General features: G+C 62.2%; 226 protein-coding genes, 1 tRNA gene and 1 pseudogene (2 of these 228 only partly in view). 118 read left to right on the top strand and 110 right to left on the bottom strand.

Annotated features, from left to right (window positions below; all coding sequences use genetic code 11):
- From D460_RS0105115 to D460_RS0105105, 3 genes are all read right to left on the bottom strand, one after another.
- Positions 1-831 carry the 5' portion of a tetracycline resistance MFS efflux pump gene (locus D460_RS0105115; RefSeq protein ID WP_018897439.1) on the bottom strand. 417 nt of this gene lie to the left of the window's left edge, so the window shows 831 of its 1248 coding nt (coding positions 1-831); the start codon lies at positions 829-831; its stop codon lies beyond the left edge, outside the window.
- 156 nt (positions 832-987) lie between these two features.
- On the bottom strand, positions 988-1896 hold the full coding sequence (locus D460_RS0105110; protein ID WP_018897438.1) for a LysR family transcriptional regulator: 909 nt from the start codon (positions 1894-1896) through the stop codon (positions 988-990).
- A gap of 105 nt (positions 1897-2001) precedes the next feature.
- Positions 2002-2919: a neutral zinc metallopeptidase gene (locus D460_RS0105105; protein WP_026282803.1), complete on the bottom strand. Its 918-nt coding sequence runs from the start codon at positions 2917-2919 to the stop codon at positions 2002-2004.
- Positions 2920-3093: 174 nt separating this feature from the next.
- Here D460_RS0105105 and D460_RS0105100 point away from each other — a divergent pair, with 174 nt between their 5' ends.
- The 3 genes from D460_RS0105100 to D460_RS0105090 all read left to right on the top strand — a co-directional run bounded on the left by D460_RS0105100 (position 3094) and on the right by D460_RS0105090 (position 9221).
- Positions 3094-4122, top strand: a complete 1029-nt coding sequence (locus D460_RS0105100; protein ID WP_018897436.1) for a zinc-dependent alcohol dehydrogenase family protein — start codon at positions 3094-3096, stop codon at positions 4120-4122.
- Positions 4123-4284: 162 nt separating this feature from the next.
- Positions 4285-7773, top strand: a complete 3489-nt coding sequence (gene carB / locus D460_RS0105095) for a carbamoyl-phosphate synthase large subunit (RefSeq protein ID WP_018897435.1) — start codon at positions 4285-4287, stop codon at positions 7771-7773.
- 155 nt (positions 7774-7928) lie between these two features.
- Complete coding sequence (locus tag D460_RS0105090; protein WP_018897434.1) at positions 7929-9221, top strand: DUF2235 domain-containing protein; 1293 nt, start codon at positions 7929-7931, stop codon at positions 9219-9221.
- Here D460_RS0105090 and D460_RS0105085 read toward each other — a convergent pair.
- The 3 genes from D460_RS0105085 to D460_RS0105075 form a co-directional block, all read right to left on the bottom strand.
- Positions 9205-9582, bottom strand: coding sequence for a VOC family protein (locus D460_RS0105085; protein ID WP_018897433.1), 378 nt, complete (start codon positions 9580-9582; stop codon positions 9205-9207). The genes D460_RS0105090 and D460_RS0105085 overlap by 17 nt on opposite strands.
- A gap of 81 nt (positions 9583-9663) precedes the next feature.
- Positions 9664-11130, bottom strand: a complete 1467-nt coding sequence (locus D460_RS0105080; RefSeq protein WP_018897432.1) for a UdgX family uracil-DNA binding protein — start codon at positions 11128-11130, stop codon at positions 9664-9666.
- Positions 11130-12362: a putative DNA modification/repair radical SAM protein gene (locus D460_RS0105075; RefSeq protein WP_018897431.1), complete on the bottom strand. Its 1233-nt coding sequence runs from the start codon at positions 12360-12362 to the stop codon at positions 11130-11132. Before D460_RS0105075 ends, D460_RS0105080 begins: the two co-directional genes overlap by 1 nt.
- Before the next feature lie 247 nt (positions 12363-12609).
- On the opposite strand from D460_RS0105075, the gene greA reads away from it, so the two are divergent.
- Positions 12610-13086, top strand: coding sequence for a transcription elongation factor GreA (gene greA / locus D460_RS0105070; RefSeq protein ID WP_018897430.1), 477 nt, complete (start codon positions 12610-12612; stop codon positions 13084-13086).
- Between the two features lie 29 nt (positions 13087-13115).
- Positions 13116-14168: a glycosyltransferase family 4 protein gene (locus tag D460_RS0105065; RefSeq protein WP_026282802.1), complete on the top strand. Its 1053-nt coding sequence runs from the start codon at positions 13116-13118 to the stop codon at positions 14166-14168.
- A gap of 6 nt (positions 14169-14174) precedes the next feature.
- Here D460_RS0105065 and D460_RS0105060 read toward each other — a convergent pair whose 3' ends face one another.
- A complete protein-coding gene (locus tag D460_RS0105060; protein ID WP_018897428.1) occupies positions 14175-14642 on the bottom strand; it encodes an Lrp/AsnC family transcriptional regulator in 468 nt (155 codons plus the stop codon).
- A 229-nt stretch (positions 14643-14871) separates the two neighbouring features.
- Here D460_RS0105060 and trxB point away from each other — a divergent pair, with 229 nt between their 5' ends.
- The 6 genes from trxB (at position 14872) to D460_RS0105030 (ending at position 20868) form a co-directional block, all read left to right on the top strand.
- Complete coding sequence (gene trxB / locus D460_RS0105055) at positions 14872-15846, top strand: thioredoxin-disulfide reductase (RefSeq protein WP_018897427.1); 975 nt, start codon at positions 14872-14874, stop codon at positions 15844-15846.
- A 22-nt stretch (positions 15847-15868) separates the two neighbouring features.
- Entirely contained in the window at positions 15869-16765 is an 897-nt protein-coding gene (locus D460_RS0105050; protein ID WP_018897426.1) for a LysR family transcriptional regulator VtlR, read from the top strand.
- Between the two features lie 551 nt (positions 16766-17316).
- The gene (locus D460_RS0105045; protein WP_018897425.1) at positions 17317-17610 is read left to right on the top strand and encodes a metalloregulator ArsR/SmtB family transcription factor; all 294 of its coding nucleotides are present in this window, start codon (positions 17317-17319) and stop codon (positions 17608-17610) included.
- 2 nt (positions 17611-17612) lie between these two features.
- Complete coding sequence (locus D460_RS0105040) at positions 17613-18782, top strand: MFS transporter (RefSeq protein ID WP_018897424.1); 1170 nt, start codon at positions 17613-17615, stop codon at positions 18780-18782.
- 46 nt (positions 18783-18828) lie between these two features.
- The gene (locus D460_RS0105035) at positions 18829-19950 is read left to right on the top strand and encodes an alkene reductase (RefSeq protein ID WP_018897423.1); all 1122 of its coding nucleotides are present in this window, start codon (positions 18829-18831) and stop codon (positions 19948-19950) included.
- A gap of 114 nt (positions 19951-20064) precedes the next feature.
- A complete protein-coding gene (locus D460_RS0105030) occupies positions 20065-20868 on the top strand; it encodes an aminoglycoside phosphotransferase family protein (protein WP_018897422.1) in 804 nt (267 codons plus the stop codon).
- Here D460_RS0105030 and D460_RS0105025 read toward each other — a convergent pair.
- Complete coding sequence (locus D460_RS0105025) at positions 20865-21863, bottom strand: SDR family NAD(P)-dependent oxidoreductase (RefSeq protein WP_018897421.1); 999 nt, start codon at positions 21861-21863, stop codon at positions 20865-20867. The genes D460_RS0105030 and D460_RS0105025 overlap by 4 nt on opposite strands.
- A 78-nt stretch (positions 21864-21941) precedes the next feature.
- Here D460_RS0105025 and D460_RS0105020 point away from each other — a divergent pair, with 78 nt between their 5' ends.
- Entirely contained in the window at positions 21942-22853 is a 912-nt protein-coding gene (locus D460_RS0105020) for a LysR family transcriptional regulator (protein WP_018897420.1), read from the top strand.
- A 29-nt stretch (positions 22854-22882) separates the two neighbouring features.
- Here the strand turns inward: D460_RS0105020 and D460_RS0105015 are convergent, their stop codons facing one another.
- Positions 22883-23164: a DUF2188 domain-containing protein gene (locus D460_RS0105015; RefSeq protein WP_018897419.1), complete on the bottom strand. Its 282-nt coding sequence runs from the start codon at positions 23162-23164 to the stop codon at positions 22883-22885.
- A gap of 235 nt (positions 23165-23399) precedes the next feature.
- Here D460_RS0105015 and D460_RS0105010 point away from each other — a divergent pair, with 235 nt between their 5' ends.
- The gene (locus D460_RS0105010) at positions 23400-24497 is read left to right on the top strand and encodes a calcium:proton antiporter (RefSeq protein WP_026282801.1); all 1098 of its coding nucleotides are present in this window, start codon (positions 23400-23402) and stop codon (positions 24495-24497) included.
- A 70-nt stretch (positions 24498-24567) separates the two neighbouring features.
- Here D460_RS0105010 and D460_RS0105005 read toward each other — a convergent pair whose 3' ends face one another.
- Positions 24568-25722 (bottom strand): GGDEF domain-containing protein, encoded by a 1155-nt coding sequence (locus tag D460_RS0105005; protein WP_037110823.1) that lies wholly within the window; start codon positions 25720-25722, stop codon positions 24568-24570.
- A 143-nt stretch (positions 25723-25865) separates the two neighbouring features.
- Positions 25866-27068: a pyridoxal phosphate-dependent aminotransferase gene (locus D460_RS0105000; RefSeq protein WP_018897416.1), complete on the bottom strand. Its 1203-nt coding sequence runs from the start codon at positions 27066-27068 to the stop codon at positions 25866-25868.
- Between the two features lie 340 nt (positions 27069-27408).
- Here D460_RS0105000 and D460_RS0104990 point away from each other — a divergent pair, with 340 nt between their 5' ends.
- The 6 genes from D460_RS0104990 (at position 27409) to D460_RS0104965 (ending at position 34064) form a co-directional block, all read left to right on the top strand.
- Positions 27409-29760 carry a marine proteobacterial sortase target protein gene (locus D460_RS0104990; RefSeq protein WP_018897414.1) on the top strand — a complete coding sequence of 784 codons (2352 nt, stop codon included), beginning with the start codon at positions 27409-27411 and terminating at the stop codon, positions 29758-29760.
- Positions 29756-30529 carry a class GN sortase gene (locus tag D460_RS0104985; RefSeq protein WP_026282799.1) on the top strand — a complete coding sequence of 258 codons (774 nt, stop codon included), beginning with the start codon at positions 29756-29758 and terminating at the stop codon, positions 30527-30529. The genes D460_RS0104990 and D460_RS0104985 overlap by 5 nt, the downstream gene beginning before the upstream one ends.
- A gap of 84 nt (positions 30530-30613) precedes the next feature.
- Positions 30614-31762, top strand: coding sequence for a PQQ-dependent sugar dehydrogenase (locus tag D460_RS0104980; protein ID WP_026282798.1), 1149 nt, complete (start codon positions 30614-30616; stop codon positions 31760-31762).
- Between the two features lie 136 nt (positions 31763-31898).
- Positions 31899-32813, top strand: a complete 915-nt coding sequence (locus tag D460_RS0104975) for a DMT family transporter (RefSeq protein WP_018897411.1) — start codon at positions 31899-31901, stop codon at positions 32811-32813.
- 463 nt (positions 32814-33276) lie between these two features.
- Positions 33277-33492 carry a cold-shock protein gene (locus D460_RS0104970; RefSeq protein ID WP_018897410.1) on the top strand — a complete coding sequence of 72 codons (216 nt, stop codon included), beginning with the start codon at positions 33277-33279 and terminating at the stop codon, positions 33490-33492.
- Positions 33493-33629: 137 nt separating this feature from the next.
- Positions 33630-34064 (top strand): BA14K family protein, encoded by a 435-nt coding sequence (locus D460_RS0104965; RefSeq protein ID WP_018897409.1) that lies wholly within the window; start codon positions 33630-33632, stop codon positions 34062-34064.
- An 89-nt stretch (positions 34065-34153) separates the two neighbouring features.
- Here the strand turns inward: D460_RS0104965 and D460_RS0104960 are convergent, their stop codons facing one another.
- On the bottom strand, positions 34154-34804 hold the full coding sequence (locus D460_RS0104960; RefSeq protein ID WP_018897408.1) for an MBL fold metallo-hydrolase: 651 nt from the start codon (positions 34802-34804) through the stop codon (positions 34154-34156).
- Between the two features lie 196 nt (positions 34805-35000).
- Between D460_RS0104960 and D460_RS0104955 the strand changes: the two genes are divergently transcribed.
- From D460_RS0104955 to D460_RS0104930, 5 genes are all read left to right on the top strand, one after another.
- Positions 35001-35612 (top strand): DUF1236 domain-containing protein, encoded by a 612-nt coding sequence (locus tag D460_RS0104955; RefSeq protein ID WP_018897407.1) that lies wholly within the window; start codon positions 35001-35003, stop codon positions 35610-35612.
- 323 nt (positions 35613-35935) lie between these two features.
- Complete coding sequence (locus tag D460_RS0104945) at positions 35936-36445, top strand: MarR family transcriptional regulator (protein WP_026282797.1); 510 nt, start codon at positions 35936-35938, stop codon at positions 36443-36445.
- A complete protein-coding gene (locus D460_RS0104940; protein WP_018897404.1) occupies positions 36446-37147 on the top strand; it encodes a response regulator transcription factor in 702 nt (233 codons plus the stop codon).
- 26 nt (positions 37148-37173) lie between these two features.
- Positions 37174-38550 carry an ATP-binding protein gene (locus D460_RS0104935; protein WP_018897403.1) on the top strand — a complete coding sequence of 459 codons (1377 nt, stop codon included), beginning with the start codon at positions 37174-37176 and terminating at the stop codon, positions 38548-38550.
- Positions 38551-38557: 7 nt separating this feature from the next.
- Positions 38558-39139 (top strand): DUF1349 domain-containing protein, encoded by a 582-nt coding sequence (locus tag D460_RS0104930; RefSeq protein ID WP_018897402.1) that lies wholly within the window; start codon positions 38558-38560, stop codon positions 39137-39139.
- 47 nt (positions 39140-39186) lie between these two features.
- Here the strand turns inward: D460_RS0104930 and D460_RS0104925 are convergent, their stop codons facing one another.
- From D460_RS0104925 to D460_RS0104910, 4 genes are all read right to left on the bottom strand, one after another.
- Positions 39187-39528, bottom strand: coding sequence for a tRNA-binding protein (locus D460_RS0104925; RefSeq protein WP_018897401.1), 342 nt, complete (start codon positions 39526-39528; stop codon positions 39187-39189).
- Between the two features lie 10 nt (positions 39529-39538).
- Entirely contained in the window at positions 39539-40360 is an 822-nt protein-coding gene (gene proC / locus D460_RS0104920) for a pyrroline-5-carboxylate reductase (RefSeq protein ID WP_018897400.1), read from the bottom strand.
- A 1-nt stretch (position 40361) separates the two neighbouring features.
- On the bottom strand, positions 40362-40862 hold the full coding sequence (locus D460_RS0104915; protein WP_026282796.1) for a YbjN domain-containing protein: 501 nt from the start codon (positions 40860-40862) through the stop codon (positions 40362-40364).
- Positions 40863-41256: 394 nt separating this feature from the next.
- Positions 41257-41529: an accessory factor UbiK family protein gene (locus D460_RS0104910; RefSeq protein ID WP_018897398.1), complete on the bottom strand. Its 273-nt coding sequence runs from the start codon at positions 41527-41529 to the stop codon at positions 41257-41259.
- 193 nt (positions 41530-41722) lie between these two features.
- On the opposite strand from D460_RS0104910, the gene lgt reads away from it, so the two are divergent.
- The 7 genes from lgt to D460_RS0104875 all read left to right on the top strand — a co-directional run bounded on the left by lgt (position 41723) and on the right by D460_RS0104875 (position 48396).
- Positions 41723-42571: a prolipoprotein diacylglyceryl transferase gene (lgt, locus tag D460_RS0104905; protein WP_026282795.1), complete on the top strand. Its 849-nt coding sequence runs from the start codon at positions 41723-41725 to the stop codon at positions 42569-42571.
- Between the two features lie 23 nt (positions 42572-42594).
- Positions 42595-43695 (top strand): class I SAM-dependent methyltransferase, encoded by a 1101-nt coding sequence (locus D460_RS0104900; protein WP_018897396.1) that lies wholly within the window; start codon positions 42595-42597, stop codon positions 43693-43695.
- 129 nt (positions 43696-43824) lie between these two features.
- Entirely contained in the window at positions 43825-44619 is a 795-nt protein-coding gene (gene pgeF / locus D460_RS0104895; protein WP_018897395.1) for a peptidoglycan editing factor PgeF, read from the top strand.
- 5 nt (positions 44620-44624) lie between these two features.
- Positions 44625-45776 (top strand): Xaa-Pro peptidase family protein, encoded by a 1152-nt coding sequence (locus D460_RS0104890; protein WP_018897394.1) that lies wholly within the window; start codon positions 44625-44627, stop codon positions 45774-45776.
- 113 nt (positions 45777-45889) lie between these two features.
- The gene (locus D460_RS0104885) at positions 45890-46750 is read left to right on the top strand and encodes a hypothetical protein (RefSeq protein WP_018897393.1); all 861 of its coding nucleotides are present in this window, start codon (positions 45890-45892) and stop codon (positions 46748-46750) included.
- A 106-nt stretch (positions 46751-46856) separates the two neighbouring features.
- The gene (locus D460_RS0104880) at positions 46857-47789 is read left to right on the top strand and encodes a ribose-phosphate pyrophosphokinase (protein ID WP_018897392.1); all 933 of its coding nucleotides are present in this window, start codon (positions 46857-46859) and stop codon (positions 47787-47789) included.
- Between the two features lie 88 nt (positions 47790-47877).
- Positions 47878-48396, top strand: a complete 519-nt coding sequence (locus D460_RS0104875; protein ID WP_026282794.1) for a Kazal-type serine protease inhibitor domain-containing protein — start codon at positions 47878-47880, stop codon at positions 48394-48396.
- 65 nt (positions 48397-48461) lie between these two features.
- Here D460_RS0104875 and D460_RS0104870 read toward each other — a convergent pair whose 3' ends face one another.
- Both D460_RS0104870 and D460_RS0104865 read right to left on the bottom strand, forming a co-directional pair.
- Entirely contained in the window at positions 48462-49913 is a 1452-nt protein-coding gene (locus D460_RS0104870; RefSeq protein WP_018897390.1) for a hypothetical protein, read from the bottom strand.
- Positions 49914-49995: 82 nt separating this feature from the next.
- Complete coding sequence (locus D460_RS0104865; protein ID WP_018897389.1) at positions 49996-52776, bottom strand: EAL domain-containing protein; 2781 nt, start codon at positions 52774-52776, stop codon at positions 49996-49998.
- A 392-nt stretch (positions 52777-53168) separates the two neighbouring features.
- Here D460_RS0104865 and D460_RS0104860 point away from each other — a divergent pair, with 392 nt between their 5' ends.
- The 5 genes from D460_RS0104860 to D460_RS0104840 all read left to right on the top strand — a co-directional run bounded on the left by D460_RS0104860 (position 53169) and on the right by D460_RS0104840 (position 58394).
- The gene (locus tag D460_RS0104860) at positions 53169-53777 is read left to right on the top strand and encodes a 50S ribosomal protein L25/general stress protein Ctc (RefSeq protein ID WP_018897388.1); all 609 of its coding nucleotides are present in this window, start codon (positions 53169-53171) and stop codon (positions 53775-53777) included.
- Positions 53778-53964: 187 nt separating this feature from the next.
- On the top strand, positions 53965-56322 hold the full coding sequence (locus tag D460_RS0104855) for an EAL domain-containing protein (RefSeq protein WP_026282793.1): 2358 nt from the start codon (positions 53965-53967) through the stop codon (positions 56320-56322).
- Positions 56323-56345: 23 nt separating this feature from the next.
- Complete coding sequence (locus D460_RS0104850; protein ID WP_026282792.1) at positions 56346-57065, top strand: transporter substrate-binding domain-containing protein; 720 nt, start codon at positions 56346-56348, stop codon at positions 57063-57065.
- 124 nt (positions 57066-57189) lie between these two features.
- Complete coding sequence (gene pth, locus D460_RS0104845) at positions 57190-57936, top strand: aminoacyl-tRNA hydrolase (protein WP_018897385.1); 747 nt, start codon at positions 57190-57192, stop codon at positions 57934-57936.
- Positions 57937-57938: 2 nt separating this feature from the next.
- Positions 57939-58394: a GNAT family N-acetyltransferase gene (locus D460_RS0104840; protein WP_018897384.1), complete on the top strand. Its 456-nt coding sequence runs from the start codon at positions 57939-57941 to the stop codon at positions 58392-58394.
- 2 nt (positions 58395-58396) lie between these two features.
- Here D460_RS0104840 and clpS read toward each other — a convergent pair whose 3' ends face one another.
- Complete coding sequence (gene clpS / locus D460_RS0104835; protein WP_018897383.1) at positions 58397-58708, bottom strand: ATP-dependent Clp protease adapter ClpS; 312 nt, start codon at positions 58706-58708, stop codon at positions 58397-58399.
- 192 nt (positions 58709-58900) lie between these two features.
- Here clpS and ychF point away from each other — a divergent pair, with 192 nt between their 5' ends.
- On the top strand, positions 58901-60004 hold the full coding sequence (ychF, locus tag D460_RS0104830; RefSeq protein WP_018897382.1) for a redox-regulated ATPase YchF: 1104 nt from the start codon (positions 58901-58903) through the stop codon (positions 60002-60004).
- Between the two features lie 22 nt (positions 60005-60026).
- Here ychF and D460_RS0104825 read toward each other — a convergent pair whose 3' ends face one another.
- Entirely contained in the window at positions 60027-61118 is a 1092-nt protein-coding gene (locus D460_RS0104825; RefSeq protein WP_018897381.1) for a hypothetical protein, read from the bottom strand.
- Between the two features lie 80 nt (positions 61119-61198).
- On the opposite strand from D460_RS0104825, the gene D460_RS0104820 reads away from it, so the two are divergent.
- Positions 61199-61681 carry a MaoC family dehydratase gene (locus D460_RS0104820; RefSeq protein WP_018897380.1) on the top strand — a complete coding sequence of 161 codons (483 nt, stop codon included), beginning with the start codon at positions 61199-61201 and terminating at the stop codon, positions 61679-61681.
- Entirely contained in the window at positions 61678-62142 is a 465-nt protein-coding gene (locus D460_RS0104815; protein ID WP_018897379.1) for a MaoC/PaaZ C-terminal domain-containing protein, read from the top strand. The genes D460_RS0104820 and D460_RS0104815 overlap by 4 nt, the downstream gene beginning before the upstream one ends.
- A gap of 9 nt (positions 62143-62151) precedes the next feature.
- Here the strand turns inward: D460_RS0104815 and D460_RS0104810 are convergent, their stop codons facing one another.
- Positions 62152-62697: an adenine phosphoribosyltransferase gene (locus D460_RS0104810; RefSeq protein WP_018897378.1), complete on the bottom strand. Its 546-nt coding sequence runs from the start codon at positions 62695-62697 to the stop codon at positions 62152-62154.
- A gap of 180 nt (positions 62698-62877) precedes the next feature.
- Here D460_RS0104810 and D460_RS0104805 point away from each other — a divergent pair, with 180 nt between their 5' ends.
- Both D460_RS0104805 and D460_RS0104800 read left to right on the top strand, forming a co-directional pair.
- Positions 62878-63231, top strand: coding sequence for a hypothetical protein (locus D460_RS0104805; protein WP_018897377.1), 354 nt, complete (start codon positions 62878-62880; stop codon positions 63229-63231).
- Positions 63221-63553, top strand: coding sequence for a type II toxin-antitoxin system PemK/MazF family toxin (locus D460_RS0104800; protein WP_018897376.1), 333 nt, complete (start codon positions 63221-63223; stop codon positions 63551-63553). Before D460_RS0104805 ends, D460_RS0104800 begins: the two co-directional genes overlap by 11 nt.
- 57 nt (positions 63554-63610) lie before the next feature.
- Here D460_RS0104800 and D460_RS0104795 read toward each other — a convergent pair whose 3' ends face one another.
- Genes D460_RS0104795 through petA form a run of 3 tightly spaced genes read right to left on the bottom strand, consistent with a single transcriptional unit; the run spans position 63611 to position 66373 of the window.
- A complete protein-coding gene (locus D460_RS0104795; RefSeq protein WP_018897375.1) occupies positions 63611-64477 on the bottom strand; it encodes a cytochrome c1 in 867 nt (288 codons plus the stop codon).
- Between the two features lie 26 nt (positions 64478-64503).
- Entirely contained in the window at positions 64504-65781 is a 1278-nt protein-coding gene (locus tag D460_RS0104790; protein ID WP_018897374.1) for a cytochrome b N-terminal domain-containing protein, read from the bottom strand.
- A gap of 13 nt (positions 65782-65794) precedes the next feature.
- Positions 65795-66373, bottom strand: a complete 579-nt coding sequence (gene petA, locus D460_RS0104785) for a ubiquinol-cytochrome c reductase iron-sulfur subunit (protein WP_026282791.1) — start codon at positions 66371-66373, stop codon at positions 65795-65797.
- Between the two features lie 287 nt (positions 66374-66660).
- Here petA and D460_RS0104780 point away from each other — a divergent pair, with 287 nt between their 5' ends.
- The gene (locus D460_RS0104780) at positions 66661-67593 is read left to right on the top strand and encodes an endonuclease/exonuclease/phosphatase family protein (protein ID WP_026282790.1); all 933 of its coding nucleotides are present in this window, start codon (positions 66661-66663) and stop codon (positions 67591-67593) included.
- Between the two features lie 12 nt (positions 67594-67605).
- On the opposite strand, the gene D460_RS32590 is transcribed toward D460_RS0104780, so the two are convergent.
- Complete coding sequence (locus D460_RS32590; protein ID WP_018897371.1) at positions 67606-69474, bottom strand: ABC transporter ATP-binding protein; 1869 nt, start codon at positions 69472-69474, stop codon at positions 67606-67608.
- A 162-nt stretch (positions 69475-69636) separates the two neighbouring features.
- On the opposite strand from D460_RS32590, the gene D460_RS0104770 reads away from it, so the two are divergent.
- On the top strand, positions 69637-69879 hold the full coding sequence (locus D460_RS0104770; RefSeq protein ID WP_018897370.1) for a hypothetical protein: 243 nt from the start codon (positions 69637-69639) through the stop codon (positions 69877-69879).
- A gap of 96 nt (positions 69880-69975) precedes the next feature.
- Here the strand turns inward: D460_RS0104770 and D460_RS0104765 are convergent, their stop codons facing one another.
- Both D460_RS0104765 and D460_RS0104760 read right to left on the bottom strand, forming a co-directional pair.
- Positions 69976-71889: a HAMP domain-containing methyl-accepting chemotaxis protein gene (locus D460_RS0104765; protein ID WP_018897369.1), complete on the bottom strand. Its 1914-nt coding sequence runs from the start codon at positions 71887-71889 to the stop codon at positions 69976-69978.
- Between the two features lie 194 nt (positions 71890-72083).
- Positions 72084-73952 (bottom strand): ABC transporter ATP-binding protein, encoded by a 1869-nt coding sequence (locus tag D460_RS0104760; protein ID WP_018897368.1) that lies wholly within the window; start codon positions 73950-73952, stop codon positions 72084-72086.
- Positions 73953-74334: 382 nt separating this feature from the next.
- On the opposite strand from D460_RS0104760, the gene D460_RS0104755 reads away from it, so the two are divergent.
- Positions 74335-74796 (top strand): tRNA (cytidine(34)-2'-O)-methyltransferase, encoded by a 462-nt coding sequence (locus D460_RS0104755; RefSeq protein ID WP_018897367.1) that lies wholly within the window; start codon positions 74335-74337, stop codon positions 74794-74796.
- A gap of 195 nt (positions 74797-74991) precedes the next feature.
- Positions 74992-76638: a Na/Pi cotransporter family protein gene (locus tag D460_RS0104750; protein ID WP_018897366.1), complete on the top strand. Its 1647-nt coding sequence runs from the start codon at positions 74992-74994 to the stop codon at positions 76636-76638.
- Positions 76639-76641: 3 nt separating this feature from the next.
- Here the strand turns inward: D460_RS0104750 and D460_RS0104745 are convergent, their stop codons facing one another.
- Positions 76642-76902: a hypothetical protein gene (locus D460_RS0104745; RefSeq protein ID WP_018897365.1), complete on the bottom strand. Its 261-nt coding sequence runs from the start codon at positions 76900-76902 to the stop codon at positions 76642-76644.
- A 175-nt stretch (positions 76903-77077) separates the two neighbouring features.
- Between D460_RS0104745 and hemF the strand changes: the two genes are divergently transcribed.
- The 3 genes from hemF (at position 77078) to D460_RS0104730 (ending at position 78693) form a co-directional block, all read left to right on the top strand.
- Positions 77078-77992 (top strand): oxygen-dependent coproporphyrinogen oxidase, encoded by a 915-nt coding sequence (gene hemF, locus D460_RS0104740; protein ID WP_018897364.1) that lies wholly within the window; start codon positions 77078-77080, stop codon positions 77990-77992.
- 102 nt (positions 77993-78094) lie between these two features.
- Complete coding sequence (locus D460_RS0104735) at positions 78095-78355, top strand: hypothetical protein (protein WP_018897363.1); 261 nt, start codon at positions 78095-78097, stop codon at positions 78353-78355.
- A gap of 152 nt (positions 78356-78507) precedes the next feature.
- Positions 78508-78693 (top strand): DUF1059 domain-containing protein, encoded by a 186-nt coding sequence (locus D460_RS0104730; protein WP_018897362.1) that lies wholly within the window; start codon positions 78508-78510, stop codon positions 78691-78693.
- A gap of 18 nt (positions 78694-78711) precedes the next feature.
- Here D460_RS0104730 and D460_RS0104725 read toward each other — a convergent pair whose 3' ends face one another.
- Genes D460_RS0104725 through D460_RS0104715 form a run of 3 tightly spaced genes read right to left on the bottom strand, consistent with a single transcriptional unit; the run spans position 78712 to position 81232 of the window.
- Positions 78712-79965 carry a CCA tRNA nucleotidyltransferase gene (locus D460_RS0104725; RefSeq protein ID WP_018897361.1) on the bottom strand — a complete coding sequence of 418 codons (1254 nt, stop codon included), beginning with the start codon at positions 79963-79965 and terminating at the stop codon, positions 78712-78714.
- On the bottom strand, positions 79962-80612 hold the full coding sequence (locus D460_RS0104720; protein ID WP_018897360.1) for a CoA pyrophosphatase: 651 nt from the start codon (positions 80610-80612) through the stop codon (positions 79962-79964). The genes D460_RS0104725 and D460_RS0104720 overlap by 4 nt, the downstream gene beginning before the upstream one ends.
- Positions 80609-81232 (bottom strand): DUF1285 domain-containing protein, encoded by a 624-nt coding sequence (locus D460_RS0104715; protein ID WP_018897359.1) that lies wholly within the window; start codon positions 81230-81232, stop codon positions 80609-80611. Before D460_RS0104715 ends, D460_RS0104720 begins: the two co-directional genes overlap by 4 nt.
- A gap of 162 nt (positions 81233-81394) precedes the next feature.
- Between D460_RS0104715 and D460_RS0104710 the strand changes: the two genes are divergently transcribed.
- From D460_RS0104710 to D460_RS0104690, 5 genes are read left to right on the top strand one after another with little or no spacing between them, the layout of a single operon-like run.
- The gene (locus D460_RS0104710; RefSeq protein ID WP_018897358.1) at positions 81395-82405 is read left to right on the top strand and encodes a MoxR family ATPase; all 1011 of its coding nucleotides are present in this window, start codon (positions 81395-81397) and stop codon (positions 82403-82405) included.
- Between the two features lie 22 nt (positions 82406-82427).
- On the top strand, positions 82428-83348 hold the full coding sequence (locus D460_RS0104705) for a DUF58 domain-containing protein (RefSeq protein ID WP_018897357.1): 921 nt from the start codon (positions 82428-82430) through the stop codon (positions 83346-83348).
- The gene (locus D460_RS0104700; protein WP_018897356.1) at positions 83345-86155 is read left to right on the top strand and encodes a DUF4159 domain-containing protein; all 2811 of its coding nucleotides are present in this window, start codon (positions 83345-83347) and stop codon (positions 86153-86155) included. The genes D460_RS0104705 and D460_RS0104700 overlap by 4 nt, the downstream gene beginning before the upstream one ends.
- A 1-nt stretch (position 86156) precedes the next feature.
- Complete coding sequence (locus D460_RS0104695; protein ID WP_018897355.1) at positions 86157-88226, top strand: membrane protein; 2070 nt, start codon at positions 86157-86159, stop codon at positions 88224-88226.
- Positions 88227-88230: 4 nt separating this feature from the next.
- A complete protein-coding gene (locus tag D460_RS0104690) occupies positions 88231-88656 on the top strand; it encodes a GNAT family N-acetyltransferase (RefSeq protein WP_018897354.1) in 426 nt (141 codons plus the stop codon).
- Between the two features lie 27 nt (positions 88657-88683).
- On the opposite strand, the gene D460_RS0104685 is transcribed toward D460_RS0104690, so the two are convergent.
- Positions 88684-89355 carry a TetR/AcrR family transcriptional regulator gene (locus D460_RS0104685; protein WP_018897353.1) on the bottom strand — a complete coding sequence of 224 codons (672 nt, stop codon included), beginning with the start codon at positions 89353-89355 and terminating at the stop codon, positions 88684-88686.
- Between the two features lie 68 nt (positions 89356-89423).
- Here D460_RS0104685 and D460_RS0104680 point away from each other — a divergent pair, with 68 nt between their 5' ends.
- Positions 89424-90551 (top strand): NAD(P)/FAD-dependent oxidoreductase, encoded by a 1128-nt coding sequence (locus tag D460_RS0104680; RefSeq protein ID WP_018897352.1) that lies wholly within the window; start codon positions 89424-89426, stop codon positions 90549-90551.
- A gap of 15 nt (positions 90552-90566) precedes the next feature.
- On the opposite strand, the gene D460_RS0104675 is transcribed toward D460_RS0104680, so the two are convergent.
- From D460_RS0104675 to D460_RS0104665, 3 genes are all read right to left on the bottom strand, one after another.
- Positions 90567-91880: an MFS transporter gene (locus D460_RS0104675; protein ID WP_018897351.1), complete on the bottom strand. Its 1314-nt coding sequence runs from the start codon at positions 91878-91880 to the stop codon at positions 90567-90569.
- Positions 91881-91953: 73 nt separating this feature from the next.
- Complete coding sequence (locus tag D460_RS0104670; RefSeq protein ID WP_018897350.1) at positions 91954-92454, bottom strand: N-acetyltransferase; 501 nt, start codon at positions 92452-92454, stop codon at positions 91954-91956.
- A 212-nt stretch (positions 92455-92666) separates the two neighbouring features.
- Complete coding sequence (locus tag D460_RS0104665) at positions 92667-93770, bottom strand: aldo/keto reductase (protein ID WP_018897349.1); 1104 nt, start codon at positions 93768-93770, stop codon at positions 92667-92669.
- A 95-nt stretch (positions 93771-93865) separates the two neighbouring features.
- Here D460_RS0104665 and D460_RS0104660 point away from each other — a divergent pair, with 95 nt between their 5' ends.
- Entirely contained in the window at positions 93866-94756 is an 891-nt protein-coding gene (locus D460_RS0104660) for a LysR family transcriptional regulator (protein ID WP_018897348.1), read from the top strand.
- 116 nt (positions 94757-94872) lie between these two features.
- Positions 94873-95859, top strand: coding sequence for a glutathione S-transferase family protein (locus tag D460_RS0104655; protein WP_018897347.1), 987 nt, complete (start codon positions 94873-94875; stop codon positions 95857-95859).
- Between the two features lie 21 nt (positions 95860-95880).
- On the opposite strand, the gene D460_RS0104650 is transcribed toward D460_RS0104655, so the two are convergent.
- A complete protein-coding gene (locus tag D460_RS0104650) occupies positions 95881-96318 on the bottom strand; it encodes an NUDIX domain-containing protein (protein WP_051110766.1) in 438 nt (145 codons plus the stop codon).
- Between the two features lie 122 nt (positions 96319-96440).
- On the opposite strand from D460_RS0104650, the gene D460_RS0104645 reads away from it, so the two are divergent.
- From D460_RS0104645 to D460_RS0104630, 4 genes are all read left to right on the top strand, one after another.
- The gene (locus D460_RS0104645) at positions 96441-97349 is read left to right on the top strand and encodes a metallophosphoesterase (protein WP_018897345.1); all 909 of its coding nucleotides are present in this window, start codon (positions 96441-96443) and stop codon (positions 97347-97349) included.
- A gap of 146 nt (positions 97350-97495) precedes the next feature.
- A complete protein-coding gene (locus tag D460_RS0104640) occupies positions 97496-98056 on the top strand; it encodes a hypothetical protein (RefSeq protein ID WP_018897344.1) in 561 nt (186 codons plus the stop codon).
- 173 nt (positions 98057-98229) lie between these two features.
- Positions 98230-98736 carry an RNA polymerase sigma factor gene (locus D460_RS0104635; RefSeq protein ID WP_018897343.1) on the top strand — a complete coding sequence of 169 codons (507 nt, stop codon included), beginning with the start codon at positions 98230-98232 and terminating at the stop codon, positions 98734-98736.
- Between the two features lies 1 nt (position 98737).
- Positions 98738-99580, top strand: coding sequence for an anti-sigma factor (locus tag D460_RS0104630; protein ID WP_018897342.1), 843 nt, complete (start codon positions 98738-98740; stop codon positions 99578-99580).
- Positions 99581-99655: 75 nt separating this feature from the next.
- Here the strand turns inward: D460_RS0104630 and leuA are convergent, their stop codons facing one another.
- The 5 genes from leuA to D460_RS0104600 all read right to left on the bottom strand — a co-directional run bounded on the left by leuA (position 99656) and on the right by D460_RS0104600 (position 104249).
- Positions 99656-101365, bottom strand: a complete 1710-nt coding sequence (gene leuA / locus D460_RS0104625; protein ID WP_018897341.1) for a 2-isopropylmalate synthase — start codon at positions 101363-101365, stop codon at positions 99656-99658.
- A 348-nt stretch (positions 101366-101713) separates the two neighbouring features.
- Positions 101714-101953 (bottom strand): hypothetical protein, encoded by a 240-nt coding sequence (locus tag D460_RS0104615; protein WP_018897339.1) that lies wholly within the window; start codon positions 101951-101953, stop codon positions 101714-101716.
- Entirely contained in the window at positions 101934-102203 is a 270-nt protein-coding gene (locus D460_RS0104610) for a BrnT family toxin (RefSeq protein ID WP_018897338.1), read from the bottom strand. Before D460_RS0104610 ends, D460_RS0104615 begins: the two co-directional genes overlap by 20 nt.
- A 37-nt stretch (positions 102204-102240) precedes the next feature.
- Entirely contained in the window at positions 102241-103419 is a 1179-nt protein-coding gene (locus D460_RS0104605) for a benzoate/H(+) symporter BenE family transporter (protein ID WP_018897337.1), read from the bottom strand.
- Positions 103420-103664: 245 nt separating this feature from the next.
- Positions 103665-104249 (bottom strand): ATP-dependent Clp protease proteolytic subunit, encoded by a 585-nt coding sequence (locus D460_RS0104600; RefSeq protein WP_018897336.1) that lies wholly within the window; start codon positions 104247-104249, stop codon positions 103665-103667.
- A gap of 225 nt (positions 104250-104474) precedes the next feature.
- Here D460_RS0104600 and D460_RS0104595 point away from each other — a divergent pair, with 225 nt between their 5' ends.
- Positions 104475-105308, top strand: coding sequence for a DUF2076 domain-containing protein (locus D460_RS0104595; protein ID WP_018897335.1), 834 nt, complete (start codon positions 104475-104477; stop codon positions 105306-105308).
- A 65-nt stretch (positions 105309-105373) separates the two neighbouring features.
- Here D460_RS0104595 and D460_RS0104590 read toward each other — a convergent pair whose 3' ends face one another.
- On the bottom strand, positions 105374-106321 hold the full coding sequence (locus D460_RS0104590) for a sialate O-acetylesterase (protein ID WP_026282789.1): 948 nt from the start codon (positions 106319-106321) through the stop codon (positions 105374-105376).
- Between the two features lie 316 nt (positions 106322-106637).
- On the opposite strand from D460_RS0104590, the gene D460_RS0104585 reads away from it, so the two are divergent.
- Entirely contained in the window at positions 106638-107429 is a 792-nt protein-coding gene (locus tag D460_RS0104585; RefSeq protein ID WP_018897333.1) for a glycosyltransferase family 25 protein, read from the top strand.
- A gap of 2 nt (positions 107430-107431) precedes the next feature.
- Here the strand turns inward: D460_RS0104585 and queF are convergent, their stop codons facing one another.
- From queF to D460_RS0104565, 5 genes and pseudogenes are all read right to left on the bottom strand, one after another.
- Entirely contained in the window at positions 107432-107896 is a 465-nt protein-coding gene (gene queF / locus D460_RS0104580) for a preQ(1) synthase (protein ID WP_018897332.1), read from the bottom strand.
- Positions 107897-108811, bottom strand: coding sequence for a CDF family cation efflux transporter EmfA (gene emfA, locus D460_RS0104575; RefSeq protein WP_018897331.1), 915 nt, complete (start codon positions 108809-108811; stop codon positions 107897-107899).
- A 211-nt stretch (positions 108812-109022) separates the two neighbouring features.
- A complete protein-coding gene (locus D460_RS0104570) occupies positions 109023-109742 on the bottom strand; it encodes a hypothetical protein (protein WP_018897330.1) in 720 nt (239 codons plus the stop codon).
- Between the two features lie 25 nt (positions 109743-109767).
- Positions 109768-110077, bottom strand: a pseudogene (locus D460_RS34925) (DUF2161 family putative PD-(D/E)XK-type phosphodiesterase); the annotation flags it as partial.
- The gene (locus D460_RS0104565; protein WP_018897329.1) at positions 110077-110574 is read right to left on the bottom strand and encodes an isochorismatase family protein; all 498 of its coding nucleotides are present in this window, start codon (positions 110572-110574) and stop codon (positions 110077-110079) included. The pseudogene D460_RS34925 and the gene D460_RS0104565, both read right to left, overlap by 1 nt.
- Before the next feature lie 97 nt (positions 110575-110671).
- On the opposite strand from D460_RS0104565, the gene D460_RS32585 reads away from it, so the two are divergent.
- Positions 110672-111643, top strand: a complete 972-nt coding sequence (locus D460_RS32585; RefSeq protein WP_018897328.1) for a helix-turn-helix domain-containing protein — start codon at positions 110672-110674, stop codon at positions 111641-111643.
- 133 nt (positions 111644-111776) lie between these two features.
- On the opposite strand, the gene D460_RS0104555 is transcribed toward D460_RS32585, so the two are convergent.
- The 3 genes from D460_RS0104555 to D460_RS0104545 all read right to left on the bottom strand — a co-directional run bounded on the left by D460_RS0104555 (position 111777) and on the right by D460_RS0104545 (position 113351).
- Entirely contained in the window at positions 111777-112001 is a 225-nt protein-coding gene (locus D460_RS0104555; protein WP_018897327.1) for a hypothetical protein, read from the bottom strand.
- A gap of 418 nt (positions 112002-112419) precedes the next feature.
- Complete coding sequence (locus D460_RS0104550; RefSeq protein ID WP_018897326.1) at positions 112420-113106, bottom strand: DUF2161 family putative PD-(D/E)XK-type phosphodiesterase; 687 nt, start codon at positions 113104-113106, stop codon at positions 112420-112422.
- An 8-nt stretch (positions 113107-113114) separates the two neighbouring features.
- Positions 113115-113351, bottom strand: a complete 237-nt coding sequence (locus D460_RS0104545; RefSeq protein ID WP_018897325.1) for a hypothetical protein — start codon at positions 113349-113351, stop codon at positions 113115-113117.
- Positions 113352-113781: 430 nt separating this feature from the next.
- On the opposite strand from D460_RS0104545, the gene D460_RS0104540 reads away from it, so the two are divergent.
- Positions 113782-114462, top strand: a complete 681-nt coding sequence (locus tag D460_RS0104540; protein WP_018897324.1) for a GNAT family N-acetyltransferase — start codon at positions 113782-113784, stop codon at positions 114460-114462.
- Positions 114463-114688: 226 nt separating this feature from the next.
- Here D460_RS0104540 and D460_RS0104535 read toward each other — a convergent pair whose 3' ends face one another.
- Both D460_RS0104535 and D460_RS0104530 read right to left on the bottom strand, forming a co-directional pair.
- Entirely contained in the window at positions 114689-116878 is a 2190-nt protein-coding gene (locus D460_RS0104535; protein ID WP_018897323.1) for an anthranilate synthase, read from the bottom strand.
- A 249-nt stretch (positions 116879-117127) separates the two neighbouring features.
- Positions 117128-119431 (bottom strand): TonB-dependent hemoglobin/transferrin/lactoferrin family receptor, encoded by a 2304-nt coding sequence (locus tag D460_RS0104530; protein ID WP_018897322.1) that lies wholly within the window; start codon positions 119429-119431, stop codon positions 117128-117130.
- Positions 119432-119738: 307 nt separating this feature from the next.
- On the opposite strand from D460_RS0104530, the gene D460_RS0104525 reads away from it, so the two are divergent.
- Entirely contained in the window at positions 119739-120659 is a 921-nt protein-coding gene (locus tag D460_RS0104525; RefSeq protein ID WP_245267713.1) for an extensin family protein, read from the top strand.
- 104 nt (positions 120660-120763) lie between these two features.
- On the opposite strand, the gene D460_RS0104520 is transcribed toward D460_RS0104525, so the two are convergent.
- A complete protein-coding gene (locus tag D460_RS0104520; RefSeq protein ID WP_018897320.1) occupies positions 120764-122443 on the bottom strand; it encodes a formate--tetrahydrofolate ligase in 1680 nt (559 codons plus the stop codon).
- Between the two features lie 152 nt (positions 122444-122595).
- Between D460_RS0104520 and D460_RS0104515 the strand changes: the two genes are divergently transcribed.
- Positions 122596-123108, top strand: a complete 513-nt coding sequence (locus tag D460_RS0104515; protein WP_018897319.1) for a TIGR00645 family protein — start codon at positions 122596-122598, stop codon at positions 123106-123108.
- Between the two features lie 276 nt (positions 123109-123384).
- Complete coding sequence (locus D460_RS0104510) at positions 123385-124101, top strand: LuxR family transcriptional regulator (protein ID WP_026282787.1); 717 nt, start codon at positions 123385-123387, stop codon at positions 124099-124101.
- A gap of 46 nt (positions 124102-124147) precedes the next feature.
- Here the strand turns inward: D460_RS0104510 and D460_RS0104505 are convergent, their stop codons facing one another.
- From D460_RS0104505 to D460_RS0104495, 3 genes are all read right to left on the bottom strand, one after another.
- Positions 124148-125278 carry a DUF2333 family protein gene (locus D460_RS0104505; protein ID WP_018897317.1) on the bottom strand — a complete coding sequence of 377 codons (1131 nt, stop codon included), beginning with the start codon at positions 125276-125278 and terminating at the stop codon, positions 124148-124150.
- A gap of 123 nt (positions 125279-125401) precedes the next feature.
- Positions 125402-126475, bottom strand: coding sequence for a hypothetical protein (locus D460_RS0104500; RefSeq protein WP_018897316.1), 1074 nt, complete (start codon positions 126473-126475; stop codon positions 125402-125404).
- 71 nt (positions 126476-126546) lie between these two features.
- Complete coding sequence (locus tag D460_RS0104495) at positions 126547-127149, bottom strand: thymidine kinase (protein ID WP_018897315.1); 603 nt, start codon at positions 127147-127149, stop codon at positions 126547-126549.
- A gap of 234 nt (positions 127150-127383) precedes the next feature.
- Here D460_RS0104495 and D460_RS0104490 point away from each other — a divergent pair, with 234 nt between their 5' ends.
- From D460_RS0104490 to D460_RS0104470, 5 genes are all read left to right on the top strand, one after another.
- On the top strand, positions 127384-128340 hold the full coding sequence (locus D460_RS0104490) for a choline ABC transporter substrate-binding protein (RefSeq protein ID WP_018897314.1): 957 nt from the start codon (positions 127384-127386) through the stop codon (positions 128338-128340).
- Positions 128341-128421: 81 nt separating this feature from the next.
- Entirely contained in the window at positions 128422-129267 is an 846-nt protein-coding gene (gene choW / locus D460_RS0104485; protein ID WP_018897313.1) for a choline ABC transporter permease subunit, read from the top strand.
- Positions 129264-130316: a choline ABC transporter ATP-binding protein gene (gene choV / locus D460_RS0104480; RefSeq protein ID WP_018897312.1), complete on the top strand. Its 1053-nt coding sequence runs from the start codon at positions 129264-129266 to the stop codon at positions 130314-130316. The genes choW and choV overlap by 4 nt, the downstream gene beginning before the upstream one ends.
- 31 nt (positions 130317-130347) lie before the next feature.
- Positions 130348-131103 (top strand): pyridoxamine 5'-phosphate oxidase family protein, encoded by a 756-nt coding sequence (locus D460_RS0104475; protein WP_018897311.1) that lies wholly within the window; start codon positions 130348-130350, stop codon positions 131101-131103.
- Between the two features lie 93 nt (positions 131104-131196).
- Complete coding sequence (locus tag D460_RS0104470) at positions 131197-131514, top strand: metalloregulator ArsR/SmtB family transcription factor (protein ID WP_018897310.1); 318 nt, start codon at positions 131197-131199, stop codon at positions 131512-131514.
- A 53-nt stretch (positions 131515-131567) separates the two neighbouring features.
- Here the strand turns inward: D460_RS0104470 and D460_RS35845 are convergent, their stop codons facing one another.
- Positions 131568-131771, bottom strand: a complete 204-nt coding sequence (locus D460_RS35845; protein WP_155947674.1) for a hypothetical protein — start codon at positions 131769-131771, stop codon at positions 131568-131570.
- 176 nt (positions 131772-131947) lie between these two features.
- On the opposite strand from D460_RS35845, the gene D460_RS0104465 reads away from it, so the two are divergent.
- A complete protein-coding gene (locus tag D460_RS0104465; protein WP_018897309.1) occupies positions 131948-133051 on the top strand; it encodes a branched-chain amino acid ABC transporter substrate-binding protein in 1104 nt (367 codons plus the stop codon).
- Positions 133052-133153: 102 nt separating this feature from the next.
- Here D460_RS0104465 and D460_RS0104460 read toward each other — a convergent pair whose 3' ends face one another.
- Positions 133154-133987 (bottom strand): alpha/beta hydrolase, encoded by an 834-nt coding sequence (locus D460_RS0104460; RefSeq protein WP_113010331.1) that lies wholly within the window; start codon positions 133985-133987, stop codon positions 133154-133156.
- A 315-nt stretch (positions 133988-134302) separates the two neighbouring features.
- Between D460_RS0104460 and D460_RS0104455 the strand changes: the two genes are divergently transcribed.
- Together D460_RS0104455 and ade are read left to right on the top strand one after the other, a co-directional pair.
- Positions 134303-134776, top strand: coding sequence for a MarR family transcriptional regulator (locus tag D460_RS0104455; RefSeq protein ID WP_018897307.1), 474 nt, complete (start codon positions 134303-134305; stop codon positions 134774-134776).
- A 134-nt stretch (positions 134777-134910) separates the two neighbouring features.
- A complete protein-coding gene (gene ade / locus D460_RS0104450) occupies positions 134911-136608 on the top strand; it encodes an adenine deaminase (RefSeq protein WP_018897306.1) in 1698 nt (565 codons plus the stop codon).
- A 47-nt stretch (positions 136609-136655) separates the two neighbouring features.
- On the opposite strand, the gene D460_RS32580 is transcribed toward ade, so the two are convergent.
- Both D460_RS32580 and D460_RS0104440 read right to left on the bottom strand, forming a co-directional pair.
- On the bottom strand, positions 136656-136838 hold the full coding sequence (locus tag D460_RS32580; protein WP_018897305.1) for a hypothetical protein: 183 nt from the start codon (positions 136836-136838) through the stop codon (positions 136656-136658).
- 10 nt (positions 136839-136848) lie between these two features.
- Positions 136849-138501 (bottom strand): alpha-glucosidase, encoded by a 1653-nt coding sequence (locus tag D460_RS0104440; protein ID WP_018897304.1) that lies wholly within the window; start codon positions 138499-138501, stop codon positions 136849-136851.
- Positions 138502-138720: 219 nt separating this feature from the next.
- On the opposite strand from D460_RS0104440, the gene D460_RS0104435 reads away from it, so the two are divergent.
- Positions 138721-139632, top strand: coding sequence for a sugar kinase (locus D460_RS0104435; RefSeq protein WP_026282785.1), 912 nt, complete (start codon positions 138721-138723; stop codon positions 139630-139632).
- A 6-nt stretch (positions 139633-139638) separates the two neighbouring features.
- On the opposite strand, the gene D460_RS0104430 is transcribed toward D460_RS0104435, so the two are convergent.
- Both D460_RS0104430 and D460_RS0104425 read right to left on the bottom strand, forming a co-directional pair.
- Positions 139639-139929 carry a hypothetical protein gene (locus D460_RS0104430; protein ID WP_018897302.1) on the bottom strand — a complete coding sequence of 97 codons (291 nt, stop codon included), beginning with the start codon at positions 139927-139929 and terminating at the stop codon, positions 139639-139641.
- A 10-nt stretch (positions 139930-139939) separates the two neighbouring features.
- Positions 139940-140818: a hypothetical protein gene (locus tag D460_RS0104425; protein WP_018897301.1), complete on the bottom strand. Its 879-nt coding sequence runs from the start codon at positions 140816-140818 to the stop codon at positions 139940-139942.
- A 269-nt stretch (positions 140819-141087) separates the two neighbouring features.
- On the opposite strand from D460_RS0104425, the gene D460_RS0104420 reads away from it, so the two are divergent.
- On the top strand, positions 141088-142206 hold the full coding sequence (locus D460_RS0104420) for a glycosyltransferase family 1 protein (protein ID WP_245267712.1): 1119 nt from the start codon (positions 141088-141090) through the stop codon (positions 142204-142206).
- 3 nt (positions 142207-142209) lie between these two features.
- Here the strand turns inward: D460_RS0104420 and D460_RS0104415 are convergent, their stop codons facing one another.
- Positions 142210-143469 carry an MFS transporter gene (locus D460_RS0104415; RefSeq protein WP_037110862.1) on the bottom strand — a complete coding sequence of 420 codons (1260 nt, stop codon included), beginning with the start codon at positions 143467-143469 and terminating at the stop codon, positions 142210-142212.
- Between the two features lie 247 nt (positions 143470-143716).
- On the opposite strand from D460_RS0104415, the gene D460_RS0104410 reads away from it, so the two are divergent.
- Entirely contained in the window at positions 143717-143950 is a 234-nt protein-coding gene (locus D460_RS0104410; RefSeq protein ID WP_018897298.1) for a hypothetical protein, read from the top strand.
- A gap of 91 nt (positions 143951-144041) precedes the next feature.
- On the opposite strand, the gene der is transcribed toward D460_RS0104410, so the two are convergent.
- The 3 genes from der to D460_RS0104395 all read right to left on the bottom strand — a co-directional run bounded on the left by der (position 144042) and on the right by D460_RS0104395 (position 146869).
- Entirely contained in the window at positions 144042-145481 is a 1440-nt protein-coding gene (gene der, locus D460_RS0104405; RefSeq protein WP_018897297.1) for a ribosome biogenesis GTPase Der, read from the bottom strand.
- Between the two features lie 15 nt (positions 145482-145496).
- Complete coding sequence (locus tag D460_RS0104400) at positions 145497-146180, bottom strand: tetratricopeptide repeat protein (RefSeq protein ID WP_018897296.1); 684 nt, start codon at positions 146178-146180, stop codon at positions 145497-145499.
- Positions 146181-146284: 104 nt separating this feature from the next.
- The gene (locus tag D460_RS0104395) at positions 146285-146869 is read right to left on the bottom strand and encodes an NnrU family protein (protein WP_018897295.1); all 585 of its coding nucleotides are present in this window, start codon (positions 146867-146869) and stop codon (positions 146285-146287) included.
- A gap of 122 nt (positions 146870-146991) precedes the next feature.
- Between D460_RS0104395 and D460_RS0104390 the strand changes: the two genes are divergently transcribed.
- Complete coding sequence (locus D460_RS0104390) at positions 146992-148038, top strand: polysaccharide deacetylase (protein WP_018897294.1); 1047 nt, start codon at positions 146992-146994, stop codon at positions 148036-148038.
- Between the two features lie 775 nt (positions 148039-148813).
- Here D460_RS0104390 and sbmA read toward each other — a convergent pair.
- Both sbmA and D460_RS0104380 read right to left on the bottom strand, forming a co-directional pair.
- Positions 148814-150079 carry a peptide antibiotic transporter SbmA gene (gene sbmA, locus D460_RS0104385; RefSeq protein WP_018897293.1) on the bottom strand — a complete coding sequence of 422 codons (1266 nt, stop codon included), beginning with the start codon at positions 150077-150079 and terminating at the stop codon, positions 148814-148816.
- 123 nt (positions 150080-150202) lie between these two features.
- A complete protein-coding gene (locus tag D460_RS0104380) occupies positions 150203-151399 on the bottom strand; it encodes a YbfB/YjiJ family MFS transporter (protein WP_026282783.1) in 1197 nt (398 codons plus the stop codon).
- Positions 151400-151550: 151 nt separating this feature from the next.
- Here D460_RS0104380 and D460_RS0104375 point away from each other — a divergent pair, with 151 nt between their 5' ends.
- Positions 151551-152117: a PadR family transcriptional regulator gene (locus tag D460_RS0104375; RefSeq protein ID WP_026282782.1), complete on the top strand. Its 567-nt coding sequence runs from the start codon at positions 151551-151553 to the stop codon at positions 152115-152117.
- Between the two features lie 104 nt (positions 152118-152221).
- Here the strand turns inward: D460_RS0104375 and map are convergent, their stop codons facing one another.
- Positions 152222-152980: a type I methionyl aminopeptidase gene (gene map, locus D460_RS0104370; protein WP_018897290.1), complete on the bottom strand. Its 759-nt coding sequence runs from the start codon at positions 152978-152980 to the stop codon at positions 152222-152224.
- A 113-nt stretch (positions 152981-153093) separates the two neighbouring features.
- The gene (locus tag D460_RS0104365; RefSeq protein WP_018897289.1) at positions 153094-154155 is read right to left on the bottom strand and encodes an LLM class flavin-dependent oxidoreductase; all 1062 of its coding nucleotides are present in this window, start codon (positions 154153-154155) and stop codon (positions 153094-153096) included.
- Between the two features lie 175 nt (positions 154156-154330).
- Here D460_RS0104365 and D460_RS0104360 point away from each other — a divergent pair, with 175 nt between their 5' ends.
- On the top strand, positions 154331-154708 hold the full coding sequence (locus tag D460_RS0104360) for a hypothetical protein (protein WP_018897288.1): 378 nt from the start codon (positions 154331-154333) through the stop codon (positions 154706-154708).
- Between the two features lie 71 nt (positions 154709-154779).
- On the opposite strand, the gene D460_RS0104355 is transcribed toward D460_RS0104360, so the two are convergent.
- The 4 genes from D460_RS0104355 to D460_RS0104340 form a co-directional block, all read right to left on the bottom strand.
- On the bottom strand, positions 154780-155196 hold the full coding sequence (locus tag D460_RS0104355) for a DoxX family protein (RefSeq protein ID WP_018897287.1): 417 nt from the start codon (positions 155194-155196) through the stop codon (positions 154780-154782).
- Positions 155197-155226: 30 nt separating this feature from the next.
- Complete coding sequence (locus tag D460_RS0104350) at positions 155227-155688, bottom strand: SRPBCC family protein (RefSeq protein ID WP_018897286.1); 462 nt, start codon at positions 155686-155688, stop codon at positions 155227-155229.
- A gap of 98 nt (positions 155689-155786) precedes the next feature.
- Positions 155787-157046: an RNA polymerase sigma factor gene (locus D460_RS0104345; protein WP_018897285.1), complete on the bottom strand. Its 1260-nt coding sequence runs from the start codon at positions 157044-157046 to the stop codon at positions 155787-155789.
- Positions 157043-157417: a YciI family protein gene (locus tag D460_RS0104340; protein WP_018897284.1), complete on the bottom strand. Its 375-nt coding sequence runs from the start codon at positions 157415-157417 to the stop codon at positions 157043-157045. Before D460_RS0104340 ends, D460_RS0104345 begins: the two co-directional genes overlap by 4 nt.
- Before the next feature lie 170 nt (positions 157418-157587).
- Between D460_RS0104340 and D460_RS35840 the strand changes: the two genes are divergently transcribed.
- Positions 157588-157767 carry a hypothetical protein gene (locus D460_RS35840; RefSeq protein WP_026282781.1) on the top strand — a complete coding sequence of 60 codons (180 nt, stop codon included), beginning with the start codon at positions 157588-157590 and terminating at the stop codon, positions 157765-157767.
- Positions 157768-158193, top strand: coding sequence for a type II toxin-antitoxin system VapC family toxin (locus D460_RS0104330; protein WP_018897282.1), 426 nt, complete (start codon positions 157768-157770; stop codon positions 158191-158193).
- Positions 158194-158257: 64 nt separating this feature from the next.
- Here D460_RS0104330 and glpK read toward each other — a convergent pair whose 3' ends face one another.
- Entirely contained in the window at positions 158258-159751 is a 1494-nt protein-coding gene (glpK, locus tag D460_RS0104325) for a glycerol kinase GlpK (RefSeq protein WP_018897281.1), read from the bottom strand.
- A gap of 393 nt (positions 159752-160144) precedes the next feature.
- Here glpK and D460_RS0104320 point away from each other — a divergent pair, with 393 nt between their 5' ends.
- From D460_RS0104320 to xdhC, 5 genes are all read left to right on the top strand, one after another.
- Positions 160145-160921 carry a 3-hydroxybutyrate dehydrogenase gene (locus D460_RS0104320; RefSeq protein WP_018897280.1) on the top strand — a complete coding sequence of 259 codons (777 nt, stop codon included), beginning with the start codon at positions 160145-160147 and terminating at the stop codon, positions 160919-160921.
- A gap of 33 nt (positions 160922-160954) precedes the next feature.
- Positions 160955-162421 carry a xanthine dehydrogenase small subunit gene (gene xdhA, locus D460_RS0104315; RefSeq protein WP_018897279.1) on the top strand — a complete coding sequence of 489 codons (1467 nt, stop codon included), beginning with the start codon at positions 160955-160957 and terminating at the stop codon, positions 162419-162421.
- A gap of 217 nt (positions 162422-162638) precedes the next feature.
- Positions 162639-164981, top strand: coding sequence for a xanthine dehydrogenase molybdopterin binding subunit (xdhB, locus tag D460_RS0104310; protein ID WP_018897278.1), 2343 nt, complete (start codon positions 162639-162641; stop codon positions 164979-164981).
- The gene (locus tag D460_RS0104305) at positions 164978-165463 is read left to right on the top strand and encodes a DUF559 domain-containing protein (RefSeq protein ID WP_081619846.1); all 486 of its coding nucleotides are present in this window, start codon (positions 164978-164980) and stop codon (positions 165461-165463) included. Before xdhB ends, D460_RS0104305 begins: the two co-directional genes overlap by 4 nt.
- Positions 165464-165650: 187 nt before the next feature.
- Complete coding sequence (xdhC, locus tag D460_RS0104300; RefSeq protein ID WP_018897276.1) at positions 165651-166469, top strand: xanthine dehydrogenase accessory protein XdhC; 819 nt, start codon at positions 165651-165653, stop codon at positions 166467-166469.
- On the opposite strand, the gene D460_RS0104295 is transcribed toward xdhC, so the two are convergent.
- Positions 166442-166657, bottom strand: coding sequence for a hypothetical protein (locus tag D460_RS0104295; protein WP_018897275.1), 216 nt, complete (start codon positions 166655-166657; stop codon positions 166442-166444). The two genes, xdhC and D460_RS0104295, sit on opposite strands and share 28 nt — an antisense overlap.
- A gap of 101 nt (positions 166658-166758) precedes the next feature.
- On the opposite strand from D460_RS0104295, the gene D460_RS0104290 reads away from it, so the two are divergent.
- Positions 166759-167664: a LysR substrate-binding domain-containing protein gene (locus D460_RS0104290; protein WP_018897274.1), complete on the top strand. Its 906-nt coding sequence runs from the start codon at positions 166759-166761 to the stop codon at positions 167662-167664.
- Here the strand turns inward: D460_RS0104290 and D460_RS0104285 are convergent.
- A complete protein-coding gene (locus tag D460_RS0104285; RefSeq protein WP_026282780.1) occupies positions 167658-168020 on the bottom strand; it encodes a hypothetical protein in 363 nt (120 codons plus the stop codon). The two genes, D460_RS0104290 and D460_RS0104285, sit on opposite strands and share 7 nt — an antisense overlap.
- A 214-nt stretch (positions 168021-168234) precedes the next feature.
- On the opposite strand from D460_RS0104285, the gene D460_RS0104280 reads away from it, so the two are divergent.
- The 6 genes from D460_RS0104280 to D460_RS0104255 all read left to right on the top strand — a co-directional run bounded on the left by D460_RS0104280 (position 168235) and on the right by D460_RS0104255 (position 172361).
- A complete protein-coding gene (locus D460_RS0104280) occupies positions 168235-168489 on the top strand; it encodes a hypothetical protein (protein ID WP_018897272.1) in 255 nt (84 codons plus the stop codon).
- A complete protein-coding gene (locus D460_RS32575) occupies positions 168489-168674 on the top strand; it encodes a hypothetical protein (protein ID WP_018897271.1) in 186 nt (61 codons plus the stop codon). The genes D460_RS0104280 and D460_RS32575 overlap by 1 nt, the downstream gene beginning before the upstream one ends.
- A 197-nt stretch (positions 168675-168871) precedes the next feature.
- The gene (gene puuD, locus D460_RS0104270) at positions 168872-170116 is read left to right on the top strand and encodes a urate hydroxylase PuuD (RefSeq protein WP_018897270.1); all 1245 of its coding nucleotides are present in this window, start codon (positions 168872-168874) and stop codon (positions 170114-170116) included.
- On the top strand, positions 170113-170586 hold the full coding sequence (locus D460_RS0104265) for a hypothetical protein (RefSeq protein WP_018897269.1): 474 nt from the start codon (positions 170113-170115) through the stop codon (positions 170584-170586). Before puuD ends, D460_RS0104265 begins: the two co-directional genes overlap by 4 nt.
- 44 nt (positions 170587-170630) lie before the next feature.
- Positions 170631-171938: a guanine deaminase gene (gene guaD, locus D460_RS0104260; protein WP_018897268.1), complete on the top strand. Its 1308-nt coding sequence runs from the start codon at positions 170631-170633 to the stop codon at positions 171936-171938.
- Between the two features lie 114 nt (positions 171939-172052).
- Positions 172053-172361 (top strand): hypothetical protein, encoded by a 309-nt coding sequence (locus tag D460_RS0104255; RefSeq protein ID WP_026282779.1) that lies wholly within the window; start codon positions 172053-172055, stop codon positions 172359-172361.
- Positions 172362-172379: 18 nt separating this feature from the next.
- Here D460_RS0104255 and D460_RS0104250 read toward each other — a convergent pair whose 3' ends face one another.
- Both D460_RS0104250 and D460_RS0104245 read right to left on the bottom strand, forming a co-directional pair.
- Positions 172380-172976, bottom strand: coding sequence for a dihydrofolate reductase family protein (locus D460_RS0104250; RefSeq protein ID WP_026282778.1), 597 nt, complete (start codon positions 172974-172976; stop codon positions 172380-172382).
- Positions 172977-173073: 97 nt separating this feature from the next.
- A complete protein-coding gene (locus D460_RS0104245; RefSeq protein ID WP_018897265.1) occupies positions 173074-173910 on the bottom strand; it encodes a LysR family transcriptional regulator in 837 nt (278 codons plus the stop codon).
- Between the two features lie 97 nt (positions 173911-174007).
- On the opposite strand from D460_RS0104245, the gene D460_RS0104240 reads away from it, so the two are divergent.
- The 4 genes from D460_RS0104240 to D460_RS0104225 all read left to right on the top strand — a co-directional run bounded on the left by D460_RS0104240 (position 174008) and on the right by D460_RS0104225 (position 176851).
- Positions 174008-174976, top strand: coding sequence for a quinone oxidoreductase (locus D460_RS0104240; RefSeq protein WP_018897264.1), 969 nt, complete (start codon positions 174008-174010; stop codon positions 174974-174976).
- 93 nt (positions 174977-175069) lie between these two features.
- On the top strand, positions 175070-176212 hold the full coding sequence (locus D460_RS0104235; protein WP_018897263.1) for an alpha-hydroxy acid oxidase: 1143 nt from the start codon (positions 175070-175072) through the stop codon (positions 176210-176212).
- Between the two features lie 43 nt (positions 176213-176255).
- Complete coding sequence (locus D460_RS0104230; protein ID WP_018897262.1) at positions 176256-176444, top strand: type II toxin-antitoxin system HicA family toxin; 189 nt, start codon at positions 176256-176258, stop codon at positions 176442-176444.
- 2 nt (positions 176445-176446) lie between these two features.
- The gene (locus D460_RS0104225; protein ID WP_026282777.1) at positions 176447-176851 is read left to right on the top strand and encodes a type II toxin-antitoxin system HicB family antitoxin; all 405 of its coding nucleotides are present in this window, start codon (positions 176447-176449) and stop codon (positions 176849-176851) included.
- Between the two features lie 18 nt (positions 176852-176869).
- On the opposite strand, the gene D460_RS0104220 is transcribed toward D460_RS0104225, so the two are convergent.
- The 10 genes from D460_RS0104220 to D460_RS0104175 all read right to left on the bottom strand — a co-directional run bounded on the left by D460_RS0104220 (position 176870) and on the right by D460_RS0104175 (position 183190).
- Positions 176870-177148 carry a type II toxin-antitoxin system prevent-host-death family antitoxin gene (locus tag D460_RS0104220; RefSeq protein ID WP_018897260.1) on the bottom strand — a complete coding sequence of 93 codons (279 nt, stop codon included), beginning with the start codon at positions 177146-177148 and terminating at the stop codon, positions 176870-176872.
- Between the two features lie 83 nt (positions 177149-177231).
- The gene (locus tag D460_RS0104215; protein ID WP_018897259.1) at positions 177232-177972 is read right to left on the bottom strand and encodes a metallophosphoesterase family protein; all 741 of its coding nucleotides are present in this window, start codon (positions 177970-177972) and stop codon (positions 177232-177234) included.
- A 3-nt stretch (positions 177973-177975) separates the two neighbouring features.
- Complete coding sequence (gene uraH, locus D460_RS0104210; protein ID WP_018897258.1) at positions 177976-178332, bottom strand: hydroxyisourate hydrolase; 357 nt, start codon at positions 178330-178332, stop codon at positions 177976-177978.
- Positions 178329-178829: an ureidoglycolate lyase gene (locus D460_RS0104205; protein ID WP_018897257.1), complete on the bottom strand. Its 501-nt coding sequence runs from the start codon at positions 178827-178829 to the stop codon at positions 178329-178331. The genes uraH and D460_RS0104205 overlap by 4 nt, the downstream gene beginning before the upstream one ends.
- A gap of 4 nt (positions 178830-178833) precedes the next feature.
- Entirely contained in the window at positions 178834-179196 is a 363-nt protein-coding gene (locus D460_RS0104200) for a DUF86 domain-containing protein (RefSeq protein WP_018897256.1), read from the bottom strand.
- The gene (locus tag D460_RS0104195) at positions 179193-179486 is read right to left on the bottom strand and encodes a nucleotidyltransferase family protein (RefSeq protein ID WP_018897255.1); all 294 of its coding nucleotides are present in this window, start codon (positions 179484-179486) and stop codon (positions 179193-179195) included. Before D460_RS0104195 ends, D460_RS0104200 begins: the two co-directional genes overlap by 4 nt.
- Before the next feature lie 60 nt (positions 179487-179546).
- Entirely contained in the window at positions 179547-180044 is a 498-nt protein-coding gene (uraD, locus tag D460_RS0104190; protein WP_018897254.1) for a 2-oxo-4-hydroxy-4-carboxy-5-ureidoimidazoline decarboxylase, read from the bottom strand.
- Positions 180044-180967 carry an allantoinase PuuE gene (puuE, locus tag D460_RS0104185; RefSeq protein WP_018897253.1) on the bottom strand — a complete coding sequence of 308 codons (924 nt, stop codon included), beginning with the start codon at positions 180965-180967 and terminating at the stop codon, positions 180044-180046. The genes uraD and puuE overlap by 1 nt, the downstream gene beginning before the upstream one ends.
- A gap of 98 nt (positions 180968-181065) precedes the next feature.
- Positions 181066-181788 carry a DUF1045 domain-containing protein gene (locus D460_RS0104180; protein WP_018897252.1) on the bottom strand — a complete coding sequence of 241 codons (723 nt, stop codon included), beginning with the start codon at positions 181786-181788 and terminating at the stop codon, positions 181066-181068.
- 223 nt (positions 181789-182011) lie between these two features.
- Positions 182012-183190: an FAD-binding oxidoreductase gene (locus D460_RS0104175; RefSeq protein WP_026282776.1), complete on the bottom strand. Its 1179-nt coding sequence runs from the start codon at positions 183188-183190 to the stop codon at positions 182012-182014.
- Between D460_RS0104175 and mnmD the strand changes: the two genes are divergently transcribed.
- Complete coding sequence (gene mnmD / locus D460_RS0104170) at positions 183189-183929, top strand: tRNA (5-methylaminomethyl-2-thiouridine)(34)-methyltransferase MnmD (RefSeq protein ID WP_018897250.1); 741 nt, start codon at positions 183189-183191, stop codon at positions 183927-183929. The two genes, D460_RS0104175 and mnmD, sit on opposite strands and share 2 nt — an antisense overlap.
- A gap of 13 nt (positions 183930-183942) precedes the next feature.
- Here mnmD and D460_RS0104165 read toward each other — a convergent pair whose 3' ends face one another.
- Positions 183943-187161 carry a response regulator gene (locus D460_RS0104165; protein WP_018897249.1) on the bottom strand — a complete coding sequence of 1073 codons (3219 nt, stop codon included), beginning with the start codon at positions 187159-187161 and terminating at the stop codon, positions 183943-183945.
- Between the two features lie 278 nt (positions 187162-187439).
- Here D460_RS0104165 and D460_RS0104160 point away from each other — a divergent pair, with 278 nt between their 5' ends.
- Both D460_RS0104160 and D460_RS0104150 read left to right on the top strand, forming a co-directional pair.
- Positions 187440-187811, top strand: coding sequence for a hypothetical protein (locus D460_RS0104160; RefSeq protein WP_018897248.1), 372 nt, complete (start codon positions 187440-187442; stop codon positions 187809-187811).
- A 355-nt stretch (positions 187812-188166) separates the two neighbouring features.
- Complete coding sequence (locus D460_RS0104150) at positions 188167-189876, top strand: DEAD/DEAH box helicase (protein ID WP_018897246.1); 1710 nt, start codon at positions 188167-188169, stop codon at positions 189874-189876.
- A 69-nt stretch (positions 189877-189945) separates the two neighbouring features.
- Here the strand turns inward: D460_RS0104150 and D460_RS0104145 are convergent, their stop codons facing one another.
- Positions 189946-190845, bottom strand: a complete 900-nt coding sequence (locus D460_RS0104145; protein WP_018897245.1) for a DMT family transporter — start codon at positions 190843-190845, stop codon at positions 189946-189948.
- 354 nt (positions 190846-191199) lie between these two features.
- Here D460_RS0104145 and D460_RS0104140 point away from each other — a divergent pair, with 354 nt between their 5' ends.
- Genes D460_RS0104140 through D460_RS0104130 form a run of 3 tightly spaced genes read left to right on the top strand, consistent with a single transcriptional unit; the run spans position 191200 to position 194392 of the window.
- Complete coding sequence (locus tag D460_RS0104140) at positions 191200-192609, top strand: circularly permuted type 2 ATP-grasp protein (protein ID WP_018897244.1); 1410 nt, start codon at positions 191200-191202, stop codon at positions 192607-192609.
- Positions 192610-192613: 4 nt separating this feature from the next.
- On the top strand, positions 192614-193555 hold the full coding sequence (locus tag D460_RS0104135) for an alpha-E domain-containing protein (RefSeq protein WP_018897243.1): 942 nt from the start codon (positions 192614-192616) through the stop codon (positions 193553-193555).
- A 12-nt stretch (positions 193556-193567) separates the two neighbouring features.
- A complete protein-coding gene (locus D460_RS0104130; RefSeq protein ID WP_018897242.1) occupies positions 193568-194392 on the top strand; it encodes a transglutaminase family protein in 825 nt (274 codons plus the stop codon).
- Between the two features lie 35 nt (positions 194393-194427).
- Here D460_RS0104130 and D460_RS0104125 read toward each other — a convergent pair whose 3' ends face one another.
- The 9 genes from D460_RS0104125 to chvE all read right to left on the bottom strand — a co-directional run bounded on the left by D460_RS0104125 (position 194428) and on the right by chvE (position 204085).
- Complete coding sequence (locus D460_RS0104125; RefSeq protein ID WP_018897241.1) at positions 194428-194643, bottom strand: hypothetical protein; 216 nt, start codon at positions 194641-194643, stop codon at positions 194428-194430.
- A gap of 115 nt (positions 194644-194758) precedes the next feature.
- Positions 194759-195232, bottom strand: coding sequence for a VOC family protein (locus D460_RS0104120; RefSeq protein WP_018897240.1), 474 nt, complete (start codon positions 195230-195232; stop codon positions 194759-194761).
- 101 nt (positions 195233-195333) lie between these two features.
- A complete protein-coding gene (locus D460_RS0104115; RefSeq protein ID WP_018897239.1) occupies positions 195334-195588 on the bottom strand; it encodes a hypothetical protein in 255 nt (84 codons plus the stop codon).
- Between the two features lie 146 nt (positions 195589-195734).
- Positions 195735-197474, bottom strand: coding sequence for an L-arabinonate dehydratase (gene araD, locus D460_RS0104110; RefSeq protein WP_018897238.1), 1740 nt, complete (start codon positions 197472-197474; stop codon positions 195735-195737).
- A 63-nt stretch (positions 197475-197537) separates the two neighbouring features.
- A complete protein-coding gene (locus tag D460_RS0104105; RefSeq protein ID WP_018897237.1) occupies positions 197538-198971 on the bottom strand; it encodes an aldehyde dehydrogenase family protein in 1434 nt (477 codons plus the stop codon).
- Between the two features lie 83 nt (positions 198972-199054).
- The gene (gene araD1 / locus D460_RS0104100; protein WP_026282774.1) at positions 199055-200050 is read right to left on the bottom strand and encodes an AraD1 family protein; all 996 of its coding nucleotides are present in this window, start codon (positions 200048-200050) and stop codon (positions 199055-199057) included.
- A gap of 126 nt (positions 200051-200176) precedes the next feature.
- Positions 200177-201385, bottom strand: coding sequence for a multiple monosaccharide ABC transporter permease (gene mmsB, locus D460_RS0104095; RefSeq protein WP_018897235.1), 1209 nt, complete (start codon positions 201383-201385; stop codon positions 200177-200179).
- On the bottom strand, positions 201382-202920 hold the full coding sequence (mmsA, locus tag D460_RS0104090; protein WP_018897234.1) for a multiple monosaccharide ABC transporter ATP-binding protein: 1539 nt from the start codon (positions 202918-202920) through the stop codon (positions 201382-201384). Before mmsA ends, mmsB begins: the two co-directional genes overlap by 4 nt.
- Positions 202921-203020: 100 nt before the next feature.
- Positions 203021-204085 carry a multiple monosaccharide ABC transporter substrate-binding protein gene (gene chvE / locus D460_RS0104085; RefSeq protein ID WP_018897233.1) on the bottom strand — a complete coding sequence of 355 codons (1065 nt, stop codon included), beginning with the start codon at positions 204083-204085 and terminating at the stop codon, positions 203021-203023.
- Between the two features lie 242 nt (positions 204086-204327).
- On the opposite strand from chvE, the gene D460_RS0104080 reads away from it, so the two are divergent.
- Together D460_RS0104080 and D460_RS0104075 are read left to right on the top strand one after the other, a co-directional pair.
- Entirely contained in the window at positions 204328-205359 is a 1032-nt protein-coding gene (locus tag D460_RS0104080; protein WP_112943870.1) for a LysR family transcriptional regulator, read from the top strand.
- 74 nt (positions 205360-205433) lie between these two features.
- Entirely contained in the window at positions 205434-205955 is a 522-nt protein-coding gene (locus tag D460_RS0104075) for a hypothetical protein (protein WP_026282773.1), read from the top strand.
- Here D460_RS0104075 and D460_RS0104070 read toward each other — a convergent pair whose 3' ends face one another.
- Positions 205956-206222, bottom strand: a complete 267-nt coding sequence (locus D460_RS0104070) for a hypothetical protein (protein WP_018897230.1) — start codon at positions 206220-206222, stop codon at positions 205956-205958.
- A gap of 168 nt (positions 206223-206390) precedes the next feature.
- Between D460_RS0104070 and iolG the strand changes: the two genes are divergently transcribed.
- Complete coding sequence (gene iolG, locus D460_RS0104065; RefSeq protein WP_018897229.1) at positions 206391-207383, top strand: inositol 2-dehydrogenase; 993 nt, start codon at positions 206391-206393, stop codon at positions 207381-207383.
- A 306-nt stretch (positions 207384-207689) separates the two neighbouring features.
- Positions 207690-208835, top strand: coding sequence for an acyltransferase (locus D460_RS0104060; RefSeq protein WP_018897228.1), 1146 nt, complete (start codon positions 207690-207692; stop codon positions 208833-208835).
- Here D460_RS0104060 and D460_RS0104055 read toward each other — a convergent pair.
- Positions 208832-210046, bottom strand: coding sequence for an ROK family transcriptional regulator (locus tag D460_RS0104055; RefSeq protein WP_018897227.1), 1215 nt, complete (start codon positions 210044-210046; stop codon positions 208832-208834). The genes D460_RS0104060 and D460_RS0104055 overlap by 4 nt on opposite strands.
- Before the next feature lie 229 nt (positions 210047-210275).
- On the opposite strand from D460_RS0104055, the gene xylF reads away from it, so the two are divergent.
- The 6 genes from xylF (at position 210276) to D460_RS0104025 (ending at position 216848) form a co-directional block, all read left to right on the top strand.
- Positions 210276-211316 (top strand): D-xylose ABC transporter substrate-binding protein, encoded by a 1041-nt coding sequence (gene xylF / locus D460_RS0104050; protein WP_018897226.1) that lies wholly within the window; start codon positions 210276-210278, stop codon positions 211314-211316.
- A gap of 252 nt (positions 211317-211568) precedes the next feature.
- Positions 211569-212879 (top strand): sugar ABC transporter permease, encoded by a 1311-nt coding sequence (locus D460_RS0104045; RefSeq protein WP_018897225.1) that lies wholly within the window; start codon positions 211569-211571, stop codon positions 212877-212879.
- A 13-nt stretch (positions 212880-212892) separates the two neighbouring features.
- Complete coding sequence (locus tag D460_RS0104040; protein WP_026282772.1) at positions 212893-213693, top strand: ATP-binding cassette domain-containing protein; 801 nt, start codon at positions 212893-212895, stop codon at positions 213691-213693.
- A 129-nt stretch (positions 213694-213822) separates the two neighbouring features.
- Positions 213823-213899, top strand: a tRNA-Arg gene (locus D460_RS0104035).
- Positions 213900-214161: 262 nt separating this feature from the next.
- Positions 214162-214794 carry a hypothetical protein gene (locus tag D460_RS0104030; RefSeq protein ID WP_018897223.1) on the top strand — a complete coding sequence of 211 codons (633 nt, stop codon included), beginning with the start codon at positions 214162-214164 and terminating at the stop codon, positions 214792-214794.
- Positions 214795-215069: 275 nt separating this feature from the next.
- Positions 215070-216848, top strand: a complete 1779-nt coding sequence (locus D460_RS0104025; protein WP_026282771.1) for a flagellin — start codon at positions 215070-215072, stop codon at positions 216846-216848.
- A gap of 74 nt (positions 216849-216922) precedes the next feature.
- On the opposite strand, the gene D460_RS0104020 is transcribed toward D460_RS0104025, so the two are convergent.
- Both D460_RS0104020 and D460_RS0104015 read right to left on the bottom strand, forming a co-directional pair.
- Positions 216923-218692, bottom strand: a complete 1770-nt coding sequence (locus D460_RS0104020; protein ID WP_155947673.1) for a peptidoglycan-binding domain-containing protein — start codon at positions 218690-218692, stop codon at positions 216923-216925.
- Entirely contained in the window at positions 218659-219660 is a 1002-nt protein-coding gene (locus D460_RS0104015) for a hypothetical protein (RefSeq protein WP_018897220.1), read from the bottom strand. Before D460_RS0104015 ends, D460_RS0104020 begins: the two co-directional genes overlap by 34 nt.
- A gap of 275 nt (positions 219661-219935) precedes the next feature.
- Here D460_RS0104015 and D460_RS0104010 point away from each other — a divergent pair, with 275 nt between their 5' ends.
- The gene (locus D460_RS0104010; RefSeq protein ID WP_037110812.1) at positions 219936-220955 is read left to right on the top strand and encodes an ABC transporter substrate-binding protein; all 1020 of its coding nucleotides are present in this window, start codon (positions 219936-219938) and stop codon (positions 220953-220955) included.
- A 41-nt stretch (positions 220956-220996) separates the two neighbouring features.
- Here the strand turns inward: D460_RS0104010 and D460_RS0104005 are convergent, their stop codons facing one another.
- The 3 genes from D460_RS0104005 to D460_RS0103995 all read right to left on the bottom strand — a co-directional run bounded on the left by D460_RS0104005 (position 220997) and on the right by D460_RS0103995 (position 223184).
- Positions 220997-221845: a hypothetical protein gene (locus D460_RS0104005; RefSeq protein ID WP_155947672.1), complete on the bottom strand. Its 849-nt coding sequence runs from the start codon at positions 221843-221845 to the stop codon at positions 220997-220999.
- Between the two features lie 82 nt (positions 221846-221927).
- A complete protein-coding gene (locus tag D460_RS0104000; RefSeq protein ID WP_018897217.1) occupies positions 221928-222782 on the bottom strand; it encodes a hypothetical protein in 855 nt (284 codons plus the stop codon).
- 111 nt (positions 222783-222893) lie between these two features.
- Positions 222894-223184 (bottom strand): hypothetical protein, encoded by a 291-nt coding sequence (locus D460_RS0103995; RefSeq protein ID WP_018897216.1) that lies wholly within the window; start codon positions 223182-223184, stop codon positions 222894-222896.
- Positions 223185-223347: 163 nt separating this feature from the next.
- On the opposite strand from D460_RS0103995, the gene D460_RS0103990 reads away from it, so the two are divergent.
- Positions 223348-223959, top strand: coding sequence for a GNAT family N-acetyltransferase (locus D460_RS0103990; protein ID WP_018897215.1), 612 nt, complete (start codon positions 223348-223350; stop codon positions 223957-223959).
- A 33-nt stretch (positions 223960-223992) separates the two neighbouring features.
- Here the strand turns inward: D460_RS0103990 and D460_RS36695 are convergent, their stop codons facing one another.
- Entirely contained in the window at positions 223993-224715 is a 723-nt protein-coding gene (locus D460_RS36695) for a hypothetical protein (protein ID WP_018897214.1), read from the bottom strand.
- A gap of 195 nt (positions 224716-224910) precedes the next feature.
- Between D460_RS36695 and D460_RS36335 the strand changes: the two genes are divergently transcribed.
- A complete protein-coding gene (locus D460_RS36335; RefSeq protein WP_018897213.1) occupies positions 224911-225072 on the top strand; it encodes a hypothetical protein in 162 nt (53 codons plus the stop codon).
- 134 nt (positions 225073-225206) lie between these two features.
- On the opposite strand, the gene D460_RS0103970 is transcribed toward D460_RS36335, so the two are convergent.
- Positions 225207-225869 (bottom strand): GNAT family protein, encoded by a 663-nt coding sequence (locus D460_RS0103970; RefSeq protein WP_018897212.1) that lies wholly within the window; start codon positions 225867-225869, stop codon positions 225207-225209.
- Between the two features lie 139 nt (positions 225870-226008).
- Positions 226009-227059: the 3' portion of an adenylate/guanylate cyclase domain-containing protein gene (locus D460_RS0103965; RefSeq protein WP_026282766.1), read on the bottom strand. 155 nt of this gene lie beyond the right edge of the window; the window shows 1051 of its 1206 coding nt (coding positions 156-1206); the start codon falls outside the window, past its right edge — the gene reads right to left on this strand; the stop codon is at positions 226009-226011.

Raw genomic sequence — 227059 nt, 5'->3', positions numbered from 1 at the left:
GATCCTCGGCAGCACCAGCGCCATGACGACGGCTGCACCGATCCCGTAAATTCCGAGCGATAGCCCGATCTCGCCCTCGCTCCAATTGTAGCGATAGCTGGTGACGAACGACCAGACAGCAGGATAGACCGCATGCGCCAACCAGAACAGGAACATCACGGCGGCGATCCACCCGATCCCCGGATAGTTTCGCATCTGCTTCACTGCGCCGAGCGGGTTAGCACGCTTCCATTCGAAACGGCGCCGGTTTTTCGCGTCGAGTGTCTCGGGCAGCAGGAAGCAGGCCGCGACGAAATTGAGGAACGACACCGCCGCCGCACCATAAAACGGCACGCGCGGCCCGAACTCGCCGAGGAAGCCGCCGATGACGGGACCGACGGTAAAGCCGACGCCAAACGCGATGCCGATGAGGCCGAAATTCTTGGCGCGGTTTTCTTCGTTGCTGATATCGGCGATATAGGCCGAACACGTCGCGAAACTGCCGCCGCTCAAGCCGGCCAGCATACGCCCGATGAACAGCATCCAGAAGCTGGTCGCCACCGCGCAGATCAGATTGTCGATCGCGAAGGTCAGAACCGAGAGCAGCAGCACCGGCCGCCGCCCGAAGCGATCGCTCAGATTGCCGAGCAACGGCGCGAACAAAAACTGCATGCCGGCATAGACGACGAGCAGCCAGCCGCCATCGAGCGCCGCATCGCTGACGGAACCGCCGGTAAGCTGCTCAAGATAAACAGGCAGCACCGGCATGATGATCGCGATCCCGATCACGTCGAGAAACAGGATCATGAAGACGAGGAAAAGGCCGCGGCGGACGAATTTCGGATCGAGCATGCGAGGTCTCTACAGCTGCTTGTTTTCTGAAAAGACGATCTCATCGCCGCCCGTTCTACATACTGCAGGCAAAATAACGAAACAATACGTGAACATTTCAATTGTTTTGATAGGCTCACGACTTCCGTTGATGGCGAACCGGAACAAAGCGCGCACCTAGCGCTGTTTTTGTGGTTCCGCCTTGATGAAGTCGACGAAGGCGCGCAGCGCCGCCGGCATGTGGCGACGGCTGGCGTAATAGAGGAACGGTCCGGAAAATTCGGTCACCCACTCCTCCAGAATGAGCTCCAGCCGCCCTGCCCCGACCTCGGGCATCACCACCTCCTCGAAGGTGCGCATGATGCCGAGCCCGGCGACGGCGGCTCCGACCTCGATTTCGATCGCATTGGCCGACACCTGCCCCGTCGGCGTGATCATCAGCGTCTCACCATCCCGGTCGAATTCCCACGGCGTCGCGCTCGTGCCGCTCAGGAACCGGTGGATGATGCAATCATGGTCGATAAGATCGCGCGGATGCTGCGGCACGCCGCGACGCTTGAGATAATCGGACGACGCGGCCGTCACATAGCGCTGCCGGCGCGGGCCGATCGGCACCGCGATCATGTCGCGCTCCAGCCGCTCGTCATAGCGAATGCCCGCATCATAGCCGGCGCCGAGCACATCTATGAAACTGTCCTCGCCGATCACCTCGATCCGCACCTTCGGATAGGCCTTCAGAAAACGGTTGATGATATCGGACAGAAAGGAGCGCGCCGCGATGGTCGGCACGTTGAGCCTGAGCGTGCCCGATGGTCCCTCGCGAAAACTGTCGAGCTGCCCGAGCGCGGAAGCGACCTCCCCCAGCGCCGGCGCCAGCCTCTCCAGAAGCCGCTGCCCGGCCTCCGTCGGCGTCACGCTGCGCGTTGTCCGGTTGAGAAGCCGCACACCAAGCCGCTCCTCCAATCTTCTGAGGGAGTCGCTGAGCGACGACGCCGAGACACCCCGCTTGCGCGCCGCCGCGCGAAAACTGCGCTCTCTGGCGATTGCCGTAAAGGCATCGAGGTCGCTGAGTGGAAGATCATCCATTGTGCACTTTCCCGCACGATCGGCTCAAATTGAGCCGAACTATCGCACAAGGATACACGAGACGAAAGCCGGTGGACGCGGTCCCGGAGCCGGGACCTGCAACCGTCAGACCGGGCCGGAGAAGGTGTCGCAGGCCTGCATCTGGCCGGTGTCGAAGCCGCGCTTGAACCATTTCACGCGCTGCGCCGAGGTGCCGTGGTTGAAACTCTCAGGCACGACATAACCCTGGCTGCGCTTCTGCAGCGTATCGTCGCCGATCTGCTGCGCCGCGTTCAGCGCCTCCTCGAGGTCGCCTGCTTCCAGGATACCCTTCTGCTGGGTGAACTTGCCCCAGATCCCGGCGAAGCAATCGGCCTGCAGTTCGACGCGCACCGACATCTTGTTGGCATCGGCCTCGCTCATGCGCTGGCGCGCCTCATTGAATTTGGGCAGGATGCCGAGCAGGTTCTGCACGTGATGGCCGACTTCGTGCGAAACGACATAGGCCTCGGCGAAATCGCCCGAAGCGCCGAACTTGCGGCTGAGCTCGTTGAAGAATGCGGTGTCGAGATAGACCTTGCGGTCCTGCGGGCAATAGAACGGCCCTGTCGCGGCGGATGCAAAGCCGCAGCCCGACTGCGTCTGGCCCGAGAACAGCACCAGCTTTGGATCTTCGTATTCACGGCCCATCGATTGGAAGATGCCCTGCCACGTATCCTCGGTCTCGGCGAGCACCGTGCGCACGAAGGCGGTCATCTCGTCGTTGGCGGGGGTCTGGCTGCCGCTGGACTGGCTCTGCTCATAGCCCGGGCCACTCGACATGCCGCCATCCATCACCTGCAGGAGGTCGATGCCCATGGCCTTGAAGATCAGATAGAGCACGACGAGAAAGATGATGGTGCCGATGCTGAGCCCGCCACCGCGCCGGCCCATGCCGCCGCCGGACGGAAAGCTGAAGCCGCCTCCTCGTCCTAATCCACCCATGGAAGGATCACCGCGACGATCCTCGATATTGTCGGACTGACGCCGGCCTTTCCATTCCATGATGATCTCCCCGCAGAGACTGCTTGCTCTCTCATCTCTTATATATCCGGGGGAATGGGAAATTCCAGCCGATTTCAACCACGCGTATCCGCCCTTCGCGGCCACGACAGGCGCTTGACGCGCGCCTTGCTTTCGCCCCTTCTGCACGAGGGAGATATCGGAGGAGAACTGGGCATGAAGGCAGTGCGGCTGGAAGCAATCGGGAAACTCTCGCTCAGCGAGGTGGAAAAGCCCAGCCCCGGTCCGGGCGAGCTGCTGGTCCGCGTCGAGGCCTGCGGCATCTGCGGTACCGACAGGCACCTGCTTCACGGCGAATTCCCTTCCCGCCCGCCGATCACGCTCGGCCACGAATTCACCGGCATCATCGAGGAGATCGGCCCCGCCGTCAGCGGTTTTCGAAAGGGCTTGCGCATCACCGGCGACCCGAACATCTCCTGCGGTCAATGCGACCAGTGCCAGCGCGGCCGCGTCAATCTCTGCCGCAACCTCCAGGCAATCGGCATCAGCCGCGACGGCGGCTTCGCGGAATATGTGATCGTCCCGCAAAAACAGGCCTTCGCCCTGCCCGATGACCTCGATCCCGTACACGGCGCCTTCTGCGAACCACTCGCCTGCTGCCTGCACGGCGTCGATCTGGCCGAGATCAGGACCGGCTCGTCTGTGGTCGTATTGGGCGGCGGCGTCATCGGCCTGCTGGTCGTGCAACTCGCGCGCCTTGCCGGCGCCACCGACGTCGTGCTCGTCACCCGCAGCGCCGACAAGCGGCGGCTGGCCGAAAGACTCGGCGCGACGGCGACCGCCGACCCTGGTGATGGCGACATCATCAAACACATCACAGCGCCGGATGGCCTGCTGCCCGGCGGCGCCGATGTCGTCATCGAATGCGCCGGCGTCGCCGAGACCGTCGAGCAGGCCCCTACCCTTACCCGTCATGGCGGCACAGTCGTGATTCTCGGCGTCATGCCGCAAGGCGCGAAAGTGTCGATCGAGCCCTTCGACCTGCTGTTTCGTGAAATCAGGCTGATCGGCTCCTTCATCAACCCCTTCACCCACAGGCGCGCCGCCGACCTGATCGCATCTGGCACGATCAAGGTCGAAGCGCTGATTTCGCGCCGTATCGGGCTTGGCGAGGCGGTGGAAGCGATCAGCAATCCGGCCCGTCCGGGCGAGATTCGCGCGCTCGTTTTGCCGGGCCTCGGCTAGCCCCTTCCGATTCCTGTCGATTCCGTAAATTATGGGGTTCCGTTCACGAATACATTTGCCTATAAGCCGCTTCTAGCCTGAAAAGACCATCATATGCGCGACCCGGCCGGTGCCTCCCACCCTGGCCGGCTTTCTGCGCAGCTAGGAAACGGAAAAAAGCCCATGCCGAAGCGCCAAGATATCAAATCGATCCTCATCATCGGCGCAGGACCGATCGTCATTGGCCAGGCATGCGAGTTCGACTATTCCGGCACCCAGGCCTGCAAGGCGCTGAAGGAGGAAGGCTACCGCGTCATCCTCGTCAACTCCAACCCGGCCACCATCATGACCGACCCGGGCCTCGCCGACGCCACCTATGTCGAGCCGATCACCCCTGAGGTCGTCGCCAAGATCATCGCCAAGGAGCGCCCGGACGCCCTGCTGCCCACCATGGGCGGCCAGACCGCGCTCAACACCGCGCTTTCTCTCAAGCGCATGGGCGTTCTCGATCGCTACAATGTCGAGATGATCGGCGCCAAGCCGGCCGCCATCGACATGGCCGAAGACCGCGCGCTTTTCCGCGAAGCCATGGACCGCATCGGCCTCGAAACCCCGCGCTCGATGCTCGCCAATGCCACCGACATCAAGGATGCCGACCGCAAGACGCATGAAGCCGAACGCAACAAGCTGAAGGAAAGCCTCTCGGGTGCTGAACTCGACAAGGCGCTCGACGCGCTGGAAAACCAGTGGAACCTCGGCGAGACCGACCGCAAGCAGCGCTACATCAGCCACGCCATGGCGATTGCCGCCCAGGCGATCGACGTCGTCGGCCTGCCCGCCATCATCCGCCCCTCCTTCACCATGGGCGGCACCGGCGGCGGCATTGCCTATAACCGCTCGGAGTTCTTCGAAATCATCGGCGGCGGCCTTGATGCCTCGCCGACGACGGAAGTCCTGATCGAGGAATCGGTTCTCGGCTGGAAGGAATATGAAATGGAGGTCGTCCGCGACAAGGCGGACAACTGCATCATCATCTGCTCGATCGAGAACATCGACCCGATGGGCGTCCACACGGGCGACTCGATCACTGTCGCGCCGGCGCTCACGCTGACCGACAAGGAATACCAGATGATGCGCAACGCTTCGATCGCGGTTCTGCGCGAGATCGGCGTTGAAACCGGCGGCTCGAACGTCCAGTTCGCCGTCAACCCGAAGGACGGCCGCCTCGTCGTCATCGAAATGAACCCGCGCGTCTCGCGCTCGTCGGCTCTCGCATCGAAGGCCACCGGCTTCCCGATCGCCAAGGTCGCCGCCAAGCTCGCCATCGGCTACACGCTCGACGAACTCGACAACGACATCACCGGCGGCGCGACGCCTGCCTCGTTCGAACCGTCGATCGATTACGTCGTCACCAAGATCCCGCGCTTCGCATTCGAGAAGTTCCCGGGCGCCTCGCCGGTTCTGACGACAGCCATGAAGTCAGTCGGTGAAGTCATGGCGATCGGCCGCACCTTTGCCGAATCGCTGCAGAAGGCGCTGCGCGGTCTCGAAACAGGCCTCACCGGCCTCGACGAGATCGAAATCCCCGGCGTCGAGGAAGGCGAAGGCAGCCAGAACGCCATCCGCGCCGCCATCGGCACGCCGACGCCGGATCGCCTGCGCATGGTCGCCCAGGCACTGCGCATGGGCATGAGCCCCGAGGAAGTGCACGAAGGCTGCAAGATCGACCCGTGGTTCATCGCCCAGTTCAAGGCGATCATCGACATGGAAGCCCGCGTTCGCGAACACGGCCTGCCCACCGACGCCGCAAACCTGCGCACGCTGAAGGCCATGGGCTTCTCCGACGCGCGCCTCGCAACGCTTTCGGGCAAGCGCCCGAAGGAAGTGGCCGAGCTGCGCAATTCGCTGAACGTCCGCCCGGTCTTCAAGCGCATCGACACCTGCGCCGCGGAATTCGCTTCGCCGACCGCCTACATGTATTCGAGCTACGAGACGCCTTTCGTCGGCGCCGCCCGCTCGGAAGCCGAAATTTCCGACCGCAAGAAGGTCGTCATCCTCGGCGGCGGTCCGAACCGTATCGGCCAGGGCATCGAGTTCGACTATTGCTGCTGCCATGCCGCGTTCGCTCTGCGTGACGCCGGCTATGAAGCCATCATGATCAACTGCAACCCGGAAACGGTATCGACCGACTACGACACCTCCGATCGCCTCTACTTCGAGCCGCTGACGGCCGAAGACGTGATCGAAATCCTGCGCGCCGAGCAGGAAAAGGGTGAAGTCGTCGGCGTCATCGTGCAGTTCGGCGGCCAGACCCCGCTGAAGCTCGCCGAAGCGCTTGAGAAGAACGGCATCCCGATCCTCGGCACCGCGCCCGACATGATCGACCTCGCCGAAGACCGCGACCGCTTCCAGAAGCTCTTGATCAAGCTCGACCTGACACAGCCGAACAACGGCATCGCCTACTCGGTCGAACAGGCCCGCCTGGTCGCCACCGAAATCGGCTTCCCGCTGGTCGTTCGCCCGTCCTACGTTCTGGGTGGCCGCGCCATGCAGATCATCCACAACGAGAGCATGCTGCAGACCTACCTGCTCGACACCGTTCCGGAACTGGTGCCTGAAGACATCAAGCAGCGCTACCCGAACGACAAGACCGGCCAGATCAACACGCTGCTCGGCAAGAACCCCCTGCTCTTCGACAGCTACCTGTCGAACGCCATCGAAGTCGACGTCGACTGCCTCTCCGACGGCAAGGACGCCTTCATCGCCGGCATCATGGAGCACATCGAGGAAGCCGGAATTCACTCCGGCGACTCGGCTTGCTCGCTGCCCCCGCGCACGCTCTCAGCCGAGATGATCGACGAGCTCGAGCGTCAGGCGAAGTCGATGGCCAAGGCTCTCAACGTCGTCGGCCTGATGAACGTCCAGTTCGCCATCAAGGACGGCACCGTCTACGTGCTCGAAGTGAACCCGCGCGCCTCGCGTACCGTTCCCTTCGTCGCCAAGACGATCGGCGCGCCGATCGCCAAGATCGCCGCCCGCGCCATGGCCGGCGAAAAGCTCGATCCGCTGTTTGCCGCCTACGGCGAAAAGCCGGATCCGCGCAACCTGAAGCACATCGCCGTCAAGGAAGCCGTCTTCCCGTTCGCCCGCTTCCCCGGCGTCGACACGCTGCTTGGCCCGGAAATGCGCTCGACCGGCGAAGTCATCGGCCTCGACACCGATTTCGCGCTGGCCTTCGCCAAGTCGCAGCTCGGCGCCAGCGTCGAACTGCCGCGTGACGGAACGGTCTTCGTATCGGTGCGCGACGATGACAAGCCGCGCGTCCTTCCCGCGATCCGCATGCTGGTCGAACAGGGCTTCAAGGTTCTGGCCACCGGCGGCACCGCCCGCTTCCTCGCCGAAAACGGCATCGAGGCCGTGAAGATCAACAAGGTGCTTGAGGGCCGTCCGCACATCGAGGACGCCATCCGCAACCGTCAGGTCCAGCTGGTCATCAACACGACCGATTCGAACAAGGCGATCTCCGACTCCAAGTCGCTGCGCCGCGCGACGCTGATGCAGAAGGTACCCTACTACACCACCATGGCCGGCGCCGAGGCAGCCGCCCAGGCGATCAAGGCGCTGAAGGCCGGCAACCTCGAGGTTCGCCCGCTGCAGAGCTACTTCGCCTAAGACATCAAGGCCGGTCGTGATCCTTCACGGCCGGCTTTTCGCCGCACGACGGCCAACGCGACGACACGCCGAAGTGTCGCAAAACGCGACAAACCACCTGAGATTTCAAACCCTTCGCGATCATGTTACGATATCCCCACACGTGAGGGGCATCGATGGGCAAGAATATCGTCATTCTGTTCGATGGCACGTCGAACGAAATCTCAGCCGACCGCACCAATATTCTGAGGCTGTTCGGCGTTCTCGACCGCAGCGACAAACAGATCGTCTATTACGATCCCGGCGTCGGCACCTTCGGCGCCGCCAATGCCTGGTCCAACGCCTATCGCAAGACGGTCGAGCTCTGGGGCTTGGCAACCGGCTGGGGCCTCGATCAGAACGTGAAAGAGGCCTACCGCTTCCTCGTCGACAATTACGAGCCTGGCGAACCGGGGGACGATCAAGAGTATCGGGACCGCGACAACATCTACATCTTCGGCTTCAGCCGCGGCGCCTATACGGCGCGAGTGCTGGCAGGCTTCGTCCATTCGCTCGGCCTGATGAGCAAATACCACGTCAACCTGATCGACTACGCCTACAACACCTATAAGGGCATCTCCGAAAGCGAGCAGCAACAGGGCGGCGCGGATGCCGCCGATGTCGACTGGGACGCACCCTCGGCCTTCAAGACCATGCGCCTCTACGAGCGCACGCTGAAGACCGACCGCCCGCCGATCAAGCTGCTCGGCCTCTTCGACACCGTGTCCTCGGTCATTGTCTGGGGCAAATGGCGCCCGCAACTCCTGACGCTTCCCTTCACCGATCGAAATCCCAGCGTCGAAGTGATCCGCCAGGCGCTGGCCATCGATGAGCGGCGGACCATGTTCAATCCGCTGCCATGGCGGCAAGGGCAGGACTACTGGGGCGGCCCCTTCAAGCCACCGGCCCCGCCTCCGCAGAACGTGAAGGAAGTCTGGTTCTCCGGTGTTCATGGCGATATCGGCGGCGGCTATCCGGAAGCGGAGAGCGCCGCGATCAAGATACCGCTCGCCTGGATGATCGCCGAGACCCGAAGCACCGGCCTCACCTACAATGAGGACGCCGTCAACGAACTCGTCCATGGCGACAACCCGACGAAGAGCTATGTCCGGCCGGCCCCAACGGCGCCGCTGCACGACTCCATGAACTGGGCGTGGAAGCTGCTCGAATATGTGCCGAGGCGTGTGCCGGTCACCTCCTGGCGCAAGCGCGGCGACACGACGCGCATCTACCTGCCGCTGGCCGACCGCCGCTTCATCCCCGACGGCGCCTCGCTGCACCAATCGGTGATCGACCGATTGTCATCGACGACAGCGCCGCCCTACACGCCGCCGAACCTGCCGCTACGCTTCGAGACAGAGCCCTGGAGCAACGACGGCCCGCCGTCTTCAGAAGATTCGGAGGTCGTTCCGGTCACTCCGGCCGCTTGAAATAGGCCTCAAGCCGGTAACCGTCAGGATCGATGATGAAGGCGGCATAGTAGAACTGGCTGTAATCGGGTCGCACGCCCGGCGCACCATTATCGGTTCCGCCATTGGCAAGTCCTGCCGCGTAAAACGCATCGACGGACTCTTCCGACGGCGCCACGAAGCAGAAATGCAGGCCGGATTCCATATCGGGCGCCACCGGCCGCGCCACCTCGCCGACCCATAGCCCCACCCGATCGGCGCCATAGCCGCTGACATTGCCGAAGTTCGTCAGCCGCTCATAGCCGAGCGGCGCCAGCGCGGCGTCGTAGAACGCCTGCGACTTCTCAAGGCTCTTCACACCAATCGACACATGATCGAACATAAACGGTCTCCAGATTGCTTTGCCGGCAACGCTACAACATTCGCGCCGAAGCGCCATGGCAATTCTCAAACCAGGCGATCGTCAGGCCGCCATGCCCGCCATCAGCTCCCGCACCCGCACCATATCCGCCCGAAACAGCGCCATCTCCTCCGCCTTCAGCCGCTCGTCGGGAATGCGCAGCAGATAGGACGGGTGGACGGTGACGAACAGTGTTCGCTCCTTCCCCATTCTGATCGGCTGTCCTCTGATATCGGACAGCTTGTGCTTCGTATCTGTCAGCGCCGTAAGCGCGGTGGCGCCCATGGCGACGATCAGTTTCGGCTTGATGAGCTCGATCTCCAGGTTGAGCCACCAGCGGCAATGGGTGACCTCGCCCATGTTCGGCCGCTGATGGATGCGGCGCTTGCCGCGCGGCTCGTATTTGAAGTGCTTCACCGCATTGGTCACATAGACCGACTGCCGGTCGATCCCGGCCTCGCCGGCCACCTGGTCGAACACCTTACCCGCCGGCCCGACAAACGGCCGCCCGGCGAGATCCTCCTGATCCCCCGGCTGCTCACCGACGAACATCACGTTCGCATTCTCGGGTCCCTCGCCGAACACCATCTGCGTCGCCTTCTCGTGCAGCGGACAGCGAGTGCAGACGGCCGCCTCCTCGCGCAGCGCGGCCAACGTGCCCACGGGCGCCCTAGGTGCTGCGGGCACCCGGCGCGCGGCTTCCTGCAACCGATCGTGAAACGGCAGCGGCTCGCTCGCCTGGCGTTTCGCCATCGCGAGAACCTTGCTTTCCGCGTCGGCGATCATGCCCGGAATGAGATCTGCCTCGGGCAGGTTCTTCCAGTATTTCTTCGGCATCTCCGCCTGCATCGCCTTCACCTTCAGGCGCGCCGGATTGAAGATATTGGCGTAATAGGTCCGCCACAGCTGGTCGGCCGGATCGGTGAGATCGGGCTTCTCGCAAGGGTCATGGCTGACGGTCAGCTTCTCGCCATCCCAGGCCGCCGACCCCTTCGGCGTCGCAATCACCCAGTCCATGTCGTTGAACCGTTTCTGGAAAAACGGCGCCTTGCGGGCGACGATGTGATGATCCGGCTCGAACCAGGCGAGAAACTTCCGCCGCCCGTTGAGCGAGATTCCCGAGCCCACCTCCTTGAACCGCACGAAGGCGGTCATCTTGTGGGCGTCGCGGCGCACGCTCTTGTCCATCGCGCGTGCCCTCGCCACGTCCTCGTCCGAGGCGACGTCGAGCAAAGAGCGATCACTTTGCAGCCGCCAAAGCAGCCGGTAGAGCAGATAAAACCGCATCGGATCGCTATGGCAGATCACCGCCTCCGCAAGCCCGATAAAGGCAGGCGGCACCGTCAGCGGCTTGGAAGCATCCAGCGCCGGCAGCTTCGTAGACGCTTCGGGCGCGGCAAACAGATCCGTCTCGCGATACCGTTCCCGCCAGTCGATCTCCTCGGGCGCAACACCTGATGCGGCCAGCCGCCGCGCCGCGTCGCGCCACTCGGCCAATTCCCCCCGGCCCTCCAGCAACACGGTAATCATCACAGCAACGACAGTTGTTCCGGCTTCGGCTCGAACATCGCCCTCAGATCCGGCCGGTCGATCAGCCGGCGTGGCGACCAGCCCTCCGCCGAGATGAACGCCTGCACCTTCTTGATCGACACGCCGAGCCGCGTCAGATCCTCGATCCGCAGCCTTCTGAAACGGCGCGCCGAGAGGATCGATTTCACCGTCTTCGTCCCAAGCCCCGGCACGCGGAGCAAGGTCTCGCGCGGCGCCTTGTTGATGTCGACGGGGAAGTCGTTGCGATTGCCGAGCGCCCAGGCGAGTTTCGGATCGAGATTGAGGTCGAGCATGCCGCCTTCCTGCGAGGACGTGATCTCGTCGATCCCGAAGCCATAGAAGCGATAGAGCCAATCCGCCTGATAGAGCCGGTGCTCACGCATCAAGGGCGGCTTGATCAGCGGCAAGTTCTTCGACGAGTCGGGAATGGGGCTGAAAGCCGAGTAGTAGACGCGCCTCAGCCCGTAGCTTCCGTAAAGCTGCGCGCTGGTCCCGAGAATGGTCGCGTCATTGGCCCCATCGGCGCCAACGATCATCTGCGTGCTCTGCCCGCCCGGCACGAAGCGTTTGCGCCTCTTGGTCTGCAGCGTCGGCTCGGACGCGGCTTCGATCTTCAATCGGAGATCACCCATCGAGCGGCGGATGCTGGCCGGCTTCTTTTCCGGCGCCAGTTGCGCGATGCCACGGTCGGTCGGCAGCTCGATGTTGAGCGACAGGCGATCGGCATAAAGCCCGGCCTCCTCGATCAGATGCGGCGAGGCCTCGGGAATGGATTTCAGATGGATGTAGCCCCGGAAATTATGTGTGGTGCGCAACTCCCGTACGATCCGCACCATCTCCTCCATCGTGTGGTCTGAGGAACGGATGATCCCGGACGACAGGAACAGCCCCTCGATATAATTGCGCCGATAGAACTCCAGCGTCAGCCAGATAACTTCCTCAGGCGTGAACCGCGCCCGCTCCACATTGCTGGATGAGCGGTTGATGCAATAGGCGCAGTCGTAGATGCAGAAGTTGGTGAGCAGGATCTTCAACAGCGAAATGCATCGTCCATCCGGCGCATAGGCATGGCAGATACCGGCACCTTCAGTCGAACCAAGCCCGCCGCTCTTGCCGGAATCGCGCTTGGTGGTTCCGCTGGAGGCGCAGGAGGCGTCATATTTGGCCGCGTCCGAGAGGATGGCCAACCGCTCTTCGAGTGACTTCTTCATGCCTGTGTTCACTATATGTTCAATAGCTAACAGTCAAGAAAAGCCGCCATGGACTGATGTTTTTCAAGTTTGACGCGAAAAGCCATGAGGGGTTGCAAGTCGCTTCATCGAATTCTCTGGAAATCGACGGAGGCAATCTGCTATAAACGAAGCAGATAGAGTTTTTGCATGGTTCCGAAGTTCCCCTTCGGGACCTGTTTTCTTTTGTGTCTCTGCCTAGCCGACACAAAGACTGAAGGACAAGAAAATGGTTGATAAGGTACCGATGACGCAGGGTGGTTTCGTCAAGCTGCAGGAAGAGCTGCGCTGGCGTCAGCAGGAAGAACGCCCGCGAATCATCGAGGCGATTGCCGAGGCCCGCGCACACGGCGACCTCTCGGAAAACGCCGAGTACCATGCCGCCAAGGAAGCGCAGAGCCACAACGAAGGCCGCATTGGCGAGCTCGAGGACCTGACGGCGCGCGCCGAGGTCATCGACCTCTCCAAGATGTCCGGCAGCACGATCAAGTTCGGCGCCAAGGTGAAGCTCGTCGATGAGGACACCGAGGAAGAAAAGACCTACCAGATTGTCGGCGACCAGGAAGCCGACGTGAAGGCCGGCCGCATTTCCATTTCCTCCCCGATCGCCCGCGCGCTGATCGGCAAGGAAGTCGGCGATTCCATCGAAGTCAACGCGCCCGGCGGTTCCAAGGCTTACGAAGTTCTGGCCATCACCTGGGGCTGAGGACCTTGGCGGATCGCGGCCGATCGCACATCGTCGACATCGCTGACGTCGAAATCATAGCGCCGAACTTCAAGAAGCGTCTGTCAGGCGTCACCTCGACGATCATCCAGCTTATCCCGGTCCAGCGGGCGCTCGGTCAGAAGATCGCGGCGCTCGGGCCGGGCCTGCCGGCATCGATCCCGCATATCCGCTTCCGTGACCTCTTGAGACTGTGGCGCGCGCCCTCGACCCGGCCCTTCCGCGTTTGGCACGCCCGCCGCAATATCGAGATGCTCCCTGCCCTCATCATGCGCGACCTCCTGCGCATGAAGCTGAAGATCGTCTTCACCTCCGCCTCGCAGCGCAAGCACAGCGGCTGGACGAAATTCCTCGTCTCGAAGATGGATGCGGTGATCGCGACCTCGGGCAAGACGGCGAACTATCTTGAAGTGCCCAGCACCGTCATCCTGCACGGCATCGACACCGCCCGCTTCTCGCCTCCATCCGATAAGGCGCAGGCCAAGCGTGAATGCGGCCTCGATCCGGACAAGAAGATCGCCGGCTGCTTCGGCCGCGTCCGCCACCAGAAGGGCACGGACCTCTTCGTTGATACCATGCTGCGGCTTCTTCCCGATCATCCGGAGTGGAGCGCCATCATCGCCGGCCGCGCCACGGCCCAGCATGTCGAGTTCGAGAACGGCCTGAAGGCCAAGGTCGCCGCCGCCGGCCTCTCCGACCGCATCCTCTTCGTCGGCGAGCATACGAACATCAACGACTGGTACCGCGCGCTTGATCTGTTCGTCGCGCCGCAGCGCTGGGAAGGTTTCGGCCTGACGCCGCTCGAAGCCATGGCCTCGGGCGTACCCGTTGTCGCAACCGATGTCGGCGCCTTTCCGGAGATCGTCACCACGGGCGATAACGGCGCGGGCATGCTGATTGCCCGCGACGATCTCGATGCGATGGCAAAGGCCGTTTCAGCACTCATGGATGATGAAAGCCGCCTGGCACGGCTCGCCGCCAATGCCCAGACGCATGTCATGGAAAACTTCCGGATCGAAGGCGAAGCCACGAAGCTCAAGGCCGTTTACGACAGCCTCGGCTGAGACAAATCAGACTTCGGTCAATCCGAGCTTCTTGATCTGGCGGATCGTCAGCATGGTGCGCACGGTGTCGACATGCTCGTTGGCGGTCAGCACCTCGATGACGAAGTCCTGGAACCGCGTCAGGTTCTCGGCCACGCAATGCAGCAGGAAATCGCTGTCGCCCGAAACCATCCAGGCCTGGCGCACCAGCGGCCACTGCGTCGTCGCCGCAGCGAACGCCTTGAGATTGGCTTCCGACTGATGCTTGAGACCGACCATGCAGAAAGCGACGAGATCGAAGCCCAGCTTCGGGCTGTTCAGCATCGCGTGGTAGCCTTCGATGACGCCTGATTCTTCCAGCTTGCGCACACGCCGAAGACAGGGCGGCGCCGAGATGCCGACCCGGTCGGCGAGCTCGACGTTGGTCATGCGTCCATCCGCCTGCAGCTCACGCAAGATCTTGATATCGATAGCGTCCAGTTCAGCGCGAACCAAGCGAGTGCCTTTCTTTAAAATCGTGAATCCAGCTTCTATATAAAGCGGCACAATACGCAAGAATCTTTCCCTGAGATGACGGAATCTTGCACATCCACATCGAATGCCTTGTTGGTAACGCAAGGCTGCCCTTGAATAAAAGCATTGGTCGTTCATAAATAACGCATGGACGCGTGATGGCCGTATTCGCCTTATATCCAGCGCGTCCAGCCAGTTGAAAGGAAGTCTCATGTCCGCCCGCCACACCAAGGTGCTCATCATCGGTTCCGGCCCCGCCGGCTATACCGCTGCCGTCTATGCGGCGCGCGCGATGCTGAAGCCGGTCCTGATCGCAGGAATGGAGCAAGGCGGACAGCTGATGATCACCACCGACGTCGAGAACTATCCGGGCTTCGCCGATCCGATCCAAGGCCCTTGGCTGATGGACCAGATGCTGCAGCAGGCCAAGCACGTCGGCGCCGAGATCGTCAACGACATCGTCACCGAAGTCGAGATGAACCAGCGCCCCTTCGTCGCCCGCACCGATAGCGGCCAGGTCTGGACCGCCGACACGCTGATCATCGCCACCGGCGCCAAGGCCAAGTGGCTCGGCATCGAGAGCGAACAGACCTTCCAGGGCTTCGGCGTCTCCGCTTGCGCCACCTGCGACGGCTTCTTCTATCGCAACAAGGACGTGATCGTGGTCGGCGGTGGCAACTCTGCCGTCGAGGAGGCGCTGTATCTCTCGAACATAGCCAAGACCGTGACGGTCGTTCACCGCCGCGACAGTTTCCGCTCGGAAAAGATCCTGCAGGAACGCATCTTCGCCAAGGAGAACGTCAATATCCTCTGGAACACCGAGATCGCCGAAATCACCGGCGCGCCGGCCAAGCCGCCGATGCCGCCGTCGGTCTCAGGCGTTCGCCTGCGCGACACGCGCACCGGCACTGTTGCCGACCACACGATCGACGGTGTCTTCGTGGCGATCGGCCATGCGCCGGCAACCGAGCTCTTCAAGGGCAAGCTGAAGCTGAAGGACAACGGTTACCTCTGGACCGCGCCGGATTCGACCGCGACCTCGGTCGAGGGCGTCTACGCGGCCGGCGATGTCACCGACGACACCTTCCGCCAGGCGATCACCGCCGCCGGCATGGGCTGCATGGCAGCGCTCGAGGCCGAACGTTATCTCACGGGCCTTGTGCCCGTCGCCGTAGCTGCGGAGTAATATCGGCATGAGGGGTGGTGGAATGCCGTTGGACTGGGACAAGCTGCGTATTTTCCACGCAGCTGCCGAAGCCGGTTCGTTCACGCACGCGGCCGACAAGCTGCATCTGTCCCAATCCGCGATCAGCCGTCAGGTGAGCGCGCTGGAGCAGGATGTCGGCACTAAGCTGTTCCACCGCCACGCCCGCGGCCTCATCCTCACCGAACAGGGCGAGCTGCTCTACCGCACCGCCCATGACGTGCTGTTGAAGCTCGAAACCGTGAAGATGCAGCTCACCGAGACGACGGAAACGCCGTCTGGCAAGCTTCGCGTCACGACCACGGTCGGCCTCGGCCAGGGCTGGCTCACGGACAAGATTCAGGAGTTCATGCAGCTCTATCCGGATGTCCAGATCCAGCTCATCCTCGACAACGAGGAAGTGGATGTGAACATGCGCTACGCCGATTGCGCGATTCGTCTTCGCCAGCCGCAGCAATCCGATCTCATTCAGCGCAAGCTGTTCACCGTGCACATGCACGTCTATGCGGCCCCCTCCTATATCAACCGATATGGCGAGCCGCAGGCGGTCGAGGATCTCGACAACCACCGAATCATCACCTTCGGCGAACCGGCGCCCAATTATCTGCTCGACGTGAACTGGCTAGAAATCGCCGGCCGCTCATCGGACAACAAGCGCATTCCGCACCTGCAGATCAACAGCCAGACCTCGATCAAGCGCGCCTGCCTGCTCGGCATGGGCGTCGCCTGCTTGCCCGACTACATCGTCGGCCGCGACCCGGGCCTGATTCAGCTGCCGATCAATGCTGACGTGCCGTCCTTCGACACCTATTTCTGCTATCCCGACGAAATGAAGAACGCCGCCAAGCTCAAGGCTTTCCGCGACTTCATCGTCAGCAAGGCCAGAAACTGGAGCTTCTAACTGATTTTACGGCGAAATTCGCAGCCGTGCAGAGCGCGCATGCCTGACATGCACAAAAATTGGTTGCCGGCTGCACATTAAAACACCATATCAACCTCAGCTGATGCACACGGTGGCTTTTCCTCCCAGTTCCACCGCATTAGCTGTTCCCCTCTGGAGGTTTAGACCTTCATACCTATAAAGGGCCCCGAGCTTTCGGTGGCCCTCTTTTTTTGCCTTGATTTGCCCTAATTTTCCGCATCGCAGCAAAAAATGCTGCATTGCATAGCAGGCATGCGCAAAAGGGCATTGAAATCTGCCCGCTAAAGCATCATATCGCACTCAGTTGATGCACATGGCGGTTCTCTCCCAGTGCCGCTGCATTAGCTGTTCCCCTCTGGAGGTTGAATAACCTTCACACCTTAAAGGGCCCCGTTCATTCGGTGGCCCTCTTTTTTTGCTTAAAATTTAACCAAGGAAAAAATCGCACGCGCCGTTCGCGCATGTCTTGAACATCGAAAACCGTCGATCCATATATCGGTCAGAAACGATTTATGGTTCGGTAAACGACGATGGACAACGACGAAATCCTGAAAGCGATTTCCCATCCCAAGCGGATGGAGATTCTGAATTGGCTGAAGAACCCCGAAGAGCATTTCTCTTCGCAGGAGCACCCGCTCGAGATGGGTGTCTGCGCCGGCCAGTTCGAACGCTGCGGCCTCTCGCAATCGACCGTCTCCGCCCATTTGGGCATGCTCAGCCGTGCCAATCTCGTGACCACGCGCCGCGTCGGTCAGTGGATATTCTACAAGCGCAACGAAGAAACTATCGCTGCCTTCCTCAAGCAACTGGCACAGGATCTCTAAACATGCCCCTCGCCCTCCTCGTCCTGGCGCTCAGCGCTTTTGCGATCGGCACCACCGAATTCGTCATCATGGGCCTGCTGCCCGAAGTCGCCACCGACCTTGCGGTGACGATCCCGCAGGCCGGCTGGCTCGTCACCGGCTACGCGCTCGCGGTTGCCGTCGGCGCCCCTGTCATGGCGATCTCAACCGCGCATCTGAAGCGCCGCACGGCGCTGATCGCGCTCATGGCCTTCTTCATCGCCGGCAATCTGCTCTGCGCGCTGGCGCCGAGCTACTGGGTGCTGATGATCGCCCGCGTCGTCACCGCGCTCTGCCATGGCGCCTTCTTCGGCATCGGCTCCGTTGTCGCCGCCAGCCTTGTGGCGCCGGATCGCCGCGCCCGCGCCGTGGCGCTGATGTTCACCGGTCTGACGCTTGCCAACGTGCTCGGCGCGCCGCTCGGCACCGCGATCGGCCAGGCATTCGGCTGGCGCTCGACATTCGCGGTCGTCACCATCCTCGGCGTTATCACCATCGCCGGCCTGATCGCCGTCCTCCCTAAGGACAAACAGGAAGAACAGGGCAACATCTTCCGCGAGATCGCCGCCCTGAAGAATGGCCACCTCTGGCTGGCGTTGTCGACCACCGTCTTCTTCTCCGCCTCGATGTTCGCGCTCTTCACCTACATCGCGCCGCTGCTGCGTGATGTCACCGGCCTGACGCCGCAGGGCGTCACCTGGACGCTGTTCCTGATCGGCCTCGGCCTCACCGTCGGCAATCTGCTGGGCGGCAAGCTCGCCGACTGGAAGCTTGGGCCGACGCTTGCCGGCGTCTTCGCGATGATCGCCGTCACCTCGGTCGCCTTCGGCTTCACCAGCCCCTATTTCATCGCCGCCGAAATCACCCTCTTCGTCTGGGCCGTGGCGACCTTCGCCGCCGTCCCCGCCCTGCAGGTCGGCGTCGTGCACTTCGGCAAGGATGCGCCCAATCTGGTCTCGACGATCAATATCGGCGCTTTCAACACCGGCAACGCGCTCGGCGCCTGGGCTGGCGGCATGGCCATCGAGCTTGGCTTCGACATGACCCGCGTGCCGCTTGTCGCCGCCTTCATGGCCCTGATCGGCCTTGTCGTCACGGCACTTACCTATCTCTCCGCCAAGGGCAAGGCAGCCATGCCTGCCCCGGCTGAATGATCCTTCCAACGCCCCCAAACCACTAGCACCACCGAAAGGACCTCCCATGAGCAAGCTCTTCGAACCCACGCAGGTTGGCGATATCGCCGTCAAGAACCGCATCGTCATGGCCCCGCTGACCCGCAACCGCTCGCCGGGCGCCGTGCCGAACGACCTCAACGTTGAATATTACACGCAGCGCGCCTCCGCCGGCCTGATCGTCACGGAAGCGACCGCGATCACCCACCAGGGCCAGGGCTATGCCGACGTCCCCGGCCTCTACAGCAAGGAAGCCCTGGATGGCTGGAAGCGCGTGACCGACGCCGTGCACGCCCATGGCGGCAAGATCGTCGTCCAGATGTGGCATGTCGGCCGTATCTCGCACACGACGCTGCAACCGAACGGCGGCAAGCCGGTCTCCTCGAGCAACAAGGCCGCCAAGTCGAAGACCTATCTCGTCAACGCTGACGGCACCGGAAGCTTCGCCGAGACCTCCGAGCCGCGTGCGCTTGAAACCGCCGAGATCGCGGGCATCGTCGAGGACTACCGCAAGGCCGCCCGCGCCGCGATCGATGCCGGCTTCGATGGCGTCGAAATCCACGCCGCCAACGGCTACCTGATCGACCAGTTCCTGCGCGCCGACATCAACGACCGCACCGACCAGTATGGCGGCTCGATCGAAAACCGCGCCCGCTTCCTGTTCGAAGTGGTCGATGCGATCACCAAGGAAATCGGCCCGCGCGTCACCGGCATCCGTATATCGCCGGTCACCCCCGCTAACGACGCATCCGACGCTGCCCCGCAGCCGCTCTTCGATTACGTCGTCGAGGGTCTGGCGAAGTACGATCTCGCCTTCATCCACATCATCGAGGGTGCTACCGGCGGCGACCGCAACTTCCAGCAGGGCGACAAGCCCTTCGACTATGCCGGCCTGCGCGCCGCCTATGAAAAGGCCGGTGGCAAGGCTAGCTGGATGGTCAACAACGGCTACGATCGCCAGCTCGCCATCGACACAGCCGAAAGCGGCAAGGCCGACCTGATCGCCTTCGGCAAGCCGTTCATCGCCAACCCCGATCTCGTCGAGCGTCTCAAGGCCAACGCCCCGCTCAACGAAATCGACCAGGCCACCCTCTATGGCGGCGGCCCGAAGGGCTACATCGACTACCCGGTCCTCGAAAAGGTCGCTTAAACAACACCGCAAACCTCGAAATCCCGCCACCCGGCGGGATTTCTCTTTCTGGCCCATGTCATTCTGGGTCCACGTCATTTCCCTTTCCGGCCGCGACCGGCTAGCATCCCACCCATGTTCAAGCCCTATCTCGACCGCTGGCACCTCACCCCTGACGGCGAGCCTGTCGTCACCCACTCCAGCAACCTCCTGCCCGTGTTATGGCGCGGCAAGCCGGCCATGCTGAAGTTGAGCGCCGACGAAGCCGAGCGATCGGGCGCCGCCGTGATGCACTGGTGGGATGGAAGCGGCGCGGCCAAGGTCTATTGCCACGACGCCGATGCGATCGTGCTCGAACGAGCCCAAGGTGGCCGCTCGCTGCTCACCATGGCCACTGAAGGCGAGGATGATGAGGCAAGCCGCATCCTCTGCGACACCGTCGCCAGACTGCATGCACCACGCCAAACGCAGCGACCGCCACTCATTCCCCTTACCCGATGGTTCCGCGATCTCGCACCGGCCGCCGGCAAATACGGCGGCGTGCTCACCGACTGCCACGACATCGCCGCCGCGCTGCTCGCCGACCCCCGTGACGAGACGGTCCTGCACGGCGATATCCACCACGGCAACGTCCTCGATTTCGGGGAACACGGCTGGCTGGCGATCGATCCGAAGGGCCTGGTTGGCGAGCGCGGCTTCGACTACGCCAACATCTTCGCCAACCCGGAACTCTCGACGGTCACCGACCCCGATCGGCTCCGTCGCCAGTTGCCGATCATATCCGCTGCCGCCAACATCGAGCCCGAGCGCCTGCTGCGCTGGATCGCCGCCTATTGCGGCCTCTCCGCCGCCTGGTTTCTCGACGACGGCATGTCATCGGAAGCGCAGAGCCCGCTCATCGTCGCCCGCATCGCGCTCGCGGAGCTAAACCAAGACTAGTCACGCGGCGCCACTGCGCCCGCCTTCTGCTCCTCCAGGCAGCCGAGCGACGACAAGGTCATCCTGACGGCCTCATCAACAGGCGTGCGCGGCTCGAAACCGAGTTCGGCCACCAGCCGGTCATTGTTCATCCGGATCGGCTCGCGCCAGAGATAGCGCATCTCCTTCAATTCGCGCATGAAGGTCACGAAGGGTGCCGCCAGCGGCACGACGAACCAGGGAAAGCCCCGCACCTTCACCCGTCCGCCAACGGCGCGCCTGATCGCCTCGACCATCTGCTGCCCATCGCGATCCCAAAAGCCGTCCATGTGATAGACGGCGAAATCAGACAGCCGATCGCGGCGCTCGATCAATTGGACCATCGTTTCCGCCACGTCAGGCAGATAGGCCCACTGATGCCCTACGCCCTTCCGTGCCGGGTTGGTCACGGTGGAAACGGGCTTGCCCGGCGTGATCATGCCCTGCGAGAACCAGCTGCTCGCCGCTCCAGGCCCAAAGAAATCGCCGGCGCGCACGATGATGACCGGCGCCCCATCACGCGATCCGGCCTCAAGCCGCTTTTCCATCTCGACGCGGATGGCACCCTTCTTCGTCACCGGATGCTGCGGACTATCCTCGCGCAAAACAGGAAACGCGTCCGGCCCGAAATTGTAGACCGTGCCGGGAAGTACGATCGTTGCGCCGACCGACTTTGCGGCCGCGATCGTATTGTCGAGCATCGGCAGCACCAGCTTTTCCCAGTCGCGATAGCCGGGCGGATTGACGGCGTGCACGATCAGGCTCACCCCTTCAGCCGCCGCCATCACATCGGCGGTGCGCATCGCGTCGCCCTTCACCCAGTTCAAACAGGGCTCGGCGCCGCGCGCCTTCTCTACATTGCGGTTCAGCGCGCGGACATGCCATCCGCGCGAAACAAGCTTGCGGGCAACCGCGCCGCCAATGCCACCGGTTGCTCCGAGTACAAGTGCGATCTGCTGTGTCATCATCGTCTCCATCTGTTGATCGTGAGATGATGCGCTCACGCATAGATAAACGAAATTGACGAAATTCGTATCTCATCTATACGTATTTGAATGATGACAGAGCCAAGCTGGGATTTCTACCGCACCCTTCTCGCCGTGCTCCACCACGGCTCGCTATCGGCCGCCGCCCGCGAGCTCGGCCTGACGCAGCCGACCATCGGCCGCCACATCGACGCCCTGGAAGAGATCGTCGGCACGCAACTCTTCGTCCGCTCGCAGAGCGGCCTGATGCCGACCGAAGCCGCCCTCGAACTCCGGCCCTATGCCGAAACGCTGGCCTCAACCTCCGCCGCCCTGCTGCGCACCGCCTCCGGCCACCGCGACCGCATCGCCGGACCGGTCCGCATCAGCGCCAGCGAGGTGATCGGCGTCGAGGTTCTGCCCTCGATCCTGGCACCGCTGATGGAGCAATATCCGGAGCTTGAGATCGAGCTCTCCGCCTCCGACGCGGTCGAGGATCTGCTGAGCCGCGAAGCCGATATCGCCGTGCGGATGAGCGAGCCGACACAGGACGCGCTGGTGGTGCGCCGCATCGGCGACATTCCGCTCGGCTTCCACGCCCATAAACGCTATCTCGACCATCGCGGCACGCCTGAAACCCTGGCCGATCTCGAGGGCCACCGCCTGATCGGCTTCGACCGGCACACCGGCTATGTCAGGACGATGCTGAAACGCTACCCTGTCTTCGCCGACCTCACCTTCGGCTTCAAGGCCGACAGCACGCTGGCGCAGATGGCGGCGATCCGGTCGGGATTGGGGATAGGGATGTGCCAGACAGGACTGGCGGCGTCGGATGAGGATCTTGTCCACGTGCTGCCGCAGGCGTTTCAAATCCCGCTCGCGACCTGGGTGGTGATGCACGAGGCGATCAAGACCTCGCCGCGCTACCGCGTCACCTTCGACGCGCTGGTCGCGGGCCTGCTCGATTATATCAGGGAAGGAGCGCTCGGCCGCCGGGACTGACGGGACGCCTCATGACAGAGTGCGATCGGTCAGGCGCGTGGCGACGTTGCGGCCTGGTGGGTCTTCCAGTTGCCATCGACCACCTCGGTCTCCGGACGGTCGCCACCTTCGGCATATTCCTCGTGCCACTTGCCCTTGTCGTCCTGCCAGCTGATCTCGGCGGAATCGCCGCCGACCTGCTGCTCGGCCGCCACGATACGGGCCGCCTCAAGCGCTTCGGAATGTGTCGGGAAGGCCTCGGAATACACGTTTCCCAGCCGGTAGGCCCAGCCGCCATCGTGCTGGACGACTTCATAGACCACCTTGACCATGCACTTCACTCCTCTTTTGCTTGGTTCAACACACCGAACCGACAGGATTGGATCCTGTTTAGCGCGGTGCCATCTGGCAAAAAGACGAGAGGCGCCGCGATATGCTTCCGGCTGACCGATGAGGCAGTATTCCATTAAATGCCCAAGACTGCAAACCTGCCCCGCGCAATCGCCGACTTGATATGTGAAATCATCGCCTTAGACTTGATACATGAATCAAGATCGGAGCTCGACGTTGGGGATAGTGTCAGGCCTGAAAACCGAACGGTACCTGCTGATCGCGATTGCGGTCGGCGTGGCGGCGTTTCTGTCGGAACACGCGATCATGGAGATGGGCCAGGGCGCGGCCCTTTTTGCCGCTGCCGCCCTCATCGTGACCATCGTGCTCGCCTCCATGCGTGTGGCCCATCACGCCGAAATCCTCGCCATCAAGGTCGGCGATCCCTATGGCACGATGATCCTGACGCTCTCGGCCGTCGCCGTCGAGGTCATCATCCTCGCCATCATGATGTCAGGCGAAAGCTCGCCGACGCTGGTGCGCGATACGATCTATTCGGCGCTGATGCTCGATATCAACGGCATCCTCGGCCTCGCCGCCCTGCTCGGCGGCCTGAAGCACGGCGAACAGCCCTATAACGACAACTCCGGCAAGACCTATGGCGTGATGATTCTGACGGCGATCGGCATCTCGATGATCGTCCCGGAATTCGTGCCCGACGAGAAATGGCACTATTATTCCGCCTTCACCATCGTCGCGATGATCGCGCTCTACGCGCTCTTCCTGCGCATGCAGGTCGGCCAGCACAGCTATTTCTTCAGCTACAGCTATCCCCGCGCCGAGCGCAAACAGGACGCATCGGAGGACCACGGCGACGAAGGGTCGACGGCGGTCTCGATCGCCACGATCCTCGCCGGCGTTGTCATCATCGGCCTGCTGGCCGAATTCATGTCAGCCTTCATGACGACGGGCTTCAAAGGCACCGGCGCGCCCATCGGCCTCACCGCCCTCGTCGTCGCGACCATATCGGCCGCACCCGAAATCCTGACCGCGCTGCGCGCCGCGTTGAAGAACCGCATGCAGGCAACGGTCAACATCGCCATGGGCGCCTCGCTCTCGACCGTCATCCTGACCGTCCCGGTCATGGAGGCAATCGCGCTTTACACCGGCCAGCCCTTCATCATGGCGATGACGCCGGTGCAGACGGTGATGGTCACGATCACCCTGATTGCCGCCGCCATCAACCTGAACGACGGCGAGACCAACGCGATCGAGGGGATGACGCACTTCATCCTGTTCGCGACGTTCCTGATGCTGGCGAGCCTGGGGCTATAGCGGCGGATAGAATCCGAAATCAACGCCTTACGGCGAAAACCTGAATCGGATTACCAAGTGGCAAGACCAGCTACGCCGCGATCTTGTCGTAGAGAACGGCGCGATTGCGGCCACTGTCCTTGGCGGCATAAAGCGCCGCGTCGGCCATCTTGAGCAGGTCGCTCCAGGAGCGGCCCGCATCCGCGCTCGTTGCAACGCCGATGCTGACGGTGAGCGGCACGCGCTGACCGTTGCTGTCCACTTCGAGCTTGCCGATCACATCGACCAGACGTTCGGCCGCCTTCATGGCTTCCAAGGCGTTCGTCTTCGGCAGATAGGCCGCGAACTCCTCGCCGCCGAGACGCGCGAAGCTGCCACTTGCGTTGAGGTTGCGGCGGATCGCATCGGCGAAGCTGACAAGTACCTGATCCCCGGTATCGTGGCCGAAGCGGTCGTTCACCTGCTTGAACAGGTCGAGATCCATCAACAGCAGCGCATCGTCCCCACGCATGACCTTCGGCATCCGCGAGGTGAACCAGCGACGGTTGCCGACACCGGTCAGCATATCCGTATCGGCCACATGCCGCAGCGCCGCCTCGGCCCGCTCCTTCACCAGGATGATGACGAAAAGCGCAATCGAGAAATGGCAGATGATGCGGATAAAGAACGCCCAGCGCGGCGTCATCGGAGCGATTGCCGGCGTCAGCATGGCAATGACGATGAGCAAGGCCAGAAGCGACGACAGCGCAATCACGCCAGATAGCACGATCCGCACCGGCAGCTGTTCCGGTCGCCGATCGTGCAGCACGGTGGCCGTGGCCGCCGCAAGCGACAGGAAGGAAACGAAATTCCCGACCGCGCCGCGAAGCGAGTCGACCAGGTAGAATTGCGTCACAAGCGCGGTCACGATCAGCCCCGCTGGAATGATCAGCACGAGCCAATCGATCCGCCGCCGCCGGCCGCTGCTGAGCTGGCGCATGCCGACCCAGAACACCGAATAGCCGATCAGGCCAAACACGAAGGTGCCGAACGTCCAGATTTCATGGGAAAGCACCGAACGCTCGCCTAGCCCCGCCAAGGTCGACGACATTGCCAGCGACAGGAAGCCGATCGCCAGCGTGCCCAGCCCCTCGCCGCGCTTCGACTGCCAGCGAGTATAGAGAAAGCAGAGAGCGCCGACGAGAAACGAGCATTGATGCAGCAGGAGGACCGTTGCGAGATCGAGCTGGAAGGATTGAAGCGTCATGATACCAAAAGCAATGAAATCTATAAAAAACACCGCACCAATAGGCGGCAGTCATTAGCGATCCTTAAATGGGCGGGAGCAAAACACACCCGCAACAAAAAACCCGCCGTCACCGGCGGGTTTCGAAGTTCAAGCAAGACTGCTTACTTGCAGGCGCCGCAGAAGCGCTGGATGCGCTTGCAGGCTTCTTCCAGCAGTGCTTCCGAGGTCGCGTAGGAGATGCGGAAGTTCGGGCCAAGGCCGAATGCCGAGCCGTGAACCACGGCCACACCTTCCGATTCCAGCAACTCGGACACGAAGTCCTCGTCCGTCTCGATGACCTTGCCCGTCGGCGCCGTCTTGCCGATCAGGCCGGCGCAGGACGGGTAGACGTAGAAGGCGCCTTCCGGGTTCGGGCACGAAATGCCCTTGGCCTGGTTCAGCATCGAAACGACGAGGTCGCGGCGGCCTTCGAAGATCTTCTTGTTCTCGGGAATGAACGCCTGCGTGCCGTTGAGCGCTTCGACAGCAGCCCACTGCGCGATCGACGATGCGCCCGAGGTCTGCTGGCCCTGGATCATGTCCATGGCCTTGATCAGCTGGATCGGGCCGGCCGCGTAGCCGATACGCCAGCCGGTCATCGCGTAGGCCTTCGATACGCCGTTCATAGTGAGCGTGCGGTCATAGAGCTTCGGCTCGACTTCGACGGGCGTGACGAACTTGAAGTCGCCATAGGTCAGGTGCTCGTACATGTCGTCGGTCAGGATCCAGACATGCGGATGCTTGAGCAGCACGTCGGTGAGCGCCTTCAGTTCGTCATGCGTATAGGCGGCACCCGACGGGTTGGACGGCGAGTTGAAGATGAACCACTTGGTCTTGGGCGTGATCGCCTTGTCGAGATCAGCAGCCTGGAGCTTGAAGTTGTTTTCCTGCGTCGTCATGACGGTAACAGGCGTTCCGCCGCACAGCGCCACCATCTCAGGATACGACACCCAGTAAGGAGCCGGGATGACGACTTCATCGCCGGCATTCAGCGTTGCCATGAAGGCGTTGAAAAGAATCTGCTTTCCGCCGGTGCCGACGATCGTCTGCTCCCAGGAGTAATCCAGGCCGTTCTCGCGCTTGAACTTCGCGGCAATCGCCTTGCGCAGCTCAGGGATACCGGAAACCGGCGTGTACTTCGTCTCGCCGCGGTTGATCGCGTCGATCGCCGCCTGCTTGATGTTGTCGGGCGTATCGAAGTCCGGCTCGCCGGCGCCAAGACCGATCACGTCACGGCCTTTTGCTTTCAACTCGCGCGCTTTCTGGGAAACGGCGATGGTGGCGGAAGGCTTCACACGGGAAAGAGCATCGGCAAGAAAGGCCATGATATCGGTCCTATACGGTTGATTTTAGCAGACGGCCGGGGGCCGGAATTCCGCGCTAAGGTCTATGTCCAATGTAGACAGGCTTTTCAAGGCCAAAGGCGTGATGAAACGGATGATTCTTCGTGATCATTCGCGCCATCGGGATCGTGATTCGCATAATCCGACACCGCCCGACCGGCGTGATCCCGATTCACGCCCTGAAATCAAAAACTTCGCCAAATCGGCCCTTCGCCACGAATTGGCCGCAACAAATGCCGTGGCATGCCGCAATTCGGTCGCGAGCCCGCCGAGATCGAAGCCGCATTCTTGCATCTCCGAAATTGGTTACTGAGGGCATGCCATGTTTCTGGAAGATGAAGTCACCATCAGGCGGCTGCGCGCCGCCCGCGTTTCCATATCCCTGTTGATCGCATTCGTGGCATTCGCCGCCTCCATCCTGGTCACATCAGGACTGGTGACGGCCGCCTATGCCGCCGAGGAAAGCCAGCCGAAAGCCCGCGAGCTCGCCGGCCTGATCAAGCCGAACGACGTCAACAGCGGCTCGCTGCTCTTTCCCGCCAAGGAACCCGGCTTCTTCGTCGAGGCGCCGCGCCTGAAGACAGACGTCGAGATGGATGTCACCGGCCCCATCGCCCGCGTCAAGGTCACGCAGCGCTTCCAGAACCCGAGCAAGGGTTGGGTCGAGGGCACTTACGTCTTCCCGCTGCCTGAAAATTCCGCCGTCGACGTCCTGAAGATGCAGATCGGCGACCGCTTCATCGAAGGCCAGATCAAGCCGCGCCAGGAAGCTCGCGAAATCTACGAGCAAGCCAAGGCCGAGGGCAAGAAGACCGCCCTCCTGGAACAGCAACGCCCCAACATCTTCACCAACCAGGTCGCCAATATCGGCCCCGGCGAAACCATCGTCGTGCAGGTCGAATACCAGCAGACGGTCCACCAGTCCGGTGGCGAGTTCTCGTTGCGCTTCCCGATGGTCGTCGCCCCCCGCTATAATCCGGCGCCGATCGTCCAGACTGTCGAATTCAACAACGGCGCCGGCTTCGCCGTCCCGTCCGATCCGGTCGAAAACCGCGAGAAGATCGCAGCACCGGTGCTCGATCCGCGTGAAAACGCCAAGATCAACCCCGTCGCGCTGACCGTAAAGCTGAAGGCCGGCTTCCCGCTCGGCGACGTCAAATCCTCCTTCCACGATGTCGATATCAAGACCGACGGCGACCAGAACCGCGTCATCGCGCTGAAGGGCGAAACCGTTCCCGCCGACAAGGATTTCGAGCTCACCTGGAAGGCAGCCCCCGGCAAGACGCCGAGCGCCGGCCTGTTCCGCGAAGTGCGCGACGGCAAGACCTATCTGCTCGCCTTCGTCACCCCGCCCGCGACGCCGGATGCGAATGCAGCCCCCGCCAAACGCGAGGTCGTCTTCGTCATCGACAATTCGGGCTCCATGTCCGGCCCGTCGATCGAACAGGCGAAGGAGAGCTTGGCGCTTGCCATCTCCAGGCTCAACGCCGACGACCGCTTCAACGTCATCCGTTTCGATGACACGATGACCGATTATTTCAACGGCCTCGTCGCCGCCTCCCCCGACAATCGCGAAAAGGCCATATCCTACGTCGGGAGCCTGAACGCCGACGGCGGCACCGAGATGCTGCCCGCGTTGCAGGATGCGCTGCGCAACCAGGGTTCGGTTGCGGCGGGCGCGCTGCGCCAGGTCGTCTTCCTCACCGACGGCGCGATCGGCAACGAGCAGCAGCTCTTCACCGAGATCACCCAGAACCGTGGCGACGCCCGCGTCTTCACAGTCGGCATCGGCTCGGCTCCCAACTCCTACTTCATGACCAAGGCCGCCGAGATGGGCCGCGGCACCTTCACCCAGATCGGCTCCACCGACCAGATCGCCACGCGCATGGCCGAGCTGTTCCAGAAGCTGCAAAACCCGGCGATGACCGATATCGCGGCGACTTTCGAGGATGCCAAGGCCGAAGACATCACCCCCAACCCGATGCCCGACCTCTACACCGGCGAACCCGTGGTACTGACAGCAGAACTCCCGGACACCAAGCCGACGGGGAAACTGCAGATAACGGGCAAGACCGGCGCCCAGCCCTGGCGCGTCGAGATGGATATCGCCAATGCTGCCGACGGACAGGGCATCTCCAAGCTCTGGGCGCGCCGCAAGATCGACGATCTTGAGGCCCGCGCCTATGAGCGCCAGGACCCGACAGCGCTCGACAAGGACGTCGAGACCGTGGCGCTCGCCCATCACCTCGTCTCGCGCATGACCAGCCTCGTCGCCGTCGATGTCACCCCATCGCGCCCTTCGGACAAGCCGCTGGACTCCGCCAAGCTACCGCTCAACCTGCCCGATGGCTGGGACTTCGAGAAAGTCTACGGCGAAACCGCCCCCGCCCCTCAGGCACCATCAGGCAACGGACCCGACCACGCCATGGCCGCACCGCTGCAGCAGGTGGCAGAGCTTGCGGCAACCCGCATGGCGGCAGCCCCGACACCCAAGGCCGCCAACCTGATCGCCCAACGCTCGGCCTCCATCCAGTTGCCGCAGACCGCCACCCGCGCCGACGAGCAGATCGCTCGTGGCGTAACCATGATGGTACTGGCACTGCTGGCCGCAACCGGGCTGATGGCGTGGAAGCGCCGCAACGCCATGGCGCAAGGATCCCGCCGTGGCCATTAGAACGGGCAGAACCCTCGGGACCGGGCCGGCCGATGACTTCGGCCCGCTTCCCACCTATCTGGAACTCGCCATGGCGACGGCGGCGGCAACCGCCTTCGATACACCTGACAACAAACAGCCCTCCGCGCTACTGCCCCGCTTCTCTGTGGTCGAGAAGGTGATCGCGACAGGCATCGCCATCCTGGCCCTCTATGGAATGATCCTGATCAGCGACGGCATCTATATCAAGGCGAAGGCGCAGCTGTCGCAATTCCTGCTCGCGCGCGCCTTCGCGGCCGAACTGCGCGGCGAGGACGCCAAGCCTTGGCCGTGGGCCGACTTCACCACAGAGGCGAAGGTCAGCGCCCCCCGCCTCGGCAAGCAGGCGATCGTTCTCTCCGGTGCCTCCGGCGAGGCGCTCGCCTTCGGCCCCGCATGGCTCACCAACACGCCGCAGCCGGGAGACGAAGGCACCTCCGTCATCGCCGCCCATCGCGACACCCACTTCCGCTGGCTCAAGGACGTCAAGCCGGGCGATGAGATCGAGGTGACACGCCGCGACGGCGAACGCCTGATATTCAAGGCCGGCGAAGGCCGCGTCGTCTCCTGGGACAACAGCGGCATCGATCCGGCCGCGCATGGCCATAACCTCGTGCTGGCAACCTGCTGGCCCTTCGGCGCCACCGAACGGGGGCCGCTCCGCTATATCGTCGAGGCAGAGCTTGTGGACGCGAAAACGACCGGTTCCGTTCAAGGCCGAAACACAATGCCGTTATCCTCCACCCCTTGAGGGTTGAACCGAAGCACCCGCTCCTCCAAGTCTCAGGCAGCGACAGTAGGTTGGCATTTGTAAGTTGGCATTGGGGGACCGAGAATGAGATCAGTTTCGACACTTGGATTAGGCGTGGCGCTGGCGGCAGTCGTCGCGCAGTCCGCCCCTGTCATGGCGGCCGACACGGTCGAGACCAAGAAGGTGCAGGTTCAGGTCGAAACGATCGCCTCGGGGCTGGAGCACCCTTGGGCGGTGGCTGTCCTTCCCGATGGCGGCTATCTCGTGACCGAACGCCCGGGACGCTTGCGGATCATCCGCGACGGCAAGCTCTCGGCGCCGATATCAGGCGTCCCCAAGGTCTACGCCAGAAGCCAGGGCGGCCTGATGGACGTGGAACTGGCGCCCGATTTCGCCACCTCGCGAACCCTCTATCTCACGGCCGCGACCCCGGGTGACGGCGGCTCCGGCACCGAAGCCTTCAGCGCCACGCTTTCGGCCGACGGAACCGCGCTTGAGAACGTCAAGTCGATCTTCAAGATGCGCAAGTTCACCAGCGGCGGCATCCAGTATGGCTCGCGCATCGCCATCGCCAAGGATGGCTCGCTCTTCATCAGCATCGGCGACCGCGGTGATCGCGACCGCTCGCAGGATTGGCAGGACGATGCCGGCTCGATCGTCCATATCAATGCCGATGGCAGCATCCCCAATGACAATCCCTTCAAGGACGGCGCCAAGGCGCTGCCGGAAATCTGGTCGAAGGGCCACAGGAACCCGCAGGGCATCACCTTCGACGCCGCCGACGGCAAGCTCTATACCGTCGAGCACGGTGCGCGCGGCGGCGACGAGATCAACGGCATCGAGCCGGGCAAGAATTACGGCTGGCCGATCATCACCTACGGCCGCGACTATTCCGGCGCCGAGATCGGCGAAGGCACCGCCAAGAAGGGGCTGGAGCAACCGCTCTATTATTGGGACCCATCGATCGCGCCGGGCGCCGTCGCCGTCTATCGCGGCAAGATGTTTCCGGAATGGAATGGCGATTTCCTGGTCGCAGCCCTGAAATTCCAGCTCCTGTCGCGCATGCAGCGCGATGACAGCGGCGCCTTCGTCGCCGAAGAGCGTATCTTCGATGGCGCCTATGGCCGCATGCGCGATATCGTGGTGGCGCCCGACGGCGCGCTTCTGATCGTCACCGACGAGGATGACGGCGCGCTGCTGCGCGTCTCCCGAGCACCCGCCAACAACGGCTGATCTCGCCGGCAGGCGTCGCCTTGCTGCGGTCGAACGAAACTGGTAACGGTCGCCCATCTCGACCACATCTTTTTCGGCCGCAAAGCGCTAACCCCGTCTGGCCGACCTCCCCGAGGCTGACCCGATTGAGGCTGACATGACGCGCATACAGGCGAACCTTGTTCTATTGCTGGCCGGCGCCATCTGGGGCGGCGGCTTCGTCGCGCAGTCGACGGCGATGGAAACGATCGGTCCGCTCTGGTTCGTCGGCTTGCGCTTCGCCATCGCCACCGTCGCGGTCCTCCCTTTCGCTCTGATCGAGGCGCGCAAAAGCAAGACCAAGACCACCGGGCGCCACGCGATGCTCTATCTGCTGATCGGCCTGACCCTATTCGGCGTCATGATCACCCAGCAGATCGGTCTCCAGACGACGACGGTGACCAATTCAAGCTTCCTCACCGGGCTCTACGTCGTCATCGTTCCGATCATCGCCGTGTTTTTTCTGCGCCGGGCGCCGCACTGGATCGTCTGGCCGGGCGCCTTGATGGCCTTGACCGGCATCTATCTGCTGTCGGGTGGCGACATGTCGGCCCTGTCGCGCGGCGATATCCTGACCATCTTCTGCGCTGTCTTCTCCGCCGGCCAGATCACGCTCGCCGGCATCATTGTCTCCGAGACCGGCCGAGCCCTGACGCTGTCGGTGGCGCAGTTCGCCGTCACCGCCGTGCTAGCGCTGGCAGCCGCCGTCATTGTAGAGCCCATCAGCCTGGCGGCGATCTGGGACGCAGCTCCGGAGATCCTCTATGTCGGCATCTTCTCGTCTGGCATTGCGTTTTCGCTGCAGATCATCGGCCAGCGCTACACCACCTCCTCGCAAGCGGCGATCTTCCTGTCGTCCGAAGCGCTGTTTGGCGCCGCACTCGGCGCCCTGGTGCTGGGCGAGAAGATCTCCGCTCTCGGCTATGTCGGCTGCGCGCTGATGTTCGCGGCAATGCTTCTAGTTGAAATCGTCCCCGAGATAGCGCGTCGACGTCGCCAAAACGGCCTGCTTATCGGCCAAAATCCGGGCTGAAGCCGAAAATATGAAAAAAAGTTTAACGTTCGCCAGGTCGCGCACACGTTGTAATTTTGGCAAAATCTGCTCCTAAAATATATTGCTCGCGATACAAAACGTTATCCAGAGGCGACTGATGAGTGCTTTTTTTCGTCAGAGCGCAGAACCCACCCGGAATTGGCGCGCGAGGCAGCGTTGCGTCGGAAAACTTTTGCTTGCCAAAAGTGAATAATCACAGCAATCTCGTGGCGTTCGGGCATTTTGCGAGCATGGGAAGTCCTTAAGATTGTGCGCGCCGGAGACGCTAATACTCCGGTCGGTTGGTTCTAAATAAGCAGGCGGAAGTTCTGCGGAGAACTATACTGATTTAGAGGGGACCTTTTTCTCACAATTCAATAATTGCCTGTTAGCGTCTCCGTGAGGAGGCAATATCAGTATGCTGCCCGTGTGGATGGCGGGCAGAGATCAAAGGACCTGACGCATGGCCGAGACTGGGACTGTAAAATTCTTCAACACCGACAAGGGCTTTGGCTTTATCAAGCCTGACAAGGGCGGCGCGGACATCTTCGTTCACATTTCCGCCGTGCAGGCTTCCGGATTGGCCGGACTGACGGAAAACCAGAAGGTTAGCTTCGACACCGAACCGGATCGTCGCGGCAAGGGCCCGAAGGCCGTCAACCTGCAGATCGACGGCTGATAGAGCCTACCTTTGCAATCGAGTTGAAGCCCGGCGGGCCGCCGGGTTTTATCGTTCAGCCTGCATTCAGCCGCCAGCCGTTAACTTGCCATCATCAAGGTGCAAAACCGGCCAAGAGTTTGAACAGGACAGAACACATGAATAGCCTTGCCAAGACCCTTCTTCTGACGGCAACCGCGGCTGCCATCACATTCTCGTCGATCGGTGTCGCATCGGCTGACGACTGGCGCTATCGCCACCACCATAACAATGATGCATGGGTCGGCGGCGCTGTCGGTCTGGCAACAGGCTTGATCGTCGGCTCGGCGATCGCCAATGCTCCGCGCTACGACGAACCGCGCTACATCGACCCGCCCTACGCCTATGACGACGGTCCGGTCTACGCAGCACCTCCCCGCTATTATCGCCCGGCACCAGTGCGCTACTACCAGCCGGCTCCGGTTCGCGTCGGCGTCGAGCCGTGGACCCCGCAGTGGGAACGCTACTGCTCTTATCGTTACCGTTCGTTTGATCCGCGCAGCGGCACCTTCATCGGCAATGACGGCCGCAGCCACTTCTGCGTCGCCAACTGATCGAACACTGATCGCTCATGCACGAAGCGCCGCTTTTCAGCGGCGCTTTTGTTTTGTGCGGACTTTGCCGACCCGATCCCCTGTCCGGATCAAAGCCCCTGCAGATAAGGATTGCCGCGGCGCTCGTCGCCGATCCGGCTTCCCGGGCCGTGGCCACAGATAAAGCCGACCTCGTCGCCGAGCGGCACCACCTTGTCGCGGATGGAATCGAGCAACTGCTGGTGGTTTCCGCCGGGAAGATCGGTGCGGCCGATCGAACCGTTGAACAGAACGTCCCCCAGATGCGCGGACTTCTGCGCCCGGTTGAAATAGATGACATGCCCAGGCGCGTGACCCGGCGTGTGGTAGACCTCGAACACGTGCTCGCCGAAGGACACGGTGTCCCCATCCTTCAGCCAGCGGTCGGGCTCGACATTCTGCATCTGCCCCGCCGGCAGCCCATATTTCTCCGCCTGCGTCTCGATCCGTTGCAGCAGCGGCAGGTCGTCCTCGTGCGGGCCGATGATATCGACGCCAAGCGCTTCCTTGAGCTCCTTGGCCCCGCCGGCGTGATCGAGATGGCCGTGGGTCAGCCAGATCGCCCTGATCTTGAGCCCATTTTGCTCGATCCCCTGCAGGATATTGGCGACATCCCCGCCCGGATCGATCACCACGCCCTCCTTCGTCGCCTCATCGAAAAAGATCGTGCAGTTCTGCTGGAACGCTGTCACCGGAATGATCCCGGCCTGGAGCATGCTCATGGGGTGCCTCGCTTTGTGTCTTGCGCAGTTCGTCCGTCTCGATGTCGATATAGTCGCAAACGCCGGCCCGTGCAGCCTCGATTTTGCCAAGCCCTCCGTCACGCCGCAACGATAAGTGTAATCTCCTGTGATCGCCATCGGCGGAACCTCCCCTTGTTCCGGGCGTTACCAACCCGTCTATAAAAGGAGACCTACGATGACCATGAAGCGAAATCTTTTCCTGGCAGGCGCAATGGTTCTGGCGACCGCCGGCCTCGCCCGCGCGGAAATGGCCGCAACGGCCATCAACGATCTGACCATTCACGCCGGCCCCGGCGAGCAGTATCCCGCTGTCGGCGTTGCGACGCGCGGCTCCGAAACCATCCTCGACGGCTGCGTCGCCGGTAGCCAGTGGTGCCGTGTCGATGTCAACGGCATGCGCGGCTGGGTTTACGCCCAGTACCTGCAGATGGATCAGGACGGCAACCAAGTGATCGTCCAGCAGCACCAGTCTGATCTCGATATCCCCGTTGTGACCTATGAAACCACGGCAGCGACCGGCCCCGCCGAACCCGCTCCGGGCGACGAACTGCTCGGCCCGGTCGGCTCGGTAGAGACGATCGAACCGCCGCAGACGGTCACCACCTATATCGAGAGCAACCCTGGTCGCACGGTCGAGGTCGGCGGTGATGTCGTCGTCGGCGCGCAGGTTCCGGGCACGGTGACGTTCCAGGAAATCCCTGACTACCAGTACCGCTACGCTCGCATCAACGACCGTCCGGTACTGGTCGATCCTGGCACGCGCCGTATCGTCTACGTCTACAACTAAGACCTGAAATCATGGACAACAAAGGCGGCCACCCGGCCGCCTTTTTCATGCGCGCTCGCCAGACGGCTGTGAACTCGCCGCCGCGCTCGCGTCATGCCTGTTGATTGTTGCCGCAAATATGCCTCTTAATCCAATCACGCAGGGGAATTGCGTATCGCATGGGGAGTTTTGCGCGGGGGCATCTCGGTTCAACTGACAACACCGACCTTCTTTGCACGCGCGAAAGCCGAAAACCGAAAGACACTGGAAGATATGTCATGATTACTGACGTATGTTCCCGCGCTGTCGGCCAAACGGCGCAGACTAGGAAAGGAAATGCCAAATTGGCACGACAGAGCAGCCCGAGAGCCGGCAGGCAGGAGCCCAAGCCGGAGCCTTTGACCAAGCCGTTGGAAAACACCGAAACCATCGACTTCGACATCATCGAGCTCCTGTTTTTCTCCTATCGGGACTTCGTCTCCGATCCGGATGCCATCCTGGCAAAGAGCGGCTTTGGACGTGCGCATCACCGCGTGGTGCATTTCGTTAACCGAAACCCCGGCATGACCGTTGCCGATCTCCTGGATACGTTGAAGATAACCAAACAGAGTCTCGCAAGGGTACTCAAACAGCTTATCGATTCGGGGTATATTCAACAAAAAGCGGGGCCTGAGGACCGACGTCAGCGCAAGCTCTATCCCACCGCCACTGGCCGGGATCTGGTGCTTGCACTCGCCGAGCCGCAATCGCGCCGTATTGAGAGAGCATTCGACGGGGCGTCTCCGGAGATAAGGGCTGGCGTCAAGGCCTTCCTGAGTGGCATGCAGAACAGACAAAACTCGAAAGCGGACTGAATGGCGGCGAAGATAGTGATTTCGGACGATGCGGCACACTTGCTCGTTGTGGATGACGACACGCGTATTCGCGCGCTGCTCAACCGCTATTTGAGCGAGAACGGCTTCCGTGTGACGGTTGCGGCCGATGGCGCCGAAGCACGCCGCAAGCTTGGCGGCCTGGATTTCGATCTGATCATCATGGATGTGATGATGCCCGGCGAATCCGGCATCGACGTCACCAAGGATCTGCGCATCATCAAGAACGTGCCGATCATCATGCTGACGGCGCTCGCCGAATCCGACAGCCGCATCGCCGGTCTCGAGGCCGGCGCCGACGATTACCTGCCCAAGCCCTTCGACCCGCGCGAGCTCGTGCTGCGCATCAACAACATCCTGCGCCGCAACGTCTCCGGCGATGCGCCCAAGATCGAACAGGTCATGTTCGGCCCCTACACGTTCTCGCTCACCCGCCGGGAGCTCAAGAAAGCTGCCGAGATCGTGCGCCTGACCGACCGCGAGCAGGAAATCATGCTGCTCTTTGCCAAGCGCGCAGGCGACACCATTCCCCGCCACGAACTGATCGGCAACGATGTCGATGTCGGCGAGCGCACGATCGACGTGCAGATCAACCGCCTGCGCCGCAAAATCGAGGACGACCCATCAAATCCGGTCTGGCTCCAGACGGTTCGTGGTATAGGATACCGCCTGAGCATCGATTGATGATCCGGGACCCGGAAAGGCTCTAGATGGTAACATTCGATTCCCTGCGACGCGAGGACCGCTCGCCGGTTTCCGGCTGGCGTTGGTTCACCCGCCTGCTGCGCCGCCAGCTGCCCAAGGGCCTTTACGTCCGTTCGCTGATCATCATCATCATGCCGATGGTGCTCCTGCAGTCCGTCGTCGCCGCCGTCTTCATGGAACGGCACTGGCAGATGGTCACCCAGCGCCTGTCGATGGCCGTGACCGCCGATATCGCCGCGATCATCCAGATGATCGAGACCTATCCGCAGGACACCGATTACAGCGAGGCCACCCGCATCGCCCGCGACCAGCTCGGCCTGCAGATCTCGATCGAGCCCGATGGCGAGCTCCCCCCGCCCCGCATCAAACCGTTCTTCTCCATTCTCGACGGCATTCTGAGCGACGAGATCCGCGACCAGATCAAGCGCCCCTTCTGGATCGACACGGTGGGCGATTCCAATCTCGTCGAGGTCCGGGTGAAACTTGACGGCAAGATCCTGCGCGTGCTTGCCAAGCGCAACCAGACCTACGCCTCCAACACCCATATCTTCATCGTCTGGATGGTCGGCGCATCGCTGGTGCTGATCACCATTTCCATCCTGTTCCTCAGAGGCCAGATCCGCCCGATCCAGAAACTCGCGGCCGCCGCCGAAAGCTTCGGCAAGGGCCAGAAGGCCGAAAACTTCTACCCGCGCGGCGCCGACGAAGTCCGCCGCGCCGGCCTCGCCTTCATTCTCATGCGTGAGCGTATCGAGCGCCAGATGGAACAGCGAACGGCGATGCTGACAGGCGTCAGCCACGATCTACGCACCATCCTCACGCGCTTCAAGTTGCAGCTGGCGCTCGCCGGAGACAATCCCGATCTTCAAGGCATGAGCGACGACGTCAACGACATGCAGTCGATGCTTGAGGCCTACATGGCCTTTGCACGCAGCGAGGTCGAGGAAGATGTCGGCGAACTCAAGCTCAGCGAGCTGTTGTTGAAGCTGGAGCCTGACTTCGCCCTGCACAAGAAGACGCTCACCTACTCGATCGACGGCGACGACGATATCGAGGTCCGGCCGAACGCATTCACGCGCCTCGTCACCAACCTCGCCTCCAACGCCCGCCGCTATGCCAAGACCCTCAACATCGAGGCCAAGCACGGCGCCAAATGGCTGACGATCGTGTTTGACGACGACGGCCCCGGCATCCCCGAACAGAACCGCGAGGACGTCTTCAAGCCCTTTTTCCGCCTTGATGAGGCACGCAATCTCGATGCGTCGGGAACGGGTCTCGGCCTCGCGATCGCCCGCGATATCGCCCGTAGCCACGGCGGCAACGTCACGCTTGGCGACAGCCCGCTCGGCGGCCTGCGCGCCGTCATCCGCATCCCGGCCTGAGGTCACGATGGCTATCGATTTGACGGACATGACCTGGCTGAACCCACCGCCGTCTGCCGAGCAGCGCGACGACGGACTGCACGTGCGCTCCGGCGACAGGACCGATTTCTGGCAGGGAACCTACTACGGCTTTCACCGTGACGACGGCCATTTCCTACACCAGCCACGCCACGGCGACTTCACCGCTGAGCTGACCTTTTCGGCGGATTACCAGGCGCTCTACGATCAGGCCGGCATCATGCTGCGCGCCGACGCGACGCACTGGATGAAATGCGGGATCGAATATACCGACGGCGCCCGCCACTTCAGCGTCGTCGTCACCAACGGCAACTCCGATTGGTCGGCATTTCGCATCGACCATGATTTCGAACGGCTGTCGGTGCGGGTCACGCGCAATGGCGATGCGCTGTTCATCCAGTACAGGACGGACATGATGGCCGATTGGCGCATGGCGCGCCTCGCCTGGTTCGACCCGAAATTTGCGGAATTGATGGTCGGCCCGGTCTTCTGCTCACCGCAACGCGCCGGCTTCGAAGCCACGTTCCACGACTTCAGCCTCTCGGACCCGCTCTCGCGCGACATTCACTAGAATGTCGGCGCTAAAACGCCGGGCACAAGGCCACGGCGCTCCGCCAATCACATGATCTTCTTGCCGTTTGGCACAGGCTTGTCCGGCGCCGCGAGCACGATGGCGCCGGCCTCGTCCTCGAAACCGAGCGTCAGAACCTCTGAGCGGAACGGTCCGATCTGCCGTGGCGGGAAATTGACCACGCACAGCACCTGCCGGCCGACGAGCGTCTCGAGCGTATAGTGCACGGTGATCTGCGCCGAGGACTTCTTGACGCCGATCTCCGGCCCGAAGTCGATCAGCAGCTTGAAGGCCGGCTTGCGCGCCTCGGGAAACGGATTGGCCTCGATCACGGTGCCGACACGGATGTCGACCCGCTCGAAATCGCCGTAGGTAATTTCTTCGGTCATAAAAATCGCCTCAGCCTGCGAGTTCCTCGGCCCGCTTGCGAGCGGCCGAAAGCGCCTTGTCGAACAGCGGCTGCATCGCATCGTCAGCCATCAGCACCGAAAGCGCCGCCGCCGTCGTGCCGCCTGGAGACGTCACGTTCTGGCGAAGCTTCGATGCGTCGTCGGGGGACTGGTGCAAGAGTTCACCAGCCCCCGCGACAGTTTCCCGTGCAAGCCGCATGGCAAGGTCCGCCTGCAGGCCAAGTTTGCGGCCTGCTTCTGCCATGCACTCCACGAGATAGAACACATACGCAGGACCACTGCCCGAAAGGGCTGTAACGGCATCGATATCGGATTCGGAAGGCACCCACTCCACGGGTCCGGAGACCCTGAGCAGCGCATGCACCTGATCGCGCTGGTTCTGGCCAACGCGCTGATTGGCGAAAGCGCCGGTGACGCCGCGGCCGACCATGGCAGGCGTGTTCGGCATGGCGCGAACCATCGCCGCTTCGCCAAGATGGGATTCGAGAAAACCGAGCGTCTTGCCCGCCGCGACCGAAACCACCACCGTATCGTCGCCGACAGCGCTTTTCACGGATGGGAGCACCGCGTCCATTACCTGCGGCTTCACCGCCAGAAACAGCACGCCGGCCTTCAGCTCGGCGGGAAGCGCCGTCACATGCCTGGCGCCAGCCTCATTGATCGTCGCCATCATCTGGGCCGAGGGGCCGGGATCGACGACGACGACGGAGGCACCGGGCACACCGTTCTTCAGCCAGCCGGAGAGCATCGCGCCCCCCATATTGCCGGCGCCGACAAGAACGATTGGACCCGAGGACGACAGACCGGACATGTTACGCTTCACCCACGGTTTCGAACAACACGGCTTCCATGGCGCGGTTGGCGTCCATGCCGGACCAGATCACGAACTGGAACGCCTGATAATAGGTCTCGCAGGTATCAAGCGCGCTGGCGAGCAGCACTTCCACCTGACGGTTCGTCGGCTCCGCGCCGCCGGCAAGCAGCAGCGACTGGCGGAAGATGATCACATCCTCCTGGCGCCAGACGTCGAAGTGACCCATCAGCACCTGACCGTTGATACCGGCCAGAAGCTTCGTCACTTCATTCATGCGCTGTTCGGGGATCTTGATGTCGAAGGCGCAGCCGAGATGCAGCGCCTCGAATTCCTCCATCCAGGAAAAGGAGACGTGATAATCCGTCCACTTGCCCTCGACCGTCATCGCGATTTCGTCGTCACCCGACCGCTCGAAAGCCCAGTCGTTGTGGGCGGCGACGTACTCGATCATATCGACCGGGTTCGACTGACGCTCGACTTCCAATTCCATGAGGCTCATGCAGCACCTTCTTGACCGGAGTGAATGCGTAACGACTTCGTCCAACGAGACACAAGCGAACACACGCAACTAACCCGGAAACCACCAACCCAGATGACCGTTGAACCGCTACCAGACTTACGCAGTGAACCTGCCCGGAGCTTACCAACTGCTTCGAATCATCATTTAAAATCAGTGTATAACGCACCCGGTGGTGTGCCAGCCCCCTGAGGGCCGTTTTCGGGAACGCCACTGTGGAAAGGTGTTGGGAATTGGATTCAGAAGGAGGGTATAAACGACTCTGCCCATTGGCTTTTTTGGCAGTGTCCACAGGTGGATAAACACACCCGATTTTTTGGCCGAAGGAGCGGTGTGTCTCTCAAAGGCCACACCGCGCCCTGTCCCCAAACGGGATTTACTTGCCCTTGGCGGCAGGCTTGGATTCGAGCTTCGCCTCAAGCACGGCGATACGCGCCAGCAGCGCATCGTTTTCGTCGCGTGCCTTGATCGCCATCTCGCGAACGACCTCGAACTCTTCCCGCTTGACCACGTCCATGCTGTTCAGCCAGCGCTCGGCCTGCGCATTGAACATCGTCTCGACTTCCTTGCGCACGCCCTGGGCGGCACCTGCGGCATCTGTCATCAGCTTTGCGAACTCGTCCATGATGCGGTTTGCGCCTGTCGTCATGGCGGTTTACTCCCTTTGAAATAATGGCTTCCGGCCGCTCTCGGCCCTCAGGAATGAGGTAGGGCTTCGCCGTTAAGGATGCAAGCGCTTTGCACTGGATAAGCGGTCGCACTTATCTCGCATCACTAACAATCAACTTGACCCGCTGTTATGGCAAGGCCATCTTCCGCCCACATCAACGGATGGGATTACCTTGCAGACAGCTGCCGACCTTATGGCCATCATGCCGTTCCCCAATATCGACCCGATCGCCTTTGCAATCGGGCCCGTGGCCATTCACTGGTACGGCCTGGCCTATGTCGCCGGCATCATGATCGGCTGGTATTACGCGCGCCTCATCGCCGCGAACGACAGCCTCTGGCCCGGCAATGTCTCGCCGATCACCAAGTCGCAGCTCGACGATTTCGTCGTCTGGGTGGCGCTCGGCGTCGTGCTCGGCGGCCGGATCGGCTATATCCTGTTCTACGACATGCCCGCGATCATCGAGAGCCCGATCCGCGCCATCCAGATCTGGAACGGCGGCATGTCCTTCCATGGCGGCCTGACCGGCACGACCATCGCCATGATCATCTTCGCCAAGCGCAACAAGATCCCGCTCTGGAACCTCTTCGACATCGTCGCCGCCGTCGTTCCCGTCGGCCTGTTCTTCGGTCGCATCGCCAATTTCATCAACGGCGAGCTCTGGGGCCGACTGACGGACGTGCCGTGGGCGGTGGTCTTCCCCACGGGCGGCCCCTTCGCCCGCCATCCGAGCCAGCTCTACGAAGCCGGCCTCGAAGGCATCGTGCTGGTTCTTGTGCTGGCCGCTCTCATCTACGGCATGCGGGCGCTGAAGACCCCCGGCTTCGTCGCCGGCGTCTTCGTCTGCGGCTATGCCCTGTCGCGCATCTTCGTCGAGTTCTTCCGTGAACCTGACGCACAACTCGGCTACCTTCTCGGCACCAACTGGCTGACGATGGGCATGGTCCTGTCGTCGCCGATGATCCTGCTGGGCCTCTGGGCCATGATCCGCGCCCGTCGTCAGGCTGCCCTGCAGTCCTGATCGCGGCACCGGAGGAGGAGAACATGACCACCGCACTCGGTGAGAAGATCAAGGCGATCATTCAGGCGAACGGTCCGATCAGCGTCACCGATTACTTTTCGCTGTGCCTCGCCGATCCCGAATACGGATACTACAAGACCAAGGAACCCTTCGGCAGCTCCGGCGACTTCGTCACCGCGCCCGAGGTAAGCCAGCTTTTCGGTGAGATGATCGGCGTCTTCATCGTCCACGCATGGCAGCGCCACGGCACGCCTTTAGATGTGAAGCTGGTCGAGATCGGCCCCGGACGCGGCACGATGATGTCGGACATGCTTCGTGTCATCGAGCGCCTCGCGCCGCCACTCTTCGAAACGATGAGCGTCCACCTCGTCGAAACCAGCCCGCGCCTGCGCGAGGTGCAGGCGGAGACGCTCGCCGCCCATCAGGGCAGGATCAGCTGGCACGACGGCTTCGACGAGATCCCGCCGGGCCTCACCCTGATCGCCGCAAACGAACTCTTCGACGCCATCCCCATCCGCCAGTTCGTGAAGACCGCGACCGGCTTTCGCGAACGCATGGTCGGTCTCGACGTCGATGACGAATTGTCCTTCGGAACCGGCGTCGCCGGCATCGACCCGCAACTGCTCCCCGAGCAGGCCGCGACCGTGCCGCTCGGCACCCTCTTCGAGATCGCCCCTGCCCGTGAATCCGTCATGGTCGCCATCGCCGATCGGCTGAAGGCCTTTGGCGGCACGGCGCTGGCGCTCGACTACGGCCACCTGATCACCGGCTTCGGCGATACGCTGCAGGCGGTGCGCATGCACGAATTCGACCCGCCGCTCGCCCACCCCGGCGAAGCGGACCTGACCAGCCACGTCGATTTCCAGGCGCTCGGCGAGACCGCCGTGGCAGCCGGGCTCCACGTCAACGGACAACTGCACCAGGGCGACTTCCTGGTGGGCCTCGGCATCCTCGAACGCGCCGCCGCCCTCGGTCGTGACCGCGAACCACGCACCCAGCAGATCATCCAGGCCGCCGTCGACCGCCTGGCCGGCGAAGGCGAGGGAAAGATGGGGGAACTCTTCAAGGTGATGGCCGTTTCCCATCCCGCCATCGATCTGATGCCGTTCCGCTCCGTGGATTGACAGGGCGCGCGCGGCGGGGTCAACATCGCCGCAATCGATAGCGCTTCGTCCGGCACACCGTCTGGGCGAAGCCGAAACAAATCTTGGGCCGAAACAAATCTTGGGCCAAAACAGATCTTGGAACGACCGATGACACATGCGCCCTCCCCGGAACCGATCCAAAGCGCGCTGCTGAACGAAGCGACGGGCGACACAATCCAGCACGGCTATTTCACCCGCCAGGGCGGCGTCTCCGACGGCATCTATCGCGGCCTCAATGTCGGTCTCGGCTCCAACGATGAGCGCGCCAAGGTCGAAGAAAACCGCAGGCGTGTCGCCGGCTGGTTCGATCTGCCGGTCGAGCGGCTGGCAACCGTGCATCAGGTGCATTCGCCCGACGTCGTGGTGGTCGACGCCTCCTATGACGGCACCCGTCAGCCGGCAGACGCGCTCGTCACCGCAACCCCCGGCATCGCGCTTGGCGTGCTCGCCGCCGATTGCGGCCCGATCCTGTTCGCCGATCCGGAAAACAAGGTTGTCGGCGCGGCCCATGCCGGCTGGAAGGGCGCCTTCACCGGCGTGCTGGAAAACACCATCGATGCCATGATCAAGCTCGGTGCCAAGCGCGAGACGATCGTCGCCTGCCTAGGCCCATCGATCAGCAAGGCAAGCTACGAGGTCGGCCCCGAATTCGTCGAGCGCTTCGTCAGCGAAAACGGTGACTACCAGCGCTATTTCACCCCGTCGGAAAAGCTCGGCCATTCGATGTTCGACCTCCCGTCCTTCACCATCGATCGGCTGCGCGCCGCCGGCGTCAAGGCCGAAAGCCTGGGCGTCTGTACCTATCCCGACAGCGAACGCTTCTTTTCCTACCGACGAACGACACACAGCCAGGAACCGGACTACGGCCGACAGATTTCGGCGATTGCCATAAGGGAGATGTAACCGGTATGGGCCTACACTTCGAAACCTCCGAATTCGCCGATCGCCTCGCGCGGCTGACGCAGCAGATGCAAGAGGAGAAGCTCGATGCCCTCCTCCTCTTCGCCCAGGAAAGCATGTACTGGCTGACGGGTTACGACACCTTCGGCTACTGCTTCTTCCAGACGCTGATCGTCAAGGCCGACGGCACCATGGCGCTTCTCACCCGCTCGGCCGATCTGCGCCAGGCGCGGCAGACGTCGATAATAGAAAACATTCATATCTGGGTCGATCGCGTCAACGCCGACCCGACCGTCGATCTCAAGAACCTCCTGGTCGAGATGGACCTGCTCGGCGCGCGCATCGGCGTCGAATACGACACCCATGGCATGACCGGCCGCATCGCAAGGCTTCTCGACACGCAGCTGATGGCCTTCGGCCAGATCTCCGACGCCTCCTACCTCGTCAGCCGCCTGCGCCTGATCAAGAGCCCGACGGAGATCGCCTATGTCGAGCGCGCGGCAGCCCTTGCCGACGACGCGCTGGACGCGGCCCTTTCGCTGACAAAGGCAGGAGCCGACGAGGCCGCGATCCTCGCCGCCATGCAGGGTGCGGTTTTTGCCGGCGGCGGCGATTATCCCGCCAACGAATTCATCATCGGATCCGGCGCCGATGCCCTGCTCTGCCGCTACAAAGCCGGCCGCCGCAGGCTCGACGCCAACGACCAGCTGACGCTGGAATGGGCCGGCGCCTACGCGCATTACCACGCCGCGATGATGCGCACGATCGTCATCGGCGAACCGAGCTATCGCCACCGCGAGCTCTACAATGCCTGCCTGGAAAACATCCAGGCCATCGAAACGGTGCTCAAGCCGGGACACACCTTCGGCGATGTCTTCGACGTCCACTCGAAGATCATGGAGGAACGCGGCCTCTCGCGTCACCGCCTGAACGCCTGCGGCTACTCGCTCGGCGCCCGCTTCTCGCCTTCTTGGATGGAGCACCAGATGTTCCACGTCGGCAATCCACAGCCGATCGAACCGGGCATGTCGCTCTTCGTCCACATGATCATCATGGATTCCGACAGCGGTACCGCCATGACGCTTGGTCAGACTTATCTCACGACCGCCGAAGAACCGAAGGCGCTGTCGCGCCACCCGCTCGACTTCATCAACCTCTGAGCGACGATCGATTAGAATCGACAATTGACATTGCAGTGCCCCGACCGTCATAAAGTTGGCCGGGGCATACGCCGCGTGGCGACACGCGCACGGAAAGAAGGATGACACGAGGGATGACGCGACTTGCGACAGCGCCCACGCTCATCGCCTGCCTTGCCCTGCTTTCCGCCTGCAACACCACGGATGCCCTGACGCCCCTCGTTGACATCGGCGACACCTCGGGCAGCATCCGTTCGACGCCGGTCACCCAGGGCGAGGTCGAGCGTATGGCCGGCACGCCGCGCCGCGCCCAGGCTTTTGCCTCTTCGCCGCGCGAAGGCGGCTACCACCCCGCCTATGTCGAGCAGGACACCACATCAGGCCCCATATCCGGTCGCGGCGCTCCGCCGACGACGATGCAGGCGCAGGCCTATGCGCTCGATGGCCAGACCGAACAATCGCCAAGAGCGTCTGCCGCGATCCGCAGCCAGCCTCTTTCCGAGCCGGTCTCCGACACCGTTTCGGAGCCTGTATCCAACGCGCAGGCCGAAGAGCAGGATATTGCTGACGCGGAAGCCAAGGAAAAGGCAGCCGAGCCGAAGCGCACGGCAATGTTGACGCCATCGGGCGCATCGACCGTCCGCTTCCTGCCGATCATCGGCGCTCCGGTGCAGGCGGTGACGCCTCTGTCGCGACAACTCGGCGCCGAGGCCCGCTCGCACGGCCTCTCGATCAAGAGCTCCAACGACAACAGCACCGCCTTCATCCTCAAGGGCTACCTCTCGGCCTTTTCCGACAGCGGCAAGGTCACGGTGGTCTATGTCTGGGATGTGCTCGATAACAGCGGCGCCCGACTGCATCGCATCCAGGGACAGGAGAGCGTTCCCTCGCAGGCGCAGGATCCCTGGGCCGTGGTTCCGGCCTCCGTCATGCAGCAGATTGCGTCCAAGACCATCACCGAGTTTTCCTCGTGGCGGGACGCCCGTGGCGGTTAAGCCACAAGCTTTTTGGAAATATAAAGGCGCAAGTCGCGTTTACCCTTGCATTCGGAAACAAGCTGGCTAAAAAGCGCGGCTATCAGCAGGCAACAGGCGGACCAAGATGAAGGTTTTCGCAGGCAATTCGAACCGGCACCTCGCCGAAGAGATCTGCAACTATCTTAAAGTGCCCTTGGGCAGAGCAACGGTCCGAAGATTTGCCGACCAGGAAATCTTCGTGGAAGTCCAGGAAAACGTACGCGGCGAGGATGTCTTCCTCGTCCAGTCGACGTCCTTCCCGACGAACGACCACCTGATGGAATTGCTCATCATGATCGATGCGATGCGCCGCTCGTCGGCCCGCCGCATCACCGCGGTCCTCCCCTACTTCGGCTACGCACGCCAGGACCGCCGCGCTTCGGGCCGTACGCCGATCTCGGCCAAGCTCGTCGCCAACCTGATCACCGAAGCCGGTGCCGATCGCGTCCTGACGCTCGATCTCCACGCCGGCCAGATCCAGGGCTTCTTCGACATCCCGACCGACAACCTTTATGCCGTGCCGATCCTGACGCGCGACATCAAGGCCAATTACGACATCTCCAACGTCATGGTCGTTTCGCCTGACGTCGGCGGCGTGGTGCGCGCCCGCGCGCTCGCCAAGCGTCTCGACTGTCTTCTGTCGATCGTGGACAAGCGCCGCGATCGCCCGGGTGAATCCGAAGTCATGAACATCATCGGCGACGTCACCGGCAAGGACTGCCTGCTGATCGACGATATCGTCGATTCCGGCGGCACGCTCTGCAACGCTGCCGACGCGCTGCTCGCCAAGGGCGCTGCAAGCGTTACCGCCTACATCACCCACGGCGTCCTGTCGGGTGGCGCGGTGACCCGCATCACCAATTCGAAGCTGCGCGAACTCGTCATCACCGACTCCATCCAGCCGACGACGGCTGTCCAGTCGGCGCACAATATCCGCGTGCTGACCACCGCGACGCTGATCGGCGAAGCCATCAACCGCACCAGCCAGGAAGAGTCCGTCTCTAGCCTATTCGACTGAGGCTAACAGGACTTTCTCTCCGCCCTTTCTCCCCCGCGCCAATTCGGCTAGGATTATCAATGATATCCAGCCGACGGGAGGAAGAGGCATGGCGACAATACTGAAATCTCCAATCAGACTGGCGATGCTGGTCATCCTTCCGGCCCTCTCCGCCTGCACGGCGGACATGGGCCCCGGCTATGGACCGGGCCCTGGTTACGGACCCGGACCGGGCCCGGTTCGCCCCGCGCCCCCACCACGCCCCCGCCCGCCGCAACAGCAGCCGCAAATGTGCACCATGGAATACGCGCCTGTCTGTGGCGAACGTGGCGGACGCACGCAGACCTTTGGCAATGCCTGCCAGGCCAACAACAGCGGCTTCCGGATCGTCGGTCGTGGCGAATGCCGCGCCGGCCCGCCGATGACGCCGGGACCTGGCCCTCGCCCGCCCCGTCCGCGCCCTCCCCATGAAGAACCGATGCCGCCACAGCGGCCCGGCGGCATCTGCACGCGCGAATACCGCCCCGTTTGCGGCGAGCGCGGCAGACAGATCAGGACATTCTCGAATTCATGCGAGGCAGACAATGCGGGCTTCCGCATCGTCGGTCAGGGCGAATGCCGCCGCTGATTATGCTGGCTCTCTAACGAGCAGCAGGTTTCCGGCCACGAATGCGGCCGGAAACGCTATCAATATCAGTTCGCGCCCTTGATGACCTGGCCGTTGACCGTGATCGAACCATCGCGTGCGACGTTGACGTCCCAGCGCTGACGACCATCCGGATCGGTCTTGCCAAAGCCCTTGACCATCATCAGGCCGAACGAAACCTGGTTGAGGTCGGGGTTGCTCTTGGCCAGTTCCTGGATGGCGGCAATCGTCTTGTCGAAGTCGCGCGCAACGATCGATGCATTCAACGAATAGGCCGTGGTGGACTCCGGAATGCCGCGAACCTCACCCGAGATCTCGGCGTCATAGACGCTGGAGCGCGCCGAAATCTTCGGGAAAGCAACGACGAACTCGCCATTGGTCAGGAGCTTCTCGAAAGCCTTGTCGCTCTCCGCCTTGCTCTTCTTGTCGTCTGTAAAATCGACCTTCATCAGCTCGTCGCCGACAGCCGCGATGTTGAGTTCCGGAAAGGCGAACTGCATGTCCACTTCTTCGGGAACGAAGGGCGCGTACATCTCGGGAAGCAATGCGCTGTTGAAGCTGATCTGCTTGGCAGCCATGCCGACATCGAACCGCATTGCATCGCTCGGACCGCTCATGCCGATCGTGTAATCGACGCTGTCGGCGCCACCGCTGCCGGCCACGCTCGACACGTTGACCTTGTTAAGGGTCACCGTCTCGTTGAGGCTCGACATCAACGGGAACGACTTGCGCAGCAGCTCCTTGAGCTTTTCGCTCTCGGCGCGCTTGAGCTTCTTCTCATCGGCGTGTTCGAGGACGAAGGCGAGAATCTCGCGGAAATCGTTGACGGAAACGCCGTTCACGGCAGCTGCGAAATCCACCGTGTCGGCGCGGATTTCGACCGGTGGCACGTCCTTGCCGCTGATCTTCTCGACAAAGCCGTTCATCGTGCCGCTACCGGCGAAATTGGTGCGGCCCTGCATCTCGCCGTCCGACGAGGTCATCTTATAGGTCGACGATCCGGTCTCGACGCTCACCTCTTCCTTCTCTGTCTTCGACGAGAAGCGGAGCGCCTTGCTGGAGAAGTCGCCCGACTTCAGATAGCTGATCGCCGGGTCGAAGACGCCGTTCGAAATCAGGGAATCGATGACATAGGTGAATTCGGTGTTCGGCTGGCCGGGCGCCTTGAACGAGCCGGTGACGTCGAGCGAATTGTTGCCCTCGATCGTCCACAGGCCGCTCTCTTCGGGCGTTGCGAAGATCGACCACGGGTTCAGGCCCTTGACGGAGAAATTCTTCGGGTCGGCCTTCTTCAGCAGCGCCGCGAAGTCATAAATGATCTCGTAGCGTGTGCCGGCCGGGTTGACGGTCACGAAGCCCTTGGCTGCATCCTTCGGCAGGAGCTTCGACAGGTTCGCCTCGATTTCCTTGGCGCCCTTCTGGTTGATTTCGACCGCCTGAGACGTCGAAACCAAACCGAGAAGAACGACAGCGGTCGCCGTTAGGGTCTTGAGTTGCATGCTGAATTTCTCCCGTACCATTTGAGGTCGCATGTGAAGGCTAGGCCCCCACCCTGTCAACCCGGCAGTTGCAAACGGGACGTCATGCCGCCATCTTGCGCGGACGCATCGGCATCGGCCGGCCGAGCAGATAGCCCTGCGCCTCGTCGCAGCCTTCGTCGAGCAGAATGCCGAGCTGCACATCCGTCTCGACGCCTTCCGCGAGCACCGGAATATTGAGGCTTTGCCCAAGCGCCAGGATCGCGCGGATGATCGCCTTCGCCTGCTCGCTGGTCTCCACCTCGTTCATGAAGCTGCGGTCGAGCTTGATCTTGTCGAACGGGAAGGAGCGCAGCGTTTCCAGGGAAGAATAGCCGGTGCCGAAATCGTCGATGGCGATGGAGACGCCGAGATTCTTGACCTGACGCAGCGTCAGCAGCGCCCGGTCCTTGTCGACGATGATCGACGACTCGGTGATCTCGAGCTCCAGGCGCCATGGCTCGAGCCCGGTCTCGAACAGGACCGAATGCACGAGATGGGCGATATCCTGGTGGCCGATCTGGACGGGCGACAGGTTGACAGCGATCTTGTGCTTGTTCGCCCAGCCGGCGGCCTCCTTGCAGGCCTCGCGCAGCACCCACTCCCCGATCGGCACGATCGCGCCGCATTCCTCGGCAACCGAGATGAACTCGCCGGGCGGCACGTTCCCGCGCGTCGGATGATCCCAGCGCAGCAGCACCTCGTAGCCGGTGATGTCGCCGGTCGAAACCGATTTCTGCACCTGATAATGCAGGTGCAGCTCGTTCTTTTCGATCGCAGACCAGAGATCGCTTGCCATCTTGCGGCGGTCGCGGGCGGCCTCGTCCATCGCCACTTCATAGAAGCAGATGCGCTCGGAAAGCGTAGCCTTTGCACGGTACATGGCAAGATCGGCGTTGGCCAACAGCACCTCGCCCGTCGATCCGTCCTGCGGATAGATGGCAACGCCGATGCTGGCATCGGGGTTGATTTCGAAGCCGTCGATCTTGAAGTCGTCCGTCAGGCTCGCCTCCAGCCGGGCCACGAAATCATGCAGGTCGGCGATGTCGGAAAACTGCTTGATCGCCGCGAACTCATCGCCACCGAACCGGGCGACGAATTCGTCTTCGCCGAGCAACTGGCTCATGCGCTCCGACAGCGTCACCAGCACTTGGTCACCGGCGCTGTGGCCGCGCTGATCGTTGATCTCCTTGAACTTGTCGAGATCGATGCCGATCACGGCAACCTTGGTGCCGGCCCGCTTGGCGAAGGCCAGGTCTTGCGACAAACGCTCGGAAAACTCGGAGCGGTTGGGCAATCCCGTCAACGCGTCGTGGCGCGCCATGAAGGCGATCTTTTCTTCCGAAATCAGCCGTTCCGTGATGTCTTCGTAGGTCGCGACCCAACCGCCATCGGGAAGCATGTTGAGGTTCAGCTGGATCGATCGGCCATGCGCGCCCTTGTGGACGATCGACCGTTCGCCGGATCTGAGCGCACGCATCAGCTTGTCGTAGTGCTCGGAGGAGCGCTTGGCCACGACCTCGGGATCCGAGAAATGGATCTCGTACCCGATCGTGATGATCTCCTTGTAGGTCATGCCAGGGCGGATCGTTCCCTGCGCGAATTCGAACATGTCGCTGTATCGGCAGTTTGCCAGCACGAGGCGTTCCTCTGCATCGAACAGGCAGATGCCCTGCGAGACGTTCTCGAGCGCGAGATCGAGATTGCGCGAGACTTCCTTGATGCGATCGCGGTCGGCCTTCTGCTCGGTCACATCCTTGGTGATCTTCGCATAGCCGGCGATCTCGCCGTCGGCGCCCCAGATAGGGTCGATCACGACATGCGCCCAGAAGAAGCTGCCATCCTTGCGGAAGCGCCAGCCCTCGGACTCGAATTTGCCCTCGGTGCGCGCCTTCAAAAGCGCACGCTGCGGCAGGCCAGCCGCGCGCTCCTCCTCGGAATAGAAGCGGCCGAAGTCCTCGCCGATGATTTCGTCGGCGGTATAGCCCTTGGCGCGCTCGGCGCCCGCGTTCCAGTTGGCGACCCGGCCATCCTTGTCGAGCATATAGATCGCGTAGTCGGTGACGCCCTGCACGAGCATCTCGAAACGAGCCTCGCTTTCCTTGGTCGAGCTTTCCGCCCGCATCGCAAACAGCGCCGCGGCAAAGCCGGAAGTGATCATCGACAGCGAGACCGACAGAAGCGTGACGACCATGAAGCCGGTGGACATCATCTCGCTCGGATCGATCGCCGGCCCCGGACCGGGCACGATCGTCAGTGCGCCCATGGCGGTGAAGTGCATGGCGACGATCGCGATGCAGACGGTCGCAGCAGACACAAGCAGCTTGCGTGCATCCGCCTTGATATCGGGAAGCAGAGCAAAGCCGACGGCCGAGATGACCACCGCGCAAGCCATGGAACCAAGCACGAGCGACTGGTCCCAATTCATGCTGCCGGGAAACTGAACGGCCATCATGCCGAGGAAATGCATCGACGTGACGCCGACGCCGAACAGCATGCCCGCGAACGCCCGCCGCACCCTGCTCTCGGCACCTGCCGCGAACGCCACGGCCGCAAGCGTCGCGACGACGACAAGCGCAAGCGACGTCAATGTCTCCGACGTGTCATAGCCGACGACCACGCCGCCGTCATAAGCGAGCATCGCCACGAAATGCGTTGCCCAGATGCCGAAACCACCGGCGGCACCGCCCATCAGAAGCCAGATCAGGCGCGCGACCTTGACGGTGCTGCGCGCCCGCTGCAGCAGCGTCAGCGCGGCAAGGCTCGACAGGAAGCACAGGCATCCGGCCAAAACGACCAGCCTGAGATCGTGCATGTAGGCAATGCAGGTAAAAACGGTAAACATGAGATATCCGGACCAATTTGCACTTTCGCTTTCATATGCGGCAACTTAAGAAAGCTGTAATTTCCAGAGGCCCACGGATTCTTGACGATTGCTAATCGCAACTGTCATTAATGCTCCGTCAACGGCGGTTGATCTTGGGTTTTGATTGGCTTTGGTCGTGGCTGCCTAAGTTGCATCAGCGCCTACTAAAGGACCGATGCGCGGCCTCATCCGGATGAGCGTTCCTGTATCGCGCCGCAACTCTTGCCATTCCGCCGCAACTAGACTATAGCGCACGCGTCCGCACAGACACCCTTGGAGGCAATGCGGATGAGGATGGGGAAACCCGCCTCCAGTTCAGCGACAGGCGATGCCTGCGCCGAGCTCTCCAAATAACCTCGGAAGGAAAAGTCATGAGCCACGAAAGCTACGAGCTCAAGGCCGAGGCGCGCGAACGGGTTGGTAAGGGGTCCGCCCGTGAACTTCGCCGCAATGGTCTCATCCCGGCTGTCATCTATGGTGACAAGCAGGCCCCAATTTCGATCTCCCTCAGCACCAATGAGGTAACGAAGCGCATCCACGCTGGCGGTTTCATGACCACCATCGCTACGATCGACGTCGACGGCAAGAAGTACAAGGTTCTGCCGAAGGACTATCAGCTCGATCCGGTCCGCGACTTCACCATGCACGTGGACTTCCTGCGCGTATCCGGCAACACCGCCGTTACCGTTGCGATCCCGGTTCACTTCATCAACGAAGAAAAGTCCCAGGGCCTCAAGGTTGGCGGCGTTCTGAACATCGTTCGTCACGACGTCGAAGTTCATTGCCCGGCTGATGCGATCCCGGAATTCTTCAACGTTGACCTCAGCGGCAAGAAGATCGGCGACAGCATCCACATCTCCGAAGTCACCCTGCCGAAGGGCGTGACCACGGTTATCGACCGCGACTTCACCATCGCTACGATCGTTGCTCCGGCAGCTGGCGTATCGGAAGAAGAAGAAGCTGGCGAAGCTGAAGCTTGATCCTTTGATCGCTTGAACGCTTTGTAAAGTATAAGACCCGCTTTCTCCGGAAAGCGGGTCTTTTCATTTCCGCGAAGATCAGCACTTCAACTTCGATTAAGACATTTAGTGGAAGCATGCCCCATCGTTTCAGAGCTAGTTTTATTCTGGACGACGAAATTTTGCGGCAAGGGGCAGACGCAGGAAAATGCATAATTCCGTTCAGAACAGATTTCTAGGAATTGTGTTCGCCGCGTTGGTTCTGCTCGTAGCCCCGCTTTTTGTTCTGTTCCTTTTCCTGTCCTCCGGACGCGCCGAAAAGGAAATCCGCGACCATATCTCCGTTCTTCTCGTCGCCAACTCGCAGGCGCTGGCAAAGCCGCTCTGGGATCTGGATGAGGACAGCGTTGCGCAGATCAGCGCCGCCGTCGTCTCGCAGGGCAACATCGTCAAGGTTCAGGTCCGCGACGAATCCGGCCAGCTTGACGTCACCCAGTCGACCATCCCCGCCTCCTATGACGGCAAGCTGATCGAAGTCTCGCACGCCATCACCTACACCACGCTCGATGGCCCGAAGAAGCTGGGCACGATCTCGGTCTTCTATCCCGCGCCGGACCTGTTCTCAGGCCTGAAGAATGAAGAGATCATCTTCCTGTCGATCTTCGTCTTCGCCGTGTTGATCGTCTTCTGCGCCGCCCTGATCGGCAACCGCATCGTCCTCGTCCGCCCGCTGATGCGCCTGATCGCGGCGATCGAAGCCACCGGCCAGCTCGGCTCGCGCCACCATGTCGATTGGCGCTCCAACGACGAGATGGGCCGCCTTGCCAAGAGCTTCAACACCATGCAATCCAAGCTCGAGAGCGAGGAACAGGAGCTGAAGCTCGCGCATCGCCGCGCCATCGACATCTACAACCTGACGCCCGCCATGCTGTTCTCGCTCGACGAGAACGACCATATCACCGCCGTCAGCGACTACTGGCTCGCCGCCACCGGCTACGAGCGCGATGATATCATTGGCAACCGTTTCACCGATCTCGTCACCCCGGACGCCCGCAGCGCCTTCCTCGGCCGCAAGGGTGAGCTCAATGGCGGCGCGACTGTCGATGTCACCGTCAAGTTCCTCTGCGCCGACGGCCGCGTCATGGACGTGCTGATCCTGGAGTCGAAGACTGCCACCGGCGGCCAGGGCGGCCTGTCGCTGTCCGTCATGACCGACGTCACGGCGCTGAAGGCCTCGGAAGCCCGCAACCACAAGCAGGCGATCACCGACCATCTCACCGGCCTTCTCAATCGCCAGGGCTTCGAGACCGTGCTCGACGGCAAGATCCGCGAGGCGGACGCCGCAAACCAAGAGCTCGCCTGCCTCTTCGTCGATCTCGACCGCTTCAAGTGGATCAACGACAACCTCGGCCACGCCGAGGGCGACAAGGCGCTGCGCGAGTTCGTCGGCCGCCTGAAGAGCAAGCTGGCACCGACGGATGTGGCCGCCCGCCTCGGCGGTGACGAGTTCGCGATCCTGCTGCCGGCGGGAGACGCCGCCGAGCGCGCCGACCTGATGGCCGAGATGCTCGCCTCTATCTTCAACGAGCCCTTCGGCACCGACATGCATCTGAGTGCCAGCGTCGGCATCGCCATCTATCCGCGCCACGCCGACAATGCCGCCGAACTGCTGCAGAAATCCGACATGGCGATGTATGCCAAGAAGCGCGACGGCAAGAACGGCGCCCAGCACTTCGACAACGGCATGGTCGATCACGCCCGCGCCCGCGCCGAGATCGAAAGCTGCATCGAGATCGGCCTGATCGAGGATTGGTTCGCGGCCTATCTCCAGCCGATCGTCAATCTCAACGGTCGCGGCGTCGCCGGCTTCGAAGCGCTGATGCGCCTCAATCACCCCGTGAAGGGCCTGATGGCGCCTGCCGAAGTGATCAACGTCGCTGAGGAGACCGGCAAGATCATCCGCGTCGGCAACGTCATCATGGACAAGGCGATCGAGCATCTGGCAGTGCTCTCCGCGCTCCCGGGCCTTGAGAACAGCTACCTCGCCATCAACTTCTCGCCGCTGCAGTTCGAACCGTCGCTACCGGCACGGCTGGCCTCGCTGCTGATGCGCCACAACATTCGCCCCGAGCGGATCGTCGTCGAGATCACCGAAGCAGTGCTGATGCACAACAACCCCGAAATCCGCAAGATCGTCAGCGATATCCGCCAGTTCGGCTGCCGCATCGCGCTCGATGACTTCGGCACCGGCTACTCCTCGCTCAGCTATCTCAACCGCTTCCCCGTCGACATCATCAAGATCGACCAGTCGTTTACCCGCTCGATCAACGATGCCAATGAGGATATCCGCCAGAAGAGCCGCACGCTCGTCGAAAGCATCACCACGCTCTCGCACAAGATGGGCTGCACCGTGATCGCCGAGGGCATCGAGACCGAGCAGGAATGCCATACGCTGTGCGAGATGGGTCTCGACTACGGCCAGGGCTATCTCTTCCACCGTCCGCAGACCATCGACCAGCTGATGGTCCGGTTGGCTGACGCCCACACGCTCGCCCGCGCCTCATAATCGCAAAAAGAGAAGCCGAGATGATCAAACCACTGCTGCTTCTCGCTCTCCTGAGCCTGTCCTTCGTCGGCCCGGCACGCGCCGCCACCGTCAATTTCGTCACCGAGGAATACCCGCCCTTCAGCTACCACGAAGGCGACACGCTCAAAGGCGCATCGGTCGAGCAGGTGCAGCTGCTGATGCAGAAAGCCGGCATCGACATGCATATCGAACTCATGCCCTGGACCCGCGCCTATGCGGCGACGCAGGCGACCCCGATGACCTGCCTTTTCACCACGGCCCACAGCCCCGAGCGTGACAAGCTGTTCAAATGGGTCGAGCCGCTGCTGGTGGACGCCAACATTCTCGTGGCCACCGCCTCCTCAGGCATTCGCGAAACCGATCTGGACGAAACCCGCCGTTATGTCATCGGCACACATCGCGGCGACTACACCGAGAAACTGTTGAGGGAAAAGGGTTACGCCAAGGTCGACATCGCCAGCGACTTCCCCTCGACGCTGCGCAAGCTCATGAACGGCCGCATCGACCTCATGCCCATATCGGAGATCTACTTCGAAAAGCTCAAGGTCGATCAACCCCTCGTCCGCGTCGCCACGCTCTCCTCCCAATCGCTGGGCATCGCCTGCGAAAAGAGCTTCCCCGAGGATCTCAGGGCCAAGATGCAGCAGGCGCTCGACGCATTGATCGCCGATGGCACACAGCGCACGATCTTCAACAAATACGGCCTGCACCCGCGTCAATGATCCGGCTTCCCGGGGTCTCGCTTCATCGATTCTGGCCGCCATCGACACGCTTGCGCTTGACTTCGGCGCCGTTTCGCGGTGGTGAACGTGCTTGGAATGTGAAACGCCCAGGAATGAACGCGCCATGCTTGTTATCGCCGGCCTCGGCAATCCCGGCAGACAATATGCCGGCAACCGCCACAATATCGGCTTCATGGCCGTGGACGCCATCCACCGCCGCCACTCGTTTTCGCCCTGGTCGAAGAAGTTCAAGGCCGAGATATCCGAAGGCGAGATCGCGGGCGAGAAGGTGCTGCTGATCAAGCCGCAGACCTACATGAACCTGTCCGGCGAATCCGTCGGCGAGGCTATGCGCTTCTACAAGCTGCAGCCATCCGACATCGTCGCCATCTACGACGAACTCGACCTCGCGCCCGCCAAGGCCCGCATCAAGGTCGGCGGCGGCCATGGCGGCCATAACGGTGTAAAGTCGCTCGATGCGCATTGCGGCAGGGATTACCGGCGCCTGCGCCTCGGCATAGGCCATCCCGGCAACAAGGATCTGGTGCACAACTACGTGCTCGGTGATTTCGCCAAGGTCGACCAGCAGTGGCTGGAACCGATGCTCGACGCGCTCGCCGACAATCTTGAGATGCTGGTCAAGCGCGAGGATTCGCAGCTGATGAACAAGCTGGCGCTCGCCGTCGGCGGCAAGGAAGACGAGGACAAGCCGAAGCCCGCCAAGCCTTCAGGTGCAAACGCAGCTGCTCAGAAGCCTGCCGGCAAATCGCACATTCATCAGGCCCGCAACAACGCCCAGCCGAAGAAGCTGCCGACGACGGGACCGATGGCCGAGATGCTGAAGAAGATGTTCGGCAACAAGGAAGACTGACCATGTCCGCCTCGCCTCTCGCCATCCGCACGGCCGAAGCGGGAGACCTGACAGCGCTTCTCGCGCTCTACAAGGACATGAACCCCAGCGACCCCGCCATCGATCCGGCGGTGGCACGAGAGCGCTTTACGTCCATGTTGGCCTATCCCGGCATGCGGGTCCTGGTGGGCGTGGCCGACAATGCGCTGGCGGCTTCCGTGACGCTGATCATCATGCCCAACCTCACCCGCGGCGGCGCGCCCTATGCGCTGATCGAAAACGTCGCCACATCGACGCCACATCGCCGGCGCGGCTATGCCAGCGCGCTGATCGCTCATGCGATCGAGCTCGCCTGGCAGGCGGGATGCTACAAGGTGATGCTGCTCACCGGCCGCACCGATCCCGGCATCCATCGCTTCTACGAAAGCTGTGGCTTCGTGCAGAACAAGACAGGCTTCCAGATCAGAAGAAGCGTCTGAACCTATTCCTCGGGCTCTGTCGTAAACATCAGCGGAAACCCCGCCTCCTTGCCGAAATCCATGGCCTCCTTGGCCTTTGTCTCGGCGATATCCTTGGCGCAGACGACCACCACGGCGGTGCCGAGTTTGTGCGCGGTCATCATCACCCGGTATCCGGCTTCCTCGCTCATTCTGAAGACGATCTTCAAGACAGCCGTCACGAATTCGCGCGGCGTGAAATCGTCGTTGACGAGGATCACCTTGTAGAGCTTCGGCCGATCGAGCTTCGGCTTCGACTTCACTTTCGGCTTCAGGGCGACATCGTTGTCACTCATCGGGCAGTCCATCCGTTGATGACAGGAAAGAGGGCGAGGCTATGCTCAGCCCACATATTATATTGCACTGCAAGCACCGCTTTCAAGCCAAAGCCGCTTTGATCACGCAAGATGTGCTCGAAAAGCTTGACCCGGAGGCGGCTTTTACCCCATACGCACGGCCAAGGAATTCAAGAACAGCAGGTTTCAGCCATGGGCTTCAAATGCGGTATCGTCGGTCTGCCGAATGTCGGCAAGTCGACCCTCTTCAACGCGCTCACCAAGACGGCGGCGGCGCAGGCGGCGAACTATCCCTTCTGCACGATCGAGCCGAACACCGGCGAAGTCGCCGTTCCCGATCCGCGCATGCAGAAGCTGGCGGGTATCGCCGGCTCCAAGGAAATTATCCCGACGCGCATCTCCTTCGTCGACATCGCCGGCCTCGTGCGCGGCGCGTCCAAGGGTGAAGGCCTCGGCAACAAGTTCCTCGCCAACATCCGCGAAGTCGATGCCGTGGTCCATGTGCTGCGCTGCTTCGAGGATGACGACATCACCCACGTCGAGGGTCGCATCAACCCTGTCGGCGACGCCGACACGATCGAGACCGAGCTGATGCTCGCCGACCTCGAAAGCCTGGAGCGCCGCGTCGAGCAGACCCGCAAGCGCGCCGCATCCAAGGACAAGGAGTCGCTGGCCCAGCTCCCCGTCATGGAAGCGGTCATCAAGCTCCTCAACGAAGGCAAGCCCGCCCGTCTTCTCCTGAAGACGCTGGCACCGGAAGAGATCGAGATCCTGAAGGGCCTCAACCTCCTCACCTCGCATCCGGTTCTCTACGTCTGCAACGTCGCCGAAGGCGATGCCGTGGATGGCAACGAGCACACCAAGGCGGTTGCCGAAATGGCCGAGAAGCAGGGCGCGGAATGCGTTATCATCTCGGCTGCGATCGAAGCCGAAGTGGCGCAGCTGCCGGAAGAAGAAGCCACCGAGTTCCTCTCGGCGCTCGGCCTGACGGAAGCCGGTCTCGACCGCCTGATCCGCGCCGGCTACCACCTGCTCGACCTGATCACCTATTTCACCGTCGGCCCCAAGGAAACCCGCGCCTGGACCATCCGCCGCGGCACCAAGGCCCCGGCAGCAGCTGGCGTCATCCACACCGATTTCGAACGCGGCTTCATCCGCGCCTTCACCATCGGCTACGACGACTACATCAACTTCAAGGGTGAAGTCGGTGCCAAGGAAGCCGGCAAGGGCCGCGACGAAGGCAAGGAATACGTCGTCCAGGACGGCGACGTCATCCACTTCCGTTTCAACACCTGATTTCGAACATTAGGACTGCCGCCTAAGCTGGCGGCAGTCTTTTCTGCAGACCGGGCGACAGCCTGCGCACGACGGCGCGCCGTAGCGGCATCCAGCCGGTGCCGATGACAAGAACAATCACGCCCACCGCCAGCAGCGTGACGAAGATGTAGGTATCCACCTGCGCGTTGCCCTGGCGGAAGATCCCGTAGAGCGCGGCCCCCAACGATACCAGTCCCGACGTCACGAAAGCGCGTCGGTCGATGATCAGCCCCACCAGCATCAGCGCCATGACAGTAATCACCACGACAGGCGTGCGCATCGACACCGTGTCGAGCCCGCTGAGCGCCCCCGGCCCGCCGCCGGAGAGCCACAGGATGCTGTAAAGCAGCGCCGGCGCGGCGCCGAGATGCAGCCAGAAGGCAATGTCGGAATTGACGGTCCGGCGCAGCGGATCCTTGAGATCGAAGCGCATGGCGAGCGTAAACAGCCCAACCGCGCAGGCCACCGCCAGCATCGACAGCACACCGCCATGGGTGACCGCATAGAGCGGATCGCCACTCAGCCAGCCAAGCAGACGCAGCACGAGCTGCAGCGCCACGACCACCGCCCCCATGATCGCCAGCGCGAAGGCGAGCGGTATTCGGTAGAGCAGATAGAAGAGGCCGAGCACGACGGGAAATGCCAGCGTGTATTGCAGCCCTTCGTTATTGTCGCCGATCCCGATGATCTGAGGCGAGCCCTGCAGCAGCATCGCCGACACCGCCCCCGTCCAGAGCGCCAGAGCAATCGTCAGCGCCACTGCCGGGAGCGCCAGCCGCTGGCGGCGCACCAGGATCTCGGCAAGGACGATGATGGCGGGAAACACCGCATAGATGGAGCCGATGCCCCAGAGGCCGGCAAGCGCGACCACGATACCGATGGTGATCAACACATCGTGGAACCCGCGCACGAAGCTCGGCGTCTCCGTATCCGAAAAAGCGGCACCACTCGTTGCCTCGTCCCGCGCGGCCGATACGGCGGCATCCGCTCTGACACCGCGCGCCACGAGAAACGACAACAGCCGCTCGGAAGCCTGCGATGGAATGATCCCCTCTCGCTCGGCTTCGTCAAGGATCGACTTCAGTTCGGACATGCGGAATTCTCGCTGGAATCGTTGAGTGACGCCGCATGCTATTGTAATCGTGTTGAAACGCCTATGACGTGGAGACGAATTTGTCCGATCAGACACTCGCCTACGAGGACTTTCATCCCGGCCGCCGCTTCGCGCTCGGACCTGTTACGGTCTCGGCGGAGGAAATCATCGAATTCGCCAGCGAGTTCGACCCGCAGCCAATGCACACCGACGAAGCGGCCGGACGCGCGAGCATTCTCGGCGGGCTCGCCGCATCGGGCTGGCACACGTCGGCGATGCTGATGCGGATGATGATCGACAGCTATTTGCTGAACTCGCTCTCCGAGGGCGCGCCAGGCATCGACATAATGGAATGGCGCCGGCCTGTGATCGCTGGCGACACGCTCTCCGGCCACTCGACCGTGCTCGAGGCGCGCGCCCTGCGCTCCCGCCCGGGCATCGGCATCGTCAAGTTCCGCCACGAACTTGAAAACCAGCGCGGTGAAACGGTCTGTGTGTCGGAAAACCCGATCATGTTCCGCATGGCCACCGCGACCGAAGCGCAAACGGGAGCAAGCGCATGAGGATGCTCGATCGCTATACGCTCGGCGAAAAGACCGAGACGGGAAGCTACGACTTCACCGAGGAGAACATCATCCGCTTCGCCACGCGCTACGATCCGCAGCGCTTCCATGTCGACAGGCAAGCCGCGCGCGAAAGCCTGTTCGGCGACCTCTGCGCCTCCGGCTGGCACACATGCGCGGGCTGGATGACGACATTCGTCGCCTACTGGATCGCCGAGAGCAAGAAAATCGCCCGTGAGGGCCATACACCGCCCAAACTCGGCCCGGCCGCCGGCTTCAAGGATCTGCAGTGGATCCGCCCGGTTTTCGCGGGCGAAACGGTCGATTACGCCGTCACCCTGCTGTCGAGCCGCCCGATGGCCTCACGCCCGGGCCGCATCCTCAACACCATCCTCTGCGAAGGCTATGTCGCGGGCGACCCGGTTGTCAGGTTCGAAAGCAGCGTGCTCGAATTCGAGTAGCAACCGGCCTCAGTGGCCCGAAAACTCGACCAGCGTGCGCACGTCGACGCCGAGCGCTTCCAGCTTCGCGCGCCCGCCGAGATCCGGCAGGTCGATGACGAAGCAGGCCGACACGACCTCGGCGCCCATCTGGCGCAGAAGCTGGGTCGCACCGACAGCCGTACCGCCCGTCGCGATCAGATCGTCGACAAGGATCACCTTCTCGCCCGGCTTCACAGCATCGATATGCATCTCCATCTCGTCGACGCCGTATTCCAGGCTGTAGGCGATGCGCACGGTATCATGCGGCAGCTTGCCCTTCTTGCGGATCGGCACGAAGCCGGCCGAAAGCTGATGCGCCACGGCACCCCCAAGAATGAAGCCCCGCGCCTCCATGCCGGCGATCTTGTCGATCTTCATCCCCGCATAAGGCTGCACCAACTCATCCACCGCCCGCCGAAACGCCCGGGCGTCGCCGAGCAGCGTGGTGATGTCGCGGAAGATGATGCCGGGCTTTGGGTAATCCCGGATGGAGCGGATCGCCTTGACGAGTTCGTTGTCTACTGCATGAGCCATGGGCGGATGAATGCCTTATTCCTGGAAGAGTCTGCGCGCAAACTGATCCGCCGAGCGCCGATTGTCCATAGCCGTTTCGCCGCATCCTCGACAAATGCGGGCAGCCGGCAGCCGATTGATTCAATCTCAGGCTGGGCTATCATGCCATATCGACCATACGACAGGCCAAGGGGCGCACCCATGCAGCCACGCGTGAAGATAACCGACGTTACGATCTGGTTTAAGCATATCGAGGGCCCGCGCCTGCGAGACCGGTTGCAGGCGCTGAAGGACGATGAAGAGGTCAGCCTTGAGATCGGCGGCGTTGTCGGCCGGTGGCGGCGCATGAAAACAGGCGTCGACGGGCGCCCTACCGATGGCATTCGCCCGCACGGCAGCATGAAGGACGTCTGGAACGGCTGGTTCAAGGAACGCCGCGGCGACCTCCTGACTGTACGGGAAGTCGTCGTCGCCGACGATTACCTCGCCTCCGCGACCAGCCTTTTTCCGGAGTGGGAGAGCCCGGAAGACGAAGCGGCCTTCCGTGATCTGTGAGCGCTACGACACCGTCGTCGTCCCCTTCCCTTTCGCCGATATTCCGATCCTGAAACGCAGGCCGGTCGTTGTCCTATCGGGTGAACACTTCAACGCCGCCAACAACGCGACCATCGTGGCGATGATTACAACGGCGAAAGCGAGCAGTTGGCCGAGCGACGTGACGCTCGGCGATCTCGAAGCGGCAAACCTGTCCGTTCCCTGCCTTGTCAGATGGCGCCTCACCACCGTGCCGAATGATCTCATCCTGCGCCAGTTGGGTTCACTCGGACCTGCTGACCGCCTCGCCTGCGAACGCGAATTCGCGAACTTGTCGCGGTAAGCGTCCAACAAAAAAGGCGCCCCGAAGAGCGCCTTTCCAATCAAGCCTTTGATAACCTCAGTGGTCCTTGCGGGCGTAGACCGACCGCTTGGTGAGGTAGATCAGCACGGTGAAGATCAAGAGGAAGATCATCACCATGAAGCCGGTGTGCTTGCGCTCGACCAGATGCGGCTCGGCGGCCCACATCAGGAACGAGGCGACGTCCTTGGCATACTGGTCGACCGTACCGGCGGTGCCGTCGTCATAGGTCACCTGGCCATCCGACAGCGGCGGCGGCATGGCGAGGACGGAGGCGGCGTGGAAGTACGGGTTATAGTGCTGGCCCTGCGACACGGTCGTGCCTGCCGGCGGGTTTTCGTAGCCGGTCAACAGCGAGTAGATGTAATCCGGCCCGCCTTCCTGGTACTGCGTAAAGATATCGAAGATGAAGCGCGGGAAGCCGCGCTCGACTTCGCGGGCTTTCGCGATCAGCGAGAAGTCCGGCGGCGCCGCACCGTTGTTGGAGGCAGCCGCCGCTTCGGCGTTGGCAAACGGCGACGGGAAGTAGTCCGACGGCACGGCCTTGCGGCTGTACATGTCGCCGGCGGCGTTCGGGCCGTCCTGCACTTCGTAGTTGGCGGCGAACGCCTTGACCTGCGCTTCCGAGTAGCCGAGATCGCCCAGCATGCGGAACGGCACGAGGTGCATGGAGTGGCAGGCGGCGCAGACTTCGGTGTAGACCTTCAGGCCGCGCTGCAGCTGGCCCTTGTCGTAGTGGCCAAAGGGACCGGCGAAGGTCCAGTCGACCTCCCTTGGCTCCTTCAGCGGATAGTGCGGGGTCGCCGCCTCGTGATGTTCGGCGGGCTTGGCGTCTTCGGCGAATGCCGACGTCCCCAGACAGCCGACGACTGCGAGTGACAGGATGCTTGCAACAAGCTTTTTCATGGTGTGTGTTCCCTCTCGCCGCCCGCTCATGCCTTGGCCGCTTCGGCAGCGACCGACTTGTTGCGCTTCTCCAGCACCGCCTCGGTGATCGAGTTCGGCACCCGGCGCGGCGTCTCGACGAGACCCAGGACCGGCATGACGATCAGGAAGAAAGCGAAGTAGAGCAGCGTGCAAATCTGCGAGATCGTGGTGTAGAGGCCTTCCGCCGGCTGCGAACCGAGCCAGCCGAGGATGATCGCGTTGATCACGAACAGCCAGTAAGCCATCTTGTACCACGGGCGATAGACCGCTGAGCGAACCTTGGACGTGTCGAGCCACGGCAGGAAGAACAGCACGATGATGGCGCCGAACATGACGAGAACGCCAGCCAGCTTGGAATCGATCGGTCCGATGTTGAAGGTGATCGAGCGCAGCATCGCGTAGAACGGCAGGAAGTACCATTCCGGAACGATATGCGCCGGCGTCTTCAACGGGTCGGCCGGAATATAGTTGTCGGCGTGGCCGAGGAAGTTCGGCAGGTAGAAGACGAAGTAGGCGTAAACCAGCAGGAACACCGAAACGCCGAGCGCATCCTTGAGCGTCGCGTAGGGCGTGAACCGCACCGTATCTGTCTTGGTCTTGACCTCGACACCGGTCGGGTTGGTCTGGCCCGTGACGTGCAGCGCCCAGATGTGCAGGACGACGACGCCGGCAATGACGAAGGGCAGCAGGTAGTGCAGCGAGAAGAAGCGGTTCAGCGTCGGATTGTCGACGGCAAAGCCGCCGAGCAGGAACTGCTGCACCCATTCGCCAACCAGCGGGAATGCCGAGAAGAAGCCGGTGATAACCGTGGCGCCCCAGAAGGACATCTGACCCCAGGGCAGAACGTAGCCCATGAAGCCGGTCGCCATCATCAGGAGATAGATGAGAACGCCGAGGATCCAGAGGATTTCGCGCGGCGCCTTGTAGGAGCCGTAATAGAGGCCGCGGGCGATATGCAGATAGACCGCGACGAAGAAGAATGACGCGCCGTTGGCGTGCATGTAGCGCAGCAGCCAACCGTGGTTGACGTCGCGCATGATCTTTTCGACGGAATTGAAGGCAACGGATGTTTCCGCCGCATAGTGCATGGCGAGCACGATACCGGTCAGCATCTGCACGATCAGCATCACCGACAGCATGGCGCCGAAGGTGTAGGCATAGTTCAGGTTACGCGGAACCGGATAGGCGACGAAGCTGTCATAGACGAGACGAGGCAGCGGCAGGCGTGCATCGATCCACTTCTCAAGGCCGGTTGATGGCTCGTAGCTGGAATGGCCACTCATAAATCAGTCCCCCTCAACCGATTTTGATAACTTTGTCGGAAACGAACGAATAGGTCGGAATCGCGAGATTCTGCGGTGCCGGGCCTTTCCGTATGCGGCCGGCCGTATCGTAGACCGAGCCATGACAGGGACAGAACCACCCGTTGTATTCGCCGGCCTGGCCGAGCGGAACGCAGCCAAGATGGGTGCAGGACCCGATCATGACGATCCAGTTTTCCTTGTCCTTGCCGGCCGAACGGTCGACGCCCGTCGCCTGCGCATCGGCGGCGAGGTTGGCGTTGCGCGCGATCGGATCCTTGAGCTCCGCCATGGGAACGTCATCTGCAGCCTTCACTTCCTCAGGTGTACGGTTGCGGATGAAGATCGGCTTGCCGCGCCACTTGGCGGTGAGCGACATGCCGGGCTCGAGGCTCGACACGTCGACTTCGATGGAAGCCAGAGCCAGCGTCGACGCGTCGGGACGCATCTGGTCGATAAACGGCCATGCGACAGAGACGGCGCCGACGGCGCCTGCCATACCCGTGGTTAAATAAAGGAAATCACGGCGTGTGGGCTCGCTAGAGACCCCGCCTGTCGTTTCGTGTTCGCTCACGGCTTAACATCCTCTGCCCAAATTTCACGGAATTTTCCGTGCCATCCCTCCAAGGCGACGAATCTGTCATACAGATATTCGAACTTAGATTCCCCACCCACTAAGCCGCGTTCTATTATCGATCATCAATTATGTCCAGCCTCGGCAGGGCAAGTGGGCACAATGTCGCGCCCCTTGAGAGTTGATTCTTTAGGACAATCGCGCGGCTGCAACAGTGTTGCGTTGCAACATATCCAGCCGCGTGTTACGTCGCCCAAATATTACTCGCTCACGCCCGGTGCCATCCTATGAGACACACTTTATTCTGCGTGGGCAGTGTTCTCGTCTCGCTGCTGCTTGCCGCCATTTCTTTGCGTTATGTCACGCACACTTGGCTGCTTGCCTTCGTCTACAGCTTTCAAGTCCATTTCGCGCTGGCAGCCCTCGCCGCAAGCCTCGTCCTGATCCTCATAAGGCGCCACTGGTACGCCTACCTGCTGGTGACAGTGTCGGTGCTGCTCGCCGGCCACGGCGTGCTGATGTTGAAGGAATTCGAAGCCACCCCACCGGCAACCGCGTCGCGCCCGCTGCTGCGGCTGATGTCCTTCAACATCGAGAACAACAATTTCCAGAACAGCCGCCGCATCGCCGAAACCGTGATGGCCTCCGGCGCCGACGTCGTCACCATCCTGGAGTCGGCGCCGTTATTGCCGGAACTCCCGCGGATCTCCGCCACCTACCCCTATCGCATCGGCTGCAGCGTCGGCACGCCGGGATGCGATACGCTTGTGCTCTCCAAGCGGCCTTTCATCGATCAAGCAGTCAGAACCCTCGGCGATCTCTGGCCTAACCGCCTCGCTCAGGTGACGATCGATGTCGAAGGAACGCCTGTCCACCTCGCCTCCGTCCACCTTGCCAAGCCCTATTTCGACGATTTCCAGCTCGACGAACTCTGGGATCTCCGCGGGATCGTGAAAAAGGTAGATGGGCCGCTCGTCGTGGCCGGCGATTTCAACTCGGCCATCATCGATCCGCATATCCAGGATTTCGTCCGCGCCACCGGCCTGAACACGGTCTTTCCGGAGCCCGCGACATGGCCGACCCAAGCCGGCAAGTTCGGCATCTCCATCGACCACATACTCACCCGCCCGCCATTGCGACTGGTGTCGGTAAAGCAAATTACGGATAGCGCCGGCTCCAACCACTATGGGCTGATGGCCGAGATCGCCATCGATCGCTAGCGATGTGATCGCCTAGACCTCTTCCAGATCCGCCGCCAGGAAGCCGCCCGATTGCCGCGCCCAGAGTTCGGCGTAGAGCCCGCCATCACGCAGCAGCGCCTCATGCGTGCCCTCCTGGATGATCCGTCCCTTGTCGACGACGATCAGCCTGTCGAGCGCTGCGATCGTCGACAGCCGGTGCGCGATGGCAAGAACCGTCTTGCCGTCCATGATCCGGTTGAGGTTCGTCTGGATCGCCTCTTCCACCTCCGAATCGAGCGCAGACGTCGCCTCGTCGAGAACCAGGATCGGCGCGTCCTTGAGCATCACCCGGGCGATCGCAATGCGCTGCCGCTGCCCGCCCGAAAGCTTGACACCGCGTTCGCCGACATGCGCGTCGAACCCCTTGCGTCCCTGCTGATCCTCCAGCCGCTGGATGAAGCCGAGCGCCTCGGCGCGACGCGCCGCCTCGACCAATCCGTCTTCGCCGGCATCGGGGCGACCAAAGAGGATGTTGTCACGCACCGAGCGGTGCAGCAGCGACGTGTCCTGGCTGACGACGCCGATCTGCATCCTCAGCGATTCCTGCCTGACGCCGGCGATATCCTGCCCGTCGATCAGGATCCGCCCACCTTCGAGATCGTAGAGCCGAAGCAGAAGGTTCACGAGCGTCGACTTGCCGGCACCAGAGCGCCCGACAATGCCGACCTTCTCGCCGGGCGCGATCGCCAGCGAGAAATGGTCGATCACACCGCTGCCCTTGCCATAGTGGAAGGACACGTCGTCGAAACGGATGCCGGGCTCGGCGATGACGAGATCCGGTGCATCTGGCTTGTCGACGAGACCGAGCGGCTTGGAGATCAGTTCCGCCGAGTTCTGGATCGTGCCGAGATTGCGCATGATGCCGTTGAACTGCGTCATCAGGCGTCCGAGCAGGAAGTTCAGCCTGAGCACCAGCGCCAGCGAAAACGCGACGGCGCCCGAGCTGATAAGCCCCTGCAGCCAAAGATGCACGCTGAGGCCGGCCATAGTCACGATCATGATACCCGAGAGCAGCGCCATTGAGGCACGCACGCCGGTAATGAAGCGGGTGAAGAGCAGCACGGTCGCCTGGAACGTATCGAAGCCCTGCCGCATGTAGCGATCGGTCTCTTCGTCCCGCGCAAACAGCTTCAGCGTCTGGATGTTGCTGTAGGCATCCACCATGCGCCCGTTGAGCATCGAGGCGGATTCGGCCGTATCGCGCGAGTGACGGCGGATGCGCGGCACGAAGTAGCGCGCCAGAACCCCGAAGGCCACGAGCCAGCACAGCACGACCACCGCCAGCGACAGATCGAGACGCGCGACGAGAACCAGCGTCGTCGCCGCATAGATACCGACGAACCAGACGCTCTCCATCAGCGAGGTCACCAGATCGCCTGTCGCCTGCCCCGCCGACCACACCTTGGTGACGATCCGCCCGGAGAAATCGCTCTGGAAAAACGACAGCGATTGCCGTGACACATGCAGGTAGGACTGCCACCGGGCGAGATTGTAGAACCCCGGCGTGATCACCTGCTGATCGACCAGCGCGATCACCAGCTGCACGATGAAGCGCACGAGGCCGATGAGGAAGAGCATGCCGAACAGCTCGAAGCCATGCGCGGCAAGCAGGCCGTGCCAGCCGACGTCGGGCTTGATGCTGGCGAGAATGTCGACGACGCGGCCGACGAACCAGAACAACGCCGCCTCGATGGCGGCCGACATGCCGCCGAGAACCAGCATCGCGATGAAGGGAAGCTTGGCCTGGCCGATATAGAACCAGATAAAGCCCGTCGTCGACCGCGGCGGCTGAATGTTGTCGCGCGGTTGGAAGGGATCAATCCAGGTTTCAAAGGCACGAAAGAGTCGATTTAAGAGCATATTTGCGATATAGGCTTATCCGCCGGATGGGGAAAGCAATCCGTTCGCCGGACCAACCTTATATTTTGGTAATGATTGGTAACATCGACGGCATCGTCGTTGAATGAGACATGTCCCGCCACAATGTGGGAATAGCATGAGATTTCACGGGAGACGGCCACAATGCAAAAGAGGACACTCGTGTCGAGCATACCGTTGCCTTTGGCGGAAAGACTCGATGCGGTCATAGAGCAGCTCGGCGTAGCGCACGACCAGGTCGTTGCGGAAGCCGTTGCCGCTTGGATCGATAATGAAGAGCAGCGTCGGTTGATGGCGTTGCGCACGCTTGCCTTTGCCAGCAGCATGGCGGTCGAAGGTCATCGCGTCATGGACTGGGCGGACAGCCTGAGTGCCGACAGGCACTGAGCAGACACATCCAAGCGACTGATTACAAAATAAAAACGCCCTCCCGATATCCCAGGGAGGGCGTTTTCAATTTCAGCCATGCGGATATGCGTCCGCTCAGAATTCCGACCAGTTGAGCGCGGCCGCGGCCTGCGATCCGCCATAGGCGCGGGCAACGCGAGCGCCGAGCGCGCGGGCCGGCGAATGGACCGGCTGCTGGCTCTGCTGCTGCGCGACACGCACCGCGGCAACCTCTTGGGCAGCGAGCCTGAACCGCGAGAGGAGTTCGATAAGCGCCGCAGCTTCCCGCGCCAGGCTATGGGTCGCGGCGGTCGTCTGCTCAACCATCGCGGCGTTCTTCTGGATACCCTGATCCATCTGGTTGACGGCGACGTTGATCTCGCCAAGGCCGATCGCCTGTTCGCGCGAGGTGCTGACGATGGCCGACACGTTGCCGTTGATGTCCTGCACCTTGGAAACGATGACAGACAGCTGCCGGCCCGTCTCGCCGACAAGCTTCACCCCCTGGCGCACCTGATCGCCAGACTTGGTGATCAGCGCCTTGATCTCCTGGGCCGCGTTTGCCGAACGCTGCGCCAGTTCACGCACTTCCTGCGCCACGACGGCAAAGCCCTTGCCGGCTTCACCGGCGCGTGCGGCCTCGACACCGGCATTCAGCGCCAGAAGATTGGTCTGGAAAGCGATGTCGTCGATAACGCCGATGATGTTGGAAATTTCGTTCGAGGACGTCTCGATCGCTTCCATGGCCGCAACCGCCTGCTCGACGATCTCGCCAGAGCGCTCGGCGCCGCTGCGGGTCGTCTCGACCAACTCGCCAGCCTGGCCGGCGCGCGCGGCCGAATCCCGCACCGCGGTCGTGACCTGTTCGAGCGACGACGCCGTCTCCTCGACGGAGGCCGCCTGCTGCTCGGTGCGCTTCGACAGATCGTCGGCGGCCGCGCGGATCTCGTTGGCGCCGGCATCGATCTTGCGGGCGTTTTCGCCGACCACGCTGAGCACACGCTCCAGCCCATGAACGGATTCGTTGAAGTTGGTTCGCAGCTGGTCCAGCTGTCCGGCGAAGCTCTGCTCGAGGCGGAAGGTCAGGTCACCGTCGGAAAGGCTCTTCAGTCCGCGCGCCAGATTGTCGACCGCGAACGACACCTCGGCCGCCTCGCGGGCCTTCTGCTCCTCGCGCGCGATCCGGTCGCTTTCGCTCATCGAGCGGTTGGCTTCCGTCTCGCGCTCGAGACGCTCGCGCTCCAGCGCGTTCTCGCGGAAGACGGCAACGGCAGCCGCCATTTCGCCGATCTCATCACGACGACCGGCATAGGGAATGACGGCCTGGTTGTCGCCCGCAGCAAGAGCGTTCATCGACTGCGTGATCGCGCCGATCGGCCGGGTGACGCGAACGAGGCTGAGCACCGCAGCACCGATCGCCATCAGGACCGCGATCAACACGCCGGCGACCGTCGCGATCGTCACGACCTGCGTGGTGTCGGCAGCAGCCTTCTTGTCGCTGCCGGCGGCGGCGCGATTGTCTGAAATCATGCCCTGCAGGATATCACCGGCGCTGTTGCCCATCGGCGTCATCTTCACGATGACGGCCTTGGCGTCACTGTCTCGTGCGCTGACGAGCAGGCTGGCGAACTGCTCGCCGAGCTTGTCGTAATCCGCTATGATGCCCTTGAGCTGTTCAAACCGTGGACGCGGGCCGGCCGATTGCGCGGCTTCGAATGTCGAAACCGCGTTTTCGCGGGCCGCGGTGGCCGTCTTGATCTGCGCCAGCAGGGCCGTCTGCTCTTCGACGCTGAGGGCGGCGGACAGCGCGAGATAGAGGCGGCGGACGTCCGACATGCGACGTTCCATCTCCGCGATCATCAGCGACTTGTCCATCCGCAGGCTGATGCTCTCGGCCTGGCTGTTGAGCTGCCACACCGACCGCATGCCGGCGGCACCCTGGACGACGAGGATGATGACGATGAAGGCAAAGAGAGCGGGCAGAAGAATCTTGATCTTGAGAGAGCTCATGGCTGGCACCTGAAAAGTTTCAAAGAACGCTTAAGTCTATGAAACCCTTGTGCCAGCCGCGGCTAAACAAAAACTTACCACCAGTGCGTGCTTTTATCCGAGACGCAACGAGGCCCTGCAGAAACGCCGTGCCATTATTGACGCCTATCAAGTTCCCCCACCCCGTGCGCTTGGCGGAGCGGGGGAAGCCTGCGTTATTCCGCCGCAGCCTCTTTCTGGACGCCATCTTCGTCCGAGTGATCGGCGAGGAAGCCGCCCGACTGGCGGTTCCAGAGATCGGCATAGACGCCGCCCTCACCCACCAGTTCGACATGCGAGCCGGCCTCGATGATCTTGCCCTTGTCGAGCACGACCAGCCGGTCCATCTCCGTCAGCGTCGACAGACGGTGGGCGATGGCGATGACCGTCTTGCCCTCCATCAGCGCGAAGAGGTTCTCCTGGATCGCCGCCTCGACCTCGGAATCGAGCGCCGAGGTCGCCTCGTCGAGTACCAGGATCGGCGCGTCCTTGAGGAAGACGCGGGCGATCGCGATACGCTGCCGCTGGCCGCCAGACAACTTCACACCACGCTCGCCGACTTGCGCATCGAGCGCCTTGCGCCCCTGCATGTCGACTAGGCCTTCGACGAAGTCCCAGGCATTGGCCCGCTTGGCGGCCTCGATAATCTCCGCGTCGGTCGCATCCGGACGGCCATAGGCGATGTTGTCGCGGATCGAGCGATGCAGCAGCGACGTGTCCTGCGTAACGACGCCGATCAGCTCGCGCAGGCTCTCTTGCGAGACATGCGAGATGTCCTGACCGTCGATCGTGATGCGGCCGCCTTCGAGGTCGTAGAAGCGCAGCAACAGGTTCATCAGCGTCGTCTTGCCGGCGCCGGAGCGGCCGACCAGACCCACCTTCTCGCCCGCCTTGATATCGAGCGACAGGTTTTCGATGATGCCCTTGCCCTTCCCGTAGTGGAAGCCGATCCGGTCGTAATGGATCGCACCCTTCTTGGCCGTCAGAGACGAAGCGCCAGGCTTGTCGGTGATGTCGTGCTCTTTCGTCATCATCTCCATGCCGTCATAGACCGTGCCGATATTCTCGAACAGCGCCGAGACTTCCCACATGATCCACTGCGACATGCCGTTGACGCGCATGGCAAGACCGATGGCAATCGCGATAGCGCCGACCGAGATGCCGCCGTTCAGCCAGAACCAGATCGACAGGCCCGAAATCACGAACAGCGCCACGCAGTTGTTGATGTAAACCGATGCGTGGAACATCGTGACCTTGCGCATCTGCTGATGCACGGTCTGCAGGAAGCCGTCCATGCCCTCCTTGGCATAGGTCTCCTCGCGGCCCGCATGCGAGAACAGCTTCACCGTCGCGATGTTGGTGTAGCTGTCGACGACGCGGCCGGTCATCAGCGAACGCGCATCGGCCTGCATCGCCGCGATCTTGCGAAGCCGCGGTACGAAATAGGCGACGATGGCGATATAGACGCCGAGCCATGCGAGGATCGGGATCATCAGCCGCCAGTCGGCGGCCGCGATGACGACGATCATCGAGATGAAGTAGCTGACGACATAGACGAAGACGTCGAGGATCTTCATCACCGTCTCGCGCACGGCAAGCGACGTCTGCATCACCTTCGTGGCCACGCGTCCGGCGAACTCGTTGGCGAAGAAGGTCATGCTGTGACGCATCAGGAAACGGTGCATCTGCCAGCGGGCGATCATCGGATAGTTGCCGATCAGCACCTGATGCATGATGACCGAATCCGCCACCGCCGCCAGAGGGAGGCCGATCAGGATCAGCGCACCCATCCAGTAGAGCTTGTAACCCTCGGTCTCGAGGAAGGTCTTCGGATCGGCGTGCGTCAGCCAGTCGACGATATTGCCGAGGAACTGGAACAGCGCGACTTCGCCGACCGCGATCAGCATCGTCAGCACGGCCATGGCCGCAAGCCAGGGGGCCGCGGGCTTCGTGTAGTGCCAGCAGAAGGCAAACAGGCCCTTGGGAGGAACGCCGGGCTCCTCGGAGGGGAAAGGATTGAGACGCTGTTCAAACCAGCCAAACATGAAAATGCTCCGAACTTCAGCGTTCCTGCCCTCGCCGGCACAGACGCGCAACGGCTTATATGGGCAGTGGACGTTCAAGGGACGAGGCCAACATGGCCGCGCAATGGATTACGAAAGGGAAATCAGAAAGAAAAGGACGCTTTAGGAGCGTCGGGTCGCCATGATCCGCAAATTGGCGGACGGGAGGCTGACATACGGCAATGCATTCATCTTGACGCTCCCTTGTTGGCGATTGAAGATATGCACCGATAACGCGAAATTGATGGGTTTTCCAGCCCAAACTTGCCGAAAGCCAAAGATTCCCGCCCAAAAAGCAGGCTGTTGCACCAAAACCGCACTTGCAATAGGTCAGGCCGGACAGAAGCGATCAAACGGGGCGATCATGGCGGACCTCAGAATAGCACTCTATCAGCCCGATATTCCTGGCAACACCGGCACCATCCTGCGGCTCGCCGCCTGCCTCGGCTTTGCCGTCGATATCATCGAGCCCGCTGGTTTCGACATCTCCGACCGCAACCTCAAGCGCGCCGGCATGGATTACATCGCCGCCGCCGCCCTCACCCGCCATGTCAATTTCGAGCAGTTCGAGGACTGGCGCAAAACCACCGGCCGCCGCCTCGTACTCGCCTCCACCAAGGCCTCCAGCCGCTACACCGACTTCCGCTTCCACGCCGACGACATCCTGCTCTTCGGCCGCGAGAGCGCCGGCGTGCCCGATCATGTGCACGACACCGCCGACGCCCGCATCCTGGTGCCCATGGTCGAGGGCCAACGCTCGATCAATGTCGCGGTATCGGCGGCAATGATCACGGGCGAAGCCATGCGCCAGACCGTCTGGTCCTGACCCTGCCACGGAAATGCCGGTTCAGCGGCGCATAATGTCGCGAACGGCGTTGTGAAATCGCCGATCAGGCGTATAATTTTTAGCCGGGCAAACAAAAAATCGGACGATATGCCGATATTTCAATGATTTGCCGCAACCAGAGAGTCGCAAAACGCGCCACTGATGGCGCCAAGAGATAGAAAAAGACAAGCCCGCATGGAATCCACAATCGTCATGATCAACCTGTTCGGCGCCGTAGCCCTGCTGCTGTTCGGCCTGTCGCAGGTGAAGGATGGCGTATCGCGCGCTTTCGGCGCGCGTCTGCGGACCGGGCTTGCATCCGGCACCAAGAGCGGCCTGCGCTCCTTCGTCTCCGGTTTCGTTGCCACCATCGCGCTGCAGAGCTCCACCGCAACCGCCCTGATGGTCGCCTCCTTCGTCGAGCGCGAGCTGGTCAAGCCGCGCATGGCGCAGATCGTGCTTCTGGGCGCCAATGTCGGCACCGCCGTCACCGCCTGGATCGTCGCGACCGGCATCGAGTGGCTGTCGCCGCTGGTCATCCTCGCGGGCATCGTGCTCTATCGCGGCGGCTCGACGTCGCGCCAGGGCGGCGGTCAGGCGCTGATCGGCATCGGCCTCATGCTGCTGTCGCTGCACCTCTTGAGCAGCGCCACCGAGCCGATGCGCCAGTCGCCGGCCCTGTCGGCCTTCATCGGCCTGCTCGACAATGCCTGGCCGGTGGCACTCGCCTTTTCGGCCTGCATCGCTTTCATCTCCTCCTCCAGCCTCGCCGCCGTCGTCCTCATCCTGTCGCTCGCCTCGACGGGCATCCTGTCAGCAGGCCTTGTGATCGTGCTGGTGCTCGGCGCCAATCTCGGCGGCGCCATCCCGCCCGTCATCGCCTCGCTTTCCGGCCCCGCCTCGGTCAAGCGCGTCACGCTGGGCAACCTGATCGTGCGCGCCATCGGCTGCCTGATCGCGCTGCCGCTCGCCGGCTTCGGCGCCGATCTCCTCGAAACCCTGCCGCTGTCGCCGGCCAAGTTGCCGGTCGACGCCCATCTCGGCTTCAACCTGCTGCTTGCGGCCCTCGCCTGGCCCTTCTCGCGGCTGCTGTCGCGCCTGATGCTGAAGCTTGTCCCCGAGGACGAGCAGACCGACGACGCCCCGCGCTATCTCGACCCACAGGAACTCTCGACGCCAGTGGTTGCGCTCGCCAGCGCCACCCGTGAAGTGCTTGGTGTCGGCGACCTGATCGAGCGCATGCTGCAACGCGCGGCTGATGCCTTCGAGCGCAACAACATGTCGAAGCTGACCGAAATCGCGAGCCTCGAGAAACGCGTCGACAGCCTGCAGCAGGAAGTGAAGATTTACCTCTCCAAGCTCGGCCGCGGCGGTCTCAGCGAGGAGGACGGACGCCGCTCCATCGTCATCATCGACTACGCCATCAATCTCGAGCATATCGGCGACATCATCGAAAAGGGCCTACTGCCGCAGGTCGCCAAGAAGGTGTCGCTCGGACTGAAATTCTCCGAAGACGGCTATGAGGAGCTGAGCAAGCTCTTCCACCTGACGCTGGAGAACCTCCGCATCGCCCAGACGATCTTCGTCACCCGCGATTTCAATCTCGCCCGTCAGCTGATGGAAGTGAAGGTGGAGGTACGCCGCATGGAGAAGCGATCCTCCGAGCGCCATCTGGAACGCCTGCGCGACGGCCGCGCCGATAGCCTGCAGACAAGTTCGCTGCATCTCGACATGCTGCGCGACCTGAAGCGCATCAACGCCCACATCGTCTCGGTCGCGCATCCGATCCTGGATGAAAGCGGCCTGCTGATCGAAAGCCGCCTGCGCGACGCCGCCGAATAAGCCTCAATCGGCCGATGGCAGACGCCGCATGGTGAACTCGATCTGATCGCCGTCGAGCTGCCGCCAGCTCTCGACTTCGGTCCAGTAGGCGGCCTTGGGATATTCGTCGAACCACTCGCGGGCCTTGGCGCGCGCATCGAGCAGCGCCAGGCAATAGGTCTGCCGCACGAACCGGTCGTTCTTACGCGGCGTGCCCTCGGCCCGGTGCTTGGCAATCCTTCGTTTCAAGCCGTCAAATGACGGCGGTCCTGGGATCTTCGTCATACAACCTACCTCTAATGGAAAGGTAGTATCGACGCCTGAATATTGCGAGTCGAATCTGAGGCCCGCTCATCAACGCCGTTGGGCTGTTGGCGCTATGCCAAACGACCTGCTATCAGGGGCGATTGAAGCGGGTGTGACTCGAATTTTGCCCGCGCGCGTACCGGAGACGACGACTATGGAACGACCCGAACTTCCGATCGGCCTGCCCGCGGATATCGAGGACAAGAAGGAAATGGCCCGCACCTGGTTCGAGGGCCTGCGCGACCAGATCTGCGCCTCTTTCGAAGCGATCGAGGATGAGCTCGCAGGACCGCTTTCCGATCGTCAGCCCGGCCGCTTCGTCGCCAAGGACTGGAAGCGCGAGAACGGCGCCGGTGGCGGCGGTCGCATGTCGATGATGGAAGGCCGCGTCTTCGAAAAGGTCGGCGTCCACACCTCTACCGTCTACGGCGAATTCAGCGCCGACCTGCGCGCCCAGATGCCCGGCGCCAAGGACGATCCGCGCTTCTGGGCTTCGGGCATCTCGCTGATCGCTCACCCCGTGAACCCCAACGTCCCCGCCGTGCACATGAACACCCGCATGGTCGTCACATCGAGCCGCTGGTTCGGCGGCGGCGCTGACCTGACGCCGGTGCTCGACCGGCGCCGCACCCAGGAAGACGACGACACCCGCCTGTTCCACAAGGCGATGGAAATCGCCTGCCGCAGCCACGCCGGCGTTGCCGATTACGACGCCTACAAGAAGTGGTGCGACGAATACTTCTTCCTCAAGCACCGCAACGAAGCGCGCGGTACCGGCGGCATCTTTTATGACTGGCTGCATTCGAGCGAAGAAGCCGGCGGCTGGAGCGCCGATTTCGCCTTCACGCGCGATGTCGGCCGCGCCTTCGCCATGGTTTATCCACGGATTGTTCGCTCCAACTTCAATAAACAGTGGACAGAACAAGATCGTGAAGAACAATTGATTCGCCGTGGGCGATATGTCGAGTTCAATCTGCTATATGACCGGGGAACGATCTTCGGCTTGAAAACGGGTGGGAATGTCGAGTCCATTCTCTCATCGCTACCCCCCGCCGTTCGCTGGCCGTAACTGGGAGGAAAGATCGGTAAACTGCGTGTGAGAGGCTTTTAATAAGCGGACCGGATACCCATTTCATAGATGTACGCGTTCAACAATCGGAGGAGGATTGTCATGACGATACAGAGTGGAACACCGGCGACGGCAGGTGCTCAACAACCACCCCGCCCAATCGACACACCTGAACTGCTCAACCGGCTGGCCGAAGCGCTGAAAGCCAAGAGCGGTTCCGATCTGCCCCTTTCCTGCTTTGTGGAACAGGTCAAGCTTCAACTCGCCGGCGGCCTGTCCGCAGACGAGCTGTCGCGCCGCACCAAGGGCCAGAACAACAGCGCCCACACGGATTGCTACCGCGCTTGGGCGATGCCCGAGTAATCGGGCTCAAGGGCCCGGGAACGGACATATCCACGATCGCGTGAAACGGCGATCCCTACGGCCGGTGCGACAACCGGCCGGAACCTTCCCGTCCCTGGAGCATTCCCACAAAACGCATAAGCGTCATTGAGAACTCAAGTCAGGAGGAGACGATGAGACTTTTCGAATGTGGAACGCTGGTCCCCGGATGCAGCTGGCACACACGCGCAAGCGACGACGCCGAAGTCGTGCGCCGCGCCGTCGACCACATGAAATCCGCGCATGGCGAAACCATCATCCGCGAAAACATGGTCGATAACATCAAGGCCCGCATCCGCAACGAAGCGAACGCGGCCTGATCATTTGACGCGATCGCCTTATTTCACGCGATCGGAAAGCCGGGCGAGCAACGTCGCCCGGTCGGAGGCGAAGTTTTCCTCCACCCACTGATTTTCCAACGCGGCCAGCGTCTCCCCGACCTGCCGGCCCGACGGAATGCCTGCCGCCATCACATCCCCGCCATTCACAGGAAAGCTCGGCTTGATCCATGCATTGGCGTGATCGAGCAGCTTGTGCAGCCGCGCCGATCGCGCCATCTCCGCCATATCGCCCTCGGCCTTCCCCCGCGCCACCGCGAGCGCCAACTTCAGCCGCGTGATGATACCCTCGGCACCATTGCGATAGAGCAGCCGGTCGAAGGCCGCCATTGACATCTCGTCGTTAACAGGCGCCGCATTAGCCCAGGCCTTGAACACAGCCGCTTCCGCATTGGCGAGCTTCAGCCGCACCGCCATCGCCTCAAGCCGCTTGGCGTCGGGCGGCACGATAGAAGCCAACCTCAGCAGCGGATCTGGCGCCCAGCCAAGCGCCTTCTCGGTCGCGATCAGCGCCGGGATCGCGTCGATGCCCCACTTCTCCGTTTCCGGCAGAATTTCCGTCAGCGCGCCCACGGTGCGCATCCACAACAGCGCGCGCCCCGGATCTTCCGCCGACAACAACTTGCGCATCTCCGACCACACCCGCTCGGCCGACAGCGTCGAAAGCTTGGAGCGGGCAGCAGCGGCCGCCCGCAACCCGTCCGCATCCGGCCGCCCCGAGCCGTAATAGGCAAAGAAGCGGAAAAAGCGCAGGATGCGCAGATAGTCTTCCTTGATCCTGGTCGCGGCATCGCCGATGAAGCGGATGTTGCGCTTCTCGATATCGGCAAGCCCGCCGACGAGATCGACCACCTCGCCGCTTTCGCCCACGTAAAGCGCGTTGATCGTGAGGTCGCGCCGCTCAGCATCCGTCTGCCAGTCCGTGCTGAACGCCACCGTCGCCCGCCGTCCGTCGGTCTCGACATCGGCGCGCAGCGTCGTCACCTCGAACGGCTTGCGGTCGATGACGAGCGTCACCGTGCCATGCTCGACACCCGTCGGCACCGCCTTGATCCCGGCCTGGTTGGCGCGCTCGATCACCACGTCGGGCGTCAAAGTCGTCGCCACGTCGATATCGCTGACCTCGAGGCCCATCAGGCTGTTGCGCACGGCGCCACCCACCACGCGCCCCTCGCCGCCATCGGCATTCAGCAGCGAGAAAACGCGCTTCAGCGCCGGGTCGTTGAACCATGCTTCGTGAGCAAGGTTGGTCATGCGTAAAGCCTTTCGTAAAGCGTGCGGACAATGCCCGCGGTGATGCCCCAGATCATTCTGGTTTCATAGGGCATGCGATAGAAATGTCGGTCGAGCCCGTCGATCATTCGCTTGTCGCGAATGTGATTGCCGGGTGCCATCAGGAAGGAAAGCGGCACCTCGAAGACGTCGTCGACCTCATCGGGATTGAGCTTGAGATCAAAGCCGGGCTGCACCACCGCCAGCACGGGCGTGATGCGAAACCCCGTCGAGGCCAGATAAACAGGCAGCCGCGCCACCGTCTCGACGAACGAACCCTTCAGCCCGATCTCCTCGTCGGCCTCTCGCACCGCCGCTTGCTCCGGCGTCTCGTCCGCCCCATCGATCTTGCCGCCGGGAAAGGCGATCTGGCCGGAATGTTTACGCAGTGTCGACGTGCGCAGCGTGAAGATCACCCGCGCCTCGTCGCCGTCATCGATGACAGGCACCAGCACGGCGGCGTCCCTGAGCTTGAAGGTCTCCACCTGGGCGATGATCTCGGGATTGAGGATATGGTCGCCATGCTCACGCCACGACAGATCGACCGGCCCGCCCATCTGGTGCATTGCCCGGCGTCTGAATTCGGCTGCGGAATAAAGCGCGCCGTCTCTGGCCTGAACATCTATCATCGCGACAGCGCATCCAATTCGGCCGCCGGCATGACGGGAAATGTCTCGCCGCCGGAGCGCAGACAGAACATCGCGACGCCATCGACATCAACAGTCTCGCCAAGCTCCACGAGCTGGTACATGACAGCCCGCGACACCAGCGCCTCCAATCGCCCGCGCACATGCAGGTATGGCTTCAACTCATTGTTATCGCCGTGAATGACAAACCTGATCGGATGCGCCTTGCCAGCCTCGATGACATCGCCGACATTGGTGCGAAAGGTCAGCACCGCCTGCCCGTCCCTGACGGAGGCGTTCATCTCGACAGCGAGGAACGGCGCATCGACGATCCGGATACCGACTTTTTCCACAGGAGTTACGAGGTATGTCTTGCCATCCTCATCCTTGCGCAGAACCGTGGAAAACAGCCGCACCAGCGGCGCCCGGCCGATCGGCGTCCCCATGTAGAACCACGTCCCGTCGGCGCGGATCTCCATGTCGATATCGCCACAAAACGGCGGATTCCATTTCTCGACGGGCGGAAGACCGCGTTTCGCATCGCCACCATCGCCCGCGGCGCGCGAAATCAGCGCGGCCAGATCCGCGGCATCGGTCGCTGCCTTGATCTCTTCGGTTGCCATTGTTCCGTCTCTGTTTGCACTTAACGCAGGAATGTCACGAGATAGTCATTCGAAACGAACTTGTCAGCCCGCAACATCTTCATAACTCTATCGGGTATGAGGCACACGTGTAAAAGTCCGACGATTCGCGACGAATGAGATCAGCCGCTGGAGAGATGCCTGATGGGTATGATGAAGACCGAAGCCCCCCTCGATGAAAAGGCGATCGTCGCCGCTGCAGAAAAAGCGCTTGCCGATATCGCCACAGTGAGGAGCGAGGTCGCCAAGGTGATCTTCGGCCAGGAGAGCGTCGTCGAAAACACGCTGCTTGCCGTGCTCTCGGGCGGCCACGCCCTGCTCGTCGGCGTCCCCGGCCTCGCCAAGACCAAGCTCGTCACCACGCTCGGCGAAGTGCTCGGCCTCGGCGCCAACCGCATCCAGTTCACGCCCGACCTGATGCCATCTGATATCCTCGGCTCCGAGGTGATGGACCAGGACGAGACCGGCCGCCGCTCCTTCCGCTTCGTCAAGGGCCCCGTCTTTGCCCAGCTCCTGATGGCCGACGAAATCAACCGCGCCTCGCCGCGCACCCAGTCGGCGCTGCTGCAGTCGATGCAGGAGTATCACATCACCGTCGCCGGCCAGCGCTACGACCTGCCGACGCCCTTCCACGTGCTCGCCACCCAGAACCCGCTGGAGCAGGAAGGCACCTATCCGCTTCCCGAGGCACAGCTCGACCGCTTCCTGCTGCAGGTCGACGTTAACTACCCCGAACTCGCCGCCGAACGGCAGATCCTGCTCGACACCACCGGCCTTGCCGAAACCAAGCCGCAGGCCGTGCTCAGTGCCGAGCGCCTGATCGAGATCCAGACGCTGATCCGTCAGATGCCCGTCAGCGACAAGGTGGTCGATGGCATCCTGGCGCTCGTCCGCTCCGCCCGCCCCGGCCAGGGCAACGCCGCCACCGACAAGAACGTCGCCTGGGGCCCCGGTCCGCGCGCCGGCCAGGCGATGATGCTTTGCGCCCGCGCCCGTGCGCTCTATGAAGGCCGCCTCGCCCCGTCGCTCGACGATGTCCACGCGCTGGCCGAACCCGTCCTGCAGCACCGCATGGCGCTGACCTTCGCCGCCCGCGCCGAGGGCATGTCGGTGCGCGACGTGATCGCCGGGCTGGTGAAGCAGGCCAAGGGCTAAGCTCAGGAAGGAAGCCTCACGCGTGGCATCGATCGGACAGACCGTCACTCCGACCCCAGGCAGCGATGCCCTTGCACGTGCAAGGCAGCGCGCCAGCCTGCTGCCGGATTGCCTCGTCGAGGCCAAGCGGATCGCCAACACAGTGATCGCCGGCTGGCATGGCCGCCGCAAGCGTGGCATCGGCGAGAATTTCTGGCAGTTCCGGCCCTATAGCGAAGGCGAGAGCCTGGCGCGCATCGACTGGCGCCGCTCGGCCCGCGACGACCACACCTATATCCGCGACCGCGAGTGGGAAGCCGCCCACACCATCTGGCTCTGGGCCGACATGTCGCCGTCGATGATGTACAAGTCGACCTTCGGCAGCGTCTCGAAGGAAAGCCGTGCGCTCGTCATCATGCTGGCACTCGCCGAAATACTCGCCCGCTCCGGCGAACGCGTCGGCTGCCCCGGCGTGATGGAGCCGATCTCCGCCCGCAACGCCGCCGAGCGCCTGGCCGTCGCCCTGATGCACGCGCCCTTGACCGGTGGCCTGCCCGATACCGCCATGATCCGCGGCTCAAGCGATCTCGTGCTGATCGGCGATTTCCTCGACGACGCCGAGGCCGTGATGGCCCGCATCGGCCCGCTCGCCCGCCGCGGCCTGCGCGGCCATGTCATCGAGGTGGCCGATCCCGCCGAGGAGCTGTTTCCCTATACCGGCCGCACCGAGTTCACCGATCCCGAGACCGGCTCGAAGCTCACCTCCGGCCGCGCCGAAAATATCCGCGACGCCTATACGCGCGCCTATCTCGGCCGCCGCGATGGTCTTGGCCAGAGCTTGCGCCACCTCGGCTGGACCTTCGTCAGCCACCGCACCGATCACCTCGCCTCCGAGGCGCTGGTCGCCGTCCACATGCACCTCTCCGGCATGCCCGGGAAAGCAACGCATGGAGGCCAGCTGTGAACGCGCTTCCATTCGCCTTTGCCTATCCGGCCATTCTCGGCGCCCTCGTGGCGCTTCCCGTCATCTGGTGGCTGCTGCGCCTGACCCCGCCGCGCCCGAAGACGGAAGTCTTCCCGCCGCTGCGCATCCTCGCCACCGTTCTGAAGCGCGAGGAAACGCCGGCGCAGAGCCCCTGGTGGCTGACGCTGCTGCGCATGTTGCTTGCCGCCGCCGTCATCCTCGCCATCGCCGATCCCGTCTTCAACCCGCGCACCAGCTCGATCGCCGCGGGCGGCCCGCTCGTGCTCTTCGTCGATAATGGCTGGGCGACCGCGCCCGACTGGGAACGCCGCGTTGAGACCGCCGAGGCGCTGATCGACGACGCCGATAGCGCCGGCCTGCCCGTCGCGATCACCTTCACCGCCGACCCAAGCAATGATGCTGTCGCCGGCACCGCCGCCGTCGCCCGCGAAAAGCTGCGCGCCGCCGAGCCGCAGCCGCTCGTCCCCGACCGCCAGCGCGCCTTCGAGGCGCTGCGTGCGGCGCTGAACGGCGTGCATCCCGGCACGCTCGCTTTCCTGACCGACGGCGCCGCCGCCAAGGACAACGACGCCACCGTGCGCCAGCTTTCCGACCTGCAGCCCGGCCAATTGCGCCTGATCGCCGGCGACGCCGCCCAGACGGTGGCAATAACAGGCGCCAACAACGCCGCCGACGCCATGACCGTCACCGCGACCCGCCTCGACGGCGCCTCGGCCGCCACCCTGCCGCTGACCGCGCAGGACGCGCAGGGCCGCGCCATCGCCTCCGGCTCCGTCTCCTTCCAGCCCGGCCAGTCTGTCGCCTCAGGCTCGATTACCGCCCCCTTCGAGATGCGCAACGACTTCGCGCGGCTCAGCATCGACAACCACGCTACGGCCGGTGCCGTCCATCTTCTTGACGATGGCTTCAAGCGCCGCCGCGTCGTACTTCTGTCGGGCGAGGCCAGCGACAGCTTCCAGCCGCTGCTGTCGCCGCTCTATTACATCCAGCGCGCCCTGCAGCCCTATGCCGATCTGATCGAGCCGAACGCGCCCGACCTCGCCACCTCCATTCCGGATCTCCTGGCGCAGAACCCCTCGGTCATCGTCATGGCCGATATCGGCCGCCTGCCGCAGGAGACCTATGATCCGCTGCAGCGCTGGATCAACAATGGCGGCACGCTCATCCGCTTCGCCGGCCCGCGCCTGGCCGCCGCCCCCGCCGATGATCCGCTGGTACCGGTCACACTGCGCCAGGGCGAACGCGCGCTTGGCGGCGCGCTCTCATGGACCGAGCCGCAGCAACTGGCGGAATTCCCCAATTTCGGCCCCTTCGCCGGCATGGCGCGCCCAACCGATGTCACCGTCAAGCGCCAGGTGCTGGCCGAGCCGACGCCGGATCTGGCCGAACGCACATGGGCAAGCCTTGCCGACGGCACGCCGCTGGTGACGATGAAGCCGATGAATGCCGGCCGCATCGTGCTCTTCCACGTCAGTGCCGAGGCCACATGGTCCGACCTGCCGATCTCAGGCAATTTCGTCGAGATGCTGCGCCGTCTCGTGCAACTGTCGCGCTCCGGCGGCGTCACCTCGCAATCCGGCGGCGCCACCACCGCTGAAGCACTGCCGCCCTTCCGGCTCCTGACCGCCAAGGGCGCGCTCACCACCGAGACCGGCGCCGCGCGTCCGCTGATCCCCAACGCCAAGGCCGCCCCTCTGGCCAGCTTCGAAAATCCGCCGGGCCTCTATGGCTCCGAGGAAGGGTTCACCGCCTTGAACGTCTTGCCCGCAAACGCCGAACTCAAACCCCTCGATTCCTCGGGCGTGACGCTGGTGCGCGAAGGCCTGATCGGCGGCGAGACATGGTCGGCCAAGCCCTCGCTCTTCCTCATCGCCTTCCTGCTCCTGCTTGCGGACAGCCTGATCGTGATGTTCATGAGCGGCGCCTTCTCGCGCCTGCGCCCGGCAGCCCGTACGGCCGCGATGATCGCGGTCGCTGTCAGCGCGGCCTTCTTCGTGCAGCCCAGCCAGTCGCGCGCAGACGACAGCAAGCCCGGCGACGAGCAGATCTTCCAGCGGCTCGACAACACCCACCTCGCCTATGTCGTCACCGGCGAGGCCGAGGTCGATCGCATCTCCGAGCGCGGCCTCGAGGGCCTGACGGAATATCTCACCTTCCGCACCACGCTCGAACCCGCCGCCCCTGTCGGCCTCGACCTGACGAAGGACGAGCTCTCCTTCTATCCGATCATCTACTGGCCGATTTCCGCCACCGCGCCCATGCCGTCTGCCGCCTCGATCAACCGCATCGACGCCTATATGCGCGCCGGCGGCACCGTTCTCTTCGACACCCGCGACCAGTTCAGCGCGCTCGACAACAGTGGCGGCAGCAGCGCCAATGGCGAACGGCTGCAGCAGATCCTCGCCAATCTCGACATCCCGCCGCTGGAGCCGGTCCCCTCCGACCACGTGCTGACCAAGTCCTTCTATCTTCTGTCGAGCTTCCCCGGCCGCTATGCCGGCAGCCCGCTCTGGATCGAGGCGCGCCAGGACAACCGCTCCAACAATGCCAAGTCAGCGGCAACCGCGGACGGCGTCTCGCCGATCCTGATCACGGGCAATGATTTCGCCGGCGCATGGGCCGTGGACGACAATGGCGTCCCGCTGCTGCCGACCGTGCCCCCTGACGAGGCGCAGCGCGAATACGCCTACCGCAGCGGCGTCAACATCATGATGTATATGCTCACAGGCAACTACAAGACCGACCAGGTCCACATCCCCGCCCTCCTCGAACGGCTGGGACAGTGACATGACGGTTGATTTCGCGCCCTTCATCCCCTGGCCGCTGCTTGCCGGCCTGACCGTCATTGTCGTCGCCATTGCCGCACTCGCCATCGTCAGGGGCGTACGCGGCGCCTGGATCCGCACCGTCGCGGCTCTGGCGCTTTTGGCAGCGCTTGCCAATCCGCTGCTGATGCAGGAAGACCGCGAGCAGCTCTCGACTGTCGTCCCCGTTATCGTCGACCGCAGCCAGAGCCAGCAGACGCCCGAGCGCATCAAGATGACCGACGACGCGCTTGCCGCTCTGAAGGACCGCCTCGCCCGCTTTCCGAATGTCGAGCCGCGCTACGTCGATGCCACGGAGCCGGAAGATTCCGACGCCCCCTCGACGCGCCTCTTCAACGCGCTGTCTGCCGCTGTCGCCGACGTGCCGCCCGCCCGCATCGGCGGCGCCATCATGCTCACCGACGGCCAGATCCACGACGTGCCCGGCGTCAACCAGGCGCTCGGCTTCGACGCCCCGATCCACGGCCTGATCACCGGCAAGGCCAACGAATTCGACCGCCGCATCGAGGTCATCAAGGCGCCGCGCTTCGGCATCGTCAACGAGGAGCAGCAGCTGGTGCTGCGCGTCTTCGACGACGGCCCGAGCCCCGGCGGCACTGCCGACGTGACGGTGAAGCTCAACGGCAACGAGATCGCCACGCTGCAGGCAACGCCCGGCCGCGATACGCCCTTCTCTTTCAAGGTCGAGCGCGGCGGCAGCAACGTGCTGGAATTTTCCGTCGCCGCCCTTCCCGGCGAAGTCACGCAAGCCAACAACCGCGCCGTCCACGTCATCGACGGCATCCGTGAGAACCTGCGCGTGCTGCTTGTCTCCGGCGAGCCGCATGCCGGCGAGCGCGCCTGGCGCAACCTGTTGAAATCCGACGCCTCCGTCGATCTCGTGCACTTCACCATCCTGCGCCCACCGGAAAAGCAGGACGGCACGCCGATCAACGAGCTGTCGCTGATCGCGTTTCCGACCCGCGAGCTCTTCGTCGACAAGATCAAGGATTTCGACCTGATCATCTTCGACCGCTACCAGCATCGCGGCGTGCTGCCGATCCTCTATTACGATTACATCGCCCAATATGTCGAAAACGGCGGCGCATTGCTGATCGCCGCCGGTCCCGAGCACGCCGGCCCGGATTCGATCGCGCTGACGCCGCTCTCCTCGGTTCTCCCCGCCGCCCCGACCGGCCAGATGGTCGAAAAAGCCTTCTATCCGCGCCTCTCCGACGAGGGCAAGAAACACCCGGTCACCCGTGGCCTCGACGGCTCCACCGACGAGCCGCCGCATTGGGGCCGCTGGTTCCGCTCGGTCGGCGTCGAGCCGCCGCAGGGCGAGACCGTCATGGTCGGCGCCGACAACAATCCGCTGTTGGTGCTGAACCGCGCCGGCCAGGGCCGCGTCGCCATGCTCCTGTCCGACCAGGGCTGGCTCTGGGCCCGCGGCTTCGAAGGTGGCGGCCCGCACGTCTCGCTCTATCGCCGCGTCGCCCACTGGCTGATGAAGGAACCGGCGCTGGAAGAAGAAGCGCTCACCGCCCGCGCCTCCGGCCGTACGCTCGAAATCACCCGCCAGACCATCGGCGACAATCCCGGCAACGCCACCGTGCGCTACCCCTCCGGCAAGACCGAGACGCTACCGCTCGTCCAGTCCGAGCCCGGCCTCTTCAAGGCCGAGAAGCGCATGGACGAAATCGGCCTCTTCGAGATCCGCAACGGCGAGATGAGCACGCTCGTGCATGTCGGCGCCGTCGATGCGCCGGAGTTCAAGGCGATGATCTCGACGCCTGACGTGCTGAAGCCGATATCGGACAAGACCAGAGGCCTCGTCGCCCGCGTCTCGGATACCGACGGCAATGTCGAGATACCGCCGATCCTGCCGGTGCGCGGCCAGATCCGCGTCGCCGACAATGACCGCATGCAGATCCGCCTGACCAACGAGACGGTGCTGAAGGGCATCAACACGCTGCCGCTCTTCGCGGGCTTCGCCGGCGTCGGCATCCTGCTGCTCGCCTTCGGCGCCATGTGGTGGCGCGAGGGCCGCTGACCTGATGCCACAACTCGAACTGACCGCCACACCCTCCCCCGATGACCTCGCGGTCATCGGCGAGACCCTCACCGCCTTCAACCACGCCGACGTCGGCCCGGCCGATCGCCGGACGTTGGCGGTGCTCATCCGCGACGGGGATGGAACGGTGATCGGCGGCCTCTCCGGCTACACCGCCTGGGGCTGGCTCTTCACCCAGCTGCTCTTCATCCCCGAAAACCACCGCGGCACCGGCCTCGCCGGCCGCCTGCTCTCCATGGCCGAACACGAAGCCGCCAATCGCGGCTGCCACGGCGCCTGGATCGACACCTTCAGCCCAACGGCGCTCAAGGCCTATCTGAAACAGGGATACGAGATCTTCGGCGAACTGCCGGAATTCCCGAAGGGCCGCAAACGGACGTTTCTGCGCAAGGCGCTCGGCCAGTCCTGAACCTCATCGCGCAATGCGGACTCTGGACTAGCGGCGGGCGATGCCGTTGAGGATGAAGTCGATGCCGGCGAGAAAATCCGTCCGGTCATCGTGAGCAGGCAGTCGCGCCGCGATGCTGTTCGTGAACGGGTACTCCGCGGGGTCCAACTTCGACCAGACGGACGACATTTCTCCAAGGAAATCAGCCCGGTCGAGATTGCGCTCCCGAGCCAGCTGCGCGTTGGCGGCGTTCTGACCGCTGACGCCGAGAATATAGCTCAACAGCGCCGAAACCGCTGCCCACTGCACGTCATCAGGCACGCCGAGCGCGCGAACCTGCTGGCCGACGCGCTCGAGAATCCGCACCGTCGGCAATTGCCCCGCGGCCCGCGCGAGCGTCGCTCCGACCCACGGATGCGCGTCGATCGCATCGAACATGTCGAGCGCGAGCGCGCGGATCGCCGCCTCCGGGACCGCGCTTTCCGGCAGCACACCCAGCGTCCCGGCAACGATGGCGTCGCAGGCTGCAATGAGCAGATCGTCCTTGCTGTCGATATGCCAGTAGATGGCCCCGGCGCCGGTTTCGAGCCGTAGCGACAAGGCCTTGAATGTCAGCGCGCCCTCTCCGCTGCTGTCGAGAATCGCAATCGCCGCTTCGACGATGCGTTCCCGTGAAAGCGAATCCTCCCGCCGCTGCTTGCCATGAGCCGTTTTTATCATGTCTCATCTTGACATGAATGGAACGACATTCCAACTATGGAATGACATTCCATTATCGAGGAAGTAGAATGAACACTTCGATTTCAATCATCGGGGCCGGCCTCGGCGGACTGATGCTTGCCCGCGTTCTCCACGTTCACGGGATCGCTGCGACGGTCTATGAGGCCGAGGCATCGGCAGAGGCCCGCGCGCAAGGCGGCATGCTCGATATCCACGAGTACAACGGCCAGGCCGCACTGAAGGAAGCCGGTCTCTACGAGCAGTTCCTCGAGATCATCCACCCCGGTGGGCAAGCGTCGCGGGTCCTCGACAAGAACGGCATCGTTCTCCGGGACGATCCCGACGACGGCACCGGCGCTCGCCCCGAAGTGCACCGCGGCGACCTGCGCTGCATCCTCCTCAACTCGCTTGCCGCCGACACCGTGCGCTGGGGAAGCAAGCTCATCGAAGCGTCGCCGCTCGGCGGCGGCCGGCACGCTTTGGCCTTTGCCGATGGATCGACGGTCGTGACCGATCTCCTCGTCGGAGCCGACGGCGCCTGGTCGAGGGTTCGCCCGCTTCTCTCCGAGGCGAAGCCGACCTACGCCGGCACCGCGTTCATCGAGACATACCTGCTCGACAGCGACACGAAGCACAGAGCGAGTGCCAAGGCCGTCGGCGGCGGTGCCATGTATGCGATGGCACCGGGCAAAGGCATCACTGCCCATCGCGAGCCGAATGGCGTGTTGCACACCTACGTGCAATTGAACAAGCCGCTGGACTGGTTCGCCCAGATCGACTTTTCCAACCGCGCAACGGCCATGGCGCGGATCGCCGAGGAGTTCGCCGGCTGGGCGCCCGAGCTGACCGCCCTCGTTACCGATGGCGACACCGGCCCCGCCCTGCGCCCGATCCATGCGCTGCCGAACGACCACAAATGGGAGCGGGCACCGGGCGTGACCCTGCTCGGCGACGCCGCGCACCTGATGTCGCCATCCGGCGAAGGCGCCAATCTCGCCATGTTCGATGCCGCTGAACTCGCCAGGGCGATCACGGCCAATCCGAACGATATCGAAGCGGCACTGATGGCCTATGAGGCCGAGCTTTTTGTCCGCAGCGCGGTGGAAGCGTCAGAGTCGGCGGAGATCCTGAAGATGTGCCTCGGCCCTGAAGCGCCCGGTAGCCTGGTCGATTTCTTCAGCGCCGCGAAAGCCTGACCGGCCGCTCCGGGACTAGTTCAGCGCCACCTGCCGCGTCTCCGAATCGATCGCCATGGCCGCCACTGCCGAGATCACGAGGAAGCCGGCGAAGAGGCCGATCGCAACGCCGAGCCCTTCGGAAACGACCAGCGCCATCAGCGACGGTGCGAGCAGTCCGCCGAGCCTAGCGACGGCACCCGCCGTACCCATGCCGGTCGCGCGCACCGCGGTCGGATAGAGTTCCGGCGTATAGGCATAGAGTGCGCCCCACGTCCCAAGTAGCGCGAAGCTCATGATCAGAAGCGACGCCCCGACCATGATATCGACGCTGGAGACGACGAACAGCAGGCATCCCGCTGCCGATAGAAGGCAGAAGCCGATCAGCGTCGGCTTGCGGCCCCAGGCCTCGACGCCATAGGCGGCGAGCGCATAGCCGGGGATCTGCGCCAGCGCGACGAAAACCAGGAAGCCATAGCCCCGGACGAAGCCGAAGCCATCGCCCGCAAGCTTCGCCGGCATCCAGGTGAAAACACCGTAATAGGAGACCGACACGAGGAACCAGATCGCCAGGATCATGACAGTGCGACGGCGAAGCGCGCCCGAAAACACGCCTTCGGAGGCCGCATGCGCCGGCGAGACCAGCTCGTCGTCGGTGCCAAGTGCCGGCTTACCATTGGCCACAAGGACCCGATTGATCGTCGTCTTCGCCTCCTCGCCGCGCCCGCCGCGCAGCAGATAGAGCGGCGATTCCGGCACGAAGAGGCGGAGGCCGAGCCCCAGGATGGCAGGCACCGCTGTCACCGCGAAGATGTAGCGCCAGGCATCCTGAACGCCCGCGACGCTGGCAGCCCACGCCGCAAGCGCCACGATCAGCGTCCCGATCGCCCAGAAACCCTCCAGCGCCACCAGCCAGCGACCACGGCTTTTCGACGGCAGGAACTCCGCCATCATCGCGTAATCCACCGGCAGCGTGCCGCCGACGGCCACACCGGTGAGAAACCTGAGGACAAGCAGGATGGTGAAACTCGGCGCGAAAACCGACAGCGCCCCGAACACCGCATCGCAGGCCACCGTCAGCAACAGCACATTGCGCCGCCCGACCTTGTCGGCCAGCCGGCCGAAGGCGTAGGCGCCGATCAGCATGCCAAGGAAGAACAGTGTTCCCGTCTGCAGCGCCTGCGGCACCGTCAGCCCGAAGCTCGCGGCGATCGAGGCGGCGGTGAAGCCGACCGCCAGCACCTGCATCGCATCCGCCGTCCAGACGAGGCCGAAAATGCCGAGAAGCCGCCGTTGAAACGGTCCGGTCCCCGCGCGATCCAGCGCCTCGTCGATTGAAATGCGACCCATGCCTTCTCCCCCTCAAGCATCTGAAAGACCACGCGAAGCGCAGCCCCTGTCATAGCTCAATAGAACAGATGGCCTATTTGCGCCAGCCGATCGTGCCCTTCAGCCGGCCATGCACGTCCCCGCCGAGCGGCACGACAAGCACCCGGCCCGGATCGACCGGTCCCGGAAAGGTCAGCGCGTTATAGGCGACCTTCTCGAAGCCGAGCGGCCCGTAATAGGGCGGATCGCCAACGAGGATGACGGCCTCGGAGCCCTTGCGCTTGGCCGCTTCCACCGCGATCCGCACAAGCTCGCGGCCGATGCCGCGGTTCTTGTGCGAGGGGCGGACGGCGAGCGGGCCGAGCAGATGGCCGGGCACGTCGCCGGCCATGACGGGTGTCATGCGGACGGAGGCGATCGTCTCGCCGTCATCGGCGCAGATGAAGGACAGCGACAGATCATGCGGCCCCTGCTCGCGGATGCGGGCGGCGGCGCGGGTGTGCCGGCCGGGGCCGAAAGCTTCTTCGTTGATGTGTTCGATAGCGGCGTCGTGCGACGCGTCCTCAGTGAGGTAGACCAGATCGTGCTTGTGCATGAAGAGACAGAAACCGGATAGACAAAATGATGGGTTCTCGAACACGCCCTTGGGCGTTCGGGAGCATCAGCGTCGTCGCAGGGTTCTGTATGCGCACATCAAATCGGGTTCCTGAAATCGTGGAAAGGCCGATAGCAGGAAAAAAATCGGTCGTCTATGGGAAAACGTAGCGATGGAAGCCACCGCCGTCGAAACGGCGGTGGCAGCTGATATCATCCCCTCGGCCAGCGCTCGACCGTCTGGCCGCCGAACAGCCGGCTAGTCGGCATCTGGAAGATGAAATAGGGGTTGAGCAGCGGCAGCGCGCTTGCCTGCTCGAGCCTCTCTAGCATCGCGTCGTCGAAATCAACATCCAGCGAAGCGATGTTCTGTTGCAGCTGCTCCACCCGGCTGGCGCCGATCAGCACCGAGGAAACACCGGCGCGGCGCGCCACCCAGGCAAGCGCCACCTCGGCTGCCGACCGGCCGATCTCGGCCGCGACCGACGTCACCACATCGACCACATCGAAATTGCGCTCGGTAAACAGCATGCCGCCGAAAGGATTGTCGCCGTTCAGCCGGCCGTTGCTGCCGCTTACCGATGTCTCCGAGGTCTTGTCGGGCAAGGCAGTGGCCCGCCCGGCCTCGGCCAGCATCTCGCGGCCGTATTTGCCGGTCAGAAGGCCGGCCGCAAGCGGGCTCCAGGGCACCATGCCAAGCCCGAATTCGGCGCCGGCAGGCATGAGGTCGAGCTCGACGCCGCGATCGATCAGCGAATAGGCATATTGCAGGCCGATCGGCTTCGGCAGCCCATGCGCCTCGGCCAGCGTCGCGATCCGCGCCACATACCAGGCGGGCGTGTTGGAAAAGCCGTAATGCAGGATCTTGCCGGCGCGCACGGCATCGGAAAGCGTCTGCAACACTTCATCGGCCGGCGTCGTCTGGTCCCACACATGCATCCAGTACATGTCGATATAGTCGGTGCGCAGCCGCTTCAGCGATCCCTCAATGCCGAGGCGGATGTTCTTCGCCCCGTTGCCGCCCCAGAGCGGCGTGCCCGCGCCGCGTGGAAATCCCGATTTGGTCGCCATCACCAGCCGGTCGCGCTGCCCGCTGTCGGAGAGAAACGCGCCGAGCATCTCCTCGCTCTTCCCCGCCGAATAGATATCCGCCGTATCGATGAAATTGCCGCCGGCATCGACATAGGCGTCGAACAGCGCCCGCGAGGTCTGCTCGTTGGCGCCCCATCGCCCGGCGCCGAAGGTCATGGTGCCAAGCGCCAGCGGGCTGACGATCAGTCCCGAGCGGCCGAGGGTGCGATAGCTGGTAAGGTCCATATCCGTGCTCCTTGTTCACACCCCTCCATTTAGGCCGGCACAAGCCACGGGATTAGCGGTTGCCCGTCGCATGAACTTGTGAGCAGAATGCAGCAATGGAACGCGGAACGCTCAACGATCTCCTCGCCTTCGCCGCCGTCGCCCGCGAGCGTAGTTTTACGCGCGCTGCCGCCGTCCTCGGCATGTCGCCCTCGGCACTCAGCCACGCGATGCGCGGCCTGGAGGAGAGATTAGGCGTCCGTCTGCTTGCCCGCACCACCCGCAGCGTGGCTCCCACCGAGGCCGGCGAGCGGCTTCTGCAATCGCTCAACCCGGCGCTTTCGGATATCGAAGGCGGCCTCGAGGCGCTGGCCGGATGGCGCGACAACCCCTCCGGCACGGTCCGCATCACCACCTTCGCCTATGCCGCCCGGATGGTGCTGGTGCCGAAGCTGCCCGCATTCCTGCTCGCCCATCCCGATATCAACGTCGAGGTGATCATCCAGGACGGGCTGACGGATATCGTCGCCTCAGGCTTCGACGCCGGCATCCGCCTCGGCGAAACGGTGGCGAAGGACATGATCGCGGTCCGTGTGGGGCCTGAGCTGCGCACCGTCGTCGTCGGCACGCCCTCCTACTTCGCCCGCATCCCGCCGCCGGAAACGCCCTATGATCTCGAGCGCCACGCCTGCATCGGCTATCGGCTGACGACCTCGGGCGGACTGCTTCCCTGGGAGTTCGAAAAGGACGGCAAGGAGATCAAGATCCGCACCAGCGGCCCCCTCATCGTCAACGATGGCGAGCTTCCGGCCGCAGCCGTGCGCGCCGGCGTCGGGCTCGGCTATCTGATGGAGCACGACGTGGCCGACGAGATCGCCTCCGGCGCACTGGTGCAGGTGCTCGACGACTGGTGCCCGCCCTTCCCCGGCTTTCACCTCTACCACCCGAGCCGCCGCCAATCACCGCCGGCGCTGCGCGCGCTGATCGCCGCCTTGAGCGTCAAGTAGCAATCGCACCGTTGGCCGCAATCAGCGCGTGACGCACTGTTCAATTTTTGCCCCACTGCAAAATCCGCCCAAGCGCGATATCTAACGGGCAACGAAAGATCGAAGGAGTAGACACCATGGGTATGCTGGTCGACGGCGTCTGGCAGGACGTCTGGTACGATACGAAGGAGACCAAGGGTCACTTCAAGCGCGCCGCCTCGCAGTTCCGCAACTGGATCACGCCGGATGGCAGCGCCGGTCCGTCGGGCAAGGAAGGCTTCAAGGCCGAGGCCGGGCGCTATCATCTTTACGTCTCGCTCGCCTGTCCCTGGGCGCACCGCACGCTGATCTTCCGCAAGCTGAAGCGTCTGGAAGACCTGATCTCGGTCTCCGTCGTCGATCCGCTGATGCTGGAAAAGGGCTGGGAGTTCAAGGTCGGCGACGGCGCCACCGGCGACCCACTCTTCGGTGCCAAGGCGCTCTCCGACATCTACGTGAAGGCCGATCCGCACTATTCCGGCCGCGTCACCGTGCCGGTTCTGTGGGACAAGAAGACCAACACCATCGTCAGCAATGAATCCGCCGAGATCATCCGCATGTTCAACAGCGCCTTCGACGCGCTGACCGGCTCGACCACCGATTTCTATCCGCAAGATCTGCGCGCCGAGATCGACGATCTGAACGCGCTCATCTACGACACCGTCAACAACGGCGTCTACAAGGCAGGCTTCGCCACCACCCAGGACGCCTATTCGGAAAGCGTGCTCAAGCTCTTCGAAACGCTCGACATGCTGGAAGACCGCCTCGGCAAGGGCCGCTACCTCTTTGGCGACCGACTGACCGAGGCTGACTGGCGGCTCTTCACCACGCTGGTGCGCTTCGACCCTGTCTATGTCGGTCACTTCAAGTGCAACATCCGCCGCATCGCCGACTATCCGAACCTCTCGGCCTATCTGCGTGATCTCTACCAGACATCAGGGATCAAGGAGACGGTCGATTTCCGCCACATCAAGGACCACTATTACCGCAGCCACAAGACGATCAACCCGACCGGTATCGTCCCCGTCGACCCGGAACTGGACCTCGACCGCCCGCACGGCCGCGGCGAACGCGCCGCCGCCTAGACGTAAGCTATACAGCCCGGCCTACCAGACCTGGTCGGGCTGCCGCTCTCCGGCGATCTCGGCAAGGCGACGGTGCGTCGACGCCGTTGTCCCCTCCGGAAGCGCGTCGAGCGCGAAGAAACCGCATTCGACGATCTCGCGATCCGGCAGTCGCGGCGCCGTCTGCTCGACCTTGGCCCGGTAGAAGACCACATGGTCGCGCCGCGTGGCCGATGTATTGAGATAGACCTGAACGAGCTCCGGCCGTCCGACAATCACGAGATTGCCCTCCTCGCGCAGCTCCTTGACGAGCGCGTCCTCGGCCGTCTCGTTGCGCTCGATACCGCCGCCCGGCATGTGCCAGCCGGGCACGTAGCTGTGGCGCACGAGAAACACATAGCCCCTGTCATCGAAGCAGGCGGCGCGCACGCCCATGGTCATTCCGCGCGCGAAGGCGAAGTAGATATGCACGACGCGCATCATCAGGCGCGATTGCCAGTGGCGGATTTCTTTCACGCGTCTTCCAATTCCATCAATCCGTTCAAGCAGATGTGCGAGGAGATGTGTTTGAAATACGGCTGCCGTGAGCTATGTGTGCACCCATGTTCAAGCTCGCGCACATTTCAGACGTCCATCTCGGGCCGCTGCCCCACATCTCTTTCCGTGAACTCTTTTCCAAGCGTATCACCGGCTTTGTGAACTGGCATCGCAATCGGCGCAAGCACCTTTTCGGCGGCACGCTGGATCTGCTGCTCGACGATATAAGAGAAAAGCAGCCGGATCACATGGCGATCACAGGCGATCTCGTCAATCTTGCGAGCGGTCTTGAAATCCGCGCCGCGGCCGGCTGGCTGCGCGAACTCGGCGACCCCAAGGATTACTCCGTCGTTCCCGGCAATCACGACGCCTATGTGCCCGGCGCCTACGAAAAGTCGATGCGCGCTTGGTACGATAACGTGCGCGGCGACCTCGCCCCTGCCGAATGGCAGGAAAACAAGCACATCTTCCCCTATCTGCGCATTCGCGGAAAAGTCGCGATCGTCGGCTGCTCGACGGCGGTGGCAACGCCCCCCTTCGCAGCCAGCGGCTTCTTCGGCGAGCGGCAGGCCCGCGAGACCGTGAACATGCTGCGCGCCGCCGGCGAAGCCGGACTGTTTCGCGTTGTCATGATCCACCACCCGCCGATCCGTGGCGCCACATCCTTCCATAAGCGCATGATCGGCATCCGCCGTTTCGCCGCCGTCATCTCCACCGGCGGTGCCGAGCTCGTGCTGCATGGCCACACCCACCTCAACACCGTGCACTGGCTGCGCGGCCAGACCGGACCGGTTCCTGTCGTCGGCATCGCCTCGGGCTCGCAAGGCCCCGGTGGCTCGAAGCCGCCCGCCGCCTACAATCTCTTCAGCATCGACGGCTCCCCCGGCGCCTGGAGCCTCAAGGGCGAACGCTTCAGCCTCAGCCCGTCGGGCGACGACATCAACCCGGAAAGCGTCGATATCTTCAGGCTTTAGCGCCATTTGCGGAATCAGTTTCGCGGCAAGTTGAATCACCACGCGAAGACGACGAAAAACCGCCGTTCGCAACCGATCGCCTCTTGGTATTTCCCGATCTAGGCGTACACTCCTTATATTAGCGATCTGATGTCAGGAGACGTCGCATGCCATCCACGACCCGTACGCTCCGCGGCCTGGCGCTCGCCGGCTGCCTCGCCCTCACCTTCTCTGCCCCCGCCTTCGCCGCCGGCGAAGAGACCGACGAAACCAAGCCGCCACCAAAGACCGAAACCACCACCAAGTGCGCCGACGGCAAGGTCTGGGACAAGAAGAAGAAGGAATGCGTCACGCCGAACAAGCAGACCTTCAACGACGACGATCTCTACAAGGCCGCCCGCGAATTCGCCTATGCCGGCCAGTACGACAACGCCATCACCGTGCTCAACCTCGCCCGCAACCAGAACGACCCGCGCATCCTGAACTATCTGGGCTACGCCAATCGCAAGGCCGGCCGGATGGAGCTTGGCATGTCCTATTATCGCAAGGCGCTGCAGGCCGACGGGAACTATATTCTCGCACGGTCATATATGGGCCAAGCTTTGATGGAACAGGGTGATGAACAGGGCGCGCGCGTGCAGTTGGTCGAGATCCGCGACCGCGGCGGCGAGAACACTTGGGCCTACCGCTCGCTCCTTCAGTCGCTCCGCGGCTACAGGACCTATTGAGCCCGAGGGATCACCCGAAAAAAGCTTTGGGAACCCGTGAGATAAGTGGCCTTTTGCTTGCGAAGCAGCGGCGATTTGTTTCATAAAGGACACAGAGACGATATAATTCGCACATGCGCCTGGTCACGGCTCCGTAACGGCTCCCGATACCAGGCATTCACCTTGGGAAAACCATGCGTCAACCTGTGACGACCATCGATATCAGACGCGATCTAGTGGGTCTTCTGCCCCGGTTGCGGCGGTTCGCGATGACGCTCGCGGGTGATGCGGCGGGCGCCGACGAACTCGTCCAGGCCGGCTGTCAGCGGGCGATTGCCAAGAGCAATCAATGGCAGGGCGAAGGTCGGCTCGACAGCTGGGTCTACACGTTGATGCGCCAGCAATGGAGCGAGGACCACCGCAAGCGCAAGCCGCATGCGGTCAACAAGACCAACGTCACCGATATCCGCACGGCCACGCGCGACCGCGCCGCCATCATCGATTCCGACGCGATCCACCGGATGATCGCGGAGATGCCCGAGGGCATCGCCAGCGCCTTCCTGCTGGTGTCGATCGAAGGCCATGGCTACCAGCAGGCCGGCGACATCATGGGCGTCGCCCCCACCCTCATCATGTCGCAACTGGCGCAGGCGAAACTGCACTTCGCCAGCCTCGCCGACGACCATTCCCACAGGTTCTGATTTGCTCGACTTCAAGAAACTGCCGCTCGATGCCCAGCTGACCGCCCTTCTCGATGGCGAGACGACGCCCGAGCAGAAGCACGAGCTGGAACAGCGCCTGGCAACCGACGACGGCGCGCGGCGGATCTACGACAAGCTGCGCAACGGCGCCGATTTCGGCAAGCGCCGGCTCGACGACATCCTGAAGGAACCGGTTCCGCTGGCGCTGGTGCGCTCGATCAAGAGCGTGCAGCCGCCCAAGGCCCCGGTCGCGCCGCGCCAGTCGCGCCAGCCGTTCAAGTTCGCGCCATCAGGCCCGCAGGCGCTGGTGGCCGCGATCGTGCTTCTCATCGCAGGCTGCGGCATCGGCTATATCGTCGGCACCGGCCATACCGCGGCGCAGACCGCGCAGGCCGTGGATGCCGCGCAGGCCAGCGAGGCAACCGAATGGCTGGGCGACATGCTCGCCAACCAGCGGCTGCTGGCGCGCCAGCCGCGCCACATCTTCGAAGTCCCGGCCACGCAGCCGGAAGAAATCTCCACCTGGCTCACAACGACCGTCGGCGTCGCCTTCCGCGTCCCCGATCTCGTCTCCGAGGGCTGGACCTTCCAGGGCGCCCGCGTGACCTTGGCCAACGGCCGCCCGGTCGGCCAGCTGGTCTACACCAGCTCGGACGGCGACCTCGCCACCATCGCCTTCCGCAAGGACAACCAGCCGGATGATGCCGAGGATTTCAAGGAAACGATCCGCGACGAGATCGGCCTGGTCACCTGGCACAATGCCGGCACCTCCTACATGCTGATCGGCCCCTCCTCCGAGGCATCCCTCAGCCAACTCGCCATGCAGATCGCCACCGCGATTTGAACCACCAGATTTAAAGCGCGCATGAAAAAGCGGGCGCCGCATCCGACGCCCGCTTTGTGATTCCGTGGCCTACAATCAGGCCTTGCCGGCCCTCACATCAAGCACCCGGTTCGCCGCCGAGACGATCGCTTCCAGCGATGCGCCGACGATGTTGGTGCTGATGCCGGCGCCGAAGAGCTTGCCGCCGGGATAGGACGTCTCGACATACGAAATCGCCGAAGCGTTCGAGCCGTGCTGCAGCGAGTGCTCGGAATAATCCTGCACCGCCATCTCGACCCCGAGATACTCCGAGAGCGCATTGATGAAGCCGTCGATCGGGCCGTTGCCGCGCCCTTCGATCGTCTTCGTCACGCCGTTATCGGTGATCTCGGCGGAAACGACGCGAACACCCTTGTGCTCGGGATCGGCGAAGGTCTGGTGATCGACAAACTTGATGCGGCCCTTCGGCTGCGTCACGTAGCGCTCGATGAAGTGATCGTAGATCCGCTTCGACGGCAGTTCCTTGCCCTCTTCGTCGGTGATCCGCTGGATCTCCTCGCGGTACTCCACCTGCAGGTTGCGCGGCAGGTTGAGGCCGTAATCCTGCTGCAGGATATAGGCGATGCCGCCCTTGCCCGACTGCGAGTTGATGCGGATGATCGCCTCGTAGGAGCGGCCGACGTCCTGCGGATCGATCGGCAGATAAGGCACTTCCCATACCGGATGATTGGCGACCTTGATCGCCTTCATGCCCTTGTTGATCGCATCCTGGTGCGAGCCGGAAAACGCCGTATAGACCAGTTCGCCGACATAAGGGTGGCGCTCGCCGATCGGCATCTGGTTGGAATATTCGAACACGTCCTTCATGCGCACGATATCCGAGCAGTCGATCTCCGGATCCACACCCTGCGTGAACATGTTGAGCGCCATCGTCACGACGTCGACATTGCCGGTGCGCTCGCCATTGCCGAACAGCGTGCCCTCGACACGATCGGCGCCGGCCAGCAAGGCCAGCTCGGCGGCAGCGATGCCTGTGCCGCGGTCGTTATGCGGGTGCAGCGAGATGATCAGGTTTTCGCGATTGTCGAGATTGCGGCACATCCACTCGATCTGGTCGGCATAGACGTTCGGCGTCGCCATTTCGACGGTCGATGGCAGATTGATGATCAGCTTGTTGTCTGGCGTCGGCTTCATCACCTCGATGACCGAGTTGCAGATCTCCAGCGCCACTTCCAACTCGGTGCCGGTAAAGCTCTCCGGCGAATATTCGAAGCGATAGCCGCCGCCGGCCTTGGCCGCCATGTCGGAAATCATCTTCGCCGCGTCGACCGCGATCTGCTTGATGCCGTTGACATCCTTGGCGAATACCACGCGGCGCTGCAGCTCGCTGGTGGAATTGTAGAAATGCACGATCGGCTTGTTGGCGCCTTCCAGGGCTTCAAAGGTGCGCGTGATCAGCTCGGGACGGCACTGCACCAGCACCTGCAGCGACACGTCGTCGGGCACGTTGCCCTGTTCGACACACCAGCGCGCGAAGTCGAAATCGGTCTGCGAGGCCGACGGGAATCCGATCTCGATTTCCTTAAAACCCATGTCGAGCAGCAGCTGGAACATCCGCGCCTTGCGGTCGTGGCCCATCGGGTCGACCAGGGCTTGGTTGCCGTCGCGCAGGTCCACGGAACACCAGATCGGCGCCTTGGTCAGCGTCTTGGTCGGCCATGTGCGATCGGGGATGTTGACCTGCGGATAAGGGCGATACTTCATCGCCGCGTCAGGCATGCCGTGGGAGCGGGTCTTCGTGTCCATGTCTTCTCTTCCTATTCCCGTCATCTGGCCGCGTCATAGCGCATGGCCTGCCTGTTGGCGATGACGAATCCGGCGCAAAGCGTCCGGTTGATCGATTTTTGGGATATGTGAAGAGGAGCTATGGCCGGCGGGCTTTGGGCCGCCGGGCGCTCCTCAACGGACCCGGCAACCGCGCGTAAGGCCGAGGAGAAGAAGCGAGGTCAGGGCGCGCGTATTGTCGCGCAGGGCGATACGCCCGCGTGCAATCTGCTCAGAAATCATGATGCCCGTGCTCTTCATGCCGGCCTGTATAGCCGCCGCGCGAAAAACTGGCAAGTGCCTGCCCATCTTTTTGCCAGCTGCACGAATTCAGCGCTGCCCGACGGCCGAAAGACGCTCCGCGATCCAAAGCTGAATCAGATCCTGCCGCGACACCCCAAGCCGCTTCGCCTCGGTATCCAGCGCACGCAACTCATCGACGGTGAGATCGAAGGCAACAGGTGTCAGTTCCTGGCCCGGCCCGCGAGCCGTCGTCCAGTCGAGATATTCGCTGATATCCTCGCCGTCGTCGAACTTCTTGTCGAGTTCTTCAGCCGAAATGGTCTTCATAACGCTGCTTCTCCATGTCCCGCGCGCGCCGCACCGAGATGATTCTGACGGCGCTTCCGCGCCAGGTATAAAACGCAACCCAGTGCCTACCGCCGATCTTCCCGATCAATGCAAAGCGCGGCTCGTTCGACGACTTTGCTCGAACGACTAGATAGCGACTATACCGCCAAAGGGCCTGCGCCTCAATGAAATCGATACCGTGCTTGTCCTTGTTGCTGGCGCTCTTGCCCGGATCGAATTCAAATTCCATTTCCGAGCCTCGTTGAGAGCTTGCAACTCCCGATATGCTACCTCGATTTCACAAATCGCTGCAACGCCATCATCAACCCGCCGGCTAGGAGCCCCCAGAAGGCTCCAGAAATGCCGCCGAAGGAGACGCCTGATGCCGTCACCAGGAATGTGATCGCCGCCGCTTCCCGCGTATCGGGTGCCTGGAAGGCCGCCATGGCCGAGCCCGAGAAGGCACCCACCAGCGCAAGACCCGCCACCGCCTGGATCAGGATCGGCGGCGCCAGCGCCACCGATGCGGTCACCGCACCCGCAAGCGGCCCGAGGATGAGATAGCAGATGCCGCAGACGATCACCGCCCAGTAGCGGCGCTTCGGATCGGGATGCGCGTCCGGCCCGGCGCACATGGCCGCCGTGATCGCCGCCAGATTGACGGCATGGCCGCCAAAGGGGGCCGAGAGCAGCGAGAAGAAGCCGGTCGAGGCGAACAGCGGCCCCGGCTTGGTCTCATAGCCGTTGACCTTCATGACCGCGATGCCTGGAATATTCTGCGAGGCCATGGTGACGATGAAGAGCGGCAGCGCAATCGACACGAAGGCCGGCACGTTGAACACCGGCATGACGAATTCAACCGTCGGCACCAGCGAGCGCTTGACGGTATCAAGCGCGCCCACGGGCACATCGACCCCGAAGACCACGACCAGCACGAATGCCGCCAGCGCCGCCGGCACAGCCCAGAGCCGCTTGAAGGCGCCGACAACGATCCAGGCAAGCACGATCGGCAGCCCGAGCAACGGATTGAACCCGACAGCCTTGACCGGCGCGAAGCAGAGCCCGATCAGCACGCCCGCAAGCATCGCATTGGCGAGCGGCGCCGGTATCGCCGCCACCGCCCGCCCGAGCGGCCTGAACAGCCCGGCGATAACGATCAGCAATGCGCAGATGATAAAGGCCCCGACGGCCGCATTGAACCCGCCCTCGACCACGCCGGTAGCCGCCAACAGCGCGCCCCCTGGCGTCGACCACGCCATGCTGATCGGCAGCCTGGAGGTTACGCTGAGCACGATCGCGCAAATCCCGAGCGAGACCGACAGCGCCATCAACCCTGAAGCCGCCTGCGCCTCCGTCGCGCCCACCGCCTGCAACCCGTGCAGCACGACGGCAAACGAACTGGCGAAACCGACGAAAGCGGTGAGGACGCCCATGAACAGGGCCTGCACGGAGAAGTCTTTAAGCATGCGGGGACTCGGAGCGAAGAATGGCGTCACGCAGCCGTATCGCAAACGGGGGCGCAAGGCCAGATACACCCACTCCCCTCATTCTCGCCCTTGTGGCGGGAATCCAGCCGACGCACGTCCGCGCGGCGAAAGACTCTTCCCGACCCAAAGCCATGATGAGGGAATTAGCTCCATCCCCACAAAAACAAAAAAGCGCCCTCGCCCGCCAACATCCGGCAAGCGAGGGCGCTCTCATCTCAATCCGATCAGATGTCGCTCTGCGACGTCACGATGCGCGAGACCAGGCCGTAGGCCTTGGCTTCCTCGGCGGAGAGCCAGTAGTCGCGGTCGGTGTCGGCGGCGATCTTTTCGTAAGACTGGCCGGTTGCGTCAGCCATGATCTTGTTCAGGCGCTCGTTCATCTTGATGATTTCGCGTGCCTGGATTTCGATGTCGGACGCCATGCCGCGCGTGCCGCCCGAGGGTTGGTGCAGCAGGAAGCGGGTGTTGGGCAGGCAAAGGCGCTGCTCCTTGGGCGCGGCGACATAGATCAGCGCGCCGGCCGAGGCGACCCAGCCGGTTCCGATCATCCAGACCTTCGGCTTGATGAACTTGATCATGTCGTGGATCGAATCGCCGGATTCGACGTGGCCGCCGGGCGAATTGACGTAGATGCGGATGTCCTCGTCGCTGGCCGCGGCAAGCGCCACGAGCTGCGAGCAGACCTTCTGCGCCAGTTCCTGGTTGATCGGTCCATAGATGAAGATGGAACGCGACTTGAAAAGGTTCGCCTCCGTTTCCTTGCCGAGCGGCAGTTCCTTCGTCTTGTCGTCCTGGTCTTCGTCGTTCATTCGAACCTCTCTCACGTAAATTCGGGTTCCCCGCACATAGTGCGACTCAATGCGTAAAACAATGCGTGAAAAAGACAAGCCACGGAACGGGTGAAGATATGGTTAGGGGTCATTGGCTTACTGAAATGTAACTTGTGGAGGCTTTGAAAAGTCTCAATCCGTTCCTACGTCCTTCTCAAGCGATCCACTTGAGACCACATGCGCACGCAGCAAAGGAGACAGCCGATGTCACCCGAAGAACGCCAACTCCTGACCGCGCTTTTCGAGCGCGTCCGCACCGCAGCCGCAACGCCGCGCGACCGCGACGCCGAACAGCTGGTCGAGCAGAGCACCCGCGAGCAGCCCTATGCGGCCTACTATCTGGCCCAGGCCGTGATCGTCCAGGAAAAGGGCCTGGAGGCCGCCGCCAATCACATCAAGGAACTGGAAGAGCGCGTCCGCCAGCTCGAGGCGGATCAGAGCGACACCCACAAGGCCGAACAAGGCGGCGGGTTCCTCTCCTCCATCTTCGGCAGCAGCCAGCCGCCGCAGCAGCGGCAGCAGCCGGCACCTTCGGATGCCGCATCACCAGGCCCATGGGGCAGCGCCCCGCGCCAGCAGATTCAGCAAAACCAGGGCTTCGACACCGCCCCGCGCATGCAGCAGCAACCCTCCGGCCCCTGGAGCCAGCAGGCGTCTGCCCCGTCGGCAGGCGGCAGCTTCCTGCAGGGCGCGCTCGGCACCGCGGCCGGCGTCGCCGGCGGCATGCTGCTTGCCAATTCGCTGAGCGGCATCTTCAGCGGCAACCACATGTCGTCGCTTGGCCTCGGCTCGGGCGCGACGCCAGCAAGCGCGCCGACCGAAGAGACCGTCATCAACAACTATTACAACAATGACGGCGGCAGCCAGCAGGCATCCAACGATGCCGACAACACGCGCCACGTCGCGGACAATAACGTGGCCGATAACAACGACAACAACAATGACGACAGCGGCCTGCGGCAGGCCGATTACGACAACGACGACGACAATTTCGACGATCAGTCCGACTTCGGCAGCGACGACAGCTTCAACGTCTGACGATCGCCGTGAACGCATCAGGGGCCGCGCTGAAGCGGCCCCGCCAAGCGAGCGCGTAAGCATCCTTATTGCGACGAAGCCTGCAACTGCGGGCCTGCAAGCAGCAGATCGCGCCACGCGGCCGTAACTTTCTCGGCACCCGAGGCCCCGATGTGGCAATCGTCGTAGCGGTCGTCGCCGTTGAGCAGCACGTCCGAGTTCACGCCCTGCACGATGCCGTTGCCGCTCTTGGGCAAAGCAAGCTGCGCCCGCTCGATCGCATTGTCCACGGCATGCTGCTTCAGCCCGCCATTCCTGGGCTCAAGGCACTTGGTCGCCACCGAGATGTAGACCGGAGCTGCGACCCCAAGCCCACGCAGCGTCCCGACCATCGACAGGAAACGCTGTTCGTAATCCTGCGTGCTGGTGCCCAGGACGAAATCGGCCTCTCCCTGCACCCAAAGCACGCTGGTCACGCGGTAGCCGGCGTCGTGAAGCTTTTTCGTGCTGTCGGCGAGCACCGGGTTGATGTCACCGCCTTCGGCCCACCGCGCCACCGCGGAGCCGGAATAGGCAACCGGCGCGATGATGACATTGTCATACCGCCCGGATGCGATCAGCGAATTGCCGATCTCAGTCCAATACTCTCCCTTGGTGTCCGTCGAACCGAGAAGCGGCGATGCGGCGATGAAGCAATGGCCGTCAAAGGCGTTGATCACCCGCTCGCCATAGGTCGATCTGTGACGCTGGCCGCCATCATTGGCGGCATTGGACTGCCCGATCACCAGCAAGACGGCGGTGCGGTCGGTCTGAGCGGGACACGAGACAGCCGTTTTCGTCTCATCCCCGATGAGGCGCTCCTTGTCGTCGAACGTATATCGGCTTGGCGGCAGCGGTTCGGTTTCAGACCCCACGATCTGGTGCTTCATCGCGGAGAGCTGCGGCCAGGGAAAGATCTGATGGCGAGCGCTCATGCCGCCGGAGACGAACACCGCAAGCAATGCGGCACATCCGAAAATGAGATTTCGAAGCATCCGAGCACCTGATTGTTGAAGGTATCGATGGCTGTCCGTGGGTACCGCCGCTTGCAACTGCCCACTCGCCCAAATTGTTTTTCAGCAGATTAGATATGAAACTCAAGACTGCAACTAACCTGATCGGATGAGCCATCATACGAAGGAACGAGGCCAACTGATGCGATGCGCACTTGACCGTGGCGTTGTTGCGGTGTCGGGGCCGGGCGGAAGCTTTCGGTGGTTGCCGCCGGCGACCGATTGATAAGCCCCCTCAGCATCGATATGGTCCGCCGCGATCACTGAATTCAAGACAAGCAGAGCGGACGACAGAGCATTGAAAACCCTCATCATCAGCCGCAAGGCCGAGGAAACAAGGCGGCGCTTTCAGACGCGGCAGATGCAGGCGCTCGGCCTCGATTTCGAGTTTCTGGATGCGTTCGAGGCCCGCGATCTGACGCCGGAGGAGTGCCAGAAGGCCGCCGACAGCTGGCCGAGCCCGACGCTGCGCGAAGATGTCGCCTGCTTCACCTCGCACCGCATCGCCTGGCGCAGGATCATCGATAGCGGCGAGCGGATGCTGATCCTGGAGGACGACGCCGTACTGTCAGAGAGCTTTGCCGACGCCCTTGCCGGCATCGAGGCGCGCCCTGATGGCAACGATATCGCCTATGATCTCGAATTCGCGCCACGCGATCATATCGTCGCAAAACATCCGCTCTGGACCGACGGGACTTATAGCGCCCGCCGCGTGTTCCAGAACCGAGTCGGCACGGCCGGCTATGTCATCGGCCCGGGCGCTGCCGCGCGCATGTTGAAGGATACCGAGACCTACGGCCTGCTCGACGCCTATATGTGGCATCGCGCCTGGCTGAAGGCCTACCAGATCGAGCCCGCCCCCGTCATCCAGATGCAGTTCCTCGACGGCAGCGCCGACAAGGCGGCCTTCATCCGCAAGTCGATCGACCGCGCATTCAAGCCGAGCAAGCTGCGCAAGAACCTGCTGAGGCTGAAGATCGAGGGCATCCGGGCCCGCAACCTCATCCGTGGATGGCTGAGAAGCGAGCGGCGCCCGTTGCGCATGGACCGGGCAAGTTTCCCGCCCGATCCCGCCAAGTCAGCTGACTAAATTCAACCACGACCACGATAGGTCGCGACACCCTGGTCGGGCAACCACACGCCCTCGGGCGGCTTGCCGGTCTGCCAGAACACGTCGATCGGGATGCCGCCGCGCGGATACCAATAGGCGCCGATCCTCAGCCACTTCGGATCGAGCAGCTCGACGATGCGCTTGGCGATATAGATCGAGCAATCCTCGTGGAAGGCGCCGTGATTGCGGAAGGAGTGCAGGAAGAGTTTCAGCGCCTTGGATTCCACCAGCCATTCGTTCGGGATGTAATCGATGACGATATGGGCGAAATCCGGCTGCCCGGTCATCGGGCAGAGCGAGGTGAATTCCGGCGCGGTGAAGCGCACCACGTAATCGGTACCGGCATGGTTGGACGGCACTTTTTCAAGCACCGCCGTCTCGGGCGAGGTCGGCGCTTCGGTCTGTTTTCCCAGCATGGACAGGCTGGAGACGTCTGTATTGGGCATTCAAGCCTCCTTGATGACTTTGACGCGGATGCCATGGGCCTTTTCGCCCTCCGGCTCGACGTGAATGGCGATGCTGGAGCCCGGATGCACGGCGCGGATGGCATCCTCAAGGCGATCGCAGATATCGTGCGCCTGCCTTACAGACATTGCGGCCGGCACGACAAGATGGAAATCGATGAAAGTGACGGCGCCGGCGCGACGCGTCTTCAGATCGTGCACACCAAGCGAACCCGTGGCATGCGAGGCGATCGCCGCCTTGATCGCTTCTTCTTCCTGCGGCTCGACCGCCTGGTCCATCAGCCCGCCGATCGAATGCGAGATCACCTTCCAGCCCTGATAGAGGATGTTGATGGCAACCAGAATGGCGAGGATGGGGTCGAAGATCGCATAGCCGGTGGCGATCGCCAGCAACAGGCCGATCAGCACGCCGACGGAGGTGACGACGTCAGACATGATATGCTGGCCATCCGCCGTCAGCGCCGCCGAGCGATACTTGCGCCCGGTCGTGATCAGAAGTCGCGCCCAGACGGCGTTGATCACGCCGGCCGCGAAGTTGATGGCAAGACCCAGCACCGGCGCCTCGAGCATGCGCGGATCGGCCAGATGCCCCACCGCCTCGTTGACGATCAGAAGTGCTGCGACAACGATCAGCACACCCTCGGTAACGGCCGAGAGATACTCCGCCTTGTGGTGCCCGAAGGGATGATCGTGATCCGCCGGCTTCTGCGCATAGCGGATGACGAAGAAGGCGATGAAGGCGGCAACGACGTTGACGGTCGATTCCAGCCCATCGGACAAAAGCGCCACCGATCCTGTGACCCACCATGCCACCATCTTCAGGCCCATGACCCCAAGCGACATCGGAATGCCCCAGAATGCCAGCTTCCGAACCGTAAGGTTTCCCTGTTCGCTCATCTCTGTCCCTCTGCCTTCTTAGATGTCCAAATACCGGTGCGGATGCGAACGAATTGCAGAAACAATGCCATTCAAACGCAAAACCGCCCGCGCGAAAATCGCGCAGGCGGCTGTTGCGGGGGATATGGGCCAGAAATGGCGATTTGTCAAAGTGGAAGTGTGGGAAGGCGAAACAGATCGGATTGTACCACCAGCGATCGTAAGCTTACGATCAGCGGAGCATGTCGTCAAAAGCTGCAGACGAGATGCGCTTTGCCCCCCCCAGGCCGATCGTGGCGGCCGCGAGTGAAGTTTGCGAGAGTATCGCCCAGTCGTTTCCATATCGCAGGACAGTGAAACCAATCGCATGCTGGCTTCCCTCGAACGAAACCAACGCAACGCGCTCGGTCATCTCATCCGCACCGTTGCTAGCGGCAAGCAGAGCCATATTGGCCTGATGTGCCTTGTTGTTCATGATGCCAGGATTCGGGATGCCGACTTTAACAAGCGAAAGGCCTTTTAGCCGATCGGCACGTAGTGAGTTGACGAAATCGCTGGCACCGGCCGCATCGACTCGCACCGTGCTGCTGCTGACGAAATCCCTCGTGGTCATCAGGCTGTAGATTAGTAACTGAACCTGCTGAGAAATCTGGCTGGCAAATTTGGCCCTGTTGAGGTCTACAAAAAGCGGATCGCTCGGTGGCATGGGGTAGGAAGCGCTAAGCATCTGAAGTCGGTTTACAGACGCGACGAAGTCGAATTGCGCACTCATTCTCTCCACAGCCGTGGCGGCAATGATGGCCTTGAAGTCTTCATGAGTAATGGCATCGATGTACGCAGAAATCGCCTTCTCGGGTGTCGCGAGATCAGCGGCCTTGCCCGAAGACGACCATAAGCCTGCAACGGTGACGCTTACTGAAAAAACAATCGAAAATAATAATGAATGCCGCATAATGCCCCCTGTAGAATACACATCCTTAACGGGAGTTGATGTTAGCGTCTAGTGGAAGCGCATCTAGCGGAACTCCCCCATCCTCACCAAACACCACCGTCTGCGGCCAGCGCAACAACGCCGCCTCGCCGGCCTCGTTCAGCGCATAGACCCCCTTCCCCTGCCGGTCGAACCAGCCATAGACATTGTCGAGCAGGATGCGGCGCCCATGTCTTCGTGTCGAGCGGCCGCGTTAGCCCCTGTTGCAAGGCGGAGGCACAGATCAGCGCCTGTTGTCGGTAGGCGGTCATGATCGGCGAGCGCGTGGCGCCGCCGAGCACCGGATCGCCGCGCCTCAAACCTCGGAAGAGTGGATAACCCGTGTCTTGGACCGCAAGGCACTCAAGGCGATCAGATGGACGACCTCCAGGGGAGCAGTGCAAAGATCGTCGATCACCTTGATCTGGAAGTCCTGCGCAGCGCGTGACAATGCCGTAAACACCACGCAGTTCTGTGTCATCATCCCGCAGACCAGCAATTCCGTCGTTCCCTTCAAATGATCTGCGAGGTTCGTCTCCTGAAATGCGTCTGCATACTGCTTCGTCACCACCGGAGCATCGCCAGCCGCAGCCAGAACAGCCGGGCGGATCTCAACGCCATGGCCGCCGGCGGCAAACGGGCCCGTAGGAGCGGTCGACACGTGCCGAACGAGGACAATCCCGTCACCCCTTGCGCGTGCTTGCCGGATCGCCTCGACGATCCGCTTCTCTGTTTCTTCGGCCTCCCAGAGCGGCAGCGCGCCGCCGGGGAAATAGTCATTCTGAACGTCGATCACGAGAAGGGTGCGGGTCATCAGGGAGGCTCCATTTTGATGTTTCGCTGACAGTGATGACATCCGATTTCGTCACCGTTGAGTGGCCTGATTGCCTTTTATCGTGTAAATCGGGCCAATGCGCATCGCCATCATCGCTTACGACCATATCAGCCCTTTCATGCTATCCACGCCGCTGGCCGTGTTCGGCGAGGGGCTCCTTGCGGGTGGGCATCAGGTTCAGGTGTGCTCGGATCAGTTCCGGCTGAACACGGGTGGCGGCATGATCATCGAGGCCGCCCATCGGCTGGATGCTGTCGATGACGCCGACATCGTCATTTTACCGGGTTGGCGGAGCGTGAACGAGCCCGTATCGCCCGATATCGTTGCCAAGCTGAAGGCGGCCGATGCTCGAGGATCCATCGTCGTGGGCTTGTGCCTGGGGGCCTTCGGCCTTGCCGAGGCCGGACTGCTGGATCGGCGGCGCGCAACGACCCATTGGGCGCATGCGGAAACCTTCGCGGCCCGCTATCCGGGTGTAACGGTCGATGCGGCCGCGCTGTTCGTGGACGAAGGCCGCGTCCTGACGTCCGCCGGTGTCGCTTCGGGGCTGGATTGCTGCCTGCATCTGCTTGGCCGGATTTGCGGGATTGGTGAAGCAAACCGGATAGCGCGCCATCTCGTCGTTGCCCCTCAGCGCGCGGGCGGACAACCGCAACTGATCGAACGGCCAGCGATCGGATCGACTGCCGATCGACGAGTGACCGAACTTCTCGAAGTCCTGCGCGCCGATCCCATCGCGCCGCCTTCGCTGGATGAACTGGCCAAGCGCTCGAACATGAGCCGCCGGAGCCTGACGCGCCATATCCGGGCACGGACCGGAGGCAGTCTCGGCGAATGGATAAGGCGTGTGCGCGTGGCACGAGCGAAGGAGCTATTGGTGGCCGGCGTACGCGGGCTGGACGACGTCGCCGTGCGCAGCGGTTTTCCTGATGCCCATGCGCTACGCACGGCATTCCGCACCGAAGTCGGCGTGACGCCGGTGCAATGGCTGGCGCACCAAAGGATCCCCGGTGCCGCGCTTTCTCTGTTGTCGGGAAATCCTAGCTAGGTTTGCGGCTAGGTCGCCCGGGCGGACTTTTCACGAGAATGCCCGGCGCACCTTAATCGCAGCAGGTTTCACGAGCGCCTTCTTCGGCCAACAAAGACCGCAATGAAGGCCACGGAGGGCACCGACTCCACGATCAGAGACCCAGGTCCAAACCAAGCATGCTGCTCATGACGAAGGCGACGACCCCGACACCCAAGAGCGCCAGCACGAAAGCTCCCGCGATCTTGCCGCCCGCGAGCAGTACCGAGCCTCTCTCGATCTTATCCACCTGATCGTAGTGCCACTTGATGGCGAAGTACATTCCCGTGCCCAACGCGAGAACCTTGAAAATCACGAAGACTATGGGAAACCAATCCATGACAAATATCCTCACGTGCGGCACTACGCGCCTTATGCTCCTGTTTTAGGCAAACGCGTACTGCTTATTGTGCAACGCAGATATGTAATCGCGGACTGAGGTTCGCGCCGGGGATCAATGAGCCGGCCCCGGAAAGAAGGAAACTGTAACTTGCTTAGGGCCGGAAGCGGTCTTCGTACGCAGTGACCCGCGGACACGGCTAACTCAGCATCCGGAGCCCCCCTCATCCCAGGTGCAACTTGTTGCACCTGAACCCTTCGGACACCTTCCCCCCGCGGGGGAGAAGGGGACAGCGGCACCCTCTGCGGTCTCTTCCCCTCTCCCCTCGGGGAGAGGGTAGGGTGAGGGGGCTACGCGGCGAAACGTTGCTGACGAAGACGTCTGCAATGGCCAAAACCGGTCCGAATGATTGCAACCGCTACTCCCCGCCCTCACCCGCATCGCCACCAAACACCACCGTCTGCGGCCAGCGCAACAAAGCCGCCTCGCCCGCCTCGTTCAGCGCATAGACGCCCTTCCCCTGCCGGTCGAACCACCCATAGACGTTGTCGAGCAGAATGCGTCCCGCCTGCGGCGCCCATGTCTTCATGTCGCGCGGCCGCGCCAGCCCCTGTTGCAGCGCCGAGGCGCAGATCAGCGCCTGCTGGCGGTAGGCGGTCATGATCGGCGAGCGCGTGGCGCCGCCGAGCGCCGGATCGCCCTGTCTCTTCCGGTGTTCCTTCACAAGCCGCGTCCGCCGCTTCGGGTTCGTCCTCGGCATCGGCGACACGGAGCTGACGATGACGCTGACCTCGCCGGTATCGGATATCCCGAGCATGCCGATTCCCATCCGACGGCAGAGATCGCGATAGCGCCTGTCTGCCTCCCGCCCCCGCCCCTTGGCCGAGACCCTTGCCGCGATCCAGACCTCATCGGCCATCGCCGCCCGGTCGACCGCCTGCAGGATAAGCTCAAGATTGAACGACATCTTCAATTCGCAAACGACCACGACCGGCGGCTCGCTTTCGCTCAAGCCCACGACATCGCAGCTAGCGACCTCCCCCTTCACGACATACCCCGCCGCCTCCAGAAAGGCCTTCACCGGCAGATAGAGCGAGGTCTCCATGGTAACGCTTACGGGTTGAGATCGGCGATCTCGCCGAACTGCGCCAAGAGCCGTGGCGACAGCATGTCGCCGGTCTCCTCGTCGACGGTGATGGCATAGGCCGCGACGCCCGCGAAGCGCTCCGACATGGCCGACGCGATCTTCTCCGCGCTGATCGGGTTCGACGCCTGCCGCATCTCGCCCGGCACCAGCTTGCCGCGATTGCTGCGGTAGGGGATCACGATAAACTTTTCACCAGTGGACACGCGCAGGATTCCCGATTGATCGTTCCTGAAACGTTCTGATTTGGGGGCGGATGTCAATGGTATGGGTGGATGAAAGCATGGGTCGAGGCTGCGTTACCCCCCTCTGCCCTGCCGGGCATCTCCCCCACAAGGGGGGGAGATCGACTCGTGGCGAGGTTTACGCCAACCAACGAAATTGGGAACGAGCGGGCGCACCCAGCCAATCTCCCCACCTGTGGGGGAGATGCCCGACAGGGCAGAGGGGGGCATCACACCCACAGCCCTAGCAGACCGGGCCGCGCCCCTTCCCAGCAGACCCAAAGAGCGGAAATTGAAGCGATCGAGATGATGGCATTGACCGGCAAACGGCTCTAAATTGAGTGAAAGAATGATTGCGTCGGACCGGCCCGCGTCCCGGATACGCCTGCAACGCGATCAGGGAGAACCACCAGTGACCCACAGCCTCGACCGTCCCGCCTGGAACGCGCTTCAGACGGTGCATGCCGATCTCGCCGAAGGCGGCCCGCTCGCGATGCGCTACCCCACCTCCATCGTCCCCTTCGCCGCCCCGCGCGACGACACGCCCGAGAGCTTGAGAGCGCTGGCCGCCCTTTCCTCGCCCGGAGAGATCATGGCGCTGGTCGAAGTCGGCCCGATCACCGTGCCTGATGGCCACGATGTGCTCATCGAAAGTACGCTGGTGCAAATGATCGGCGACCGCCCCTACGAGCGCATCGACGACATGAGTATCGAGCCGCTGACACCTGACGATGCCGAAGAGATGTTGGCGCTGGCGCTGCTCACCAAACCTGGCCCCTTCACCCTCGGCGCCCAGCGCCTCGGCACCTTCTGGGGCATCAAGATCGACGGCCGACTGGCGGCGATGGCCGGCCAGCGCATGCGCCACCCCGGCCTGTCCGAACTGAGCGGCCTCTGCACCCACCCCGATTTCCAGAAGCGCGGCCTCGGCACCCTCCTCTTCCGCTTCGTCGCCGGCGAGATCACGGCGCGCGGTGAAGAGGTGTTCCTGCACGCCTATGCCAGCAATACGGGGGCGATCGCGCTCTACGAGCAGCTGGGTTTCAAACTGCGCAGCCGGATGAATGTGAAGATCGTGCAGCGACGGGGGTGAGGAGCGGTGGAAGAGAGAGAGAGAGAGAGAGAGAGAGAGAGAGAGAGAGAGCGGCCCACGACGAGTCTCTTCTCCCCGCGGGGAGAAGGTGGCGGCAGCCGGATGAGGGGGGCCTCACGGCACCCCGTAAAACACAGCTTTTCGCATACGCTCAAAGCCTCGCTTCGCTCGCCCCCTCATCTGTCCTTCGGACATCTTCTCCCCGCTGGGGAGAAGAGAAATCCCCTCAAGCCGCCTTCGTCTTCGCCTTCCGCGACAGATGCGCGACCACGTTCTCGATCATCCGCATGCCGGCGTCGCCGCCGAGCGTCATGATGGACTCCGGATGGAACTGCACGGCCGCGATCGGTTCCTTGGCGTGCTCGATGCCCATGATCGTGCCGTCCTCGCTTTCCGCGGTGATGATGAAATCGCGCGGCAGGGTCGAGGGGTCGGCAAAGATCGAGTGGTAGCGGCCGACGGTGACTTCCTTGCCGAGGCCTGAAAATACCAGGCCCGGCTCCAGCACGCGGATGCGCGACGGCTTGCCGTGCATCGGCAAGGCAAGGTGCCGGAGCTCGCCGCCATAGGCCTCGGCGATCGCCTGCAGGCCGAGGCAGACACCGAAGATCGGCAGGTTGCGCGCCCGCGCCTTCTTGATCGTCGCCTTGCAGTCGAAATCCTTGGGATTGCCGGGACCGGGCGAAAGCACGACAAGATCGGGATCGAGCCGGTCGAAGATTTCTTCCGGCACCGGCGAGCGCACGGTCGAGACCTCGGCCCCCGTCTGGCGGAAATAATTGGCCAGCGTATGCACGAAGCTGTCTTCGTGGTCGACGAGCAGAATCTTGACGCCCTTGCCCACAGTGGCGACGTCGCGGCTGGCCTTGGCCGTATTGCCGGCCTTGGCATCGCGGATGGCGGAGAGCATGGCGGACGCCTTCAGTTCGGTTTCGGCTTCTTCTTCCTCGGGGATGGAATCGTTCAGAAGCGTCGCCCCTGCCCGGACTTCGGCGATCCCGTCCTTGATGCGCACGGTGCGCAGCGTCAGGCCCGTATTCATGTCGCCATTGAACCCGACCATGCCGATCGCTCCGCCATACCAGGCGCGCGGGCTCTTCTCATGGCTCTCGATGAAGCGCATGGCCCAGAGCTTCGGCGCACCGGTGACGGTGACCGCCCAGGCGTGGCTCAGGAAGCCGTCGAAGGCGTCCATGTCGTCGCGCAGGCGACCTTCGATGTGATCGACCGTGTGGATGAGGCGCGAATACATCTCGATCTGCCGGCGGCCGATGACCTTGACCGAGCCCGGCTCGCAGACGCGCGATTTGTCGTTGCGGTCGACGTCCGAGCACATGGTGAGCTCGGACTCATCCTTCTTCGAGTTCAGGAGCTTCAGGATCTGCTCGCTATCGGCGATCGGATCGTCGCCACGCTTGATCGTGCCTGAGATTGGGCAGGTCTCGATGCGGCGGCCAGAGACGCGCACGAACATTTCCGGCGATGCGCCGACCAGATATTCCTGGTTGCCGAGATTGATGAAGAAGGAATAGGGCGACGGGTTGATCGCCTTCAGCCGCTTGGAAATATCCGACGGCTTGCTGTCGCAGCGCTCCATGAACTTCTGCCCGGGCACGACCTCGAACAGGTCGCCCTTGCGGAAGCTTTCTTTCGCCTTGGTGACCAGCTCGGAATATTCGCCGGGACGGTGATCGCTCTTCGGCGGGATCGTGTCGGTGCGCTGGAACGGCTCGGCCGGGATATCGCCCGCCTTCCCCTCGGTCGAAAGCCCGCCCTTTTCGAAATCATAGCGGTCGATCCAGGCCTTTGCGGAATAATTGTCGACGACGAGGATTTCATCGGGGAGATAGAGCACCATGTCGCGTTGATCGGAGGGGCGCGTCAGCTTCAGGTTGATGGCGTCGAACTGGAAGGCGAGATCGTAGCCGAAGGCGCCATAGAGGCCGAGGCTGGCATCGGCCTGCGAATAGAAGAGATCGGTAACGGCGCGCAGCACGGTGAAAACAGTCGGGATCTTCGAGCGCTCTTCTTCCGTGAACGCCCGGTCCGGCGCCTTGACGGTCAGATCCAGCCGCCGCTTGGTCAAGGCGCCGAGCTCCAGCTCTGAGATCGTCTTCAGCCGCTCGGTAACGAAGCCGAGAATGACCTCGCCGCGCTCGTTATAGGCGTCGATCCAGACCTTGCGGCCATTGCAGGAGATGCCGAGCGGCGGATCGACCACGGCCGTATCCCAGCGCGTATAGCGGCCCGGATATTCGTAGTTCGACGAGAATACCGCGCCGCGGCGCTCGTCGAGCTTGTCGATATAGGAGGAGACCGCGTCGGCATAAGGGATCGCCCGGCGCTGCCGCGTGACCGTGATGCCACCCTTGGTCTCGTAAATCTCCGCTCCGTCATCCCTGATGATCGTTACCATTGCTTCACTCCGTTATCGGCCCGGATGACAGGCGGCCTTAAAAACAAAAAAAGCCGCCTGGTGTTTTCCGGGCGGCTCATCGTCGTCTTTGGACACGATTGGTCGAGGCCGCCTTAGCGAGCCCACCACCAGATTGCGATGTTCAAGGACATGTTCATGGGCGGAATTGTTAGCGTGAGATGAGAGCCAGCGCAAGAGGCGAATGCGGCCACGAAAAAGGGCGACCCGGAGGCCGCCCTTTCGATTGGTTTAGAAGCGCTGGGTCAGCGAGATTTTGAAGGTGCGGCCCGGCTCGGAGTAGTATTCGCGAGGCTGCGAGCCACCGGTGCGGACCGAGGCGTAGTCGTAGTAGGTCTTGTCGAAGACATTGTAGATGCCAGCGTTGATCTTCAGACCCTTGATCTGCTCGGGCTCCCACCATGCGGTCAGGTCGACGATGCCGTAGCCCGGCGTGCTGAAGTAGCTCGTGGACGTTGCGGTTCCGATGGTCTGGCCGCGCGCATGCTTGACGCCGGTCCAATCGAGACCAACACCCCAGGTCTCGGTGTCATATCCGATGCTGACCACGGCCTTGAGAGGCGCGACGGACTGCAGGAAGGTCTTGGTATCGAGGTTGTTGCCTTCTGCGTAAGCCAAGCCGGCCAGAGCGCGGAAGCCGTTCGAGAAGCGTTTGTGAACGGAGATTTCCGTACCGAAGATCTCGGCGTTGGCCACGTTGTTATAGGTGCTGATACCACCCTGCGGATACTGCGACAGCGTGTAGCCGAGAGCGGCAGCCTGGGCGGCGTTCAGGCTCGTCGTGTCGATGAAGTTGCGGTAGCGGTTGTAGAACAGGTTCACGCGGCCACCGAGATCATCGTCGCCGAGCTTGGCACCGACTTCGAAACCATTGCTGGTTTCCGACTTCAGGTTGGGATTGCCGATACGCAGGTATGTACCCGGACCACCGAAGGTGCTGAACAGTTCACCAGCAGTCGGTGCACGGAAGCCCATAGCCCACTGACCGTAGAGCAGAACCTGATCGTTGACTTCCTGCTCCAGCCGGATCTTCGGCGATATCGCCGTATCGTTGAAGCCGTTCGGCAGCGCCGGATTGCTGGCGTTGTCGGCGAAGGCATCGGTCATCTTCGGATCATGCTTGACCCAATCGAAGCGAACGCCCGGCGTAACCGAGAAGCCGGTATCACCGAAACTGACCTTGTCGTCGAGATACAGGCCGATACGGCCGGTCTCAACCTTCGGCGTGTCAGCCTGGTTGGTGTGCAGGTTGGCGCACGCCGAGTATCCGGTCGGATAGGCGCCGCTCGGCAGCGGTGCCGGGCAATTGTCGTAGCCCGAAGAATACTGCTCGCTCGTAACGTGAGCGATGTCGAAGCCGAAGACGAAATTGTGGTCGAGGTAGCCGGTATCGACGTTCTTTTCCAAAGCGCCGACGAGACCGATCGCGCGTTCGTTATAGTCGTTCAGACGACCGATCGGGCCGATGACCGAGGTGGAGCGATAGCCGTTATATCCGGTTCCGCGCGTCTGATCCTGCCAGTAAAGCGACGCCCAAGCAGAATCCACGAGGCTGTCGTCGCTCTCGGACTGGAACTTGTAGTCCAGCGAGACGCGGTCGCGAGCCGACGCGTCGTTGGTGAAGTAGTTCCCGGGCAGATACTGATCGCGCGACGTCAGAACCCTCAGCTGGTTGGTCTTGGCGTCGGTATCACGATCTTTGCGATAGCTTTCCGCCGTCAGGCCGATCGTGTGGCCGCCTTCGAGCTGCTGGCGCAGCTTGAACAGCAGGTTGTGCTGATCATAGTCGGAAGGGTTCGGCGCCGTGCGGGTCGGGCCGTATGTATCGACGGTTCCCTGGCTGTCGGTCTGCTTGCCGGTCTTGTAGCCGCCCTGGAACATGATGGAGGTGTTCTCGATACGCTTGGCGATGGCGGCAGACGGCGACGAGCTCTTGTCGGAGCTGTCGTATGTGTACTTGACGATGCCGCCCCAATCGCGACCGTCCTCGATCAGGTCTTCCGGCTCCAGCGTGCGCACGGCCAGGACACCGCCGAGCGCACCACCGCCGGCGCGGCTCGAATCGGCGCCGCGTAGGACGTCGACGGCCGAGAGCGACGAGAAGTCGAAGGTATCGACACCACCGGTCGCGCTGCGTGTCGCGTCCGAAAGGAAGGTCAGCGGAATGCCGTCCACAGTGGTCAGAACGCGGCTACCTTCGAGACCGCGAATGTTGACGCCACCCGTATTGCGGTTGAAGTTGACGCCCGGCTCGGCAATGCGGCCGAGATCGCTGATGCTGGTGATCTGCTTGTTCTCGATCTGGGCGGCCGTCGTCTCGGTCGCCAGCGGCGTGTCGGTGGCGCTGCCCGGCGCCGGCGCGGACACCCGCTTGCCCTTCACAACAATCTTCTGCAGCGCCGTGCCGTTTTCGTCCGTCTCAGCAGTAGCAGCCGGCGTCGTCTGCGCGCTCTGCGCCAGCGCCTGCGAGACCGGACCAACGCAGACAAACGCCGCGCTCACCAAAAGCGCCGAGCGCCAATGTCGAATAACCATAATCAACCCCTCAATGAAAAAAGTACCGGGCTGGCTGGTCGTCACGCATTCGCGCTTGGAGGGGCTGGCTAGGTGTTTCGGCGAAGAATTCCGCCTACTTCTTGCCGCATAAAAAACATGAGTATGGTTGTCAATATATGTAGCCGAGATATCATGATCTAAATGGTCATGTTTTCATGATGCCGATCAACGTTGCGAAATTGCAACGAAATCCGCCTCCATACGTTGTTATCCGGCTGGAAATAAAACGATGGATGGATGCGTGAAGAAGACAGGCCAGATCGCGACAGCACTTCTCTGCCTCATCATGTTGACCGGCGCCGGCCTGCCAGAGACCGGCCCCAAACCGGAAGTGAAACCCGGCGACAAACAGGTCGAACAACAGACCGAGGACCCGGCGAATATCGATGTCGCGCCCAAGCCGCAGCCCAAGCCAGACACTCAGCCCGAGACCGCAGCACCCGATACCGCTAGCCCGGATGTTCCAAAGCCGGACACGAAACCCGGCGAGAAGACCACCGAGGGCGACCAACCCGCCCCCTCCTCCGACACGTCAGGCAAGGACGCCGCCGCGCCGAAGCGCGAGGTGCAGGGCCCCAACCTTCCCAACAAGAACCTTCCCGATAAGCAGACGCTCGAGGCCCAGCATCTGACGATCGAGCCGGAAAGCGAGGCCGATCACTCCGAATGCGTCAAGGAACTACAAAGCCTCGGCGTCGTCTTCACCGATCTCAGCCGTATCGACGACGGCAATGGCTGCGGCATCGACAAGCCGATCAAGGTGACCGAAGCCCTGCCCGGCATCAAGCTGAAGCCGGATGGCGTCTTCCGCTGCCCGGTGGCGCTGGCCTTGGCGCGCTGGATGAAGGGCACGGTCATCCCTGCCGCTGCCATTGCGGCCGCCGATCAGGGCCGCATCACCACCATCAACCAGGCCTCCTCCTATATCTGCCGCCTGCGCAACAGCGCCGAGACCGGCAAGATCTCCGAACACGCGCGCGGCAACGCGGTCGATATCGCAAGCTTCAGCTTCGAGAAGGGCGAGGATATCGCGGTCAAGCCGAGGCGCGAGGATTCGACCCTGATCGGCGCCTTCCAGCGCACCGTCAGCGCCGCCGGCTGCCTCTATTTCACGACGGTGCTCGACCCCGAAAGCGACGCCGCCCACGAGACCCACTTCCATCTCGACGTGCTCGAGCGCAAGGGCGGATATCGCTATTGCCATTGAAAATGGCAGTAGCGTCAGTGCCTTGCCGGCATCAGGTGAATCGGAAACCGAGCATCTTGAAGCGATGCCAGAGGTCAGAATGGGAGTGGCCAGAACAGCCTAGATCAAAACAACCCCTCGATCGCGCCATCCTCGTTGAGATGAATGCGCTCGGCGGCCGGCGATTTCGGCAGGCCGGGCATGGTCATGATCTCGCCGGTGATGACGACCACAAAGCCGGCGCCGGCCGATAGTCGCACCTCGCGCACCGAAACCACATGCCCCTCCGGCGCGCCGCGCAGGTTCGGATCGGTCGAGAAGGAATATTGCGTCTTGGCGATGCAGACAGGCAGATCGCCATAGCCCTGCTCTTCCCAGACCTTCAGCTGGTCGCGCACTGTCTTCGGCACGCTGACCTCGCCGGCGTGATAGATCTGCGCCGCGACCTCCTCGATCTTTTCGATGAGCGGCATGGCGTCGGGATAGATCGGCGCGAAGTTGGCGTTACCGGATTCGGCCATCTCGACGACCTTCCACGCCAACTCCTCGATGCCCGCCGAGCCTTCCGCCCAGTGGCGGCAGACGATGGCCTCGGCGCCGAGATGCGCGACATAGGCCTTCACCGCCTGCACTTCGGCATCCGTATCGGAAACGAAGTGGTTGATGGCGACCACAACGGGCACGCCGAACTTGCGGACATTGGCCACATGGCGGCCGAGGTTGGAGCAGCCGCGCGTCACGGCACCGACATCCTCGCGCCCGAGATCGCCCTTGCCGACGCCGCCGTTCATCTTCAGCGCCCGCACGGTCGCGACAATCACGGCCGCATCAGGCTTCAGCCCGGCCTTGCGGCACTTGATGTCGAAGAATTTCTCCGCGCCGAGATCCGCCCCAAAGCCCGCCTCGGTCACCACGTAGTCGGCAAGCTTCAACGCCGTCTTGGTTGCGATGACGGAGTTGCAGCCGTGGGCGATGTTGGCGAAGGGGCCGCCATGCACCAGCGCCGGATTGTTCTCCAGCGTCTGCACCAGATTCGGCTGCATCGCGTCCTTGAGAAGCACGGCCATGGCGCCGTCGGCCTTCAGGTCGCGCGCGAAGACCGGCGTCTTGTCGAAGCGATAGCCGATGATGATGTTGCCGAGGCGCTCTTCCAGGTCGTGAAGATCCGACGCCAGGCATAGGATCGCCATCACTTCCGAGGCGACCGTGATGTCGAAGCCGCTCTCGCGCGGAAACCCGTTGGACACCCCGCCCAGCGAGGCGACGATCTCGCGCAGCGCCCGGTCGTTCATGTCCATCACGCGACGCCAGGTGATGCGGCGCACGTCGATATCGAGCGCGTTGCCCCAGTAGATATGATTGTCGATCATCGCCGACAGAAGATTGTGCGCCGCCGTGATCGCGTGGAAATCGCCGGTGAAGTGGAGGTTGATATCCTCCATCGGCACGACCTGCGCATAGCCGCCGCCGGCCGCTCCGCCTTTCACCCCGAAGCAGGGGCCGAGCGATGGCTCGCGCACGCAGATCATGGCCTTCTTGCCGATCCGGTTCAGCCCGTCGCCGAGGCCCACCGTCGTGGTCGTCTTGCCCTCGCCCGCCGGCGTCGGGTTGATGGCGGTGACGAGGATGAGCTTGCCGTCGGGCTTGCCCGCTTGCGCGGCTGTGAACTCTGCGCTGATCTTCGCCTTGTCGTGGCCATAGGGCGAGAGTTGAGCCGCCGGGATCCCGAGCCTGTCGCCGATCTCGTAGATCGGCTTTTTCACCGCGGCACGCGCGATCTCGATGTCGGTTTTATACTCAGCCATGCCGCCCTCAGCTCTATTTCGTCTCGTAAACGTCACGTTTATGCCAATGGAATGGTGAAATATACCGAAAGTTTGAAGGCCGCGCCGGTTGCGCACAGCGGCCCACAGCCTCTATCACCAACGCATTGATTCAGCATTTTACGGGGTAAACCATGAAATCACTTGAGCTCATCGTCGAGCGCATCATTCTGTCCAGCCGCTGGATCCTTGTCGCCTTCTATCTCGGCTTGGCGCTGTCGCTGGCCGTCTACGCGATCTCCTTCGCCTACAAGTTCTCCAAGGTCGCGATCAACGTCTTTACTTACGACGAAGGTGAAATGATCCTGGCGATGCTTGGCCTCATCGACGCAGCGCTGGTCGCCAGCCTGATCGTCATGGTAATGATCTCGGGCTACGAGAACTTCGTCAGCCGCTTCGACGAAAACGAAACCGATGTCTCCTTTATCGGCAAGCTCGATTCCGGCAGCCTGAAGATCAAGGTCGCCTCCTCGATCGTCGCGATCTCGTCGATCCACCTGCTGCAGGTCTTCTTGAATTCGAACCAGTTCACCGACAGCAAGATCATGTGGCTGACCGCCATGCATCTGGCCTTCGTCGTCTCCGCCGTCATGCTCGGCTTCCTCGAGCAACTCATGAAGAAGGCCAAGGACGGCTCGAAAATCTAACGCTTATCGATTCGCGGGCGGCCTTGCCGCCTGCGACATATCGCGCAAGGGATATCATCCTTTTTTTATTTGCCATCCCGCGCAATTCGTGCGCAAAGCGCAACAAAGGCGATACGAGGTTGATTTACGCGACGCTAAAAACAACCAGCAGCAGTTTTTTCGTGTTTAAATTATAACACATTAATCTAATCACTGTGCGCTGCACAAATTCTGACTAGCAAATATATCAGATAGTCGATCTTATGGTCGAAGTAGTAGACGGCCAGGAACCTGTTAATGTCTTACATGACGACCTCGGAGAGACAGTCAGTATTGACGGCTGAGATCGCAGCCGTGAATAACAGGCAGGCATTCGCCCAGGCACTGGTTCGCATCGCCGAGGCTTTCGGTTTCAAATATGCCACGCTGATGGATGCACCGACCACCGAAAGCTTCCTGCTCAAGTCGCTCCTCATCGAAAGCAATCTTCCTCCGGCTTACGTCAGCGCGTTCGACCGCTCCCGCTTCATGCAGCTGCCGCTGTTTTCCGCCGGCGTGTCCAACTCCGCCGTGCCACGACTTTGGAGCCTCAGCGACAAGACGACCGTTATTCCCGACGAGCTTCGCGACCTGAAATTTAGCTTCGACATCCACGTCGGCATCTCGTTGCCGGCCTACTGCACCGATGGTCAGCGCCTGCTCTTCTGGTTTGCCGGCACGCGCGCGCAGCTCGGTCAGGCGGAAGTTAACGAAATGACCGTTCTGATGCTGCAGGCGCTGGACGCGTTCAACCTGGTCAAATCGGCCAAGAGCGACCATCCGCCCCTGTCGGCCCGCGAGCGCGAAGTCGTGCGCTGGACATCGCAGGGCAAGACCTCGATCGAGATCGGCCAGATCCTGTCTTTGTCCGATCACACGGTCAACGCCTACATGACCAGCGCCATCAAGAAGCTCGATTGCGTCAACCGCACCCAGCTGGTCGCAAAGGCGATCCGCTACAAGCTGATCACCTGACGCCACGCCAAACGCGCCGCCGCCAGCGTTGTGCGAACGTTCGACCTTATCGGCCGAGCACCGCGCGCATCTCGACCAGGTTCGAGCGCACCCTCAGAATATAAAAGCCCATGGTCGCCAGATGGCTCGGCATGATCCAGCCGTCCTCGCGACCATTGGAAATGATTGCCGGCTGGATGCGCAACGCCGCCTGGAACTGTGCGTTGGTGGCACCATAGAGAGCGCCGAGATTGCGCTCCGCGATCACCCGCGAAAAGTCCGACTGGGCGGCGGCCAGGATGGCGTAGTAGCCGTAGAGCTGGCCATAGGCGAACCAGAAGCGATCGTCGGCGCGCGTATCGAACCAGCCGCTCGCATGGTTGGCCGAGCGCTCCGCCAACATGTCGGCGGTGCCGCCGAGATCGTTGGCGATACGGTCGATGAACTGGATGAGGTTGTCGGCGCGCGTATCGAAGACCGCGTTGCAGTTGGAGAGATCCGTATTGAACTTGCGAAGGCTATCGATCGCCGAGCGATAATAGCTTGGCGTCGGCGTCTTCGGGCCGAACGGATTGAGCCCGAAATACCAGCTGTACTCGTCGAACTGCAGGTTGCCACGCGCGCTCTGCAGATCATTGTTGATGCCGGAGGTGCCGCGCACGCGGCCCAGCGTATCGACGAGCTCCGCCGAGGTGCGGCGGAGCGCCTGGTTCACGCCGCGCTGGAACGAGGCCTTGTTGTCGAGAAACGGCGTGTGGTCCCAATCGATCCCGAAGAAGCCGAGACGATAGAGCAGCATGGAAGAAATCCATGAGTTCTGGTTGACGTTGAAATCCGTGAGATCGGCCGTGACGTCGACAATCGCCGAGCGCTGGCAGGTCTTGGCCGCAGGCGTGGTCGCGCCCTCGGCGGGCGGAATTTCCTGGCCAACCTGAACCTTACGTTCGGCAAGCTTGTACTGGTCGACGAAGGACGGGTTGAAGCCGGTCCACATCTGCGTCTGAACGAAGAAATAGCCGTACATCAGGACGAGCAGCAAAAGCACGCCGATGACGGGAAGCCTGACCAGCCAGCTGCGCCGACCGTACCAGCCGCGCGCGGCCATCAACGGCCAGAAGGCCCAGGCAACGAAAAGCCGCGCCCAACGACCAATCGCCCGGCCGATCGATCTGAAAAAACCGGAGATTCCGTCAAGCATCGCCCATTCCCCTCTGCATCCAAAAGCGCGTGTTTCACCCGCTCTCAAATATGCATCCGCATCCGAAACGGCAACATCGTGCTGATATTATTGTTTCTTCGGCCCTGTTTAGAGGCGACACGCCTACAGGCGCGGCATCCGGAAACGCAGCCGCGAGGAGATCTTCATCGTGTCGATCAAAGGCGCGCCCGGCACATCCTCGTTCTGATGCGCATAAGCGGGAAACCGCTTGCCGAACTGCGCGTCGGCGGTGCGCTTGCGATGCTCGATCTCCTGCGGCAGCAACATGTCGCGCTCGAAGAGAACGATGGCATCGGCGATATTTGGAAACAGTTCCGACGAAATCTGCACCTTCGAGCCCGGAATATCGGTATCGACCTGCGCCTGATAAATCAGCAGCCGCTCTTCCGTATCGATCATCAGCTTGCGCATCAGCGTGTTGCACTGGCCGATCTCGGTGTTGAGCCCATCCACCAGAAGCTGGAAGATCCCGATGAAGCGCTCGCGCCGCTGGCTCTCGTCGCGCAGCTCGTGCTCGCGGGTGGAGACCTCATCGGCCTGCGCCTTCAGCGCCTTGCGCTCCTCCTCCATCCGGTCCCACTCGGCCTTGCTGCCGTAGACGCCGATGCGCCCCTGCGTCGTCAGCGCCTTGGCATTGAGCTCCTTGATGCGGATGCGGGCGATGTCGATCTCGTCGACCAGCCGACGCCGGCGCTCGACGATATCGACCAGCCGGCGCTCGGCCTCCTTGTGGGCGGTGAGCACGACCGCGCGATGGTGCGTGATCAGTCCCGCGACCCTGTCGGACTTCACCATCAGGTCGCGCAGCCTCTCGACCACCGGCGCGGCCCGGACCCGGCTGCTGTGGCGCCGCCACATGCGCTGGCGCGAAAAATGCCCGATGAACCGCTCGGTCGCCGTCAGCCCGCGGAAACTGTCGAGATCCGACGACACCCTGACGGTCATCGCATCCAGCGTCGCCACCAGTTCGGCAAGCAGTTCAGCGAGGTTCCTGGCGTCGGCGGCAAATCCCTGGAAGCGCTCGTTTTCAACAAGAAAGCGCTCGTCGTCGATCTCAGCAGGATGGCGCGCGAACTCGCCGACGAAATCGGCGCAGGTCTTGACCTTCACCGGCAGTTCGTCGGCAATCGCACTGGCTGCATCAAATGTGGTGTCAAACGAGACAGGCTTGCGCACCTGATATCCCCGGGGAATCGAATGCCGTCAAATTAGAGCCGTTCATTCTCAAATGGAAGAAGCGGTTTAATTCACACCGCCTCAGCGACCCATTCGCCGTTCATCGCGTCATCCCAGTGGCGGCGGCAGAGCGACACGTATTTCTCGTTGCCGCCGACCTCGATCTGCGCCCCTTCCCGGGCCACCGCGCCATTGCCGTCGAGGCGCACGACCATCGTCGCCTTGCGGCCGCAATGGCAGATGGTGCGCACTTCGCGCATCTCGTCGGAGATCGCCATCAGCTCCTGCGAAGCCGGAAACAGCTTGCCCTGGAAATCCGTGCGCAGGCCGTAGACCATGACGGGGATATTGAGCCGATCGACGACGCGCGCCAGCTGCCAGATATGCTCGCGCGTCATGAAATGTGCCTCGTCGACGAAGACGCAGGCGATGGGCTCGCCCGCAGCCCCCTGCTCGGCGATCAGCGCCAGGAGATCGGCATCCTGCTCGAAGGCGACCGCGTTAGCCTGCAGCCCGATCCGCGAGCCGATCACACCCCTGCCCGCCCGCTCGTCGAACGCCGCGATCAGCAGGAGAACGCGCATGCCGCGCTCCTCGTAATTATACGCGGCCTGCAGCAGCATCGTCGATTTGCCGGCATTCATCGTCGAGTAGTTGAAGTAGAGCTTCGCCATTGCATTCTCCGTCTCTCCGCTTCTTGAAAGCTGGATACGATCAAGAAAACCCCCGGCCGTCGTTAATCACAGAAAATTGCCTGGAAACCCCTTCAAAACTGACAAAATTCAAGCGATCCATTAAATACGACACGTCGCAATCGGATACCGCAATGCGGCGCAAACGCACTGAGGTCGCTTGTAAAACTCGGCTATTGGTGATTGGCTTGGGAACGTAAGACTGGGAGTCTATAAATGAAAACGACAAGCGCATTCAAACTGATCACTGCCACAGCCGTTGCTGCACTCTCTGTCGCAACCGCCGCCTATTCCGCTGATCCCGCCAGCTGCTCCACCGTCCATCTATCGGATGTGGGCTGGACCGATATCACCGCGACAACAGCAACCGCATCCGTGATCCTCAAGGGTCTCGGATACACCCCCGACGTGAAGGTTCTCTCCGTACCGGTCACCTACCAGTCGCTGAAGAACAAGGACATCGACATCTTCCTCGGCAACTGGATGCCGACACAGGAAAAGGACGTTCGTCCCTTCATCGACGACAAGTCGGTCGAATCCTTCGGCCCGAACCTGACCGGCGCGAAATACACATTGGCGACCAACGCCAAGGGCGCCGAGCTCGGCATCAAGGACTTCAAGGACATCGCCGCCCACAAGGAAGATCTCGAAGGCAAGATCTACGGCATCGAGCCGGGCAATGACGGCAACCGTCTCGTCATGAACATGATCGAGAAGGACACCTTCGGCATGAAGGGCATGGAGGTCGTCGAATCCTCCGAGCAGGGCATGCTGGCGCAGGTTGCCCGCGCCGAGAAGGCCGGCAAGCCGGTCGTCTTCCTCGGCTGGGCGCCGCATCCGATGAACGAAAACTTTAAGCTCACCTATCTCACGGGCGGCGACGACGTTTTCGGTCCTGACTTCGGCGGCGCCAAGGTGTTCACCAACGTTCGCGCCAATTACCTGACGGAATGCCCGAACGTCGGCACCATGCTCAAGAACATGGTCTTCTCTCTCCCGATGGAAAACCAGATCATGGGCAAGATCCTGAACGACGGCGACGAGCCGGAAAAGGCCGCGACGGAATGGCTGAAGGCCAATCCGACGGCAATCGAGCCGTGGCTCGCAGGCGTCAAGACGCTTGACGGCAGCGGCGACGGCGTTGCCGCCGTCAAGAAAAGCCTCGGCCTCTGATATCGAAAGACGGGGTGGCTCTGACCACCCCGTTTTCGCTATCCTCGCCCCTGTTGTTGTTCTTTCTGGATAGGCACGCCCTTGAACTGGATCACCGACTTTAAAATTCCCATTGGTCCCTGGGCGAAAGCCTTCGTGGATTGGCTCACCTCCAATGCCGACTGGTTCTTCAACCAGCTTGCCTTCGTGCTGTCCCATGTCATCGACGGGATCCTGTTCGTCCTGCAAAAGCCGCACCCGCTGATCGTCGTGCTGGCCATCACCGCCATCGCCTACTGGCTGAGGCGCTCGGTCGTCGTCGCCGTCTTCACCTGTCTTGGGCTGCTGTTCATCATGAACCAGGGCTACTGGAAGGAAACGACCGCGACGCTGGCGCTGGTGCTTGCCTCGACCTTCGTCAGCATGATCGTCGGCATTCCGCTCGGCATCGCCGCCGCCCGCCGCCCCTGGGTGAATTCGCTGCTGCGGCCGATCCTCGACTTGATGCAGACCATTCCGACATTCGTCTATCTGATCCCAGCGCTTATCCTTTTCGGCCTCGGCATGGTGCCCGGCCTGATCGCCACCGTGATCTTCGCCATCCCCGCCCCCATCCGCCTCACGCGCCTCGGCATCATCTCGACGCCGCCCTCGCTGGTGGAAGCCGCCGAATCCTTCGGCGCGACCCCGATGCAGGTGCTGCGCAAGGTCGAGCTTCCCTACGCCACGCCGCAGATCATGGCCGGCTTGACGCAGACGATCATGCTCTCGCTGTCGATGGTCGTCATCGCGGCACTCGTCGGCGCCGACGGCCTCGGCGTTCCCGTTGTGCGCGCGCTCAACACCGTCAACGTCGCCAAGGGCTTCGAGGCAGGTCTCTGCATCGTCATCCTGGCGATCATCCTCGACCGAATGTTCCGCGTGGCGGGTGAAGGAGACGGCGCATGACCGCGGTTCGCTTCGATAATGTCAGCATCGTCTTCGGCGACAAGCCGGAAGCAGCCCTCACCCTTGCCGACCAGGGCAAGACCCGCGACGAGATCGGCGCCGAAACCGGCCTCGTGCTCGGTGTCGCCGACGCCTCGCTGGAAATCCAGGAGGGCGAAATTCTCGTGCTCATGGGCCTTTCCGGCTCCGGCAAGTCGACACTCCTGCGCGCCGTCAACGGGCTCGCCCCCGTCGTGCGCGGCGAGGTCACCGTCAACAGCGCATCAGGCCCGGTCAATCCCTACAAGACCTCGGCCAAGGGCCTGCGCGATCTGCGCATGCACACCGTCTCGATGGTGTTCCAGCAGTTCGCGCTGCTCCCGTGGCGCACGGTCGCCGACAATGTCGGCTTCGGCCTCGAACTCGCCGGCATGGCCGAGGGCGAGCGCAAGAAGCGCGTGGCCGAACAGCTCGAACTGGTCAACCTGACCAAATGGGCCGATCGCAAGGTCAACGAGCTCTCCGGCGGCATGCAGCAGCGCGTCGGCCTTGCCCGCGCTTTTGCGACCGGCGCGCCGATCCTTCTGATGGACGAGCCGTTCTCCGCGCTCGATCCGCTCATCCGCACCCGCCTGCAGGATGAACTGCTCGAGTTCCAGCGCCGCCTGAAGAAAACCATCCTCTTCGTCAGCCACGATCTCGACGAGGCCTTCCGCATCGGCAACCGCATCGCCATCATGGAGGGCGGGCGCATCATCCAGTGCGGCACGCCGCAGGATATCGTCAAGAACCCGGCCGACCAGTACGTCGCCGATTTCGTCCAGCACATGAACCCGATCAGCATGCTGACCGCCCGTGACGTCATGCATTCGGGCCTCGGCGATGCAGCGGCAGGCGCCAGCGTCAGCGGCACGGCCAAGGCCGAGACCCCGCTGATCGACATTCTCGACGCGCTCTCCCGCCAGCCGGGCAGCATCGGCGTGGTTGAAAACGGCGCCATCATCGGCACGATCTCCGCCCAGGACGTCGTCGCCGGCCTGACGCAGCACAGGAAGAAAGAACAGGCTTGATCCCACTGTCCGCTTCCGCCAAAAAGTGGACATGAAAGATCAAGCTTCTGTCATCAGGGAAACGGACGAAGAGGCGCGCAAGCTGGCGCGCACTCTTCTCCGCTCCGCCCGCTACGCCGCCGTTGCGGTCCTCGACCCAAACACCGGCTTCCCCTTCGCCAGCCGCGTGCTTCTCGGCACCGATTTCGATGGCGTTCCCGTCATCCTCGTCTCCGGCCTTTCGGCGCACACGCGTGCGCTAGACGCCGATCCGCGCGCCTCGCTCTTGACCGGCGAGCCCGGCAAGGGCGACCCGCTGGCCTATGCGCGGCTGACGACTCAGTGCCGCGCGGCAGCCGTCGAGCGCGACAGCACGGCCCACACACGCATTCGTGAACGTTTTCTGGCCCGCCATCCAAAGGCGAAACTCTACGTCGATTTCCCCGACTTCAGGTTTTTCCGGCTGATTCCCGAGAGCGCCAGCCTCAACGGCGGCTTCGGCCGCGCCTATATTTTGGGCGGAGATGAGCTGATCATCCGCTCCGCCGCCAACGAAGAGCTTGCGGAAAGCGCTGCCGAGGTAGTGCAAGATTTGCTAGCCCTGGAGCCGGATTTGGCAAGGAAAACAGCGATCGCGCATAAAGCCCGTACGGGCACCAAATGGGCTATTTGTGGAGTCGATTGCGCCGGTTTTGATGTGATTTCGGGCGATTTGCTGGTGCGACACGAGTTTGACACACCTGTCAGCAGCCGCGTTGAACTTTATTCACATATATCTAACATGAAATACTCAATACCTGAAATTTAGCTATATACAATCTTGAACCCCTCTTGCTAGTTTTCACCGTCGGCGATTTCAGGCAGACGTTTTTTTGAATTCCGTTTCCATGGGAAGATGATTATGGACACAATTGATTTGACCGCTCACGCGAATGTTGCCGCCGCACTGTTGTCCGCAATGGCAAATCCCAAGCGACTTCTGATCCTCTGTAATCTCGTCAAGGGCGAGATCCCTGTTGGCGCGCTGGCCACCGAAGTCGGCCTCAGCCAGTCGGCGCTGTCGCAGCACCTCTCTAAGCTGCGCGCCCAGAAGCTGGTCAAGACCCGCCGCGACGCACAGACGATCTACTATTCCAGCACGTCCGATCAGGTCATTCGCATTCTCGAAACCCTGACGCAGATCTACGCCGAACCCGTCCGCGCCAAGTCCGCGGCCTGATATTCCACATCACATCGTTTCCGGCCGCTTCCTGGTGAAGCGACTGACTGTTTTTAGCACCATTTGATATTGATGGATCGGCGACCTCTGGTCTGCCGATCCTTTTTTTGTGCGCTGGAGCGCAAGACGCGCGCATGCGGTTTCACCGCCGCCACTCGGAAATCGCAAAAACTTGATCCAAAATCGTCAAAACCGGCGCGATTTTTGCCGATCGTGGCAAAAACAGGCTGCGTTTCTTTATCTTCTTGCGCATTCACCGCGAAATTCCTAATAAACTTGCCATGCGTCCTTCGAGCCAAACATGGCCGATTGGCGCGTTTGCCGCGCGCAGTCCGTCGTCTTTGGCGCATCCGGAAATGGATGTTTGTACGGCCTGGATTGATCGCAGCGGCAGGACAGTCGCGGGTCGAAGACCCATCCAAGGAGAGACAAAATGACCCTGAAGACCCTGACGGCGGCGCTGGTTGCCTCCATCTCTTTCGCGCCGCTGGCGCATGCCGACATCACCATCGGCCTGATCGCACCGCTGACCGGCCCGGTTGCCGCTTACGGCGACCAGGTGAAGAACGGCGCCCAGACCGCCGTCGACGAAATCAACAAGGCCGGCGGCATCCTCGGCGAAAAGGTCGTGCTGAAGACCGCTGACGACGCCGGCGAGCCCAAGCAGGGCGTTTCGGCCGCCAACCAGCTCGTCGGCGACGGCATCCGCTTCGTCGTTGGCCCGGTCACTTCGGGCGTCGCCATCCCGGCTTCCGACGTCTTCGCTGAAAACGGCGTGCTGATGGTCACCCCGACCGCAACGGCTCCTGACCTGACGAAGCGTGGCCTCGCCAACGTTCTGCGCACCTGCGGCCGCGACGACCAGCAGGCCGAAGTCGCAGCCAACTACGTCCTGAAGAACTTCAAGGACAAGCGCATCGCCATCATCAACGACAAGGGTGCTTACGGTAAGGGTCTCGCCGACAACTTCAAGGCGACGATCAACGCCGGCGGCATCAAGGAAGTCCTCGACGACGCGCTGTCGCCCGGCGACAAGGATTTCAGCGCGCTGACCACGCGTCTCAAGGCCGAGAAGGTCGACGTCGTCTACTTCGGCGGCTACCACCCGGAAGGCGGCCTGCTCGCCCGCCAGTTGCATGACCTGCAGGTCAATGCTGTCATCATCGGCGGCGACGGCCTGTCGAACACCGAGTTCTGGAACATCGGCACGGATGCTGCCGCCGGCACCATCTTCACCAACGCCGTCGACGCCACCAAGAGCCCCGACTCCAAGGCTGCCGCCGACGCGCTGAAGGCCAAGGGCATCCCGGCCGAAGCCTTCACGCTGAACGCCTATGCCGCCGTCGAAGTCATCAAGGCCGGCATCGAGAAGGCGAAAAGTGCTGAAGATTCCGAAGCCGTCGCAACGGCGCTGAAGGCCGGCGAGCCGATCGCAACCGCCATCGGCAAGCTCACCTACGGCGAAACCGGCGACCTGACCTCGCAGAGCTTCTCCCTCTACAAGTGGGAAGACGGCAAGATCGTCTCCGCCGAGTAATTCGGCTCGCCTCTGCGATCAAATACAGACCGGGCGCCCTCGCGGGCGCCCGGTTTTCGTTTGCGGATCTTTCGACATGGCCTTCGCCACAAGCGGCCTTGATCAGGCCTGGAAGAATTTCAGGAGATCGGCGTTGATGATGTCGGCATGCGTGGTTGCCATGCCGTGCGGCAGGCCGTCATAGGTCTTCAGCGTGCCGTTCTTCAAAAGCTTGGCGGCAAGCAGCGCCGAGTCGGCGATCGGCACGATCTGATCGTCCGTGCCATGCATGACGAGAACCGGAACCTTGATCTTCTTGAGATCGTCGGTGAAATCCGTTTCGGAAAACACCTCGACGCAATCATACTGATCCTTGGCGCTGCCCATCATCCCCTGCCGCCACCAATTGTCGATCACGCCCTGCGAGACCTTGGCGCCCGGCCGGTTGAAGCCGTAGAACGGGCCCTCGGGGATGTCGCGATAGAATTGTGCCCGGTTGGCGGCAATTGACGTGCGGAAGCCATCGAACACTTCAAGCGGCAGGCCGCCCGGATTCTTGTCGGACTTCAGCATGACAGGCGGGATCGCGCCGATCAGCACCGCCTTGGCAATCCGGCCACGGCTCTCGTAGTTACCGACATAACGCGTGACTTCGCCGCCACCGGTCGAATGGCCGACATGGATGGCATTCTTGAGATCCAGATGTTCGGCAAGCTCGGCGACATCGGCCGCATAGGTATCCATGTCGTTGCCGTGGCCCGGCTGGCTGGAGCGGCCATGGCCGCGACGGTCATGCGCGATCACCCGGTAGCCCTTGCCGAGGAAGTAGAGCATCTGCGCATCCCAGTCGTCGGCGCTGAGCGGCCAGCCGTGATGGAACACGATCGGCTGACCGGTGCCCCAATCCTTGTAGAAGATCTGCGTGCCGTCCTTGGTGGTGATGTAGCTGCTGGTCATGGCGTTCTTGTCCTTAGCTGTCGAATGAGCGGTCTTCTGGTTGGCGGCTGCGGAATGCTTGTGGCTCGCGGCTTCAGCCGAATTGGTGAAGGAGGCGGCAGCGGCCGTCGCGACGAGGCCGAGCCCTGCGACCATAACATGCCGTCTCGAGGCATTTTGGATGTCGTCAGTCATGTTCATCTCCATTTGTTTTCGCAATAATCGATATCGCGATAAACATATTCATAGCACCTCAGATTTTCCTGTCTACGAAAAAGATTATCGCGATATCATTTTTATGATAGTGGTAATCGCACAGACAGATGGAGCCTCGGCATGACCGACCAGATACACGCTTCCCATAGACCCACGCCCGGCATCACCACTCCGCCGCTGGACGACCAGCTGTGCTTCTCGCTCTACGCGGCAAGCCTCGCCATCAACCGCACCTACAAGCCGATGCTGGACGAGATGGGGATCACCTATCCGCAATATCTGGTGCTGAATGTGCTGGGCGAGCAGGACGGCGCCACGATCGGCGCCATCGCCGATCGCCTATCGCTGGAATCGAGCACCATCACCCCACCGGTGAAGCGGCTGGAGCAGGCAGGCCTCCTCGAACGTCGCCGCTCGACCCAGGACGAACGCCAGGTGAACGTCTTCCTGACATCAGCGGGCCGCGACATGCTCGCCCGCAGCAAATGCCTGGGCGACACGCTGCTCAGCCGCTCCGGCATGACCTTGACCGAGATCGAAGCCTTGAACCAGCAGATCCACACACTGATCGGCGCCCTCGGCAAGGCCGAATAGACGCAATCCTGCCCGACCCCGGAACGGGGCGACCCCTGCGACGGCATGGACGAGGACAAGACCGATCCGCGCCTTCCCATCGAGCGCCCGCCTCTCTAGAGTGGCCACCCAACGACACCGAACCAGAGAGCCCCATGACCGAAAGACTAGAACGCCTCATCGACCAGGGAACCGGCCGCGAGCCGGCCGATATCGTGCTCAAGGGCGGGCGGTTTTTCGATCTTGTGACGGGCGAACTGGTGCAATCGGACATCGCCATCTCCGGCGACACCATCGTCGGCACCTGCGGCGATTACAACGGCAAGACCGAGATCGACATATCCGGCCGCATCGTCGTCCCCGGCTTCATCGACACGCATCTCCACATCGAAAGCTCGCTCGTCACCCCGCACGAGTTCGACCGCTGCGTGCTCCCCTATGGCGTCACCACCGTGATCTGCGACCCGCACGAGATCGCCAACGTGCTCGGCGAAGAAGGCATCCGCTATTTTCTGGATTCGGCCGAACAAACCATCATGGACATCCGCGTCCAGCTCTCCTCATGCGTCCCCGCCACGCATCTGGAAACATCAGGCGCCGACCTGCCGATCGAAAAGCTTCTGCCCTTCCGCGACCACGAGAAGGTCATCGGGCTTGCCGAATTCATGAACTTCCCCGGCGTGATCCACAAGGATCCCGTCTGCATGGCGAAGTTGGCGGCGTTCCAGGGCGACCACATCGACGGCCACGCCCCGCTTCTCTCGGGCAATGATCTCAACGGCTATCTCGCAGCCGGCATCCGCACCGAGCATGAATGCACGAGCGCCGAAGAGGCGCTGGAAAAGATCCGCAAGGGCATGCACATCCTGGTGCGCGAAGGCTCAGTCTCCAAGGATCTGCACGCGCTGATGTCGATCATCACCGAGCGCCTGTCGCCGCATCTGGCGCTCTGCACCGACGACCGCAACCCGCTGGATATCGCCGAGCAGGGCCATCTCGACTACATGATCCGCACCGCCATCAAAAACGGCGTCGAGCCGCTCGCCATCTACCGCGCCGCCTCGATCTCCGCCGCCCGCGCCTTTGGGCTTAGAGACCGGGGCCTCGTCGCCCCCGGCTGGCGCGCGGACCTCGCGATCCTCGACAGCCTTGAGAACTGCAAGGCCGAAATGGTCTTCTCCGCCGGCCGCAAAGTGACCTCGGCGCTCTTCGAAACCCGCAAGCCCATCGCCCCCGTCGGCCTCGACAGCGTTAAGGCCCGGCCGGTCAACGCCGCGCACTTCGGCGTGCCGGTCGCCGATGGCGAAACACCCGTTATCGGCGTCATGCCGGGCAAGATCATCACCGAACACCGCCGCTATCGCCTGCCCGTCAAGGGCAACCAGACGGCGGTCGATCTCGACAACGACATCATCAAGGTCGCCGTCATCGAGCGCCACGGCAAGAACGGCAACCACGCCAACGGCTTCGTCCAGGGCTTCGGCCTGAAGAAGGGCGCGATCGCCTCCACCGTCGGCCATGACAGCCACAACATCTGCGTCGTCGGCGTCAGCGAGGACGACATGGCCATGGCCGCCAACCGGCTCGGCGAGATCAAGGGCGGCTTCGTCGTCGTCGAGGACGGCAAGGTCACCGGCGAGATCCCGCTGCCGCTCGCCGGCCTGATGAGCCTCGAACCCTACGAGACCGTCCGCGACACGCTGCACGACCTGCGAAAAGCCGCCTACGCCCTCGGCACGACGCTCGAAGAACCCTTCCTCCAGGTCGCCTTCCTGCCGCTGCCCGTCATCCCGCATCTGAAGATCTCGGACATGGGCATGGTGGATGTCGACCAGTTCAAGCTGATCGGGTGAGGTCTGGGTTGGCGACCGTCACTTCAATCGCGTAACTCAAGATCTCACTAAGTCCGACAGCCGACGGTGTTGTCGCTCGCGCGTTTGGCGCACAGGACAACGTCAGGGGCCGACGCGATTAAGGCTGCATCGCCCGTCTTCAGCACTTCGTCGAGATAGGTTTCGATGGCCTCATCGGAATCGAGCATTTCCGCCAGATCGAAATCGAATATTGCTTCAGTGACCGCCATCGCTTCGCTCCTACGTTGTTACCCGCGCGCAAAACCCTTCCAGCGCCCCGAGCACCACCTTGCCGCCGTCAACGGTTCCACCCGCCCCCGGCATTTCCAGCCGCTCGCCAAGCACCATCCCTGCAGGCAAGCCGAACGCCGCAGCCTCCCGTGTCAGGTTGAATACAAACAGCAGCGTCTCGCTGTCTTTCCTCCGCGTAAACACCAGTAAATCCTGGTTGGTGTCGAGGAAGGTCATCGCCCCGTCGATCAGCGCCGGATGCTTTTTGCGGAAGGCCAGTGTGTCGCGGTAGTGGGTGAGCACCGAATGCGCATCGCCTTCCTGAACATCCACCGAGAGCGCAGCCTGCTCATAGGGCACCGGTAGCCAGGATTTCTCGGCCGTCGTGAAGCCGGCATGCGCCTTGGCTGCTTCCCAGGGCATCGGCGTGCGGCATCCGTCGCGGCCCTTGAAGGCCGGCCAGAAGCGGATGCCGTAGGGGTCGCGCAGGTCCTCGAAGGCGAGATCGGCTTCCGGCAGCCCGAGTTCCTCGCCCTGGTAGAGGCAGATCGAACCGCGCAGCGTCGCAAGCACCGAGATCGCCAGCTTGGCAACCACCGGCCTCTCTTCCACCGTCTTGGCGAAACGGCTGAGATGACGGTTGACGTCGTGGTTGGAGAAGGCCCAGCAGACCCAGCCATCGGCCACCGATTTCTGGAAGGCATCGACGCAGTTGCGGATATGGGCCGCGGTGAATTCAGGGCCAAGCAGGTCGAAAGTGTAACACATGTGCAGCTTGTCGCCGCCAGTCGTATAAGCCGCGACCGTCTTCAGCGAGCGCGCCCCGTCGCCCACCTCGCCCGCCGTCGTGCGCCCCTCATAGCGGTCGAGCAGCGCGCGAAAACGCTGCAGGAAGCCGATATTTTCAGGCTGCGTCTTGTCGTAGAGATGGTTCTGCATCCCATAGGGGTTGGTATCCGGCGCATCCAGCCCGCCATCGCTGGTATCGGGCTCGTGCGGAGGGTTGTCGCGCAGGAGCTTGTCGCAGAAATAGTAGTTGACGGTATCCAGCCGGAAGCCGTCGACCCCGCGGTCGAGCCAGAATTTCACCGTCTTCAGCAGCGCGTCCTGAACGTCGGCATTGTGGAAGTTCAGATCCGGCTGCGAGGTGAGGAAGTTGTGCTGGTAATACTGCCGGCGCACGCCGTCCCATTCCCAGCCCGGCCCACCGAAGATCGACAGCCAGTTGTTCGGCGCCGTCCCATCCGGCTTCGGGTCGGCCCAGACATACCAGTCGGCCTTGTCGTTGGTGCGGCTGGAGCGGCTTTCGACGAACCAGGGGTGCACATCAGCGGTATGCGAGATCACCTGGTCGATGATCACCTTCAGACCCAGTGCATGCGCGGCCACCATCATCTCGTCGAAATCGGCGATCGTCCCGAAAATCGGGTCGACGTCGCAATAATCGGAAACGTCGTAGCCCATGTCGGCCATCGGCGACTTGAAGAAGGGCGAGAGCCAGATCGCGTCGACGCCGAGGCTGGCGATATAGGGCAGACGTCTCGTGATCCCCTTGAGATCGCCCAGCCCGTCGCCATTCGTATCCTGAAACGATCTCGGATAGACCTGATAGACAACAGCACCCCGCCACCAGTCCGCATTCCCGCCCGTCCGAACCACCATCTGTCGCAAATCCTCGCCATGTTCGTGTCCACGCCGAGACTAAAGCGCAGAAAGCAAAAGACAACCGCGCTCACGTCTTTTTGCGCGCCAGTTGCAAAGACACCGGCCAGCCCGTGGTGGTCCCGCGCCCACCCGCATCGCGATATCCAGCCAATCCGCGCTTGTCAGCGTGGCGCGCGGCGCGTATCAGCGAACACGCAACATCTGGGGAGGCTAGCAGTGGGCGGACGTTTTCTATCGATCGGTGAGTGCATGGTGGAGCTGTCGCAGGCCGGCGCCGGGCTGCTGCGCAAGGGCTTTGCCGGCGATACGCTGAACACCGCCTGGTATGCCCGCGCCTGCCTCGATAAGGATTGGTCGGTCGACTACTGCACCGCGCTCGGCGACGACGCCATGTCCGACGAGATGGTGGCCTTCTTCGCTGAAGCCGGCATCGGCACGGAGAGCATTCGCCGCATCAAGGGCAAGGCGCCCGGCCTCTACATGATCAGCCTGAAGGATGGCGAACGCTCCTTCAGCTACTGGCGCGACAACTCCGCCGCCCGCCAGCTCGCCGCCGATGCCGACTTCCTGCGCCAGGCGATCGAAGGCGCCGACGTCGTCTATTTCTCCGGCATCACGCTGGCGATACTCTCGCGCGACGACGCCGACACGTTGCTTGCCGAAGCACGCCGCGCCAAGGCATCCGGCAAGCTCGTCGCCTTCGACCCCAACATCCGCCCGCGCCTGTGGTCGGGCTATGACGAGATGCATGCGACCATCAGCGAAGGCGCGCGCGCAGCATCGATGGTGCTACCAAGCTTCGAGGACGAGGCCCTGCACTTCGGCGACGTCTCGATCGAGGCGACCATCCACCGCTACCGCGCACTCGGCGTCCGCGACGTCGTCGTCAAGAACGGCGCCGACGGCATAACGCTCGATTTCGACGGCGACGAGACCTTTGTTCCCTCCGAGCGGGTCGAGCAGGTCGTCGACACCACAAGCGCCGGCGACAGCTTCAACGGCGCCTTCATCGCCCATTACCTGGAAACCCACGACGCGCCTGAAGCCGCCCGCTTCGCCGCCAAGGTCGCAGCGCGGGTCGTGAGCGAGCATGGGGCGCTGGTGGCGAAGGATAAGCTTGGGGTTTGAGTGGGGTTAGACGCCCGCCAGCAACGCCGATATCCGAACAAGCAGAGCCGCCGCCTGGCTTGCTGCATCGATCGCGTCAATGGTCGCCTTCATGTCGGCGGTTATGGCTTCGAGATGACCGGTAATCTCTAGATATTGATCCGAGTTTTGATCGAGCTCGGTCAGCAACTGTTTCTTTCTCAAGGCAATAAGCTTGTTCTTGATCTTGATGAGCTCAGCACGTTCGACTTTATTTGCCGTCATATCAATGCGATCAAAAAGAGCATCAATGCACTCATCCAACGGAGTGATCGCCATGGTCATTCCCCTATTTGTTGTTCAGTTGTTTGAAAGCATCGGCCATCTCTTTGACAGCCGAGACAAAATCGTCGATCTTAACGGCATCAGCATCGGGTGTTTTCAACGCCGCATGAGCATCGACCATTTTCGACAGCAGCTCTTTGTAACGCGGAGCATGCTGAGGACGAAAGAAAGCGATGGTCACTTGCATCTCATCGAAGTCTTTCGAGAACTGTTGATACATGCTGTATAGGTCAGCACTGGTTCCGTCCTCTCGAGCGTCGCGGAGTATGAGCTTCTTCGCCCGTAGCCAACTCTTGTAGTTGCCCTCGATGATCGACCCAACGTTTTCTAAGTCGGTAGTCAACAGCGCAGCACTCTTAACGATCAGAGGATGGGCTTCGGTGATGGCCTCTCGCAGACGCGCATCCGAGACGTGAGTAAACAAACGTTTGCTGGTGCTCTGAACGAGGGATGCAGCGCCTTGAAATCTCTCATTCTTGGCGACTGTCGGCACGGTATTCACCGCCGTTTTCAAATTCCCGACAGCACTATCCAGTTTCGTGGCATCTTCACCACTTGCAGCCGCAGCCAGCGCAGCGCCGTAGTTGGAGATCGCATTCAGAGTACCAATGCGCACCGCCCAGATTTTTCGCAGTTTCTCATCCCGATCTGGAACCGCGGGCGGAAAACTTGGATCCCCAGAACGGCTTTCGAACGTCGTGGCCTGATCTTCAAATGCATCTTGCGCGGCTACCTTGTCAGCCACCTCGGGAACATGCGCAACGATCTGGGCAACCTCGGTGGTTGCTTCTCCAAATTTCGCAATCTTCTTGGCATCGACACTCGCGCACGCGGCAAGCATCAACGCTGCCAGCAATGCCAGCACCCGCAATGGTGTAAACATGAATTGTTCCCCTCAAACTTGCAAAGGAGTAACAATCCTAAAAATTGCAATCAATACTAATCCACAATCAAGGATTACCCAATTGGACGTAACCCGCCGCCTCACCCACCCTGTAATATTTCCATCATCGACAGCAGCGAGAATATGAGCGCGGGAATCGATTATCCGGCGCCCGCCCGGAGCGGTGCGCCGATGGCGCGGATGGAAGTCGGATCATGTTGCAACGCCTGCAAAATGCCAGCGATGGCGAAAACGTCGCCGCCTTGCCGATGGGCAAGCCGGAGCGGCTGGTCATCGTCACGGATGCCTGGCATCCGCAGGTCAACGGCGTCGTCCGCTCGATCGAAAACACCAATCGCGAGCTCGCCAAGATCGGCGTCGAGGTGGCGATGGTGACGCCGCAGGGGTTTCGCAACATCCCCTGCCCCACCTATCCCGAAATCCGCCTGTCGATCGCCCGCTACCGCAGCGTTGCGCGGGAGATCGCCAAGCACAAGCCGTCCTACGTCCATATCGCCACCGAAGGCCCGCTGGGACTGACGGCGCGGCGCTGGTGCCTGAAGAACCGCATGCCGTTCTCCACCAGCTATCACACCCGCTTCCCGGAGTATGTCGCCGCCCGGCTCCCCATTCCGAAGAGCTGGCTCTACGCCTTCGTCAAGTGGTTCCACAATTCCGGCGCCGGCTGCATGGTGGCGACGCCCTCGCTGGCACGCGAGCTTTCCGAAAAGGGCATCCGCAACCTGATGCCCTGGAGCCGCGGCATCGACGCCAAACAGTTCCACCCGGCCGAACTCGAGGAAAAGCCCTTCGGCCTTTCCCGCCCGATCTTCATGACGGTCGGCCGCGTGGCGCTGGAAAAGAATCTGCCGGCCTTTCTCGATCTTGATCTTCCCGGCTCCAAGGTGGTCGTCGGCGATGGCCCCGCCCGCGCCGAGCTCGAGAAGCGCCATCCGGATGTGCATTTCACCGGCCTGAAGGTCGGCCCGGAACTGGCCGCGATCTACGCCCAGGCCGACGTCTTCGTCTTCCCGTCGCTGACCGACACCTTCGGCAACACCATCCTCGAGGCGCTGGCCTCGGGCGTCCCCGTCGCCGCCTACCCGGTCACCGGCCCGCTCGATATCATCGGCGAGGATAGCGAGGTCGGCGCGCTCGACGACGATCTGCGTATCGCCTGCCTCGCGGCGCTCTCCGCCTCGCGGCAAAAGGCCCGCGAGCTCGCCGTCCAATATTCCTGGGAAGCGGCAACGCTGCAGTTCATCACCAACATCCGCGCCGCCAACGGGGTGATCACCCCGAAATGGAAGAAGGCCTGGCAATACGCCGCCAAGTCCCTACCACGCAACAAGCGCCTCGGCGATGGGGATGCGGCGACGATGGTGTAAACCCTACTCCGCAGCCCCCACCGCCTGACGCCCCCGCTCACCCGGCAGCGGCGGAAACGCCAGCGCGATCGCGGCCGCGCCCAGCCCCACCAACGCCGAGCCGATGAACAGCCACGAGTAATTGGCGAAGTGATCGAAGATCCAGCCGCCGATCAGCGGGCCGAAGGCCATGCCGAGGCTGGAAAGCATGGTGGCGGCGCCGAAGACGGTGCCGATGATCTTTTGCCCGAAATATTCGCGCGCCAGCACCGCGTAGAGCGGCATGACGCCGCCATAGGCGCTGCCGAAGATCATCGCCAGCGCGTAGAATTCGCCAAGCCGGCTGACGAAGAGATAGCCCATCAGCGCAATCGCCTGGATGAGCAGCCCGCCGACGATCACGGGCTTGACGCCGACGCGATCGGCAAGCGAACCGTAGATCAACCGGCCGCCCAGCCCCGCCAGCCCCTCGACGCTGTAGATGCTGACGGCCGCCATCGGCGCCACGCCGCAGATCGTCGCGTAGCTCACCATATGGAAGATCGGCCCGGAATGCGCCGCACAGCAGGCGAAGAAGGTCAGCCCGAGCACGATGAACTGTGGCGAGCGGAACACGTCGGCGAGCCGCGCATTCCCCCGCCCCGCCGGCGTTGAGCCCGTGGCCATCGCGCCACTCGGCGATGCTGCGCCAACATCATCGTCGGCACTCTCGGGCGCGCGGCGCACCAAGAGTGCGGCCGGCAGGAGCAGCACCCAGGCGCCGATGCCGATGATCAGCATCGCGGTGCGCCAGTCATAGGCCGAGATCAGGAAGCGGGCGAAGGGCGAGATAGTCATCGGCGCCACGCCCATGCCGGCCGAGACCAGCGAGACGGCAAGGCCGCGATGCTCGTCGAACCATGCGGTGGTCGCCGCGATCATCGGTGCGAAGAAGGTGCTGGCGGCGATGCCGACGAGGATGCCATAGGTCAGCTGGAATTGCAGGAGCGTCACCGCCCGGCTGGAAAGCACCAGCGCCAGCCCGAGCAATGCTGCGCCCACAAGCACCACGGCGCGCGGCCCGAACCGGTCGCTCGCAGCGCCCCAGACGAAGCCGCCGATGCCCATGACGATGAAATTGAGCGTCATCGCGCTGGCGATGCCGATATGCGACCAGCCGGTATCGAGCGCGATCGGCTCCTGGAAGATCGCAAGCGAAAACATCGCCCCCAGCGCCACGCAGGTCATCAGCGCGCCCGCCGCCACGATCACCCACCGATAGGACCCCTGATGCGAATGGCTCATCATCGTGCACCTCCCTGTGCGAACCGATCTGGCGCGGATCCCCTATAAAAGGCGATCCATGCCCTCCCCATCAAGACGTCTGGCCGCTGCCGCATCCGACAGCCTGTCACATAATTTTCAAGAATTGCGCTTCCGGCGGGCAGCCCCGGCGGCCTTTATACCAAAAATAGTCATATATATTAAATCAGGATTATTAGACAAAGCACGGTCTGCGTGAGATTCTCACCATGTAGAATCAGGGCGCAACATGGCTGACGAACGTTATCTATATGATTCGAAGTCGCACAAGGCGGTCATGTACCAGGCCGGCGAACACCTGTTTTCGCTATCCGGAAGTAAAGCCGAGCATTGGATATCGGGAGACTACATTTTTTCCATGGAGACCCAGGCTATAAGCTTCTGGATTCTTGGAAACGACGTCTACGGCCACGTCGGCAATGGCGAACTCACCCGCGATCCGATCTATTACTTCGACGGCTGAGACAGCCCATCTTCATCGCTAAAAAAGCGGAGTGCGGGCGCAGCCTTGGCTGCACCCGACATGTCACTTGGCCAGCTACCAGGCCAAGCTGCTACTTGGCAGGCTGCGGCTTGCGTCGTCCGCCGCTCTTGGATTCGTACGGATTGTCCTTCTCGCGATACATGATCCGGATCGGCACGCCGGGCATGTTGAAATCCGTGCGCAGGCTGTTGACCAGATAGCGTGTGTAGGATTCCGGCAGCGCGTCGGCGCGGGTGCACGAGATCATGAAGGCCGGCGGGCGGGCCTTGACCTGGGTCATGTATTTCAGCTTCAGGCGGCGGCCGGAGACGGCCGGCGGCGGATGCTGCGTCGTGATCGAATCCAGCCAGCGGTTGAGCTTGGCGGTCGAGATGCGACGGTTCCACGTCATGTCCGTATCGATGATCGACTGCATCAGCTTGTCGAGGCCGCGGCCGGTCTGGCCGGAGATCGGCACGGCGCGGATGCCGCGCGCCTGCGGCAACAGCCGCTCGGTCTTCTCGCGCAAGTCCGCCAGAAGCGCCTGCGGCTCGTCGATCAGGTCCCACTTGTTGAAGGCGAGAACGGCGGCGCGTCCCTCGCGAACCACGAGGTCAACCAGCTGCAGGTCCTGCTTCTCGAAGGGAATGGTCGCGTCGAAGACGATGACCACGGTCTCGGCGAAGCGGATGGAGCGCAAGGAATCGGCGACCGACAGCTTCTCGAGCTTCTCGGTAACGCGCGCCTTTCGGCGCATGCCCGCCGTGTCGAACATCTTGATGGTGCGGCCGTTCCAGTCCCACTCGACGGAAATGCTGTCGCGGGTAATGCCGGCCTCGGGGCCGGTGAGCAAGCGGTCCTCGCCGAGGAAGCGGTTGATCAGTGTCGACTTGCCGGCATTCGGGCGGCCGATGATCGCCACGCGCAGCGGCTTGGTGTCGTCGTACTCGGGCTCGTAGTCCTCGTCCTCTTCCATCTCGTGGGGAAGATTGACGTTGGTCTCGGCGATGTCTTCCTTCGGCGGATAGGCGCGATCCTCGCCGACCGCTTCGACGATCGCGTCGCGCAGGTCGAGCATGCCCTGCCCGTGTTCGGCCGAGATCGGCACCGGCTCGCCGAGGCCGAGCGTATAGGCGTCGTAAAAACCGCCGTCGGAACCCTTGGCTTCCGACTTGTTGGCAACGAGAACGACCGGCTTGCCGCGACGGCGCAGCATCTCCGCCAGTTCCTTGTCGACAGGCGTCAGGCCGAACTTGGCATCGACGACGAACAGCGAGATGTCGGCCTCGTCGATCGCCGCTTCCGTCTGGGCGCGCATGCGGCCCTGCAGGCTCTCGGCCTCGGCCCTTTCCAGACCGGCGGTATCGATGATGGTGAAGGTCAGCCCCATCAGGCGCGCATCGCCGGGGCGGCGGTCGCGGGTGACGCCGGGCGTGTCGTCGACAAGCGCCAGTTTCTTTCCGACCAGCCGGTTGAAAAGCGTTGACTTGCCGACATTCGGGCGACCGACGATCGCGACCGTAAAGCTCATTGAAATACCCTAAACTCAGCCCTGTGCGGCGGGCGCCTTGCCGGATGCGGTGATGTTATCAAGCATCATCTGGGCGCGATTGGCAACATTGCGCGGTGACTGCGCATCGTCGGCGATCGCCTGGTACCACTGGCGGGCCTGAGCCATGTTGCCGGCCTTGTAGGCGGCAAGGCCGAGCGCTTCGCGAGCGGAGTGGCGGAATGCGTTGGTCGGAACGGCCATTTCCTCGACCTGGGCCGAGACCTGCTCATAGGTGCCGTTTTCGATCAGGAGCCATGCGGCGCGCATCTTGGCGGCATCGCGGATCGGCGCCGGCGCCTTGGCGTCCTTGCCGATCACGTCGAAGGCGGCGATGGCGCCCGTGGCGTCACCCTTCTGGGCAAGCACGGAGGCGGCGCGCAGGCGCGCCAGGATCGGATAGTCGCCGTGACCTTCCTTCTCGAGCTTCTCGAGCGCTGTCAGCGCCTCGTCGCTCTTGTTCTCGTCGGCAAGCTTCATGGCGGCGATGAACTGGTCGCCGGTGCCGGACGACTGGTTGTTATCCCAATACTGGAACACCTTGTAGCCGACCGTGCCGAGAACGATGAGGACGGCCAGAACGATCAGGTAGCGGCCGAAACGCTGCCACGCACCCTTCATCTGGTCCGAACGCAGTTCCTCATTGACCTCACGAATGAAGCTATCGTCGTTGAATGCCATTCTCGTCTCCGGCAGCGGATATGCAAAATCATGCGGGTTGCACGCACATTGTCGGGCCTTCTACCCCATTTTGCATCCGTTGTAAGGGGGATGTGAAAGAATCGTTACATCACAAGCGGAGAAACGCCGATCACCAATTCGTGCAGCTTGAACAGGATGACCGCCCAGAGCACCGCGCCGATGACCACGGCATAGAGATCATACTTGGCCGAGACGAACACCGGCAGCTTGATTTCCCCATTGCGCAGCCGCTGCTTCATCGAGATCCGGAGCAGCACCGCCCAGGCGAGAAACGCCACGAACAGCACGATCGCCTCCGGCTCGCCATTGGCGAGAAGATGCGACAGCGCCCAGATCTTGATCGCCACCAGAAGCGGAAACTTCAGCTTGGCGCGGATATGCCCGGCGGGCAGGAAGCCCGCCACCAGACAGATCATCGCGATCAGCATCAGGGTCAGCGTGATATGCGCCATCCAGATCGGCGGATTGTAGAGCGTGCCATACATGCCGCGCGCCTGATCGAAGGCATAGGCGAGGAACAGCAACGTCACGATGCTGAGGATGCCGTGGACGGCGCCCCAGACCGGCTTGCCGAGCTTGTCGATCATCGACCGGCGAAAATCCGGAACGATGACGCGGATGAGGTGAAGGCCGATAAAGAGGATGAGGCTCAAGATGAGAAGCTGCATCGCTAAATTCCTGTTTTGACTATGAGACAGGCTTATCGTCGTGTGCAGGAAAATGCCAGCGGCACCGCAGCTTCGCCTCAATTCTGTAACAGAAAAGCCCGAAACAAATCGTCGCGGTGCCCATGTCTCGTATAATCTCTCGCTCCTGTCTTTCCCTTTCGCTTGCCCTCTCGCTGCTCGCGCCGGCCGCTGCCCCGGCGCTCGCCCAGACCGCCGACGGCGCCTCAAACGTCAACCCGGCAACCAAGCCGAAGCAGCTGGTGATGATCTCCTTCGACGGCGCCCACGACAACGCGCTGTGGCAGAAGAGCCGCGAGATGGCGGCCAGGAACGGCGCGCATTTCACCTATTTTCTCTCCTGCACCTTCCTGATGAACAAGGAAATGAAGAAGGCCTACCAGGCGCCGCACCAGAAGCCCGGCCGCTCCAACATCGGCTTCGCCCAGAGTGACGACGAGATTCGCGAGCGCCTCGGCAACATCTGGCACGCCCATCTCGAAGGCCACGACATCTCCAGCCACGCCTGCGGCCATTTCGACGGCCGCCAGTGGAGCGAGGCCGACTGGTCGGACGAATACGCCACCTTCCACCGGACGCTGAAGAACGCCTGGAAGGGCGTCGATCTGGAAGAGCCGAAGGGCTGGCAGGATCTGGTCGACCACGGCATCCACGGTTTTCGCGCCCCTTATCTGTCGGCGACCGCTGGCTCGGACATGATCGCCGCCGAAAAGAAGGCCGGCTTCACCTATGACGCCAGCCTCGTCACCAAGGGTCCGGCCATGCCGGTCGAGGAAGGCGGCATCATCCGCTTCGGCCTGCCCTTGATCCCCGAGGGCCCGCGCGACCGCCCGATCGTCGGCATGGACTACAACCTCTTCGTCCGCCACTCCAAGGGCGAGGAAGACAAGGCCGACAGCAAGGAATTCGAAGACCGCGCCTACGCCGCCTTTTCCCGCGCCTTCGACAAGCAATATACGGGCGACCGCATTCCGCTGCAGTTGGGCTTCCACTTCGTCGAGATGAACGGCGGCGCCTACTGGCGGGCACTCGACCGGCTGGTGAGCGATGTCTGCCGTAGGGCTGATGTGGCCTGTGTGAGCTATTCGGAGGCGATCCCTGTGATCAAGGCCCGCGGCAAGCTGCAGGGGACGCCGGCTTCGGGGTTGTGATTTTTTTGGGGGGAGGCCGTCAGGCGTTTTGCCCACCATCTGCCTACCGGTGAGCGTTTTACCGTGTGATACCCCCTCTGCCCTGCCGGGCATCTCCCCCACAGGTGGGGAGATTGGCTGGGCGCAACCGCTCGCTCCACGCTCATTGCTTGATTGGGGAGCAAGCCACGAGTCGATCTCCCCCCTTGTGGGGGAGATGTCCGGCAGGACAGAGGGGGGTATTGCTCTGCGCCAACATCAGCGACATCGAACCCTCCCCATACCACCACCCCACCGCACGGGCACAACCACCCACCCCACAAAACAAATCCCTCAACCCACTCAACACCCTACCCCCAACCCGACACCTTTCTCATCCCCACCCCACACCACCCCGCCATACTCCCCTCGTCACCGCACTGGGAGCCGGGTCGCGAACCGGATGCTCAGCCGCTCGAAATCCGGCGTGTGGTGATGGTTGCCAAGGGGATCGGACGCCGTCAGGGCCGATGATCCACCGGCAAGACCGATCCGAGAGACGCTCCTGTCGGGTCGGGCGAACCGGAAACCGAGGCGATCGGGCAGGCGGACAGCCTGACAACCAATACCACCAATAACAAACCGCCTGCCCTTCCCGCTTTATGACGCCGGCCGTCGTGAGGCTTTGCTTCGCGCGCGGTTGTTGGCGTGCGTGGTGGGTTGGATGAGCGTTCTGGCGCGTAACGCCCCCCACAAACAAAAAAACGCCGCGCATCCAAGACACGCGGCGTCTCGCAAACTCCATTCCGCCCGCGAACTAGCCGTCGGCGTGAATAATCCCCTGCTCGCGCTCCAGATAGCGCTGGTCGATATCCGGCAGCGGCTCACCGTCGATGGCGGATTCGAAGGTGCGCAGGCGCTTGTAGATGGAGAGCAACTCGACGATCGTCGTCCACGAATTGACGAGATACTGGAACGAGCCGCGCACCTGGTCGAAGACGTTGTTGATCTGCGTGAGCAGGCCAAGCGTCAGCTTGCCGGCGACGATCGACGGGACCAGCACGATCAAGCTGAACAGGTTGTCGGCCTGCAGGTAGAAGATGCGGGCGACGTTGAAGTACATGTAGTGGAAATAGAGCCGGAAATAGTTGCGGCGGACATTGGCGAAGAGCTCGGCCACTGTCGGCGGCGTGGCGCGGTCGGCGTGGTCTTCGCCGTAGACGAGTTCCTTGCGGTAGGACGCTTCGACGCGCTGGTTGCGGAATTCGAGGCCCGGCAGCTTGATGCCGACGAGGCCGAGGAACACCGTGCCGAACACCGACCAGAAGATCGCCGCCCAGACGAGCGCATGCGGGACGTCGCCGATCAGCGGCAGTTCGGTGATGCTGGCGCCGATCTTGAAGAGAACCGGCAGGAAGGCGATCAGCGTCATTACCGAGCTGACCAGGCTGACGCCGAGGCTTTCGACCGTCGACGAAAAGCGCATCGTATCTTCCTGCACACGCTGCGAGGCGCCTTCGATGTGGCGCAGCTTCGGCCAGTGGGCCATGTAGTATTCGTTCATCGCCGTGCGCCAGCGGAAGATCCAGTGGCTGACGAAGAACAGGTTGAGCACGCCGACGGTGATCGCCACGAAGGCGATGCCGGCAAAGCCGAGCATGCCGAGATAGAGCTGCGAGGCGGTGACGGGCGCGGTCTTTGCCAGCGCCTGCTGGATCAGGTCGTAGAACGGACCGTACCAGGCATTGATGGCGACGCTCACCTGCACCGAGAAATAGGTGTTGAAGATGATCAGCGCCGAGCCGAGCACCGACCACATCTGCCAGCGATGCGGGCTGTAGGTAAACCAGAAGCCCGCGAAGATGGCGACGAAGACGATGTAGTAGATGTAGAACCACAGGAACGGCGTCGACCAGAACACGGACACGCCGATCGGCGCTTCCTGCCCGGCAGCCAGCGGCGGCAGGCCGATCGCGGCGCCGAGGCTCGAGCCTCCGAAATACCAAAGGAGAACGCCGATGAGCGCCCAGACGACGGCCGATGTGAAGAAGAGTTTCGGCTTCGGGAAGTAGGATAGAAACACGGGTGGGATTGCTTTCCTGAACGAGTGTCTTCGCAAGCTCTATAAGAGCGATTGCGCCGGAAATTAAGGCAGTTCGCGGAAAGCGGCAATGGCCTGACGCCATTGTTACGCAATTGTAACCGCTTAGGAGAGCTTCTTGATCACAGGCATGACCATGATGGCGCAGACGACGAGCGCCACAGCCGCCACATAGGTGGGCGCGACGAAGCTTCCGGTCCGCTCGGCCAAAGCGCCGGCGACGATCGGACCGACGATCTGGCCGAGGCCGAAGGCCGCCGTCATCATCGCGAAGGCCCGGCGCGGGCTGGAAGGAACCAGCTTGCGGCCGATCTGCAGACCGTAGGCGGTAATCGCCAGGAACGTCGCACCGAACAGCGCCCCGCCAATCAGCGGCGCTACCGATGGCGGCAGCATCACTGTCGCGAGCACGCCGAGCGCTTCGACGAGAAGGGCCGCGACATAGATCCAGCCGAGCCCGAGCGGCCGCACCAGCGGCTTCCACGCAAATAGCGCGACGGCAGACGTCAGCCCCGCGATGAACCAGCAGAGGAATTCGACCACGGCACCTGATGCCGCCATCCGGGCGATGGTGACGAGGAAGGTGGCGGTGATGACATAGCCGAAGCCGAAAAGGCCATAGGAGAGCGTGACCAAGAGCATCGGCCGGCTCCACGTGATCGGCGGCTCCTTGCCGGTCTGCCCGCTGGCAACAGGGCCCGCAGGCAAAAGCAGCCAGACGAGCACAAGGCTGATCGCCGAATAGATCGCCCCGCCGATCCAGTCGATCCGCCAGGCATCCGGGCCGCCATGCGCGATGAGCCCGATGACGAAGACCATGACCGACGACAAAGCGATCCCCGCCCCGGGCCCGCCAAAATGCGCCGATTGCACATGGTCGTTGCCGGCGGCAGCGCCGTGGCTAAGCACGATGGACGAAGTGAAGATCATCGCGAAGGCGCTGGCGAGGCCGGCGAGAAAGCGGATGACGGCAAAGAGCATAACGGAATGGGTCATGGCCATAGCGGCGAGCAGGATGGCGTTGGCGAGAAGTGCCGACAGCGCCACCTTGCGCTCCCGCCCCGCCGCCCAGCCGTAAGCGGCGAGAACCGCGCCCACGAGATAACCGACGAAATTGGCCGACGCGATGAAGCCGGCATCGGCGGCCGACAGCGGCACGCCGCTCATCATGCCGGGCAGGATCGGCGTATACGAAAACCGCCCGAAGCCCATGGCAGCCGCCATGGCGATCATTCCGGCCAGCGCCGTGCGAAACAGGGGTGCATGGGAAGGTGTGGGGGGAAGTTCATTGCGAGCCAACATGGCTCGCTTATCGCGCCGCACACCGCGAGCCGCAATCAAGATTTTCTGATGAACCCATCAATTCCGGAAATTTACGGCCTGCCCTTGAAACGCCATATCTTACGATATATGTTTTACGACATAATCAACGATACATCATAAGGAGTGATCGATGAGAGGTTTTAGAGGTGGAATGATGGGTGGCGGTGGCTTTCGCATGGGGCGGAAGTTCGCGGCAGGCGATCTGCAGCTGGTGATCCTGGCGCTTTTGGCCGAACAGCCGCGCCATGGCTACGAGCTGATCAAGCTCTTGGAAGAGCGCTCCGGCGGCTTCTATGTCCCAAGCCCCGGCGTCATCTATCCGGCGCTGACCTATCTGGAAGAAACCGGCCTCGCCGAGGTCGAGGCGGAGGGCACGAAGAAGCTCTACCGCATCACCGAAAGCGGCCGCAAACAGGTCGAGCAGAACAGTTCCATGATCGAAATGACGCTTGGAAAGCTGGAGCGCATCGGCGAGAAGATGGCGCATGTACGCCGTATCTTCGATCCGGAAAGCCGTGGCCCGGACCGCGAGGAAGAAGCCTTCCCCGAGGACAAGAGCGAAGTCGTCGCCGCCCGCATGCTTTTGAAATCGGCGCTGAAGCTGCGCTATCCATGGTCGAAGGACGAAGCCAAGCGCATCGCCGGCATCCTGGAACGCGCCGCCGCAGAAATCCTGCAGCAGCCCAAGCAAGACTAAGCACGACCGGCTTCACAGAACCAAACGGAAACGCCCTGCTCTTTGAGCAGGGCGTCTCGCGTTATGTGTCCGTTATATCGTAAGACAGATCGTCGGAACCGACGTTACACCTGCCCATCCGGCAGCGTCAGGATCATCGGCCCGTTGCGGGTCGCGACCACGGTATGTTCGTATTGCACCGTCGGCGCCTGCGGATCGGCGTAGAGCGTCCAGGCGTCGTCGCCGCCCTCGGCCCATGTGGCGCCGAGCGACAGGAAGGGCTCGACGGTGAACACCAGCCCATCCGTCATGATCCGCTTTTCGGACGGATCCGGCCATGTCGAAAGCTCGCCTGGCTCCTCGTGCAGCGAGCGGCCGACGCCGTGGCTGGCGAGGTTCGCCACCAGCGTATAACGGTTCTTGGCCGCGAACGCGCCGATCGCCTGGCCGATCTTGGCGAGCGGCTCGCCCGATTTCACCTGGTTGAGACCGACCCAAAGCGCCCGCTTGCCGTCACGGCAGAGCTTGTCGAGCTTGGATTTCGACGGCGGCACGACGAAGGAGGCGCCGGTATCGGAGAAGAAACCATCCTTTTCGGCCGAGACGTCGATATTGACGAGATCACCAGGGCGGATGACGCGCGCGCCGGGAATACCGTGCGCGATCTCCTCGTTGACGCTGATGCAGGTTGCACCGGGAAACTGGTAGCAGAACTCCGGCGCCGAGCGCGCGCCGGCACTTTCAAGCACCCGGCGGCCGATATCGTCGAGTTCCTGCGTGGTGATCCCCGGCTCCATGGACGACGCCATGATCTGGATCGCATTGGCGCAAATGCGGCCGATCTCTTTGAGCTTCAGGAGTTCGTCTTCAGTCTCGATAATCATGAAATTCCGTTTCCGGCCCTAAGGTTACGGCCGGTCGGCCGGCTCTCGAATCTGGAACAGAACACGACGCCGGGGGAAATCCAATTCATCCTTTACGCCATGAAGCTCCTGCTTTAGGCGCTGGCTTTCGCCCCTTCGCCGCTCTCAGTCAATGCCTTTCTGACGATCGGCGCGACTTTCGTGCCGTAGAGCTCGATCCCGCGCATGATCTGGTCGTGCGGCATCAGGCCGATCGCCATCTGCAACAGGAAGCGATCGTTCTTGAACAGCTTGTGATGCGCGATGATCTTCTCGGCCACCACTTCAGGATCGCCGACGAAGAGCGCCCCCTTCGGCCCGCGCGAGGCGTCGAAATGCGGGCGGCTCGTCGGCCCCCAACCGCGCTCGCGGCCGATCCGGTTCATCACTTCCGCCTGCGGTCCGTAAAACTGATCGGCCGCCGCATCCGTCGTGTCGGCGACGAAACCGTGCACGTTGATCGATGTCTTCAGCTTGGCCTGATCCTGCCCGGCGCGCCGTGCCGCCTCGCGATAGAGATCAAATAGCGGCGCAAACCGATGCGGCTCGCCGCCAATGATGGCCAGCGCCACCGGCAGCCCGAGCGCACCCGCGCGCGCCACCGACTGCGGCGTGCCGCCAACCGCAATCCACACCGGCAGCGGGTCCTGGAACGGCCTTGGATAAACGCCGCGCCCGTTGATCGCAGGCCGCATCTCGCCCGACCACGTCACCGCCTCGCTGTCGCGAAGGGCAAGCAGAAGGTCGAGTTTTTCCTCGAAAAGCTGGTCGTAATCCTCGAGATTATAGCCGAACAGCGGGAAGGATTCGATGAACGACCCCCGCCCCGCCATGATCTCGGCGCGGCCGTTGGAGAGAAGATCGAGCGTCGAGAACTGTTGGAACACCCGCACCGGATCGTCGGAGGACAGCACGGTGACGGCGCTCGTCAGCCGGATGTTCTTGGTCTTCACCGCAGCCGCCGCCAGCGCCACGGCCGGCGCGGACGCCGCGTAATCCGGCCGGTGATGCTCACCCAGCCCGAAGACGTCGAGGCCCACCTGATCGGCAAGCTCGATCTCCTCGATCAGATGCTTCAACCTCTCGGCCCCTTCCGCCCCCTTGCTCCTGGAAGGATTGGGGTTGACGTCTGCGAAGGTATAAAGGCCGAGTTCCATGGCTTGCATCCCGTTGAAATCTTTAGATTGCAGATAAGGATGGCCGAGGTGGGGCGCAATGACAAATTCTAGAACGGATCGTTCGATAAAGTTGATGGGGGAGCTAGGCGGAACGAGAGCTAGCGTCGTAGAAACAGCGATCCCAATCTCCACTCAGGATCGAGGCACATCACCAATGAAGCTGGACACCCGTCATAAGATCTATGGCCATACGATTGCCGAACATATCGATACGCTGCCAGACGAACTTGAGGTCGATGCTGTCGGTTTATGGCAAATAGTTCCAGCCGGGCGGGACGGCTTTCAGCTGGAGAACGCGGAGCTCACCGAGTTTATAAGACAATGCATCCTGGCGCTGCTTGCCTCGGGCGCCAAGCCTGTGAAAGGCGGCGCGGGAACGAAGTTCGACTGGATTCTACAAACACATTACGGCGAGTCTGACCTGGATATCGCCAATTCGATCGTAAGCGAGTGGCTGGAAACCGGAGCCGGAGATGTCAGTCCCGGAGGAGTGTGGTTCGCATTGCCGTCGCCCTCGGTCGGCTTTTCTTAGGGCACGGGCCGAGACCGCCGCCGATAACCGTACCGGCCCCGCCGCCAAATCCGACTCTCATTTCAATCACTTCAGAGCCTGAACGGAATCATCCTGCGAACCGCCTCGTAGCGCAGATAGAGCCCGCCCCAGGCCATCAGCCCGAGATAGACGCCGAAGAGCAGATGCGAAAACACCGGGCTCCCGACCCTCAAATGCGTGGCGATCGCGCCGCCGAGCAGGCCGGTGAGCAGGATCGCTCCCAGCACCGAGGTGCGCGGGATGGCGTAAAGCAGCGCGCAGGCGAGCGTGATGATGCCGAGGCTGCGGGCCAGCATCGGGTCGGCGGAGTAGCCGAGCGCCGTCAGCGTTTCGGTCACGGGCGCGATCGGTACCAGCTTGATCGCGCCGTCGAAGACGAGGAAGGCGACGATGAGGCCGCTGAGCACGAGGCCGGTGATGGTCTGCCAGCGCGGTTGCGCAGGATTTGAATCAATGATTGCGGACATCGTCCCATCCCCTTGTTCGGCTTGTTCGAATCACATCCGCGCCAGAAGCTCGGCGAGCTGATCGGCGCATTTGCCCCAGCCCTCGTGAAAACCCATTTCCTCGTGGGTCTTCTTGTCCTCGGCGGTCCAGTGCACGGCCGTTGCCGTGTATTTGGTGCGGCCGTTGCCGAGATCCTCGAGCAGTACGGTCGCCGTCATGAACGGCTTTTCGGATGGCACCCAGGCGCTGGTATAGGCGTCGGTGAAGACCAGCTTCTCTTTCTCGATCACTTCGAGATAAACGCCGCGATTGGGAAACTCCTGCCCCTCTGGGCTGCGCATCACGATCAGATTGGCGCCGCCGGCGCGCACGTCGAGCTTGGCGTCGGATATCGTCCAGGGACGCGGCACAAACCACTCCTTCATCAGCTCGGGATCGGTCCAGGCCTTGAAGATCTTTTCGCGCGGCGCATCGAATTCGCGGACCAGAATAAGCTCGTGCATGGCGGTCATGTGTCGTCTCCTGTTTCGTGAAACCTGTTCTTGATCAGTCTGTTACAAGAACGTTTGAGATGTCGCCGATCCGACAAGGCGCAAGGTGATTTCTGGAATTATTTCACCGCCGGCAACGCCGGCTCCATCTTCAGGCTGTCGATCTGCCGGCGGATATGCGCGGCCTCGGGTGCAGAATGCGCCAGCGCGATCGCCCGATCGAAAGCCTCGCGCGCCTCGCGCGGCCGGCCGATCTGCTTCAACAGCCCGCCGCGCAGGCCGTGATAGTAGAAATAGCCGTCGAGCTTTTCACCGAGCGTCTCCACCAATGTCAGCGCCTCGCCCGGCCCTCTGAGCTTCGACACGGCGACCGCCCGGTTGAGCGTGATGACGGGGGACGGCTGCATGCGCTCCAGCGCGCGGTAGAGTAGCTCGATCTCCTCCCAGTCGGTATCTTCGGCCCTCTTGGCGCGCGAATGCAGCGCCGCGATCGCCGCCTGAAACTGGTAGCTTCCCGGCTGCCGGTGGCGGATCGCCTTGTCGAGCAAAGCCAACGCTTCGTTGATCAGCTCGCGGTTCCAGAGCGACCGATCCTGATCCTCGAGCAGCACGATCTCGTTGTCGGCGCTGAAGCGCGCCGGGCGCCGGGAGATCTGCAAGAGCATCAGCGCCAACAGCCCCATCAGCTCCGGCTCTGCAGGAAAGATACGCAGCAAAAGCCGCGCCAGCCGGATCGCCTCGTCGGAAAAGGCGCAGGCCTCCGCCTTGGGGTCGGCCTGGCTGTAGCCCTCGTTGAAGACGAGATAGATCATCGTCGAGACGATCGACAGCCGCTCGGCCCGCTCCGCCGCATCCGGCGTCTCGAAGGGAACGCCGGCCTTGGCGACACGCGCCTTGGCCCGCGTGATCCGCTGCTCCATGGCACTCTCGCCGACCAGGAAGGCGCGGGCGATCTGCTGCACCGAGAGGCCGGAGACGATCCTGAGCGCCAACGCGATCTGCTGCGTCGCCGGCAGGTCGGGGTGGCAGCAGATGAAGAGTAGCCGCAATATGTCGTCGCGATAATTGGACGTATCCAGCCGCTCGGCGATATCGCTCTCGGCATCCTCGGTGTCTGAGATCAGCTCCTCGTCCGGCAGCGCCTGGGTCTTCGAACGCTTGCGCACCGCGTCGATGCCGCTGTTGCGGCCGACGAAGATCAGCCATGCCGTCGGATCGCGCGGCGGCCCCTTGTCCGGCCAGGTTCTGATGGCGCGCAGGCAGGCCTCCTGAAAGGCCTCTTCCGCGATATCGAGATCGCGAAAGTATCTGAGCAGCGCGCCGAGCGCCTTCGGCCGGGCGGAAGCGAGCGTCACGTCGATCCAGGCAATGTCTGTCATGTCGCACTCTCTCCCGGCCGGAACACGTAGAACGGCCTGATTTCATAGGATGTGGAGCCGGGATTGACTGACGAAAGCTCTTTGGAAAAGGCAACGGCCTCCTCCAGCGTGTCGAAGTCGACCACGTAGAAGCCGAGCAGCGCCTCCTTGGTCTCGGCAAACGGACCATCGAGCACCAGCGGCTCTTCCTTGCCCTTGCGCACGGTGGTCGCCGCCGTCGTCGGCATCAGCCGGCCGACAGGCCCGAGCTTGCCGCTTTCGGCCAAGGGCGCCTGAACCGCATAAAGCTTCGCCATCACGGCGTCCTCTTCCTCCTTGGTCCAGGAGAAAACCCGCTCTTCATCGGCATAGCAAAGGATCGCATACAGCATCTCATACTCCTCTTCCTCAATGACGAAGGAGTAACGCGCCCGCCGACAGGACGCAGCAAAAAATTAGTGAGATGTGGAAGACATGACTGGACTGAACTGCGGCGTGCTGTCGGAGATTGTTTCTGAATGCTTCGCTTGAACTAAGCATGTTTTGAAGTCATGTTATCTCCATGGTTCAGGTAAAAGCATCACCAGCAAGCGTCACGGTTCGCAACTCGCGAACAGGACAGCTCGTGACCGTGAAGGGTGCCGGTGCGCTCAAGGGAAGCGAGCTTTCAATCAAGCCTGGCCTCGATCTGACCAAACCCATTGCAAAACAGGTGCTTAAAGAAAAGCCGAAGGCCAGGTAATTGGCTGGAGCGGTCCTCGACACGCACGCTTTGTTGTGGTTGGTCACACAGCCGGAAACACTTCATGACGACGCATTGGTCGCGATAGCCGGCGCTCAAGAAGCCGGTAGGCTTTTCGTTTCACCGATCACGGCATGGGAATTGGCGATTGCGGTCAACAAGAAAACGAATGCCCCTGATATCGGCAACTTCAGCGTAAAAGATTGGTTTAAAGCAGCACTCGACGCCACCTCGTCCAAACTGGTGCCGATAGGTCCGACGATCGCCCTTGAAGCTGCCAACATAATTGCGAAGACCGGTCACAAAGACCCCGGCGATTGCTACATCATGGCAACTGCCAGATACAAGAAAGTCCCGATTGTCACCCGAGACGCAACATTGGGTCAGATAGCGGAAGCAGGCTATATTCAGGTCGTCGGCTGCTGAATTGCTGTTCAGCAGCCGACGCCTGCCGATCTTAATAAAAGTCGCAGCCGTAGCCGCAATCCTCTCACCCCTCACTCAACGTCCGCTTCACCGCACTCCGCCAACCCTTGAGCTTCGCCGCCCGCGTCTTCTCGTCCATATCCGGCTCGAAGCGGTTGTTGCGCTTCCAGTTCTTGGCGAACGCCGCCTTGTCGGGCCAGACACCCGCCCGGCTGCCGGCGAGCCAGGCGGCGCCCAGCGCCGTGGTCTCAAGGATCACGGGGCGGTCGACGGGTGCGTCGAGAATGTCGGCCAGCCGCTGCATGGTCCAGTCGGAGGCCACCATGCCGCCGTCGACGCGCAGCACCGTCTCGTCGACGCCGCCCTTCCAGTCCTTGTGCATGGCGTCGAGCAGGTCTCGCGACTGGTAGCAGACAGCCTCGAGCGCCGCGCGCGCGAACTCCTTCGGCCCGCTGTTGCGCGTCAGGCCGAAGATCGCGCCGCGGGCGTTCGCATCCCAGTGCGGCGCGCCGAGCCCGGTGAAGGCCGGAACCAGATAGACCTCCTGCGAGGGGTCGGCGGCATCGGCCAGTTCTCCGGTCTTCGAGGCGCTGTCGATGATGCCGAGCCCGTCGCGCAGCCATTGCACGGCGGCTCCGGCGATAAAGATCGAGCCCTCAAGCGCATAGGTCGTCTCGCCGTCCAGCCGGTAGGCGATGGTCGTCAAGAGCCGGTTTTTCGAGCGCACCATGTCGGCGCCGGTGTTGAGCACGGCAAAGCAACCGGTGCCGTAGGTGGATTTCATCATGCCCGGCTCGAAGCAGGCCTGCCCGATCGTCGCCGCATGCTGGTCGCCGGCAACGCCCAGGATCGGGATCGCGGCGCCGAAGATGTGAGGTTCGGTAACGCCGAAATCGGCCGCGCAATCCTTCACCTCGGGCAGCATCGCCGAGGGAACGCGCAGGATCTCCAAGAGGTCCTTGTCCCATTCGTTGCTGGCGATGTTGTACATCAGCGTCCGCGACGCATTGGTGGCATCGGTCACGAAGCTCTTGCCGCCGGTGAGCCGCCAGATCAGAAACGTGTCGATCGTGCCGAAGCAGAGCTCGCCCTTGGCCGCCCGCGCCCTCGCCCCCTTCACATTGGCGAGCATCCAGGAAAGCTTGGTGCCGGAGAAATAGGGATCGAGCAGCAGCCCGGTCTTCTTGGTGAAGGTCTTTTCCAGATCCTGCTTCTTCAGCTTGTCGCAGTAGCTTGCCGTGCGGCGGTCCTGCCAGACGATGGCGTTGTGGATCGGCTTGCCGCTCTCGCGCTCCCAGACGACAACCGTCTCGCGCTGGTTGGTGATCCCGAGTGCCGCGATGTCCTTGGCGCTGATCTTCGCCTCGCGGATCGCCATCTTGATGGTCGAGACGACGCTGTCCCAGATCTCTTCGGGATCATGCTCGACCCAGCCGGATTGCGGATAGATCTGCTTGAATTCCTTCTGGCCCGCGCCGGCGATCTTCATCTCGCCATCGAACACGATCGCCCGCGTCGACGTCGTCCCCTGATCGATCGCCAGTACATACCCCGCCATTGTCATCCTCCCATGAACTGCTTCGGATTGAATGAATAATGCAGGCAAACGAATGTGAAAAGAAATTAAAGTGAAATTTGTTGGGCGGTTGGTTTTGGGTGTTGCAGGCTTCGGGATGCCATCACCGTTGCATTCCGGGCGGCGTGCTTAGATCCTCGGCACGAGCCCGAGGATGACGTTGCGGGCGAGATTTCGCTTAGTGTTCAATCGGTTACAAAAAACTCGGCGTCATCCTCGGCCTCGTGCCGAGGATCTAAGCACGTCCCATCAGCACGACGGGAATGGCTCTCCCGACACTGATGCCTCCCCACAACATCGTCCCCCAATTGCCAGCCCAACCGATTCCGGACTACGCTCCTCACAACCGCGTCGCAGGACAAATCGGAGAACCTCATGGCCAGAACAGTCGTCGTCACCGGATCCACCAGCGGCATCGGGCTGGCGATCGCCACCGCGTTTGCCGGCAAGGGTGACAACATCGTCCTCAACGGCTTCGGAAAGCCCGAGGAAATCAAGGGCATAACCGAACGGCTTGAATCACTCTCGAAAGCAGGCGTCATCCATCACCCAGCCGACATGACCAAGCCCGACGAGATCGCCGACCTCATTGCCACCGCCGCGAAGACCTTCGGCACGGTGGACGTGCTCGTCAACAATGCCGGCATCCAGCATGTCGAGAAAATCGAGGATTTCCCCATCGACAAGTGGGACCAGATCATCGCGATCAATCTCTCCAGCGCGTTTCACACCATGCGCGCGGCGATCCCGCTGATGAAGGAGAAGAAGCACGGGCGCATCATCAATATCGCGTCCGCCCACGCCCTCGTCGCCTCGCCGTTCAAATCCGCCTATGTCGCGGCAAAGCATGGTATACTCGGCCTGACGAAGACAGCCGCACTTGAGCTTGCCGAAACGGGCGTGACCGTCAACGCCATTTGCCCGGGATACGTGCTGACCCCGCTGGTGGAAAAGCAGATCCCGGATACCGCCAAGGCGCGCGGGATGACCGAGGAACAGGTCAAGACCGAGGTGATCCTGAAGGCGCAGCCGACGCATGAATTCGTCAAGGCCGAGGAGATCGGCGCGCTGGCGCTTTATCTCGCCAGCGACGAGGCCCGCCAGGTGACGGGCACCCACATCTCGATTGACGGGGGCTGGACGGCGGCATAACCATTTCAAATAAAGAGAAAAACCGGGAACGACATGAACGACAGCATCCGCTTTATCCTGAACGGCGAAGAGGTCACGCTGAAAGACGTCAAGCCTACCGAGACGCTTCTCGATTTCCTGCGGCTGAAGCGCCGGCTGACGGGCACGAAGGAAGGATGCGCCGAGGGCGACTGTGGCGCCTGCACGGTTTTGGTCGGCCGGCTGATCGACGGCAAGTTGCACTATGAATCCGTCAATGCCTGCATCCGCTTCATCGGCTCGCTGAACGCCACCCATGTCGTCACCGTCGAGCATCTGGCGGCCAAGGACGGCACGCTGCATCCGGTGCAGCAGGCGATGGTCGACTGTCACGGCTCGCAATGTGGCTTCTGCACCCCCGGCTTCGTCATGTCGATGTACGGATTGTGGCTTTCAAACAGCAATCCCGATCGCGCCGAGATCGAAAAGGCGCTGCAGGGCAATCTCTGTCGCTGCACCGGCTACGAACCGATCGTCAAGGCCGCCGAGCAGGTGGCGAGGACGCGGCCGAGCGCGCTGTTCGACCCGCTGGAGCGCACCCGTTCCGACATCGTCGCAAGATTGTGGGCGATGCAGGGATCGGGCACCATCTCGATCACCTCGGGCGAGGAACGTCTGCTGGTGCCGGGCTCGCTGGAAGCGCTGGCGCGCATTCTGGCCGACGAGCCGAAGGCAACCATCGTCGCCGGCTCGACCGATGTCGGGCTGTGGGTGACCAAGCAGATGCGGGCGCTGAACCCCGTGGTCTTCATCAACCATCTCCAGGAATTGCAGACGATCACCTCAGGCGAAGGCGGCATCACCATCGGCGCCGGCGTGACCTATACCCGCGCCTTCGAGACCATCGCCAGCAAGGTGCCGACGCTCGGCCGGCTGATCACCCGCATCGGCGGCGAGCAGGTGCGCAACATGGGTACGATCGGCGGCAACATCGCCAACGGCTCGCCGATCGGCGACAGCCCACCGCCGCTGATCGCGCTCGGCGCCACCGTCAAGCTGCGCTCGACGGAGGGCACGCGCATGCTGCGGCTGGAGGATTATTTCATCGACTACGGCAAGCAGGACCGCCGCCCCGGCGAGTTCGTCGAGAGCCTCTTCGTGCCCTACCCGGCCGAGGACACGCATTTCGCCGTCTACAAGATCACCAAGCGCCGCGACGAGGACATCACCGCCGTCCTCGGCGCCTTCTATCTGACGCTCGACGAGCAGGGCGACGTCAACGATGTGAGAATAGCCTTCGGCGGCATGGCCGGCACGCCCAAACGCGCCCGCGCCGTCGAAAACGAACTCATCGGCCGGCCGTGGAACGAAGAAACGATCGAGACGGTGAGATGCGCCTTCGACAGCGATTTCCAGCCGCTTTCGGATTGGCGCGCCACGTCGGAGTATCGGCAGCTGACGGCGAAGAATTTGCTGACGCGGTTTTATCTGGAGACGACGGGTGCGCCGGCTGAGTTGCGGCGGTTCGAGGAGGTGGTTTGATGATTGCTGATACGCAGCGTTGTGCCGTGAAGCCCCCTCATCCGACCCTTCGGGCCACCTTCTCCCCTATGGGGCGAAGGGAAGATGGAGCGAGCGGCCGACCCCGAGTCTCTTCTCCCCCACGGGGAGAAGGTGCCGGCAGGCGGATGAGGGGGCCACTCGGCACAACGTCAACCCCCACCCCCACATCAACACCCACCACAGGAGGCAACCCCTGATGGACAAGTCTGCCTTCCCCGATCCCACCTTCATCATATCAGGCCAGATGCACGCCTCGCGCCGCCATGACAGCGCCCACAAGCACGTCACCGGCACGGCCGATTACATCGACGACCTTCCGGAGCCCGCAGGCCTGCTCCACGGAGCGCTCGGCCTGTCGGATCGCGCGCATGCCGAGATCGTCAGCATGGACCTCTCTGAGGTCGCAGCCACCCCCGGCGTCGTCTGGGTCTTCACCGGCAAGGACGTGCCTGGGATCAACGACGTCAGTTCCAACGGCAGCCACGACGAACCGCTGCTCGCCGAAACAAAAGTCGAGTTCCACCAGCAGCCGATCTTTGCCGTGATCGCCGAGACCCGCGACATCGCGCGCCGCGCCGCCCGCAAGGCGAAGATCGAGTATCGCGATCTCGCCCACTGGAGCGACATCGACGGTGCGCTGGAGAACGGCGGCGCACTGGTCACCAGCCCGATGACGCTGAGCCGCGGCGAGGCGAAGACAGAGATGGAAAACGCCGCCCGCCGGCTGAAGGGCCAGATGCGGATTGGCGGCCAGGAGCATTTCTATCTCGAAGGCCAGATCGCCATGGCCATTCCGGGCGAGGACGATGAAGTCGCCGTCTGGTCCTCGACGCAGCATCCGAGCGAGATCCAGCACACCGTCGGCCATGTGCTCAACATCCCCTCCAACGCCGTGACGGTGAACGTGCGCCGCATGGGCGGCGGCTTCGGAGGCAAGGAAACGCAGGGCAACCAGTTCGCAGCCCTCGCCGCCATTGCCGCCAAGAAGCTGAAACGATCAATCAAATTCCGCCCCGACCGCGACGAGGACATGGCAGCAACAGGCAAGCGCCACGACTTCATGGTCGATTACGAACTCGGCTTCGACGAGGACGGCCGCATCCACGCGGTCGACGCCACCTATGCGGCCCGCTGCGGCTTCTCGTCGGATCTCTCAGGCCCGGTCACCGACCGCGCGCTGTTTCATGCCGACTCAAGCTATTTCTACCCGCATGTGCACCTGACCTCGAAACCGCTTAAGACCCACACCGTCTCCAACACCGCCTTTCGCGGCTTCGGCGGGCCGCAGGGCATGCTGGGCGCCGAGCGTTTCATCGAGGAAATCGCCTATGCCGTCGGCAAGGACCCGCTCGATATCAGAAAGCTGAATTTCTACGGCCAGCCCGGCTCCGGCCGCACGCTGACGCCGTATCACCAGGAGGTCGAGGACAGCATTCTGGAGCGGATCGTCGGCGAGCTCGAGGAGAGCGCCGACTACCAGGCGCGGCGCCGAGAGATCATCGAATTCAACCGCGACAGCCGCTACATCAAAAAGGGCCTCGCGCTGACGCCGGTGAAGTTCGGCATCTCCTTCACTCTGACCGCCTTCAACCAGGCCGGCGCCCTCGTCCATGTTTACCAGGACGGCTCGATCCACCTGAACCATGGCGGCACCGAGATGGGCCAGGGCCTTTACACGAAGGTTGCGCAGGTTCTGGCCGACAGCTTCCAGATCGATATCGAGCATGTGAAGATCACCGCGACGACCACGGGCAAGGTGCCCAACACCTCCGCCACGGCAGCCTCTTCCGGCACCGATCTCAACGGCATGGCTGCCTACGACGCCGCCCGCCAGATCAAGGAACGCCTCGTCGCCTTCGCTGCCGAGAAATGGGACGTCCCGGTCTCCGAGATTGCCTTCCTGCCCAACCGGGTGCGCGTCGGCAACCAGGAAATCCCCTTCCCCGATTTTATACGGCAGGCCTATTTTGCCCGCGTCCAGCTGTCGGCCGCCGGCTTCTACAAGACCCCGAAGATCCACTGGGACCGCGCCGCCGGAAAGGGCACGCCCTTCTATTACTACTCCTACGGCGCCTCCTGCACCGAAGTCTCGATCGACACGCTGACCGGCGAATATCTGATCGACCGCACCGACATCCTCCACGACGTCGGCCGCTCGCTGAACCCGGCCATCGACATCGGCCAGGTCGAGGGCGCCTTCGTGCAGGGCATGGGCTGGCTGACGACGGAAGAGCTCTGGTGGGACGCCAAGGGGCGCCTGCGCACCCACGCCCCCTCCACCTACAAGATCCCACTCGCCTCCGACCGCCCGAAGATCTTCAACGTCAAGCTGGCCGAATGGTCCGAAAACGCCGAACAGACCATCGGCCGCTCCAAGGCCGTCGGCGAACCCCCCTTCATGCTGGCGATTTCGGTGCTGGAGGCGCTGTCGATGGCCGTGGCGAGTGTGGCGGACTACAAGGTTTGCCCGAGGTTGGACGCGCCGGCGACGCCGGAGCGGGTGCTGATGGCGGTCGAGCGGATGAAGGCGGTGGGATGAATGGCACGTTACATGTCCCGTCCGGCACGAGAGAGCTGAGGTGTCACGTGTCTACGCCGCCCCGACCCGTCATCGCCAAGCGCAGGCCGGGCAAGACCACGCAGGCGCGCCGCTTGCGGCATGATGAGACGGATGAGGAACATCAGCTTTGGCGCGATCTGCGCAACCGCGAGCTCAATGGGTACAAATTCGTCCGACAGGTTCCGATCGGACCTTACATTGCCGACTTTCTCTGCAGGCGCGTGCGCTTGATCGTCGAGATAGACGGCTTCCAGCATGCGGATAGCGAGAGGGATAACAGGCGAACAGACTGGCTGAATATCAACGGCTATTCGATCCTGCGATTCTGGAACCACGAGATTACCCGGGACCGGCATGCGGTGCTGGAGACGATCTTGGCTGCAGTGGAAGGGCGCATCTTCGCGCGCGATGAGGTATTGCGGTTCTATCCTGCGATCGTTCCGCCGGAGGTGCGCCGTTGACCTCTCGTTCGAACCACGCCCCCTCATCCGACCCTTCAGGCCACCTTCTCCCCGTTGGGGAGAAGAGGGAGCAAGAGGCACTGGCGGCCGCCACAAGTCTCTTCTCCCCAACGGGGAGAAGATGCCGGCAGGCAGATGAGGGGGAGCCACGGAAACAACGCCGTCAACAAGAACACGGCGCATCCCCATGACCACCCTCCCCCAATTCCTCGCCACCCACGCCCACACCATCCTGATCGACATCACCGCCACCCAGGGCTCCACCCCGCGCGAAACCGGCACCTTCATGCTGGTCGCAATCGACAGCATCTGGGGCACCATCGGCGGCGGACAGTTCGAGTTCATGGCGATCGCCAACGCCCGCAAGCTTCTGCAGGGCGCTGACGGCCGGGAGATGATGGATATCCCGCTTGGCCCTGAGATCGGCCAATGCTGCGGCGGGCGCACGCAGCTCAGGTTTCGTCGTGTGACGGATGCCGTTATCCGCGAGCTCGAGGAGCGGCGCAGCGATGAGGCGGAGCGGCGCGCGGAGGTGTGGTTGTTCGGCGCCGGCCATGTCGGGCGCGCGCTCGCGACAGCGCTTTCGCCGCTGCCGCTCGACGTCACCGTGATCGAGACCCGGCAGGACGAACTCGAGCACCTGCCTGAAGGCATCAACGCCCGGCTCGTCGCCATGCCGGAAGCGCTGGTGCAGGAGATGCGCGAGGGCGCCGTCGTCGTCATCCTCACTCACGACCATGCGCTCGATTTCCTGATCGCCCGCGAGGCGCTCGCCCGCACCGATCTCGCCTACACCGGCATGATCGGTTCGGCCACCAAGCGCGCCACTTTCGCAAGCTGGCTGCAGCGCGAAGCGGGTGGCGAGAAGGAATGGATGGAGCGGCTGACGCTGCCGATCGGCGGTCAACAGGTGCGCGACAAGCGGCCGGAAGTGATCGCCGCCATGACCGCGGCCGAAATCCTGACCGCGCTCGCCGCCTACGGTGTCCGCGCATCCTCGATATAGGGATCGCGCCCATCCATGAAGCCGAGGTCGCGCTTGACGCGATCCGGCATGCCCTCGAGATCCAGCCGGTCCGGCCGCGCCAGACGCACGGCAAGCCCTCGCAACAGATGCGCCAGCCACTCGAAGGCCTTGCTGCGGGTCGGTTCGGCCACGTGTTGGGCCAGTTGCTCGTTGGTTACGCAAGCCATGACATCACCTCGATAATCTGATCTGATGACTTGCAGATTGCGCCGATTAATGCTGCAATTCCAATCGAACAACCGTCTGCATGCATAAAGAGAACTTATCCATGAAGCTGTCCAAGCAGGTTCCGCTGAATGCGCTGCGCGTCTTCGAGGCCGTGGCAAGGCTCGGCAGCTTCACCAAGGCCGGCAACGAGCTCGGCATGACGCAGACGGCCGTCAGCTACCAGGTGAAACTGCTGGAGGAGAATATCGGCGAGCCGCTGTTTTTGCGCCGCCCGCGCCAGATCAGCCTGACCGACACCGGCGAACTGCTGCTGCCGAAAGTGTCCGACGCCTTCGTGCTCCTGAACGAGGCGATGGCCGAGGCGCGCGGCGAGATCGAATCGACGCTGCTGATCAACACCATCGCCACCTTCGCCTCGCACTGGCTGGCGCGCCGCCTTGGCACCTTCCAGCTCCGGCATCCGGCGATCGCGGTGCGGCTGTCGACGTCGGAAGCGCTGATCGACTTCACCCGCGAATCCGTCGACGTCGCCATCCGCTCGGGCGACGGCAACTGGCGCGGGCTGATCGCCGACAAGCTGCTCGATGTCGACTTCACCCCGATGCTGAGCCCGAAGCTGGCAGAGAGCGTCGGCGGCATCCACAAGCCCGAGGACTTGATGAAGCTGCCGATCATCGGCGCCACCGATCCCTGGTGGCAGATCTGGTTTGCGGCAGCAGGCCTGACCGATCTCGGCCTGGAATCACGCCCGCGCAGCCAGTATGGCTCGCAGACCTTCGAGGCGAGTGCCGCCATGGCCGGCCAGGGCGTCGCCATCCTGACGCCCGCCTTCTACGGCGACGAGCTTGCCCAGGGGCGGCTCTATCAGCCCTTCGAGATGACCTGCACCGACGATCGCGGCTACTGGCTGGTCTATGCCGAAAACCGCCGCAACGTCCCGAAAATCAAGGCCTTCCGCAACTGGATCCTCGAGGAGATCGCCCGCGACAAGGACGCCGCTCAGTAACCCATCTCGGGCGCGTAGAAGCAGCGCGGCGTATCCTCGTTTGGAAACAGGCAGAGATGGTAATCGCCATCGCCCGATTTCATCGCCCGGCCCATCGGCAGCAGGAAGACGTGGGCGTGGGTGACGAGCCGGTGGTCACCAGGCAAAAGCGTCACCCGATAGCCGTTCGGCGTGATCGCGACGCTCTTCGGCGGGATCATCTGGCAATCGCCCGTCTCGTTGTCGCCGTTGCAACAATAGGGCTCGTACGCCCAGCCGGACGGTGCGTCATGGGCCTGGGCTCCACCGGTCTGGACGCCGGGGATTTGGAAACAGGACGAAAAGGCAATCATCACAACCACAAGAATACTGCGCATCAGCATCTTCTCCGTCGATGAATGCGCCGCCACGCCGATGCGGTTTCCCCTCGTCTCGGCGGCCTTGAGTAAAACTGTAATGAAGTCTTGGCATTTCAATGGCGGCGGTTTGATCGGCTTTGCTTCACCGTGGGCATTCAAATGCGGTGGCGGGAAATATTTGCGCGCGGAGCCGGGATTATGTAAATTTGCGTAAATGTTGGGAGCGCCCGATATGCAGAGCAGTCGCCCGATCAACCTGCAGAAAAATCTCGGCGTCGTCTTGAGACCAGCCGATGTGGAAGCGGTGCCGAACGACGCACCCAAATCCCGCCCCGCGCTTCATCGCCGGACGGCCGACCCGCTGGGCTACGACACTCAAGATCCTGGCTATATCAATCAGGTGGCGAGCGACGCGCTGGCTGGAAAGCATCCCGAGGAGATCGCGCGCGAGATAGACAACGCGATGCGCCGGTGGAGACTGCGCTGATGGACAAGGAAATCGCGCCCAGGATTCCCCATAACAAAGCGCGGCCCGTGGAACTGACCCGTCCCAACACGAAGACGATGGCCGCGATGGAGGAAGCAAGAGCCATCAAGGCTGGTTATGGCAACGTTTTCGACACCGCCGATAAACTGCTTCAATCGCTCGAGCGGGACAAGGTTGCCAAATAAGGATACGCGGGAGCGCCGCAGCGTTCCGTTGGCAGCGTAGAGGGACACACGGCGGGAGCTATGGGCACCCGAAGACCCGCTCTACGTCCGAAAGCCGTGATTTCCGCGCCCACAACGTGGCGGTGTTGCCCCAATCCCCCTTTTCTCCCGCCCAAACATTCTGCACACTGCTGAATCGGAGAGAATAGGGGAACTGAATGTATGAATACGCCATAGCGTGGGAATGGCTGGCCTTTGCGGCTCGCTGGTTCCACGTCATCACCGCCGTTGCCTGGATCGGCTCGTCCTTTTATTTCATCGCGCTCGATCTCGGCCTGGTAAAGCGTCCGCATCTGCCCGTCGGCGCCTATGGCGAGGAGTGGCAGGTGCATGGTGGCGGGTTCTATCATATCCAGAAATATCTGGTGGCGCCGGCTCAGATGCCAGAGCACCTGACCTGGTTCAAATACGAGAGCTATTTCACCTGGCTCTCCGGCTTCCTGATGCTCTGTATCGTCTATTACGGCGGCGCCGATCTGTTTCTGATCGATCGCCACGTGCTCGATGTCAGCGCACCGGTCGCGATCGCCATCTCGCTCGCCTCGCTGGCCGTCGGCTGGATCGTCTACGATCTGCTCTGCAAGTCGCCGATCGGCCGGAACACCTGGGGCCTGATGATGGTGCTCTATGCCGTGCTCGTCTTCATGGCCTGGGGCTATACGCAGCTCTTCACCGGCCGCGCCGCCTTCCTGCATCTCGGCGCCTTCACGGCGACGATCATGTCGGCCAACGTCTTCATGATCATCATCCCCAACCAGAAGATCGTCGTCGCCGACCTGATCGCCGGCCGCACGCCGGATGCGAAATATGGCGCGATCGCCAAGCAGCGCTCGCTGCACAACAACTATCTGACGCTGCCAGTCATCTTCTTCATGCTGTCGAACCATTATCCGTTGGCCTTCGGCACGGCCTACAACTGGGTGATCGCCGCACTTGTCTTCCTGATGGGCGTCACCATCCGCCACTGGTTCAACACCACGCATGCCCGCAAGGGCCGCCCGACCTGGACGTGGCTGGCGACGGTGATCCTGTTCATCCTGATCATGTGGCTTTCCACCGTTCCCAAGGTGCTGACCGGAGAGAAGGACGCGACCGCCGAAACCGTCGCGCCCGCCTTCCAGCAATTCGCCGGCGATCCGCACTTTCCCGCCGTCAAGCAGCTCGTCGGCACCCGCTGTTCCATGTGCCATGCCGCCGAGCCGGTTTATGAAGGCCTGGCGCGGCCGCCGAAGAACGTGATCCTCGAAAACGACGCCGAGATCGCGGCGCATGCCCGCGAGATCTACATCCAGGCCGGCCGCAGCCACGCCATGCCGCCGGGGAACGTCACCGACATCACGCCGGACGAGCGCAAGCTGCTCGTCGCCTGGTTCGAAAGCGCTGTCGAGGGCAAACGCGAATGATCAAAGGCCTCCGCCCCCTGCTTCTGGCCAATCTTATCGCCCTCTCAGGGCAGGCATGGACGGAAGCGCGGGCCGAAGAGGCCATCGCCAAACAGGAGGACGTGAAGACCACAGGCACCGTCCCCGCTGATATCACCGCCCCCACCGATCTCTGGGGCGAGGTCAATGTGCTGGGCACCGGCCCCTTCTGGGCGCTCAGCATCCGCGAGGGTCAGATCACCTTCAGCCGGGCGGGCAAGAACGACGTCATCACCATCAACCCCGGCCCGATGGCCATGACTGAAGACAGCGCCACATGGACCATCACCCACCCGCCGCAGCGCTACACGCTGACAGTCACCAAAGAGACCTGCGTCGACGGCGCATCCACGAAGCGTTACGATCTCGCGGCAAAGCTGGTATTTCAGGGCAGGACATTATACGGCTGCGCCGCATCGGTGGCGGCCCTCCCCGCCAAGCCCGCGCCCTGAGCCCCGTTCCGACGACGACACGCAATCGATAAAGGCGAACGCCCATGACCCAAACCCTCCTCCGCGGCCGCCTGCTCTCCTTCGTCAGCGCACCCCAGAGCCTGACCGACAGCGACAGCTATCGCTACGAGACCGATGGCGGCCTGTTGATGGACAATGGCGTCATCGTCGAAAGCGGCCTCTATGCCGAGGTCAAGGCCAAGGCCGCGGCCGATGCAGTCGAGATCGACCACCGCCCGCATCTGATCATGCCGGGGTTCATCGACATGCACCTGCATTTCCCGCAGATGCAGGTGATCGCCTCCTATGCCGCCAATCTTCTCGAATGGCTGAACACCTACACCTTCCCCGAGGAATGCCGCTTCGTCGAAAGCGCCCATGCTCAGCGTATCGCCACGCATTTCTACGATGAGCTTATTCGCCACGGCACGACGACGGCTGTCGCCTACTGCTCCGTGCACAAGACCTCCGCCGACGCCTTCTTCGGCGAAGCCATGAAGCGCAACATGCGCATGGTCGGCGGCAAGGTGATGATGGACCGCAACGCCCCGCAGGGTCTGCTCGACACGCCTGAGATGGGCTACGACGAGACCAGAGAGATCATCGCCGAATGGCACGGCAAGGGCCGCAACCACGTCGCTATCACCCCGCGCTTCGCCATCACCTCGACGCCCGCCCAGATGGAAGCGACTCAGGCGCTCGCCCGCGAATTCCCCGACCTGCACATCCAGACGCACCTCTCCGAGAACCATGACGAGATCAAGTTCACCTGCGAGCTCTATCCCGACGCGATCGATTACACCGATATCTATGCCCGCTACGGCCTGCTCGGCGACAAGACGCTCTTCGGCCACTGCATCCACCTGTCGCAGCGCGAGGCGGACGCGATGAGCGAAGCCGGCGCCATCGCCGTCCACTGCCCGACCTCCAATCTCTTCCTCGGCTCGGGCCTCTTCCCGCTGAAGGCGCTGATGCGCCGCGACAAGCCGGTGAGGATCGGCGTCGCCACCGATATCGGCGGCGGCTCGAGCTATTCCATGCTGCGCACCATGGACGAAGCCTACAAGATCCAGCAGCTGCTCGGCGAACGCCTGAACCCGCTGGAGAGCTACTACCTGATGACGCTTGGCAATGCCCGATCCCTCTCGCTTTCCGACCGCATCGGCACGCTCGACAGGGGCACAGATGCCGACGTGGTGGTGCTCGATGCCGGCGCGACACCGGCCATGGCGCTGAAGATGGAAGTGGTGAAGACGCTGCCGGAAGAGCTCTTTCTGCTGCAGACCATGGGCGACGACCGCGCCATCGTCGAGACCTATGTCGCGGGCGTGGCGGCGAAGGGTGCTCTTTAGGATCAGGCTCCTGCTTCACTATGTGTCGCATCGGACGTCGCGCCAATCGCGCATGGGTTGATCGCGGCCAATCGTGTCCTAGTTGAAACAGCTGCAGCATCCATGGAGGGGATCATGCGCATGAAAGCAGCCTCGACGCTCGGACTTGTCTTCTGCCTGCTCGCAACGCCGCTCGCGGTGCCGACCCCGGCGCGGGCCGTCACCATCAACATCAATATCGGAACCAACCTCAACCACGGCCGGCCGATCAGCTGCCGCGAGGGCGAGTTTCGGATCCGCGACCGCGGCTTCCGTGACGTGCGCCGCATCGATTGCCGCGGCCGCTATTTCGTCTATCGCGGGTGGCGCGGCGTCCAGCGCTTTGAAATCTCGCTCGACAGCCGAAACGGCCGCGTCGTGGACGTGCGCCGTATCCGCAGGTAGCGGTTCGTCGAGGTCCCGTCACGCCCGCCGATAGACCTGCGCGATGGCACCCTTTGGAAACACCCGCGTGCTGACCAATTGCAACTGCCTCGGCTGCGCCAGATCGGAGAAGATCGGCTGGCCGCGTCCGAGCGCCAGCGGATAGACCATCAGCATATATTGATCGACCAGATCATGGGCGATAAGGCTGCGCGCGAAGGTGGCGCCGCCATGGGCAATGATCGGCTTGCCGTCTTCAGCCTTCAGCCTGGTGATTTCCTCGGCGAGATCGCCGCTCGCCACATAGGCCGTGCTCCAGCTGTCGGCGCCGGGTTGCGGCTCGCCCGATGGCGCCGCGTCGATCGCCTTCGGCAGGATCGCCGCACCCTTCTTCGAAAACACCGCCTTGGGAATCTGGTTCATCGCGGGCGCGAAGACGTTGGTCGATGTCGGCCAGAAGCGCGCCATTCCCTCGAAGGTGCGGCTGCCCATGATGTGCAGGCCGGCATTCCAGGCGTTCTCGACCTTCCAGGCGATCGCCTCCTCGTCACCGGTGAAAATCCAGTCGGTCTCACCCTCGGGGCCGCTGACAAAACCATCAAGCGTCATCGCCATGGCCAGGATCAACTCTCGCATCGCTTCCTCCTCTTGTGTTCCTCCCAAGGACGGATCGGTCAAAGCTATTCCGACATCGGCCGAACCGGAAATACGCATCTGCTCAGCAATCGCGCCGTCAACGCGCGCGCAGCGCATCCATCACCGCCCGCACCAGCGGCACATCCTTGATGTCGCTATGGACGACAAGCCACAGATCGCGCGTGATATCCGCGCCATCAAGATCCATCCGCGCCAGCCCTTGGCCCTCTGCGATGAAATCGGGCAGCAGCGCCACGCCGCCACCAGCCTTGACCGCCGCCACCTGAAACGCCAGCGTCGAGGCCCGGATCGCGATCGGCCGGCCGGCGGCGATCTCCGCCAGCCGCTCCTCCTGCGGCGATGACGCCATGCCCTCATCATAGCCGATGAATGTCCAGTCGCGCTCGGGCACCGTCTCGGCATAGCCTGATGCCGCATAGGCATGGAAACCCACCTCGCCGATCTTCGAGACAGTCAGATCGCCACTCTCAGGCCGATTAAGGCGCACGGCGATATCGGCCTCCCGCCGCCCGAGCGAGGCATAGCGCGTTTCGCCGATGAGCGTGACCCGGATGCCGGGATGGCGCGCCCTCAGCCGCACCAGCGGCGGCGCCAGAACCGCACCCGCATAGGCCGGCGGCGCGCTGATGCGGACCTCGCCGACATGGCTTTGATCGGCACCGATGCCGCCGCGCGCGATCGTCATCGCATCGGCGCTCATGCGCTCGGCGATCGCGGCAACACGCGCGCCCTCCGCCGTTAGCAGAATCCGCCGCCCGCGCCGGTCAACCAGCTTCGCGCCGATCGCGCGCTCCAGATGCGCCACCCTCCGCGACACCGTCGCATGCTCGACCCCAAGCGCCCGCGCAGCGCCCGACAAGGTTCCGAGTTGCGACAGCGCCAGCAAATGGCGCAGATCTTCCCAATCCAGCATTGATCATTTTTTCCCAAGTGATGTGAGATCATAGGGAATTTTCAATCACGCAACCATCCCCCATCTTCGGCGCCTAACAGGCACAGGAGATCGGAATATGGATATCGCAATCACCCTCACCACCCCCGGCGGCATCGAGCAGCTGAAGATTACCCTGCAAGAACCGCAGGCGCCGGGGCCGAACGAGATCCGCATCCGCCACGACGCCATCGGCGTCAACTTCCTGGATATCTATCATCGCAAGGGCCTCTATCCGCTCCCCGCCTACCCCGCCGTCATCGGCGCCGAAGGTGCCGGCGTGGTCGAGGCGGTTGGCTCCGAGGTGACGACGGTCTCCCCCGGCGACCGCGTCGTCTATATGGGCGCCCCCGTCGGCGCCTATGTTTCGACCCGCCTGCTGCCGGCGCATCGCGCCATCCGCCTGGCCGACGATGTCGGCTCGAAACAGGCCGCCGCCATGATGCTCAAGGGCATGACGGCCTATATGCTGCTCCATCGGATCCACACGGTGACGCCTGAAAGCACCGTGCTGGTGCACGCCGCCGCCGGCGGTCTCGGCACGCTTATGGTGCGCTGGGCCAAGCATCTCGGCGCCGCCGTCATCGGCACGGTCAGCAGCGCGGAGAAAGCAGCACTGGCCAGCGAGAACGGCGCCGACCATCTGGTGATCGGCCGCGATGCCGATCTGGTCGCCGACGTCATGGCGCTGACATCAGGGCGCGGTGTCGATGTCGGCTATGATGGGATCGGCGGCGCGATGCTGGCGAAGACCATCCAGTGCATCCGCCCTTTCGGCATGGCCGCGAGCTTCGGCCAGGCGGCCGGGCCGATACCGCCGGTGGCGATCGAGGCGCTGCGCCCGAACAAGTCATTGTCGCATCCGAGCATCATGGCGGCGAGCACCGATCCGTCTTTCTACCTGGAAGCGGCGACAGCGGCGATCGAGGCTATACGGCTCGGCATTCTCACGCTTCCCACCCGCGAATTCGCCCTCTCCGATGCCGCCGCGGCCCACACCGAACTGGAGGCCGGGCTGAGCAGCGGCAGCCTGTTGCTGATCCCCTGAACGGGCTTCGGCGCGGGCGAGAAAGATACCGTTTCGGATGTAAATTATATGTGATATGGCCGGTTGCATTATTCAGATGTGAAAGTCTTATCCATGACCAAACCTCTCACCATTGCCGATCTGAAATCCCTCGCACAGCGCCGCGTCCCCAAGATGTTCTTCGACTACGCCGATTCCGGCGCCTGGACGGAACAGACCTACCGCGCCAACGAGAGCGATTTCGCCAAGATCGGCCTGCGTCAGCGTGTGCTCGTCGACATGACGAACCGCACGCTCGAGACGACGATGGTGGGCCAGAAGGTATCGATGCCGGTCGCTCTCGCCCCAACGGGCATGACCGGCATGCAGCACGCCGATGGCGAGATGCTGGCGGCGCAGGCGGCCGAAGAGGCTGGCGTTCCCTTCACGCTGTCGACTATGAGCATCTGCTCGATCGAGGATGTCGCCTCGGTGACGACCAAGCCCTTCTGGTTCCAGCTTTATGTCATGAAGGACAAGGACTTCGTGCTGAACCTGATCAACCGCGCCAAGGCCGCCAAGTGCTCGGCGCTGGTCTTGACCGCCGACCTGCAGATCCTCGGCCAGCGCCACAAGGACCTGCGCAACGGCCTCTCCGCGCCGCCGAAGTTCACGCCCAAGCACATTTGGCAGATGGCGACGCGGCCCTTCTGGTGCCTCGACATGCTGCAGACCAAGCGCCGCTCCTTCGGCAACATCGTCGGCCATGCCAAGAACGTCTCCGACCTCTCCTCGCTCTCCTCCTGGACGGCGGAGCAGTTCGACCCGCAGCTCTCCTGGGCCGATGTCGCCTGGATCAAGGAACAGTGGGGCGGCCCGCTGATCATCAAGGGCATCTGCGACGTCGAGGATGCGAAGGCGGCAGCCGACACCGGCGCCGACGCCATCATCGTCTCCAACCACGGCGGTCGCCAGCTCGACGGCGCCCCCTCCTCGATCAGCATGCTGCCTTCGATCGTCGACGCCGTCGGCGACAAGATCGAAATCCACCTCGATAGCGGCATCCGCTCCGGCCAGGACGTGCTGAAGGCCGTGGCGCTCGGCGCCAAGGGCACCTACATCGGCCGCCCCTTCCTCTACGGCCTCGGCGCCATGGGCAAGGAAGGCGTGGCGCTGGCGCTCAGCATCCTGCGCAAGGAGATGGACGTGACCATGGCCCTTTGCGGCAAGCGCGACATCAAGGATGTGAACTCTTCGATCATCGCGGGACGGCAGTAGGCGCAATTTGAATTATACACACGATTGTGTATAATTCAGCCCGATGAAGAGCGCTGACGTCATTGCCCTGCTACAGAAAGCCGGCTGGTTCGAGGTCGGCCGCAAAGGCAGTCATGCCCAGTTCAAACATGCGGACAAGCCGGGCCGCGTGACGGTGCCGCATCCCAAGCGGGACATTCCGATCGGGACGTTGCGCAGCATCGAGAAGCAGTCGGGCCTGAAGTTGAGGTGATCATGCGCAACTATATCGGACTGATCCACAAGGACGCTAAGAGCGACTACGGCGTCTCCTTTCCGGATTTTCCCGGCGCCATCACGGCTGGCTCGACGCTGGACGAGGCGCGCGAAATGGCCGAGGAAGCCCTGGCGTTTCACGTCGAGGGATTGATCGAGGACGGCGAGACGCTTCCACAACCCTCCTCGCTCGAAACCGTCATGGCCAACCCGGAGAACAAGGACGGCGTCGCGATCCTCGTCTCGCTGAAAGCCGCCTCAAGCAGGGCCGTGCGCATCAATGTGACGCTGCCGGAAGATGTTCTGGCTCGCATCGACGCCGTCGCCGCAGCATCCGGCCTGTCGCGCTCCGCCTTTCTCGCCAAGGCCGCGAAGCACGAGATCGAGCGCAACGCAGCGGCTTAATTTTGCGCTGACGCGCCTTTAGCGGACGCCCTTGGCGAAGTCCTCAGGCTCGATGAGATCATGCTCTTCATAGCGGCCATTCTTGACTTCCTCGAACGCCTCCATCAACCGAACGGCATTGGCCGGCGTGGAAAGCAGATGCAGCGTCTCCATCATCCCCTCATACTCGTGCTTGTCCATCAGGATAACTGAGGGCTTGCCGTTGCGAACGATCTCCACGGCGACGCCGTGCTGCGAGACTTCATCAAGAAGGCTGGCGAGGTCGTTTCTGGCTTCTGAAAACGTGACGGTGCGCATGATGATCCCCCGCAACGACTGTACGATGTACCACACAAGCCGTTGCGAATGTCAATTTGAGCACCGGCACCGGCGCGAAATGCTCAGCGCACCCACCCCGTCGCCAGCGCACTCGCCCAGCTGTCGCGCCCGTTCTCACGCGCCAGCCGCGACATCGCCATGTGATCGTAGGCAACGGTCCGGAACTGCGACGCGAAGCCGGACGCGGTCTTTTCGATGATGCAGTAGGAGGCCAGCGGATGCCCCGCCTCGACCTTGTGCTCATAGGGCGTGTCGTCGCTATAGGCCGGGCAGCCGACGCTGCCGGGATTGACGATCAACCTGCCGTCACTGAGCCGCACCATGCGCGGCACATGGCTGTGGCCGCAGAGGATCAGCGGCTGCTCGACCCCCTCGGCCAACGCCTCGATCTCTTCAATAGGCTTCAGGAAGACATGACCGTCTGGCGAGACGGATTCCAGCCAGTAGATTTCGTCATGCCCAGGCGTTGCGTGGCAGAGATAGACCTCGTCGCGATAGACGGCGCTGTACGGCAAGCTCCGCAGCCAGGCGAGATGCGCGGCCGACAACTGTCCGAAGGCATGCTGCTCCCAGGAGGGCATGGCGTCGGCGGGGCTTTCGATCAGGTAGCGGTCGTGATTGCCGCGCACCGTCAGCGCATCGAGCGACATCAGCCTGTCCGCCGCCTTGCCCGCCTCGAGCGGGCCGCTGAGGCAATCACCGAGATTGACGATCTCGGAAATTCCAAGCGCCTTAATATCCGCCAGCACGGCTTCCAGCGCCAGATGGTTGCCATGCACATCGGCAATCGCGGCAAAACGCATCGCTCAGCTCCCGCGATAGGTCGAATAGCCATAGGGCGAGATCAGCAGCGGCACGTGATAATGCGCGCTCTCGTCGGCGATGCCGAAGCGGATCGGCACGAGATCGAGGAAGGCGGGATGCGGGAGTGCTGCACCAGTGCCGCGCAGATAATCGCCGGCATGAAACAGAAGCTCATAGGTCCCGGCCCTAAAACTCTCGCCAACAAGGATCGGCCCGCCATCGACGCGGCCATCGGCATTGGTGACGACGGTCTTCACATGCCGGCGAACCTCGGCCTCGATATGGAAGAGCTCGATCTTCAGCCCCTCGGCCGGCTTACCGGAGGCGGTGTCGAGGACATGAGTGGTCAATCCGGTCATGAAATGGGCTCGCTGATCACAAAGGGAGTGTCGAAAAAATGTTCTTCCAGATTGTTGCCCGGCCCGTCGCGATCGACAACCAGAAAATCGCTGACCGCGCCAAGCGACATCAAAGGGTGGTGCCAGACATTGCGCCCATAATTCACCCCTTGATCGCCGCGCGCCAAAAACACCTGCGGACGCCCCGGCTTGCCGCCCTCATCCTCCGACACCACGACCAGAAACGGTCGCCCCGAGATCGGCGAGAAGCTCTGGCTGCCAAACGGATGCCGCTCCATCATCCCGACCTCATAGGGGAAATCGCGCGGCTGCCCGCGAAACAGGTTGATGATCACGCGCGCGCCCTCGCCCACGACATCGGCGGAAGCGAGCGCATGAAACCGCTCTGTGGTGCCGTTGTTGATATACCGCATCGTCGCCAGATCGGCTTCGATGACCTCGCCGAAGGGCGCGAAGGCGGCTTTGGTCAGCGGCTGGATATCGAGGAAGTCTGTCACGTGGTCATTCGCCTTGTATGCGCCAGTGGCGTAGCATGTGGAGTGTATCGATCAGCTCGGGAATATTGTTCGTCGCCGTGTCCCAGACCGTCTCGAGGTCGATATTGAAATAGCCGTGCGCGATCCTGTTTCGCATTCCGCGCATCTTTGTCCAGGGCACTTCCGGATGCGCCGCGACGACCTCCGGAAACTCCTCGGACAATCGCGTGACGACCTCGCCGATCATCAGCAGATTCATGCCGACTGCACGCTGCTTTAGCACGTCTTCAAGAAACGCTTCCTTTGACGTTCCCTTCACGAAATCGCCGATCTCGTGGGCAACCTGTTCCATCTGATCGAGATAGGATCGCAGCCAATCCGAATTCATATCGGCTTGGCCTCGCTGAGAACGCGTGCGCGTACCCTCTCGGGAAAATCTCCGGGAACCATGAGATGGATATCCGTTCCCTGCATGATGTCCTTCAACTCTTCGAGCAATCCACCCAGATCGAACAATGACGTCCCCGGCAAGGTATCGACCAGAATATCAAGATCACTATCCGCCCGATCCTCACCCCGCGCCACCGAACCAAAGACACGCGGGTTCGCCGCGTTGAAGCGCTTGGTCGCCTCGCGGATCGCCTGCCTGTTTTGCTCCAGCACCTCGGATGGTCTCATCGTCTTTGCTCCTGTGCGACGACTATAAGCGGCGGATCGAAAAGAGAAAAGCGGTGTCGCTCAGCGCGTCGGCAAAAGCGCCTCAAGCCGCAACAGCGCGATGCGCTCCACCTGCGCCGTCGCCTTTTCGAATTCCGCATCGCGGCTGTTGTCGATGCGCTTTTCGAAGGCCGAGAGGATTGCCTGCTTGTCGAGACCCTTCACCGCGATGATGAAGGGAAAGCCGAATTTTTCGACATAGGCGCGGTTGAGTTCGGTGAAGCGCTGGTGCTCCTCGGGGCTCAGCCGGTCGAGCCCGGCGCCGGCCTGTTCCTTTTTGCTGTCCTCGGTGAGTTCGCCGGCGATCGCCAGGCGGCCGGCGAGATCTGGGTGGGCGCGAAGCACGCCGAGGCGCTCCTCCGGGCTCGCGGCGCGGAAGATCGCCACCAGCGCCGTGTGCACGCGGTCGACGTCGAGCGTCTCGCCGACGAAACCGTCGTCGAAGGCCCGCTCGGCGATGAAGGGCGAGTGTTCGAAGACGCCGCCGAAGCGGGAGATGAATTCGTCGCGCGCGATCATCAGATGGTCTCCGGCTTGTGGTGCTTGTGCCAGTGTTCGGCGATCTCGATGCGGCGCGGGATCCACACCTTCTCGTGGTCGAGCACATATTGCATGAAGCGCTTCAGCGCCGCCGCGCGGCCCGGGCGGCCGACAAGCCGGCAATGCAGGCCGATCGACATCATCTTCGGGCTGCCCGCCTCACCCTCTTCATAGAGCGTGTCGAAGGCATCCTTGAGATAGGTGAAGAACTGGTCGCCCGAATTGAAGCCCTGCGGCGTGGCAAAGCGCATGTCGTTGGTTTCGAGCGTATAGGGAATGATCAGGAACGGCTTGTCGTCGACACCCTTCACCCAGAAAGGCAGATCGTCGGCATAGCTGTCCGATGAATAAAGGAAGCCGCCCTCCTCCTGCACCAGCCGCAGCGTGTTGTCCGATGGCTTGCCTTGGTACATGCCGTAGGGCCGCTCGCCTGTTAGTTCGGTGTGCAGCCGCACGGCTTCGAGAATATGCTTGCGCTCCAGCTCTTCCTGGAAATCCTTGTATTCCAACCAGCGGTAGCCGTGGCTGGCGATTTCCCAGCCGGCTTCCTTCATCGCCGCCACCGCCTCGGGGTTGCGCGCCATGGCCTGCGTCACGCCGTAGACGGTCGCCTGCACCTTGAGCTCGGTGAACATCCGCCACAGCCGCCAGAAACCGGCCCGCGAGCCGTATTCGTAGATCGATTCCATGTTGAGATTGCGCTGGCCGGGCCAGGCGGCCGCGCCGACGATCTCCGACAGCAGGTTTTCCGAGGCCGTGTCACCATCGAGAATGCAGCTCTCGCCGCCCTCTTCGTAATTGATGACGAACTGCACGGCGATATTGGCGCCGCCAGGCCATTTCGGGTCGGGGGTGTTGCGGCCATAGCCGACGAGATTGCGCGGGTAAGTCTCGGATACCATGAAATCACCTTCCAGAAAGTCGGCGAACGGTAACACCTCAAGAGCGAATGTCGAGACGGAAACTGCGCAACAGAGTTTTGCCTTTATGGCACAATCGCTTAGGCTGGAACGGGAACCCGTTCGCGCCGCGCGCTGACCTTGCCCATCGGATGCAGCGAATGCACCCGGAACGGCCCGCCATTGCCCTCTTCGACCATCAGCGCCACGTTCGATATCTTCACAGGATCGATGAGCACCGGCTCGAAAACGCTGCGCAGCGAGCGCTCGATGCGCGACATGTCGATCAGGCTGACCGGACCGGTCAACGGCATATGGAAGCGGAATTCGTCCATCACATAGGGGCATCCCCAGCGATGCAGATTGGCGAACTGCGCCGCCGAAAGCCCATCCGGGTCGCTGCGTTCGATATCGGCATCGCTGAGCGGCGCCCGGAACTGGTCGAACTGCTGCACGATCGAGGAGGCCAGATACTGGACGTTGTCGCAGGGCAGCGACGGCACCAGGCTGAAGATGCTGCCGGTGCGCGCGACCTCGAGCCGCGGAATGGAAAACGGCGTGAGCGTGCCGCAGAAGCGCATCAGTTCCCGCAGGAGTTGCGGCTCCGACATGTCGGTCGCAAGCCGGAATGGTGCCTTCAGCGCGCCGTGAAAACCGTAGCGCCGCGGCACCGCCGTATGAAAGGCGACCTCGTGAATGCTCAGCCCGCGGATCGCCGTGGGCTCGACCATCTCGCCGGAAAACACGTTTCGGCCAAGCCAATTGGCAGCCGCATGCGACAGCGGGTCATTCGCGGCAGGCGTGAAACAGATGGCGTATCGCATGCAATTATCTCCGTCGGCACCAGGCGCGACTCGTCAGCGCGCCGCCGTTTTGCAAGCAGATAGGCGATTTGCATGACAGATTGACGAAGGATAGAGAGTGCTAATTCACGTTTAACGTGAATTGCAAAATATCTCGCGAAAGTGGCTGCTGATTTCAGGATTAGACAGCGAAAAACGGAAAAGCGTAAGCGAAACGAGAAAATTCAAGCGATCGCGAGGCACTTTAGCGTGAAGCGACGTGAATATGATTGATCAGGTGAAAGCTCTCGGGCACCGCAAATGGTATCGCGTTGCCAACAGCCATGTTCACCACCGCCTCGGCTAGCCGGTGCGCAAGGCCGAAGCTGACCTTGAAGCCACCGCTCAGCGCCAGCATTCTCTCATGTTCGGGATGCGGCCCGATCATCGGGTCGCGGTCGATCGCCTTGGGGCGCAGCCCCGCCCAGCGCTCGATAACGGGCGCGTCGTGCAGCAGAGGCACCAGCGCCCGCGCCTTTTCGACCAGAACATCCAGCTGCCCGTCGGTCGCAAAGGGTGCGTCGAAACGGTTCTCACTGGTGCTGCCGATCGCGACATGCCCGCCCTCATGCGCCACCACATAAAGCCCGTTGCGGAAGATGGTCGGGAGGCCAGGATCGATATCGGCCTTCAAAAGCGCCGACTGCCCCTTCACCGGCTGCCCGAGCGGCTGCGTCAGACCTGCCGTGTCGCGCGCCAGAAGCGGGAACGACTGATAGCCGGCAGCGATGATGCAACGTCCGAAGGCGATCGCTCCGGCATCGGTCTCGGCGATCCCACGCTCCGCGTCGATGCCGCGAACGGCTGAATTCTCGATGATGCGCACATGTCTGGCGCGGCGGAGAAAGGCTGCGAGCACACCCGTCAGCGATCGGGGCGCCACCCGGCCGGCCAGCGTGTCATGCACGATGCCGCCCTCCATACCGGAAGCGTCCGGCCAGCCGGATACGTTAGGCGTATCGATCACATTCCAATGGAAGCGTCGCTCACCGGCATGCCAGTGGCTGTCGGCATCGGCCGAATGTCCGAGCGCGATATCGCGCAGATGCGGCTTGGGCAGCGGGATCAGGCGGCCGGAGCGACGGTAGCCTGTTGAGAGGCCCGTCTCCGCCTCCAGCCGCGCCACCTCGGCCTCCAGCGCTACCAGCGCGTCGAACTGAAACTGCTTCTTCGGGTTCCATTTATCCGGCATGTGCGGCATCAGCGCGCCCAGCAACCCGCCGCTCGCCCCGCCTCCAAGTGCGCCGGCATCGATCAGCACCGCGTCGATCCCCATGCGCTCGGCGTGAACGGCCGCCCAAAGCCCCATGATGCCGCCGCCGACGATCAACAGATCAGTGGACGATTGACCCGAGGGCAAGGCCGGACTATCGGCTGTTGACATGACAGACATCGATCCCGATCAGATTAACTTGGCACAGGCTGAGATGGCGAACCGGCCGCTTGAATGGCGCGACGGCGATATGCCCTATTCGCCGGCCTTTGGCGACCATTTTTATTGCCAGACCGACGGCCGCCTCGAATGCGGCCATGTCTTCCTCGCCGGAAACGGCCTGCCCGAGCGATGGGCTAAGGCCCAGAACTTCCTGATCGGCGAGCTCGGCTTCGGCACCGGCCTGAATTTCGCCGAGACCTTCAGGAACTGGAAGCTGAAGCGCGCGGAAGGCCAGCATCTGCATTTCATGTCTTTCGAGCTCTACCCGATGCGGCGCGACGAGATCGACCGCGCGCTGTCGCACTGGCCGGAGATCGACGCCGAGCGCATCGCGCTCGCCGCCGCATGGCCGGATATGCCCGAGGGCACCGTGTCCTTGAAGCTCGACGAGCAGACCACGCTCAGCGTCGTCTGCGGCCGGGCGCTCGATGGCGTGGCAGCAGCCGAGGCGGGTTTCGATGCCTGGTATCTGGATGGCTTCGCGCCGTCGCGAAATGCCGACATGTGGTCGCAGGAACTGATGACGCTGGTCTGTGAAAAGACGGTCACGGGCGGCACCTTCGCGACCTACGCCGCCGCCGGTTTCGTCCGGCGCAATCTGGGCACCGCGGGCTTCTTGGTCGAGCGTCGTCCGGGTTTCGCCGGCAAGCGCGAAATGCTGTGCGGCGTCAAGCGCGCCGAGATTTAGGTCGATATCCGGATCAGCTCAGCGAAATCCCGCTCGCGCGGCCTTCCTTGCCGAGCCAGAGCGCGATCTTTTCTTCCAGCAGTTCCGGGCTGATCGGCTTGGCCATGTAGTCGTCCATGCCGGCGTCGAGGCAGAGATCGCGGTCGGCGTCGAGCGCGTGCGCGGTGACGCCGATGATCGGCACGCGGTGCCCCTGCCCGCGCTCGAGCTCGCGGATGCGCCGCGCCGCGTCGTGGCCGTTCATCACGGGCATCGACACGTCCATCATGATGATGCGCGGCGTATAGGCGTCCCAGGCCTCGACAGCCTCCTCGCCGTTCTTGACGACGAGGAAGTTGAGGCCCGTCGCCTGCAATATCTGTGTGAAGACGATCTGGTTCACCTCGTTGTCCTCGGCGACGAGCACATCGATGAAGGACGGCGGGGCTCTTTCGCTGAGCGGTTCCGGCAAGAGCTCGGGCTCGAGCGGCGGCGCCTCGATAACCGGGCGCAGCGTCGGCGCCAGCCTGATGCGGTTGGTGCGCACGACATCGACGATGGTGTTGCGCAAAACGTTGGCCCGCGCCGGCTTCATCAGATGCGCCTGGCCGTTCAGCGCCGCGAATTCTTTCTCGGTGCCCGAAATATCCATAGAGGTCAGAAAGACGATCGGCAGCTCGGCGAAGCGTTCGTCGGCGCGCAGCAGGCGGGCGATATCGGCGCCGTTCATGCCGGGGATCTGGTAATCGAGAACAAGCGCATCAATGGAAACGCCGAGCGCGAAGGCTTCCTCAAGAATGGCGAGCCCCTCGACGCCATCTTCGGCAGCCGCGCCATCGAAGCCCCATTGCGTGAGCTGCTCGGTGAGGATCTGGCGATTGACGGCGTTATCGTCGATGACAAGCACACGCGCGCCGCGCACATTGACCGGCAGCGGCCGGGGCTCCGCCCGCTTGGCGCCGACGGTAAACGGCAGGGTCACGGTGAAGACCGAGCCTTCGCCGACAGCGCTGTCGACCTCGATATAGCCGCCGAACAGATCGACGAGACCCGCCGTAATCGCCAATCCCAGCCCGGTGCCTTCGTGACGCCGCGTCGAGGAGGAATCGATCTGCGAGAACTTGCCGAAGATCTGGTCCAGCCTGTCCTTGGGCATGCCGATCCCGGTATCCTCGATGCGCAGCGTCGCCATGATCTCGTCGGCAGCACCCGCGACATAGCCGAGCTCGACCAACACATGGCCCCGCTCGGTGAACTTGACGGCGTTACCCACAAGATTGGTAACGATCTGGCGAAAACGCCCGGCATCGCCGATGATCGCTGCAGGCAGGCCCGGCATGACGCGCACCAGAAGCTCGATGCTCTTTTCCGCCGCCAGCGACGACAGGAGCGTCACCACGTCCTCGACGGCCTCGATCGGATCAAAGGTCACGCGCCTAAGCGTCATCTGACCGGAATCGATCTTCGAGAAGTCGAGAATGTCGTTGATGATGGTCATCAGCGCATTGCCGGACTTGGTGATGATATCGACGAAAGTCTTCTGGCGCGTGTCGAGATTGGTCTTCGACAGCAGTTCCGCCATGCCGAGAACGCCATTCATCGGCGTGCGGATTTCATGGCTCATATTGGCGAGGAATTCCGACTTCACCCGGTCGGCGACTTCGGCGCGTTCAAGCAGGCTTTCGAGATCGCCTTCGCGGATCTTCATCGCCGAGATGTCGGTAAAGAGCACGACCCAATGCCGGCGCGCGCTGACCATGACGTCCATCTGCACCCAGCGGCCATCCGGCACGCGAAACAGATGCGACGCCGGCTGGCCGTCGGCAAGCGCCTGGCCGATATCGTTGAGCAGGTGGTCGGAATCTTCCGAGAAATCACCGCGCTTGGCGCAGAAGGCCAGCATCTCGCGCCAGTTGCGCCCGACGGCGACGTGTTCGCAGGCAAGGTCCAGCATCCCGGCCAGCGCATCGTTGCTGAGCAGGATTTCGCCATCCTGCAGCACGAGCAGCCCTTGCGACATCGCATGCGTCGCATCGCCCATCAGCTCGCCGAGGTTTTCGAGTTCCTCGCGCGCGGCGTGGATTTCGCGCTCATGCCGGCGCACAGCGGAGACATCGGCATAGGTGAGCAGGATGCGGTCCGTCGAGATCTTGCGGCTGTCGACCAGAAGAAACTTTTCGCCCCAGTTGATCTCGGCCGCCGCCGGCTGGTCGGAACGGAACTGATCGGTGCGCCGCGCCAGTATCTCCTCGGCGGTCACACCCGGCGGATAGCGCCCCAGCGTGTGATTGTATTCGACGAGCTCGGCAAAGCTCTTGCCGTCGAAGAGGCCTTCGGGCAACTCCGAGATCGTATAGAAGGCGTGGTTGCCATAGCGGATCGTCAGATCGCTCTCGAGGATCAGAACGCCGACCGGCAGCGAATTCAGCACGCGCGCCATGTCGCGATGGAGAATTTCGGTATGCGCCTGCGCGGCGATGAGCGCGCTTTCGCGCTCCTTCAGCAGCGAGACATCCGAGAAGGAGCCGACCGTATAGTGCCGACCGTCGTCGCCATTGATCCGGTTGATCTGCGCGAGGATCGGATAGACCCCGCCCTTGGCGCCGGGAACCAGGCTCTCGATATCGCGCGCCTCGCCTTTGGCCAGCGCCTGCACGTGGCCGCGGCTCACCATGTCGCCGGCCGCCTTGCCGAACATCTCGCGCTCGGTCTTGCCCAGCGCCTCGGCCCGCGGCAGGCCCGTCAGCTGTTCGTAAGATGCGTTGGCATAGACCAGCCGGTGATCCTCGTCGCGCACGAAGGCGGCGACCGGAAGCGCCTCGATCACATCGCGCAGGAAATCGATATCCGTGCTGATTTCACCGAGCGCCCGTGTCGACGGCCATTTCGGCCGCGCCGCCTTGCGCGCTTCTTCGAACATACCGAGCACATAGATCCGTTCGTCCGACAGCGCGAAGCTCTCGATCCGTACGCGGTCATGGAGATCGCCTGTCGCGTCGAAGCAGAGCGCACTTTCCTCGCTGCCGAACACCAGAGCACGGCGCTCCTTGTCCTCGCGGTCCTGCTCATCGGGGCGATCGAACAGCTCGCGGCTGCGCCGGCCGATGAAATCGGAAAGCTCCTTGCCGAAGAAATCCGCATAGGCCTGGTTGACCGCGACATAGCGCAGTTCGCTGTTCTTGACATAGGCAGGGTTGTCCAGATCCGCGATCCGGCGGCATGCCAGTTCGAGAATGTCCCCGTTCGGTCCCAAAAACACCTGCTCCACCATGAAAACACTAGGTAAATTGCTACGTCATCGACCATAGCCGAGAGGCGTTTAACAACGAATTAACCATGACCCGGCCGGATAAAAATAACGCTGCAAATTGAGAAGAGTAGAAGAAGAGCATGCGTGGTTGCAGCGGCTGATGCTCCTGTCATCGCCAAGCAAAACCTCGAAAATCGTGATAAAATCGCAGGCATTTCTTAGGCCGCCACGATCTTCTGCTGCCGGCCCCAAGAACAACTCTTCCGCTATAGGAGGCGAACATGTCCGCACTTCATAAAAGCATGGCAACCGGCTCTATCCTGCTCACACTCACCGCGGCGACGCTGACTTCAGCCTCGCCGGCGATGGCGCATGAACATTACGCCTGGGGCGGCGCCGCGGCCGGCTTCGTCGGCGGCGTGCTGCTGTCGCAGGCGCTGCGCCCCTACCCTTACACATATGGCTATCCCGACGGCTACGGTTACCCCTATGCCTATGGCTATCGCTACGGATATCCCTATAGGGCATACCGGCCCTACCGCGCCTATCCGGTCTACCGCACGCATTATGCCCAGCCCTATCGCACCTGCCATCTCGAATGGCGGCGCAATGGATGGGGCGAGGCCTACCGCGTTCGCGTCTGCCCGTACTGACATTTCAGCCGATCGCCCGACAACGGCGCGCGTGACACCTCGTCCGCGCCGTGGCCCTGCTCGGCCTTTTGCGCCCCTCCCCTTGACTTTCCGGCCGAACTAGACCAAATGCAGGCCAGCTTTCACCTTCCGGCCGCCGCGTGAGCGTGCCCCTGCCAGCAAATAGGATGCAGGAAGAAGGACAAAAGCGCATTTCGAATGGACCGCATCCCAAGGGACGCGGCAGAAGCGCTGGAAAGCTTTTTCCAACAAGACAAGTTCCCACTTCACGCGGGGTTCTTGACGCCAGAGTAACACCGGACCGCAAACCCGCGTTCCGGCGGTATTGTTTTGGCGCCCCTGAAAAGGTTATGACTTGACCAATTTTGAATCGCTTGGTGTCTCCAAGCCGATCGTCGCCACACTGTTCCAGCTCGGCATCGAAACGCCGACCCCCATCCAGGAAAAGGCGATCCCGCTTCTTCTCGAAGGCCGCGACCTGATCGGCCTCGCCCAGACCGGCACCGGCAAGACGGCCGCCTTCGGCCTGCCGCTGATCGAAAAGCTGATCCCGGAAGAACGCCGCCCCGACAACCGTACCACCCGTACGCTGATCCTGGCGCCGACCCGCGAACTGGTGAACCAGATCGCCCAGAACCTGAAGAACTTCCTGCGCAAGTCGCATCTGCGCATCAACGTCGTCGTCGGCGGCGTGTCGATCAACAAGCAGCAGCTACAGCTTGAAAAAGGCACCGACATCCTGGTCGCCACCCCCGGCCGCCTGCTCGATCTCGTTGCCCGCCGCGCCATCGGCCTCACCGCCGTGCGCTACCTCGTGCTCGACGAAGCCGACCAGATGCTCGACCTCGGCTTCGTTCATGATCTCCGTAAGATCTCCAAGATGGTGCCGAAGCGTCGCCAGACGATGCTCTTCTCCGCCACCATGCCGAAGGCGATCGCCGATCTCGCCGCCGACTTCCTGACCGACCCGGTCAAGGTCGAAGTGACGCCTCCGGGCAAGGCTGCCGACAAGGTCGAGCAGTATGTTCACTTCGTCAACGGCAAGAACGACAAGACCGACCTTCTGAAGAAGTCGCTCTCCGAAAACCCCGATGGCCGCGCCATCGTCTTCCTGCGCACCAAGCACGGCGCCGAGAAGCTGATGAAGCACCTCGAGCACGTCGGCTACTCCGTCGCCTCGATCCACGGCAACAAGAGCCAGGGTCAGCGCGAGCGCGCGCTGAAGGCTTTCAAGGACGGCGACATCAAGACGCTGATCGCGACCGACGTCGCCGCCCGCGGCATCGACATCCCGGCCGTCAGCCACGTCTACAACTACGATCTGCCTGAAGTGCCCGACGCCTACGTTCACCGTATCGGCCGTACGGCCCGCGCCGGCCGCGATGGTATCGCGATCGCTTTCTGCGCTCCGGATGAAACCCGTCTGCTGCGCGATATCGAGCGCCTGATGAACATCTCGATCGCGGTTGCCTCTGGCGAAGCACCGGCCAACATGAACGCGGCGCCGAAGCGCGGCAATGGCAATGGCCACCGTGGCCAGGGCCAGGGTCGTGGTGGTGAAGGTCGCAATGGTGAAGGCAGGGGTGGCGAAGGCCGTGGCAACGCCCGCGCCGGTCGCCCCGAGCGCCGTCCGCGCCCGGAAGCTGGCGATGAAGTCCGCGCCAACGAGGAACGCCGTGAGCGTCGTCCCCGTCCGGAACGCCAGACGCAGCGCAACGAGGATTTCCGCGGCCAGCGTCGCGGCGAAGTCGCGCCGGTGACGGCAGGCCCTGACAACGATCTTGCCTCGACCTCGGATTTCCGTGGCGCAGGCCAGGCTCGCAAGCAGCAGCGCCCGCAGCACGGCAACCACGCACATGGCGACGCCAACCGTCACCAGCCCGGCGGCGGCGCCCGCAATGCGCCCCGCAACGGCCAGGGCCGCCCCCGCAAGCATGGCGAAGACCGTGGCGCACAGCAGAACGCCGGTGGCGAACGTGGTGAACGTCGCGAAGGCAACGGCGGCAACCGCCGCGGCGGCCCCTCGCGCGGCGGCAATGGCGGCCAGCGTCGCGAACGCGCGTAAGCTTTGAAAGCCTTTGAACAACGAACGGCGGGAGAGATCCCGCCGTTTTTTTGTGACTACTCGCTGGCCCTACTGCGCCTGCTCGCGCAGCGGCGCAGTTGCCTGCCGGTTGGTCAGATAGACGCCGGTGACGACCACGATGGTGCCGACAATGAGTGGCACGGTCAGCGGTTCTCCGAAGGCGATGAAGGCCTCGAGCGCCACGGTCGGCGGCATCAAATAGATCAGCGATGCCGCGCGCGACACCTGCCCGCGCCGGATCAGATAGAGAAGCAGCCCGACGCCGCCCATCGACAGGCCGAAGACCGACCAGACGAGGGCCGCGACCGCCGTTGCCGATCCGTCGAAATGCATGCGTTCAAAGCTCAGCATCAACGGCACGCTGACGATGAGCGCGCCGACATATTGCAGCGTCGCGATGGCAGGCAGATTGCCAGCTTGCAGATGCTTCTTCTGATAGAGCGTTCCATAGGTGACCGACGCCATTGCCAGGAGGTTGATGGCGAGCGGCACGAGGGCATGTGCGAGATTGGCGTTGGCGGGGTCGAAGAGCTTCGGCGAGATGGCGATCGCAATGCCGACGAAGCCGAGCGCGAGCCCGGCCTTTTGCGCCGGCTGCAGCCTTTCGCCGATCAGAAGCGGAGCCGCCATCGCCGTCAACAGCGGCTGCAGCGCCGCGATGATGCCGGAGATACCCGCCGGCACGCCATTGGCGATCGCCCACCACAGGCCGCCGAGATAAAAACCGTGCAGGAAGAGCCCCGAGTAGATCGCTCTCCACATCACCGCCTTGCCTGGCCATTGCACCCTGAGCACGAGACAGAGCGCCAGGAACGCGATCGCCGACAGCGCGAAGCGAATGGCGAGAAAGGTGAAGGGCTCGGAATGGATGGCCGCATATTTCGCCACCACCCAGCCGGTGGACCACAGGAGAACGAAGATGGCGGGTGCGAGGCGATCGAGCGACATGGGCGGCCTTGGAAAACGGAAATGGGCCGAGATAGCCGCTGCGGGTGCCGGCAGTCAAAGGCGAAGCGTTGATGCTTATTGTAAGTTTCATTGAAGCCGCAAAAAACGGCTCCGACATCCCGATCGCCCGAAAATGAATCGCGCCGCGCGTGGAAAATAATCACATGCTCATGTTTTAAGCGACGAGATACAATTGCTCTTTGTCGGCCCGGCGCTACCTTCCCGGAAATGCTCAGTTTTTCGGCTATTTTCGCCGATAGCTATGATTTTATGAATCTTCCGTTTGAACTGAGCATGGTTCTTGCATTGCTTTCTCCGTTGTACTCAAATGAAGAAAAAAGGGGAGCCACACCTTTGGCATTTGATGAAATGATCACCGGGGACGAAAGCCCTCGACAGCCATATGAAAAATACTTTGAGTGGTACAATAATCAGGATCGCGCTCATCTGATCGCCAAATCCCGCGATGCGGAAAACATCTTCCGCAAGACCGGCATCACCTTCGCCGTCTATGGCCACGCCGACAGTTCTGAAAAGCTCATCCCCTTCGACATCATCCCCCGCGTCATCTCCGGCCGCGAATGGCGTAAGCTGGCCCAGGGCATCGAGCAGCGCGTCATCGCGCTCAACGCCTTTCTCGACGACATCTATCACAAGCAGGAGATCATCCGCGCCGGACGCATTCCGCGCGAGCTGATCGAGAAGAACGATGCCTTCCTGCCCGAGATGATCGGCTTCCGCCCGCCAGGCGGTGTCTACACCCACATCGTCGGCACCGATATCGTGCGCACCGGCGAAGATCAGTTCTACGTTCTGGAAGACAATGCCCGCACGCCCTCGGGGGTCAGCTACATGCTGGAAAACCGCGAGACGATGATGCACATGTTCCCGGAGCTGTTCCACGAGAACAAGGTGCGCCCGGTCGAGGATTACCCCTATCTCCTGCGCCAGTCGCTCGCCTCGCTCGCCCCTCCCGGCTGCAAGGGCAAGCCGCGCGTCGCGGTGCTGACACCAGGCATCTACAACTCCGCCTACTACGAGCACTCCTTCCTCGCCGACACGATGGGCGTCGAGCTGGTCGAAGGCTCGGATCTGCGCGTCATCGACGGCAAGGTAAAGATGCGCACCACGCGTGGCTACGAGGCGATCGACGTGCTCTATCGCCGCGTCGACGACGACTTCCTCGATCCCTTGACCTTCCGCCCGGATTCCGCCCTCGGCATCCCCGGGATCATGGATGTCTACCGCTCCGGCAACATCACCATCGCCAATGCGCCGGGCACCGGCATCTGCGACGACAAGGCGATCTATTCCTATATGCCGGAGATCGTCGAGTTCTACACCGGCCGCAAGGCGCTTCTCGAAAACGTGCCGACCTGGCGCTGTTCGGAGGCGTCCAGCCTGAAATACGTGCTGGAGCACCTGGAAGAACTCGTCGTCAAGGAAGTGCACGGCTCCGGCGGCTACGGCATGCTGGTCGGTCCGACCGCGTCGAAGAAGGAACGCGCCGATTTCGCCGAGAAGCTGCGCGCCAAGCCGAGCAACTACATCGCCCAGCCGACGCTCTCGCTGTCGACCGTGCCTATCCTCGTCAACAAGGGGATCGCGCCGCGCCACGTCGACCTGCGCCCCTACGTGCTGGTCTCCGACAAGGTGCAGATCATTCCCGGCGGCCTCACCCGCGTGGCGCTGAAGCAGGGCTCGCTGGTGGTCAATTCCAGCCAGGGCGGCGGCACCAAAGACACCTGGGTATTGGAGGATTGATCTGATGCTCGGAAGAACCGCAAACGGCCTCTACTGGATGTTCCGTTACTTCGAGCGCGCCGAGAATATCGCGCGCTTGATCGATGCCGGCATCCGCATGTCGCTCACCAGAAGCAGCGGCAGCGACGACAACTGGGACGGCGTGCTGCAGAGCGCCGGCGTCCGCGAAGCCTATGACGAGGGCCATTCGAAGCTCACCGGCCCTGATGCCATCGACTACCTGCTGCGCGACCGCACCAACCTGTCGAGCGTCATGTCCTGCGTCGATTTCGGCCGCAACAACGCCCGCATGGTGCGCACGGCGCTCACCCGCGAGACCTGGGAAGCGACCAACGAGTTCTGGATCGAGCTCAAGGAGCTCCTGTCGAAGCGGCTGAAGCCGGCCGATCTGCCGCAGGCGATCGACGTCATCAAGCACCGCGCCGGCCTGATCCGCGGCGCGCTGCACGGCTCCATGCTGCGCAACGAGCTCTACAACTTCGCCCGCATCGGCACCTTCATCGAGCGCGCCGACAACACCAGCCGCATCCTCGACGTGAAATATTACGTGCTGCTGCCGGCCGTCTCCGCCGTCGGCACCTCGATCGACAACGTCCAGTGGGAATCGATCCTGCGCTCCGTCTCCGCCCACCGCTCCTACAGCTGGGCCTATGACGGCGAATACCGCGCCACCAACATCGCCGACTTCCTGATCCTCAACGGCCAGATGCCGCGGTCGCTCGCCTATTGCTACGAGAAGATCACCAGCGAACTCGGCCACCTCGCCACCGATTACGGCGAGCGGCTGAAGGCGCACGACACCGCCGACGCCATCCGCCAATCGCTGAAGAAGCAGGCGATCAAGGACATCATGGATCAGGGCCTGCACGAGTTCCTCGAGGACTTCGTCTCACGCAACAACCAGCTCGGAAAGGAAATTTCCGACGGTTACCGGTTCTACGCATAGGCGGGTCGCGACATGAAACTGAAGATTAGCCACGTCACCGAATACCGCTACGACGAACCCTCCGCCTTCTCGCTTCAGCGTCTGCGGCTGACGCCGCCATCAGGCCCCGGCCAAAAGGTGCTGAGCTGGTCGCTGCATGTCGAGGGCGCCAAGCCTGAAGTCGAGTATGACGACCAGTTCGGCAACCACGTCAACTTGGTGTCGCTGGAAGGCGAGCAGCAGGTGACGCGCATCGTCGCCGAGGGCGAGGTCGAAACCGAGGATCTGAACGGCGTCACCGGCCCGCACACCGGCTTCTGCCCGCTGTGGCTTTTCCTGCGCGACACGCCGCGCACCAAGCCCGGCAAGCTGGTAAAGGAGCTCATCAAGGGCGTCAGCGGCGACAACGAGCTTGGCCGCATGCATGCGCTGATGGGCGCCATCCACGAGACGGTGAACTACCAGCCCGGCACCAGCGACGTCGAGACCACGGCCGAGCAGGCGCTGGAAAAGAAGACAGGCGTCTGCCAGGACCACGCCCACATCTTCGTCGCGGCCGCCCACGCGCTTGGCGTTCCCGCGCGATACGTCTCCGGCTATCTGATGATGGAAGAGAAGATCGAGCAGGCGGCAACGCATGCCTGGGCAGAGGCCCATATTCCGGGTCTCGGCTGGGTCGGCTTCGATCCCGCCAACAAGATCTGCCCGGACGAGCGCTATGTCCGCATCGCCACCGGCCTTTGCTACAAGGATGCCGCGCCCGTCTCGGGCATGCGCATCGGCACGCCGGGCGAAAAGCTGCAGGTGATCGTCAAGGTCGCCGACCAGGGGCAATCTCAGAGTCAGTCCCAGAGCTGAAGAGCATCGGCGGCCGCAACCGTGCGGCTGCCAGATCAATCGAATTCCAGAACCTTGCCCGACTGGAACAGAATGACCGACGGCCCCTCTTCGCCAACCGCGACATTAGCCTCGCGGCACCAGACAACCACACCGGCATAATCATTGACCATCGTTTCGGCGACATAGACAGCGGTGTCCTCGCGCTTCATCCGGCGTGGCTCGAACGCGTGCACCAGAGCGCCGCTGCCGTCGATGTTGAACGCGCTCAATACAATCAATTTCCGCACTCCTGGCATGAACGTTCTCCCGTGGCGATAACGGCAGGACGGCCAATTTCGTTCCCGGTGACGAGTGGTGCGAAGAAGAAATGAGCGAAGTCCTGGACTAGCCCCGGCGGGCAGCCTCGATCGCCGCAACGTCGATCTTGCCCATGTCCATCATCGCATCGAAGGCGCGCTTGGCCTCGGCGCCGCCGGCGTTCATCGCCTCCGTCAGCACGCGCGGCGTGATCTGCCATGATACGCCCCATTTGTCCTTGCACCAACCGCAGGCGCTCTCCTCGCCGCCATTGCCGACGATCGCGTTCCAGTAGCGGTCGGTCTCTTCCTGATCCTCGGTGGAAATCTGGAATGAGAAGGCTTCGTTGTGCTTGAAGACGGGGCCGCCATTGAGGCCGATACAGGCAACGCCGGCGACGGTGAACTCGACGACGAGCACCTGCCCCTCCTTGCCCGAGGGGTAATCGCCCGGTGCACGCGTGATCTTCCCGACGGAGCTGTCAGGAAACGTCTTCGCGTAGAAGCGCGCGGCCTCCTCGGCATCCTTGTCGTACCATACGCAAATCGTGTTCTTTGCCATTACGCGCTCCTCCCGCGTTCGTTGCCTATGTCAGGACACATAAGGCAGCGATATCAGTTGACCAGCGCAATGGTCTCTTCGGAGCGGATCGTGAAGGCGGGTCAGAGGCTCTCGTATTTTTCAGCCGTGCGGCGGGTCGCCAGCGAGTAGAGCCAGTAGAAGGGTATGAAGCAGACGAGGACGGCGATCTCGAGCACCGAATGGCGCGTTTCGCGGACCTCTTCTACGGCAGCAGGCGCCTCCGCCCTCACCTCACGCTGCGCGTTCTCGAGCAGACGGTTCACCAGCTGGCGATTGTCTTCCGTCTCGGTCCCGTCGGCGTCGTGATGGGTGGTCTTCGGCGCGGGCTTGCGCATGTCTGGCCTCGTCGTCATTTGCAGTACGAGGTCAAGCTAACACGATTTTATTAAATCTTTAACTATAAGTTCCCAGCTTCCCGGATACGGAAAAGGCGGAGCTTTCGCCCCGCCTCCTCTTCAATTCATCCGGTCGAAACGACCGCTTAGTGGCTGTCCTTGCCAACCGCGCTGCCGCGACATCCCTTGAGGAAGTCGAGGTCGGCGCCGGTGTCGGCACCTTCGACATGCTGCTGGTGCAGGAACGCATAGCCCGAGGTCGGCAGCTCGTGCTGCGGCTTCCACTCGGCCAGGCGACGCGCCATCTCTTCATCGGAGATATCGACATGCAGGCGGCGGTTCGGCACGTCGAGCTCGATCATGTCGCCGTTCTTGATGACGGCGAGCGGGCCGCCGACGGCGGCTTCCGGCGAGGTGTGCAGAACGACGGTGCCATAGGCGGTGCCGGACATGCGGGCATCCGAGATGCGCACCATGTCGGTGATGCCCTTCTTCAGCACCTTGGGAGGCAGACCCATGTTGCCGACTTCGGCCATGCCCGGGTAGCCCTTCGGACCACAGTTCTTCATGACCATGACGCAGGTCTCGTCGATGTCGAGATTGTCGTCGTTGATCTTGGCCTTGTAGTCGTCGATATCCTCGAACACCACGGCGCGGCCGCGATGCGTGAGCAGATGCGGCGAAGCAGCGGACGGCTTCAGGACGGCGCCCTTCGGCGCCATGTTGCCGCGCAGGACGACGATGCCGCCCGACTGCGTCAGCGCCTTTTCGGCCGGCAGGATGACGTCTTCGTTCCAGTTGACGACGTCCTTGACCTCTTCCCACATGGTTTCGCCCGAAACGGTCAGCGCATCCTTGTGCAGCAGGCCGGCTTCGCCGAGACGCTTGATGACGACAGGCAGGCCGCCAGCATAGAAGAACTCTTCCATGAGGTACTTGCCCGATGGCATCAGGTTGACGATCGTCGGCACGTCGCGGCCGCAACGGTCCCAATCGTCGAGCGTCAGGTCGATGCCAACGCGGCCGGCCATGGCCAGCAGGTGGATGACCGCATTGGTCGAACCGCCGATCGCCGCATTGGTGCGGATCGCGTTTTCGAAGGCCTGCTTGGTCATGATGTCTGACGGCTTCAGGTCGTCCTTGACCATCTGCACGATGCGGCGGCCGGTAAGCTGCGCCATCACCTTGCGGCGGCTATCAACGCCCGGGATCGCGGCATTGCCCGAAAGCGCCATGCCGAGCGCTTCAGCCATCGACGCCATCGTCGACGCGGTGCCCATGGTGTTGCAGGTGCCGGACGAACGGCTCATCGACGCTTCGGCTTCGAGGAACTCGGCCTGCGTCATCTCGCCGGCCTTCACCATTTCGGAGAACTTCCAGAGATGCGTGCCGGAGCCGACGCGCTCGCCGCGGAAGTAGCCGTTCAGCATCGGGCCGCCGGTGACGACGATCGACGGCAGGTCGACGGAGGCAGCCGCCATCAAAAGCGACGGCGTGGTCTTGTCGCAGCCGACCATCAGCACGCAGCCGTCCATCGGCTGGCCGCGAATGGTTTCCTCGATCGAGAGCGCCGCGAGGTTGCGGTACATCATCGCGGTCGGGCGGAAGGTGTTTTCGGATGCCGAGAAGACGGGAACTTCCATCGGGAAGCCGCCAGCCTCCCAGATACCGGCCTTCACCTTCTCCGCCAGCTCGCGCAGATGGCCGTTGCACGGCGTCATGTCCGACCAGGTGTTGAGAATGCCGATGACAGGGCGTCCGTCGAACAGGTCGTGCGGGTAACCCTGGTTCTTCATCCAGCCGCGATGATAGATGACGTCACGGCTGGTACCGCCGTACCATTCCTGCGACCTGAGCTTGCGCGGCCATTCCGCTTTTTTAAACATTGTCTTCTGCCTTTTGAGGGATGCCGAGCCGTCCTCGCGACGGCCCGTATCGCTATTTTGACGTCAGGCCAGCGTGTAGCTGGTCTTGACGGATGTGTAGAATTCGGCGGCGTACTTGCCCTGCTCGCGCGGGCCGTAGGAAGAGCCCTTGCGGCCGCCGAACGGAACGTGGAAATCGACACCCGCCGTCGGCAGGTTGACCATCACCATGCCGGCCTCGGCGTTGCGCTTGAAGTGCGTCGCATGCTTGAGGCTGGTCGTCGCGATGCCAGAGGACAGGCCGAACGGCGTGTCGTTGGCCGTCGCCAGCGCCTCTTCGTAATCCTTCACACGGATGACGGAGACGACGGGTCCGAAGATCTCCTCGCGGGAGATGCGCATCTGGTTGGTGGCTTCGGTAAACAGCGTCGGCTGCAGATAGAAGCCGGGCGTGTCGCGCTTCAGAACCTCGCCGCCGAAGGCAAGCTTGGCGCCTTCCTTTTTGCCGATCTCGATATAGTCGGTGTCGGTCTTCAGCTGCTTCTCATCGACCACGGGGCCGATATGCGTACCTGACTTCATCGCGTTGTCGACGATAAGCGTTTCGAGCTTGGCCGTAAGCGCTGCCACGAACTTGTCGTGGATACCTTCGGTGACGATCAGGCGCGAGGACGCGGTGCAACGCTGGCCGGTCGAGAAGAAGCCGGAATTGGCGGCAGCTTCGACGGCGACATTGAGGTCGGCGTCGTCGAGAACGACCATGGGGTTCTTGCCGCCCATTTCGAGCTGGAATTTGCGGTTATGCTCGAGCGATGCCGCGGCGACGCGCTTGCCCGTGCCGGTGGAGCCGGTGAAGGTGATGCCGGCGACATCCGGGCTGTCGAGCATGGCCTGGCCAACGACCGAGCCCTTGCCCATGACGAGGTTCAGAACACCCTTCGGCAGGCCGGCGCGGTGGAGGATATCGACGATCGCCCAGGAGCAGGCCGGAACCAGCTCGGCCGGCTTGAACACGATGGTGTTGCCGTAGCAGAGCGCAGGCGCGATCTTCCAGGCCGGAATGGCGATCGGGAAGTTCCAGGGCGTGATGATGCCGATGACGCCGAGCGGGTCGCGGGTGATCTCGACGCCGATGTTCGGGCGCACAGACGGAATGGTTTCACCGGCAAGGCGCAGCACTTCGCCTGCGAAAAATTCGAAGATCTGGCTGGCGCGAATGGTCTCGCCGATCGCCTCGGGAAGGGTCTTGCCCTCTTCGCGGGCAAGCAACGCGCCAAGCTCGTCCTTGCGGGCCATGATCTCGTCGCCAGCCTTCTTCAGGATGACGTGGCGCTCCCAGATGCCGGAGCGCGACCAGGACGGGAATGCGGCCTTGGCAGCGGCAATCGCGTTCTTGGTGTCTTCTGCCGAACCATCGGCATAGAGGCCGACGACTTCGTTCGTATCCGACGGGTTGATGTTCTTGGTTGCGTCCGAGCCGATCCACTCGCCGGCGATCAGGTTCTGATAAATGGTCATGGGCCCTGCAAGCCTCCTTTACCGCTTATGAAAGAATGACCCGACAGCCAATGCGCCGGGCCCTAGAAACCAGAGCTGAGAAATCAGAGCTGCTTGACGACGATCTCTTCTTCGGCGTCGATCTTCAGCGGATTGCGCAGCGGCAGGCCGAAGTCTGCGACCTCGATCTCGAACACGTCGCCCTCTTCCGTCTTGATGCCTTCGGCAAACGACAGCGTCGCCGTGCCGAACATGTGGACGTGGACGTCGCCGGGCACACGGAACAGGCCGTACTTGAAGTGGTGGTACTCAAGGTTGGCAAAGGTGTGCGACATGTTCGCTTCGCCCGACAGGAAGGGCTTCTCGAAGATCACCTTATCGCCGCGCTTGATGCGCGAGGTGCCGCGGATATCCTCAGGCGCCGCACCGATGCGGATCTCGGGGCCGAAGCTTGCCGGACGCAGCTTGGAGTGCGCGAGGTAGAGATAGTTCTGGCGCTCGGTGACGTGGTCGGAAAACTCGTTGGAGAGCGCGAAGCCGATGCGGAACGGCGTGCCGTCTTCAGCGATCACGTAGATGCCGGCCATCTCCGGCTCTTCGCCGCCATCGAGCGCGAAGGATGGGGAGACGAGTGCGGCGCCAGGAGCGGCCGCACCATAGCCGTTGCCCTTGTAGAACCACTCGGGCTGAACGCCCTTTTCGCCGGCCTTCGGCTTGCCGTTCTCGAGGCCCATCTTGAACATCTTCATCGAGTCCGTCAGCGTTTCTTCCGCGGCCTCGGAGGTCTTCTTGTGCATGCTGTCACGCGTCGCGGCGGAGCCCAGATGCGTCAGGCCCGTGCCCGTCAGATGCAGGTGCGCGGCATCAGGATGCGTCATCGGGGCCAGGAAACGACCCTCGGCATAAGCCTTTTCGAGATCGACGGTGTCACCCAGGCCATGCGCCTCGATCACCGATGCGAGCGACTTGCCGCCGTTTGCGGCTTCCATGGCGAGCGCATAGACGCTGCCGGCATTGTTGACGGCTTTCGCGGTACCGCCCGGCTCGCGCACGGCGACGACGATCTCTCCGTTCGAACCCTTGATCTGCGAAATAAGCACGGTCTTCATCCTTTTTTCCATTGCGCGGAATGTGCTCCGCCATTCCGGCTCCCGAGGGAGCCGGATTACAAGTTCATGTCACTGCGAATTCAAGTCACTGCAAATAGGTGGGCAGCGCCGAAGCGCTTAGCCCTTGTTCTTGTTGTAGACGTCGAAGAAGACGGCTGCGAGCAGCACGAGACCCTTGACCATCTGCTGGAAGTCGATGCCGAGACCGACGATCGACATGCCGTTGTTCATGACGCCCATGATGAACGCGCCGATGACGGCACCGGTGATCTTGCCAACGCCGCCGGATGCCGAAGCACCGCCGATGAAGCAGGCCGCGATGACGTCAAGCTCGAAGCCGACGCCGGCCTTCGGCGTCGCCGAGTTCAGGCGAAGCGCCACGATCATGCCGGCGAGACCGGCGAGAACGCCCATGTTGACGAAGGTGAAGAAGCTCAGGCGCTCGGTGTTGATACCAGAGAGCTTGGTGGCCTTTTCATTGCCGCCCATGGCGTAGATGCGGCGACCGATGGTCGTGCGGCGCGTGACGAAAGCATAGGCCGCGATCAGCACCAGCATGACGACAAGCACATTCGGCAGGCCGCGATAGGTCGACAGCAGGTAGCCGAGCGCCACGATCGCCAGCGAAACGATGACGTTCTGCGCGATGAAGAAGCCCATCGGCTCGACGTCGATGCCGTGGCTTTCGTTCACCTTGCGGCGGCGCCAGGCGAGATAGAACAGGATGACCGGCAGGATGACGCTGAGCACAAGCGAGGTGATCTGCGTCGGTACGCCGAAGATGTCGACCATGTCGCCGGGCAGGAAGCCGGTGGAGATGATCTGGAATTCCTTCGGGAACGGACCGATGTTCTTGCCGCCGAGAACCGTGAGCGTCAGGCCGCGGAACACCAGCATGCCGGCGAGCGTCACGATGAAGGACGGAATACGGTGATAAGCGATGAAATAGCCCTGCGCCGCGCCGATGACGCCGCCGATCGCCAGACAAAGCAAGGCCGCGAGCCAGAAGTTCATGCCCCAGGAGACGGTAAAGATCGCCGCCAGCGCGCCGACGAAGGCGACGATGGAGCCGACCGAAAGGTCGATATGGCCGGCCACGATGACCAGCAGCATGCCGAGCGCCATGATGACGATGAACGAGTTCTGGAGAACGAGGTTGGTCAGGTTGACCGGCCTGAACAGGATGCCGCCGGTGTAGAACTGGAAGAACACCATGATCGCGACGAGCGCGATGAGCATGCCGTATTCACGAATGTTGCCGCGGATGTAATCGACGACGGAAACGACGTTGCTTTCCTCGTGGCTGGTCGGGTTGACAGGAGTCATTGTTTCTTCTCCCCAGAGCGCATAATGGCGCGCATGATGGTTTCTTGGCTCGCTTCGCCCTTCGGCAGTTCAGCGACGATGCGACCTTCGTTCATCACATAGATGCGGTCGCAGTTGCCAAGCAGTTCCGGCATTTCCGACGAGATCATCAGAACGCCTTTTCCATCGGCAGCAAGCTGGTTGATGATAGTATAAATTTCGTATTTTGCACCCACGTCGATACCGCGGGTCGGCTCGTCGAGGATCAGCACGTCGGGATCGGAGAACAGCCACTTGGACAGAACCACCTTCTGCTGGTTCCCGCCCGAAAGGTTCACCGTCTCCTGGTAGATGCCCGACGAACGGATGCGCAGCTTCGACCGGTAGTCGGTCGCGACCCTGCTTTCCTTGATGCCGTCGATCACGGTGCTGTTCGAAATCCCCGCCAGATTGGCGAGCGACGTGTTGTGCATGATGTTGTCGGCGAGCACGAGACCGAGATGCTTGCGGTCTTCGGTCACATAGGCCAGACCGGCATCGATCGCCTTGCGAACGGTGCTGGTGTCGACCTGCTTGCCGTCGACATAGACTTCGCCGGTGATCTTGTGGCCGTACGCCTTGCCGAACACGCTCATCGCGAACTCGGTACGGCCGGCACCCATCAGGCCGGCGATGCCGACCACCTCGCCCTTGCGGACGTTGATGTTGATGTCGTGCAGAACCTGGCGGTCGCGATGCTGCTGGTGAAACGCATTCCAGTTCTTCACTTCGAAGATGGTTTCGCCGATCGGCACCGAGCGTGGCGGATAGCGGTCTTCGAGATCGCGACCCACCATGTTTCTGATGATGGTGTCCTCGCTGATCTCTTCCTTGTGACAGTCCATCGTCTTGACGGTCATGCCGTCGCGCAGAACGGTGATCTGGTCGGCGACCTTGCGGATCTCGTTGAGCTTGTGCGAGATGATGATCGACGTGATGCCCTGCTTGCGGAACTCCATCAGGAGGTTCAGCAGCGCATCGGAATCGCTTTCGTTGAGCGACGCGGTCGGTTCATCGAGAATGAGCAGCTTGACGCTCTTGGACAGAGCCTTGGCGATTTCGACGAGCTGCTGCTTGCCGACGCCGATGTCGGTCACGAGCGTGTTCGGAGATTCGCGCAGGCCCACCTTGGCGAGCAGCTGCTTGGTGCGGTTGAAGGTGGTTTCCCAGCTGATGACGCCGCTCTTCGCATTCTCGTTGCCGAGGAAGATGTTTTCCCCGATCGAGAGCAGCGGTACGAGCGCCAGTTCCTGGTGAATGATGACGATGCCGATTTCTTCGGAGTCCTTCAGGACTTTGAAATTGCGGACGTCGCCGTCGTAGAAGATCTCCCCATCATAGGTGCCCGAGGGATAGACACCGGAAAGAACCTTCATCAGGGTCGACTTGCCGGCCCCGTTTTCCCCCACAACTGCGTGTATCTCACCCTGGCGAACCTTGAGGTTCACATTCTCGAGCGCTTTTACGCCCGGGAACGTCTTGGTGATGTTCCGCATTTCGAGGAGTGTATTTTCCATGATCAAAATTCCAGCGCCGTGGCCGTAAGATCGGCCTGGCGTTCTAAAAATCGGAAACCGGAACCCGCGCGCGAAAGCGCGGATTCCGGCGTTCGTCAGATTACTTCAGCTGGTCTTCTTTGTAGTAGCCGCTGTCGACGAGAACGGTCTTGTAGTTCTCCTTGGTGACGGCAACCGGCTTCAGCAGGTAGGACGGAACGACCTTTACGCCGTTGTCGTAGGTCTTGGTGTCGTTGACTTCAGGCTCCTTGCCGGACATGACGGCATCAACCATGGCAACGGTAACCTTCGCCAGTTCGCGGGTATCCTTGAAGATCGTGGAATACTGCTCGCCTGCGATGATCGACTTGACGGAAGGAACTTCCGAGTCCTGGCCGGAAACGACCGGGAGCGGCTGATCGCCAGAACCATAGCCTACGCCCTTGAGCGAGGAGATGATGCCGATGGACAGACCATCGTAAGGCGACAGAACGGCGTCAACCTTGGCGTCGGTGTAGTTAGCCGACAGCAGGTTGTCCATGCGAGCCTGGGCCGTTGCCGGGTCCCAACGCAGCGTGCCGACCTTGTCCATGCCGGTCTGGCCGGACTTTACGACGAGCTTGCCCGAGTCGATGTAAGGCTGCAGGACGGACATTGCGCCATCGTAGAAGAAGAAGGCGTTGTTGTCGTCAGGCGAACCACCGAAGAGCTCGATGTTGAACGGGCCCTTGCCATCCTTGAGGCCGAGCTTGTCGACGATCGTGCCGGCCTGAAGAACGCCGACCTGGAAATTGTCGAAGGTTGCGTAGTAGCTGACGTTGGCCGAATCGCGAATCAGGCGGTCGTAAGCGATGACCTTGATACCGGCGTCAGCAGCCTTCTGCAGCACGTCCGACAGCGTGGTGCCGTCGATCGAAGCGATGACGAGAACCTTCGCGCCCTTCGTGACCATGTTCTCGATCTGAGACAGCTGGTTCGGAATGTCGTCGTCTGCGTACTGCAGGTCGGTCGTGTAACCGGCGTCCTGGAGCTGCTTGACGATGTTGTTGCCGTCGTCGATCCAGCGAGCGGACGACTTGGTCGGCATGGCAATACCGACGAGACCCTTGTCAGCGGCAACAGCCGGCATAACGAACGAAGCAACGCCGAACGCGGCAGCTGCCATCAATGAGATAATGGATTTCATCTCTCTCTCCCTAAGTTAATAAATGCGCGGGCGACTCCTCGCCCACCCCGAACTGTGGCGGGTTTCGTATTGGATAATACTTCAATAGCGAGAAACGAAGTAGGTCTCCTCCACGCTCTCACACGTGTTGAGTGCCAACCAGCACACGGCGGCAAACTGGTATGGATTCCTATAACTGTCAAATAGAATAAGTGGCAAAAGGCATAACAAATTTGGTATATCGTTAAAAAGTATTACTTTTGATGGAGAGCAGTGGGGAGGCTGCAACCATGTCGAGCAATTCAGGGCATGTGGCATTAGAAAACGTGGATATACAGACAGAGATTTTTGGGGATGACGGCCTTCTGCGGTCGGGACTCAAGCTGAATCACCTGCGCATGATCGTCGCAATCGAAGATAGCGGCCAGATTTCGGCGGCTGCCGAAGCACTTAACATTTCACAGCCTGCCGCGTCGCGAATGCTGTCGGAAATGGAGACGATTGTTAAGACTCCGCTTTATGAGCGCGTTGCCCGTGGCGTGGTGCTCACCACCTTCGGCGAGGCACTCGCAAGGCGTGCGCGCAAGATCATGTTGGAACTCAGGGAGGCAAGCCGCGAGATCGCCGAGCTCAGATCCGGCAAGGGCGGATCGGTCTTCATTGGCGCGGTGACGGCGCCCGCCATGAGCCTCGTCGTCCCCGCCATCAAGCAGATCCGCACGGCGCTTCCCGGCATCGAGGTCAACATCCAGGTCGAGACCAGCAACGTGCTCGCCCGCGAACTTCTGGCCGCCCGCCACGACTTCGTCATCAGCCGCATCCCGGACGATCTCAACCCGCGACTTTTCGAGGTGCAGGAGATCGGCGTCGAGCGCGCCTGCCTGATCGTGCGCAGCGGGCACCCTCTATTACAGAAGGGTGTGGCGACCATGGCCGACCTCACGGACTATGACTGGGTCTTCCAGCCGCCCGGCACATTATTGAGACGCACGATCGAGGACATGTTCCTGTCGCGCGGCGTTGCCGTGCCGGAAAATATCGTCAACACCTCGTCCCTGCTGCTCACCTGCGCGATTATCTGCCAGACCGACGCGATCGCCCCGATCGCCATCGACGTCGCCCACTTCCTGGCGGCGCAACGCTCGCGCGCCTCGGATGTGCGCGTGCTGCCGATCGATTTCGAGATCAACGTCCGGCCCTACAGCCTGATCACCGCAAGGGAACGCGCCCTGCCCCCGAGCGCGCGGCTGCTTTACGATCTGGTGCTGGCGGAGAGCCGGAAGGGCGGGACCTGAATGCCTGGATGGGGCCTCACAAGCCCCACGCCATGTTGGTCGCGTTCTATGCGCATTCGCGCAAGGGAGGCTCCATGCTATTCGGACAATCGCTGTTCCAGTCGGTGCTCGATCGGCTGAAGGAAGAGGATGGCGACGCTATGGAAGAGGCCGCTCCCGTCTCGCACCGCATGCCGGGCTTCACGACGGGCCTCGCCTTCGACGTGATGGAGGGTGTCTCCGCACCCTCGGCGCGGCCCGGCCAAGCCTATTTCGACAATCTGGAATTCGAAACGCAGCGAGAGACGACCGACGCTGCTCCGCCGCCCGAGCCCTCGCCCGAGCCCGTGGCCGAGCCACTCCCCGAGATCGAGCCCGAACCAGTGATGCCGGAGCACCTCGCCCGCACGGCGCTGCCTGAAATCGCCGCCGAACTGGCGATCTCGGCGAACGACACGGTCCAGAGCCTCAGCGACAAGCGACGCGGCTTCGCGAAGGCCAATCATCCCGATCGCGTTCACCCGCAGTTTCGCGACAACGCCACCAAGCGCATGACCATCGCCAATCAATTGATCGACGAGGCGATCCGCCGCAAGACGAGAAGCGCCAGACGCTGATTACGCGTCGTTCTTGGGAGCGTCCTGCGTTTCGGCAGGCTCGGCCGTCTTTTCTTCGACAGCCGCTTTTTCCACGTTAGGGTCTGCCGGCTTGTAGGACCAGAGCAGCACGTAGGCGGCATAAGCGCCGGCGCCGGCCGCCAGCACCGCCCAGAAGGGATCGCCCCACAAGGCCTCGACCCCGGTCCAGCCGAAGCAGACCGCGACGATGAGGACGCGCACCCAAAGCGCGCGGTAGGCCGGATGGTTTGGATCGATCAGTTGCATCTCATTCCCACATGTAAAACTGTTACACGTCTTTAAGGTGGTTTCTTGAAATGTGAAAGGCCCACGGCCTTGACGACGCGCGGATAAAATGGAATGAAAATTCCACAAGGAGATAAATTCGGCCCATCCATTCCGCGAGAAGGCAAGCCGAATTCAAGGGAGGTTTTCATGACAGTCAGATTTGGTCTTCTCGGCGCCGGTCGTATCGGCAAGGTTCACGCCAAGGCGGTCAGCGGCGATGCCAATGCAAGGCTCGTTGCCGTCGCCGATGCCTTTCCAGAAGCCGCCAACGCCATCGCATCCGCTTACGGCTGCGAAGTCCGCACCATCGAGGCGATCGAAGCCGCCAGCGATATCGACGCCGTCGTCATCTGCACGCCGACCGACACCCATGCCGACCTGATCGAGCGCTTTGCCCGCGCGGGCAAGGCGATCTTCTGCGAAAAGCCCGTCGATCTCTCCGTCGAGCGCGTCAAGGCCTGCATCAAGGTGGTGGACGAGACCAAGGGCAAGCTGATGGTCGGCTTCAACCGGCGCTTCGACCCGCACTTCATGGCCGTGCGCGGCGCGATCGACGATGGCCGTATCGGCGACGTCGAGATGGTGACGATCACCTCGCGCGATCCGGGTGCCCCGCCTGTCGATTACATCAAGCGTTCCGGCGGCATCTTCCGCGACATGACGATCCACGATTTCGACATGGCCCGCTTCCTGCTCGGCGAAGAGCCGGTCGCCGTCACCGCAACCGCCGCCGTCCTCGTCGACAAGGCGATCGGTGAGGCCGGCGACTACGACAGCGTTTCCGTCATCCTGCAGACCAAGTCGGGCAAGCAGGCGATCATCTCAAACTCCCGCCGCGCCACCTATGGCTACGACCAGCGCATCGAGGTGCACGGCTCCAAGGGCATGGTCTCGGCCGAAAACCAGCGCGCCGTCTCGATCGAAGTCGCCAATGGCGAAGGCTATACCCGCCCGCCGCTGCACGACTTCTTCATGACCCGCTACACCGAAGCCTATGCCAACGAGATCGCAAGCTTCATCGCCGCCATCGAAAAGGGCGCCAAGATCTCCCCCTCGGGCGCCGATGGCCTCGCCGCCCTCGTGCTTGCCGACGCGGCCGTCCAGTCCGTCAAGGAAGGCAAGCTGATCAAGATCGGCTGACGGTTTTCTCCCGACCGAAAGCCACATAGGAGATGGCCGGGGCCCAACCCGGCCATTTCTCGTTTTTGCCTCCGGCGCAGTCGCCGTCACCGCCCTACTCTCTGACGCCGCCTGTAACATTCGCGTGGTTCGATCACAAAACGCACCGTGGCGCGGCCCTCGCAAGTGCATTGTCTGCCTTTGTATATTAGCAAATTTTCCGCACGTCCGACGTTTGTTACAGCGCCTATAGCCTCTGATTAGCCATTGGTTTCCTTCAGTTTTCGGGCCATTCATGCGACCTCCGACGAACTGGGTGACCAATAGATGGCGGAAATTTCGGGCTCTTCCGGGCGAATTGGCAGCCTCGACGGCTTGCGTGGCATCGCCGCTTTATGGGTGCTGATTGGGCACGCTATGCTGCTCACCGGATGGCATCTGCCACTGATCGGCGACCCCGATCTCGGCGTAGATCTATTCATCATGCTCTCCGGCTTCCTGATGGTGTTTCACTATCAGCTGCGCCAGGACAAGGAGCCGTGGTCGGAGATCTCGACATGGTCGAATTTCTGGACCCGCCGCTTCTTCCGCATCGCCCCGCTCTATTACGTGATGCTGGCGATCGCCATCGCTCTCGGCCCCGTCATTTTCGAAAGCCGCATGGTGATCGACCACTTCCTCGAGGTCACCCCTCAGCAGCCCGAGCGCTATCTCGACGGCAGCCTCGAGAATGTGCTGCTGCATGTGAGCTTCCTCTTCGGCCTGTCGCCGGCGCACGCCTTCCGCACACCGCTGCCGGATTGGAGCATCAGCCTCGAGATGCAGTTCTACGCCGTCCTGCCCTTCTTGATGCTCTTCATCCATAGGCTCGGCTGGCTGCGCGGGAGCATCGGCGTGGTTGTCGCCGGCGTTGCGATCGCCATGGCGCTCCGCCTCGTCGGCATAAACTTCCCCATGCCGGCCTTCCTGCCACTGAAGATGCACGTCTTCACATCCGGCATGCTGCTCGCCGGCGCGCTCAACGCCTCGACCCCACGCGCCCTCGTCCACTTCCTGCTGGCACTGGCCTTCGTGGCGATCCCGATCGGCGGCGGCATGACCGTCATGCGTGAAGTCGTTCGCCTCGGGCTTGTGGTGGCCTTCTTCGCACTGATCTTCCACGCGCATCTGCCCCGCCCGCTTGCAAACCCGCTGAACCGGATTTCCGATTTCATGGGCAACAGGTTCTGCCACGAGCTCGGCGAACTCTCCTTCGGCGCCTATCTGATCCACCTCTTGGTCATGCAACCCGTCATCGCCTACCTGATCAAGGCGCACGGCCACGACATCAGCAACTTCCAGCGCTTTCTGCTCTCCATCGTCATCACCATCCCGATCGTCTACGCGCTGTCAGCCGTAGGTCACAGGTTCATCGAGATGCAGGGGCAGAAGATCGGCAGGACGCTCACCCGGCGCAGGACATCCGCGGCTTAGCCGAACCCACCCTGGACGATATCGCCGTCTATGACGGATAGCGCCCGGTTGAGATGCCCCTCGAACACGAGCAACGGCTCGTCAAAGACGACGCGCAGTTCGGGCATGCCCTGCATCCTGACCATGTGCGACTGGGCAAGCCCCTCCTCTATCCCCGGCCTCAGCAGATCGTAATAGCGTGTGCCGGGCCCGGTGATCGCAACCGGCATCCGCTCGGTGAGGCTGAGCAGCCGCGACAGCCCGTTTCCGAGCGCCAGCCCCGCCTGCCGGAAGGCAAAGGCCGACATCCGGTGACCCTGGCGCGCCCGCGCCGCGATCTTGTCCAGTTCGCCGACGGGCACAAACTTCGCCGGGATCGTATCGTCAGGCACTTCGAAGGCCATGCGCAAGATCGCGTAGAAGCCGGCATAGGCCTCGATGCATCCCCGGCTCCCACACCGACAAAGACCGCCATTGGCCATATGCAGCATGTGCCCGAAATTGGGCGCCGAAATCTCCCGCTCCGCCGGCCCCGCATTGCGGACGATCCCGAGCCCGATGCTGTGCCCCAGCGACAAGGCCGCCAGCGACCGCAGCCCATCTGGATTGCTCGCATCCTCGCGCGCGCCAAGCGCTGCGGCAACCAGCAGCGTCTCGTTGTCGAGGATGATCTTAGCCTGCCAAACAGGCCTCAGCGCCGCCTCGAAATCGATCCGGTCGCTGCCGAAGATCGGCGACCACAGAAGCACGGCGTCATCCGAGCTCACCAGCCCCTTGCTGCTGATCGAGATCAGCTTGATCTTGTCACGCGACAGGCGCGAGCGCTCGAGCAGCCGCTCCAGCCCATCACCAACAGCATCTGCGAATCGAGCCGCGCCATCGGGATCGTGCGAGCGGTCCTCAGCGAAACGGTCGATCAGCGTACCGGCGTAATCCACCAGCGAATATTGCACGCCATCCGACGAAATGATGACAACGATCAGATAGCCGCTGTCGCGCCGCGGCCGAAACTGCACGCGCGGCCGTCCTCGGCCGCTCGCCGCCTGCTGCTCGGACTTCTCGATCACCTCGCCCTTCTCAAGATCGGCGGTGATCGCCGAAATCGTTGCCGAGGAAAGTCCGGTGAAATCAGCTATTTCGGTATGGGACAGCGCGCCATGACGCCTCAGCGCGGCAAGCACCAGCACGCTGTTGCGCTGGCGCACCAGTTCCGTGCTCGATCTGGTCAGCATGAAGGCCGCCCTATTCCCGCGTGCATTCCACCCCTCGTTCACACCGTATCTCCAACAACCTCCACGTGAGAGATCATTCACAGGTAGTGCGGTGTTGACAGTTGAAAAAATCTCTGACACTTAATTTCTCGACTGTCGAGAAAATAATGAAAACCTTTCCCGACAGCACATCGCGGCGGCCGGAGGAACCACTGGCTGGGGCTGGCCGCATTCTATTCGGGAGGATATTATGAAGCATGTTTTGAAGCTGATGGCAGGTGCTGCCATCCTCGTATCGGTGCATACCGCCGCAATGGCTGCCGACCTCGTGGTCGGCGTCTCGTGGTCCAACTTCCAGGAAGAGCGTTGGAAGACCGACGAAGCCGCCATCAAGAAGGCGCTCGAAGCCAAGGGCGCCAAGTACATCTCCGCTGATGCCCAGTCGTCCGCCGCAAAGCAGCTGACCGACGTTGAATCGCTGATCTCGCAGGGCGCCAACGCCCTCATCGTTCTCGCCCAGGATTCCGATGCCATCGGCCCGGCCATCGAAAAGGCTGCCGCTGAAGGCATTCCGGTCGTAGGCTACGACCGCCTGATCGAAAACCCGGCTGCCTTCTACATCACCTTCGACAACAAGGAAGTCGGCCGCCTGCAGGCTGAAGGCGTGTTCAAGGTCAAGCCTGAAGGCAACTACGTCTTCATCAAGGGCTCGTCTTCCGACCCGAACGCGGACTTCCTGTTCGCCGGCCAGATGGAAGTGCTGAAGGCTGCCGTTGACGCGGGCAAGATCAAGAACGTCGGCGAAGCCTACACAGACGGCTGGCTGCCGCAGAACGCCCAGCGCAACATGGAACAGTTCCTGACCGCCAACAACAACAAGGTCGACGCCGTTGTTGCTTCCAACGACGGCACGGCCGGCGGCGCGGTTGCTGCTCTCGACGCACAGGGCATGGCAGGCACCGTTCCGGTCTCCGGCCAGGATGCCGACAAGGCAGCGCTCAACCGCATCGCGCTCGGCACCCAGACGGTTTCCGTCTGGAAGGATAGCCGCGAACTCGGCAAGCGCGCTGCTGAAATCGCGCTCGACCTCGCCGGCGGCAAGACCATGGACAAGATCGACGGCGTAACCGCCTTCGAAGGCGGTCCGAAGAAGGTGAAGATGCAGTCCATCTTCCTGAAGCCGCAGGCGATCACCAAGGACAACCTGAACGTCGTCATCGACGCAGGCTGGATCACCAAGGCTGAAGCTTGCCAGGGCGTAAAGGCCGGCAGCGTCAAGGCTTGCGACTAATCCTCGCCAGCTGAGCCAACACACCGGCGCCGTGGCGATCTCGCCGCGGCGCCGGATGCGGATGGAGCCTAACTGAAGCGCTCCCCGCCTCGCAACGCACCGCGAACGCTTTGATTCCCTGCCGCAACGATGCCGCACCCCACGCGGCCGCTTCGGAAGTCTCTCGGTGGTCGATTTGAAGAACAGGGCACCTCGGCAAGGGCTTTCGGGCGCCCGCGCCAGAGCCCAAACAATGGGGGAAACGGCAAACCCATGGCAAACATCACGCAATCCTCATCGAGCCATCCGCGCTCGGCGGAGGGTAACCCTTTCACGCGCTTCCTGCGCGCCACCGAGATCGACACGCGCCTGCTCGGCATGGTCGCGGCACTTCTGGTCATCTGGATCGGCTTTCATCTCTACACCGGCGGACTGTTTCTGACGCCGCGCAACCTCTGGAACCTCTCGGTCCAGACCACCGAGATCGCGGTTCTCGCGACCGGCATGGTGCTCGTCATCGTCACCCGCAACATCGACCTGTCGATCGGCTCGATGCTCGGCCTTGTCGCCATGATCATGGGCGTCGTCCAGGCGAAGTTCCTGCCGCAATATCTCGGCTTCGACAATTCCTGGACCTGGCTGATCACGCTGATCTGCGGGCTGATCGCCGGCACGCTGATCGGTCTCTTCCAGGGCGTCATCATCGCCTTCCTGGGCGTCCCCTCCTTCATCGTCACGCTCGGCGGCTTCCTCGCCTGGCGCGGCCTTGCCTGGTACGTGACATCGGGCCAGACGGTCGCCCCCCTCGACACCACCTTCCGCATCATGGGCGGCGGTGCCGAAGGCTCCGTCGGCGCCACATGGAGCTGGATCATCGGGCTGATCGCCTGCGTGCTGATCATCGTCGGCATCATCAGCTCACGCCACCAACGCAAGCGCTTCAACTTCCCGCGCCGGCCGCTCTGGGCCGAGTATTTCCTGGTTGTTCTCGGCTGCGCGCTGGTGCTCGGCGCCATCTGGGTCTCGACCATCTATTACTGGCCGGTGGCGATCGCCAAGAAATACGCCGAAGCCAACGCCATCGCATGGCCGGAAACGGGGCTCTTCATCTCCTACGGCATCGCCGTGCCGGTGCTGATCGCCGTTCTCGTCGGCATCGTCATGACCTTCATCGCCACCCGCCTGCGCTTCGGCCGCTATGTCTTCGCGATCGGCGGCAACCCTGAAGCGGCCGAGCTCGCCGGCATCAAGACCCGCTGGGTGACGGTGCGCATCTTCGCGCTGATGGGCTTCCTGGCAGCCGTTGCCGCGGCGATCTCCACCGCCCGCCTCAACGCCGCCGCCAACTCGCAAGGGACGACCTACGAGCTCTACACCATCGCGGCGGCCGTCATCGGCGGCACGTCGCTTGCCGGCGGCACCGGCACGATCGCCGGCGCCATGCTCGGCGCGCTCGTCATGCAGTCGCTGCAGTCGGGCATGGGTCTCGCAAACGTCGATACCCCCATACAGAACGTCGTCGTGGGCGCGGTTCTCGTCGTTGCCGTCTGGCTCGACACCGTCTATCGCTCGCGGTCGAAGTAAGAGGAGCCTGGATATGACTGATCAACGCACTTCCCCAAGCCCGAACACTCCTCTCGTGGAACTGAAGAACATCTCGATCTCGTTTGGCGGCATCCACGCCGTGGACAACGCCTCGGTCGATCTCTACCCCGGCGAAGTCGTCGCCCTTCTCGGCCATAACGGCGCCGGCAAGTCGACGCTCATCAAGATCCTCTCGGGCGCCTACAAGCGCGACAGCGGCGAGATCATGATCGACGGCGAACCCGCCGATATCAAGAACCCGCGCGACGCCAAGAAATACGGCATCGAGACGATCTACCAGACGCTTGCCGTCGCCGATAACGTCGACGCCGCCGCCAACCTCTATCTGGGCCGCGAGATCCGCACCAAGTGGGGCACGCTCGACGACGTCGCCATGGAGGCCTCCACCCGCGAGGTGATGGGCCGCCTCAACCCCAACTTCCGCCGCTTCAAGGAACCGGTGAAGGCGCTCTCCGGCGGCCAGCGGCAATCGGTTGCGATCGCCCGCGCCATCCTCTTCAACGCCCGCATCCTCATCATGGACGAACCGACGGCAGCCCTTGGTCCGCAGGAAACGGCGCAGGTGGGCGAGCTGATCAAGCAATTGAAGAAGGAAGGCATCGGCATCTTCCTGATCAGCCACGACATCCACGACGTCTTCGACCTCGCCGACCGCGTCTCCGTCATGAAGAACGGCCAGGTGGTCGGCCACGCCCGCACCGAGGACGTGACCAAGGACGAAGTGCTCGGCATGATCATCCTCGGCAAGGTGCCGCCAAAGGCCATCCCCGGCCCCGGCGCCATGCAGGTCTGATCGCGAAGATCGAAAAACGGAAGTCCGCCGCACGATGGTGGCGGACTTTTCATTTTGGTGATTGAAGCCAGCCAAAAGCTAGGCTAAGAACCACCCATCGGACAGGCGATTCAAACCCGCCTCAGGCATGCACCCGTAGCTCAGCTGGATAGAGTGTTGGATTCCGATTCCAAAGGTCACAGGTTCGAATCCTGTCGGGTGCGCCATTTTGCTCTCTCAAATTGTTGACTTTCGGTCTTTTTCGTCTTTCGCGGAGCAACGTTCTTGCTGCAAGGGCGTTAAGTACAATCGAGCTGCCGCATATTCTGCTCAAGCTGGCTGACGAAGCCGGCGCGGGCAATATTGCCGAACATCTCAATCTATGTCACATGCGAACAACCGTTGATGGTGTTATCTGTCTCCCAACTTTCGTTTAATAACGCTCTCCCAAGCACTGTTCATGGCGTACCCGATTAGGAAATTGCTGATTTGAGCGACGATAAATCCGAAGGCTATAAGCTCGCTCAGCAGTTTATGCGCCAGAATAGAAAAATGTTTGATCTGGCTACCCCCAGCAAACCGGACACCGGTTTTGCTGCAGCGGTGCATCGATTGTTTGGTGATCGTCCGCAGAAAGGAAAGCGCTTCAGGCTTGCCAATCGCGAATATATCTATTCGGGATATGACAAAAACCTCGTCAGTTTTGTTCCAGTGCAGTGGAAGGAAGCGCTGGACAAGAAAGCGCGTGTTTGGCCCGGCTGCGAAAATTGGTGGGCGGGGTACCCTTTAATTCTTTGGATAGAGCTACGGCTGGGAGATAATGGCGTTACAGGACACCTCAGGCTGAACGCGGAGGTTGGGCCTGTTTCAGGTCACGCAGCACGCAAGGGCCTGCTGATGGCGATCAAGAACGCAGCGACAGCGAGCGGCTCTTCGAGGATTCGTTTGGAGGCCACCGCATTTGGTGAAAAGCAACGTTACTCACGATTCCTACGTGAGAACTCTATCGCCTTGAGCGACATCCGCAACGTGAATGAGGTTGAAAGGACGTTTGTCCAATTGCTTGCGCAATTTGAAGAGGAGTTCGCTATAATTACGGCTGCCATTGCCGAGTATCCGTGATTGCGAGGGATTTAGCTGATCGATCTCGACTTCGTCATCTGCTTATTTACGAAATCTTAACCATACATGTCCCAAAAGCGTTAACTAGTGCTCTGTCCCCTGTGTGGGTGCCAAGCAGCCATGAACGTCGAGCTAATCGCGTTTCTGGTGACGGTCTCGCCATTATGGCGGGCACCCCTGTGGTTAACCGTTAAACGTGTCCTCACCATTGCTAGCGTTTGTTACCGGACCGGATTCTAGGTCTGGCGGCTAGCCTATGATCAAGGGCCATTAACGTGACCAGCATCCTCACGAATACGTCGGCAATGGCCGCGTTGCGGACGCTTCGCGACGTAGGCAACAGACTGTCGTCCTTGCAAGGCGAAGTCAGCTCCGGATTGCGAGTGCAGAACGCGCAAGACAACGCAGCCTATTGGTCGATTGCCACCACGATGCACTCCGACAGCAAGGCCGTCTCGGCCGTGGCCGATGCGATAAGCCTTGGTGCCGCAAAGGTCGACACGGCCTATAGCGGGTTGGTTTCGGTACTGGACGTTATGTCGGATTTCAAATCCAAGCTGGTCTCCGCCACCGAAGACGGCATCGACAAGGCGAAAATCCAGACAGAGCTGGACCAGCTCAAGCTTCAAGTGACAAGCATCGCAAACTCAAGCAGTTTCAACGGTCAGAATTGGCTTAACACGGATATTGCTGATATCTACGATGTCGACAACAACAGCGCCTCGGTTGTCACATCCTTCGTCCGGGGTCAGGACGGCAGTGTGGCGGTCAACTCGTCTGAAACACATCTGACGGCAACCTCCTTGTTCAACAGCACGGGTGGTGGTCTTCTCCAGAAAGACCCCCGAGATATCACCACAATCGGCGGCATGAGATATCTCGCGAACTCCGTCATCGCGGGCAAACCCACGCAGATCTGGGTTCCCGAAACAGCAAATGGCTATTCGGCGCATTTTCCCTTCACATTTACCGGCCCGATGACCTTCGGCGCGGGCAATTCAATCAACTTCAATATCACCGTGGACAAAGACAATCCCGCCGACGGGATCGATCCTCCTTATAATCCAGGAAAAACCACGACGGTTTCGATCACTCGGGCAACAATCGATGCGGTCGATCCGTCCTTGAACGGCGTGATCTCAACTTTCACCCAATACCGTCAGGTATTGAGTTATGCCCTCTCGCAAGCGAACACAGGAGCCTATGCGACATTCGTCAGCGATGGACATGGCGGCATAGTGCCCGACGTCATTAGCATCGGGACGTTGCAAAACCGCGCTTTCGGGCTCGACGGTTCCTATGTTGAGGTCAGTGGATTCTCCGCCAATGGGGTATCGGGCGGAGGATTAGGCAATCAGTTCGACCAGGGCGTACGCGGCTCCAAGCTGACTTTGGATTTCACGCCATTCCAGGACTTCCGAGATGGCGAGGACCCTGATGGCATCACCGTCAGCTTCTCGTTCGCGGTCAACAACATGCCCGCCAAGACCTACAGCTTCGATCGCACCTACGTAAATTCCGTTCTTGGTACGGATACCGGCAAGGTCGAGACAGCGGACCAGATGGTAACCCTGCTGAATTCGCTTCTCAGCGCTGACTGGCCAACGCTGCAAATTGAATCGCTTTCACCATCCTCGGTCATGCTTAAAACTGATCCCGCGATGGACCGGCGTGCAGGATCGGATACGAGCGTTCGGTTCTCAAACATAAAGGTGAGCAATGAGCCACTGCCGCTCTTCGATTTCATGGACATCGACATCGTGGAGAACCCGGATCTGGTTTCGGACTATCTGACCTATATCGAGACGGCGAGCCAGCGCATCACCTCGGGAGCCGCACAGCTTGGAAGCCTACAAAAGCGGCTGGAACTCCAGGCCGATTTCACAAGCCACCTGATGGATAGCATCGACAGCGGCGTGGGCCGCCTCACTGACGCCGACATGGAGGAACAATCGGCAAGGCTAGCCGCGCTGCAAACGCAACAGCAACTCGCCGTGCAATCCTTGTCCATCGCCAACAACGGGCCACAGGAGCTGATGACGCTGTTCAGATGACAGGCTCGCGTCAGAAAGCGTCAGGTTGAGGCAGTCCTGAGACGCCTCTTGTTTCCGCTCCTGCCTCTGCGCGATCAAAGCTTGATGTCAGAAGACAGGATCTGCAATTTCTTCTGCTCTTCCTCGGCTTTGGCTGCCTCGGCTTCTTTTTTGCGCTGTGCAAGGTCGCGGTCCTTTTGCGCGGCGGCGTTGATCAGCGACGTGGCATCGAGGAAGGTGATCTCCACACCGGATATCTTGTCATCGCCGTTGAAGGCGATCGAGTAGCCGATGGGGCAGTTCCGCGCCAGTTCGATCATGGCCGGCTCGATATCGGCGGCGGTCTTGTTCTCCACGGCTGCGATACGGTTGAGCAGCGGTTTGATCTGATCGCGAGACAGAAACGACGCCGAGCATTCCGGTTTGGAGGACACTGTGTAGGCGCGGGCCTTCATAAGAGCGCCATACGTCGTTTCGAACTGCTTGGTAAGCGCATCCGAGGGCATGGCGGTATTGAACGCCATGGCTCTCGCAATCCCGAAAATTGTCTCGGACTGCAAGCTCCATATCCTGATCGTGTCAGACAAAGATGCCGTCGTGCGCGTGCACTCGAGCGCGCCGTCCACGGGCTTGCAATCGGCAAATCCCGCCTCGGCCAGGTGCGCCTGCGCGTCCTTCAGCGAGGTGCCCAGAGAAAAGCCGAGAATTTTGGGCTGCTCGGCTTCGGAGCCGAACGGGGTATATTTCAGTTCGGACGAAAGCGATGCGCTCGTCGCCGCAGCGGCATCGGCATCCGGCGCGGTGGCGATTGCCGGCATCGATGCCGGAGATTCCGGTTTGACGGGGGCAGCCGAAAGGGCCGAGAAAGCGGCAGCCGGCGCAGCCGCCACATCGCCTACAGGCGGCAGGGCTGTCGTGGCGGCCGGCGCCGGAGCCAGCGACGGCATCTGAGTAGCGGTGTCCTGTTGCGTGGGAGCCGTGGCGATAGCGGGCATTTGCGTGCCAGTTGCCAGCGCTGCGGTTGCGTCTGGAGCGGCGGCCAGCACCGGCTTGGGCGTCGCCTCGGCATTGCCATCAGCGACTTTACCCAGCGCTGGGAACGCGGATGGATTTTCGCCTGCAGGCATGGCCTTGCCGATCTGGGGAAAGGCCGACGGCTGCTGCGCCGCGGCCTGCTGACCGGCCGCATTCCCGATAACCGGAAAAGCCGTGCCGCCGTTGGTCGTCGGAGCAGGGTTTGCTACATTCGCGAATGCATTCATACCCTCTGGCGCCTTGTTGGCTCCACCGCCGAATGCAGGAAAGGCCGATACCTGGGAATTGGCATCGCCCAGCGCGGCGAAGCCGTCCTCCAGGGCTACGCCGTTGCCATTGTCCTGGCCGCCGCCACTCGCCATGGCGCCGTCACTCCTCTGGTAAAGAAGCGTGATTTCCTGCTCGGTTATTTTCCCGGTCGGCCTGTGGCCGACACTTCTCTGGAAGGCGGCAATAGCGTCGCGTGTCTGCGGCCCGTATGAACCATCCGGCTGGCCAGCCTGAAATCCCAGCATGTTCAGGCGTCGCTGGATCTCTCTCTTTGCGGCAACGCGCTTGGCGACCTCATCACCATATTGCCCGGGCGCCGGCGCACGTCGCACGCCGCCCTGATACCGTTGCTGCTGGTTCTGCTGGGCAGCCTGGTTGATAATGATCGCGGTTCCCAGTCCAAGCAATCCCCGGACAAGGTCGTCATTCGCCTTCGCCATTCCGGCAAAGGCCACGCTCGCCGAGAGCGCGATGCCCAGGACCTTCAGATGTTTGTCGTTCCTATACATACCCATGCGCGTGCCCCTTAATTCTGACCCTGCTTGATGGATATCAGCCACTGTGCCGTCTTCACGTCGCCATTATTGGCAAAATCAGAGATGACACTCTGAAGCTGCGCATGACTGGCCGCCATGCTCTGAACAAGGGAGACGCAGGAGCTGGGAAAAGGCTGGTAGATACTGTTCCCGCTCTTTTCGGTCTTCCCCACATATTCTCCGCGGAACGTGTTCGAAACCTTCAAAAGATAAAGAAGATAATCAAATGACGGGGTAAAAGAGGATGCCGCGTAAGTAACGAAGTCGCACAGCACCTTGCGGCGAATGCTTGCCTTTGGACTATTTTCATTGACGGACGAACCGAGTGCGATCACTGCCACATCAAGCAAATTCTGGTCGCTCAACTCCAGATAGTTCTCCGGCATATTGAGTCGGCCGGAATACAGGTAATTGTCGCGGTAGTTCGACAATTGCTCGATCGGATAAAGTTCGTCGCCCAGAACGAGCCCGTTCTTGGCGAAGAAGTTCATATCCTCAACATTATATACCGAGCCGAGGCGAACCATGAACGGCATGGATGCCGGGATAATACCGCGGTCCGTGTGATTGAGATTCAATCCGCGATCCACGAAGTATTTAACCGCGTCCGGGCTAGCCCCATACATGAGTTCGTTCGCCAGAAGGCAATGGCTGTCATTGTAGCAATCGGCGGTCTTGTTGAGGTCAACCGTCCCAAGGCTGGAAAGGAACTGGTAAAGCGTATCGATCTTGACCGCGTTCTTCTTCATGTCGCGATAGTAGGAGTCCATCAGGATGTTGAAGAACATCTGGGAGACATCCAATTTCGCCGGATCGACCAGCTTGGTTTCGAGATAGAAGCTGGCGTTCTTGTAATCCTCTGCCCGTATGAACTTTTCAAACGCTTTCTCGGCATCGTTGCTCTGCGCATATGCAATATTACAAATAAAAAAATTACACACCAATATGAATATCTGCGCAAAAACACGAACGCTGAATATACAAAAGCGCATCAAAATCCCCTCAATACTCAACGAAAACGAATTCGTCGGAATCTATAAACCAATCTCAAATAGAAATACAAACGATATAGTCTGAAAATTCTACAACTTAAGAATATATTTACTTTATTAGAAATTCGCATCTATTGATAAGCATTCAGCCGACATGTTTTAGAAATCCAACGAAAACATTTCCCGTAGTCCGTCGTTGTCGACGGGCTTAACGGTTGAACAAGGCTGCGGCGATACAATCAATACGCTTGCCTCTTCCTCATCCGGAACGCCTCATGAATTCTCATCTATCACCATGCAAGGTGGCCGCCGCTACCTTGCTAGCCGTTGCCTCCATATCCTTCGCTTCCCCGGCCTATTCACTGGATAGAGTTCGCTTCGGCACCGATTGGCTAGCCGAAGCCGATCACGGAGGCTTCTATCAAGCCCTCGCCGATGGCACTTACGCCAGGTACGGCCTTGACGTTGAAATCGTTCAGGGTGGGCCAAGCGCACAGAACCGCGCTATGCTTCTAGCGGGAAAGCTCGATTTCTATCTTGGTACGCAGCAGGAACAGCTCGTCGGCCAGGAGCAGGGAATTCCACTTGTCGATGTAGCCGCGATCTATCAGAAGAACGCCCAGGTCCTCCTCGCTCATCGTGGCAAGAGCGTGAACAGGTTCGAAGATCTCGCGAAACTCAACGCCATTTTCATGACCCAAGGCGGCTTCGGCGCGTATTTCGAGTGGATGAAAGCCAATTTCGTCGGTTTCCGAGACGAGCAATTTCGCCCCTATAATTTCAGCCCCGCCCCATTCCTGGCAGATGAAAACTCGGCTCAGCAGGGTCTCGTGACCTCGGAGCCCTATGCGATCAAGACTGAGACCGGCACGGAGCCTGAGATTTTCTTGCTCGCCGATGCCGGCTATGCACCCTACGCGACGATGATCACCGCAGAGCGCCAGTTGATTGAAACCAACCCGGGCCTCGTGCAGCGCTTTGTCGATGCCTCAATCGAAGGCTGGTACAACTATCTCTACAGGGACAATGCAGCGGCAAATACGCTCATCAAGCAAGCGAACCCCGATATGACGGACGGTCAGATCGAATATGCGATCGACAAGCTCAAAGCATACGGCATCGTCGACAGTGGCGATGCACTGGACAAAGGCATTGGCTGCTTGACCGCCGGTCATTACACGCAGTTCGCGAAAACCCTGGTAAGCGTCAAACTTCTCAAACCGGATACCGATATATCCAAGGCATTCGATACACGCTTTTCCTGCAAGCGCGTTGGAATGCATTTGAAGAACTAGAGCCTCCGAGATGGTGACGAGTTAGCTCGGCACCTCCCCCTCTAAACCATCAACCCCCGCACATACCGCCGCAGCTCGCAATCCTCGCGCGGCACGCGCTTGACGCTGAAGACCCCCTCGAAGGTCGAGACGCCGATATGCGGCGAGCGCATCGATCGCGGTACGCGCTGCGCGTAGACCGTGCCTTTTCCCGATCTGATCTGGTCGATCAGCTCCGGCGTCATCTTAATCGACGTCGAGTAGTCGCAGAAGGTAATCGGATGCGCGTAGTTGACGCCGGCCATGGAGAGGCTGGCTGCCACCGTCGGCGGGATCACCTCTTCGCTGTTGAACCCGCACGGCGCCATCGGAAAATTCTCGACGAAGAGCCGAACGATGCGGGCGAAGATGCGCTCGTTGAAAAACTGCCCTTCCGCTTGTCCCGCGAAATAGGACGTCAGCCCGAGGTTGGCGACGAATTTGCGGACGGACTGATCGCTCGCGACGTCGGTGCGAAAACCGCCCCAATCGGCGGCGAGGTCGTAGATCTGCACATGGCTGCCCATGGCGAATTTCGACATGTATTCGGCAAGGCCGTGCTTTACGAGAAGCTCGTTGGACGACAGCAAAACGATGCGATCGAAGGCTATGCCGCGCTCGAGCGCGTAGAGATAGTTGCTGACGTGGGTATGGAAGATGCCCTCGTTCCATCTCGTCTCGTGGGAGCTCGGATTAATGAGCACATTCGCAAAATCGCACTGCCGCCGAAATTCGTCTTCGAGCGCGGCGGCGCCTGCCGATATGTGGATGACGATCGTGGCGTCGGGGCAGAAGTAGTTTATGTTTTCGATCTGGTCCCGCACGATGGCGGGCATTTCATGCACTGGCAGGGAAAATAGGACTTTGGTCATCGACAGGCCCAGTCTTAAAGAGTTGACGTCTTGAAGAATTGACGTCTTGAAGAATTCACGGCGTGGAATGAACGGGGGCGTCTTAGCTGTTTTCCAGCTCGCCCACGACCTTGCTCCAGATCTCATATCGATCGGCCGGCAGGCTCACCGCGTAGACATCCTTCAACACGCACGCGCCGATATGAGCCGGCCTCAGCGCACCCGGCCTTGCGCGCGCGTGGAGCGCGCCGTCACCCTTCACGAGTTGACGGAGAACGCTCTCGGATATCTCGATCTGGGCGCTCGCCGCCGTGAATGTGATCGGCAGCGAAATGTTGGTGCCCGCAAAACCGTGGCGCATGGCAAATGTTGCAGGCACGATCTGCTCGCTTGGAAACCCGCAAGGCTCCATTGGAAACGCTTCCACGAAGACCCGCTCCAAGTGGGCGAAGACGTCACGGCTGAAAAACTGTCCCTCCGCCTGCCCGCCTGCGAAAAGAGGCAGCCCGAGAAGGGAGAGCACCCGTTTGACACCGGGGAAGTTCAAGACCTCCGGCCGAAACCCGGCCCAGTTGTTGGCAGTCTCGATGTTTCCGTAGAGCTCCGTTTGCGCGCCGATCGTGAAGCGCTTCGTGTACTCGCCCAATCCGGACTTGATGAGCATTTCCTGCGCCGAAAAAAGTACGATCTTGTCGAACTCGAGAGACTGGGCAACCGCGTGCTGGAAGTTGCTGACATGGGCGTGCAACACGCCCTCCTGAGGTCGGATCGCATAGGAATTAGGATTGATGAAGACGTTGCCGCCGCCGCTGCGGTCGAGGGATTTATTTCCCGGAGACGTCGCGTCGTGGTGGATGCAGATTGAGGAACCCGGCGAGAAACGATTGATTGCCGAAATCTGGCGCTCAAGAGTGTCCGAGCCGCCATCGGCAAGGATCGAAAAAAGTAGTTTGTCCATATAGACACCAGCTTGTTAGACGGCGATTGCACGCATTCGACGACTAAAAACGGGCATCGTTGCTGCACCTGCCTTAGCTGCCTAAACTGTCGTGAAGCTGATCCAGATCGATCACGGTGCCTTGCCGGCTGTCCCTGCACGGTGGTCAGCCCCATCGCGCGCCGCTGGCCGCACGCTCCGCTCCTGGCTGACCGAAACCCGCATCCACCAGGTATCGGACAGAATAGGTGCCGCGAGCGCGCCGTCGTGCGGGTTCAGCTTGATGACGTCACGGACGGAAATCATAGCGCCCGGCGGTGTGCGCCTGGCCGCCTTCTCCTGCGCCAATAGCGGCGCCGCCTGGCCAGCCACCGCGGCGGCGATGACGAATGATGTGAGCGATACTGTCCTGTTGCACAGCATGAGCATTCATCCAGCGGGAGATAAAAACGAGTGTAAGGCCGAAAGCCCGAGGAAGGGAAGTGGCTGCCGAAAATACTGTTGCCAAGGGCTATGCCACAATGCGAGATCGGTTGGTTTCGCCGGCACTTGCAGGCGTCGACAACGAACAGCAAGGACGCCTTGAATGAAGACCAATCCGCCGCTGCCGATGGGTTACTCCGAACTTCCGCGTGGCAAGCTCGCCAATGTCGTGACGTGTCTCGAAATGCGCGAGAAGCCTGACGTCAGCGTGCCCGCGCCGGGCGCCCTGCGTTTCGAGCGCTGGCAGGCGCCTTCGCTCGACGACTATCGCCAGCTGTTTCGCGAAGTCGGCGAGAATTGGCTCTGGCTATCGCGGCTGATCATCAGCGACGAAAAGCTTGCGGCGATCATCCATGATCCCGATGTCGAGATTTACGTTATCCTGTCGGAAGAAGGCCGCCGGATCGGTCTGCTTGAGCTCGATTTTCGCGAGCCCGGCGAATGCGAACTGGTTTTCTGCGGCCTCGTTCCCGATGCGATCGGCCAGGGCGCCGGCAAGCTGTTGATCACCCAGGCGGTTGCGCGGGCATGGGCACGGCCGATCAACCGCTTCTGGCTGCACACCTGCCACTTCGATCACCCGTCAGCCATCTTCTTCTACCAGAAGGCCGGCTTCAAACCCTATGCCTTCCTGGTGGAGGTGATCGACGATCCCCGCCTCTCCGGCCATATGCCGGAGACCGCCGCTCCGCACGTTCCCCTGCTTCGCCCCTGATCGGCAAGCAACCGGGACGAAGGAACAGCATCATCAGCGATCGTAGCGCCGGCGCATCTCGGCCGCCGCCAAAGGCAGGGCGGCACTTGCGACCGCACCGAGCGGCAATCGCCGAAGTAGTCTTGTCGCGACGAAGGTGAAGGCCATGGCGCCGGCAAGCTTCGCCCATGGGTAAGACCCGAGCTGCTCGTGGGCGCTGGCATCCGCCCATTTGGCATTGGCGCTGACAACGGTGCCCGCCTGCTCCCTTATGACGTGAAGCCGGGCGCGCAGATTGTCGACCTCCTCCTGAAGCCGCCGCAGCGATCCTTCCTCGTCGAGCATGTCTTCATCGGCCATGTGATCGTCTTCGAGCACATAATCGGCCGGAGGTCCTTGCTGGCCCTCTTCGGCGGGCGCGTCGGCCTCAAGAGCAGCCAGATGCTCCTGCAACGCGGCCTCCGTCTCAAGCCCCTCCGGCTTGCTCTTCTTGCCGCTCGCGGCCTCGCTGGTCTTCATCGACGCAGCCGACGACGCGGCGACTGCCGGGTGCTCGCGAAGCTCGTCCGCCGCGATAAACACATCTGTCTCGCCCGCCTTGTGATCGGGATGCGACACCTCTACATCGACGCTGTCGGCAAGCTCGAGCGCCTGCTCCGCGTTCATGATACCCACCGCCACGCGCCCCTCCTCGGATGTGACGGCGACTTCGACGATGGGCGGCTTCGACTTCTTTTTCATCCCAGTCGCTTTTTTCATGCCAGTCGCGTTTTTCATGCAAGTCTCCTTTGGCAGGGAAACACCTGCGGGACTCGATGGGTTCCATGACAGCTCAATCAAATTCGCTGCGACAGACCGTCTCTGGAACGCGGGCTTCCCAATCCCCATATATGTCTGGACCACGGAGCAGATATCGCGACGAACCGCGATCCGCCTTCCGCGATAACCCACACAATGGATTGGAGACAAAGGATGGCTCAAGCCACACGAACGGCTGCGTCCGAAGGACCCTATGATGCGGTCACGCTTGCCAAGAAGCACCGCATTTCGGTCGAGGACGCCAAGCAAATCATCGAGCAATACGGCGACGATCGCAAAGCGTCCGACAAGGCCGCACGGCGCATCGCCGTCTGATAAACAATGCGGCGGCAGGGAAACCCGGCCGCCGCACACGCTAAAAATAGATTCATAATATCAATGCATTGCCGAGAATTTCGGAATCACATTGAAAGATCGTTCAACAAGCGCTCGAAGTTATCAGCAAGAGCTCAATCGAAGCGCAGCTTGCTCTTCTGCTGTCCGGCGTCGTCGAAATTGTCGGGATCGAGCCAAGCCTCGTAGCCGGCCTTCAGCCTCGGCCAGTCGGCGTCGATCATCGCGAACCACGCGGTGTCGCGGTTCTTACCCTTGGCCACCATATGCTGGCGAAACACGCCCTCGAAGGTGAAGCCAAAGCGCTCAGCCGCCTTCTTAGACGGCTCGTTCAAATTGTTGCACTTCCACTCGAAACGGCGATATCCGAGCTTGTCGAAGGCAAGCTTTGCGAAGAGATAGAGCGCCTCGGTGGTCACGCGCGATCGCGCGATCGCCGGTCCCCACAAGATGTTGCCGATCTCGATCACCCCATGCGTGGCATCGATGCGCATCAGCGCCTGACGCCCCTCGGCCCGGCCGGTGCGCTTGTCGATGACGGCGAAAAACATCGGATCCGTCGAACCCTCGGCCCTTTCCAGCCACGCGCTGAAGGCTGCCATGTCGGCCGGCGCGTCCTCGAAGAGATAACGGAAGCGATCGTCGGCGCCGGGCTGCTGCGCCGAGGCGAGCAGGTCGCGCCCATGGCGGCCGGCGTCAAGCGGCTCGAGCCTGACATAGCGTCCTTCGAGAGCAACACGCTCCGGGCGCTCGACGCCCTTCCAATTCGAGAGATCCATCCAAAATTCCCCATTGTCGACATCAAGCAGCTTGCCTCCTCCCCCGAGGAGAGCCGCTCCGTAGATGTGCTGTTTTAGAGACTGCCGAATTACTTGGCGAGGTCTAATTTGGCCAATGGCGATCTCAGAAACGCCGCCGTCAGAGCGTCGGAAGAAGCGTGAAGAGTTCCTGGGCGCGGTTGACGCCGCGCAGCGCGTGCTGGCCGATCGACATCAGGTCGATCTGCGTCGAGGGAACGATCGCCGCGAAGCTTGCCGACATCAGCACCTTGCGCTGCAGCGACCGACAGAGCGACACGATGCGGCTGACCTCGTTGACGGCGGGGCCGATGACCGTAAAGTCGAGACGGTCCTTGCTGCCGATATTGCCGTAGAACACATCGCCCATATGCAGGCCGAGATAGACGTCGGTAACCGGCCGCCCCTCGATACGGCGCTGAGCGGTCAGGTCCGAAAGCCGCTTGTCCAGCAGCGTCCGCGCCTTCAGCGCCGAAAGACAGGCGTCGCTCGGCTTCTCTCCCTTGAAGATCGCAAGCGTTCCGTCGCCCATCAGCTTCAGCACCTCTCCGCCCGCCTCCTGCACCGAGGAGATCACCGCATCGGCATAGTCGTTGAGCATTGGAATGATTTCTTCCGGATCGACCGTGTCGGAGATGTGGGTGAAATTGGCGAGGTCGGAAAACCAGAGTGCTGCCGAAATCCTGTCACTGCGCCCGCGTGTGATCTTGCCGTGCAGCACCTGGTTCGCAGCATCGTCGCCGAGATAGACCTTGGCGATCGTTCCCGCGACACCGCTGACGGTCACGCATTTGACGGCCAATGCCAGACAGGGGAGCAGTTCGCGCAATGCGGCCAGATCGCGTTCCGAAAATCCGTCGGCGGCTCGGGTGGCGAAATGCGAGAAGAAGCAGTCGATCTCGCCGATCGCCCCCTCATCGCCGAAACGATGCGCCATCGCGACAAAGTCGGTGAAACCGGCGGCTTTCAATTCGTCCAGAAGGTAGAAATCGGCGGCGTCGCCACGGAGGAAAGAGCGGCGAACTTCGTTTCCGCCTGCGACCTCGAGATAATGAAACGCCGAGCGCAGCCAGTTGTCGGCGAAGTTGCCCGCCCCGGCGACGCCGTAGGCCGAGATGCGCTCCACGGCCAGACAGGAATCCCACCGGAAAGCGCGACCTTCATAGAGCGGA

The organism is Rhizobium sp. 2MFCol3.1 (assembly GCF_000377565.1).
In the GTDB taxonomy this organism is placed as follows: domain Bacteria; phylum Pseudomonadota; class Alphaproteobacteria; order Rhizobiales; family Rhizobiaceae; genus Rhizobium.
The sequence above is the reverse complement of the archived record's forward strand: the minus strand, read 5'-3'. Positions and strand labels throughout refer to the sequence as shown.

Coding starts and splice junctions, on each gene's coding strand:
- D460_RS0105110 (WP_018897438.1), bottom strand. CDS start 1,896: ATGGATGATCTTCCACTCAGCGACCTCGATGCCTTTACGGCAATCGCC.
- D460_RS0105105 (WP_026282803.1), bottom strand. CDS start 2,919: ATGGAATGGAAAGGCCGGCGTCAGTCCGACAATATCGAGGATCGTCGC.
- D460_RS0105100 (WP_018897436.1), top strand. CDS start 3,094: ATGAAGGCAGTGCGGCTGGAAGCAATCGGGAAACTCTCGCTCAGCGAG.
- carB (WP_018897435.1), top strand. CDS start 4,285: ATGCCGAAGCGCCAAGATATCAAATCGATCCTCATCATCGGCGCAGGA.
- D460_RS0105090 (WP_018897434.1), top strand. CDS start 7,929: ATGGGCAAGAATATCGTCATTCTGTTCGATGGCACGTCGAACGAAATC.
- D460_RS0105085 (WP_018897433.1), bottom strand. CDS start 9,582: ATGTTCGATCATGTGTCGATTGGTGTGAAGAGCCTTGAGAAGTCGCAG.
- D460_RS0105080 (WP_018897432.1), bottom strand. CDS start 11,130: ATGATTACCGTGTTGCTGGAGGGCCGGGGGGAATTGGCCGAGTGGCGC.
- D460_RS0105075 (WP_018897431.1), bottom strand. CDS start 12,362: ATGAAGAAGTCACTCGAAGAGCGGTTGGCCATCCTCTCGGACGCGGCC.
- greA (WP_018897430.1), top strand. CDS start 12,610: ATGGTTGATAAGGTACCGATGACGCAGGGTGGTTTCGTCAAGCTGCAG.
- trxB (WP_018897427.1), top strand. CDS start 14,872: ATGTCCGCCCGCCACACCAAGGTGCTCATCATCGGTTCCGGCCCCGCC.
- D460_RS0105050 (WP_018897426.1), top strand. CDS start 15,869: ATGCCGTTGGACTGGGACAAGCTGCGTATTTTCCACGCAGCTGCCGAA.
- D460_RS0105045 (WP_018897425.1), top strand. CDS start 17,317: ATGGACAACGACGAAATCCTGAAAGCGATTTCCCATCCCAAGCGGATG.
- D460_RS0105040 (WP_018897424.1), top strand. CDS start 17,613: ATGCCCCTCGCCCTCCTCGTCCTGGCGCTCAGCGCTTTTGCGATCGGC.
- D460_RS0105035 (WP_018897423.1), top strand. CDS start 18,829: ATGAGCAAGCTCTTCGAACCCACGCAGGTTGGCGATATCGCCGTCAAG.
- D460_RS0105030 (WP_018897422.1), top strand. CDS start 20,065: ATGTTCAAGCCCTATCTCGACCGCTGGCACCTCACCCCTGACGGCGAG.
- D460_RS0105025 (WP_018897421.1), bottom strand. CDS start 21,863: ATGGAGACGATGATGACACAGCAGATCGCACTTGTACTCGGAGCAACC.
- D460_RS0105020 (WP_018897420.1), top strand. CDS start 21,942: ATGATGACAGAGCCAAGCTGGGATTTCTACCGCACCCTTCTCGCCGTG.
- D460_RS0105015 (WP_018897419.1), bottom strand. CDS start 23,164: ATGGTCAAGGTGGTCTATGAAGTCGTCCAGCACGATGGCGGCTGGGCC.
- D460_RS0105005 (WP_037110823.1), bottom strand. CDS start 25,722: ATGACGCTTCAATCCTTCCAGCTCGATCTCGCAACGGTCCTCCTGCTG.
- D460_RS0105000 (WP_018897416.1), bottom strand. CDS start 27,068: ATGGCCTTTCTTGCCGATGCTCTTTCCCGTGTGAAGCCTTCCGCCACC.
- D460_RS0104990 (WP_018897414.1), top strand. CDS start 27,409: ATGTTTCTGGAAGATGAAGTCACCATCAGGCGGCTGCGCGCCGCCCGC.
- D460_RS0104980 (WP_026282798.1), top strand. CDS start 30,614: ATGAGATCAGTTTCGACACTTGGATTAGGCGTGGCGCTGGCGGCAGTC.
- D460_RS0104975 (WP_018897411.1), top strand. CDS start 31,899: ATGACGCGCATACAGGCGAACCTTGTTCTATTGCTGGCCGGCGCCATC.
- D460_RS0104970 (WP_018897410.1), top strand. CDS start 33,277: ATGGCCGAGACTGGGACTGTAAAATTCTTCAACACCGACAAGGGCTTT.
- D460_RS0104965 (WP_018897409.1), top strand. CDS start 33,630: ATGAATAGCCTTGCCAAGACCCTTCTTCTGACGGCAACCGCGGCTGCC.
- D460_RS0104960 (WP_018897408.1), bottom strand. CDS start 34,804: ATGAGCATGCTCCAGGCCGGGATCATTCCGGTGACAGCGTTCCAGCAG.
- D460_RS0104955 (WP_018897407.1), top strand. CDS start 35,001: ATGACCATGAAGCGAAATCTTTTCCTGGCAGGCGCAATGGTTCTGGCG.
- D460_RS0104940 (WP_018897404.1), top strand. CDS start 36,446: ATGGCGGCGAAGATAGTGATTTCGGACGATGCGGCACACTTGCTCGTT.
- D460_RS0104935 (WP_018897403.1), top strand. CDS start 37,174: ATGGTAACATTCGATTCCCTGCGACGCGAGGACCGCTCGCCGGTTTCC.
- D460_RS0104930 (WP_018897402.1), top strand. CDS start 38,558: ATGGCTATCGATTTGACGGACATGACCTGGCTGAACCCACCGCCGTCT.
- D460_RS0104925 (WP_018897401.1), bottom strand. CDS start 39,528: ATGACCGAAGAAATTACCTACGGCGATTTCGAGCGGGTCGACATCCGT.
- proC (WP_018897400.1), bottom strand. CDS start 40,360: ATGTCCGGTCTGTCGTCCTCGGGTCCAATCGTTCTTGTCGGCGCCGGC.
- D460_RS0104915 (WP_026282796.1), bottom strand. CDS start 40,862: ATGAGCCTCATGGAATTGGAAGTCGAGCGTCAGTCGAACCCGGTCGAT.
- D460_RS0104910 (WP_018897398.1), bottom strand. CDS start 41,529: ATGACGACAGGCGCAAACCGCATCATGGACGAGTTCGCAAAGCTGATG.
- D460_RS0104900 (WP_018897396.1), top strand. CDS start 42,595: ATGACCACCGCACTCGGTGAGAAGATCAAGGCGATCATTCAGGCGAAC.
- pgeF (WP_018897395.1), top strand. CDS start 43,825: ATGACACATGCGCCCTCCCCGGAACCGATCCAAAGCGCGCTGCTGAAC.
- D460_RS0104890 (WP_018897394.1), top strand. CDS start 44,625: ATGGGCCTACACTTCGAAACCTCCGAATTCGCCGATCGCCTCGCGCGG.
- D460_RS0104885 (WP_018897393.1), top strand. CDS start 45,890: ATGACGCGACTTGCGACAGCGCCCACGCTCATCGCCTGCCTTGCCCTG.
- D460_RS0104880 (WP_018897392.1), top strand. CDS start 46,857: ATGAAGGTTTTCGCAGGCAATTCGAACCGGCACCTCGCCGAAGAGATC.
- D460_RS0104875 (WP_026282794.1), top strand. CDS start 47,878: ATGGCGACAATACTGAAATCTCCAATCAGACTGGCGATGCTGGTCATC.
- D460_RS0104870 (WP_018897390.1), bottom strand. CDS start 49,913: ATGCAACTCAAGACCCTAACGGCGACCGCTGTCGTTCTTCTCGGTTTG.
- D460_RS0104865 (WP_018897389.1), bottom strand. CDS start 52,776: ATGTTTACCGTTTTTACCTGCATTGCCTACATGCACGATCTCAGGCTG.
- D460_RS0104860 (WP_018897388.1), top strand. CDS start 53,169: ATGAGCCACGAAAGCTACGAGCTCAAGGCCGAGGCGCGCGAACGGGTT.
- D460_RS0104855 (WP_026282793.1), top strand. CDS start 53,965: ATGCATAATTCCGTTCAGAACAGATTTCTAGGAATTGTGTTCGCCGCG.
- pth (WP_018897385.1), top strand. CDS start 57,190: ATGCTTGTTATCGCCGGCCTCGGCAATCCCGGCAGACAATATGCCGGC.
- D460_RS0104840 (WP_018897384.1), top strand. CDS start 57,939: ATGTCCGCCTCGCCTCTCGCCATCCGCACGGCCGAAGCGGGAGACCTG.
- clpS (WP_018897383.1), bottom strand. CDS start 58,708: ATGAGTGACAACGATGTCGCCCTGAAGCCGAAAGTGAAGTCGAAGCCG.
- ychF (WP_018897382.1), top strand. CDS start 58,901: ATGGGCTTCAAATGCGGTATCGTCGGTCTGCCGAATGTCGGCAAGTCG.
- D460_RS0104825 (WP_018897381.1), bottom strand. CDS start 61,118: ATGTCCGAACTGAAGTCGATCCTTGACGAAGCCGAGCGAGAGGGGATC.
- D460_RS0104815 (WP_018897379.1), top strand. CDS start 61,678: ATGAGGATGCTCGATCGCTATACGCTCGGCGAAAAGACCGAGACGGGA.
- D460_RS0104810 (WP_018897378.1), bottom strand. CDS start 62,697: ATGGCTCATGCAGTAGACAACGAACTCGTCAAGGCGATCCGCTCCATC.
- D460_RS0104805 (WP_018897377.1), top strand. CDS start 62,878: ATGCAGCCACGCGTGAAGATAACCGACGTTACGATCTGGTTTAAGCAT.
- D460_RS0104795 (WP_018897375.1), bottom strand. CDS start 64,477: ATGAAAAAGCTTGTTGCAAGCATCCTGTCACTCGCAGTCGTCGGCTGT.
- D460_RS0104790 (WP_018897374.1), bottom strand. CDS start 65,781: ATGAGTGGCCATTCCAGCTACGAGCCATCAACCGGCCTTGAGAAGTGG.
- D460_RS0104780 (WP_026282790.1), top strand. CDS start 66,661: ATGAGACACACTTTATTCTGCGTGGGCAGTGTTCTCGTCTCGCTGCTG.
- D460_RS32590 (WP_018897371.1), bottom strand. CDS start 69,474: ATGCTCTTAAATCGACTCTTTCGTGCCTTTGAAACCTGGATTGATCCC.
- D460_RS0104770 (WP_018897370.1), top strand. CDS start 69,637: ATGCAAAAGAGGACACTCGTGTCGAGCATACCGTTGCCTTTGGCGGAA.
- D460_RS0104765 (WP_018897369.1), bottom strand. CDS start 71,889: ATGAGCTCTCTCAAGATCAAGATTCTTCTGCCCGCTCTCTTTGCCTTC.
- D460_RS0104760 (WP_018897368.1), bottom strand. CDS start 73,952: ATGTTTGGCTGGTTTGAACAGCGTCTCAATCCTTTCCCCTCCGAGGAG.
- D460_RS0104755 (WP_018897367.1), top strand. CDS start 74,335: ATGGCGGACCTCAGAATAGCACTCTATCAGCCCGATATTCCTGGCAAC.
- D460_RS0104750 (WP_018897366.1), top strand. CDS start 74,992: ATGGAATCCACAATCGTCATGATCAACCTGTTCGGCGCCGTAGCCCTG.
- D460_RS0104745 (WP_018897365.1), bottom strand. CDS start 76,902: ATGACGAAGATCCCAGGACCGCCGTCATTTGACGGCTTGAAACGAAGG.
- hemF (WP_018897364.1), top strand. CDS start 77,078: ATGGAACGACCCGAACTTCCGATCGGCCTGCCCGCGGATATCGAGGAC.
- D460_RS0104735 (WP_018897363.1), top strand. CDS start 78,095: ATGACGATACAGAGTGGAACACCGGCGACGGCAGGTGCTCAACAACCA.
- D460_RS0104730 (WP_018897362.1), top strand. CDS start 78,508: ATGAGACTTTTCGAATGTGGAACGCTGGTCCCCGGATGCAGCTGGCAC.
- D460_RS0104725 (WP_018897361.1), bottom strand. CDS start 79,965: ATGACCAACCTTGCTCACGAAGCATGGTTCAACGACCCGGCGCTGAAG.
- D460_RS0104720 (WP_018897360.1), bottom strand. CDS start 80,612: ATGATAGATGTTCAGGCCAGAGACGGCGCGCTTTATTCCGCAGCCGAA.
- D460_RS0104715 (WP_018897359.1), bottom strand. CDS start 81,232: ATGGCAACCGAAGAGATCAAGGCAGCGACCGATGCCGCGGATCTGGCC.
- D460_RS0104710 (WP_018897358.1), top strand. CDS start 81,395: ATGGGTATGATGAAGACCGAAGCCCCCCTCGATGAAAAGGCGATCGTC.
- D460_RS0104695 (WP_018897355.1), top strand. CDS start 86,157: ATGACGGTTGATTTCGCGCCCTTCATCCCCTGGCCGCTGCTTGCCGGC.
- D460_RS0104690 (WP_018897354.1), top strand. CDS start 88,231: ATGCCACAACTCGAACTGACCGCCACACCCTCCCCCGATGACCTCGCG.
- D460_RS0104685 (WP_018897353.1), bottom strand. CDS start 89,355: ATGATAAAAACGGCTCATGGCAAGCAGCGGCGGGAGGATTCGCTTTCA.
- D460_RS0104680 (WP_018897352.1), top strand. CDS start 89,424: ATGAACACTTCGATTTCAATCATCGGGGCCGGCCTCGGCGGACTGATG.
- D460_RS0104675 (WP_018897351.1), bottom strand. CDS start 91,880: ATGGGTCGCATTTCAATCGACGAGGCGCTGGATCGCGCGGGGACCGGA.
- D460_RS0104670 (WP_018897350.1), bottom strand. CDS start 92,454: ATGCACAAGCACGATCTGGTCTACCTCACTGAGGACGCGTCGCACGAC.
- D460_RS0104665 (WP_018897349.1), bottom strand. CDS start 93,770: ATGGACCTTACCAGCTATCGCACCCTCGGCCGCTCGGGACTGATCGTC.
- D460_RS0104660 (WP_018897348.1), top strand. CDS start 93,866: ATGGAACGCGGAACGCTCAACGATCTCCTCGCCTTCGCCGCCGTCGCC.
- D460_RS0104655 (WP_018897347.1), top strand. CDS start 94,873: ATGGGTATGCTGGTCGACGGCGTCTGGCAGGACGTCTGGTACGATACG.
- D460_RS0104650 (WP_051110766.1), bottom strand. CDS start 96,318: ATGCGCGTCGTGCATATCTACTTCGCCTTCGCGCGCGGAATGACCATG.
- D460_RS0104645 (WP_018897345.1), top strand. CDS start 96,441: ATGTTCAAGCTCGCGCACATTTCAGACGTCCATCTCGGGCCGCTGCCC.
- D460_RS0104640 (WP_018897344.1), top strand. CDS start 97,496: ATGCCATCCACGACCCGTACGCTCCGCGGCCTGGCGCTCGCCGGCTGC.
- D460_RS0104635 (WP_018897343.1), top strand. CDS start 98,230: ATGCGTCAACCTGTGACGACCATCGATATCAGACGCGATCTAGTGGGT.
- leuA (WP_018897341.1), bottom strand. CDS start 101,365: ATGGACACGAAGACCCGCTCCCACGGCATGCCTGACGCGGCGATGAAG.
- D460_RS0104615 (WP_018897339.1), bottom strand. CDS start 101,953: ATGAAGACCATTTCGGCTGAAGAACTCGACAAGAAGTTCGACGACGGC.
- D460_RS0104610 (WP_018897338.1), bottom strand. CDS start 102,203: ATGGAATTTGAATTCGATCCGGGCAAGAGCGCCAGCAACAAGGACAAG.
- D460_RS0104605 (WP_018897337.1), bottom strand. CDS start 103,419: ATGCTTAAAGACTTCTCCGTGCAGGCCCTGTTCATGGGCGTCCTCACC.
- D460_RS0104600 (WP_018897336.1), bottom strand. CDS start 104,249: ATGAACGACGAAGACCAGGACGACAAGACGAAGGAACTGCCGCTCGGC.
- D460_RS0104595 (WP_018897335.1), top strand. CDS start 104,475: ATGTCACCCGAAGAACGCCAACTCCTGACCGCGCTTTTCGAGCGCGTC.
- D460_RS0104590 (WP_026282789.1), bottom strand. CDS start 106,321: ATGCTTCGAAATCTCATTTTCGGATGTGCCGCATTGCTTGCGGTGTTC.
- queF (WP_018897332.1), bottom strand. CDS start 107,896: ATGCCCAATACAGACGTCTCCAGCCTGTCCATGCTGGGAAAACAGACC.
- emfA (WP_018897331.1), bottom strand. CDS start 108,811: ATGAGCGAACAGGGAAACCTTACGGTTCGGAAGCTGGCATTCTGGGGC.
- D460_RS0104570 (WP_018897330.1), bottom strand. CDS start 109,742: ATGCGGCATTCATTATTATTTTCGATTGTTTTTTCAGTAAGCGTCACC.
- D460_RS0104565 (WP_018897329.1), bottom strand. CDS start 110,574: ATGACCCGCACCCTTCTCGTGATCGACGTTCAGAATGACTATTTCCCC.
- D460_RS32585 (WP_018897328.1), top strand. CDS start 110,672: ATGCGCATCGCCATCATCGCTTACGACCATATCAGCCCTTTCATGCTA.
- D460_RS0104555 (WP_018897327.1), bottom strand. CDS start 112,001: ATGGATTGGTTTCCCATAGTCTTCGTGATTTTCAAGGTTCTCGCGTTG.
- D460_RS0104550 (WP_018897326.1), bottom strand. CDS start 113,106: ATGGAGACCTCGCTCTATCTGCCGGTGAAGGCCTTTCTGGAGGCGGCG.
- D460_RS0104535 (WP_018897323.1), bottom strand. CDS start 116,878: ATGGTAACGATCATCAGGGATGACGGAGCGGAGATTTACGAGACCAAG.
- D460_RS0104530 (WP_018897322.1), bottom strand. CDS start 119,431: ATGGTTATTCGACATTGGCGCTCGGCGCTTTTGGTGAGCGCGGCGTTT.
- D460_RS0104525 (WP_245267713.1), top strand. CDS start 119,739: ATGTTGACCGGCGCCGGCCTGCCAGAGACCGGCCCCAAACCGGAAGTG.
- D460_RS0104520 (WP_018897320.1), bottom strand. CDS start 122,443: ATGGCTGAGTATAAAACCGACATCGAGATCGCGCGTGCCGCGGTGAAA.
- D460_RS0104515 (WP_018897319.1), top strand. CDS start 122,596: ATGAAATCACTTGAGCTCATCGTCGAGCGCATCATTCTGTCCAGCCGC.
- D460_RS0104510 (WP_026282787.1), top strand. CDS start 123,385: ATGTCTTACATGACGACCTCGGAGAGACAGTCAGTATTGACGGCTGAG.
- D460_RS0104505 (WP_018897317.1), bottom strand. CDS start 125,278: ATGCTTGACGGAATCTCCGGTTTTTTCAGATCGATCGGCCGGGCGATT.
- D460_RS0104495 (WP_018897315.1), bottom strand. CDS start 127,149: ATGGCGAAGCTCTACTTCAACTACTCGACGATGAATGCCGGCAAATCG.
- D460_RS0104490 (WP_018897314.1), top strand. CDS start 127,384: ATGAAAACGACAAGCGCATTCAAACTGATCACTGCCACAGCCGTTGCT.
- choV (WP_018897312.1), top strand. CDS start 129,264: ATGACCGCGGTTCGCTTCGATAATGTCAGCATCGTCTTCGGCGACAAG.
- D460_RS0104475 (WP_018897311.1), top strand. CDS start 130,348: ATGAAAGATCAAGCTTCTGTCATCAGGGAAACGGACGAAGAGGCGCGC.
- D460_RS0104470 (WP_018897310.1), top strand. CDS start 131,197: ATGGACACAATTGATTTGACCGCTCACGCGAATGTTGCCGCCGCACTG.
- D460_RS0104465 (WP_018897309.1), top strand. CDS start 131,948: ATGACCCTGAAGACCCTGACGGCGGCGCTGGTTGCCTCCATCTCTTTC.
- D460_RS0104460 (WP_113010331.1), bottom strand. CDS start 133,987: ATGACCAGCAGCTACATCACCACCAAGGACGGCACGCAGATCTTCTAC.
- D460_RS0104455 (WP_018897307.1), top strand. CDS start 134,303: ATGACCGACCAGATACACGCTTCCCATAGACCCACGCCCGGCATCACC.
- ade (WP_018897306.1), top strand. CDS start 134,911: ATGACCGAAAGACTAGAACGCCTCATCGACCAGGGAACCGGCCGCGAG.
- D460_RS32580 (WP_018897305.1), bottom strand. CDS start 136,838: ATGGCGGTCACTGAAGCAATATTCGATTTCGATCTGGCGGAAATGCTC.
- D460_RS0104440 (WP_018897304.1), bottom strand. CDS start 138,501: ATGGTGGTTCGGACGGGCGGGAATGCGGACTGGTGGCGGGGTGCTGTT.
- D460_RS0104430 (WP_018897302.1), bottom strand. CDS start 139,929: ATGGCGATCACTCCGTTGGATGAGTGCATTGATGCTCTTTTTGATCGC.
- D460_RS0104425 (WP_018897301.1), bottom strand. CDS start 140,818: ATGTTTACACCATTGCGGGTGCTGGCATTGCTGGCAGCGTTGATGCTT.
- D460_RS0104420 (WP_245267712.1), top strand. CDS start 141,088: ATGGGCAAGCCGGAGCGGCTGGTCATCGTCACGGATGCCTGGCATCCG.
- D460_RS0104415 (WP_037110862.1), bottom strand. CDS start 143,469: ATGAGCCATTCGCATCAGGGGTCCTATCGGTGGGTGATCGTGGCGGCG.
- D460_RS0104410 (WP_018897298.1), top strand. CDS start 143,717: ATGGCTGACGAACGTTATCTATATGATTCGAAGTCGCACAAGGCGGTC.
- der (WP_018897297.1), bottom strand. CDS start 145,481: ATGAGCTTTACGGTCGCGATCGTCGGTCGCCCGAATGTCGGCAAGTCA.
- D460_RS0104400 (WP_018897296.1), bottom strand. CDS start 146,180: ATGGCATTCAACGACGATAGCTTCATTCGTGAGGTCAATGAGGAACTG.
- D460_RS0104395 (WP_018897295.1), bottom strand. CDS start 146,869: ATGCAGCTTCTCATCTTGAGCCTCATCCTCTTTATCGGCCTTCACCTC.
- D460_RS0104390 (WP_018897294.1), top strand. CDS start 146,992: ATGTCTCGTATAATCTCTCGCTCCTGTCTTTCCCTTTCGCTTGCCCTC.
- D460_RS0104380 (WP_026282783.1), bottom strand. CDS start 151,399: ATGTTGGCTCGCAATGAACTTCCCCCCACACCTTCCCATGCACCCCTG.
- D460_RS0104375 (WP_026282782.1), top strand. CDS start 151,551: ATGAGAGGTTTTAGAGGTGGAATGATGGGTGGCGGTGGCTTTCGCATG.
- map (WP_018897290.1), bottom strand. CDS start 152,980: ATGATTATCGAGACTGAAGACGAACTCCTGAAGCTCAAAGAGATCGGC.
- D460_RS0104365 (WP_018897289.1), bottom strand. CDS start 154,155: ATGGAACTCGGCCTTTATACCTTCGCAGACGTCAACCCCAATCCTTCC.
- D460_RS0104360 (WP_018897288.1), top strand. CDS start 154,331: ATGAAGCTGGACACCCGTCATAAGATCTATGGCCATACGATTGCCGAA.
- D460_RS0104355 (WP_018897287.1), bottom strand. CDS start 155,196: ATGTCCGCAATCATTGATTCAAATCCTGCGCAACCGCGCTGGCAGACC.
- D460_RS0104350 (WP_018897286.1), bottom strand. CDS start 155,688: ATGACCGCCATGCACGAGCTTATTCTGGTCCGCGAATTCGATGCGCCG.
- D460_RS0104345 (WP_018897285.1), bottom strand. CDS start 157,046: ATGACAGACATTGCCTGGATCGACGTGACGCTCGCTTCCGCCCGGCCG.
- D460_RS0104340 (WP_018897284.1), bottom strand. CDS start 157,417: ATGCTGTATGCGATCCTTTGCTATGCCGATGAAGAGCGGGTTTTCTCC.
- D460_RS35840 (WP_026282781.1), top strand. CDS start 157,588: ATGGTTCAGGTAAAAGCATCACCAGCAAGCGTCACGGTTCGCAACTCG.
- glpK (WP_018897281.1), bottom strand. CDS start 159,751: ATGGCGGGGTATGTACTGGCGATCGATCAGGGGACGACGTCGACGCGG.
- D460_RS0104320 (WP_018897280.1), top strand. CDS start 160,145: ATGGCCAGAACAGTCGTCGTCACCGGATCCACCAGCGGCATCGGGCTG.
- xdhA (WP_018897279.1), top strand. CDS start 160,955: ATGAACGACAGCATCCGCTTTATCCTGAACGGCGAAGAGGTCACGCTG.
- xdhB (WP_018897278.1), top strand. CDS start 162,639: ATGGACAAGTCTGCCTTCCCCGATCCCACCTTCATCATATCAGGCCAG.
- D460_RS0104305 (WP_081619846.1), top strand. CDS start 164,978: ATGAATGGCACGTTACATGTCCCGTCCGGCACGAGAGAGCTGAGGTGT.
- xdhC (WP_018897276.1), top strand. CDS start 165,651: ATGACCACCCTCCCCCAATTCCTCGCCACCCACGCCCACACCATCCTG.
- D460_RS0104295 (WP_018897275.1), bottom strand. CDS start 166,657: ATGGCTTGCGTAACCAACGAGCAACTGGCCCAACACGTGGCCGAACCG.
- D460_RS0104290 (WP_018897274.1), top strand. CDS start 166,759: ATGAAGCTGTCCAAGCAGGTTCCGCTGAATGCGCTGCGCGTCTTCGAG.
- D460_RS0104285 (WP_026282780.1), bottom strand. CDS start 168,020: ATGCGCAGTATTCTTGTGGTTGTGATGATTGCCTTTTCGTCCTGTTTC.
- D460_RS0104280 (WP_018897272.1), top strand. CDS start 168,235: ATGCAGAGCAGTCGCCCGATCAACCTGCAGAAAAATCTCGGCGTCGTC.
- D460_RS32575 (WP_018897271.1), top strand. CDS start 168,489: ATGGACAAGGAAATCGCGCCCAGGATTCCCCATAACAAAGCGCGGCCC.
- puuD (WP_018897270.1), top strand. CDS start 168,872: ATGTATGAATACGCCATAGCGTGGGAATGGCTGGCCTTTGCGGCTCGC.
- D460_RS0104265 (WP_018897269.1), top strand. CDS start 170,113: ATGATCAAAGGCCTCCGCCCCCTGCTTCTGGCCAATCTTATCGCCCTC.
- guaD (WP_018897268.1), top strand. CDS start 170,631: ATGACCCAAACCCTCCTCCGCGGCCGCCTGCTCTCCTTCGTCAGCGCA.
- D460_RS0104255 (WP_026282779.1), top strand. CDS start 172,053: ATGCGCATGAAAGCAGCCTCGACGCTCGGACTTGTCTTCTGCCTGCTC.
- D460_RS0104250 (WP_026282778.1), bottom strand. CDS start 172,976: ATGCGAGAGTTGATCCTGGCCATGGCGATGACGCTTGATGGTTTTGTC.
- D460_RS0104245 (WP_018897265.1), bottom strand. CDS start 173,910: ATGCTGGATTGGGAAGATCTGCGCCATTTGCTGGCGCTGTCGCAACTC.
- D460_RS0104240 (WP_018897264.1), top strand. CDS start 174,008: ATGGATATCGCAATCACCCTCACCACCCCCGGCGGCATCGAGCAGCTG.
- D460_RS0104235 (WP_018897263.1), top strand. CDS start 175,070: ATGACCAAACCTCTCACCATTGCCGATCTGAAATCCCTCGCACAGCGC.
- D460_RS0104230 (WP_018897262.1), top strand. CDS start 176,256: ATGAAGAGCGCTGACGTCATTGCCCTGCTACAGAAAGCCGGCTGGTTC.
- D460_RS0104225 (WP_026282777.1), top strand. CDS start 176,447: ATGCGCAACTATATCGGACTGATCCACAAGGACGCTAAGAGCGACTAC.
- D460_RS0104220 (WP_018897260.1), bottom strand. CDS start 177,148: ATGCGCACCGTCACGTTTTCAGAAGCCAGAAACGACCTCGCCAGCCTT.
- D460_RS0104215 (WP_018897259.1), bottom strand. CDS start 177,972: ATGCGTTTTGCCGCGATTGCCGATGTGCATGGCAACCATCTGGCGCTG.
- uraH (WP_018897258.1), bottom strand. CDS start 178,332: ATGACCGGATTGACCACTCATGTCCTCGACACCGCCTCCGGTAAGCCG.
- D460_RS0104200 (WP_018897256.1), bottom strand. CDS start 179,196: ATGAATTCGGATTGGCTGCGATCCTATCTCGATCAGATGGAACAGGTT.
- D460_RS0104195 (WP_018897255.1), bottom strand. CDS start 179,486: ATGAGACCATCCGAGGTGCTGGAGCAAAACAGGCAGGCGATCCGCGAG.
- uraD (WP_018897254.1), bottom strand. CDS start 180,044: ATGATCGCGCGCGACGAATTCATCTCCCGCTTCGGCGGCGTCTTCGAA.
- puuE (WP_018897253.1), bottom strand. CDS start 180,967: ATGGTATCCGAGACTTACCCGCGCAATCTCGTCGGCTATGGCCGCAAC.
- D460_RS0104180 (WP_018897252.1), bottom strand. CDS start 181,788: ATGCGATACGCCATCTGTTTCACGCCTGCCGCGAATGACCCGCTGTCG.
- mnmD (WP_018897250.1), top strand. CDS start 183,189: ATGACAGACATCGATCCCGATCAGATTAACTTGGCACAGGCTGAGATG.
- D460_RS0104175 (WP_026282776.1), bottom strand. CDS start 183,190: ATGTCAACAGCCGATAGTCCGGCCTTGCCCTCGGGTCAATCGTCCACT.
- D460_RS0104160 (WP_018897248.1), top strand. CDS start 187,440: ATGTCCGCACTTCATAAAAGCATGGCAACCGGCTCTATCCTGCTCACA.
- D460_RS0104145 (WP_018897245.1), bottom strand. CDS start 190,845: ATGTCGCTCGATCGCCTCGCACCCGCCATCTTCGTTCTCCTGTGGTCC.
- D460_RS0104135 (WP_018897243.1), top strand. CDS start 192,614: ATGCTCGGAAGAACCGCAAACGGCCTCTACTGGATGTTCCGTTACTTC.
- D460_RS0104130 (WP_018897242.1), top strand. CDS start 193,568: ATGAAACTGAAGATTAGCCACGTCACCGAATACCGCTACGACGAACCC.
- D460_RS0104120 (WP_018897240.1), bottom strand. CDS start 195,232: ATGGCAAAGAACACGATTTGCGTATGGTACGACAAGGATGCCGAGGAG.
- D460_RS0104115 (WP_018897239.1), bottom strand. CDS start 195,588: ATGCGCAAGCCCGCGCCGAAGACCACCCATCACGACGCCGACGGGACC.
- araD (WP_018897238.1), bottom strand. CDS start 197,474: ATGTTTAAAAAAGCGGAATGGCCGCGCAAGCTCAGGTCGCAGGAATGG.
- D460_RS0104105 (WP_018897237.1), bottom strand. CDS start 198,971: ATGACCATTTATCAGAACCTGATCGCCGGCGAGTGGATCGGCTCGGAC.
- mmsB (WP_018897235.1), bottom strand. CDS start 201,385: ATGACTCCTGTCAACCCGACCAGCCACGAGGAAAGCAACGTCGTTTCC.
- mmsA (WP_018897234.1), bottom strand. CDS start 202,920: ATGGAAAATACACTCCTCGAAATGCGGAACATCACCAAGACGTTCCCG.
- chvE (WP_018897233.1), bottom strand. CDS start 204,085: ATGAAATCCATTATCTCATTGATGGCAGCTGCCGCGTTCGGCGTTGCT.
- D460_RS0104080 (WP_112943870.1), top strand. CDS start 204,328: ATGGAGAGCAGTGGGGAGGCTGCAACCATGTCGAGCAATTCAGGGCAT.
- D460_RS0104075 (WP_026282773.1), top strand. CDS start 205,434: ATGCTATTCGGACAATCGCTGTTCCAGTCGGTGCTCGATCGGCTGAAG.
- D460_RS0104070 (WP_018897230.1), bottom strand. CDS start 206,222: ATGCAACTGATCGATCCAAACCATCCGGCCTACCGCGCGCTTTGGGTG.
- iolG (WP_018897229.1), top strand. CDS start 206,391: ATGACAGTCAGATTTGGTCTTCTCGGCGCCGGTCGTATCGGCAAGGTT.
- D460_RS0104060 (WP_018897228.1), top strand. CDS start 207,690: ATGGCGGAAATTTCGGGCTCTTCCGGGCGAATTGGCAGCCTCGACGGC.
- D460_RS0104055 (WP_018897227.1), bottom strand. CDS start 210,046: ATGCTGACCAGATCGAGCACGGAACTGGTGCGCCAGCGCAACAGCGTG.
- xylF (WP_018897226.1), top strand. CDS start 210,276: ATGAAGCATGTTTTGAAGCTGATGGCAGGTGCTGCCATCCTCGTATCG.
- D460_RS0104045 (WP_018897225.1), top strand. CDS start 211,569: ATGGCAAACATCACGCAATCCTCATCGAGCCATCCGCGCTCGGCGGAG.
- D460_RS0104040 (WP_026282772.1), top strand. CDS start 212,893: ATGACTGATCAACGCACTTCCCCAAGCCCGAACACTCCTCTCGTGGAA.
- D460_RS0104015 (WP_018897220.1), bottom strand. CDS start 219,660: ATGCGCTTTTGTATATTCAGCGTTCGTGTTTTTGCGCAGATATTCATA.
- D460_RS0104010 (WP_037110812.1), top strand. CDS start 219,936: ATGAATTCTCATCTATCACCATGCAAGGTGGCCGCCGCTACCTTGCTA.
- D460_RS0104005 (WP_155947672.1), bottom strand. CDS start 221,845: ATGACCAAAGTCCTATTTTCCCTGCCAGTGCATGAAATGCCCGCCATC.
- D460_RS0104000 (WP_018897217.1), bottom strand. CDS start 222,782: ATGGACAAACTACTTTTTTCGATCCTTGCCGATGGCGGCTCGGACACT.
- D460_RS0103995 (WP_018897216.1), bottom strand. CDS start 223,184: ATGCTGTGCAACAGGACAGTATCGCTCACATCATTCGTCATCGCCGCC.
- D460_RS0103990 (WP_018897215.1), top strand. CDS start 223,348: ATGAAGACCAATCCGCCGCTGCCGATGGGTTACTCCGAACTTCCGCGT.
- D460_RS36695 (WP_018897214.1), bottom strand. CDS start 224,715: ATGAAAAACGCGACTGGCATGAAAAAAGCGACTGGGATGAAAAAGAAG.
- D460_RS36335 (WP_018897213.1), top strand. CDS start 224,911: ATGGCTCAAGCCACACGAACGGCTGCGTCCGAAGGACCCTATGATGCG.
- D460_RS0103970 (WP_018897212.1), bottom strand. CDS start 225,869: ATGGATCTCTCGAATTGGAAGGGCGTCGAGCGCCCGGAGCGTGTTGCT.